The sequence below is a fragment of the Marinobacter arenosus genome (assembly GCF_019264345.1).
GTDB lineage: Bacteria > Pseudomonadota > Gammaproteobacteria > Pseudomonadales > Oleiphilaceae > Marinobacter > Marinobacter arenosus.
The window spans coordinates 1-192,010 of record NZ_JAHVAO010000004.1 but is presented as its reverse complement, the minus strand read 5'-3'; the positions used below and the strand labels follow the sequence as shown (position 1 = coordinate 192,010).

Sequence of the window (192,010 nt, the reverse complement as noted above, 5' to 3'; positions counted from 1 at the left end):
TAAAGAGCGTTTGAGCCGTTGCTCAATCAAGGCCGCGTATTCTACATCGAACCGCCACCTTGTCAACCGTTTATTTTTCGTTGTTTTCCGTCTCCGGAAACCGCCGAAAAACCACCCGGCTTATTGCTTGTTTCGGGCTGCGCATTCTACGCTGAATCGCTACCCTGTCAACCGTTTTCTGAAGAAGTTTGAAACTCATTTTCTTCAATACTTTCAGACGGTTGCTTTCTTTGGCTAGCCGCTTTGCAGTGGCTTGTTCCTCAGAAGTGGTGCGCATTCTACAGGCGTCAGAAAAACTGTCAACGCGGTTTTCAAATAAATCTCAGGAAGTAGCGGTTTCCACCTATAAAATGGCCGTTCGGACGGGCATTCTGATCAAACACCGAACGAATCGCTACCTTTTCAGGGGCACCAGAGCCGACCACCCCGCCCAACGCCAACGGAGCGCAAGGAGCCAGACCACGATAACGGCATAGAGGACCATCTCCCCCACATCACTTCTGGCTTGCCAGATAAAATGAATCCAGGCCAAAACCACGGCAAGGTAAATCAGCCGGTGCAGCCGTTTCCAGCGCGCTCCCCCCAGTTTTCGCACCATCCCCTTTGTCGAGGTGATCGCAAGAGGGACGAGACACAGGAACGCCAGCGCACCGGCGATGATGTAAGGTCGCTTCGTGAACGTCGCCCAAAGGTCGTACCAGCCAACGATAAACTGAAGAAACGCCAGAACATGCAGTATGGCGTAGAAAAACGCGAACAAGCCAAGCATTCTGCGAACACGAAGCCAACCACCCCAATCCGTCCAGCGCTTGAGGGGCGTCATGCACAACGTCGCCAGGAGTAACTGGAACGCCGCGAGACCGAGGGACTCGGTTATGGCCTGTCCGGGATCCGGACCCAACCCGCCTTGAAAAAGTTTCCAAAGCAACCCAAGGACGGGCATCGACGCCAGTGCCGCTGCACAAACTCGAAACCCCAACAGGAAGGCCGGGCTTCGACGCCAATCAATGCCCACCATCAATAAAACTTCCGGAGATCCATTCCCTTGTACAGGTGCGCGACCTGTTCGCCATAACCATTGAACTTTTGCGTCTCAACCCAGTTTGGCGACAGCAATCCGGACGGAAGCCGTCGCTCCCGCTTCTGACTCCAGCGGGGATGATCAACCTCTGGATTCACATTGGCGTAGAAACCGTACTCCTGTGGCGCAATCATTTCCCACGTTGTTTTGGGGCGGTCCTCCTGGAAACGGATTTTGACAATCGATTTGATGCTCTTGAACCCATACTTCCAGGGTAGGACCAATCGAATCGGCGCACCGTTCTGTTTCGGCATGGTCTTGCCGTACAGGCCGACCGCCAGGAAGGCGAGTTCGTTCATGGCCTCATCCATGCGGAGCCCCTCCTGGTACGGCCAGTCAATGGTGCTGAACATCGATCGCTGCGCGCGCATCTGTTCAGGGTCGTGTAGGGTCTCAAAATAGACGTACTTGGCGTTCGATGTCGGCTCGAAACGCTTCAACACCTGGGCTAAAGGAATACCGACCCAGGGAATCACCATCGACCACGCCTCAACACAACGCAACCGATAGACGCGTTCCTCATACTGGTGCGGCTTCAGAACATCCTCGAGGGGATAGACGCCCGGTTTGCCGCACTCACCCTCCACCGTGATGGACCAGGGATCAACCGACATCTCACCGGCATAGCGCGCCGGATCGTCCTTGCCCGTCCCAAATTCATAGAAGTTGTTATAACGAGTGACGTCCTCGTACGGCGTCTTCTCCTCGTCGGTCGAAAACCGGGGCATCTCCGAGAAAGCCAGCGGCTCACCCTGCACCGGCAGCGCTGCCGCGGAAAGCAGACCCGGCATGGCAAGACCTGCCGCACCAGCCAAAGCGCCGGACATAAAGCGTCGACGATTGAGGTAAATACGCTCTGGTGTGACGAGGGAATGAGGAAGTGCCCAGGATGGGCGTTTTTTGATCAGCATCGAAACTCTCCGTTACCAGCCACCAGGCCTTCAACCAGTGGGAGGATTGACCGGAAGTTTCGCGCAAAATTCCCGGGTCACTGGGACCCGGGCTTAGCGTGCCTAGGCAGAAGCGTCCGCATTGCGGCGGGGCTTCTTTCTGAACAGAGCACGAACGGGACCGGACAATGCGTAAATCAGGAATGCAGTGAACAGTACGGTTGCCGGGTCGAGAGCGATCACTACAAAAATCAGCACCACCAGCAGGATCGCTGCAAAGGGCACGCGCCCGCGCATGTCGAGATCTTTGAAGCTGCGATAGAGGACGTTGCTGACCATCATCACCCCTGTACCACCGACCACGACAATGGTCAGTAGCGTCAGCCATGAAGCCGGCTCGAACATATGGAAGCACCACACCAGGCCCGCGACACAGGCGGCGGCAGCGGGACTGGGCAAGCCAACAAAGTACTTCTTGTCGACCGAACCGATCTGGACATTAAAACGCGCCAGCCGCAACGCCGCGCCCGCTACGTAAATAAAGGTAATGGCCCAGCCAACCTTGCCAAGGCCATTCAGCGACCAGAAAAAAGCCACCAGCCCCGGGGCCACACCAAACGCGACCATATCGGCGAGGGAATCGTACTCTTCGCCGAACTTGCTCTGCGTGTTGGTCATCCGAGCTACACGGCCATCGAGCCCGTCCAGAATCATGGACACGAAAATAGCGACCGCCGCGTTATCAAACACGCCGTTGGCGGCAGACACAATGGCGTAGAATCCCGAGAACAGGGATGCCGTGGTCAGGGCATTGGGCAGCAGATAGATACCCTTTCGGCGCACCGGCGCACCCTCGACCAGTTCCTCTTCAACAACCTCACCGGCTTCGATTTCGTACTCGGAAGTCTGTTTTTGGACCGCTTCCGATGGATCCCTCTGAGCTTCTTGATCGGCAGATTTTTTTTCGTCAGTCATTCCCATTACTCCGGAAAGCATTTGGGCGGAGTATATACGAAAAACGCGGCCACCCGGGCCGCGTTTTTAAGAACCAGTCGGAAATCCGATCAGTTCTTATCCTTGTCCACGATCTTGTTCGCGGAAATCCACGGCATCATGCCGCGCAGTTTTTCACCCACGGTTTCGATCTCGTGAGCCGCGTTCTGGCGACGACGCGCGGTCATGGACGGGTAGTTGAGTGCACCTTCGGAGATAAACATCTTGGCGTACTCACCGCTCTGAATCCGCTTCAGCGCGTTGCGCATGGCTTCACGGGACTGCTCGTTGATCACTTCCGGGCCGGTCACGTACTCACCATACTCCGCGTTGTTGGAGATGGAATAGTTCATGTTGGCGATGCCGCCCTCGTACATCAGGTCAACGATCAACTTCAGCTCGTGCAAACACTCAAAGTACGCCATTTCCGGCGCATACCCGGCTTCGGTCAGCGTTTCGAAGCCGGCTTTCACCAGCTCAACCGCGCCACCACACAGGACCGCCTGCTCACCAAACAGGTCGGTTTCGGTCTCATCCTTGAAGGTGGTTTCGATGATACCGGTACGACCGCCGCCAATGCCGCTGGCGTAGGACAAAGACACGTTCTTGGCATTGCCAGACGCATCCTGGAAAATCGCGATCAGATCAGGGATGCCGCCACCGTTGGCAAACTCGGTGCGCACGGTGTGGCCCGGAGCCTTCGGCGCCACCATGATCACATCCAGATCCTTACGCGGTACGATCTGGTTGTAGTGGATCGCGAAGCCGTGAGCGAAGGCCAGTGTTGCACCCTGCTTCAGGTTCGGCTCGATCTCAGCCTTGTACAGCTGGGCCTGGAACTCATCCGGAGTCAGCACCATGACCACGTCAGCAGCAGCGACGGCAGACGGTACGTCGCTGGTCTTCAGACCATAGGCTTCGGCCTTGGCAATCGAGGAGGACCCCGGACGCAGACCCACGGTTACGTCTACACCGGACTCCTTCAGGTTGCACGCATGGGCATGACCCTGGGAACCGAAACCAATGATGGCAACTTTCTTGCTCTGGATGATGGAAAGATCACAATCCTTATCGTAGTAAACCTGCATGACAAACCTCTGTTATTTGTAATGGCCCCACCGGGCCATGATGTTCGAACTTAAGTAATGACCGTTACAGACTGAGCACTTTCTCGCCGCGCGCGATGCCGGATACACCGGTACGAACGACTTCCAGAACTCCCGAGGTACCGACGGCCTGGATGAATCCGTCCAGCTTTTCGCTGTCGCCCGCCAACTGAACCGTGTACACGGAACTGGTAACGTCGACGATCTGGCCACGGAATATATCCACGGTGCGTTTGATTTCGGCGCGCTGTGAGCCGGTGGCCTTGAGCTTCACCAGCATCAACTCCCGCTCAATGTGGGACCCTTCTGTCAAATCCACCAGCTTGACCACCTCAATCAGCTTATTCAGCTGCTTGGTGATCTGTTCGATGACCTTGTCGGATCCCGTGGTGGTTACGGTCAGACGGGACAGGGTCTCGTCTTCCGTCGGCGCCACGGTAAGCGTTTCGATGTTGTAGTTGCGCTGGGAGAACAGGCCCACAACACGCGACAGTGCGCCGGGTTCGTTTTCCAACAAAACAGAAATGATTCGACGCATGATCACACCCTCTCCGTTTTGCTGAGCCACATGTCCTTCATGGAGCCACGGGCAACTTGCATCGGATAGACGTGCTCGAAACGATCAACGTAGATATCCACGAACACCAACTCGTCCTTCATGGCCAGCACTTCTTTTAGCTTGGCTTCCAGATCGGCTTTCTTGTCGATCAGGACGCCCTTATGGCCATAAGCCTCTGCCAGTTTTATGAAATCCGGCAAAGACTCCATGTAGGACTGGGAATGACGGGACTCATAGTTCATGTCCTGCCACTGCTTGACCATGCCAAGTGCCTGGTTGTTCAGGTTGATGATTTTCACCGGCAGATTGTACTGCTTGCAGGTCGACAGCTCCTGAATGTTCATCTGGATACTGCCTTCGCCTGTGATACACAGCACTTCGTCGTTCGGGTGCGTCAGCTTGACGCCCATGGCGGCTGGCAAGCCGAAGCCCATGGTGCCCAGACCACCGGAGTTGATCCAGCGATTGGGTTTGTCGAACTTGTAGTACTGGGCCGCAAACATCTGGTGCTGGCCGACATCGGAGGTCACAAAGGCTTCACCGTTGGTGAGCCGGCACAACATTTCGATCACTTCCTGCGGCTTGATGACGTCGTCACTGGTCTCGTAACGCATGCCATGGAAAGCACGCCATTCCTCGATCTGCTTCCACCAGGAACCCAACGCATCCGCATCCGGCTTTTCCTTGCTTTCCTTCACCAGAGACAACATTTCCTTCAACACCGCGTCCACCGGCCCAACGATGGGAACGTCTGCGTCGATGGTCTTGGAAATGGACGCCGGATCGATATCGATGTGGATAATGCGGGCGCCGGGACAGAACTTCTCGGTGGCGTTGGTTACGCGGTCATCAAAACGCGCACCAACGCAGAGAATCAGGTCCGAATGGTGCATCGCCATATTGGCTTCGTAGGTGCCGTGCATCCCGAGCCAGCCCAGATGCTGTTTGTCACTGGCTGGATAGCAGCCGATGCCCATCAGGGTATTGGTAATCGGGTAGCCGAGGGTACGGACCAGTTCTGTCAGTTGATCCGACGCCTTGCCAAGAATCACCCCCCCACCGGCGTAGATGATCGGGCGGCGCGCCGCCAGCATCATGTCTACCGCTTTCTTGATCTGACCGGCATGACCTCGAATCGCGGGGTTGTACGAACGCAGCTTGACCTTCTTCGGGTAGGAATACTCATACCGCTCGTTCGGCGTCGTCATATCCTTGGGGATATCGACCACGACAGGACCGGGGCGACCGGTTGCGGCGATGTAGTAGGCCTTGCGGATCACCTCGGGAATTTCTTCCGGGTGACGCACACTGAGGTTGTGCTTCACGACTGGGCGAGAGACACCGATCATGTCGGTTTCCTGGAACGCGTCCTCACCAATCAGGGTGGAGGCAACCTGACCGCACAGAACCACCATGGGGATGGAGTCCATGAATGCGGTGGCAATGCCGGTAATAGTGTTGGTGGCTCCAGGACCCGAGGTCACCAGTACAGTGCCCGGCTTTCCGGTCGCGCGCGCATAACCGTCGGCCATGTGGACCGCCGCCTGCTCGTGCCTTACCAGAATGTGTTTGACTTTGTCCTGCCTGAACAGCGCATCATAAATATGAAGGGCTGCACCACCCGGATAGCCGTAGATGTATTCGATCCCTTCATCCTGCAGGGAGCGAATGAGCATATCGGCACCAGACAATAACTCCACGATTTTCTACCCTCTTCATACGAGTGAATGAGCCGGGACCACGCCCGGTTGCCTGGATTCACGGTTTCCCTGCTTCTTGTGAAAGCGGAACCGGCTGCTCCTCCACACTTTGTAAGAGGTTGTCTCCTGGCCAGCCGCCCTCCTGAGGGTTGCGGAGAACGGCCAATCAACGGGTTGCACGTAAGCAACAACCATCCCGCGACAGAACCGCGGGGCGTTCAGTGTGGTAATTAACGGGGGATACTCGCTCGGGATTGCCTGCCGTATTGACCCCAGTCTTCAGGCAATCGGTAATTCTGACAGCGCGAAACTCCCTGTCAATAGTCGTCTCGGCTTTATAGCGCCTTTATCGCCAAAGGTCTGCCATACTTGCGTCAATTCTGGAACAGAGTTTTGAACCAGACAGAAGAAAAATGTCGACATGGATGGCATGATAGCCATACAGCTACAGAAAGACGGGCCCGGTTGCCCAGGGTTCAGCCCGCACCGGGAGCAGTGACCACATAATGAGTAGACCCATGAACAAAAAAATCCTGACGCTGACCTTACTATTGGCCGTTGTACCAGGTGTTTCGATGAGCGCCTCTGTCTATAAATGGACCGACGAAAACGGGGTAACTCACTTTGGAGACCGGCAGCCTACCGGCAAGCCATCGGAGAAGGTGAACGTGCGCTCGGGAACCGCGTCTCCGAGTACATCCAGCCGCAAAAGCCCGCAGGAACGAATGAGCGACCTCCAGGAACAGCAGAATGAGGAGGCGGAGCAACGCAGAGAAACGGCCGCTGAAGAAGCCCGCCGCAAGCAACGCGACGCTAACTGCGCAACTGCTCGCTCAAACCTCGACGTCATTGACAGCAACGCGCGAATCCGGGTGGAAGAAAACGGAGAACAGCGCTACCTGTCTCCCGAGGAAATTGCGGACCAACGCCAGAAGTTCCAGGAAATTGCCGACGAGAATTGCGGGCCGGAGAACGTTCAGGCCGTACAGTAGATTGCTTCTAAAGTTGCGGCGGAGCACCTATCCCGGGATGCTCCGCCGGCTTCTTTACGCTTTGGCAAATTCCAGCTTGTGATCCTTCACCGTGCCCAGGATGGTATCACCGGACACAAACTCACCCTGCAACAGCCGTTGCGCCAACGGATTCTCGATCATCCGCTGGATTGCCCGCTTCAGGGGACGAGCCCCGTAGACCGGGTCGTAACCGACCTGCGCCAGAAGCTCCATGGCCGACTCATCCAACTCCAGCTTCATGTCCTGATCCTTTAGCCGCTTGCTCAAGGACTCGATCTGAATCTTTGCGATGCCAAGGATCTGGTTTTCCGCCAGCGGGTGGAAGACCACGACTTCATCCACGCGGTTTATGAATTCCGGACGGAAGTGTGTGCCCACGACTTCCATCACTGCGTTCTTCATGGATTCGTAATTTTCCTCACCCGCTTTCTGCTGAATGATGTCCGAACCCAGGTTCGAGGTCATCACGATCACCGTGTTGCGGAAGTCGACCGTGCGGCCCTGACCATCGGTCAGGCGTCCGTCTTCAAGCACCTGCAAAAGAATGTTGAAGACATCCGGGTGAGCCTTCTCCACCTCATCCAGAAGCAGGACCGAATAAGGCCGACGACGCACGGCTTCAGTCAGGTACCCACCTTCCTCGTAACCAACATAGCCTGGAGGCGCACCAATCAGCCGGGCAACGGAGTGTTTCTCCATGAACTCCGACATATCGATACGGACCATGGCCTCCTCGGTATCAAACAGGAATGCCGCCAGCGACTTGCAGAGCTCGGTCTTACCCACACCGGTCGGCCCGAGGAACAGGAAGGACCCGTTCGGACGATGGGGATCGGACAGCCCGGCCCGTGAGCGACGAACGGCATTGGAAACCGCTTCAACGGCCTCATCCTGGCCAATGACGCGGCCATGCAGCGCCTCCTCCATGCGCATCAGCTTGTCCCGCTCACCCTCGAGCATCTTCGATACGGGAATGCCCGTCCACTTGGAGACGATCTCGGCAATCTCCTCGTCGGTAACCCGATTGCGCAGCAGCTTCATTTCCATCATTTCGGCCTGGCTGGCCATGTCCAGCTGACGTTCCAGTTCGGGAATCTGGCCGTACTGCAGCTCGGACATCTTGCCGAGGTCACCCGCACGGCGAGCGTTCTCAAGATCAATCCGCGCCTGCTCCAACTGGCTCTTGATTTTCTGGGAGCCATGCAGCGCCGCCTTTTCGGTGTTCCAGACCTCTTCCAGATCCGCGTATTCACGCTCAACGCCGGCAATCACGCTCGACAATTCTTGCAGGCGCTTTTTCGACGCCTCATCGGTTTCCTTTTTCAGCGCCTCACGCTCGATCTTGAGCTGGATCAGACGACGTTCCAGGCGATCCAGCGCCTCCGGCTTGGAGTCCATTTCCATGCGAATCTGACTCGCGGCCTCGTCCACCAGGTCGATCGCCTTGTCCGGCAACTGGCGGTCGGTAATGTACCGATGTGACAGCTTGGCCGCGGCGATGATGGCGCCGTCGGTGACTTCAACACCGTGGTGCACTTCGTAGCGTTCCTTTAGACCGCGGAGGATGGCGATGGTGTCTTCCTCGCTCGGCTCGCTCACCAGAACCTTCTGGAAGCGACGCTCCAGCGCCGCATCCTTCTCGATGTTCTCGCGGTATTCGTCCAGCGTCGTGGCCCCGACACAGTGCAGCTCGCCACGGGCAAGCGCGGGCTTGAGCATGTTGCCCGCATCCATGGAACCTTCTGCTTTACCGGCGCCGACCATGGTATGGATTTCATCAATGAACAGGATGATCTGGCCTTCCTGCTTGGACAATTCGTTCAGCACCGCCTTGAGGCGCTCCTCGAATTCACCCCGGAACTTGGCGCCCGCGATCAGCGCGCCCATGTCGAGGGACAGCACTTTCTTGTCCTTCAACCCGTCAGGGACCTCACCGTTGACGATGCGCTGGGCCAGGCCCTCGACAATGGCAGTCTTGCCGACACCCGGCTCACCAATGAGAACCGGATTGTTCTTGCGGCGACGCTGCAACACCTGGATTGTTCGACGGATTTCATCGTCTCGACCGATGACCGGATCAAGCTTGCCCGCCTCGGCCCGTTCGGTCAGGTCAATGGTGAACTTGTCCAGGGCCTGCCGGTTTTCCTCGGCGCTGGCGTCGTTCACAGCCTCACCGCCCCGAACCTCGTCAATGGCCTTTTCCAGAGCGGCCTTGTCCACACCTTGCTCACGGAGCACACGGCCGAGGGTGCCCCGGTCTTCCAGCGCAGCCAACAACATCAGTTCGCTGGAAATGAACTGGTCCTGACGCTTCTGGGCCAGCTTGTCGGCAATATTGAACAGACGCCCCATGTCATTGGACATGGAGACATCGCCTGCGGAACCCTGCACTTCCGGCAGATGCTCAATTTCCCGCGCGATGGCCTGGCGGATTCGCCCCGGCTCCGACCCGGCCTGTTTCAATAACGGCTTGATCGAACTCCCCTCCTGATCCAGGAGAGCCTGCATAAGGTGTACCGGCTCGATAAAATTGTGGTCCTTGCCCACCGCAAGCGATTGCGCATCCGCTAGCGCGGTTTGCAACCGGCTGGTCAGCTTGTCGATTCTCATAAAGTCTATTCCCCAATTCGTCTATCCGGGAGGTCAGCGAAGCACTCGGCTCAACCAACATCCGCATTGCTTTGCTCTTAAATGTAAGGGCAAGCGAGGGGACTTCAAGCGGGCCCACCGCCAAACTGTCAGAAAATTGACGGGAGTCATCCGATTGGGCGGAAAGCGCTCAGCCATCCAGCCAGATGAGCGTGGCCATCCGACCGGTTCGGCCATCACGGCGGTAGGAATAGAAACGGCTTGAATCAGAAACCGTGCAGAGGGGATTGCCGTATATCGCATCCACCCCGGCCGATTCCAACCGTTGCCGGGCCAGGCGATAGATGTCTGCCATGAAGTGGCCTGGACGGGCACCCTGCTGCGAGAAGGCGGCAGCAGCCCCGGCGTTTCGGGCGATGAACGCCTCACGGACTTCAGGGCCTACCTCAAAATGCTCGGATCCGATGGCCGGGCCCAGCCACGCCACCAATTCCGTGGCGGGCTCGTCAAAACACTTCACCACCCTCTCCAGCACGCCATTGCAAAGGCCACGCCAGCCGGCATGAGCCGCTGCAACCCGGGTACCCGCCCGGTTGCAGAGCAATACCGGCAGGCAGTCGGCCGTGAGAATAGCGCAGACCTGACCCGGTCGGTCCGTAATCGATGCGTCGGCCACCGGCACTCCTTCTGCAGGAAGTGTGACCACGTCAGTGCCGTGCACCTGGGATAACCAGCCAAACGCGCCGGTTGAGAGCGACAGCCTGTCGGCTACCCGCCGACGGTTTGCCTCCACGTGATGCGGATCATCCTCGACGTGCGTGCCCAGATTGAGTGAGTCCCAGGGTGGAAGGCTCACCCCACCCTGCCGGGTGGTACAGACCGCGCGAACCTTGGTAGGCGCCGGCCAGTCTGGCCAAATCAACTCCGGCTCAGTATTCACTGCTTTCCAGGTCCTTCACGTGCTTGCGCAACGCTGCCATGAGCTCAACCATATCGTCCGGAAGCGGCACCTCCCACGACATGGTTTCACCGGTTTCGGGGTGTTCCAGCGTTAACTTGCGGGCGTGCAGGGCCTGACGATTGAATGCCGCCAACGCCTCCCTCAGCTCCTCGGTCGTGCCTTTGGGAAGACGCAGGCGCCCCCCATAGAGCGGATCACCCACCAGGGGGTGTTTGACGTGGGCCATGTGTACACGGATCTGGTGCGTGCGCCCACTCTCCAGTTTGCAGCTGATGTGGGTATGAGCGGCAAACCGCTCGACCAGCCGGTAGTGTGTTACCGCAGGCTTCCCGGACGGCACGACGGCCATTTTCTTGCGTTCACGGGGATGCCGACCGATGGGTGCATCCACCGTCGAGCCCCCCGTCAGGGTGCCAACGACTACCGCATCGTATTCACGACCCATGGTTCGGGTCTGAAGCTGATCAACCAGAGAGGTATGCGCAATCAGGCTGCGCGCCACCACCATCACCCCGGACGTATCCTTATCGAGCCGGTGCACGATTCCGGCTCGCGGTAGATTCTCCACTTCCGGCGCATAATTCAACAGCGCGTTCACCAGCGTCCCATCAGCATGACCAGCCGCAGGGTGCACCACGAGCCCGGCCGGTTTGTTGATGACCAGGAGATGCTCGTCCTGGTAGACAATATCGAGCGTGATTTCCTCTGCCTGCCAACTGACCTGGGCCTCCGGCTCGGCATCAAGTTCCAGCCGATCGTCCAGCATGACCTTGTCCCGAGGCTTGCGGGCCTGGCCATTTACGGTCAGGGCACCGCTCTTGATCCAGGTTTGCAGCCGCGACCGGGAATGTTCTGGCATCAACTCAGCCGCGGCCTGATCCAGCCTCCGATCGCTCAACTCCGGCGGTACAACAAAGCTGGCGGTAATTCGATTTTCAGATGACATTAAGCCCCCGGGGCCGGTGTGTGTTACGTTTCGGAAAGAATTTTTCAAACCAAGAGGCACAGTCTGCACATACGGCGTCTTCCCCGCTACAATGGCCCTCTTTTGAATTTATCGACATTATACGGGATTCCGGCATGAGATCAGTTGTCCGTTTACTCCTACTGGCCACACTGGTGGTGTTGGTCAGTGCGTGCGCCTCCAACCAGGAGGAAGAAGTACTGCCGGAGAAGACCTACTACGACAATGCCCGTGAGGCGATGAACTCCGGCAATTTCAACGAAGCCGAAGAAAACCTCGACTCACTCGAGACCTACTACCCCTTCGGCCGCTATGCCGAGCAGGCCCAGCTTGACCTGATTTACGCCCGCTATCAGAACCTTGACCTGGAGGGTGCCCGTGCCGCCGCAGACCGTTTTCTCCGGCTCAACCCCCAGAGCGACCACGCAGACTACGCGCTTTACATGCGCGGCCTTGCCTCCTACAACCTCGACATCGGCCTGGCAGCACGCTATTTTCCGATCGATGTCGCCGCACGGGATCCCGGTGAGCAAAGTCAGGCCTTTCGGGACTTTTCCGAATTACTGAATCGGTATCCGGACAGCCAGTACGTAGCCGATGCACGCCAGCGCATGATTGCCATCCGCAATCGAATGGCGCAACTGGAAATATTCGCCGCACGCTATTACATCAAGCGCGAAGCCTACGTGGCTGCCAACAACCGGGCGCGCTATGTGGTGGAAAACTATCCCACGTCGCCGGTGGTTGAAGAGGCGCTCATCATCATGGCGGAGACGTTCCGCTTCCTCGATCTCAAGAAAGGTGCCGAGGACGCGGTCGCCTTGCTGCGGACCAACTTCCCCAAGAGTGAGGCATTCAATGAGGATGGGGAGTTTGAGGCCGACGTGCTGAAGGGCGAAAACCGCTCCTTGTCCAGCGTTGTCACGTTCGGCCTCATGGGCGACGAATAAACAGGTTACGGCATCACCAACGTCACTTGCCGCTCTTCCATCCGTTGGTGATGGGATAGCGGCGATCCTTTCCAAAACCCCGCTCTGTAATTCTGACGCCAATCGGTGCCTGCCGACGCTTGTACTCATTGATATCCACCAAGCGAATCACCCGGTCCACATCGACACGATCAAACCCTTCGGCAACAATGGCATCGGCACTGAAATCCCGTTCAACGTAAAGATTCAGGATCTGGTCGAGGACATCGTAGCCCGGCAGGCTGTCCTCGTCCTTCTGATCCGGTGCCAGTTCTGCTGACGGGGGGCGGGTAATGACGCGATCCGGAATCACCTGAGACACGGTATTGCGGTATTTGGCCAAGCGAAAAACGAGAGTCTTGGGCACATCCTTGAGGACATCGAATCCCCCCGCCATATCGCCGTACAGTGTTGAATAGCCCACCGCCATCTCACTCTTGTTGCCCGTGGTGAGGACCAGCGAACCAAACTTGTTGGAGAGGGACATCAGTAGCACGCCGCGCAAACGTGCCTGTAGGTTCTCTTCCGTGGTGTCAGGGCGAGTGCCTTCGAAAGGTCCGGCGAGAGTTGCCATGAAAGCGTCATACATCGGCTCAATGGAAAACACATCGTACTGCACACCTAATGCCAAAGCCTCGGCCTCGGCATCCTCCAGACTCATGCTGGAGGTGTACCGGAACGGCATCATAACGGCCCGCACCCGATCCTTGCCGAGCGCATCGACCGCCACCGCCAGGGTGACGGCGGAATCAATACCGCCCGAGAGCCCAAGCACCACTGACTTGAAGCCATTCTTGTTCACATAATCTCGGACACCAGTCACCAGGGCACTGTAAACGTTTTCTTCCAGGGAAGGCTCGCTGGGCAAGGGACGGGAAACCGGCTGGCAATGATGCTCACAGAGGAAATCGACCGGGAAAAGCCCTTCCTCGAACTGCGGTGCCTCAACCGAAAGCACACCAGAGTGATCAAACACCATGGATCCGCCGTCGAATACCAGCTCATCCTGTCCCCCGACGAGGTTAACGTAGACGATGCTGACGAGATTCTCTCGGGATTTACGCTCCAGCAATGCCTTCCGACGAGCCTGCTTGTCAACGTCAAAGGGCGAGGCATTGAGATTCAGGATCAAGCGCGCACCGGCTGCCGCGGCCTCTTCAACGGGGCCATCTTTCCAGAGGTCTTCGCACACCGTAATGCCCACGGGCACACCGTGGATATCCAGCGTCACCACATCCCTGCCCTCGGCGAAATACCGCTTCTCGTCAAAGACCTGATAGTTAGGCGGAAACCGCTTGAAATAGCGGCCGGTCACAGTGCCGTCCTGGATAACAACAGCCGCGTTGTAGAGCAGAGCGCCTTCCCTGAGAGGGGCGCCAATAACAATGGCAGGCCCGAAGCTTTCTTCCCGCAACCTTTGCAGAGCCTCTTGGACCCGAACCTCAAGACTCGGCCTGAGCAGCAGATCCTCTGGCGGATACCCCGTCAGACACAGTTCCGGAAACACCACGATGTCCGCCTGATGCTCATCCTCTGCCCGTCGAGTCGCCTTCATGATGAGATCCGTATTCCCGGGAATATCGCCCACCAGAAAATCAAGCTGGGCCATGACGACCCGCAATTTCTTGGGGAAAGTTTGAGGGGACGCTGCATTCCCGGAAACGGACATAATTTGGCTCCTGTAACTCATTGCCACGAAAAGGCTATTATAACCCCCCAAGCGCGAGGATTTCTCCCGAACCACCTGCGGATCCCGACAAATCATGGCAGTAGAACAAGCTTCACTGGCGAATGCCAGCGCACAAACGCCTTCAGACCAGCAGCAGGTAAAGCTGTTTCGCGTTTATAATCACTACCGGCTGGTCGTCAGCCTGATGCTGCTGGGCCTGCTTTTTGTGGACCCCGCCAATTTCGATACCCGGTTCCGGTTACTGGACTATTATCAGGCGGGCGTCGCCGGCTATCTGGGCCTGAACACGTTCATTGCCCTGATCATCTTCGCTGGTTTCAGGCCCAGTCAGCGCCACATCACGCTCTCGATCCTGCTGGACATTCTGGTGATGCACTGGCTCTTGTTCACCAGTACCGGCATCACCAACGGGCTTGCTAACCTGGTCATTGTTTCCGTTGCCGCAGGGAACATTCTGACCCCCAGCCGGCTGGGGATTTTCTACGCCGCACTTGCCGCCCTCTGTTCGTTGGGAATTTCCGGCTGGGCGGTGCTGACTCTGGGTGAGTCGGGTGATGATATTGTTCGAGCCGGCTCCCTCGGCATCCTGTACTTTGCGACCGCGTTTGCCCTGCAATATATCTCCCGGCGCATGATGCGCAGTGAAGCCCTGGCCAGCAGCCGTGCCCAAAGCATCGCCGAGCTCGAGCAGATCAATCAGCAGATTATCCAGCGCATGCGAACCGGCATTCTGGTTCTGGACCGATATGGCCAGATACGGTTGGCCAACGCTGCTGCAGAAGAACTTCTGTTTGGGGCGCCTACAAAAGATAGCGGTCAATCGGTCACTCCCCGGATTCTGCCCCAACCGCTGAAGCTTGGACTGGAATCCTGGATGAAAGACCCCACTCGCCGAATCGAGCCGTTCCAGCCCTTTCCTACCTCCCCCGCTCTCCAGGCTAACTTTACACAGCTGGACCAGAATCGTGGTGACCAGATACTCGTTTTTATTGAGGACATGAGCAAAGTCACCCAGCAGGCACAACAGATGAAACTGGCCTCTCTCGGGCGCCTGACCGCGGGTATCGCGCACGAGATACGCAATCCCCTGGGCGCAATCAGTCACGCGGCCCAGCTCATGGAAGAATCGCCTCACCTTGACCAGGGTGACCACCAGATGCTGGATATCATCCGTCGCCACTCCCGCCGAGTGAACGGCATCGTGGAAAATGTCCTCGACCTTTCCCGTCGGCGCGCCGCCCATACCGACCTCATCAAGGTCGAGCCATGGCTGGAGGAATTCAAGGCGGACTACCTTCAGACCCAGGACGAGGTTGCCGCCCACTCCATCATCGACCTTACCGTGGATCCTGATGTGCCCTTGGCACGGTTCGACAAGAGTCAGATCGAGCAGGTCATGGTAAACCTCTGCGATAACGGACTGCGCTACAGCCATCAGCAAACGGGCGAGCGTAAGATCTCGCTTCACGCTGGCGCAACGGTGGACGGCGAGCGGGCCTACGTTGAGGTCCGGGATTCGGGTCCGGGTATAGCGCCTGAGCACCAGAATTCAGTCTTCGAACCCTTTTTCACCACCGACAAGAGCGGAACAGGCCTTGGCCTTTATCTGGCCCGGGAACTGTGCGAGGCTAATCAAGCCCATCTTTCTCTGGTGGAAGACAACCAGCCGGGCTGCTGCTTCCGCCTTACTTTTGCCCATCCGGGGCGGCTCATCTGAACCGGCGCCGGCGGAGATCGAGCGTCTGAAGAACGACATGGAACTGATAAATAACGATGACTACGCACTCTGCTCTGATTGTTGATGACGAACCAGACATTCGGGATCTGCTCGAAATTACGCTGACCCGAATGGGCATCAAGGCCATGACGGCTCCAGACCTAGGTGGCGCGCGAAAGCTGCTGGAAGAAAATAGCTTCCATCTCTGCCTCACCGATATGAACCTTCCCGACGGAAATGGCATTGAGCTCGTGCAGTGGATCCAGCAACACGCATCGGCAACACCGGTTGCCGTGATTACCGCCTACGGCAACATGGATACGGCAATCGAGTCCCTGAAGGCGGGCGCGTTTGATTTTGTCTCCAAACCTGTGGAACTGCCGAGGTTGCGTGAACTGGTGAGCAGTGCACTGAAACTGTCTCAACCCAAGGCAGAACAGGACGATGGAGAGGATGAGCCAGGCCTGTTACTGGGCAACTCTCCTCAAATCCGGAAGCTGCGGAACCAGACAAGAAAACTGGCAAGAAGTCAGGCACCGGTGTTCATCAGCGGGGAATCGGGCAGCGGTAAGGAACTGGTTGCGAGGATGATCCACCTCCAGGGGCCGCGCCGGGATGGGCCCTTCATTGCCGTCAACTGCGGTGCTATTCCGTCCGAACTCATGGAAAGTGAATTCTTCGGCCACAAAAAAGGCAGCTTTACCGGCGCAGTGGAAAACAAGGACGGTCTGTTCCGCTCTGCCAACGGGGGAACGCTCTTTCTTGACGAGGTGGCCGACCTGCCACTCGCAATGCAGGTCAAGTTGCTACGGGCGATCCAGGAAAAGGCGGTCAGACCGGTTGGCGACACCAAAGAAGTTCCTGTAGATATCCGCGTGCTCAGCGCGACCCATAAACACCTGCCGGAACTGGTTCAGGAAGGTAGTTTCCGGCAGGACCTTTTCTACCGGATTAACGTCATTGAGCTTGCCGTGCCGCCACTTCGGGAACGGGCCGATGACATTAGCCTGCTGGCTGACCACATTCTTGAGAGAATTGCACGGGAATACGAGTGTGAGCCCGCGACTCTGACATCGAAGGCTCTGGAACGACTTCAGAGCTACGACTTCCCCGGCAACGTCCGGGAGCTTGAGAACGCCCTGGAACGCGCGTTCACCTTGTGTGACGACGACGCGATCGATGCTGACGACCTTCATCTTGGTAATGGCATGCAGCCGTCAACGCCGGCGGCGGTACTGAGCGGCGGTAATGGTACAACGGATGGAAAAAGCATTCAGGTGCCCGAGGGCGAAATTGACCTTGAGGGGTATCTTGAGACCATCGAACGGCAGACAATTGAAAAGGCCCTCGAGGCTACCCGCTGGAACAAGACGGCGGCGGCAAAGAGGCTGGGGATTAGTTTCCGGGCTCTTAGATATCGGTTGAAGAAGTTGGGGATGGAGTAAGCCCTCACAATACGGTAATGTGCGATTGGGCAGGATGCCCAAGCAATTCGTGAAAGAAAAAGACAAAGGAACTGTCAGATGAATTCCAACAACCGGATTGGCGGCTTCACTCTTTTGGAGTTGCTGATTACGCTCGTCATTGTGTCAGCAATAGCAACCTTCGCGATTCCGTCCATGGGTCGACTCGTAAAGAATGCCCAGCGGCATACGGCCGTCAGCGACATGATCGCTCTTGTTAACCTAGCAAGAAATAGCGCCATCATGGCGCAGACGACTGTGACCGTTTGCCCTCTGGACGAGAACGACGAATGCGCTAACGATTGGTCTGGCGAGATAACGGTTTTCCGGGATCCAGGAGCCAGTAAAACACTGGGTAACGCCGGACAAATAATTCGAATCGCCCCCCCTTCCCATGGCGGACAATGGATTGCAAACACCTCTTCACGCCCCTACTTTCGATTCATGCCCACAGGAATCGCAAATTATGCTATCGGGAATATGATCTGGTGTCCCTCAAATGGAGATATGACGATCGCCCGACAACTTGTAATCAACAGGGGAGGCAGGGTACGTCAATCCATTGATCAGGATGGGGATGGAATAGTCGAGAATAGCAATGGAAACCCCATCGACTGCAGCTAAAAAAGGGCGTATCAAACGCCCCCGAGCTTTCATCAACACAGGCTTACTTCGACCAGGTATCTTCGCCTGCCTCTATCCCACTTGCGTTATTCTGGTCCCATGCACGGGCGCCAGTGGAGGATAATTGCAGGAAGCCGTCTCCGGCCTGTGCCCCTTTTGGTATAGCTCTCAAAATAAAAGAGTTGCTTTGCAAGTCGTAAACCCGAAGATCATAAAACTTGGTACTGCCATCCACAGGAGCTTCGCTTGGGAAGACGCTCGCATTGGGAGCCGTGAGTGTCGCACTGATCGCGCTACCGCTACCCGCCGCCCCGAGATAATCGCCATTCTGGGTATAATACCGCTCCATTGCGCTGGCAAAGGACATGAGAGCCCCCTGCGCGTCGCCTCGCCTCGTGCTTTTTACCTGCTCCAGATAACTGGGATAGGCAATCGCAGCAATGATGCCGATGATCGCCACCACGATCATCAGTTCAATCAACGTAAAACCTTTCGTTTTCTTGTAATGCATCGATTACCCCTTAGAGGTCCATTATCTCACGCCAGCCAAGACGACCAGCCCGGTTTGTGTCTTCGCCATAATTAACCTCTCGCTGATCGGGTTCGCCATTTATATTCTGGAAGTACTGGCTATTGCCCAGAATACCGGTGGCCCCAGTGGAACTATCCGAAATTCTCTGACCTGCGTAGGTCCCGTCATCCGACGTGATGTTTCCGTCATTATTCGCATCGAATACGGCAAAAGGTGGCTCGACCCCATCCATACTGACCGACATAAACCAGCTGCTACCTCCGGATGCACAGGCATCGCTGTTTGGCGTATAGGTTTCGAAGAACAGAACTTCGCCACGGAACTTGGGCGAATTCAGTCCTCGCTCTCCGGCTTCCGGAAGGTTCATGAACCAGCCGTATTCCCGTTCAGTTTCTCCCGCCCAGTCAATGGTGCCACCTGTGATATTTCTTAGATTTCCACTTGTCACAATCACCTGCTGCTGGAGGTCATCTTTGGTTAAAGACGAGTCACCTCGATCCCATACCCCGTACATCGCTTGCGCAGAATTATCAGTCAAGTCGCCGTTTTCAAAGTATTTCCCGGTGCTAAAGTAAATCAGGAAGTCTTCCCCTGAACCACCTTCTGTTTCCGGCGGAGACAGTGTATTTCTCAACACCAGCGGGCGCATGGCGATGGGCTGCGGTGTATCGACTGTGCCATCCCCATCGCTGTCGACAAGCGGTGCCGTGAACAAAGGCACGGGGCCGGCATCAGCCCCGGTTACCGCGAAAGCCGATCCCCATTGCCCAGCGTTAGAACTGCTGACATCGAATGCCCAGAGATTGCCCTCCAAATCTCCACCGTAGATACGATCAACGACACGATCCCCATCGGTATCAATGGCATTGACGGCGCCCAACCCACCAGTGTCTCCTACCTTGATGAACTTGTAGTCAGTGCCAGCGGTCCAAGTGCCATCCAGGCCTCCATCCATATAAAGAATCAGCAAGCCCGTTTCATCATCCGCAGAGTTGGTTCCGTCACCGTTATTAAAACCATTACCCATTACAAGAGCCCACCGGTCGTTGTTCATCATGACGGCCACCGGCTGCTCCAGCTGATAATTCAGCTGCGCCAGATCGCTATCGTCAAACTCCCAGAGCACCAAGTCGCCGGCGTTCGCTTCGGAAAAGTTGGCCGGATTGGTGATATCCAGTGCGAACAAGCCCGCGCCGCCGCCGCGCAGTCCGCCAATCAACACGGTTCTCCACGCCTCAGTGCCACCAGCGGTTGACGGCATGAACACATCCACAGCCTGCGGCGAGAGATCGACGTAGTAACGATGGCGATAAGCCGGATCTGTCAGATAGTGCAGGCCTTCATTCTCCGAAGCGGAGAAGATCGAGCGAGGCACATAGGCCAGCAACTCGTCACCACCACCGTCGGCGGAACTCTCAACGGCCTTGAAGCCATGCAGCATCCCGTCGTTGGCTCCGACGTAAACCATTGCTGTCCGTGCAACATTTGTCGCATTCCCTCTGAATGCAGAGTAACGCAATGCTTCAGTCCCAAAAGGTTCTGCATCTGGCCAGTTCATACGGGGAGGCCCAACAAATAACGGGGTGGAATTAACGATATCCCCGAGCTTGCGATCTCGATTCCGGAACTGCTGGCCTTCCAGAGTGGTGGCACCGCGGAGGTAAGCGACCCGCTCATCACCCAAGTCATCAGCGCTACCACCCGGCCCCATCGATAAGTCCGCCTGCTGGCCAGTGTCGAGGTTGGCCCACTGGAAAGCGACACCATCGTTTCCGTCATTGCTGTAGGTCAGAATAACCCTGTTAGATGGCAACTGATTCTCCAGTTCGTCTGCGGCGCTCCACGATCTCGTTGTCGCAATGGAACCATTGGTCGGATTCAGGGCACGGGCTTCCACGTTGCCACTCCAGGATGTGGAGTTGAACAGTGCACTAAAGATCAGACTGTCGGATTCAAGGGTTGCACTGTTGAAAGTTACGCCGGACGCACTTCCAAGAGAGGAAATAATGTTACGTATCGACCCTGACAATGCGCTTTGCAATTGGGCGGGGGATTGAGCGTTATATATTTCACCTTTGCCGTTGACTGCGGCGTGATACAGGTCATCGATCTGGGTCAGATCAGACGTCGCACTTACATCCGGCCAAGTCGGAGGGCTGTCATAAGCCCCTCGCACATTGCTATAGCCATTCCCCAGAACCGTACCCTTGGCACCTAACCCGACCGTGTAAGTGTTCACGTGCAAATTAGTGTTGCAATCAAGGTAAGCAGGGGGGTTATCCTCGCTACAGGCGGCCGGTACCGCAACCTGGCCAGCAGGAGTTAAGTCTGCCCGGGGATTTGTTGTCGCCATTTGGTAGGCAATATCAGCCAAGGTGTTGGAGTAACTGTCCTGATAAGGACTGCCAGCCGAGCCATCAGCGTTTCCGATATCAGCATCGGAGAAACCGGTATCGGTAGCGTAGCCATCCGTAAAAAGGAGGGTGAAGTTCTTCTGGCATTCCTTGGTGATCGGCGCCCCTTCACCTGTGCGTTCGTACTGTGTTCGCGCATGATTCAAAGCTGACCGTAACGCTGTACCGCCACTATTAACATGGTCATAAACGTCGCTGAGAAAAGCTTCTTTCGAACTGACCGTGTTGAGGTCATACATGGTGACCTGGCGCTGATCATTGATCCAGAAGATACCGGTTTGCACGCCTCCAATTCCCTGGAATGCACTAGCCAGCCCGCCGCGCATCGCCTGATGGCGCCTGCGGTAGTATGTGAACCAATTGGAGAAGTTCTGCAACTCATTCTCGTAGGTTCTACCAGAGGCATACGTGCTCACAGAACTGCGGATCTCGACCCGCTTCAGGCATCGGCCGTCCGGTGTCAGCGCGTAGTCCTCATCGCTGTCACCCGGGAAGTCGAAAGCCCCCGGCGCCCGACGGAAAAAATCATAATAATACCCCGCAGTCATCCCGGAGCAGTTAAGGGTGACCCGTTGCGGGGGTGACTGAAGGGACATAGCTCCCGATGGGACACTCCCGCTGACTTTTGAAATCAGTATTTGATCGACAGGAACCAATCGCTCTCGAGCGCGAATGCGTATCGTGTACGAAGTATCGGCATTCAGGGTTGCCGTACCAACTGAGTCCCAACTCCAGTCGTTGGAAAGTTTCAGATCCTGCCACCATTTTACCCAGTATTCACCAGACGCATCCTCGGAAAACGAGTTGTTGGTCGATGTAAGCGTCAATGCATTCGATGGGACTGACGCGGACGGCCCAAACCCTTCAAGGTTGACCCACAGCGAATCGGAATCCGAATCTTTGGAAATCTTTCGAATCCAAACTTGGTAGTCTCCAGCAACCGGAACCGTAAATGAGATGCTGGCTTGACCATATTGCGATGCGGGTGAATCGTTCTGAGCTCCCGTGTTCGACGCGATGTAATCGTCTCCCGAGGCTGAATTCGTCCATACCCCCCGTGCCACCGTGCTGCTCTGACTTGCCGATTCGTACCCATTCAGAAGCGTTGCATCTTCTGATTCCAACAAGGTCGAGTTATCCGTATGGAAGGACTCTCCACCAACCAGATCAGGAGAGAACTGTACTTCAGATGTGTCATCAAGAACCCAGTAGGTTGCAGGCCAGTAGCTGTAATTCTTTTGGCCATTTGCATCAACGTCACAATTGTCAGTGTCTGTTCCAGTGGTTCCCTGAGCGTCACAGACCATGGCTTCACTGGCTATATCAAAACCCCAGTTGTCTCGGTCATCTGTGTTAGCCTTGTCCGCAACGAGGTTGAGATAAGTATCAGGGTCTGTAGCGTCGTACTCGTTCGGATCATACGGAGCTTGCGTGCCGTTGTACTCTGGGTATTGAATAGTACCGAAGGACGGCCAAGTATTATAAGTCACGGATGGATCGTAGTAAGCTTTGTTATAAATTGGGCTGCGCGCAAAGGCGTATGCCCTCAGTGGCGGAATTGCATGCCGACTCCCGATGGCCGCACCGTTCGCGTAGTCAGCAGACCGTCCATTGGGGAAAAGATACGCATATTTGGGCAAATCAGGCCCGGGTACGAACCCGCCATTGTAGTTAACAAACGACCCATTTTCGTTAAGCCATAGAGCCCCGTCATTGGTCGGAAGTAGCACCTCAAAGTCCATACTTCCAGAATCGTCCATGCCCAGCATAATGTTATGCTTGACCGCCTGACTAAGAAACAGCGGCTGGGAAGCGGGTGTCACTGGCGCATTGTATCCCACGGTTGGCAGCACCAGCAGTAGTGAACCGATGAGGGTATTAAGCTTTAAACGCATGCTCTGTTCCTTCTGTTACTTCGCGGTGCCGTAATATGATTCAACAATCCGGCGGGTCTCCCCGCTTCGGCCAGAGCTCCACCCCACAATCCTGAATCCCAGGGGCTTTGATCCACCAGTAAAGTCGTCGTAGTTGGTAATCTGAAGATCACCCGGTGCCTCTGCTGAAGTCGTGATACCAATGTACTCCACGAAATAGCGTGGGTTCTCTGCAAGGGTTCCCGGGAAACCAGTCGCAGCGACCGATTTGGTATCAGAGCTGGACCAAGTCGTATCGGCCATTGGGTCAGGGGCATTGGCACGGGTATACAGACCGCCACTGGTTCCAAAATTACCCAATGTCACTGTATTTTGCTCCAGATATTCCTCTGCCTCGCGAACGGCGTATTCGGCCGCCTCAAGGGCCGTTTGCCCATCTCGCACTGCCGATGTCATTTTTTCCTGCAACTGCGCGCCCTGCATGCCCGAAATGGCCAGAAGGGTGAGCACCAGCAGAATTAACAGACTCGTAAGGAGAACTGCCCCCTTCTGACGACGAACCAGTGGTGACTGCACGACTATCCTCCAACCCTGTTTCGAATCGCTGCGGTAAAGGTGTAGACCCGGCGTAAGCGACCATCCCCCCCATAGGTGCTGCCACCCAAGGAGATATTGGGTTGATCTGGCGCCACATTATTTGCTTCGGAGCGGCTCAGAAGGCTGACCCGCATGGCCACAACATCCGCCATAGTGACATCAGTGGCTTTGCCCCACAGATCCGCAGTTCCATCTCCGTCGCTATCATCCCCATAAAGAACCTGCATATTTTCAATGCCTTCAATCAATTCGATATCAGAGGTCTGGCCAGCGTTAGTCCCCGACATTAAGCCCGTTCGCAAAAACAGAGCGGGCTCGCCACTGGCTCCTTGCCCTACATAATATTGCTCAAAATACGGGATATAGATTGCGGCGCCAGCATCGTAGACCTGCGACAGACAGTGAGCGTTACCGGTACCGTTGCCGTTAGTACAGTTGCCCGGGTTGTAATTGCCAGGGGAATTGCTGCCGGTGTTGTGGACAACATTTCCGTTGGCATTGACATTCGTAGCCTGAAATATATCGCCGCCTTGACAATCTGTGATGAAAACAATGTCGCCATCATCGAGCGAGGTCGAATCATTAACATGAAGAACCGCCGAGGGCTGAACCATTACCTGGTCAATTTTGATATCAGCCGCTCCACCAACGCCACGTACGATAAAGCTGTCCGTACCTGCCAGAGCTGGTGGTTCTCCTGTTCCGGGGGTCCCACTATGATTATCAGTACCTTCCAGGCCTTCTCCGAACCCCAGAGTCGCTGTGTTATACCCGGGCCCATTCGGATCCAAATTGTTTACCGCATTACCCAGCCCACCAGAGCACCCCCAATAATCAGCATTTCGAACCGCCCTTGCGAGTAACTCTGCCGACATCCGCCCACTTTCCAGCACCCGAGCACTGGCCGCAGTCAGTGAAAAACTTTTCTGATTGCTGACAAATATCTGCACCAGACCTGCGGTAAGAATCAGACCAAGTGTGAGGGCAATCATGATTTCTATAAGTGAAAGCCCCTGCTGCTTTTGTTTTATAAACAAACTCATTGCAAGACCCTGGCATCAAGTTGATAGGTTTGGGCAACCGAATCGTCACCGAGATCACGTTCAGACCAGTTTATGGTGATCGTTGCCACACCGTTGGCGAGCACGACACTGGCTCCAGTAAAGCCCGGGATGGAGCCGTTAAGGTTTGAAAACCATTGGCTGGCATCCAGCACTGCAATTTGCGCAGAGTTGCAGGGTGAGCACGTTGGGACGGTCTCCGGAGCGCTAGTAAAACTGCTGTATGCTCCTGCCTCCGCACCCGGTAAATTGGCCCGAACTCGCTCAACCATGTCGTAGGCGAGGATGCTGACCTGGGAACGAACATGAGAGTTAGTTGTCTGCTTCATGGCGAGTGTCTGAACACCCGCAACGCCCAGCAAACCGATCGCCAAGATGATGAGGGCAACCAGCACCTCTATCATGGTAAAGCCAGTTTCACGGCGCGATAGTCTGATCACAACCAACTCCTATCCACAGGTAACTGTTTCATGGCGAACCCGCCCAGAGGTATGAATCCGGATAATCCGACCGGTCTCCCCCGTACGATCATCACAAACTTGGAAGCTATATTCCGCACCGGCTGCCGGCGAAGGATCGACAAAGCCATTTGCGCGAAAGCGAAAGTTCGTGACGCCATCGGTGCCATTGATAGTTACGGAATCAGGAACTTGGTTAAAAATACGAATTTCTTCTCCCGGTTGGTAATCAGCAGCGCCCGAGTCCACCCAAACCCTCCAGCCACCGCCCCACTCATCACCATTGCCAGCCGAAGCCAACGCGGTGACATCCACAGCACGGCCGCGCTTGACGGATTCCGCTCGCGCATAGTTCAGGACACCAATCAGATTATTCGTCACTGAGGTAATACGGTTATTGGCAAGTACTTGGGCGAATGAAGGAACTGCCAATCCAGCTATTATTCCAATCAGTGCAAGCGTAATTAGCAGCTCTAAGAGTGTAAAACCTTTATTGGATCGCACAGATAAAACCCACTTCTATTATGACGTATCGAAACATTAACGAACGCCAACAAGCCATTCCAGCAATGGGCGACAAGCGGATTTATACGAGGGATAAGCGGTTAGGGAAAAGAAAAAGATGTGATGCCGTTCAAAGGCTGTCGAGTTCAGGAAACCTCGACAGCATCTATTCGCAACTCTTTCGGCATGGAAAACACAATGTTCTCCTCGCGCCCGGCAATCTCCTCCGGAACGCTGCCGCCAAGTTCCTGGAGGCGCGCAATCACCTCATTTACCAGCACTTCCGGCGCGGAGGCTCCGGCCGTGACACCGACCGACATTTTGCCTTCCAGCCAAACCGGATCAATCTGCGCGGCTTCGTCGATCAGATAGGCGGGGGTTCCCATCCGCTCTGCCAACTCCCGCAAGCGGTTGGAGTTGGAACTGTTGGGCGAGCCGACGACCAGCATCAGGTCGCAATCACCGGCAAGCTGCTTCACGGCATCCTGGCGATTCTGGGTGGCGTAGCAGATGTCGTCCTTACGGGGCCCTTCAATCTGGGGAAATTTTTCCCGCAGGGAGTCAATGACCCGGGCGGTGTCATCCATGGAGAGGGTGGTTTGGGTAACGTAGGAAAGACGGCTGGCGTCTTTGACGTCCAGCTTGGCAACATCCGCTTCGTCTTCGACCAGATAGATGTCACCACCATTGCTGTGATCGTACTGCCCCATGGTGCCTTCCACTTCGGGATGGCCATGGTGGCCGATCAGGATGCACTCCCGGCCGTCACGGCTGTAACGCATGACCTCCATATGCACTTTGGTCACCAGCGGACAGGTGGCATCGAACACCTTCAGGCCGCGGCGTGACGCCTCGTTCTGCACGGCCTGGGACACGCCGTGGGCGCTGAAGATGACCAGCTTGTCGTCCGGCACCTCGTCGAGCTCGTCCACGAAGATGGCACCGCGATTGCGCAGGTTGTCGACCACGAATTTGTTGTGAACCACCTCGTGCCGCACGTAAATCGGCGCGCCAAACACATCCAGGGCGCGGTTGACGATTTCAATGGCCCGGTCCACGCCGGCGCAAAAGCCGCGAGGATTGGCGAGTCGGATCTGCATGGTAACTTCCCGCTGGTATTGAATAGTCTGGGTGTCGTGTCAGTGTGTCGGCCTGGCGGGCTCAACATCAATGATTTCCACCTCAAAGGTCAGTGTACGCCCCGCAAGGGGGTGATTGAAATCCACCTCTACTTCGTCGCCCTCCACCCGGCTGACGACGCCCGGAAGCTCGCTCTGGCGCGCATCGGCAAAGGAGATCATCACGCCCGGCTCGAGCACCATGTCGGCACTGAATTCGTGGCGCTTGAAGGTCTGGACATTGTTCGGGTTGTGCTGGCCAAAGGCCTTCTCGGGCGGCACTTCGTAGCTGTTACGCTCGCCGGCTTTCATGCCCATCAAATAGGCCTCGAAGTTCTCCGGGAGATTGTCGTCGCCAATTTCCAGGGTGGCCGGCTCCTTCTCAAACGTGGAATCGATCACTTCGCCATCGGGAAACTTCAGCGCAAAGTGCAACTTGACGCGGGTACCCTTATCTACAGGCAATTCTTTCATCAGCGTGGGTCACTCCTTTCGGCATCCCCGTCCGAGTCGTCGGGTTTGCGGAACATATCAAGAATCATCATGCCGGCACCGATGGTAATGGCCGTATCCGCCAGATTGAAGGCCGGGAAATGCCAGTCCTGCCAGTAGAAATGCAGGAAATCGACCACGTATCCATGCACCACACGGTCGTAGACATTACCAAGGGCGCCGCCAAGAATGAGTACGATGGCAACCGCGGTCCAGGTTTCATGGCGTTGCAGCTTTCGCAACCAGACAACCAGCACCGTACTGACCACCAGCGCCAGGGCGACAAAGAACCAGCGCTGCCAGCCGTCGGCCTGCGCCAAAAAGCTGAAGGCCGCCCCGGTGTTGTGCAGCAGGGTCAGGTTGAACATGGGAATGACGGGCACCGGATCGCCGTAGGTCAGCGTGGCGGTGGCCAGCGCCTTGGTGCCAAGATCCAGCACGATCACCAGCACCGCCAGCCACAGCCATTTCAACTTGGACCCGTTCGCCGTGTCAGTCATGGTCGCGTCCATCAGGCGAACGAGCGGGCTTCGCCGGGCCCTTCCACGTTGGTCACACAGCGGGCACACAGGTCTGCATACTTCTCGTTGCGACCAACGTCTTCCCGATGATGCCAGCAACGCTCACACTTGGCGTGGGCTGCCGGGGTTACCGCAACGCGCAAGCCTTCGTGGCCGGTCAGTTCAGCATCGCCGGCTTCTGACGGCGACTTCACCGTGGCCTCCGACGTGATCAGTACGAACCGGAGTTCTTCGCCCAAATGCTTGAGGTTCGCCGCCAGATCACCCTCGCAGAAAAGCGTGACTTCCGCGCTTAATGAACCTTTGATCTCCCCTCGAGCTCGGGCTTCTTCCAGGCACTTGTTGACGGCTTCCTTGACGCCGTAGATCTCACGCCAGTAGTCCCGGCCCAGTTCGGCCGTTTCCGGCAGCGCGGCCAAGCCGTCGTACCAGGTCTCGTAAAAGACGGTATCGCCACGCTCGCCCGGCAGATGCTGCCAGATTTCGTCAGCGGTAAAGCTGAGAATCGGAGCGATCCAGCGCACCAGGGCCTCGGCAACGTGATACAGAGCGGTCTGACACGAACGCCGCGGAAGGCTATCGGCAGGCGTGGTGTACTGGCGATCCTTGATGATATCGAGATAGAAACCACCCAGGGTCGCCTCGCAGAAGTTGTACACCTTCTGATAGATGCGCAGGAAGGCGTAGTTCTGGTAATCCTCATGCAGCTCGTTCTGCAGCTGCAGCGCGCGGTCCACCATCCAGCGATCCAGAGCAATCATGTCCTCCGGCGCCACCATGTGCTGCTCGGGATCAAACCCGCTGAGGTTGCTCAGCAGGAAGCGGGAGGTGTTGCGAATCCGACGGTAACCGTCGGCCGTCTGACGCAGAATGTCCTTGGAGACGGTCATTTCACCGCTGTAATCAGTCGCCGCAACCCACAAACGCAGGATGTCAGCACCCAGTTCGTTCATGACTTCCTGGGGTGCGATCACGTTTCCGAGGGACTTGGACATCTTGTGCCCTTTGCCGTCCACGGTGAAGCCGTGCGTCAGGACCTGCTTATACGGTGCCACACCGTTCATGGCGATGGACGTTTTCAGTGACGACTGGAACCAGCCACGGTGCTGATCCGAGCCCTCCAGGTACATGTCCGCCGGGAACTGCCCGAGCTCTTCACGGACGCGGAGCACGGATTCGTGAGTAACGCCGGAATCGAACCAGACATCCAGGGTATCGGTAACCTTTTCGTACCGCTCGGCGTCAGCGCCCAAGAACGCGGCCGGCTCGATGTCGTACCAGGCATCAATGCCGCCCACCTCGATTTCCTGGGCAACTTTTTCGATCAGGTTCTGGGTATCCGGGTGCAGTTCCTGGGTTTCCTTGTGGATAAACAGCGTAATCGGCACGCCCCAGGTCCGCTGGCGCGAGATACACCAGTCCGGGGACTGCTGGAACATGGCCTCAATACGGTTCTGACCCCAGGACGGCACCCAGCGCACGCCCTTGATGGCCTCAAGAGCATCTGCTCGCAGGTTTTCCTTGTCCATGCTGATGAACCACTGCGGGGTAGCCCGGTAGATCAATGGCGTCTTGGTGCGCCAGCAATGGGGATAGCTGTGCCGGAACTTCTCGGAACGTACCAGCTTGCCCTCACGGGTCAGCGCGGCGCAGACGGGTTCGTCGGCCTTGTACACGTGCACACCCGCCAACTCGCCGGCAGCGCTGGTGTAGGTGCCATCAGCCTGGACCAGGTTAAGGGTATCGATGTTGTAGGCCTTGCCCACCTCAAAATCTTCCATACCATGATCGGGTGCGGTATGGACAGCACCGGTGCCAGCGTCGGTGGACACGTGATCGCCCAGGATGACCGGCACCTGCTTGTCGTAGAACGGATGCTGAAGGGCCAGATGCTCGAGGTCGGCTCCGGAACAGGTCGCCAGCACCTCATAGCCCTCAACCTCCCAACGACTCATGATGCCGTCCACCATATCGGCCGACAGGATCAGGCGTTCGGGACCTGCGCCGACATCAGCCTGGACCAGGGCATACTGAAGCTCAGCGTTCAGGGAGACAGCCTGGTTGGCCGGGATGGTCCAGGGCGTGGTGGTCCAGATAACCACGGAAACGTCGCCGTCGCCTTTATCGATCCCGAACAGGGACAACGCCTTTGCCTGATCGACGGCGGTAAAACGCACATCAATCTGGGTCGAGGTTTTGTCCTGGTACTCGACCTCGGCTTCTGCCAGTGCGGACTGACCCACCACACTCCAGTAAACCGGCTTGTACCCGCGCACCAGGTGTCCTTTGGCCACGATCTTTCCGAGCGCGCGAACAATGCCGGCTTCCACTTTCGGATCCATGGTCAGATAAGGCTTGTCCCACTCGCCCATGACCCCGAGGCGAATGAAATCCTGTTTCTGACCGGCAATCTGCTTGGTCGCGTAGTCGCGGCAGGCCTGACGGAACGTCTTGTAGTCGACCTTAACCCCGGCTTTGCCGATTTCCTGCTCTACCTTGTGCTCGATGGGCAGACCGTGGCAGTCCCAACCGGGGACGTAGGGTGCATCGTAGCCCATGAAGCTGCGCGACTTGACGATCATGTCTTTCAGGATTTTGTTGACCGCATGACCAATGTGAATGCTGCCGTTGGCGTACGGAGGGCCATCGTGAAGAACGAATTTTTCCCGCCCCTCGCGCTGCTTGCGCAGGTTGCCGTACACGTCGAGATCCTGCCAGCGCTTGAGCATGTCCGGCTCACGCTTGGCCAGGTTGCCGCGCATCGGAAAGGCGGTTTCCGGCAGATTCAGGGTGTGCTTGTAGTCGCTCATGGTCTGTGTGCGTACTCTTTTGGTCAGTTTGGGTCAGTAGTCATGTATGTGCGGTCCGCAACCGCGGGTTTTCAATGTGCCAGCCGCGTGGATCCATTATTGGCAATCCAGGCCCGGGCATCGCTGAAATCGCGGGCGATCTGTTCTTTCAGGGCATCCACGGAGCCGAATTTGATTTCATTGCGCAGCCCGTGACGGAACACGACGTCGATGTGGCGACCATAAAGTGTGCCAGCAAAGTCGAACAGGTGCACTTCCAGAGCCGGCTGTTTGCCGTCTACCGTCGGTCGCAGGCCAATGTTGGCAACTCCGTCATAGACCGAACCATCGTCCAGCGTGGTGCTGACCACATAGACCCCTTGCAGCGGTGCCATGCGTTTCAGCAGGATATTCGCAGTAGGCGCGCCAATTTCACGCCCGAGTTGGCGCCCATAGACAACACGCCCACGTATCCGGTAAGGGTGGCCCAGCAGTTCTTCAGCCTCGTCGAGTCGATCTGCCTTGAGCCGTTCGCGAATCCGGGTACTGCTTACCCGCTCACCCCCGATGGTCACCGTCCGCGTGTTTTCCACGGTAAACCCGAGCGATTCGCCCGCCTCGCGCAGCAACATGAAATCGCCCGTCCGATCACAGCCAAAACGGAAATCGTCGCCCACCACAAGATGACGCACGCCGAGGCCATTCACCAGAACCGTGTCAATGAACTCCCGACTCGTCAGGCGCCGGAAACGGCCGTTGAAATGCAGGCAAAGCACGTAATCGATGCCTGCAGCCGTCAACGCTTCGAACTTCTGCCTGAACGACATCAGTCGGGGTGGTGCCTCGGCCCCCTGGAAGAATTCCCTGGGCTGGGGTTCGAACACCATGACCACAGAAGGCAGGCCCAGACTGGACGCCTTCTCCTTAACCTGTTCCAGAATCGTCCTGTGGCCAATATGTACCCCATCGAAATTACCGATGGTCGCGACGCAGCCGCTCGCCAGAGGCGACGCCTCGCGACGGGACAGCGTTGTCAGGTTAGTCAGGCCTCGGATCAGACGCATGCAATGCGAACCTTCAGTTGCCAGCTGGCTTTCAGCGCCCCGCCTTGCCCTGTCAAATGTGTCAGGAGGCGTCTTGCCGGGAGAACGCTGGTGAGAAAACGCGCGATTATACCTTACCTCTGGCGGAAATGTCTTACCCTCACGCCCGTCACCGCCAGCGCCAGGAAATAGACGGCCACGCCAGCGCCGACCAGCACCGCCATGTCAGCGGCACGCTGGTATCCGCCAGCGGCCAGCCAAACGGTTACCGGAGCCTTGAGCCAGAGGATGACAAGCGCCAGAGCGAGGTTGGCACCCCCGATCTGCAACAGGAAACGCGGCCAGCCCGGCTGGCTTTGCCACGCCCCTTCCCGACGCAGCCCCCGCCACAGCAGAAAACCGTTCAGCCAGGCCGAAAGCGAGGTTGCCAGCGCCAATCCGGCGTGGGCGAGCGGAAACACCAGGATCAGGTTGAACACCATGTTGGCGACCATGGCAATGACACCGATCTTGACCGGTGTGCGGGTATCCTGGCGGGCAAAGAAACCCGGGGCCAGAACCTTGATCAGCATAAAGGCGAGAAGCCCCGCCGAATAGGCGCGCAGACTCTGCGCCGACATCACCACATCCCGATCGGTCACCTCACCGTAATGGAACAGCGTGGCGATGAGCGGCTCAGCCAGCAAAGCCAGAGCAAGGGCGGCAGGCAGGCCAATCAGAAGAACCGCACGAACCGCCCAGTCCAGAGTGGCCGCGAACTGGTCGGCGGAGTCCGCTGCATGCTTGCGGGAGAGACTGGGCAGAATCACCGTGGCAATGGCGATTCCGAAGACGCCCAGAGGCAATTCCGACAAACGGTCGGAATAGTAAAGCCAGGACACACTGCCCGTTTGAAGAAACGATGCGAGCACCGTATCCAGCAGCAGATTAATCTGACTGACCGAGACCCCGAACAAGGCGGGCGCCATCAGCTTCAGTATTCGACTCACGCCCTCATGACGGTAGTCAACGCGCGGTCGCGGCATGAGCCCCAGACGCATCAGGAACGGCATCTGGAAGAACAACTGCAACGCGCCGGCGATGAATACACCCCAGGCCAAGGCCATCACGGGTTCTTCCATCAATGGCGTCAGGTAGATTGCCGCGCCAATCATCGCCAGGTTCAGCAGCACCGGCGTAAAGGCCGGCACGGCAAACCGGTCATAGCTATTCAGTATGCCGCCGGCAAACGCCGTCAAGGAGATCAGCAGCAGGTAAGGAAAGGTGATGCGCAGCATGTCACTGGTGAGCGCGAACTTCACATCGTCATCCAGGAAACCCGGCGCGAAGATGGCGGTCAGTACGGGGGACCCCAACATGGCAACGAGGGTGACGGCCAACAGAATCAGGCCGAGCGAGCCGGCCACCGCATCGACCAGGCGCTTAACATCAGAAATCGACTGCGCTTCCCGGTAGGAAGACAGCACCGGGACGAAAGCCTGGGAAAACGCCCCCTCAGCAAACAGCCGGCGAAGGAAGTTCGGGATCTTAAACGCAACAAAGAAGGCATCTGCGCCGGCACCCGCGCCGAAATAACGGGCAATCACCATGTCCCGGACCAGGCCCAGCACCCGGGACAGCATCGTCATGGCCCCGACCAGCCCAGAGGAACGCAGCAGGCCCGGCGGCTTCGGCAAGGTTTTTTTCTCGGTGTTGGTTTCGGGTTCCGACGACATGAAGGCTCTGGCCAGGGATTAAACAACGGGTTGGCGCGGCATCTCGGGAAATACTAGCCCAGCCCGGGCACCCGCATCCAGTGAGCGGCGAGTTTATCACAGGCCTTTGGTGCCGGGGCATGAAATAGGTTTTGGTCTTGACATCTGCGGGTTTCAGCGGCATAGTTTCGCGTCATTTATTTCGACGCGCTGGTTTTGGCGCGCCCGCGATGTAACGAATCATTCAGCAACGAATTCAAGATTTTCAGGAGTTTTACGGTGGCAAATTCCCCGCAAGCCAAGAAGCGCGCACGTCAGAACGAGAAGAACCGCAAGCACAACGCCAGCCTGCGTTCCATGGCTCGTACTTACGTGAAGAAAATTCAGTCCAAGATTGAGGCTGGCAACTACGAAGAAGCCCAGGCTGCCTTCCAGCAGGCTCAGCCGATTCTGGACAGCATGGTCAACAAAGGCATCTTCGCCAAGAACAAGGTTGCTCGCAGCAAGAGCCGCCTGAGTGCCAAGATCAAGTCTCTGAAGAGCGCGTAAGCGGACTTTCCTTCAGAACTAAAAAAAACCGGCCAGTTGGCCGGTTTTTTTTTGCTTCTACCCTTCTCAAACGATGACCAGGTTGTCCCGGTGAATCATCTCTTCGCCGGAAACATACCCGAGCACTTCGGCAATCCTGGCGCTGGAACGACCGGCAATGGCCCGGGCTTCGTCCGCGTCGTAGTTCACCAACCCCCGGGCAACCTCCCTGCCCTTTGGATCGACGCAGGACACCATTTCGCCACGACGAAACTGACCCGAGACGCCCTTCACCCCGACCGGCAGCAGACTCCGACCACCGAGACAGACCACTTTCACGGCACCATCATCCAGCATCAGCTTGCCGCGCGTTTGCAGATGGCTGGCCAACCACTGCTTGCGGGCAGCGATTCGCCCCTGCTCAGGGAGCAGAAGCGTACCGATAACATCGCCCTGGCGCAGGCGGGTGATCACGCCTTCGATCCGGCCACCCACAATCACAGTAAAGGCGCCGGATCGGGCGGCCAATCGCGCAGCCCTGAGCTTGGTCAGCATGCCCCCACGCCCGAGCAGACCCGCACCCCCTCCGGCCATGGCATCCAGCTCGTGATCGCCAGCTTTGCGTTCGGTCACCAGGCGGGCATCGGTGTGCTTGCGCGGGTCCTTGTCGAAAAGACCCAGCTGGTCCGTCAGAATGATCAGACCATCGGCCTCGATCAGATTGGCGACCAGCGCCCCGAGGGTATCGTTATCCCCAAACCGGATTTCATCGGTCACAACCGTATCGTTTTCATTGACGATGGGAATCACACCAAAATCCAGCAACGCCCGAAGCGTACTGCGGCCGTTCAGGTACCGCTTCCGATCCGACAGGTCGTCGTGAGTCAGCAGAATCTGCGCGGTGTGCAAACCATGACGCTTGAATTGCGCCTCCCAGGTCTGCACCAGCCCCATCTGCCCGACCGCCGCCGCAGCCTGCAACTCGTGGAGCTGCTGGGGGCGGGTCGTCCAGCCCAGCCGGCTCATGCCTTCGGCGACCGAGCCGGACGACACGATCACCACTTCGACACCACTCTCAATCAGCTCCACAATCTGGTCGACCCAAAGGCCCAGGGAGGCGACATCCAACCCCTTGCCATCATTGGTCAGCAGGGCACTTCCGATTTTGATGACCAGACGACGAGCCTGGCGCAACTGGGTGCGTTCACTCATGATGCGTGCACTTCTCTCGACTTACTCAGGGGCGTAGACCACTTCGACATCGTAATCGTCGTCATCGAAGTCGTCGTCATCATCGTCATCCTGCCGGGCGGCTCTGCGGGCCTGGCGCTCCGACTCGATCCTGGCCCGGGCCTCCTCGTCCATCTGGCGCCTGCGGGCAGCTTCGCGCTCCGCGAATTCCGGGTTCTGCGCCTCTTCCTCGGCCTGCTCCTCAATCCAGCGCATCACCGCCTGAACCAGAGGTTTTGTGCCTTCGCCGCTTAACGCCGAAATGTGGAAAACCGGCCCTTGCCAGCCCAACTCATCAACAATGGCCTGGCAATGAACTTCCCGATCGCCTTCGGAGACCATGTCCACCTTGTTGAGCACCAGCCAGCGCTCCCGATTTGCCAGCGTCTCACTGAACTTCTCGAGCTCATGCTCGATTGCCCGCACCGACTCCACTGGCGAGGAGCCATCGTAGGGCGCCACATCAACCAGGTGCAGCAGCAATCGCGTCCTAACCAGATGCTTCAGGAAGCGGATCCCCAGGCCGGCACCTTCGGCGGCACCCTCGATCAGCCCCGGAATATCGGCAATAACAAAGCTCTGGTGGGCCTGGACACTCACCACACCCAGGTTGGGCACAAGCGTGGTGAACGGGTAATCCGCCACCTTGGGCCGGGCGGCCGACACGGACCGAATAAACGTGGATTTGCCCGCATTGGGCATCCCCAGCAGCCCCACATCGGCCAAGACCTTCAGCTCCAGGCGAAGGTTTCGAAGTTCACCTTCGGAGCCCTTGGTAGTCTGTCGCGGCGCACGGTTGACGGAGGATTTGAATCGGGTGTTGCCCAGACCATGAAAGCCACCCTGGGCGACCTTCAGACGCTGACCGACCCGGGTCAGATCACCCAGCACTTCGTGGGTATCCATGTCGACCACCGTGGTACCAACCGGCACCGGAAGCACCAGATCCTCGCCCTTGGTGCCGGTGCAGTTTCGCCCGGAACCGGGCTCGCCATTCTGGGCCTTGTGCTTACGCTGAAAACGGTAATCGATCAGCGTGTTCAGCGCCTCATCCGCCTCCAGATACACGGAACCGCCATCCCCGCCGTCACCGCCGTCGGGACCGCCCTTGGGGACGTATTTCTCACGCCGGAAACTGAGGCACCCATGCCCGCCCTTCCCGGCTTCAACAATGATGGTGGCTTCGTCTACGAATTTCATGGATAAACCCTTTGCGCTGCGCGCATAAACTAAAAAGCCCCGCAGCCTCTAGGAAGCTTTGCGGGGCTCCGAGCGACGTTGATAACTGACTATATCAGGATATCAATGCCACCCAAGGTTCGACAGAACCGGATCGCCGCTGCTTACGCAGCCGGAACGATGCTCACGAACTTACGGCTCTGCGGGCCTTTGACTTCGAACTTCACCTGACCTTCCGCTTTCGCGAACAGGGTGTGGTCCTTGCCAATGCCAACATTATTACCAGCGTGGAAACGGGTTCCGCGCTGACGAACGATGATGCTGCCTGCAGATACAGTTTCGCCGCCGTAGCGCTTCACACCAAGTCGTTTCGACTCGGAATCGCGACCGTTACGGGTACTACCTGCTGCTTTTTTATGAGCCATTACAAGCCTCCTGATTTAAGGGGTGGTTCGAGAGCCTCAGCCCTTGATACCCGTGATCTTGACTTCAGTGAACCACTGACGGTGGCCCTGACGCTTCATGTGGTGCTTCCGACGGCGGAACTTGATGATCTGAACCTTGTCGTGACGGCCGTGGCTAACCACTTCCGCAGTCACTTTGGCACCATCAACAACCGGCGCGCCAACCTGAACCTTGTCGCCATCGGCGATCAGCAGAACGCGATCAAACTCAACGTTTCCACCGGTTTCAACTTCCAGCTTTTCCAGCTTCAGGGTTTCGCCTTCTTTCACACGGTGCTGCTTACCACCGCTTACAATAACTGCGTACATTAACGTTCTCCGCGATTGACCCATCCCTGCTCTTATCCACCTGGTTCTAAGGGAAGCACTCTGGCGACCCTATAGCAGGGAGCGCAGGTTGGGATGAGTTGGGCGCGTGATTGTACGAAAAGGCGCCTCGCAATACAAGCCAAGTTGACACTGTAGGCGCCAATACCTAGCATTGCCGCGACCTGCCCGATTTATCAAGAACCGTTTCCTCGAAACAGTAGCAAGGGATCCACAAGCCGCATGACAGCCCAGCGCATATACGACACCGTGGCCGAGGACTTCAGCCGCGTTAACGACCTGATCATCCAGCGGCTCGCCTCCGATGTTCCCTTGGTCGAAAAAATCGCCCAATACATCATTGAAAGTGGCGGTAAGCGCTTGAGACCACTACTGGTTCTGCTTTCCAGTCAAGCAGTGGGCTACAACCGCGACGACCATCTGAAACTGGCGGCGGTGATCGAATTCCTGCACACCGCCACCCTGCTCCACGACGATGTCGTCGATACATCGGACATGCGCCGGGGCCGAAGCACAGCCAACGCCCGATGGGGCAATGCCCCGAGCGTGCTGGTAGGTGATTTCCTCTACGCCCGCGCTTTCGAGATGATGGTTGAGCTCGAAAGCCTTCCGATCATGAACGTTTTGTCGCACGCGACCGCGGTCATCGCCGAAGGCGAGGTCATGCAATTGATGAACGTCAAGAATCCCGACCTCACGGAAGACCAGTACATGAAGGTCATTCACAACAAGACCGCCATGCTATTTGAAGCCGCCTCGCACACAGGCGCGCTGCTGGCCGGGGCCGACATCCAACAGGAACAGGCCCTTCGCGACTATGGCAAGCACCTCGGCCTGGCGTTCCAACTGGTGGACGATGTTCTGGATTACCGCGGCGATGCCGAGACCATGGGCAAGAACGTGGGCGACGATCTGGCCGAGGGCAAGGCCACCCTGCCCCTGATTTACGCCATGGCGAACGGCAGTGAACAGGAGCGGCAGCTTATCCGCCAGGCCATTCGCAAAGGCGGACTGGACGACCTTTCCAGCATCCTGGCCGTTGTGGAGAGCTCAGGGGCACTGGAGTACACCATGGCCCGGGCACGGGCGGAAGCTGGGATGGCGGCGAATTGCCTGGCCGGCCTCACAGACTCGGCACACAAGACCGCTCTGGAACTCCTGACGGACGTAGCGGTGGCTCGGGTCAGCTGAGGCGTTCCCGCCCATGGGGCGCCTCGAAATCCAGCGCTGGCCCGACCGGCACAACCTGCGTCGGATTGATCGTGCGCTGGCTGACATAGTAATGGCGCTTGATCTGGCCAATGTCCACGGTTCCCGCTACGCCCGACTCCTGGTAAAGGTCCCTCACGTACCCCGACAGCGACGGGTAATCCGCAATACGCTGGCGGTTGCACTTGAAGTGGCTGAAGTACACCGCATCGAAGCGAATCAAGGTGGTAAACAGACGCCAATCCGCTTCCGTCAACTCGCCACCGACCAGGTAACGACGGGACGACAAGCGCTCTTCCAGCCAATCCAGTGACCGGAACAGTTCCGTGTATGCCGCTTCGTACTTGTCCTGTGCCGTGGCAAACCCCGCCTTGTAAACCCCGTTATTGACCGTGTGGTAAACCCGCTCGTTCACCTCATCAATCTCCGCTTGCAGGGCCTGCGGGTAGAAATCAACCTCGGAGCGAACGCCGTCCAGGTGATCGAAGGCCGCGTTGAACATCCGGATGATGTCGGCGGATTCGTTACTGACTATGGTTTGCCTTTGCTTGTCCCACAAGGCAGGAACCGTTACACGGCCGGAATAGGTCGGCGCCGCCTTGGTGTATAACTGATGCAGGAATCGAAAGTCATGCAGGTGATCCCGGTGGGCATCCTCATCGGGACGAAATTCCCAACCGTTCTCTACCATGTCCGGGTGGACCACCGACACCGAGATGTGGGGCTCCAGCCCCTTGAGCTTGCGGAAAATCAGGGTTCGGTGAGCCCAGGGACATGCCATGGACACATACAGGTGGTAACGCCCGGATTCCGCTTTGAAATTGCCCTCACCGCTGGCCCCGGGCGCGCCGTCTGCGGTCACCCAGTTACGGAACCGGGCGGCCTCGCGCTCAAACTTGCCACCGGTTTTATCGGTGTCATACCACTTGTCGTACCATTCGCCATCAACCAGAAGACCCATGAGAAAACTCCGTCAATACATTTAACGGGAAGAATAACGGGGACCCTGTTACCCTCTCAAACAAGCATTTCTGGCCAACAACCTCAGATATTTCGAACATGCACACAGCCATCACCATAGACGCCCTCAAAGTCCTTGACGCCATTGACCGAAAAGGCAGTTTCGCCGGCGCGGCCAACGAACTCTTTCGGGTCCCCTCCGCCATCAGCTACACCGTTCAAAAGCTGGAAGAGGACCTGAACGTCGCCATTTTTGATCGAAGTGGCCACAGGGCCAGCCTGACACCCGCCGGTCGCTATCTGCTTGAGGAAGGTCGCACACTGCTGGAAGCCGCCGAAAATCTCGCCCACACCACCAAACAGGTCGCCCAGGGCTGGGAAACCCGGCTGCGCATCGGCTTCAATTCCTTGCTCCCGGCGGAATGCCTGTTCCCCGCGGTGCGGGATTTCTACAATCTCGGGGTTCCGGTTGATGTCCAGATCGTTGAGGAAGTCTTCGCCGGCTCCTGGGACGCACTTCAGGACCGGCGGATTGACCTGATTGTCGGTGCCGATCAATTCAGCAAGCCCGCCGGCAACTTCACCACCAAGCCCTTGGGCGAGATGGAATTCGTGTTCGTGGTCGCCGCCGATCACCCGTTGGCGGAAATCAACACGCCACTGACCGAGGACGACATTTCGCAGTTCCCGGCCGCTGTCGCCGCCGACACCTCCAGATCGCTCCCACCCGGCCATGCCGGCATATTCCGGCGGCAACGGACCCTCACCGTCACCAACATCGAGCAGAAGATTTCCGTGCAGGAATCCGGTCTGGGCGTTGGCTGGCTGCCACAGTCTCGGATTCGCGACCAACTGTCCCGCGGAACCCTGGTTAAAAAACAGGTTCACGAACCACGGCAATCCGTTCTGCTGCACCTGGCTCGCCACGCCGATGACCAGGGCAAGGCCCTGATGTGGTTCTGGGAGCGATTGGCGGCCGACAACGCCGTCAAGGACTCGCTAAGCGGCTGAAATTCTTTTGTTTGGAGTGGCTGCAGGACACCAGAAAAACCGGCAGCCCAGTCAACCGGGAACCAAGACCGGTCGTTTATACTTGTGCGAAACAACACGCCGAAGGGAGTTCATTAATGCGGCAGCTGTCCGAACTGGATGCCTCGTTCCTGTATCTGGAATCCGAGACGACACCCATGCACATTGGCGGAATCTACCTGTTCGATGCCAGTGAGCAGACCCATCCGCTGGCCTTCAGCACGTTTGTCGCTTACCTTCGCAGTCGCCTTCACGTCGTCCCCGTTTTCCGCCAGCGCCTGAAAGAAATCCCCATGCGGCTTGGCCGCCCCTACTGGATTGACGACCCGGACTTCAGCATTGAACGGCACCTTGCCTACGTCAATCTGGGCGAACACGGACGCCGGGCCAGCCTGATGACGCTGGCCTCAAAGATTCTGGAAGAGCCCCTCAAGCGGGACAGACCCCTCTGGCACATCACGTTCGTCGACGGTTTCAAAATCGATGACAACGACACGGAGCGCCAGGGCTTTGCCCTGATCGTGAAACTCCACCACGCCGCCATTGACGCGTTCAGTGGCGAGGACATTATTGGCAAACTGCTGGAGTACACGCCGGAGCCCAGGCCGATTACGCCACCCAGACCGTGGAGCCCCCGCCCCGAACCGTCGGAGGAGCGGGTGATTCTCCAGGCAGGCGCGAACATATTAAGAACCCCGCTCCAGTTCACCTCCCTGGCCTTCAACGCCGCCGAAGCCACGGCTCGCGGCCTGATCCAGAAGCAATTGCGCAAACTGCCCATGCCCTTCCCTGTGTTCTCGGCGCCACACAGCCCGTTCAACCGCCAAATCACCGCCAACCGGCAGATTGTGTCGACCAGCGTGGATCTGCCGCGGCTCAAAGCCATCAAGGCAACCCTGGGCGACGTCACGCTCAACGATGTGGTTCTGGGCCTGTGTGCCGAGGCATTACGCCGATACAGTCACGATCACGGCGCCGACACCAGCAGGTCGCTGGTGGCCATGACGCCGATTTCCGTGCGCTCCAACAGTCTTCGCAGGGCGACCGGTAACCAGATGTCGGCGATGCTGCTCGACCTGTCCACCAGCGAATCGGATCCAGCCCTGCGCATTCGCAAGATCCACCGGAACGCCGTCGCGTCGGAACCCTACCGGGAAGCCATCGCGGCGGACCGACTGACCGAACTGCTACCGTCGACCATGCTGGCGCTATCCGCCCGACTCTATTCCGAACTGCAGATCGCCCAGCGCTACCAGCCCGCATTCAATCTGCCTATCACCAACGTTCCGGGGCCACAGGTACCGCTCTACCTGCAGGGGGCAAGGCTTACCCAGCAGTACAACACCGCGCCCCTGTTCGACAGCATGGGCCTGGTCATTGTCGCGGTGAGTTATCAGGGCCGGCTGACCATTAACTTTACGCTCTGCCCGGACGTCGTCGCCGACGGCAGCTCACTGGAGGGGTACATTACAGAAAGCCTCGGTGCCATCGAGGAGGCTGCCCAAAACCTGGGCCTTGATGGTGAAACGGGAGAGGATGGGGAGTTGCCTCATCAGACGCTGACTGACGACGTTCTGACCGCTCTGGAGGGCGTGCTCAAAAAAACCCTTCATCGCTTCCGGATGTAGGGAGTGGGCCCGCCGCGCCTGGCGGGCCCGAATCACTTACTCGAAAGCCCAGCGCAAAAAGGCCTTCTTCTCTTCTTCGGTGGCGGTAGCCCAGACCGATTTCAGGGTATCAAGTGCACTGCCCTCGGCGGCCCCCACCGGACCGCTTTCCGGGATCGGGGTTCGCTCTGCTGCCACGGCAGGTGTCCATACACTGGACTCCGCAACCACCTTTTCGCCATCCACCGTCACCACGGTAGCGACGAAGTCCTCTGCCATCTGCTCGGCTTCCGAGCGCGACGCGGGCTGGTCAAACTGGAAACGGTAAACCGTGTCCTGCTCGGCATCGAAGCGGACGACCCGTGGTTCGCTTGTGTACACGTGCACTTTCGATTCGCCGTTTTCAACAACCCCGGATTTCGCCCAGATGGTCTTGTACGTGAAGATGACCTCGTTCTCTCCCGGCAGCAATGCGTAATCGAGGGCGAGATCATCCATCAAAAAGTTACTCATGTTGCGGCCATTGATGCGTGACACCTGAATCGAGCCCGGGGCTTTCAGGGTAGCCGCATTCGCGGCCGCTGCCGGTTCGCCATCCCAGGTCTCTACTCTGGTCAGGGTGGACGAACACCCGACGGTTGCCACCAGGAAACCGAAAGCCAGGATAAACCGCGCGCTCTGTCCAGCTTTCAATGCACCCGACTTCAGGGCCGCCAATACGTGAAAGATACTCATGAAATCTCCTTGGTAAACGAGGGAAGGACCCAGAGGTTAGCATTCGTTTGATTGCATTCTGACGAGTGCTTCTGAAGAGGGCAAGCCGGCCTTTTCAATCTGTTGCGGCACCCCGGTGCCCATCGGACCGATCTGGTTTGCGAACCACCCCGTAAAAATGTAAAAAAATGTTGAATTCGTACGCAATTGGATTAATTTTAAACAGATCGGCAATACAAATGCGTCGCCCGGAATTGAACAGGAAGCAGATCGGGCACAGGAGAAGTTATGGACATCCAAAGCAGGTCCGGGGAGGCAGGTCCAGTCCCCTTCAGAAGTAGCCGGTTCTTCTGCGTAGGCAGCAAATGGTATTTTACGACCCGGGAAGGGTTTGACAGCGGTCCGTTTGCCTCCCGAGAACGAGCGGAGACCGGTCTCAAACGTTTCCTACACGTTGTAAGGTTGTTACCGGAGGATCAGCAACTCCATTGAACAGAAACTGACCTCCAGCATCTTCCCGTTCACACAATGACCGGCATTAACCATCGGTCAATGGCGAACATGGAAGCCATCGCCATAAAACCCGCCACAACATCGTCAATCATTATGCCAAGCCCCCCGGGCAGGCGGTCATCCAGCCAACTGATAGGCCAGGGTTTGACGACGTCGAACAACCGGAACAGCACGAACGCCAGCAGAACCCCCGCAATCTGATCCGGGAACAATCCCAGGGCAATCCACATTCCCACGAACTCGTCCCAGACGATGCCGCCGTGATCATGAACCTTCAGGTCCCGGGCGGTTTTACCACACAACCAGATCCCAACCAGGAATGCGACCAGAACAATAGCCCAATAGACCATTCCGGGCAGCCAGGCAAAGGCATACCAGAATGGAATCGCCGCCAGGCTGCCCCAGGTGCCCGGCGCACGCGCCGCCGCACCGCTGCCGAAACCGAATGCCAGAAGGTGCACCGGATTTTTCAGGAACCCCGGGGGGAGCAATGCCTGTGGCAGATCCGGCTCGGGGAACTGATCCTCCTGACTCATGACTTACTCCTGAAATGGTCAAACCCGGTGTCCAAGTGATCGGCAGGCTCGGGGCCGCCGGCCAAACGCAGGCCGGCCTCGGCTTCAATGGTCCCGATCACCGTCAAGTGCTTTCCGATGGCTTCTGGCAGTGCAGCCCAGCGAGACCTGGGGAGGGTCACACAAAGCTCGTAATCGTCGCCTGCGCGCAACCCATAGCCCAGAGCCTGGTCGCCCTTCAGTCGACGCAATGCCTGAGACATCGGAATCGTCGACAGATCAAGCGTGGCGCCCATGCCGGAAGCGTCCAGCACATGTCCGAGGTCCGCCAGGAGGCCATCCGAAATATCAATCGCCGAGGTCACAATCCCCGCAAGAGCCTGGCCCAGTTCCAGGCGAGGACAAGGCCGGTGGTAACGTCGGAGCAGCGCCTTCGCATCGTCCGAGGGCGGCTGCGCCTCAAGATAGTCCAGCGCGGCACCGGCATCGCCCAGGGTACCGGAGACACACACCAGATCCCCCACCTTCGCTCCAGATCGCCGCGTTCCCCCTCCCCTGGGCACCGTCCCATGGACCTGGAGGCTCAGCGTGAGGGGGCCGCGGGTGGTATCGCCACCAGCGAGCGACAGACCGAATGTCCCGGCCGCATCAGCCAATCCGCGCGAGAAGCCTTTTAACCACGATTCGTTGACGGTCGGTAGGGTCAACGCCAGGGTGAAGCACACGGGCTTCGCCCCCATGGCGGCGAGATCGCTGGCAGCAGCGGCGAGCGCCCGCCAGGCGAGATGATCGGCCGGATAGGCCTTGGGGAAATGGATGCCCTCCACCACGGTATCGATGGAGAACACCAGATCGCAGTCGGCTGGAATTCGCTGAATCGCGCAGTCGTCTCCCAGCCCCAGCTCCAAGGCCGCGCTGGGAAACGAGTCCGCAATCGGCTCGAAGTACTGCCGGATCAGCTCGAATTCGCCCATACCCTACCGGGGACGCATCTCGGCCAGGCGCAAACGACGACTGAGTTTGTCCAGAATGCTGTTTACGAACTTATGGCCCTCGGTGCCGCCAAACCGTTTGGCCATCTCGATGCCTTCGTTGATCACCACCTTGTAGGGAACGTCCAACCGGTGTTTCAACTCGTAGGCGCCCAGGCGCACGATGGCCAACTCAATGGGATCGACTTCGTGAAGCGGTCGGTCGAGAAAAGGTTCCAGGAGCTTATCCAGGTCGGCCTGCTCGCGATGCACACCACGGAGCAAGTCGCGGAAATACAGCTGGTCTACCTTGCTCATGTCGTTATCGACCATGAACTCGGCCTCAATATCCGAGATCGAGCTCTTGCTGAAGTGTCGCTGATACAGCCCCTGCATCGCCAGCGCGCGCGCACGGCGTCGGTCGCCCGCTTTGGGCTGACCGGTCGGCGCGGGCTGGGGGGCGTTGTCGTCAGTTGCGCTCATCACCCACCCAGTTTCTTGAACAGGCTGACCATTTCCAGTGCGGTAACCGCGGCTTCGGCGCCTTTGTTACCGGCCTTGGTGCCTGAACGCTCAATGGCCTGCTCGATCGAATCCACCGTCAGCACTCCGAAAGTAACGGGCACATCGGTCTCAAGGCTGACCGCACCCAGACCACTGGAGGCTTCACCAGCAACGTACTCGAAATGGGGAGTACCGCCACGGATAACCGCGCCCAGGGCAATGATGGCGTCGAAGTTCGAGGTTTCGGCCACGCGCTTCACCGCCAGTGGCATTTCGTAAGCGCCGGGCACACGGATGATCTCGATGTCATCAGTGGAAATACCGTGGCGACGCAGGGTATCGATGGCACCCTCAACCAGGCTCTCGACCACAAAACCGTTAAACCGGCCAACCACGAGTGCATAACGACCGCTGCACTGGGTAAAGTCACCTTCAATTACTTTGATATCTGCCATGCATGGCTCCTTCACGGGTCCGGACATTGGGGTCCAGACCGGGTTAATCATTCGGGGTGTAGGGGACGTATTCAACCACTTCCAGATCGAATCCGGAAATGGCCGAGAACTTGATCGGGGGACTCAACAGGCGCATCTTGCCAACACCCAGGTCCCGCAAAATCTGCGAGCCGGTACCGACCGTGAAATAGACACCGGAGCTGCCCTTGCCAGCGGAGCCCTGCCCTTCGTCAAAGAACTCGTGAATACGGTCTTCCAGGTTGTAGCTGTCCTCGGCGCTGTTCAGCAGCACCACGACACCCTTGCCTTCTGCGGCCACTTTTTCCAGGGCATGGTGCAACGGCCAGCTGCGGGAATCCTTGCGGCGGGCACCCAACAGGTCTCTCAGCGTGTCGGTGATGTGCACGCGCACGTGGACCGGTTCGTCGGCACTGATCTCTCCCATGACCATGGCCAGATGGGTGGAGCCCTGAATATTATCCCGGTAGGTTCGCAGGCTGAACTCGCCATACTCGGTGTCCAGCTTGTTTTCTTCCACACACTCGATGGTGCGCTCGTTCATGGTGCGGTAGTGAATCAGGTCGGCAATGGTGCCAATCTTGAGATCGTGCTCCTCCGCAAAACGTTCGAGATCCTCCCGACGCGCCATGGAGCCATCGTCGTTCATGATCTCGCAGATCACCCCCGCTGGTTCTGAACCAGCCAGTGCCGCCAGATCACAGGAAGCCTCCGTATGCCCGGCGCGGCTGAGCACACCACCCGGATCCGCCATCAACGGAAAGATGTGACCCGGCTGCACCAGATCCGACGCCTTGGCGTCACGGGCGACCGCAGCCTGTACGGTACGGGCACGATCGGCGGCGGAGATGCCAGTGGTGACGCCTTCCTTTGCCTCGATCGACAGCGTGAACTTGGTGCCGAACCCCGAGGCATTCTGCTGCACCATCAGCGGAAGCCCCAACTGTTCGCAGCGGTCGCGGGTCATGGGCATGCAGATCAGGCCACGACCAAAGCGCGCCATAAAGTTGATGGCTTCAGCCGAGCAGTGTTCAGCAGCCATCACCAGATCGCCTTCATTTTCGCGATCCTCGTCGTCCATCAGAATGACCATTTTACCCTGACGGATGTCTTCAATGATTTCTTCAATGCTGTTCAGTGCCATACGGTTTTGCACCCTTGCGGTTAACCGACAGCGTCGCGCTGTCAGAACACCGTGAATTTATTGATTACCGGCGCGCCAGGATCAGACGCTGATCCTCACCCACCTGACGTCGGTCCAGCACCGTCCATTGCACTTTATCCGCCATTGATTCCAAAGGCAGATGCGCCGTGGGTCGCCCTGTACTGCCCAGGAAAACAGGGGCCTGATAGAGCCAGAGCTCATCGACCAATCCTTCACTGATAAAGGTGCCCGCGAGCGTCGGGCCGGCCTCAACCAGCAACTCGTTAATGCCGAGCTCGCCCAGGGAGTCCAGCAGTTCTGCGACATCAATGCCGTTATCCTTCCAGGCCACGCCGTTGACGCTGACGCCCAGAGCGGCCAGATCCTGGGCAGGAGCCGTTGCCAGGGTGGACGAGGCGCAGAAAACCTGAACATTGCCGCCCTGCAGGATGTTTGCGGAAGGCGGTGTCCGGGCATCCCGATCCGCAATGACTCGCAGCGGCTGCCGGGAAGGTTCGGTGGCGTCTCCGATGTCCCCCAGCTCTTCCCGTCGTACCGTCAGTGACGGATCGTCCGCCAGGACGGTACCGACGCCGGTCACGATCGCATCGCTGATCGCCCGAAGGCGCTGCACGTCCTGGCGCGCCTCACTGCCGGTAATCCACTGACTCTCACCGGATGCCATCGCCGTGCGACCATCGAGGCTCGCAGCCATCTTCAGCCGCACCCAGGGCCGACCGGTATTCATGCGCTTCATAAACCCGGGGTTCAGTCGCGCGGCTTCGTCCGCCAGCAACCCTTCGGTAACCTGTACGCCGGCTTCTCGGAGCAACTCGAGGCCCCGTCCAGATACCGACGGATTGGGGTCCTTGGTGGCCGCAAACACGTGGGCCACACCCGCATCGATCAGCGCCCTAGCGCAGGGAGGCGTTCGCCCGAAATGGCTACACGGCTCAAGTGTCACGTAGGCCGTTGCGCCTCGAGCAGACGGGCCGGCCTGGCTCAGGGCGCGAATTTCGGCATGGGCTTCTCCGGCTCGCTCGTGCCAGCCCTCGCCCAGAATGTCGTTGCCACGGGCGATAACACAGCCAACCCTGGGGTTCGGATGCGTTGAATAGCGACCGCGCCAGGCAAGCTGAATGGCACGCGCCATCATGGCCCGATCACGAACCTCGGTCATGCTTTTCCTTTTGCGGAATGGTTATCGGCCAACGCCTTGGCAACATCCACTGCATTCTCGCCGTTGGTCGCCGACAGTCGCTCGATCTCTTCCTTGAATTCGTTGATGTCCTGAAAGCTGCGATAAACCGATGCGAACCGGACATAGGCAACCTTGTCGAGCTGTCTAAGCTCGGTCATCACCTCTTCGCCCAATTGCATTGATTTGATCTCCCGCTCGCCGGTGGCGCGGAGCCGGTACTTGATGCGATTCAGGGCCGCGTCAATCTGCTCAATGCTTACCGGGCGTTTCTCCAGGGCCTTCATGATACCGGACCGCAGTTTTTCCTCGTCGAAGGGCTGACGAATGCCGTCCTGCTTGACGACCCGCGGCATCACCAGCTCTGCAGACTCAAATGTGGTGAAGCGCTCATGGCATGACAGGCATTCCCGGCGGCGACGCACCTGATCGCCCTCGGCAACGAGTCGCGAGTCAATTACCTTGGTATCTGCTTCACCACAGAAGGGACAATGCATAGTCAGAGACTCCGGAGAGGAAGCCAGCGCCGGACACCCAGTCAGGTCTCCGGCGCGGCAGGTCTAGCCTGAAGTTTAGCCGTAGACCGGGAAACGGGCACACAAAGCAGCTACCTGCTCGCGCACACGGCTATTCACGGCTTCGTCTTCGAGGTTGTCGAGAATGTCGCAAATCCAACCGGCCAGATCGCGGCTTTCGGATTCACCGAAACCGCGGGTGGTGATTGCCGGTGTGCCAATACGCAGACCGGAAGTCACGAACGGCGAGCGCGGGTCGTTGGGAACCGCGTTCTTGTTGACGGTGATGTGGGCACGTCCAAGCGCCGCATCCGCATCCTTGCCAGTAATGTCCTGTTTGATCAGGCTCACCAGAAACAGGTGGTTCTTGGTACCGCCGGACACCACGTCATAGCCGCGCTCGACGAATACCTGCGCCATGGCACTGGCGTTCTTGACCACCTGCTTCTGGTAGGTCTTGAACTCGTCACTCATGGCTTCCTTAAAGCAGACGGCCTTGGCTGCAATCACGTGCATCAACGGACCACCCTGGCCACCCGGGAACACCGCGGAGTTCAGCTTCTTCTGCAGGTCGGCATCGTCACAGGCCAGGATCAGACCACCGCGAGGGCCTCGCAGCGTCTTGTGGGTTGTCGTGGCAACGACATGGGCATGAGGCACTGGATCCGGGTAAACACCCGCCGCAACGAGACCGGCCACGTGCGCCATATCGACAAAGAGGTAAGCACCGACCTTGTCGGCAATTTCACGGAAGCGGGCAAAATCCAGCTCCTGGGAATAAGCCGAGAAGCCGGCAATGATCATCTTCGGCTTATGCTCAACCGCCAGGGCTTCCACTTCGTCATAATCGATCAGGCCGGTGTCCGGATTCAGACCGTATTGAACGGCATTGTAGATTTTGCCGGAGAAGTTGACGCTGGCGCCGTGGGTCAGGTGACCACCGTGCGCGAGGCTCATGCCCAGAACCGTGTCACCGGGCTTCAGCAGCGCCATGAACACGGCGGAGTTGGCCTGGGAGCCGGAGTGTGGCTGCACGTTGGCGTAGGCGGCACCAAACAGTTCCTTGGCGCGATCAATCGCCAGATCTTCAGCGATGTCTACAAACTCGCAGCCGCCGTAGTAGCGCTTACCAGGGTAGCCTTCTGCATACTTGTTGGTCAGCACGCTACCCTGCGCTTCCATCACGCGCGGGCTGGTGTAGTTCTCGGATGCAATCAACTCGATGTGAGCTTCCTGGCGTTTCTCTTCCGCCTGCATGGCGTTCCAGAGTTCGTCGTCAAAGCCGGCGATTTTCATATCACGATTAAACATGGATGCGCTGCCCCTGTGTGCTTGGCTGGCCCGGAGAGCTTTGGATATCTCCGCAGGCTCCCTGAAAAATTGGGCCGCTATTCTATCTTACAAATGGGTAAAAAATCATCTTTTATAGGCCCTGCAGGCCCTCCGCAGAAACCGTCACACCGCAACCTGCGATTTCCCTCAATTGCTATAGCTTCCCGGTTTCGCTACCTTACGGGGCTTATCTGCGAGTTCCTTTTATTTACCTCAGATTGCAACAGAGGACACAGCCAGTTATGGCCCAGTACGTATACAGCATGAACCGCGTGGGCAAGGTGGTTCCGCCCAAGCGTGAAATCCTCAAGGACATTTCCCTGAGCTTCTTCCCGGGCGCCAAAATCGGTGTGCTCGGCCTGAACGGTTCCGGTAAATCCACTCTGCTCCGGATTATGGCGGGCGTGGATCAGGATTACATCGGTGAGGCCCGGCCCCAGCCGGGCATCAACGTGGGTTACCTGCCCCAGGAGCCGGAACTGGACGATTCCAAAACGGTCAAGGAAATCGTCGACGAAGCCGTTTCCGGCGTGCACGAGGCGCTGGCCGAACTCGACAAGGTATACGCTGCCTATGCCGAGCCGGATGCCGACTTTGACGCTCTCGCCAAGAAACAGGGCGAACTGGAAGCCTTCATTCAGGCCACCGACGGCCATGACATTGAGCGCAAGATGGAAGTGGCCGCCGACGCCCTGCGCCTGCCGGCGTGGGACCAAAAGGTCACGAACCTGTCCGGTGGTGAGCGCCGCCGTGTGGCTCTCTGCCGCCTGCTGCTCTCCGGTCCCGACATGCTGCTGCTGGACGAGCCGACCAACCATCTGGACGCGGAATCCGTCGCCTGGCTTGAACGCTTCCTGCACGATTACTCCGGCACCGTCGTGGCCATCACCCATGACCGGTACTTCCTGGACAACGTGGCCGGCTGGATTCTCGAACTGGACCGTGGCCACGGCATTCCGTTCGAAGGCAACTACAGCCAGTGGCTGGAGAACAAAGAGAAGCGCCTGGAGATGGAGGCCAAGCAGGAGGCAGCCCACCAGAAGGCCGTCAAGCACGAGCTGGAGTGGGTGCGCAGCAATGCCAAGGGCCGCCAATCCAAGAGCAAGGCTCGCCTGGCCCGCTTCGAGGAGATGAGCTCCCAGGAATTCCAGAAGCGCAACGAAACCAACGAGCTGTACATCCCACCGGGACCGCGCCTGGGCGACAAGGTGATCGAAGTGGACGGCATCAGCAAGTCCTTCGATGACCGCCTGCTGTACGAAGACGTTTCGTTCCGGGTACCGCCGGGAGCCATCGTTGGCATCATCGGTGGTAACGGGGCCGGTAAATCCACCCTGTTCAAGATGATTGCCGGTTTCGACAAGCCCGACGCAGGCGACATTGTTGTCGGCGAAACCGTTGAACTGGCCTACGTAGACCAGATGCGCGATCTGGACGGCGACAAGACGGTCTGGGAAGAACTCTCCGACGGCAACGACATCATCAAGGTGGGCAATTACGAGACCCCCTCCCGGGCCTACGTCGGTCGCTTCAATTTCAAGGGCAGCGACCAGCAGAAACGCGTGGGCGACCTGTCCGGCGGCGAACGCAACCGACTCCACCTGGCCAAGCTCCTGAAGCAGGGCGGCAACGTGCTGCTGCTGGATGAGCCGACCAACGACCTCGATGTGGAAACACTGCGAGCACTGGAAGAAGCCCTGCTGAACTTCCCCGGCGCGGCACTGGTCATCTCGCACGACCGCTGGTTCCTGGACCGGGTCGCCACCCACATCCTAGCGTTCGAGGACGATGGTGACGTCGTGTACTTCGAGGGTAACTTCAGCGAATACGATGAGGACCACAAGAAGCGCAAAGGCGACTCGGCCATGGTGCCCCAGCGTATGAAGTACAAGAAGCTGGCCTGATGGCAAAAACCAGGACCGCCTATGTCTGTACCGAGTGCGGTGCCGACTATTCCAAGTGGCAGGGCCAGTGTACGGCCTGCCAGGCCTGGAATACCGTGAGCGAAGTTCGGGGCGTCAGTAGCGCGGCCAAAGGGGCCCGCGGCGCCCGCTTCGAAGGATTCGCCGGCAGCCTGTCCGAGATCAAGAGCCTGGACGACGTCAGCCTGGCCGAACAGCCCCGGATCAGCTCCGGCATGCAGGAGTTCGACCGGGTTCTGGGCGGCGGCCTCGTGGAAGGTTCCGCCGTCCTGATGGGGGGGCACCCAGGGGCGGGAAAGAGCACCCTCCTGCTCCAGGCCGTTTGCCACCTGGCTGCTAGCGTACCCGCTCTCTACGTCACAGGCGAAGAGTCGCTGCAACAGGTTGCCATGCGCGCCAAGCGACTGGGGTTGCCGACCAGCGATCTGAAAATGCTGTCTGAAACCAGCGTCGAGCGGGTAATGCAGGTAGCAGAAGCTGAAAGGCCCCGCATTCTGGTGGTGGACAGTATCCAGGTCATGCACGTGGCGGACATCGAATCGGCCCCGGGCTCGGTCTCCCAGGTTCGAGAAAGTGCCGCCTACCTGACCCGCTTTGCCAAGCAGACCGGCACCATCCTGTTCCTCGTCGGTCACGTTACCAAGGACGGCAGCCTGGCCGGGCCCAAAGTGCTGGAGCACATGATCGACTGCTCGATCTTGCTGGAAGGCTCCAGCGACAGCCGCTACCGCACGCTTCGTGGCATCAAGAATCGATTTGGCGCCGTCAACGAACTGGGCGTGTTCGCGATGCTGGAACAGGGACTCAAGGAAGTGAAGAACCCGAGCGCGATTTTCCTCAATCGGGGCGAGGAAGCGGCGCCGGGCAGTGTCGTGATGGTGGTCTGGGAAGGCACCCGCCCCATGCTCGTGGAGATTCAGGCACTGGTTGATATGGCCCAGGGAGGCTACCCGCGCCGGGTGGCGGTTGGCCTGGACCAGAACCGCCTGGCCATGTTGCTGGCGGTTCTGCATCGCCACGGCGGCATGCACGTGTCCGATCAGGACGTGTTTGTGAACGTGGTAGGCGGCGTGAAGGTGAACGAAACCAGCGCTGACCTTGCCCTGCTGGCGGCGATCGTCTCTTCCTTCCGTGACCGGGCCCTGCCCCAGGATCTGGTGATCTTCGGCGAAGTGGGTCTCTCCGGCGAAATACGCCCCGTTCCCAGTGGTCAGGAGCGGATCTACGAAGCGGCGAAGCACGGCTTTACCCGGGCACTGGTCCCCAAGGCCAATGCACCCCGAAAAGACATTGAAGGCATGAAGGTAATACCGGTGACCAAGCTGAGCGATGCGCTCTCTGCCCTGGAAGACGTGTAAGCCGGCTAATCAATAAGATGGGCGAATTCTCGCTCCAACAGTGCCTGGTCACCGAGATTGAGCTCGACCAGGCGCTTTAGGTGCGTGGCACTTTCCAGATCGATGTACTGGCATTTAAAGCCAAGCCTGTGCGGCTCAACGTGCCTCAGCTCCACCGCCATGACAATGGCCGCCTCATGATCGTTCAGGTGAACGATCACCTCACACGGCTGCTTTAATGGCACATTCCACCCTTCCGGTCGCTTGACCAGCACACCTTTCAGGCAAATGTCCAAGACCTCGGTCGGCCAGACGCTATCCAGGCAGTGCAGCTCGCAGGGAGCATCAAATTCGATGCGATGAAATCGGCGCTTCTCAGGGGATTTGGCGGGCAAGTGGCTACTCCTGTCAACCAGTCTTGTTTTACCTGACTATAGACCGGACAGGAGGCGACATCCACTTGGATCGTTGGACTTGTCGAATCCTGTCACGCCCGGGCCAAAGAACTCTCACACTCAGCGGTGGTATTCTGGACTCAGCTCAACAACCGCCTCAATGAACGCCCTCGCGTGCTCGGGATCCACATCCGGCGTAATGCCATGCCCCAGATTGAATACGTGGCCGGTCCCCGTCCCAAAACGACGCAAGATATCCGCCACTTCCTGACGAATCCGCGCCGGCGGCGCATACAGCATGGCGGGGTCCATGTTGCCCTGCAACGTGACCCGATCGCCGATCCGGGCGCGGGCATTGCCAATGTCGGTGGTCCAGTCGAGACCAACGGCGTCGGCGCCGGTATCCGCAATGGATTCCAGCCACTGACCGCCGTTCTTGGTAAACAGGATCACAGGGACACGCCGGCCATCCTGCTCCCGCACCAGGCCATCGACAATTTTCTTCATGTACCGAAGGGAGAACTCTTCGTACGCCCAGCTGCTGAGAACGCCACCCCAGGTGTCGAAAATCTGAACCGCCTGAGCACCGGCCTTGATCTGGCTGTTGAGGTAATCGATCACCGACTCCGCCAGATGGTCCAGCAAGCGGTGCATGACCTCGGGCTGACCGTACATGAGCTTCTTGGCTTCCCGGAAATCCTTGGAGGACCCGCCCTCGATCATGTACGTCGCCAGGGTCCAGGGGCTGCCCGAGAAACCGATGAGAGGAACGCTGCCATTGAGTGCCCCCCGGATGGTGGACACGGCGTTCATGACGTAGTCCAGGTCGACCTCGGCGTTCAGTGTCGGCAGGGCAGCCACATCGGCCTCGGACCGGATGGTGTGCTTGAATTTGGGGCCCTCACCGGTCTCGAAGTACAGCCCCAGACCCAACGCATCCGGAATCGTGAGGATATCGGAGAACAGAATCGCCGCGTCCAGTGGGTAGCGCTCCAACGGCTGAAGCGTTACCTCGCAAGCGAGTGGCGTGTTCTTGCAGAGACTGAGAAAGTCGCCGGCTTTTGCGCGGGTTGCCCGGTACTCCGGCAGATAACGGCCAGCCTGCCTCATCATCCATACGGGCGTCCGGTCAACAGGCTGGCGCATGAGTGCGCGCAGGAAGCGATCATTTTTCAGCTCGGTCATAACAGGTCCAGCATTCTCAGTCGGTAAATGGTGCGATTGAATGGGGAGCAATGATACCCCGTTCGCCACAATAAAAAAGGGCGGCTTACCCTTAGTAAGCCGCCCTTCTGATCGGGATCAGGCCTGCACTCAGATATCCAGGTAGTCCATGATACCTTCGGCAGCCTGCCGGCCTTCCCAGATAGCCGTTACGACCAGATCGGACCCCCGGACCATGTCGCCACCGGCGAAGATCTTCGGGTTGCTGGTCTGGAAGGCGAACTCCGAGGCTTCCGGCGCCGACACACGGCCCGAATCGTCGGTACCGATCTTCAGCTCGTCAAACCACTCAGCAGGACTTGGACGGAAACCAAAGGCCACCAGCACGGCGTCCGCGGGGATAACCTCTTCACTTCCAGGAACCACTTCCGGGCGACGACGACCGTTTTCGTCTGGCTCACCCAGCTGGGTCGAGATCACCTTAACGCCCTCAACCTTGTCCTCGCCAATGATGGCGATCGGCTGACGATTGAACAGGAACTTCACGCCTTCCTCCTTGGCGTTCGCCACTTCACGCCGCGAACCGGGCATGTTCGCCTCATCCCGACGATAGGCGCAGGTTACGCTCTCGGCCTGCTGACGAATGGAGGTACGGTTGCAGTCCATGGCCGTATCGCCACCACCGAGAACCACAACGCGCTTGCCCTTCATATCGATGAATTCGGACGCGTCCTTCTCGAAACCGAGGCGGCGATTGACGTTGGATACCAGGAACGGCAGCGCGTCGTAGACGCCCGGGAGGTTCTCCCCCGGGAAACCACCCTTCATGTAGGTGTAGGTGCCCATGCCCATGAACACCGCATCGTAGTCTTCGATGATGTCCTGAAGCATGACGTCCTTTCCGACCTCGGTGGAAAGGCGGAATTCCACACCCATCTCCTCGAACACCTTGCGGCGACGGGTCATGACGGATTTTTCCAGCTTGAACTCGGGGATGCCAAAGGTCAGCAGGCCACCGATTTCCGGATAGATGTCAAAGACCACCGGCTTGACCCCGTTGCGCACCAGCACATCGGCACAACCGAGGCCGGCAGGCCCGGCACCAATGACGGCGACTTTCCGGTCGGTCCACTTAACCGCCGACATGTCGGGCTTCCACCCGAGCGCAAAGGCTGTGTCGGTGATGTATTTTTCGACCGAACCGATAGTGACGGCCCCATAGCCATCATTCAGGGTACAGGCACCCTCGCACAGTCGGTCCTGCGGGCAAACCCGGCCGCAAACTTCGGGCAGTGAGTTGGTGTGGTGACACAGCTCGACGGCCCGCATGATATTGCCTTCGGACACCAGTTTCAGCCAGTTCGGGATGTAGTTATGAACCGGGCATTTCCACTCGCAATACGGGTTACCGCACTCCAGGCACCGATGAGCCTGGCTCGCTGCACTGTCAGCCGTAAACGGGTGGTAGATTTCACCAAATTCCTGCTTTCGCTTTCTGGCCGGTACCTTCTTCGGGTCAATCCGTCCTACTTCGACAAACTGGAAGTCGTTACTCAGTCGTTCTTTCATCATGATGCTCTCATCAGCTCAATTTCGACCGGGGCGCCCTCCCGGGGCACCCCAAAACCCTGTATGACCCGGTCGGTTTATTCCGGACGCGCCCGGGTGCTGGCCAGCAGGCTGCGAAGGTTGGCAGCCTTGGGTTTAACCAGCCAGAAACGGCCGATGTAGTCGTCGAAATTCTCAAGAATGTGCTCAGCCCACTCACTGCCGGTTTCCGAGATGTGCTCCCGGATCACACCACGCAGGTGGTTTCGATAGGACTCCATGTCTTCACTCGAAATCCGCTGGATCTCAACGAGCTCATGGTTGTATTTGTCCACGAAGGTGTTGTTCTGATCCAACACGTAGGCAAACCCACCGGTCATACCGGCACCAAAGTTATGGCCGGTCGCGCCCAGCACCGTGATCAGACCACCGGTCATGTACTCACAGCAGTGATCACCGGCGCCTTCCACTACGGCGTGGGCGCCGGAGTTACGAACGGCGAAGCGCTCACCGGCCGTGCCCGCGGCGAACAGCTTGCCGCCGGTGGCGCCGTAGAGGCAGGTGTTACCGACGATGGACGTTTCCTGGGTTTTGAAGGAACTGCCACGGGGCGGCTTCACAACCAGCTTGCCACCGGTCATGCCCTTGCCCACGTAGTCGTTGGCATCGCCCTCGAGGATAAGGTTCAGGCCGCCAACGTTCCAGACGCCAAAACTCTGGCCCGCGGTTCCGGTAAGATCAAGGGTAATCGGCGCATCCACCATGCCCTGGTTACCATGCTTGGCGGCAATCTCACCCGAGAGACGGGCACCAATGGACCGATCGCAGTTGGTGACCCGGTAAGACCAGGCACCACCGGACTTGTTCTCAATGGCCGCGGCAGTGTCTTTGACCATCTGCTCGGCCAACGTGCCCTTATCGAACGGGTGGTTGCGCTCAACCTGGCAGGTTTGAGGCTTGTCGGCCGGAATATGATCGTTCGACAACAGGCGTGAGAGGTCCAGCTTTTTCTGCCGCTCGGTATCACCCGGCAGGCGCTCCAGCAGGTCAACTCGTCCGACCAGCTCCTCCAGGCTCCGAACACCCAGCTTGGCCATCCACTCCCGGGTTTCTTCCGCGACGAAGCGGAAGAAGTTCATGGCCATTTCGACCGTACCTTTGAAATGCTCCTCACGAAGGTGATCATTCTGGGTCGCAACCCCGGTTGCACAGTTGTTCAGGTGGCAAATGCGCAGGTACTTGCAGCCCAGCGCAACCATCGGCGTTGTTCCGAACCCGAAGCTTTCCGCGCCCAGAATGGCGCCCTTGACCACGTCCAAACCTGTCTTGATGCCACCATCTGTCTGCAGCCGGATCTTGCCACGCAGGTCATTCGCCCGAAGCGCTTGCTGCGTTTCAGTCAGCCCCAGCTCCCAGGGCGATCCGGCGTACCGGATGGACGTCAGCGGACTGGCCGCAGTACCACCGTCATAACCGGATACGGTAATCAGGTCGGCGTAGGCCTTGGCCACGCCGGCGGCAATGGTACCGACACCCGGCTCTGACACCAGCTTCACGGACACCAGCGCCGACGGATTGACCTGCTTGAGGTCGAAAATCAGCTGGGCCAGATCCTCGATCGAGTAAATGTCGTGGTGTGGTGGCGGTGAAATCAGCGTCACACCCGGCACCGAGTAACGCAGGCGCGCGATCAGGTCGTTCACCTTGCCGCCAGGCAGCTGACCACCCTCGCCGGGCTTGGCGCCCTGGGCAACCTTGATCTGCATGACATCGGCACTGCGCAGATATTCTGCGGTGACACCAAAGCGACCAGAGGCCACCTGCTTGATCTTGGAACGCTTCTCCGTACCGTACCGAGCCGGGTCCTCACCGCCCTCGCCGGAATTCGAGCGACCGCCCAGGGTATTCATGGCAACGGCCAGGGCCTCGTGGGCCTCCGGCGACAACGCGCCCAGTGACATGGCCGCAGAATCAAACCGGGGGAAGATATTTTCAACCGGCTCGACGTCGTCCAGATCGATGGCCTTGAGGTCCTTTCGGAAACCGAGCAGATCGCGCAGCGTCGATACCGGTCGCTCGTTTACCAGTCCGGCGTACTCCTTGTAATGACCGTAATCACCAGTGGTGACCGCTTCCTGCAGTTTGCCAACAACATCCGGGTTGAACGCATGGTATTCCTGGCCATGGACGTACTTGAGCAGCCCGCCCTGGGAAATCGGCTTGCGCGGCTTCCAGGCAACGGCCGCCAATTGCTCCTGATCCTGCTGAAAATCAAAGAAGCTGGCACCCTGAATCCGGCTTGGAACCCCCTTGAAACACAGGTCAACAACCTCGTCAGCCAGCCCAATGGCTTCAAACAACTGGGCTCCCCGGTAGGAGGTCATTGTGGAGATCCCCATCTTGGACAGGATCTTCAGCAGCCCCTTGTTGATACCCTTGCGATAGTTGTTCTTGGCCTCAATCGGGTCCATGAGCAACTCGCCCGTGCGGATCAGGTCATTCAGGACCTGATAGGCAAGGTACGGATAGACCGCCGTTGCGCCGAACCCGAACAGCACGGCAAAATGATGCGGATCACGGGCCCAGCCGGTTTCAACGAGAATGTTGGAATCGCAACGCAGGCCGTTGGCGACCAGATGGTGATGAACCGCACCGGTTGCCATCATGGCGCTCACCGGCAGCTCACCCTCCTTGAGGTCCTTGTCCGTCAGCACCAGAATGACCTTGCCGTCGCGTACGGCCTTCTCGGCCTCCTCGCATACCTGTCGAATCGCCTGTTCGAGGCCCTGCTCAGGTCGGTAGCTCATCGAAATCCGGGCGACCTCGAATCCAGGGCGATCATTGTTGGTGATCTTCAGGAATTTGGCCGGAGACAGAACCGGCGTGGTCAGAATAATCCGGTCCGCGTGCTCAGCGGTTTCCTCGAACACGTTACGCTCGGCGCCGAGACAGGTTTCCAGCGACATCACAATGGACTCGCGCAACGGATCAATGGCCGGGTTGGTGACCTGGGCAAACTTTTGGCGGAAGTAATCCGCCACGTGACGCACCTTGCTGGACAGAACGGCCATGGGCGTGTCGTCCCCCATGGAGCCAACCGCTTCCTGGCCGTTTTCCGCCAGCGGGCGGAGTACCTGATCCCGTTCTTCGAACGACACCATGAACATTTTCTGGTGCACCAGAAGCTCGTCGGAATCCATCAGTTTGAACTCCGGCGTGTCCTGATTCAGCGTCGTTTCGACACGCAGGGCATTCTCCCGCAACCAGCGCTTGTAGGGCTGGGCGGATTTCAAACGCTGATCGATATCCTTGGTGTGCAACACCTCTCCCGATTCGGTATCAATCGCCAGCATCTGACCAGGGCCGACACGGCCTTTGGCGACCACATCATCCGGGTGGTAGCCATAGGTGCCGATCTCAGAGGCCAGGGTAATGAAATCGTCCTTGGTAATAACCCAGCGAGCAGGCCGCAAGCCATTACGGTCCAGCATACAGACGGCGTAACGGCCATCAGACATGACCAGGCCGGCGGGACCGTCCCAGGGCTCCATATGCATGGAGTTGTACTCGTAGAAGGCCCGCAGTTCCGAATCCATGCTGTCGACGTTCTGCCAGGCAGGCGGAATCATCATACGCACGGCGCGGAACAGATCGACACCGCCGGCCAGCAGCACCTCCAGCATGTTATCCATGCTGGACGAATCAGAACCGGTCAGATTGACCAGAGGCTGAAGGGTCTGCAGGTCAGGAAGATCGGGCGAACTGAATTTGGCGGCACGGGCGATGGCCCAGTTCCGGTTGCCGTCAACGGTGTTGATCTCCCCGTTGTGGGCAAGGTAACGGAACGGCTGAGCCAATGGCCAGCGCGGCATTGTATTGGTTGAAAAGCGCTGGTGGAAAACGCAGATGGCCGTTTCCAGGTCCGGGTCGCCGAGATCCTTGTAGAAGTTGGCAAGGTCCGCCGGCATCATCAGACCTTTGTAGGCCAAGGTGCGATGAGAAAGACTACAGATGTAGAACTCGGCATCGTCGACCATGTCACGCTCGGCGTGCCGACGACCCACGAACAGACTGATGGCGAACTCTTTCTCGGTCTTGCCAGCCGGAACCACAAACACCTGTTCAATGCGGGGCAGGCAATCGAGCGCCATAGGGCCGAGGCAACTGTCATCGACCGGCACCTCGCGCCAGCCCATGATTTCAAGCCCCTGATCGGTCAAACGTTTCTCAACCGCCGCACGGCCGGCCTCGGCCTTGGCGCTATCTGGATTGAGGAATACCTGGCCCACAGCAAAAAGATCTCCGGGCTCCTTGCCAAAGGCAACCTTGGCCGCCTTCTTGAGGAAGGTGTCCGGGCTTTGGATCAGGAGGCCACAACCATCGCCGGTCTTTCCGTCTGCAGCGATACCACCTCGGTGGGTCATGCAGGTCAGCGACTCGATGGCAGTTTGCAACAACTTGTGGCTGGCCTCGCCCTTCATGTGGGCGATCAAACCGAATCCGCAGTTGTCCCTGAATTCGTCGGGATGATACAAACCTGTCATCATAAGCGTTCTCTCGCGTAGAAATGCTTTTCAATCAAAGAGTTAATCGGCGCACGGCCGAACACCCACCCTTTGACACTGAAAATGGGGGCTGGCTATTTTACACACGTAGAAATACGTACTCAAATGAGAGTGGCGCTATTTTGGGGAACAGAAACCGATTTTCCCAGCCGGGGGGCTTATGGAACAACGAGTTATCCTGTTTTTGCGAAATGCCACTACAACCGTTCGGCAGACCGGATCCAGGGCGACTGGTCCCTCAAGGCCTGAGGCAATTGCGAAACTGCACTCTCGGCGGCCGTCATCGTCTGATATTGACCATACAGTACCATAAACCAGGGTTTGCCACTTCGCTCACCACGAGTGTAGACGGCACCTTGCAGTTCCGGGAATTGCTCCAGAACAGTCAGCGCTGTCTGCTCACGGGTCCCGGCCACCAGTTGAATGGTCAGGCCGCCCTGTGCCCGCAGGTCTTCAATGGCGACAAATCGTGATTCATTTATGGGACTGAATCCGGATTCAGACAGGGACAGCACTTCTGCTTCTGCTTCTGCTTCTGGCTCTGGCTCTGGCTCTGGCTCTGGCTCTGGCTCTGGCTCTGGCTCTGGCTCTGGCTCTGGCTCTGGCTCTGGCTCTGGCTCTGGAAGAGTATCAACCGCCGTCTGCGCCAATTCCATACCATCGACAGGCGCCGCAGGTTCAGACGACGACTCCGGTCCCACCGTGATACTTTTCCGGACAGGCTCCGGCTTCGAGGATGCCGATACTTCCACCGAAACCGATTCGTCGTACTGCATAGAGACGAACCACCAGGAACCGGCCAGCAGCACGAGCGCCAGCAATGGCCAACCAAACGTTTTCACCGACGGAACGGGCCGGCCGCCCGCTCGGGGCGCTGCAGACACCATATCCAACCAGACCCCCGGTGCAACCCGCTTTAACCGCCCAAAACTCCCCTGACTCAGGGCATGGATTGCAGACACTCGGGAAGGACTCAACAACTCGCCAGGCTTGCCACCCGCCAGCTGTATTCTCGGCTCCAGATAAGCCACCACTTCATCGCTCGTCAATGGACGAAGGTGGATCTGATGAACGTTCGCAGACACCGGGTCCAGTGCCAGGCGACTGACCAGGTCATCGCTTCCAGACAACACGGGCACTGCTGCCGACGCCCGCTCCGAGGCCAGAAAGCCTGCGAGGATCAGCTTCAGCAGATCCGTCGGTGCACTGTCCGCATCATCGATCAACAAGACCATCCGCTGGCCTTTTCGCGCCCGCGACTCAGACCAGTGAAAGAAACTGTACACCGCCTCGCGTGGACTCTGCTCAGCCCGAAACGAGGACGGAGCCAGCGTCTTGAGTGCAGCGGCGAGGGACTTGGAACTGGCCAGCGCAGAAACAGGAATTCGATAAAAATCGAGGCGGGCTGATTCGCTGCGAACAAGCTCCGCGAGCAGGCGGGTCTTACCGGCGCCAGGGGCCCCGGTCAGAAGTAGCGCCATATCGCCAAAGCCACAGAGGTGGCGCAGGGTTTCCAGGGCATGATGACGCATCGCGTCCGGAAAAAAAGGGGTTTCCATGTCCAGCGGATTGGCCCGAAGCCCATACCGCTGCTGCAGACGGGGAAAAAGCCCGCCACCATCCAGACTGTTCAACTTTTCTTCAGTCACCATGGCTTCCCTGTTGTGAGATCCGATCCACTCCTGTCGACAACCGGCCTTCAACCCGTCCGACAGAATCGGGCGAGGGTTGAGGCAAGATTTTCTGCGCTCGCGTCACTCGTTACAACGGCGTTCCCGATGCCATCGAGCAACACCAGACGCAACTCGCCATCGACATTTTTCTTGTCTACGGCCATCAACTGCATGAAATCTCTGGGTGCCATGTCAGCCGGCGGCCTTTCCGGGAGGCCCGCTCGACGGATCAGAGCCGCCGCCCTGTCACTCTGCTCACGACTGATCATCCCCTCCCGAACCGAGAGGTCCGCGGCCATGATCATGCCGGCGCCCACGGCTTCGCCGTGCAGCCAGTTCCCGTAGCCCGCAAACGTTTCAATGGCGTGACCAAACGTATGACCGAGATTCAAGATCGCGCGCAGACCGCCCTCACGCTCGTCCCTGGCAACCACCTCGGCTTTACACGCACAAGACCGGTAAATGGCCTCTGCAACGGGCGATGCCTCCAGACCCACCAGCCTGTCCATTTCGGCTTCCAGCCAGTCCAGAAACCCGACATCGCGGATCAGCCCGTACTTGATGACTTCGGCGAGACCCGCCGACACTTCCCGGGCCGGCAGGGTCGTGAGACTGTCCGTATCGATCAGCACCGCCTCCGGCTGATGGAAGGCTCCCACCATATTTTTGCCAAGCGGATGATTGATCCCGGTCTTGCCACCCACCGAGGAATCCACCTGGGAGAGAAGCGTGGTAGGAATCTGAACGAAGGCGACGCCTCTCTGGTAGCATGCGGCCGCAAAACCCGTCATATCTCCGATGACGCCGCCGCCAAGTGCAACCAGCGTGGTTTTTCGGCCGTGCCTGTTCTCAAGCAAACCATCGAAGATCTGGTTCAGTGTCTGCCAGTCTTTGTATTTCTCGCCGTCCGGCAAGACAACGGTATCAACCTTCTTTCCAGGGAAACTGCCAATGGCCCTGTCGAGGTACAGCGGGGCCACCGTTTCGTTCGTGACGATCATGACCTGGGAGCCTGAAACAACGGATGAAAGGTCGTAATTGCCCAGAAGCCCCTGACCGATAATGATCGGATAACTGCGCTCACCCAACTCTACGGTCAGCTCATGCAATACCTTAGACATGATTCCGTCCTTCCTTGCGTACTTGTCTTTTGTGACGAGGCGTCCGTGGGTTCATTCTGTTGACGAGTTGCCTGACAACAAGCCGCGGACTTTTTCGGTCAGTGTGCATCGTGATGTCCGCCACCTCTGAATACAAAGGATCTCGGATCGAAAACAGTTTGCGCAGAACCGCCTCCGGATCGTCATTCTGCAGCAACGGGCGGTTTCGGTCCTTTCGGGTGCGCTCAACCTGCTGCTCAATAGAGGTCTTCAGGTAAACCACGATTGCATCCTGTTTGAGCAGTGGATGATTCTCCGGGCGCATGACGGCGCCACCCCCGGTCGCCAACACTGTTTTCGCCTCCGAAGCGAGCTCTTCCAGCATCGCCGTCTCGCGTTGCCGAAAACCATCCTCCCCCTCCACATCAAAAATCCAGGGAATGTTTGCCCCGCAGCGTTCCTCGATGATGCGATCCGAGTCCAAAAACCGATAGCCCAGCTCTTTGGCAAGCATCCGGCCAATCGTACTCTTTCCGGCCCCCATTGGGCCGACCAGGACAACGCGTTTGGGCAAAGACATAACTTCCGCTCGATTGTGTTCAGGCGGGTGAGAATATCACAGCGCCACTCATTCCATAAATTTCACGTGCCCTCCAAAGAATTCACAGGCACAAAAAAGCCGCCGGTTTTAAGCGGCGGCTTTTCGTCAGCTTCAACTCACTGAATCAGATCGTTCTTGATGATCTTCGGGGTAATGAAAATCAGCAGTTCACTGCGCTCATCAATATGCTCGGTGCGCTTGAAGAGTCGACCAAGGTAAGGAATGTCACCGAGGAACGGAGTCTTGGTGGTCTGGGTCGCGACTTCAGACTGGAAAATACCACCCAGCACTACCGTCTCACCATTACCAACCAGCACCTGGGTTGTCACTTCGTTCGTGTTGATGGAAGGAATGCCTGCGGTCACCTCACCGCGAGAGTCCTGATTCACAACCAGATCCATGATGATTTTGTCATCCGGGGTGATCTGTGGCGTTACTTCCAGCGAGAGTACGGCTTCCTTGAAGGACACAGAGGTCGCACCGCTTGAAGAGGCTTCCTGGTAAGGAATCTCTTCACCGGACTTGATCGATGCCGTTTGACGGTCGGCAGTCACGACACGCGGTTGAGAAACCACTTCCGCCTGTCCATCGCTCTCCAGAGCCGACAACTCGAGGTCAACCAGGAAATCGTCACTGCCCCAGCCGATGGCGAACGAGGATGCACCTTCGCCGGTTACGCCGAGATCAACTGCCAGAGCACCCGGGAAGGTGATGGTATTGTTATTGCCCGCAGCGGCCTGACGCGCTTCTTCAACCGCGCCCTGAGAACCACCGACGGAAAACACGTTGTCACCACTGACGTTGTAGGCAGCACCACCCCAACGGATACCGAGGTTTTCTGCAACGTTAGTTTGGGCGCGAACAATACGGGCCTCAATGGATACCTGGCGAACGGGAACGTCCCACGTCGAAACCAGGCGCCGGATTTCTTCCAGTTTTTCGGTGGTTTCACGCACACTGATGGTGTTGGTTCGGACGTCGGAGGAGACGAAGCCACGATCGGATATTAGCTCCTTGTCGGCCTCGATCAATGCGACAACATCGCCTGCCTTGGCATAGTTCACCTGAATGATATCCAGACGCACCGGCGCAAGTTCAGCGATCTGCTTGGTGGTTTCCAACTCGAGCTTCTCACGCGCCGCAATTTCATCTGCGGGCGCGACGAGCAGAACGTTCCCAATCTGACGCTTGTCCAGCCCCTTGGTTTTGAGGATCAGGTCAAGCGCCTGGTCCCAGGGCACATTCTGAAGACGCAGGGTAATGCTTCCGCCTACGGTATCACTCGCCACCAGGTTCAGGCCCGTGAAGTCCGCAATCAACTGCAAGACCGACCGAACCTCGATGTCCTGGAAGTTCAGGGAAAGCTTGTCACCGGTGTACGGGAACTTCTCTTCACGCCGAGCTTCGGCTTCCTGCTCAGTCAGTTTCTCAACACTGACGGTGAACTGGCTACCGGACTGATAGGCGATGTAATCGTAGTTGCCTTCGGGACGAATCTCGACCACGGCATTGCCGTCCTGCACATAGGTATCGATGCGGTTGACCGGTGTCGCAAAGTCAGTGACATCAAGTCGACGGCGGAGGTTTTCGGGAACCGATACGCCCGACATGGTCAGGCGAATCTTGCCGCCGAACTCGGACAGATCAACGGGCGTACTTTCGCTACCAAGATCCACGACCACTCGCCCCTCGCCATCCTTGCCACGGCGGAAGTCGACGCCAGCCAGAGTGTTCGGCCGGGACGCCCTGGAGGGCTGCGACGAAGCTGCGCCAGAGGATTGAACCATCTGCTGTACGCTTCCTTCCCCACCGATGGTCAGGACCAGGGAGTTTCCTGAGCGCACCGTATCGTAGGGCACCAGCTCAACCAGGTTGAAGATCAGGCGCGTTCGATCCTTGGTCTCGACAACGGTCATGCTCTGGGCATTGCCGGAACCCAGCGGAATGCTGCGGCTGTCGAGGCCACTGGCCGTGTCACGGAGATCGACGGCAATTCGGGCCGGACGCTCGATGGTATATCCCGTTGGCTCCGGCGGCTGGCCATCGAAGGCAAGCGTCACTTCCAGGCGATCTCCTGGCAGCGACGAAAATGACACGTCTTCCAGCGTGACCGCGTTGGCCAGGCCGGACAACAACCCAAAAGCAATCACGCCGACGTATACATTGAGTTTTTTAAACATCGCTAGCCTCGACCCCAAACTTTTTTGTTCGTGCATGTTTCTTTCATTCTTCATCCTGGCGCCCCTCAGCCTTCTTCTTCATTCAGTGTCAGGGAGCGCGGACGCTCGACCCAGCCACCCCGGCCGTTCGGAACGATCTCAATCAGTTCTATACGGGTTTCATTCACGCCGACAACGCGGCCGTAATTCTGTCCCATATAATTACCTGTACGAACCCGGTGTATACCGCCGGCCCCATCCTTGATGAGCGCAAACAGGTTACCGGACGTACCCTGCAGCGTTCCCACCATGTCCAGTTCTTTCAGGTCAAAGTTCTCAAGCACTTCTCGGGGCCGGTCCAGGTTTGGCTCCACGTCAGTCACCGGCTGATCATCAACCATGGTGAGCTGAACGTCGATGGGCGGCTCGAAGGGTGCCCGACGATCCGCGGCCGAGTAGCTGAACGCTTCGTAGGCCTTGAATTCCGGCAGGGGCTCCACGTGACCCCGCGGCCTATCCCGTGTATCGGCCATGAACTTGTCGAGATCCGAGAAACCACTGCCCTGGGAACAGGCTGTCAGTAGGGATACCAGACACACACCCATCCAGGCCTTTCCCGCATGTTTTACTGCCATGCTCATTCTCCAGCCCGGTAGCGGTAGGTACGGGCAAGAACCTGCATATCAAGCTGTTCGCCGTCTCCGCCAGTTGGTTTGATGGTTAAATCGTGCAGCGTCACAATCCTTGGAAGACTGGCGACACTGCTCACGAAGGACGCGAGCTCATGATAGGAACCCGACACCCGGATATTGATCGGAAGCACGGCGTAGAAATCGCGCTGCTGCTCTGGCTGAAGCTTCACTTCTCGCAATGACAAACCGTTGCCCAGCGCCGTGTTGGTGATATCTTCCAGCAATCCGGGAACTTCCGTTTCACTCGGCAGTTGACGCACCAGTGCTCCGAAGGTTTCCTCCATTTCAGCCATCTGTGCCTTGAAGACTTCCAGGTTGGCGACCTGATAGGCCTTCTCTTCGTATTTCTTACGCAGGTCCTGTTCGGTCTTTTCTACTCGATCAAGCTGGATGTACTGGTCCTTGATAAAGAACCAGTAACCACCACCCAAAATCAGACCAAACACAATGAGCACAACTATGGCTTTGACCGGAGCCGGCCATATACCAGCGTTGTTGACATCCAGATCGTTGATATCAAATTCGTTAAGGCTTTTGAGAGAGTCCGCGAGGCTCATTACTTATCCTCCCCTTCGGGCTCGGGCGTTTTCTGCTGCACCGACAGGTTAAACTGGCTGTATCCGGCACGACGATTGTCGGCTTCCGCTACGTTGGAAAGACTCGGATCGGCGAACCAGTCAGACTCCTCAAACTGTCGCATGAGCGTGGAAATTCGGCTGTTGGATTCGGCCATGCCGACGATTGAGAGCTTATCTCCCGTTTTCTGAAGATCTGTGTAGAACAGACCGTCAGGCAGCGTACGGACCAACTCATCAAACACCCGCACAATCACCGGGCGCGTGCCCTGCAGGTCCTGAATCACCTGCATGCGGGCGAGCAGCTCGTCGCGCTTGCGCTTGAGGCTTTCGATTTCCCGAATCTGTTCATCCAGCTTCTTGGTTGCAGTCTCAATGTAGGCATTCCGCGACTGCTGGTACGCAATGCGGCTGTCCATATCGGTCTTCCAGAGAAACGCGAGACCGGCCGCTATAATCGCAGCCCCGAGAATCATCACGACGAACTGCTTCTGCTTTTCCGCCCGGAGCTCTTCGCGCCAGGGTCTCAGGTTTATATTCGCCATCAGTCGAAGCTCCTCATTGCCAGTCCACAGGCAATCATCAGCGAGGGCGCATCGTTACTGAGTGAAGATGCATTGACCCGTGACCCTACCGCCATGTCTGCAAACGGGTTTGCGACAAGCGTGGGCGTTCCTGTTTTTTCCTCGACCATTTCTGTCAGCCCCTGTATCGAGGCAGTACCGCCTGCCAGAACCACATAGTCGACAGCATTGTACTGACTGGCACCAAAGAAGAACTGCAGCGCCCGGGCAACCTGCTGAACAACAGCCTCCCGGAACGGCGTCAGAACCTCTGATTCGTAGTCGTCAGGCAGCCCACCCTGCTTCTTCGCGAGCCCTGCCTCTTCCAATGACAAGCCATAACGACGCTGAATTTCCTCGGTAAGCTGTTTGCCACCGAAGATCTGCTCGCGGGTATAGACAGTCTTGCCCTCAGCGAGAACACTCAGAGTGGTCATGGTGGCGCCGATATCGACGATGGCCACGACCAGTTCTTCGCCCTGCGAATCAAGTTGGGGTTCGATCAGCGTGAAAGCCCGCTCCAGGGAGTAGGCTTCCACGTCAACGATCTTTGCGGTGAGAGAAGCGATCTCGAGGGCGTCTTCGCGGATGTCGACGTTCTCTTTCCGGCACGCGGCCAGCAGGACATCGACCTGGTCCGGATTGTTCTCCGACGGCCCCTGAACCTCAAAGTCTATCGCCACCTCGTCAAGCGGGTATGGAATGTACTGATCGGCTTCCAGAGCGATCTGATCTTCCATTTCAAACTCGTTGAGCCCACCATCCATCTGAATGGTCTTGGTAATCACCGCAGAACCCGAGACCGCAACCGCCACTTGCTTCACGCCAGTACGCGACTTTGAGGCAACGCGCTTCAGCACTTCGCCAACGGCTTCGACATCCGTGATGTTTTTCTCAACGACGGCGTTCGCCGGCAACGGCTCAACCGCGTAGCTCTCGACCTTGAAGCGGCCGCCCTGCTTTGACAGCTCCAGAAGTTTGACCGAACTTGAACTTACGTCCACGCCCAGCACTGCACTGGATTTCTTTCCAAACAATCCGAACACGCGCTCACCCTATACCTGGTTAGATGCACCCGGTGAAGTTACTTATGTGTTTTTTATTTAAGAGAATTTCTTCAGAATTCCGTCTACAATGCCTTTTCTTCTTTAATTGAGAAGCATTGCAGCGGTGAAGCGACTCATCCTTCCTAAAGCAATTTCTCAAATGATAGACCTATATCCAACAGTTGTCAGAAAAAAATGTCTCATTTGCTGCGCACATCTCGCCTTTTTGCATGGTTATTTCTCACCGGACTGAGCGTCACGATAATCGTCACCTCAGGATTCTATCTTTATCTTCGCCCCGGACTTCCTCCGGTGGAGCAGCTCCTTGACATCAAGTTGCAGACGCCGCTCCGGGTCTACAGCAAAGACAGCAAATTAATAGCAGAATTCGGTGAAAAGAGAAGGGCACCGATCACAATCGAACAGATCCCAACAATTCAGTTACAAGCCTTTTTGGCCGCGGAAGACGCGCGGTTTTACGAGCACTTCGGGGTCGACATCAAAGGCCTGGCGCGGGCTGCCATCGAACTGATCTCCACCGGTTCGATCCAGTCCGGCGGCAGCACCATCACAATGCAGGTTGCAAAAAATTACTTTTTGTCACGCGACAGGACCTTTATCCGGAAGTTCAATGAGATACTTCTAGCTCTTCAGATTGAGCGTGAACTCGATAAAAACCGAATTCTCGAGCTGTACCTGAACAAGATCTACCTGGGCAATCGGGCCTATGGGATTGCGGCGGCGGCCCAGGTCTACTACAACAAACCCGTTGCCGAGCTGTCTCTGGCCCAAATGGCGATGCTTGCCGGCTTGCCCAAAGCTCCATCAGCCTTCAACCCCCTTGCGAACCCGGACCGGGCGCTCATCCGGAGAAACTGGATCCTGGGCCGAATGCGCGACCTCGGTTTCATCACCGGCGACGCCTACGACCTGGCAGTAACTGCGCCGCTTACCGCTGGCTACAACGCAACGGACGTTGAAGTCGATGCCGACTACGTGGCGGAAATGGCACGCTCCGCCATCGTCCAGCGTTTCGGTGATGGCGCATACACTGACGGCTACACGGTAACCCTGACGGTGGACAGCCTTAACCAGCAGACTGCCACTGATGCCCTTCGGGATGGCCTGGAAGCCTACGATCGCCGTCACGGGTTCCGCGAACCCATCGGGCAAATCGATCAGGAAACCCTTGAGGAAAGCACTCCGTCGGACCTCGTCGTAAATTACCCCCGGGTTGCATCGCTCATTCCTGCGCTGGTAACGGACATCAAGGACGAAATGTTGAGCGTCCGGGTTCATGCGCGGGATATCGGTGATGCAGTAATGCCCTTCGACACCATGACGTGGGCACGGCGATACAAGACAGAAGACCTTCGCGGCCCGGAGCCTGACAAACCATCGGACGTTCTCGCCGTGGGCGATGTTGTCTACGTCCATGCCAATGAAGACGCACCCGGAGGCGAAGGAGAAAACACACTCCCCACTGTCGCTCTCGCGCAAGTACCCCGGGTCGAAGGCGCCCTTATCTCGCTGGATGCTGACAACGGCGCAATTCAAGCACTGGCGGGCGGCTACAGCTTCCGCCAAAGCAAGTACAACCGTGCAATCCAGGCAAAGCGACAGCCGGGCTCAACCTTTAAGCCGTTCCTGTACCTGAACGCCCTGGAAAAAGGCATGACACCGGCAACCATCTATAATGATGCACCGATCGTGTTCGACGACTCTGAGCTGGAAACCGCCTGGCGACCCCAGAACTCCTCAGGCCAGTTCTATGGCCCTACCCGCCTGCGCGAAGCACTCTATCGGTCAAGGAACATTGTTTCCATCCGACTACTCAGGGATGTCGGCATCCAGGAGACGCTGGACTACCTCAAACAGCTGAAAATTCCGGTGGACAATATGCCCGACGACCTCTCGTTGTCACTCGGCAGCGGGCAACTGACCCCGATGGAACTGGCTCGCGGCCTTGCGGTCATCGCCAATGGCGGTTATGACGTTCAGCCCTACCTCATCGAGAACATCAAGGACATCAACGGCAAGACGATTTACGAGGCGCCGGAAACCATCCTCTGCGACCGGGACTGCGAAGACCTTGCAGGGGAACCGACCGCGCCGGCGGCCGTCGAGCCACTGGCCGACACTGCCGGAACAGCCCAGAAAACCACACCGGCTACCGGCGAATCGACGCCAGAAGTCCGGGTGATGCGCCGCCTTGCGGATGAGCGCTCGGTCTACATCCTGCACTCAATGATGCAGGATGTTATTCGCCGGGGCACCGGTCGACGGGCGCTTGCCCTCGGGCGCACGGATATCGCCGGGAAGACCGGCACGACCAACGAACAGAAAGATACCTGGTTCGCAGGCTTCAACCATGAGATCGCCACGACGACGTGGGTCGGCTTTGATCAGCCAGCCCCGCTGGGACGACGAGAATTCGGCGCCAGCACCGCTCTGCCGATCTGGATTGACTATATGGAAGTCGCGCTGAAGGGAACCCCACCAGCCACGATGCCCCGCCCTAACGGGATTGTGAACATCCGGATAAATCCGGAAACCGGCAAGCGTGCCAGGCCTGGCGAGGATGGCGTATTTGAGGTGTTCAAGGAAGAGGACGCCCCCGCCCCGCTCACCGCAGAGGACGAGGACGAACGCAACGGCAACGGTAGCGGTGACGGCCTCTCACGCCAAATCTTCTGACCCTCACAACCCGACAGGCACCAGAGGCAGACACAAAAAAACCGGCGGGATCACCGCCGGTTTTTTTTTATTTCCCTGAACGAAGAATCAGATGATGTCGTCCATGGACTTCAGCGGGTAGTGCGCCGGGTACGGGTTGCGAGCCACACCAGAATCAACCGCTGCGCGAGCAACCGCTGCAGGCACAACTTCAAGCAGACGCACATCCATCGGCTTCGGAATGATGTACTCTTTGCCGAACTCGAAGCTATCCACGCCATATGCCTCACAGATTTCCTGAGGCACTGGCTCTTTGGCCAGTTCGCGAATGGCGTTGACTGCAGCAACCTTCATCTCTTCGTTGATCGCGGTCGCACGAACATCCAATGCGCCACGGAAGATGAACGGGAAGCCCAGAACGTTATTCACCTGGTTCGGGTAGTCCGAACGGCCGGTCGCCATGATGAGATCATCACGGGTAGCCAGCGCCACTTCCGGACTGATCTCCGGATCGGGGTTTGAACAGGCAAACACGATGGGGTTGGGCGCCATCAACTTGAGCTGGTCCGCAGTCAGCAGATCCGGGCCAGACAGACCCAGGAACACATCCGCGCCATCAATCGCGTCGTCCAGTGTGCGGCGGTCCGTATCATTGGCGAACATCGCCTTGTACTGGTTCAGATCATCACGACCAGAGTGGATCACACCCTTTCGGTCGAGCATGAAGATGTTTTCAGAGCGAATACCGCAACTGATCAGCAGCTTCATGCAAGCGATAGCTGCCGCACCTGCTCCTAGGCAGACAACTTTCGCTTCTTCAATTGTTTTACCCTGCAGCTCAAGGGCATTGATCATGCCGGCTGCAGTTACGATTGCGGTGCCGTGCTGGTCATCATGGAAAATGGGCACGTTGCACTTTTCGATCAGCGCGCGCTCTACCTCAAAGCATTCCGGTGCCTTGATGTCTTCCAGGTTGATACCACCGAAGGTGTCAGCAATACGCTCGACCGTTTCAATAAACGCCTGCGGGCTTTCGGAATTGACTTCGATATCGAAGACATCAATTCCGGCAAAGCGCTTGAACAGTACGCCCTTGCCTTCCATAACCGGCTTACTTGCCAGCGGACCCAGGTTGCCCAGACCAAGAATCGCGGAACCGTCGGAGATTACAGCCACCAGATTTCCCTTGGCGGTGTACTTGTATGCGTTCTCCGGGTCCTTTGCGATCTCGCGGACCGGTTCGGCAACCCCGGGGCTATACGCCAAAGAGAGATCGCGGGAGGTCTTGGTTGGCTTGGTGATTTCGACACTCAGCTTACCAGGCCGCGGCTTGGCGTGATATTCAAGGGCTGCTTCTTTCAGATCTTGAGACATTGCCACTGTTCCGTTTGTCACGTTTAAAGGTAATGAACCGCAAAGCACTGCTCAGCGGAGCGCGCCATTATGGCGCGACGGCCCCCAAACGACAAGTGGCACCAGACCAATTTGTGACCAGTCAATAGGGCAAATTGCGTATGTACTCTTTAACGACGCAGTTGTTCGGGGCACAAAAAAAGCGCCCGGAGGCGCTTTTCTGACCAGAGTCGCTTGATCAGTCTTTCTTGCCGCCAGCAATGCGGCCGCCGAAGCGCTTCTGGAAACGGTCGATACGACCACCGGTATCCATAACCTTCTGCTTGCCCGTGTAAAACGGGTGGCACTGGGAACAAACGTCCAGCTGCAGGTCGTGGCCGATCGTGGAACGGGTCTTGATGACGTTGCCGCAAGAGCAGGTCGCGGTGACGTCTTCGTACTTGGGATGGATACCTTCTTTCATGGCGAACCTCGTTAGGTCATGCCGCCACCTGATCACGGGGCCTTCAATTGCCCGGGCGCCAGGCACCGCATGTTTGAATCAATTGATAAGACGGGGCACAATCATGCCCTGCCGGAAACAGACCGCGAATCTTACTTGCAAATCCAATTACAGGCAAGCACCGCAGGGATTTCCGCCCCGCCTGCACCAGAAAGGGTCACCTATAGCTGGGCACATAAAGGATACGCAAATACCGTGACCCCCGACTCTCACTGGAGCCATCTGTGTCGTCCATTGCACGAATCGCCCTGAACCGCCCGCTAAGGCGGCTGTTCGACTACCGGATTCCCGAGGGCCTTGACCTCGTTCCAGGGCAAAGAGTCCAGATACCGTTCGGACGCCAGCACGCAACCGGCATAGTCGTTGAAACCGGCGTAAACCCGCCGGCCGGTATCACCATCAAACCCGTGATCTCGGCCATTGAACCCTGGCCAGCGCTCCCTGACGAGACGCTCCAATTGCTGAATTGGGCCAGCAATTACTACCAACACCCGCTTGGCGAATGCCTCTTTACCGCTCTACCCGCCTCCTTACGGAAGGGGCGAGCCGCCGAAGAAAAACCGGAACAGTGGTGGGCCGCGGTCGGCACCGGAGAAGAACTTCCGAACAATGCCCATAAACAAAGAGCCCTGCTGGCCTGGCTGACCGACAGAGATAACGGGGCGTCCGAGCGGGACATCACCCAGGCGGGATACACCCGGGCCCAACTCAGAGCACTTCAGGACAAGAAGCTGGTCGAACCCCACTCCCGAGCCATCCGCTACAGCGCGACTACTGACCCGGACATCGACAGCAGGGTGCCGGCACTCTCGGCCGCACAAGTCGAAGCCGCCCGTCAACTTGCCCCGCCCGGGGACGGCTTTAGCGCCTCGCTTCTCTATGGCATCACCGGGAGCGGGAAAACGGAGATCTATCTTCATTACCTGAAAACGAACCTGGAGGCGGATCAACAAGCCCTGGTTCTGGTGCCGGAGATCAATCTCACACCTCAGACGGTTGCTCGTTTTCGCCATTACTTTGGCGACCGCATTGTGGTCTGGCACTCGGCTCTCAATGACGGTGAACGGCTCTCCACCTGGCTGAAAATCCGACACGGCGAACCGGTTGTACTGATCGGGACCCGTTCAGCGGTGCTGCTTCCCTTTACCGGCCTGAAGACCATTATCGTCGATGAGGAACATGACAGTTCCTACAAGCAGGGAGAAGGTTTCCGTTACTCTGGCAGGGACGTAGCCGTTTACCGGGCGCACCTGAACGGCTGCCCGGTGATCCTGGGCTCGGCAACCCCCTCGCTGGAATCTTATTACAACGCGCAACAGCACAAATACCGCCTTGTTCGACTGGAAGAGCGGGCTGGAAATGCCCAGCCGCCAGAAATCTGCCTGCTCGACATTCGCAGCCGGCCGCTGGAGGGAGGCCTTTCAAAACCCGCCCTTGAGGCTATCCGAAAAACCCTGGAAAACGGGCAGCAGGCGCTGGTGTTTGTGAATCGCCGGGGTTTTGCCCCGGTGATGATGTGTTTTGATTGCGGCCACATAGTGGAATGCCCCCGATGCGATACCCGGCTTACCTACCACCGACGTGATCGCGCCATGCGATGCCACCACTGCGACTATCAGACGGCCGCCACTGACCATTGCCCCGAATGTCGCAGCGAAGCATTCAAACCCGTTGGGGAGGGGACCGAACGAAGCGAGGACATTCTCGCGACCACATTTCCCGAGACCCCCATCGTTCGAGTTGATCGCGACAGCACCCAGCGCAAGGGCAGCATTCAGGGCATCCTGAACACCGTCAACACCGGCAAGCCCTGCGTTCTGGTTGGCACCCAGATGCTTGCCAAAGGCCACGACTTCCCGGGCGTCACGCTCGTGGTGGTGGTCAACGCTGATGGCGGCCTGTTCAGCGTTGACTTCAGGGCGCCTGAGCAGCTTATCCAGACCCTGCTTCAGGTCAGCGGTCGAGCCGGCCGAGGCAGGGTGCCCGGACAGGTTCTGGTTCAGACCTGCCACAGCGACCACCCCCTGCTTCGCACTCTGTGTAATGGACGGTATCTGGACATGGCCGATCAGCTTCTGGCGGAGCGAGAGGCCGGCCAATTCCCGCCTTTCCGCGCCATGGCCATCTTTCGGGCGGAAGCCGACTCCATGGAGCAAGGCCTTACCCTGCTCGACTCCATCAAACCGCTCACACAAGCCCGGGGGATCGACGTCTGGGGCCCGTTACCCGCGCTGATTGCCCGTCGCGCTAACCGCCATCGTTCGCAACTGGTCCTCAATGCCGACAACAGGAAGCGTTTGAATTTCCTGTTGAAAGGAATATGTGAACAGCTGGATCAGCAAAAACTTCCTGGCAACCTGAAGTGGATGATTGATGTCGACCCCCACGAAACCGGCTGACATCAAGGAGCGAGCTTTTTGCTTGAAACGTAACTTTCCGCGATAATAGCGGGCTTCTGTTTCCATCGGGCGCCCTGCCCTAATTCCAATTCTCCAGTAAACCGAGTCATCTGACAGCATGAAAGAGACCGTTTCCGATCTGCTCCAGACCGCGCTGGCCGCCCTTCAGTCCGAGGGCACCTTGCCCGCCGACCAGGCGTTCACACCGCAAGTAGGCAACACCAAGGACAAATCCCACGGCGACTACGCCTGCAATATTGCCCTGGTGGCGGCAAAGGCTGCGGGTTGTCCACCCCGGAAACTGGCTGAGGCACTGATCGAGAGACTGCCAGAGAGCGAAGCCGTCCAGAAAGTGGAGATTGCCGGCCCCGGATTCATCAATTTCTTCATGAGCACCGCCAGCGCTTTCGAGGTCGTGAACACCATCCTGGATCAGGCGGATCAGTTTGGCCGGAACAACCGTGGCCAGGGTGAAAAAGTCCAGGTGGAGTTTGTCTCTGCCAACCCGACCGGCCCGCTGCATGTGGGGCACGGCCGTGGTGCTGCGATCGGTGACTGCCTCTGCCGGCTGTTGGAAGCGAACGGCTACTCGGTGACCCGGGAGTTCTACTACAACGACGCCGGTGCCCAGATCAACAACCTTGCGCTGTCGGTGCAATCCCGGGTCCGGGGACTGACCCCGGACGATGACAGCTGGCCAGCTGATGGCTATCGCGGCGACTACATCATTGACGTGGCAAACGCCTACCTGGCCGGCGAAACCGTCACTGCCGATGACCGCGAGGTAACGGCCAAGGCCGACCCAGACGATCAGGATGCGATTCGCGAGTTTGCGGTCGCTTATCTGCGCCGGGAGCAGGATCTGGACCTGAAAGCGTTTGGCGTGCATTTTGACGTTTACTTCCTGGAGTCCTCCCTGTACGAGGACGGGAAAGTGGAAGCTGCGGTAAGTCGCCTGCGGGACAACGGTTACACCTACGAGCAGGACGGCGCCATGTGGTTGAAGACCACCGAATTTGGCGACGACAAGGACCGGGTGATGCGGAAGAAGGATGGAGGTTACACCTACTTCCTGCCGGACGTCGCCTATCATCTCGACAAGTGGCAGCGCGGCTTCAGCACGGTTATCAACGAGCAGGGTGCGGACCACCACTCCACGGTCACCCGCGTCCGGGCCGGGCTACAGGCACTCAATGCCGGCATTCCAGTAGGTTGGCCGGATTACGTGCTGCACCAGATGGTCATGGTGACCCGATCCGGCCAGGAAGTGAAAATCTCCAAGCGTGCCGGCAGCTACGTCACCGTACGGGACCTGATCGACGAAGTCGGTCGGGACGCAACCCGGTTTTTCCTTGCCGCCCGGCGTGTCGACTCGCAATTGACTTTCGATATCGATCTGGCGCGCTCCCAGACCAATGAAAATCCGGTGTATTACATCCAGTATGCTCACGCCCGCATCTGCAGTGTTCTGCGAAAAATGGCGGCGGAAGGCATTGAGCGGGGGCGCAACCAGTGCGTCGGTGACCTGTCACTGCTGACCCTTGATGAGGAAAAGGAGCTGGCCAACCAGCTCGCCAAGTATCCGGAGCTGATTGCCAACTCTGCGGCGCAACGGGAACCGCATCACCTGACCCACTATTTGCGGGACCTGGCGGGCCAGTTCCATACTTATTACAACGCTCACAAGGTTCTCATTGAGGATGCGGCCGTTCGAGACGCCCGCGTAAGCCTTTACCTGGCCATTCGCCAGGTAATCGCCAATGGGCTCGACCTGCTCGGCGTCAGCGCACCGGAAGAGATGTAAATAACGACCATGTCCCGAGATTACGCCCGAAAGAACCGCTCGGCCTCGCCTTCCGCGACGCCGAAGAAAAGACAGAGCAAGGCGTCGCACGGCCCGAAAAAGCGGACCGGAACGGCGACGCCTGCACGGTCCCAGCACGGCGGCCTGTCGGTGAAATGGATCTTCTCACTGGCAGCCGTAGGCGGTTTCATTGGCTTCATTGTTTATCTGAACTCCCTTCCAGCCGGAAGCAGACCTCAGCCGGCGCCGCTGCCGGCCACCCAGACGGAAAGCAATCAACCCCAGACCACGGCCAAGACCGTGGACAAAAAGCCCGGATTCCGCTTCTACGAAATGCTCCCGGAATCCGAAGTCGTGCCACCCAAGGTTGACGAGTACACCCCGGGTCCCGCAAAACAGGATTTTAGTTACCTCGTGCAGTCCGGCTCCTTTCGCAACAAGGGTGACGCCGAGCGACAACGAGCCGAGATCGCCTTCCAGGGCCTGCGCGCGACCGTGCAACGCATCGACCTGGACAGCGGAACCATCTGGTACCGCGTCAACGTGGGCCCCTTCACCTCGCGAAGCCAGATGAATTCGGCGATCGACAAGCTGGTATCCATCAACATCCAGCCCCTGGTTCGGAAAATTCCGAAGGAAGGCTAGCCGGATCCGCGGGGAGCTTTTCGCGCCGTCGTCTGGCTCTCCACTTGAATTCTCTTCCCCCGCCTCCATAACTGCCCAATACCGATTTCAATCAGGCAATTGGAGCCCAAATGACTACCATACTTTCGGTCCGCCGCGATGATGAAGTTGCCATGGGTGGCGACGGCCAGGTTTCCCTGGGTAACACGGTTATGAAGGGCAACGCCCGAAAGGTTCGCCGCCTGTACAACGGCAAGGTGGTTGCCGGCTTCGCCGGTGGCACCGCCGATGCGTTCACCCTCTTTGAGCGATTCGAGGCCCAGCTGGAAAAGCATCAGGGCAACCTGACCCGGGCTGCAGTGGAGCTGGCAAAGGACTGGCGAACGGACCGGGCCTTGCGCCGGCTCGAAGCCCTGCTTGCGGTGGCCGATAAAACCGCCTCGCTGATTATTACCGGCAATGGCGACGTTATTGAGCCAGAGCAAGGGCTTATTGCGATCGGTTCCGGCGGCCCCTTCGCCCAGGCGTCTGCCAGAGCCCTGCTGGAAAACACCGAACTGTCCGCCCACGAAATTGTGGAAAAGGGCCTGGATATAGCAGCTGACATCTGCATCTACACCAACCACCATCGCACCCTCGAAGTGCTGTCCACCAACGAGTGATCCGGAGCGACCATGTCTGCAATGACTCCCCGTGAGATTGTCCACGAACTTGATAAACACATCGTGGGTCAGGAAGAAGCCAAGCGGGCGGTGGCTATCGCCCTGAGAAATCGCTGGCGCCGTATGCAGCTGGACAGCAGCCTGCGCGACGAGATTACGCCCAAGAATATTTTGATGATCGGCCCGACGGGCGTCGGCAAAACCGAGATCGCTCGACGGCTGGCAAAGCTCGCCGATGCGCCGTTCCTTAAGGTGGAAGCCACCAAGTTTACCGAAGTTGGCTACGTTGGCCGCGACGTGGAATCGATCATCCGGGATCTGGCCGACATGGCCATCAAGATGCTGCGCGAGCAGGAAATGAAACGTCATGAGCACCGGGCTCTCGATGCCGCTGAGGAGCGCATTCTGGATGCCCTTCTTCCTCCCGCCCGGGACTTCCGGGAAGACAGTGAGCGCAGTGGCGACTCGTCCACCCGTCAGCTGTTCCGAAAGAAATTGCGCGAGGGTGAACTCGATGACAAGGAAATAGAGATCGATCTCAGCAGCAGCGGCGCCGGTGTCGAGATCATGGCCCCCCCGGGCATGGAAGAAATGACCAGTCAACTTCAGAGCATGTTCTCCAACCTGTCCTCCGATAAACGCAAAACCCGAAAAATGAAGGTAAGCGATGCCCTGAGGCGGGTGAAGGACGAGGAAGCCGCGAAACTGGTCAACGAAGAAGAGATCAAACAAAAGGCCATTCAGGTGGTCGAACAGAACGGAATCGTCTTCATTGACGAGATCGACAAGGTGGCCAAACGCTCGGAAAACGCTTCCTCCGACGTGTCCCGTGAAGGTGTTCAACGGGATCTGCTCCCACTGATCGAGGGCAGCACCGTCAGCACCAAGTATGGCTCGATACGCACGGACCACATTCTGTTTATCGCATCCGGTGCGTTTCACTTGTCGAAGCCGTCTGACCTGATTCCGGAGCTTCAGGGCCGGTTGCCGATCCGGGTCGAGCTTGAGGCGCTCTCACCTGAGGACTTCAAGCGTATCCTGACTGAGCCCGACGCATCCCTGGTACAGCAGTACGAAGCCCTGATGGCAACCGAAGGCGTAACACTGACCTTTGGCGAGGGCGCCATTGCCCGAATCGCGGAAGTGGCGTGGAAGGTCAATGAAACCACCGAGAATATTGGTGCCCGGCGGTTGCACACGGTGCTTGAGCGCTTGCTGGAAAGCCTTTCGTTCGAGGCGGGTGATCAGGTACGCGACGGTTTTGAAGTGTCTGCCGCCTATGTAGACGAAAAGCTGGGAGCGCTGGCCGAAGACGAGGACCTCAGCCGCTACATCCTGTAAACGCAACGCTCCGGGGGCGCACTGACGCGCCCCTGCCCTTCCGGCTACTGGGCCTTGCTGAACAGATGTGTCACGTTTTCGAGGCCTGACGCGAGCTTTCCTTTTTCCGCCTTCTTCTTGCGGCCTTTTGCCACGTACAGCGGGAGCATCTCGCCATAAAGACTGGTGCTGATGGTTCGCTGCTCATCCTCAAGACGATCCCGGCGCAGTGTAATACCGTACTTCGCCAGCTTTGGCTCAAGTTCATCGGCCCGGTTCAGAAGATCCCGGCGCGTCATCTGGTAGGCGTGCTCACACACCATCCGACGAGACTGGAAGCTGAAGACGTTGGAGAAGAACAGCTTGGCGTCATCCCGGGTGGGCTCAAACAGCAGGATATCCTTGTCCGGGTAATCCCGCGCGTACTGGGCAATGCCGGACTGCATCCGGGAGTAAACCATGGTCCGGAACATCTGGGACAGAAGGTTGGGCATACCTGAGCGTGTCAGCTCCCCCGGTTTCATGGTGCCCGCACGAACCGCGGCACTGGCGTCGATCGGCACCTGAGGGTTCACCGCAAACACCAGATCGGCGCCATCTTCGAAGGCTACCGAGGCGTGCAGCCCCTTACGAAGGGTACCGTCGACGTAATAGCGACCATCGATGTCGACCGGTACGTAAAGGCCGGGTGAGGCCGTACTCGCCTGGATCGCCTTGGAAATCGGCACATGATCAAAACCGGGGGCGCCAAAGCACACAGCCTCGGTGCTTTCCACGTCGGCTGCAACAATGTAGAGGCTACGCTTCAATTGGCGGAAATCGTTGGTACGCCCCAACATGGTGAACGCACGCTTGAGGTATTCGTGCAGGCCTTCGTTATCAAACAGTCCGGCAGGTGCCGCCTGGGCAAGGATTGTCAGTGCCTCAAGAAGACTCTGATCGTAAGGGTTGTTGATGAATCGCTGGACCGCTGTCGACACGAGACCGGGAACGGCCAGCAACCGACTGCCAAGCTCCCGAAATGCGGGTCGGTAGAAGACTTCCGGATGGAATGGGTGAACCTCTGCCTCGTTGCGCACGAAAATGCGGCACAACTGGGCGGTGGTCATCTGGTTAGCGAGGTTGGCTGCCACGAACGAGCCACCGTTCACCCCAACGTAGACATCGATGTCGTTGAAATCGAGACCGTCCAGAGCTTCATCCAACGCTCGAAGGGCACCAATCTCGTAAATCCCGCCCAAAGGTCCGCCGCCGCCCAGGGCAAGCCCTATACGGGGAGAGGATTTGAGATCGGTTGGAGCTGTCATGGTGTTTCCTTTTCCGGTTGGCATGTCGGGATTGTATTTCCGAATGCCCAGTTATCTGCCAACCTATCAGCAGGTTTTAGAGTACTCACCCTATATTCGGTGAAATCACGACAAAAGATCAGGAAAGGGCCTTTTCGGCAAAGGCAATGGTTGTTGATTTGCCCGGGCGCAAATAACGGCCAAAGCCCGCATTGCGCAGCGCGAGGTCAACGCAACTCTTGATCACATGGGGAGAGTCCAGCAGCAGGACATCCTCAAGTAACTGCACGGCCCATTCGCGGCTGATGCTGCGAATCACCGACTTCACTTTCGGCAGGCTGGCCGCGTTCATGGACAAGGAATCGTAACCCATCGCCATCAGCAGCAACGCGCCACCCGGATCGCCGGCCAGTTCGCCGCAAATTCCCACCGGCTTGCCCACGACATGGGCATCCTGGGCAATCCGGACCAGGGCCTGAAGTACAGCGGGATGGTACGAGTGGTAAAGCTGGGCAACTCTCGGGTTGTTCCGGTCAACCGCCAGCAGGTACTGGGTGAGATCGTTGGAGCCCACTGACAGAAAGTCGACCCGGTCCGCCAGCTCGCGAATCTGATACACCGCTGCGGGTATCTCCACCATCACACCCACCTTGGGCATGTGAATATCGTAGCCTTCTTCGCGAACCTCGTGATACACCCGGTAAATCAGGTGCAGGGATTCCTCGACTTCCGAGATGTTGCTGATCATCGGCAGCATGATCTGGAGATTATTCAGGCCCTCGCTGGCCTTGAGCATGGCCCGCACCTGAACAAGGAAAATTTCCGGGTGATCCAGGGTAACCCGAATGCCCCGCCAGCCCAGGAAGGGGTTTTCCTCCTGGATGGGGAAATAGGTCAGCGATTTGTCGCCCCCAATATCGAGCGTCCTCATCGTGACCGGGTTGGGCGCGAATGCCTCTAACTGTTCCCGATAGTACTCACGCTGCTCCTGCTCGGACGGGAACCGGTCCTTGATCATGAACGGCACTTCCGTTCGATATAGACCAATGCCCTCGGCACCGTGAGACAGGGAACGGACGACATCCGTCATCAGCCCGGTATTCACCAGAAGCGACACGCGATGATGGTCGGTGGTCTCGCAGGGCTTGTCCCGGAGCGCTTCGAGACCGCGAATGAGCTCGTCTTCCTCGTCGCATATCGCCTGGTAGAAGGCCCTCAGGTCATCCGAAGGAGACGCAAATATCTGCCCCTCGAAGCCATCGACCACCAACTCCTTGCCATCAAGCTGGTTGACCGGGATATCAACCAGACCCATAACCGTAGGCACGCCCATGGCGCGGGCCAGAATGGCGACGTGGGAGTTACTGGACCCCTTCACGGACACCAAACCGACAAGCTGCCCCTTCGGCACCTCTCCCAGCATCGCCGGGGTCAGTTCTTCACTGACCAGAACCGTGCGTTCGGGATACTCGAGGTGGCGCTGCTCGCCCTCCTGAAGGTGCGAGAGCAGACGGCGGCCAAGGTCACGCACGTCGACCGCACGCTCCTGCAGATAGTGGTCGTCCATCATCTCGAAATGGCGAACGTACTGCTGCACGACCTGCTTCAGCGCGCCCTGGGCCCAGACGCCTTGCCGAATCTGGTTGGCCACTTCCCCGGGCAGGGCCTCGTCGCCCAGCATTCTCAGATAGACATCGAACAGGGCCTGTTCCTCGGGGCGCAACTGCGAAGCCAGCCGCTTGGCAACCCGCTCGATGTCTTCGCGCACCGCCTTCACAGCCTCGCGGAAAAGCTCAAGTTCCTGTTCGATGTCCTCGGTGGGCTTTTCCGGCACCACATCAAGATCGGCAGCCGGGTAAACCACAACTCCCGCACCAATCGCCACGCCCGGAGCGCCTGGCACACCGCTAAAGCTGACGTCCCGGGCCTCTTCGCCGGTCAATGAAAGCCCGCTGATAGCCCCAGTTGCTTCACTGTGGGCAATAACCCCCGCCAGCTGCGCGGAGACCGTGACCAGAAACGCTTCCTCGCCCTCGTCGAAACAACGGGAGCTTTCTCGTTGCTGCACGACCAGGACGCCGAGCACCCGGCGGTGGTGAATAATGGGAACACCAAGGAATGACCGGAAGCGTTCTTCACCGGTTTCGGGGAAATAGCGATAACGGGGGTGGGACGGCGCATCTTCGAGGTTGATCGGCTCCTCTCGAGAACCGACGAGACCAACCAGGCCCTCGGAGTAGGCCAGGCTGACCTTGCCCACGGCCTCTCGGTAGAGGCCCTCGGTGGCCATCAGAATGTAGCGGTTGGTCGCCGGATCCAGAAGATAGACCGAACAGACCTCGGTTCCCATGGCCTTCTGCACACGCGAGACAATGACGTCCAGCGCCTCCTGCAAATCGCGGGCGCTGTTCACCTCTTGTACAAGACTTCGCAGTATGCTCAGCATGGAAAGGTCAATCCATCATTTCTGGTGTTCCTTGAAGCGCCGGGCCTGCTCGCTGCGCTGCCACTGTTCCATGTTATAGAACAGTCGCGGTGCGAGCTCTCTCAGCGCACGTCGATATACTTCCCGTTTAAACGAGACTACCTGGCCAAGTGGGTACCAGTAACTCACCCACTGCCAACCGTCAAACTCCGGCGAATCAGTACCATCGACGCACACCTGCGCGTCCGGCGACAGCATCCTCAGCAGGAACCATTTCTGTTTTTGGCCCACGCAAACCGGGTGGGAATTATGGCGCACCATCCTCCTGGGAAGCCGGTACCTGAGCCAGCCCCGGGTGCAGCTGATGATCTCCACATCGCTGGCGCCCAGACCGATTTCCTCGCCAAGCTCCCGAAACAATGCCTCTTCCGGTGATTCCTCGTGTTTGATACCACCTTGCGGAAACTGCCAGGAGTCCTGCCCAATTCGCCTCGCCCAGAGAACTTCGCCCCTGTGGTTGGCCAGAATGATTCCGACGTTGGGTCTGAAACCGTCTGAATCAATCACGGCACAGTCCTCTCAAAAGTCGGTAGACCGGTACAAAAATTAACCGGTCGGATTTGTCCAAGTTGCTCTCATTCTTGCAGAAACCCAAGGGTTCGGCAAACGAAGCCGCAATCATCAGCTCGTGATAGACTGACGCCTCCATGACAGGCCCAGTGATCACCGGAGGTAATAGCTTGACGCTCGCAATTTTTGACCTGGACAACACCCTTCTCGCTGGAGACAGCGATCACGCCTGGGGCGAATTCCTTGTTGAGGAAGGCATTGTGGATGCCGAGGAATACCGCAAGGCCAATGATCGGTTTTACCAGGAATATCTTGATGGCGAGCTGGATATTCTGCACTACCTGGGTTTCGCCCTTCAGCCGCTGGCCAATCACAACATGGACCAGCTTCTGGCCTGGCGGGAAACCTTCATGGCCAAAAAAGTCCGCCCCATGATGCAGCGCAAGGCGACCGAGCTTCTGGATCATCACCGAAACCAAGGACATACGCTGATGATTATTACCGCCACCAACCGCTTTGTAACGGAGCTGATCGCTGACGAGCTGGGCATTGAACACCTGATCGCCACGGAACCGGAGCTGGTCAACGGCCGCTACACCGGGGAAGTTGCCGGGGTACCCAGCTTTCAGGACGGTAAAGTGACGCGGCTGAATGACTGGCTGGCGGCCCATGACCGGGATCTGGGTGGAGCCTGGTTTTACAGCGACTCCCATAACGATGCGCCGCTACTGAAAGCCGTGGACAACCCTGTCGCCGTGGATCCGGACCCCACGCTGGAGGCCCTGGCCCGGGAGAACGGCTGGCAGATCATGTCGTTGCGGGACTGAGCGGCAGATTGAACAGCCGAGTGCTGCGTCTTCAGAAGAAGCTGGTCAGGGACCGCACAAAGCAGGATTTGATGTAGTCGGTCTCCGGAATCCCCGGGATAACCGGGTGATCGGGGGCCTGATGCCCCTGCTCCAGCAACTGCACGAAACGGTCGATCTTGCGGCCGCTGCTGCGAATGATGTCGGTCAGCTTGTCCTGGGACAGGTGCATGGAGCACGACGCCGAGACCAGAATTCCGTCGCGCTCCAGCAACCTGAGGCCTAACTGGTTGAGCCGCGCGTAGGCCTGCTCGCCCGCCTTCTGATCCCGGCGCCGGGGAATCAGTGCCGGCGGATCCAGCACAACAACGTCGTATTTCTCTTTTTCCTCACACAGCGCTTTCAAGGCCTCAAACGCATCCCCTTCCAGGGTCTCCACATTCTCCAGGCCGTTCAATCGGGCGTTGTGATGCACCGAGTCGATGGCGGCCGAGGAACTGTCCACACAGGTAACCTGGGATGCACCGGCACAGGCGGCCTGAATACCCCAACCACCGACGTAACTGAAGACATCCAGAACCCGCTTGCCAGGCGCATAGGCCTGCAGGCGCTGACGGTTCATCCGATGATCGTAAAACCAACCGGTTTTCTGACCGCCTTCCAGAGGCACCTCGAATCGCACCCCATTCTCTTCCACCTCAAGCAGGGAAATTTCCGCGCCGTGGACCTGCTCCACGTAGACATCGAGCCCCTCCACCTTGCGCATCTTGCCATCGTTTTTAAGGATAATGGCCTTGGGGTGCGCCAGACGCTGAACCGACCGCACAATGGTGTCTTTCAGCAACTCCATGCCGGCGGTGGAGATCTGCACGACGACCGTATCGTCGAAGCGATCAATCACCAGCCCGGAGAGCCCGTCACTGTCGCCGAAAACCCACCGATAAAATGGCTTGTCGAACAACCGATCCCGCAGCGCCAGCGCGGCCTCGAGACGCTGACTCAACCGCTTCGGCGTCATACCGTGACTGCTATCCCGACTGATCAACCGGCCACAGATCAGAGCATGGGGATTGACGAATACGGTTCCCAGTGACTTCTCATTGGAGGCTTTCAGCTCGGCCTGAGTGCCCGCTTCGAACCCGGCCAGCGGTGATCGACGGGTATCGACCTCATTGCTGTACACCCACAGGTGACCGGCCCGGAGCCTGCGCTCGGCGCCTTTTCGAAGATACAGAACCGGAAAATTCATAGCGACCACCTGAAGAAAACACATTTGGGGCGGGAATTATACATATCCCCGAAACAACAGCACGCCATGACCGGCACCGGCTGCCCTAGGGCCTTGAAGCAATTGCCCGGGATTATTCCTCGGCGGCCACATGCTCCGCGTAGGCCGCCGCATCCATCAGGCCTTCCAGCTCACCCTGGTCTACCAGCTTCACCTTGAACAGCCAGCCATCACCATACGGGTCTTCATTCACTTTTTCGGGTTCATCCTCAAGCGCCTCATTCACCGCAATAACTTCACCGGTTACCGGGCTGAATACGTCCGAAGCGGACTTGACCGATTCAGCCACACCCGCCTCCTCGCCGCCATTGACGGTGACACCCAGGTCAGGCACCCCAATGTAGACGACATCGCCCAGTTGCTCCTGCGCAAAGTCGGTGATGCCTACGGTGGCCGTGCCATCGTCGGAGACGCGCACCCACTGGTGAGTTTCAATGTATTTGAGATCTGCAGGTATGTCGCTCATGGTCGGATTCCCTGATTGGATTTTTTCGCGCAGTTTACCGCAAGAGCCTAGCGCCAGCTAACATCCCTTGCCATTGCCATGAACGATTTCAGGTAATCCACCTGCTGATCCCGCTCGCGGAGGCCCAGAAAGATCTGCTTTGCGATCCCCTGCTCGCCCAGTTGCACCGGCTTTATCGCCATTCGGGTTCCATACTCCGCCACCAGCCAGCGAGGCAGGGCTGCAACCCCCCTACCCGCGGCCACCATCTGCAACATGATATCGGTGGTTTCAATGGTCTTGTGGCGGGCAGGGCTGGCATGGGCAGGCGAGAGAAATCGGGTGTAGACATCAAGCCGCTCGATTTCCACCGGGTAGGTGATCAGCGTTTCCCGGGCCAGATCAGCCGGCTCCACCCATCGCGCGCCCGCCAAAGGGTGGTTGTCCGCCACGACGAGCACTTGCTCGTAATCGAACACCGGCTCGAAGACCAGGCCCGGACGATGCAGAGGGTCCGGAGTCACAAGCATGTCGATATCGTATCCGAACAGGGCCCCGATCCCGCCGAACTGGAATTTCTGCTTCACGTCCACGTCGACACCCGGCCACTGGTCCAGATACGGACCAACCACCTTGAGCAGCCATTGATAACAGGGGTGACATTCCATGCCGATTCTCAGGCTCCCGCGCAACCCTTTGGCAAACTGACCAATCAGCGTCTCGGCGTGCTCGAATTGCGGCAGGATCCGCCCCGCCAATGAAAGCAGGTATTCACCAGACTGTGTCAAACGCAGCTGACGCCCTTCCCGAATCCACACTGCCGCCCCCAACTGCTGCTCCAGCTTTCGTATTGAATGGCTGAGTGCCGACTGGGTGAGGTTCAGGGTTTCGGCAGCTGCGGTTAAAGACCCTCGCTGAGCAACGGCCCTGAGAATTTCCAGATGGTTTCGCTCAATCATGGTCGGCGCGATTCCTGCTTGTGAATTTTATTCATGGATTATTGAAATAATACCATTATTTTTCATATCAAAAGCCGTCTAGCCTAGTACGCCTCAAGTCACCAAACGCAATCACAACAAGGAGTACCACCGGCTATGGTTACTACGCACAACCTTGGTTTTCCCCGAATCGGAGCGCGGCGCGAACTCAAGCACGCCCTGGAATCCTTTTGGCAAGGCAGCCTCACGGAAGAGCAACTGCAGATGGAAGGCGAGGCCCTTCGCCACAAAAACTGGGTGACACAGGCCGGAGTGGATCTGGTCCCGATCGGCGACTTCTCATTTTACGATCAGGTTCTCGACATGAGCGTCACCCTCGGCCACCTTCCAGCCCGGGCCCACCGCGAAGAAGGCAGCGATCTGGATCGGTATTTCCGGGTCGCTCGTGGACGATCAGCCAATGATCACGAGGATTGCGCAATCCATGCCGGTGAAATGACCAAGTGGTTCAACACCAATTATCACTATATCGTCCCGGAATTTCAGGCGGATACCGAATTCTCACTGAATCCCCAGCGCCTCTTGGATCAGATTCACGAAGCCAGAAACCAGGGATTGGTGCCGAAGCCAGTGATTATCGGTCCGGTAACCTATCTCTGGCTGGGAAAAAGCAAAGACGACACCGACAAGCTGAACTTGCTGCACCGACTGCTGCCCATCTACGCCGAGCTGCTGGACCGGCTTGCGGCCGAAGGCGTGGAGTGGGTACAGATTGACGAGCCGGTATTGGTTACTGACCTGGATGCGGACTGGCGCCACGCGTTTAACGTCGCCTACCACTCACTCAAAACCACCAATGCCAAACTGTTAGTGACCACTTACTTCGGCGACTTGCGAGAAAACCTGCAGTTAGCCTGTGAGCTGCCCGTGGAGGGCCTACACCTGGATGCCATCAGTGCGCCCGAAGAAGTCGCCCGGGTCGTGGATTGGTTATCACCGCATAAAATACTCTCGCTGGGCATCATCGACGGCCGCAACATCTGGCGAACCGATTTGGGCAACACACTCGATTGGCTTGAGCCCGTGCACGAACGACTGGGTGATCGACTCTGGCTTGCCCCGTCCTGCTCACTGTTGCACGTTCCCGTTGATGTCAGCAGTGAACACAAGCTGGAGGCCGACATCAAGAGCTGGCTTGCCTTCGCGGTCCAGAAGCTGGATGAACTGAAGATTCTCGCCCGGGCCCTCAATCAGGGCCGCGCATCTGTGCATGCACCATTGACCGATAACGCCAGTGTAATCCAGGCCCGACGGGACTCCGATCGAGTCCATACACCTGCAGTGCGGGAGGCCATAACAAACCTCAAAAATCACTCAGGTTCCCGCGGAACGAGCTTCAGTGAGCGGATCCAGGCGCAACGCGGGCACATTCCTCTCCCCGACTATCCGACAACGACCATCGGCTCCTTCCCGCAGACTCCGGACATTCGTCAGGCCCGCCAGCAGTTCCGCAAGGGAGAACTCACGGAAGCGGCCTACATAGACCGTATCCGGGAGGAGATTGCCGACTGCGTGCAACGGCAGGAGGAACTGGGCCTTGATGTGCTCGTTCATGGAGAAGCCGAACGCAACGACATGGTGGAATATTTCGGTGAACAGCTGGACGGCTATGCCTTCAGCCAGTTTGGCTGGGTTCAGTCCTACGGTTCCCGGTGCGTGAAGCCGCCCATCCTGTTCGGCGACATTTCCCGCCCCACGGCCATGACCGTCAACTGGATCTGTTTTGCCCAGTCGCTCACCGACAAACCGCTCAAGGGCATGCTGACCGGGCCGGTGACCATGCTGAACTGGTCCTTTGTCCGCAATGATCAACCCCGGAAAGACACGGCCCTGCAGCTGGCCCTTGCGATTCGGGAAGAGGTTCTCGACCTGGAAAAGGCCGGCGTGAAAATCATTCAGATGGATGAAGCGGCACTGCGGGAGGGGCTTCCTCTTCGACTGGCGGACCGCGCCGGCTATCTGGACTGGGCCGTTCATGCGTTCAGAATCGCCGCCAACGACGTCAGGGACGAAACGCAGATTCACACCCACATGTGTTACTCGGAGTTCAATGACATCATTGAAGCCATCGCCAGGATGGACGCAGACGTGATTACCATCGAGACGTCACGGTCCGATATGGAGCTGCTGGATGCCTTCAGGGGGTTCGAGTACCCCAACGACATAGGCCCCGGCGTATACGACATTCACTCACCCAACCTCCCTGACAAACAGGACATGATCGGCCTGATGAAAAAAGCGGCCGACCGGATTCCATCAGATCGGCTTTGGGTCAACCCGGACTGTGGATTGAAAACACGGAAATGGGAAGAAGTGATCCCGGCATTGAGGACGATGGTTCAGGCGGCCAGGGAACTTCGTCAATCGGTTCAGTAACCGGAGCTATTCTGGTCCAGGGTAAATTCAAAATCTTCGGCCCGGCGAACTTCTGTCTTGAAGTCGCCGGATGCCATCAGCTCGAGCCAGCGATAACCTGGCGCCGCGGGTTCAACAGAAAACTTGCTGGAGCCCGACGTGAACTGGATACAGGTTGACGGCGTTGCGAGCAGACGTACACCCTGTCTGTCCAGGGCATGCTCCTGATGAATGTGCCCCCACAGCACCAGTTGCACCTGTGGGTGCCGGTCCAGGACCTTCCAGAACGCTTCCCGGTTACGCAGACCGATCTGCTCCATCCAGTCCGAGCCAATATCCACGGGATGATGATGCAGCGTGACGAGGGCTGGAAGATCCGGGTGCTCGGCCAGGGTCGACTCAAGGAAGTCGAGTTCGGACTCGGCCAACTCACCGTATACTTTTCCCGGCACGGAAGAGTCGAGGAGGATGCATTGCCAGCCGCCCTCAACGATGCTCCGGCGGTCAGCCTGATAGTCAGCGGCCACGGACTTGAGCGTCTCAGCACTGTCGTGGTTACCCGCCAGCCACGCAGAATCGCAAGCGAACGCCTGTAAACTTTCCCCGAAAACCCGGTAAGCCTCTTCAGAGCCATCCTGGGCCAGATCGCCAGTGGCCAGAATGAAATCCGGCTGACCATGAACCTTCAGAACCTCATCAATCACCGCGGCCAGACTCTCCCGGGTATTAACGCCCAGCAGTTCGCCGTTGGCATCCGCCATCAGATGGGGGTCGGTCAGTTGCAGTACCCGGAAGGGCCGGGATTCATCCTTTGTGGTCATGGCGCTCTTGGTCAAATCAGTGCTCATCACTTGAACGTGGCACAAGTGTACGACGACAGCTTCCGGTTTTATCACCTTTGAATGCAACGGGAGTCACATTCTGACCAGGCTCCGGCGACATATTGCAATTTTTGACAACTATGACACACGGACCGGCTCGCGCCAGCCCACTTTAGTACAGTATTCCATCCTGGCGCGATGCCGGTCAGTCCACGCCCTCACCCGCCGACCAGGCAGCGTGCTCCATCGGCAGGTGACCGAAGCGCAGGCAGTAATCAAGCCAGTCCGCCAGGAACCCATTGACCTGAATTTTCTCGTCCGGGTGGTGCATAAACCGATTGGGGTAATCATTCACCGGGGCAATCTGACGATCCCGGTAGCAGCTGATGACCTCGGCCATGGCCGCATCGTGATACACACGCACGGTCATCTGCGGGTTATTCAGCCAACGGCCCGCATTGTGGACCTGCTCGAGCAATAGGGTTTCGGTGAATCTTGCGGTTTGCAGCACCTTGATCTGAACCCGACCCAGATACAGGTTCTCCCGGTGCAACTCGAACTCACACACAGGCTTGCCGCCCGCCTCCAACTGGCGGAGCCGGCTCAACCGCTGGTAATTGCCATCGCACAAGGCGCCGAGCTGCCTGAGGTCAGGCACATAGCGCTTTGGCTTCATGCTCCACTCTGTCATGGATTCGCCTCGTTACGGAGTCTTGAACGATTCAGTTCAAGCCACTGAAGAGCAATAATAGCGGCTGCATTGTTGACTCGGCCATCGCGGATCATCGCAATTGCCTCTTCCGCACTGAAGACGTGGGCCCTTATGTCTTCGTGTTCGTGCTCGACGCCAAACAGACCGCCGGCCCCCTCCGTGCTGATCTGGCCACAGAACAGATGAACCAGTTCCGTGGTCCCGCCCGGGGAAACCAGGTAATCGCATATACGGTGCAGATGGCTGAACGACAGCCCCGCTTCTTCCTGGCCTTCACGTTGCGCCACATCTTCCGGAGATTCGCCGTGTTCGTTCATGCCCGCCACTAACTCCAGGAGCCAGGGTGACTGGTCTCGACCCAGAACGCCGAGCCGGAACTGCTCCAGCAAGACCACTTCGTCACGAACCGGATCGTAGGGCAGCACACACGTGGCATCGCCACGGACAAACAACTCGCGGGTGAATACCGGCATTTCCCGCCCATCGAAACGCGGGTGCGTCAACCAGAGCTTGTCCATGCGGAAGAAGCCCTGGAAGACGGTTTCTCGTTTTTCAACTTTCACATCGCTGGCTGTGAACTGGAACGGCTTGGTCATTTTTCACCCTGTTTCGGCAACGACTTTGAACGATAGCCGGTGGCCGGTGGCCATTGCAAGCTTCGTTCGGTGTCACAGCCACAGGGCTAAAAAAGACGCTACCGGTCCAGACGCGGGCATTGCCGTCTAGCGCCTGAGCTCGGCCATGCCTGGCTCGCGGGCAGACAACCTAAACCTTGTCGTAAAGCTTGCTGCCCGATTCAACGAACTCCCGGGACTTTTCCTGCATCCCGGCATCCACGGCAGCCACCTCATCAAGGCCATGTTCCCGGGCATAATCCCGGACCTCCTGGGAAATCTGCATGGAGCAGAATTTCGGCCCGCACATGGAGCAGAAGTGGGCAACCTTGGCCGATTCCTTCGGCAAGGTTTCATCGTGGTAGGAACGCGCGGTATCCGGGTCGAGTCCCAGGTTGAACTGATCCTCCCAACGGAACTCGAAACGGGCCTTGGAGAGTGCATTGTCCCGAATCTGGGCACCGGGGTGACCCTTGGCGAGGTCGGCGGCGTGCGCTGCAATCTTGTAGGTTATGATGCCGGTCTTCACGTCGTCCTTATTCGGCAGCCCCAGGTGCTCTTTGGGAGTGACGTAGCACAGCATGGCGCAGCCATACCAGCCGATCATCGCGGCACCGATGCCGGACGTGATGTGATCATAGCCTGGTGCGATGTCAGTGATCAGGGGCCCAAGCGTGTAGAAAGGCGCTTCGTCGCAGCATTCAAGCTGCTTGTCCATGTTCTCCTTCACCAGGTGCATGGGCACATGCCCCGGGCCTTCGATCATGACCTGAACATCGTGCTTCCAGGCAATTTTGGTAAGCTCGCCCAGGGTTTCCAGCTCGCCGAACTGCGCCGCATCGTTGGCGTCGGCAATCGATCCGGGGCGCAGCCCATCGCCCAGACTGAAGGAAACGTCGTAGGCCTTCATGATTTCGCAAATGTCTTCGAAATGCTCGTAAAGGAAGCTTTCCTTATGGTGGGCGAGGCACCATTTGGCCATGATAGAACCACCACGCGAGACAATCCCCGTGGTCCTGTTTGCGGTCAGCGGTACGTGATGCAGCCGAACACCCGCGTGGATGGTGAAATAATCCACACCCTGCTCTGCCTGTTCAATCAGCGTGTCCCGGAAAACCTCCCAGGTCAGGTCTTCGGCGACACCACCCACTTTCTCCAGGGCCTGGTAGATCGGGACGGTACCGATAGGAACCGGAGAGTTCCGGATAATCCACTCCCGGGTTTCATGGATATTCTTGCCGGTAGACAGATCCATGATGGTGTCAGCCCCCCAGCGAATGCCCCAGGTCAACTTCTCCACTTCTTCCTCAATGGACGAACTGACCGCCGAATTTCCGATGTTGCCGTTGATCTTGACCAGAAAATTGCGGCCGATGATCATCGGTTCGGATTCCGGGTGATTGATGTTGGCGGGTATAATGGCGCGGCCCCGTGCCACTTCCTCGCGCACAAATTCGGGCGTGATCTCCTCTGGGAGATTCGCTCCGAACGACTGGCCCGGGTGCTGGTCCTTCAACAATCCCTTTTCCCGAGCCTCCTGCAGTTTGAGATTTTCCCGGATGGCGATGTACTCCATTTCCGGAGTGATCAGGCCCTTCCGGGCGTAATGCATCTGACTGACATTGTTGCCGGCTTTCGCCCGCAGGGGCTTGCGATCTTCGTTAAAGCGGAGCGGATCGAGCTGGGGGTCTTTCATCCGGCGACGGGTGAACTCGGAGGTGTATCCCGGCAGGGTTTCAACGTCGTTGCGCTCGGCAATCCAACGGGCACGGACCGGCGCGAGCCCTCTCCGCAGATCAATCGTGGCGTCAGGATCGGTGTAAGGACCAGAGGTGTCGTAAACCATCACCGGGGCATTCAATTCTCCCCCCATTTCGGTGGGCGTATCACCCAGTGTGATTTCACGCATCGGCACACGAAGATCGGGGCGGCTGCCCTGCACGTATACCTTCCGTGAATTTGGCAATGGTTTGATTGCGGCGGAATCTACCTGCGCGGAATCGCTGAGGTAGGAAGGTAACTCTGTCATCATTCGCTCCCGGGACTTGGGTGGACATCGGGTCGCGTATGACGGAGCTGGAGACCGGAACCGCTCATTCAGACGAAAGAGCACTCTTGCCCAACAGCTTTGTGGTCTTAAATTCCTACGCCGGTATTATCCGGATCAGGTCGCGGGTTCTGCGTTGCAATCTCAGCCGGCTGCCCTTATTCAGTTCAGGCAGACCAGCACCCCGTCAAGACGCGAATCTTTTTGTGTGGCACCCGAAATAGGTGCCGTTTGCAAGTGTAGAGCTGTGACTGATTATTGTCCATAATGGCCGACCAAAGCGCTACCGACTGCATGTTGCATGCGCAGCTTCTGTGGTTCGCCAGCCCCAACGGTTTATCCGGGCGGAACGCATACGTGCACAGGAATTCAGGAGAAATGATGAAGAAACGACTGCTTTCCGGATTTATTGGCCTCTTGGTGGCACAGCCCACCCTCGCCATGGACCTGGTAGAGACCTATGAGAAAGCGCTTTCCTATGACTCGGGTATAGCAGCCGCACAGGCGAGCTTCGAAGCCCAGCAGTCCGCCAGCGAAGTGACCCGCAGTGTGCTGCTGCCCCAGATCGGCGCCTTCGGAGACGCAAATTACATCGATATCGATGGGCCGAACCAGGATAACAGCTATCGCGAACTCGGTTACGGCGTTCAACTGAGTCAACCCCTGTTTCAGGCCGATGCCTGGTTCCGCTACGACGCCAGCCAGTTCCAGACCGACTCCGCCCGCGCCCAGTACAATCTCGCCCAACAGCAATTGATCCTGGACGTTGCAACGGCCTACTTCAATGTCCTACGAGCCCGGGACACGGTGACCACCACCCTCGCAGCCGAAGCCGCTATCCAGCGGCAATACGAGCAGGCACAGGAGCGCTTTGATGTTGGCCTGATCGCCATCACCGAGGTCTATGAGGCGCGTGCCAGCTACGATGACACCCGGAGCCGCCGCATTGTCGCGGAGAACGAACTGAACATTGCACGGGAACAGGTCGCCCGACTGACCGGGGAATACGCCGAGGATCTTGAGAACCTGCGCCAGAATTTTCCGCTCAGCCGGCCTGAGCCGATGGACCCCTCGGCCTGGGAGACCAGTGCACTGGAGCGGAACTGGTCAATTCAATCCGCCCGTTACGACCTGAATGTCAGTGAAGCCAACCTGAAGGCGGCCAAGGCTGGTCATTATCCGACGCTTGACCTGAACGCCTCGTACGGCAACACCAATACCGATGGCCTGGAAAACGGTTCCTCTTCACCGTTCCAGCAGCAGCGTGATGGCACCACTACCCAGGGCGTGGTTGGCCTGACCCTCAATGTGCCGCTGTACACGGGGGGCGGCACCCAGGCCGGCGTTCGCCAGCAGCGGTCGTTGCTGACTGTTGCCCAGGAGTCACTGAACACGGTTCGCCGGGACGTACGCGTCACTACCCGAAGCCTGTTCCTGACGGTGAACAACAACATCGAGACGTCATCCGCACTGGAGCAGACGATCGTTTCCCGCCGGAGTGCTCTCGATGCCACCCGGGCTGGCTACGAAGTGGGTACCCGTAACATCGTGGAGGTTCTGGACGCCGAGCGCGCCTACTACGTCGCGCTGCGGGACTACGCCAATTCGCGCTACGACTACGTCGTCAACACATTGCGGTTGAAGCAGGCGGCGGGAACACTCAGCCCGCAGGATCTGATCGTGTTGAATAATTGGCTGAGCGAGGACGCACCGGGTATTGAAGCCCTGGCGAACGAGGACAAGGTTCTGGAAGATCCGACTCAGTAAGCACCGAAGGCGGGCGCCGGATGTCGCCCGCCTCAGACCCTCTCAAAGATCCCGTCGACCACCTTCCCCAACGCTCCGCGATTCTTCTCGACCACAGCCAGGGCCCGGTTGCCAATTGCCTTCCGTTCCTCGGCATCGTCAATGAGGGCGACAATGTGGGCGGCCAATTCGTCGGCGTTTGCCACCAGCTTGACGCCAGAATCGTCCAACAACCGGTCATAGATGGTTTCAAAGTTAAATACATGGGGGCCAGAGAACACCGGGATGCCCCAGGCTGCGGGCTCCAGCGGATTATGGCCGCCACGCTCGATCAGCGACCCACCCACAAAGGCCATGTCGCTGGCACCGTAGAGCATCATGAGTTCGCCCATGGTGTCCCCCAGGTAGACCTGCGCGCTGCCCGGCTGCGCCACCTCCGATCTTCTCGCACTCTCGAAGCCGGCTTTCTCGATCTGGTCAGCGACCGACTCAAATCGTTCAGGGTGGCGCGGCACAATAATCAGGAGCGTGTCCGGATGGGCGACCAGTACCTTTCGATGAGCCTCCAGCAGTTGCACGTCTTCGCCCTCGTGCGTGCTCCCTGCAATCCAGACGATACGGCCTGTCAGGCTCTGCCGGAGCGCCAGGGATGCCTGGCGCACGCTCTCAGGAATGTCCACATCGAACTTTACGCTGCCGGTCACCGCCACTTTCGACGGGGTGACGCCAATCCGACAGAAGCGTTCGGCGTCTTTCTCCGCCTGAGCCGCCACCCAACTGATGCTTCTCATGACGGGCAACGCCAGGCTCCGGATGCGCTCGTAGCCCCGGGCAGAGCGCTCCGAAAGGCGGGCGTTGATCAGGAAAATGGGTACCTTGAGCGCCCAGCATTGCCGGATCATGTTGGGCCAGATTTCGGTTTCCATGATGACCAGGATGCGGGGCCGAGCACGCTTCAGAAAGCGTCGAATGGCCCCCGGGGTATCGTAAGGCGCGTAGGCATACCGCACCTGATTGCCAAACATCTTTTGTGCCTGGGCCAGCCCCGTGTCGGTCATAGCGGTCATCAGAATGGTGATATCCGGGTCCCGTGCCAGCAATCGCCGGACCATGGGGCCCGCGGCGATGGTTTCGCCGACAGACACCGCATGCACCCAGACGACCGTGCCCTCCGCACGCGGCACGATTCCCAGCCGCTGGTACCAATTCCGGCGCAGGTCCGGAGCTTTACGGCCATGCCACCACAGGCGCACCAGAATAAAGGGCAGAAGTAGCCGTATCAGCTGGGAATAGATAAATTGCAGCACAGAGGACTCCCGGTAAAACAGTACGGTATCATAGCCGAAAACCTATTGATTTACTTCTGGTTGATGCGGTTGACTGGCGCTTGGCAGCAACCAGAATTGCGAACAGGCAGGGACGTTCTTCCAGTGAAAAAGAAATACCGAAAGCTTCCAAGGAATACCGATTACAGTGCCTACCGTCACCCCCGTTGGTGGCCAACCTGGATCGGGGTGGCGCTGATGTGGACCGTGGCGCAGCTGCCCATTCGCCTTCAATGGTGGCTGGGAAAAGTTGTAGGACTGCTGGCGTGGCATCTGGCCCGGAGCCGCAGGCACATCACCGAGGTCAACATTCGCCTCTGTTTTCCCGAACTTACATCTGCCCAGCAATCGGCATTGGCTCGCAAGTCCTTCATCGCCAATGGCATCGGACTGATAGAACTGGGGCTCGCCTGGTTCCGCAACCCTGCCGGGTTGACCGACATCACCACGGTTCACGGACTCGACCATTTTCAACAGGCCCTGGATCACGGTAAGGGTGTCCTTTTGCTAGGCGGCCACTACAGCACTCTCGACCTGGGTGGAAGCCTGGTCACGGAGTACATTGCTGCGGACGTCATGCAGCGTGATCACAACAACCCTCTGATGAACGCCGTCATGACCCGGGCCCGGGAGCGTCGCTACGGCACCGTGCTCGGTGCCAGGGATCTGAGGGGGCTTTTTCGCAGCCTGAAGAAGAACCGTGCGGTCTGGTACGCCACGGATCAGGACTACGGCCGCAAGGACATCGTCTTTGCCCCGTTCTTCAACATTCCCGCGGGCACCATCACCGCGACCTCGCGGATTGCGGAGCGCAGTGGCTGCAAGGTGGTGCCGTTCAGTCATGTTCGCCGGGAGGATCGCCCCGGCTATGACATATACTTTCACCCCGCCCTGGAAAACTTCCCGAGCGGCGATGATTTACAGGACGCAACCCTGATCAACAAAACCATTGAACAGGAGATCCGTCGGGCGCCAGACCAGTATTTGTGGATGCATCGACGGTTCAAGACCCGACCGGATCCCGAGGATCCGGGATTCTACGGGCGTCAATGATCCGCCAAATGACGGGGGCCGGCAGACGATGACCGGAAGCTATGTCGAAACCAAATGAGCAACACGATCCGGCGCCGGTGGTGTGGCTTCTGACCGACAACAAGCCGGGACACCGCAATCAGCTTAAGGGTCTGGGGAACCGGCTGCGGGTGATCGCAGGTGCAAGCCTGTACTGGGTGGATGCCGACGAGGTCAAGGTGCCGCTCTGGCGAGCTCTGCTGGCCATGGCCCCGAATTTGGGCCAAACCTTGCCGAGGCCCGATCTGATCGTTGCGGCGGGGACAGGCACCCATCGCCTGCTTCTGTCTCTGCGCCGTCTCCGGAAGGTGAAGACGCTCATACTCATGCGGCCGGGATTCCCGCTGGGCTGGGTGAACGCGGCCATTATTCCGGCCCACGACAACGTTGCCGCCTCGTCCCGCGTTTTACTCACCGACGGCGTGATCAACACCGTCACTCCGCTTGCCCGGGTCACCGACAAGCCCGAGGCTCTGATGCTGATCGGGGGGCCTTCCCCTCATTTTGATTGGGACAGCGATGTCCTGCTGGGCCAGGTCAATCACCTGATCGGGCAGTACCCAACCTGGCGTTGGACCATCAGCGGATCGCGACGAACTCCGGCTGAGTTATTGGGCAGGCTGCAGGAACTGGCCGGCCCGAAGATTACGGTTGTCGACCCCGCTGAAACCCATCAGGACTGGCTGAATCATCAACTCGCTGCCTCACGGGCCATATGGGTAACCCCGGACAGCATGTCCATGGTGTGCGAAGCGGTCACCTCCGGCGTTCCCACCGGACTCTTCCAGTTTACGCCCCGCGCCGGGAGCCGGGTCGCCGATGGTGTCAACCGACTGGTGGAGAACGGACGGGTCGCGCGGTGGAGCGACCATGCCACCGTCATGGGAGGAGAGACCATGCACCATGATGCGTTATGGGAGGCGGACCGCGCCGCGCGTTGGGTCATCGCACGAAATCTGCTTCCGGTTCCGAAAAAAGCGAAGACCGGCAAGGGGAGGAAGGGCGCTTGAGAATTCTCCAGGCTCTGCCTGCGCTCTACAGCGGGGGCGTCGAACGGGGCACCGTGGAATTTGCCTCGGATCTGGTAAAGCGGGGGCACGAGTCCTTCGTGGTGTCCAAGGGCGGCCCAATGGCCGAACAACTTCGGGGACAGGGTTCGACCCACATTTTCATGCCCATCCACCGAAAGTCTCCCCGCTCGTTTGGCCAGATTCTGCCAATGCGACGACTGCTACAGGAGCTGCAGCCGGATATTGTTCACGTTCGTTCGCGGATGCCGGCGTGGATTATTCACCTTGCTCTGCGAAGCCTGCCGCCCGAGCAACGTCCCGCTGTCGTTTCGACGTTCCACGGCATGTACTCCGTCAATCCATACAGTGCCATTATGACCCGGGCTGACCACCTGATTGCCGTGTCCCGGTGCGTTCGGGAATACGTTCTGGACCATTACCCGGTGCCTGAGGATCGCTTGACGGTGGTGCAACGAGGGGTGGACCTGAACGCCTTTCGGCAGCGTGAGCTCAGCCCCCAATGGTTGCAGAGATGGTTTCGGCAGTATCCGCAACTGGCTGGTAAGAAGATCATCATGATGCCCGGTCGGATCTCGCGCTGGAAAGGGCAGATGGACTTTCTGTCAATGATGGCAAAGCTGACCCAGCAACGTCCGGACTGCCATGGCATCATTGTGGGCGGCACTGAACCCGGTAAAGAGCGATTTCTCGAACAACTGGAGAGGGAACGCAACAGGCTGGGACTGACCAGCGCGGTCAGCTTTCTTGGTCAGCGCAATGACATGACCACGCTGTACCTTCTGGCCGATGTTGTTTGCCACATGAGCACCAAACCGGAGCCGTTTGGTCGCACCGTTACTGAAGCGCTTGCCTCCGGCACACCGGTGGCCGGCTACAACCGAGGGGGCGCCGCAGAAACACTCCAGGCCTGCTTTCAGGCGGGCCTGGTCACTCCCGATGACACCGCCGAGTTCGCGGAGACAGTGCTTCAATTACTGGAAACGGGCAAATCCGCCATCGAGATCCCCTACCGGTTTCGGCTCGAGGCTCAGACCGAGTCGACCCTGCAGATCTATGAGCAGGTGCTTGAACGGCGCGACCACCAACAATGACCCAACCACAATCGTTGACCATTGCCCTGCTCTTTTCGACACCCGGCACTGCCTGGGGAGGCATGGAAAGGCACACGGCCGATCTGGCCCAGGCGCTGGCTCACCGCGGACACCAGGTCCATGTCATTGGACACGAAAGCTACCGACGCCACTTTTCCACTCCCGTACACTTCCACGCTGCGCCAGTGCAGCTTGGGCGACGCAACCCCCTGCTTCATTTTTTCCTGAAGCGCCAAGTCCATAGGATTGCGCCGGACATTCTCCATGCCCAGGGCAACAAGTCCGCCCAGTTAATCCGGCACATCCACCCGAAGCGCAGATGTGCCCGAGTGGGCACGATTCATGGCAGCAAGTCCAGCCACAGGGCGTTTCAGAATCTGGACAGCGTTATTGCGGTCAGCCCGCACATTTTTGACAACCTGGATCACCCGCACAAGCAATTGATCTTTAACGGGATCGCGCCAACAGCCGAAAGCGCCCGAAAGGGCGATGAGGCGCGAATCCTGCCAGAGGGCGTCATGAACGTCGTCGCCGTCGGACGCCTTGAACCGGTCAAGGGATTTGAGACCCTGATTCGGGCTTGGGCAAAGCTGGCTGGAGACGACACGAACGCCCACCTCAGCGTATTTGGCGAAGGAACCCTGAAGTCCGGGCTCCAGGAGTTGGTTACCAGCCTCGGGCTCGAAGCCCGGGTGACCCTGGCCGGGTATCGGGCTGATCTGGCGCCGGTGTACCGGCAGGCAGACCTGATGGTGATCAGCTCCCAACGGGAGGGGTTTCCGTACGTATTGATTGAAAGCCTGCTGGCTGGCTGCCCGATCATCTCGACGCCGGTGAGCGGCCCCGCCTACCTGCTTCCTGCGCAGGCGGTAAGCCCGGACTGGGAGCCGGAAAACCTCGCCTACCGGCTCCGCGATGCGTTATCCAACCTGGCGGCATTGAGAGAAGCCGAAAGCGCCGCCATGACCTTTGCGAGAGAAAAACTCACGCTTGAGTGTATGACGAGTGAAACGGAACGGCTGTATCGGGAGGCCCTGTCAGCCAGCAATGCCGACAACACCTGAAGGTTCGCGTACAGGCCTAGGTTTTCCGTTCAAGCCGCTCCAGAAGCTGCAACTCTTTTGCCTTGGCCAGGCGCATGAAGTTGCGGTTGGCGGCCGTGATCGAGACGCTCAACCCGAACCAGCCGTTCAGGATCTGCCTGTGCAGCAGGTAGTATTTGAGGAACTTCAGCGGGAACTCCACGAACAGTCTTGCCCCGGATATCCTGCGCCCTCTGGCGGCCATGAAACGCGCCTGTTCCGTCGACAGCTGACAGTATTTTCGTTCCATCTGTTCCAGCGAGATCAACGTGCGGTGCAGCACATCGCCCTTCAGGTCGAGCACACGGCCGGCCCGCACCCGGGGACGATCGTCATTGCTGTCTTTCTCCGGTTCGATCGCGGCACGTTTTCGATGGTATAGCCGAAGGATTTTCTTGGTTTTGTCGTGCCGGAACGGATGCCCCGGGAGCGGCTGGGACAGCACCCATCGCATCCTGAACCCTGCCACATCCCCGGCGATGGGTCTGGAAAAGCAATCCTTGATATTGGCAACCAGCTCGTCCGAGAGCACCTCGTCCGCGTCCAGGTCCAGCACCCAGTCATGACGGCACAGACTGGCCGCGTAGGCTTTCTGGCAGGCAAACCCTTCCCAATCGCGGTGTACGAATCGGGCGCCCGCCTCCACTGCAATCTCCTTGGTTTTGTCGGTACTCCCGGAGTCGACCACAATGACCTCATCCACCCAGCCGATCACCTTCGGCAGTGACTCAGGCAGCCTGGCCTCTTCATCCTGCGTGATGAAATAAACGGAAAGTGGCAGCTTCATTGTCGCTCCTGATCGCAAAGTGCGGGATTTCGGTTTGTAGCGGGACAATATTATGATACCCATGTGGTAAGATGGCGCGCTTAAAAAGGAACTTTTTCATGGCGTTCTCACACTCAAGTTCGGAGTAAATTCATGATTCATCCTGTCATCATGGCCGGCGGCACCGGTTCCCGGCTCTGGCCTTTGTCACGACAATTGAATCCCAAGCAGTTCCTGAAACTGACGGACAGTCCGTTGTCCATGCTGCAATCCACGGTTGCCCGACTTGAGGGCATGAATGCTGAAAAACCGCTGCTGATCTGTAATGAAGAGCACAGGTTCCTGGCGGCGGAGCAAATGCGGCAATCCGGCCAGGAAGACGTGCAGATTATCCTGGAACCCTGCGGGCGCAACACGGCTCCAGCCATTGCCCTGGCTGCCATCCAACTGTGCGAGCGTGCGAGTGACGACAACCCTCTGATGCTGGTTCTCGCCGCCGACCACCTGATTCAGGACACGGATGCTTTCCAGCAAGGTGTAGCGAAAGCCATTCCCCTGGCGGAGCAGGGAAAGCTGGTCACCTTCGGTATTGTGCCGAGTCATCCGGAAACCGGCTATGGCTACATTCATCGGGGAACCGAACTGTCGGATGACTGTTACACGGTGGACAAGTTTGTCGAAAAACCGGACGAAGACACCGCCGCCGCCTACCTGGCCTCAGGCGAGTACCTCTGGAATAGCGGCATGTTCCTGTTTTCTGCCAGGGACTACCTCAAAGAACTGGAAACCCATCGTCCCGACATCCTCTCGGCATGCAGGGCGGCGATTGCGGACGCGAGCGAGGACCTGCACTTTACCCGGGTCAATCCCCAACTGTTTGCGGACTGCCCCTCCGAATCGGTGGATTACGCTGTCATGGAAAAAACCAGCAAGGCTGCCGTTGTTGCCCTGGATGCCGGCTGGAGTGACATTGGTTCCTGGTCGGCGCTCTGGGACGTCAGCTCGAAGGACGAAGCGGGCAACAGCCTGACCGGCGATGTCATCGCCCGGGATACCGCCAACACGCTGGTTCGCGCCGACAGCCGGCTCGTGGCTACGGTCGGCGTGGACAACCTGGTCATCATCGAGACCAAGGACGCGCTCCTTGTCGCGCACAAAGACAAGGTGCAGGACGTAAAATCCGTGGTCGAACAGATTCGCAACGACGGTCGCCACGAACACATGAATCATCGGGAAGTGTACCGGCCCTGGGGCGTATACGACTCTATCGATAATGGCGCCCGTTATCAGGTCAAACGAATCACCGTGAAGCCAGGCGCCAAGCTCTCGGTTCAGATGCACCACCATCGCGCTGAGCACTGGATCGTGGTAAGCGGCACGGCGCGAGTGACCAATGGCGAGAAAACCTATCTGGTCACGGAAAACCAGTCTACCTACATCCCGGTCGGGCAGGTTCATTCACTGGAGAATCCCGGTGTGATTGACCTTGAGTTGATTGAAGTGCAGTCGGGCTCTTACCTCGGCGAAGACGACATTGTCAGGTACGAGGACCGGTACGGGCGCAAATGAGTAAACTCAAGTATTTGGTGATCGCCGGCCTGCTGAGAATCGCGGGCGGCTTGTCATTGGCAAGCGCCCAGAGAATCGGAAAGTGGCTCGGCCTGTTGATCTGGAAGCTGCCAACCAAGTCGCGACAGGTGACCGACACCAACCTGTCCATCTGCCTGCCAGACCTTTCCGACACGGAACGCCAGACCATGTCCCGGGCGTCGATGATCCAGACCGGGCAAACCATGCTCGAAGTTCCACTCATGTGGGAATGGCCGGTTCAGAAGTGCCTCGACCTCATCAAGGAAACCGAAGGCTTGGAACTCATTGACGAGGCCATGGCCGGCGGTGAGGGACTGATCCTTCTGGCCCCCCATCTGGGAAACTGGGAGCTTGCGGGCCTCTTCTTTTCATCGCGGTACAAGATGGCCGCGCTGTACAGCCCGCCCAATATGCCTGAGTTTGAAGACTACATGATCAAGGTCCGCGGACGCCTCGGCTCGGAGCTCGTTCGCGGTGACCGACGCGGACTGGCGAGATTGGCCTCCATACTGCGAGAGGGCGGCGTAGCCGGCATACTGCCGGACCAATCCCCCAGAGGTAAAGGCAACGCTTTCGCTCCGTTTTTCGGCATGGAAGTAAAAACGATGACGCTGGTTTCGAAGCTGATTCAGCGAACCGGCGCCCACGTTCTGATCACCTACGCTGAGCGCCTGCCAGACGCCCGTGGGTTCAGGATCGTCGTCAGAAAGACTGAAGCCGGCCTGGGCGACAAAGATCCGGTTGTCGCGACAACCGCCCTGAACCGGTCGATCGAGCACTGCGTTCTCGAGATCCCGGAACAGTACCAGTGGGAATATAAGCGCATGCGTCATCGTCCGCCGGGGGAAATCAATCCGTACAACACTGACCGAGTCTGCTGACTCGTGAACAATGTGTCACATCCAGCTTGTCAAATTCACTTTTAACTCTCGGATTTTCCTGACATGACCCTGTCCTACCGGACTGTAACACCGGCCCTGCTTATGGCCGGACTTGGCGGAGCACTTCTATCCTCCAGCATCCTGGCAGGCGCCGCCTTGCTTCTGGCCATTGCCGGAGGCGTACTCATCGCCCGGAAGGCTCCCGAAAGGACAGGCTGGGACACGCCGAAAGAGTTGCGACTGATACACTTTGCATTCTGGTTTTTCGTTCTGGTCAGCGCCTGGTCCTGGCTGCTTGAGGGCTTCGATTATGAGGGCGGAAAGACCCTGGGTAGCCACGCCCGGTTTATTGTCTTCTGGCCACTGGTCATTGCCTTTAGCTACGCTGGCCTGCGGGCACAAACGATGTTCATGGCGCTCGGCATTGTCTCACTCTCGGCCATCCTAACTTTTGCCTCGGCACTGGCCAGCCAGCTCTGGTCTATCGACCAGATTCTGGAGATGCGTTTCGGTGGCGGAATCAATCCGATCAGTTTTGGCAACATTGCACTACTGGGCAGCATACTGACGCTGGTTGGCGCTTCCTTTTTCCTGCGCACAGGGAAAAGAATGCCCGGCGTTCTGTTCGTGCTCGTGGGTGTCTCGACGGCCGCTATATCCATGCTTTCCGAAACCCGGAGCAACCTGGTCGCGCTGCCCTTTCTTTTGCTCGTATGCCTTCCGCTGGTCGGCAAAAAAACACGTCTCGTTGGTCTGTTACTCATCCCGGCCATTCTGGCGCTGACAGTCGTATCGGGTGAACGCATGTCCCACTCTATCCAAGCGCTGATGGATGGGAGCACCCTTGATAATGGCATGACCATTAGATTCGAGGTGTGGGGGCTTGCCTGGGAGATGTTCAAGGAGCACCCATGGACTGGCGTGGGGCTGGGGGGATACACCCACGCGATTGAATCGGCCGCCGCGAATGGCACCGTATCTCAACATCTGCTTGCCTGTTGCTCTGGACACGCCCACAGCGACTTCCTGAACAATGCGGCCACCAGCGGCATTCCGGGCATCCTGAGCTGGGCCCTGCTGATCTTCATTCCCCTTGCGATTTTTGCCCGGCACCTTTTCAGCCAACATCTCCCTGCCGCGCACCTCGCCGCTGCGGGTGCCCTCGTCAGCACCGGGTATTTTTTCTTCGGCCTGACCGAAGCGACGTTCAACCGGAATCTGTTCCTGACGTTTTACCTGCTTGCGATTGCGGGAATCGCCTCAGCCCTCTTTCACGAATTGAGCGCATCCTATGTGAAGCAGCGTACCCGCAAGGTATCCGCGACCATTATCACCAAGAACGAGGAGGCACACATCGCCGACTGCCTGACGTCAGCTCGTCTGGTGGCGGATGAGATCATCGTTCTGGACAGTGGCAGCTCCGATCGAACCGCAGAGATAGCGCGAGAGTATGCTGACATCGTCGAAATCACCGATTGGCCGGGCTTCGGTGTACAGAAGCAACGAGCCCTGGAAAGGGCGACGGGCGATTGGGTACTGTCCTTGGACGCAGACGAACGTGTGACACCAGAACTGGCTCGGGAAATCAATCACCACCTCGCCGACCCTGACGCCGATGCCTACAAGCTGCCGTGGGCGGTCACGATCTATGGCAAGCGTCTCGACTTCGGACGCAGTGGCCGCGCGCCTTTGCGACTGTTCAGGCGTGAGGGCGTGAGCTTCTCCGATGCGTTGGTCCATGAGCGAATCCTGATCCCCGAAGGCCGCAAAGTAAAAACGCTGCGGGGCCGACTGACCCACTACACACACCGTGACTTCGGTCACTCGCTGGAAAAAAGCGCCAAGTACGCCTGGCTGGGCTCGCTGGAAAAACACCGCAAAGGCAAGAAGACCCGGACCATGCTGTACCCGACGCTCAGGGGCCTGATGACCTTTATTCAGGTTTATTTCATCCGGTTTGGTTTCCTTGATGGCGCCGTCGGGTACTTGACGGCGGTCACCTATGCTCAGGTAACGTTCAACAAATACGCAGGGTTGTGGACGCTCTCGCGGGATAACAAGGTTCAAGATACGACAGAATGACGCAATCTCGATCCCCCATCTTCTATCCTGGTGTCGACTGCGAATTCAGGCCCGCTGTCTGCACACCGATTCGGTGCAGCATCTGAACGATTTCGTCGTAATAGGGGAGCCTCGACGCAAGGATTTTGTCATCAATCTGGAACACCTGCATCTCGGGAAAGATCTTCTTGATCGTAAACAGGGCCGTTGAGGCAAAACTGTAGAATCCGAGGTAGGATTCTCCCGACATGGCCACCTCAACCTCAATTGGGCGACCGGCCTGTCGGATTTCCACAGGAAAGGCCCCAAGTACCTTTTCAAGCTCGGCGGCGATCTCTTTTCTGTGGAGAAAGTACAGAATCCGAGCATTCTTGTGTCGCTCAACCACGAATTGCATGTGCAATTTCACCTGCTCCAACCGTTCCTCTCCGCCGAAGGGCTGCCCCAGAAAAGCCACGACAGGCCGACGGTCCGAGTTTTGGGCGTGGTGGGCTTTGAAGGTTCGTCGAAACAGAGGGAAATCGTGAATCTCTATTCTTATTCGTTCTGAGTCAGGCAGGGGAAAGCAGGTAAAAAAGGCGATGCTACTTGTGTCATGCACATGGGTAAGGCGAATGCCCATGGCAGCCAGTATGCGCCTTTTACCGACGGATACCCTCGAAAAGAAACGCTCATCGTGAATGGCATGGTAATACTTAACAGTCGCCAGCCCATCATCCACAAAAATAACCTGGGCGCTATCCAAACCAAGGTAGAACGTCTCGTGCACCCAGCTGTTCTTGTTACCAATGAAAAGGCGAGTAATTGGACGCCCCGATAACCGCCGAAACAGAGCAGCAAGTTTAAAATAGAAAGACGTCTTTCCAAGATAGACGGTTTCCCGATCTTTCCAGCCCAAAGTCTCGGCAAGAAAGGCCATCTGGGACTCCGTCTCTTTGTTGTCAGGCCTGGCCACCACTAATACACAGGAGTCGGCCGCACATCCGTAATGTTCACGAGCCTCAGAACAGCTAATAAGCTGCAATGGCGTACTGGCAACGAACAGATTGATAGAGGCCTGGTTGCTGTTCAAGCTCTTGCGCTCCTGAGCCTTGAAAGGAAAAGGCTCATTGACTGCTCAACCGGACGCCGCGCTTGAGTTCCCTTCGCAAACGGCGTCTGACTTTGATCTTCCTGAGCAGGTTAAGTGGTTTCCGCCGCAATCCCGGCTTTCTCTCGAGCAGGAAATCCTCTACGGCATCCAGAACACGCCCACTGGATTTCCCATCGCGAAAACTGTGCAATTCATTGCAGAGTGCACGCGTCTCATTCATAAGGTCCCGAGGGTATCCCAGCGCTTTTTCCAGAGCAGGCTCTACTTCCTCAACATCGTTCACATCAATGAGGTAGGGGCCCGGCATCTTTGTTCTGAAAGTCACGACGGGACGATCAAGAAACATGAATTCGAACATGATTGACGAGGTGTCGCACAACATAACATCTGCTTCCGGGAAGATCGGGAGCAAATCCTCATCGCTCTCAACAAAACGAAGGTGTTTTCCGGCGAGCCGGCGATACTGCTCAACGACGGCGGGATCCATTTTGGGGTGCAGGGTGACAATGAACTTCCAGCGGCCACTGGAAGCCAGTTCCGCTATCTTTTTCACAAGCAAGGGTGCTGACGTCACGGAGCGACTGAAGGTCGATGCGTAAAAGACGACGGGGAGATCGTCCCCTGCCCTATCTCGCGGCCCTTGAACCGCATTTCTCAATAAAGGATCCAGTTTTGGCCAGCCAGTATGGGCGACCGAAAAGTGTCTGTGGATCTCGGCCAACTCCTGAAACTTTGCAGTGTCTTTTTCTGCGTGAGTGCAGTAAAGGTCAAACCAGCCCCTGATCCGGTAGTGATCGCTCTCATCCTCACTGCTATGACCACGCTTGTTGCGCGCCATTCCATGGAAGACCTCAACCTTGATACCCGGAAAGAAATAGGGAACCCAGTCACCGGGCACAAAAGTCGCATCCGCATTGAACTCCATGACCTCTTTCACGGTCTTGAGATGGCGCTCATCCGGGCCCAGTGGCTCCGCCGTACACCCCGCGACAAACCAGGCCGCCTCTCCGCCACGCTGGCGAATTTCGTCCTGCAGCGGGCGGAGAATCGAGTAGGAATAAGGCTGATTGACAAAAAACAGATATCGGCGCATTCACGTCCTACCGGTTAATGACTTGTACAAATCCCCAGTCTCACGGACGGTTTGGGAGGTGTGAAAATGATCGGAAATCCGGCGCCTGGCAGCACTGCCAAGCTCCGCCAACAGTTCCCTGTCACGATACAGTCGCCCAATTGCTTCAGCCAGCGCCGCGCTGCTTCTCGGCGGAACAACCAAGCCGCTCACACCATCTTCAACCAGTTCAGGCATACCGCCCACACACGTTACAACGGGGGTGACGCCATAGACCATCGACTCAATCACCGCGCGCGGCAACCCTTCCCTTTCTGTGGACGGCAACACAAATACGTCGCTGGCAGCAGCGATAGCCGGGGCATCGTTACGGTAACCGGTGAAGTGAATTCGAGCGGAATGAGGCGATTGGGCAACCAGTTCCTTTATCTGCTCATTTTTATCCACATCACCAACCAGCAGTAAATGAGGCGTCATACCCTCCGGCAGTCCGTCCAGTGCTTTGATCAGTACATCAAACCCTTTTCGCGGTGTGTTGCGCCCGGTGCAGCAGATGACGAAGTCGCCTTCCTGCACGCCAAACTCGCTCAGGTCGGCAGGCTCAGCCTGATACCAATCCAGGTCGTGCCCCTTGTAGATCCGCTGGAGTTTCGAGTCCGGAATGCGCAGCCAGAGAAACTTCAGGCTGGCCAGGTAGTCCTTGATGGCGTCTGCGACGCACACGATTTTGCTGACCCGAGGGTGAAGAAACGTAATCCAGGACTCGGGATTAAGAAAACTGATGTTCCCGATGACCCCACGGTAAGCAACGATCCGGATGTCTGTCCCTTTTGACGCTTTGAGCCCGCAGGCCAGGGCCCTCGGGTTGTAGGCATGGATGATCTCGTAGTTTTTCTTCGTAAGCTGGTTCCGGATAGCGTCGATACCGGCTTTGTCGAAGCGACTTTCCAAGGCCATGGGTTGCGCAACCATGCCCTCATCCACCAGCCGCTGATAATTCCGGCCTTTGGGGTTGCACATGACATCCACGTCAAAGCCCGCTTTCTTCAGTCCGATGAACAGTTCCGTCTCCGGTCGGTCGCATGCGTCTGTCAGGCACAGCACGGCGGGCAGCGAGGTGTTTTCCTGTTGGTCGATCAAGCCGATTGACTCCCGTTATATCCGTTCATGAAAGCATCCCAGACCTTCCGCTGTGCGGCCTCACCCGCCACTTTCCTCAGAGATCTGGCAAATCGTTCAAGGTTGGCGTTTTTCCAGCTCGAGGCCGAGCCCGGCGGCTGAATCCGTCCCTTATCAAAGTCAATCAGGTAGAACCTTGATCCCTCGACCAGGACATTGAAACAGTTCAGATCCGCATGGCGAACGCCGGCGTCATGGAATCGCCGAATGGTCTTCCCCAACGCGCACCAGTCCTCTGCCCGAAGCCGGGTAATCAGCTCGGCCAGAGGCACGGTCCCGTCGAGACGTTCAATGATAATGGCGGCCCGATACTGCACCAGCGACACTTTCCGGTACCACGCCGCCACCGGGCGCGGCACCGGAAGCCCCATTCGGTGCATTTGATTCAACAGCCGGAATTCCGAGAACGAACGTACGTCCTGTTCGCGGGTATAGGCGTAGGCCTTCTCGGACAGTTTGGCGACCAGGCCGCCTCGCCGGTATTCCCGCAATACGAGTCGGCTACCATCGGCCTCAAGGAACCAGGCTCCCCCTCGCCCACCGGTGCTGACAGGCTGCGCTCGCTCTCCCCAGTAGTCCGGTTTGAACCACTCTTTGGTGACGCGTCCCTCGTAATCCGGATGTATGAGCAGTCCTGAGCCCTTTTCCCGTTCGCAGATTTCAGACTCGACCATGGATCCCCGTGCGCCAGAAGAAGATGAGAGCAGTCAACAGGCCGGCTGGGTATCGGGACGTCTGCCGGCGAGTAATATAGAATGGCGGCCAGTTTACCAATGATTAGCTGCAAAGCTCTACAAACCTGTTTTTGAACATGCCATGGATCCCTGCCCAATGAAGTCGATCTGCATTCTCCGCCTGTCCGCCATTGGCGATGTCACACACGTTGTTCCCGTTGTTCTGAGTCTCCAGGAACAGCTTCCCGGCGTGGCAATCACCTGGGTCATCGGCAAGATCGAAGCCAAGCTGATCGGCGACCTTCCGGGCGTCGAGTTCATCATTTTCGACAAGAAGGCCGGCCGCCAAGGTTACGCGGAGCTGCGGCAAAAAATGAAAGGCCGCCGATTCGATGCGTTGCTGCACATGCAGGTTGCCTTCCGCGCCAACCTGGCCTCGGCCTGCATTCCATCGACGATTCGGGTGGGCTACGACAAGGCACGGAGCAAGGACCTTCACAGCCTGTTCATCAATCGGCGAATCAAACCGGCTCACCACCAGCACGTTCGCGATTGTCTGGCGAGTTTTCTGGAGCCACTGGGGCTCAAGCCCGCCGCTCCGAAATGGGTCATCCCATTGGCGGACAGTGATCACGCGTTTGCCCGGGAGCAGCTCGCGACCGATCGTCGCAATCTTGTGATCAGTCCGTGCGCCAGCCATACCCTGCGAAACTGGCCGGCATCCCATTATGCCCAACTCGCCGACCATGCCATCCGTACCCATGGCATGAAAGTCATCCTGGTGGGCAGCCCGGCGCCTTTTGAAGCTGACTACTGCGCCGCCATCGAACACCAGATGAAGGAAACCGCCCACAACATCTGCGGCAAAGACACCCTGAAGCAGCTCACCGCTTTGCTGACTCACGCCGACCTGGTGGTCGCTCCCGATACCGGCCCGGCTCATATCGCCAGCGCCGTGGGAACCGATGTCCTTGGCCTGTTTGCAGCCAGCAACCCGGATCGTTCCGGGCCATACAACTCACTGCAGTGGTGTGTGAACCGGTATCCGGAGGCCCTGAAGCAGTTCACCGGAAAATCGGTGGACGAGGCCCGCTGGGGCGCCAAGGCAGAGTTTGAAGGGGCAATGGAACTGGTCACGGTAAAAGATGTGACCGATATGCTGGATCGCTGGATTGAGAACAGGTCCGGTGGCGGCTGATACGAAGCCGCACAAAGCTGCCTCGTATCAGATCTGTGCGAAGAACTACTTCTTCGCGGTGTAATCCTGGTAGGACTTCTCTTCCACGAAGCGTGAACCGAGCGCGAGGTTCACGTCTTTTTTGATGGCCGCGCGCTTGTCATTGGTCACATACACGGCCCGGGCCAGTTCAATGAAGCGAGGGCCAAAATCCTGCTCCGCTTCCTGATCCCGGATATCGTCCTCGATTTCCCAAAGCGCCTCATTCACGGCCTTGAGCTGTTTTCTCAGATCGGCGATGGCATCCTGATCCTTGACCGCCTCGTCCCAGGTCGCGCTGAGCTCGTCCAGCTCCAGGCGCACATTCCTGACCTTGGCCTCATCCTTGATGCGCTCGGATTTGATTTCAAGGATCGTAATTTTGTCGAGGACCTCGCCGAAGGAGACGGGGACTTTGATGACGTCTGCCATGTGCTATTCCTGAAAATTGAATGAATTGAAACAACAAGGCCGCCTGACTGTTCTCACACAGAAGGCGGCCCGGTTAATTGCCCGGCAATCAGCCGTTAACCTGGGTCAACCAGCCGCTATGCGCCTCCAGCTTGCCCTTCACCGCATCGAAGTACATACCCTGCAACTTCTCAGTCACCGGTCCGCGCTTGCCAGCTCCGATAACCCGACCATCAAGCTCGCGAATCGGCAGCACTTCCGCGGCCGTGCCTGTGAAGAAGGCTTCTTCGGCGATGTACACTTCATCCCGGGTGATCCGGCGTTCTTTAACCGGAATGTTTAGCTCGCTGGCAAAGTCGAGGATCGTCTGGCGGGTAATACCTTCCAGGCAGGACGTCAGCTCGGGGGTATGCAAAACGCCATCGCGAATGATGAAGATATTCTCGCCCGAGCCTTCCGCAACGTAACCCTCGTTGTCGAGCAGCAACGCTTCCTCACAGCCGCAGGCGATTGCTTCGTTCAGCGCCAGCATCGAGTTGATGTAGTTGCCGTTTGCCTTCGCCTTACACATGGTGATGTTGACGTGATGGCGGGTATAGGACGAGGTCCGAACCTTGATCCCCATCTCCTTGGCTTCCGGCGACATGTAAGACGGCCAGCTCCAGGCGGCGACCATGACATGCACCTTGAGATTGTCAGCACGGAGCCCCATACCCTCGGAACCCAGGAACACCATGGGGCGCAGATAGGCTTCGTCAAGATTATTCTCCCGAACGGCCGCACACTGAGCTGCATTCAACTCGTCCTTGCTGAACGGCATCTTCATGTTGAGGATGTGGGCAGAGCGGAACAATCGGTTGGTATGGTCTTCCAGACGAAAAATGGCAGGACCGTTCGCGGTATTATAGGCCCGCACACCCTCAAAACAGCCGAGGCCATAATGCAGAGTATGGGTCAGCACGTGGGTTTTGGCTTCCCGCCAGGGAACCATTTCACCATCCAGCCAGATGAGGCCATCGCGATCAGCCATTGACATTCTTCATTGCTCCTAAAAAAGCGGTTTTCGGGGAACCGGCATTCTAGCAGGAAATTTCACAAGAAAGAAATTTAGCAAGCTAATCAATCATGATTCGCTGCCACATTGCCCGGATGTACTGGCGCTCGTCCGGGAACGCATCCGCTTCAACCTGACTGTTGAGATTCTGCAGCGCCCGACGGTGAATGGTCGAGCGCAAGGCGATAAACGCATCGCGCAGCTTTTCGGTGTCTTCAACGGGCATAACTCTCACCCGTCCCAACTCTTCCATCTGCCGAATATTGTCGGACCATTGGGTCAGCTCAGGATGCTCGGAACAGTAGGCCAGCATCAGGTACTGAACCATGAATTCAATGTCCACAATACCGCCGGTGTCATGCTTGATATGAAACACCTCCTGCTGACGATGCTCGGGAGTCCCGAGACTCGTCCGCATCCGTTCGCGCATGTCCACCACTTCCGCCCTCAGCTTATCCCGATCACGGGGCTGGCACAGGATATCGTGACGAATCGCTTCAAACGCTTCCAGCGTTTCCCGGCAACCGGCCACGCCACGGGCACGGGCAAGCGCCTGATGCTCCCAGGTCCAGGCGTCGTTACGCTGGTACTTCTCGAAGGCCTGAAGCGTGCTGACCAGCAACCCCGAATTGCCCGAGGGGCGCAACCGCATATCCACCTCGTAGAGCAAACCCGCCGGCGTCTGGGTGTTGAGGATATGAACAATCCGTTGCCCCAGACGGGTATAGAAGACCGCATTGTCGATGGCCTTCTCGCCGTCCGTCGAAAGCTCCGGATCGGCGTTGTGTACGAACACCAGGTCCAGGTCGGAGGTGTACCCCAACTCGATACCGCCCAGCTTTCCATAACCGATGATGGCAAAGTCAGTTTCGCAGGCAGACCCATCCGCCCGCCTCGGATAGCCATGGCGGCTCACCAGATTGGAGAACGCCACATCGACAACGTGATCCAGCACCACCTCTGCAAGCCAGGTCAGATAGTCACTGACCTTCATCAGCGGTAATGTTCCTTTCAGCTCAGAGGCCGCCAACCGGAGGATGTGTGCCTTCTTGAAATGGCGCAGGGACTCCATCTGCTCTTCGAGATCCTCGAAGGGAATCCGCAGCATCTGCTGCCGCAGGTCATCCTGCAACTCTTCCTTGGCCGGCGGATGGTATAGGCTCTCTGCGTTCAGGAGCTCATCCAGAAGCAGCGGCGTTTCCGCCAGCTGACGGGCAATCCAGGGGCTTTCACTGCAGAGTTTCACCAGCTGGGTCCGCGCCCCCGGGTTCTCCAGCAGCAGCACCATGTAAGCGGTACGGCGGAGGATCGCGTCAACCAATTGAAGTGCCCGCGACAGGGTCTCGGAGGGATTGTCCACCTGGGTAAGGGCTTCCAGCAACACCGGCATGAACTGATTGAGTCGGGTACGCCCCTGCGTCTGCATCGTCTGAACGGTGCGGTTTTCCCGCAGATCCTTCAGTGCCTGGCAGGTTGCCTCTGCGTCCTCGTACCCATGATCGGCCAACCACTGAGCTGAGGCGGATTCGTCGATTTCCGCCAGCCAGAGTTCGTGCCAGCCCTCCTCAAGCGCTCCTGCGCCCGATTGTTCATCGTCGTCGGTCGCGATGATGTTGGCAAAGTGAGTTGCAACCCGCTTGCGATGTTCATCGAGAGCCGCCTCGCACGATTCCCAGTTGTCAAAACCCATGATCAGGGCAACCCGGGCCCGGCTCAGTGTATCGGAGGGCAACAGTTGAGTCTGCTTGTCTTCCATGCCCTGCAGCGCATGCTCGAGGTTACGCAAGAACACGTAGGCCTCTCGCAGTTCGTTCACCACCTGCGGTGGCAGTAGCTCAAGCGCTTCCAGCTCCTTGAGAATCTCCAACAGCTCCCGTTGCTGGAGCTCACGGTCGCGGCCGCCGCGAATCAACTGAAAGGCCTGCACCACGAACTCGATCTCACGAATGCCGCCACTACCAAGCTTGATGTTGTTCTCGAGACCCTTGCGGCGCACCTCCCGACTGATCATCGCCTTCATGCTACGCAGTGATTCGAAGGCACTGAAATCAATGTACTTGCGATAGACAAAGGGCCGCAGACTTGTCATCAGAACCTGGCCTGCGGACTGATCGCCCGCCACCACCCGGGCTTTCACCATGGCGTAGCGCTCCCAATCCCGTCCCTGGTCCTGGTAATAGGCCTCGAGGGCGGCAAAGCTGAGGGCGAGTGCGCCGCTCTGCCCATAAGGCCGCAGCCGCATGTCGACACGAAAGACGAAACCATCCGCGGTTATCTGATCCAACGCCTGAATCAGGCGCTGGCCCAGCCGGATAAAAAAGGTCTGGTTGTCCAGGGAACGCGGACCACCTTGAGTTTCCCCGTTTCCGGGGAACGCAAAAATCAGATCGATATCGGACGAGACATTCAGCTCGCGACCACCAAGCTTACCCATTCCGAGCACGACCATTTCCTGGGGCGCCTCCTTGCCGGTGGCCGGATCGGCCCCCCAGGGCGTGCCGGATTGCTTGCAGGCATCCTCGTACAGCCAATCGAGCGCTCCCTGGATGCAAGTGTCCGCGAAGGCGCTTGTCGCCGCCATGGTTTCCTCCAGGTCTGCCCAACGCAACAGATCGCGCCAAATGATGCGGAACTGGGCCTCGCGACGGAACTTCCGAAGCGCCGCGTGCAGAGACGGCTCATCGTCTACCGAGGCCAGATACTCCTGCCAGCGGCGCTCCAGAAACTCCGGCGACGTAGGCTCAGTGAGCGAACGGGCCTCCAGGAAAACACGGACCTGATCCGGTTGGCGCTCGAGCGTCTGCCTCAGGAACAGGCTGCGGGCGATGGCGTCGGCCACGACCTCTTCCGACATGTCCTCAGCGGTTGTCAGCCAGCCCGGAACGCCCTCCGGGAACACCGATTCCCAGCTGGACGCAAGGTCTTCAGCCAAGGCTGCAGGAAGGGAGCTCCACGGCTCGGACATAATGCAAACCCCTGTCTCTCTGTTATATTTCCGGTACTGTATAACGAACTCAACCGCGACTGAACAGGCCGAACGCTCGGATGCAGAGAAACCGCCGCCCGCTTAACCCGGAACACCAGCAGACCCATCTTCCAATGGGCGGACTGATCCGGCATCGAATGAAACGATTGTTTCTCATACTGGCCGGGCTCCTGTCCCTCCAGATCCTGATCATCTGGACCGTTGAGGACCTGAACCTCTTCGAATCTGTGTGGATTACCATGACCACGGTATCCACCGTCGGGTATGGGGATTTCGCACCCAAGACACTGATCGGACGGCTCAGCACCATCCTGATCATGTTTGTCGGTGCCATCACCCTGTTAACCCTCATTGTCAGCGATTTTATCGAATACCGGTTCTATCGCCGGGAACGCATTCTTACGGGAAGGTGGATCTACAAAATGAACGACCACATCGTCATGATCAATACGCCTCAGAGCGGCGGCGAGCAGTACTTTATGCGGTTCGCCTCACAGGTCCGATCCATACCGGGATACGAGACTATCCCGATCATGCTTCTGACTCGAAAATTTCCCAACGGACTTCCCACAGAGCTGTCCGATGTGGGCATGGTTCACTATCACGGGTCCGGCTTCGATCCCGCGGCCCTCAAAGCGGTCCATGCCGGCGGTGCTCGGCACATCATTGTGCTGGCCGCGGACGAATGCGACCCTTACTCCGACAGCCTGACCTTTGATATTGCGCATCGTCTCAGCGAGCTCAATCTGGGCGGACGGACGACGGTGGAATGTGTTTCCGACGACAACCGGGCGCGCTTCAAGGCACTGGGCATTCGAACCATCCTGCGCCCGGTACGAACCTACCCGGAAATCATGGTTCGTTCCGTGGTTGCCCCTGGCTCGGAAAAGGTACTCGAAGATCTGTTCAACTACGAACACGACCACCCCCACCGCTACGACCTGACCCTCGACGATCTCAATTGGGCGGACATCGTCAGCGCGCTCGTTCGACATGGCATTGGCACCGCCCTCGCCTACATCGATAACGACGACGAAGTGATCTGCCACCCACCCACTAACGAGGAAATCGAGGGCAAGGGGCTGATTGTACTGGTTAAATCTGCAGAGACACCGAGCGTCGAGCTGGTTCAGGAAGCGCTGGACAGGTACCGGGCCTTCATCGCCAGCTGGCACGAGAAAAGCAAGCCGGCGGCGAATTCGTCGACACCAACCTGAATGGCTTCAATCCGAAACCAGCGCCGTTTGCAGTTGACCAAGGGCAGGACTCTCCAGCATGGCGTCGATGGGCTTCTTATCTTTTAGGGATTGAAGGACGCTTTCAAACTGGGCACCGGTCCCGCCCTGTCGGGCCACTCTCTCGACCTGCGTGAAATCGACCCCGTCCACGGGAAAGGGGGTCCCGGTCAGCCAGCACAGACTGAGCCCCTGAAGAAACTCGGTCACCGAGAGACCTTCCGCATGATCGGACGACTCAAAGACCCCGGGGGAATACAGCCCGGCAAGATAATAGCCCTGCTCGGCCTTGCTCACCAGATTCAGAAACACCGGCACCTGCCCGGCCAGCTTCTGGGCCCAGCCAATCAGCGCCCGCGGATTACCGGCCTTCAGCTCGAACTCAACCTCGTTCAGAGAGCGGGCATGGTCGCCCGATAACACCTGCCCGGAATCAATGGCCACCTCGATCGTGGCCTCATCGTCCTGCAGCATCACGATCTGGCGCTCGAAATTGGTTTCAAAGGCGACCTGCAGACTTGAAAGACTGATCTGACCAGCCAGAGGTGTTTCTGACAGCAGGCCCGGATCCAGGTCGGCCGATGGCAATGGCCATTCCCATTCCTGACGCTTGTGAGCCCCCGCCTCAAAGCTGCCCTTGGTTTTTAACGTCTGGATATAGCGCTCGCCGACCTGACGCACCCTGAGTGCCGCCCGCTGCCGGTTGAGCTCTGCATCCGACGTGTCGTAGTACCGGTTGACCAGAACCTTTGTGTCTCCTTCAGACGCTGTCGGTTGCTCCTGCAGCCACGACAGTGCCGCCTTCAGATCGTGAGGCTTCAGGGTCAGCTTGATTTCCAGCTCTTCCGCCATATCGCACTCCCACTATGAATGTTTTTCAGAGTACATAAAAAAACCGGCGACCCGAAGGTCGCCGGTTTTCGATTACGACTGAATTAGCGGATGGGCTAAATCAGAAGTAGTAGACAGCACCAACCACCAGGTCAGTGGTGTCAACGTCAACAGCGCCAGCTTCTGCGTTGTTCAGGTAACCTTCGACGTACACGTACATGTTGTCGGACAGGTTGTGCAGAGCCTGAGCGGTGATGGTGGAGAGCTCGGCGTCGACGTTGTCGGCGTCAAAGAACTCGTAAGACAGGGCGAAGGTGTTGGCGCCGATGGAGTAGCCACCGAACAGTCCCCATGTGTCGCCTACGTCCTTGCGAGTCTGGTACTGACCAGTCACGCGCAGGTCACCAGCAGTGTAGCTACCACGCACACCGTAGGTGTTTTCGTTGTTGGGGCTAGTAGCCTCTTCCTCGGTGGAATAAGCACGGTCGCCATCGTTGGAGTCCATGGCTACAGCCAGCTCAAACGCGTCAACGGTGTAAGTGGCGGCCAACTGGTACGGGTAGGACTTCTCACGAGCAACCTCGTCTCCAGCCGCATCAACAGCAGTGTCACCATCGCCGTTGAACTGAACCGCACCGTGCAGCTGCAGGCCGCCGAAGCTTGGAGAGCTGTACTGAACCAGGTCGCCTTCGCCAGTGTCGTAAGAGCCACCGATGCTCAAAGCAGCGTACTCGTAGTAGTTGGCGATTTCGTCAATGGCGCTCTCGTAGGTAGAGTCGTCAGAACCAACCCAAACCTGACCAAAGCTGTCGCCCTTCACACCAATGTAAGCTTCGTCGAACGCGTTCAGACCGCCGTTGCCAGCCTTGTCGTCTGCGTCGAATTCGAGCTCAGCCTTGAAGAAACCAGTGATGCCCGGTGCGATTTCGTGATCGTGCTTGAAACCGATGGTGGAACCGTTGTCGTAATGGCCGATTTCGGAGCTAACATCTTCCACGTCGCGGTGAGCGATGGCGTACTGGATGTTACCGTAAACGGTCGGCATGGAGTCCATCTTGGCCGCCAGTTCGGAAGCTGACATTTCCATCTGTGCCAGCGCGGAGCCAGAGAAGGTCGCGGCTGCAATAGCGGATGCGATGAGCGTTTTTTTCATTTTGCGTCTTCCTTTTTGAGTTAACTCAGGTTTTAGCGACGGGTTCTTATCCCGATTTTTTAAGGCGTAACCAGTCTTTGCTGGATAGCCCGATTCTGCATTACCCCTGTGTCAGATTTGTTACACCCGGGATAACTTTTCTTCTAGTTATGTAGATCCACACTCCGGCAGATCTATTTGGCTCAACCACTTACAAGACTTTATTAAAGTCCTGCATGATGAACCTGTTTTAATACAACGAACCTGTTTTTGCAAACATTTGGCGGTGCATTTTTAGCTCGTTTCGCACCAGAAACGCAAGTATTTATGCGATCCAGCACTCAGGAGCAACCTGAACCCTGTGTAACAATTCCGGGGCCAGATTATATTAAACGTCTTTTAATCAATACTTTACAATAATCAATGTGTCACAAATACGTTACACGGCTGGACAGGCACCGCTTTTACGCACCAATAGAAAACATCAGGCACCTGGCCGCACTTTTATTGTGCGCAAAGACCCGGGCAGACGCCGTTAAACCTCGAGCATAAACGTAACAGGGCCATCATTGACCAAACGAACCTTCATATCGGCCCCGAACTCACCTTTACCCACTCGTTCAGGCCCAACCGTCGTCCGTGCCTCAACGACGAAACGCTCAAACAGTTCGTTGGCAAGCCCGGGATCGGCCGCACGGGAGAACCCCGGCCGGGTACCCGACGACGTGTCAGCAGCGAGGGTAAATTGAGGAACGACAAGAAGGGATCCGCCGGTATCGATCAGACTGCGATTCATGCGGCCCTGGTCATCAGGGAAAACCCGGTAAGTGAGAATCTTGCGGCACAGGTTCTGGACCTCTGCCTCACCATCTCCGCGCTCTATACCGAGTAAAAGCAGCAGGCCGCTTCCGACCGAAGCAATTTGCTCGACGCCTGTTACAACACTGGCTTCCGATACTCGCTGGATAAGCCCTTTCATGCGCCTCTCTGGGGGAAATCGTACGGCGGACCATCAAATCGAAAACGAGTCTATCGGCGGGATTAACGAATCGCAACCATCAAAAAGTACGACTAGCTCGCACTTTTCCCAGATTTTGCGACGACCTCTTCGACCCCTCGAATCAGGGCATCGACGATGGCGGGCTCAGAGGCGGAGTGTCCGGCGTCCCGGATAATCCGGAGATCTGCGGTGGGCCAGGCTTCATGGAGCGCCAGGGCGTTGTCCAGGGGGCACACCATGTCATAGCGTCCGTGAACAATTATTCCGGGAACGTCGACCAACTTGTGGGTATCCCGAACGATCTGGTTCGGCTCCAGAAAGGCGTGATTCATGAAGTAGTGACACTCAATGCGCGCAAGGGCGATGGCCACATGAGGATGCCCGAAGTGTTCCACCACGCGCGGATTCGGATGCAGCGTTGCACAGCGCCCCTCCCACACCGACCAGGCCTTTGCCGCCTGGATTTGTTCCAGTTCGTTAGAACTTGTCAGTCTTTTGTAATAGGCCGAAACCATGTCGGCACGTTCTTCCTCAGGGATCGGCTCCTCAAACTCCCGCCAGTAGTCCGGAAACACTCGGCTGGCCCCATCCTGGTAGAACCACTGGACATCCCTGGGCCGGCACAGAAAGATCCCGCGCAACACCAGACCCAGAACCCGTTCAGGGTACGCCTGCGCATAAACCAGGCTCAGGGTTGATCCCCAACTGCCCCCGAACAGCAGCCACTGGTCCACCCCAAAAAACGAACGGACGGTCTCCATGTCCTCAACCAGCTTATCGGTGCTGTTGCCCTCCAGCTCCGCCAGCGGAGTGGATCGGCCCGCCCCTCTCTGATCCATGAGGATAATTCGGAATCGCTCAGCGTCGAAGAAGCGCCGATGAAACTCCTCACACCCTCCGCCTGGCCCACCATGAACCACGAGCACCGGGATACCATCGGGATTACCGCTCTCCTCGACGTACAGCTCATGAGGAGGATCGACGGCAATCCGGTGCTGGGCATTGGGCTTGATTTCCGGGTAGAGCGTGAGCATCAGGCGTTCCAGAAAAGGGTTTAACCGGAGTGTAGCTGAACTGAACGAAAAAGGGGCAGGTCACTAATGACCTGCCCCTTCTTTTATTAGCGCTGAAAACTTACTTTTTCTTCGCGCGCTTGCGCTCGTTTTCGGTCAACAGCTTCTTGCGCAGACGGATCGACTTTGGCGTCACCTCCACCAGTTCATCGTCATCGATGAACTCAAGCGCCTGCTCAAGGGTGAACTTGATCGGCGGCACCAGCCCAATGACCTCATCCTTGCCGGAGGCTCGCATGTTATCGAGCTTCTTGCCTTTGGTCGGATTCATGACCAGGTCGTTATCCCGACTATGAATACCACAGAGCTGACCTTCGTAAATTTCCTGCCCCGGGTCCAGGAACAGCTTGCCGCGGCTCTGGAGCGTTTCCAGCGAATAAGTCAGCGCAGTCCCTGTTGCCATGGACACCAGAACGCCATTCTGGCGACTGGTGACATCACCTGACTTGATGGGGCCGTAGTGGCTGAAGGTTGATGTCAGGATGCCGGTGCCTGAGGTCATGGTCAGGAAGGTATTCCGGAAGCCGATCAACCCACGCGCCGGGATGGTGTAATCCAGACGCATGCGCCCTTTTCCATCCGGCACCATGTTGGTCAGATCGCCCTTGCGCAGTCCCATCTGCTCCATAACGGAACCCTGGTGCTGCTCTTCGATGTCAACGATGACGTTTTCGTACGGTTCCTGCTTTTCACCGTCGATTTCGCGAATAACAACTTCCGGCCGGCCAACAGCAAGCTCAAAGTTTTCGCGACGCATGTTCTCGATCAGAACCGACAGGTGCAGTTCGCCACGACCCGACACCTTGAACTTGTCAGCCGACTCCCCTTCTTCCACACGCAGCGCAACGTTGTGAAGCAGCTCCTTATCCAGACGCTCCTTGATGTTGCGACTGGTAACGAACTTGCCTTCCTTGCCCGCGAACGGCGAATCGTTCACCTGGAAGGTCATCGATACGGTGGGCTCGTCGACCGTCAGCGCAGGCAGCGCCTCGACTTTGGACGGATCGCACAGCGTGTCAGAGATGAACAATTCATCCATACCGCTGACACAGACGATGTCGCCCGCCTGGGCTTCCTCAACTTCGACTCGCTGAAGGCCGGAGTGCCCCATGATTTTCAGAATGCGACCATTGCGCTTCTTGCCATCGGCGCCGATTGCCGTCACCGGGGAATTGGTCTTGACCTTGCCTCGCATGATCCGGCCAATGCCGATGACCCCCAGGAAACTGTTGTAATCAAGCTGGGAGATCTGCATCTGGAACGGCCCCTCCAGATCCACATTCGGCGCCGGCACGTGATCAATGATTGCCTGGAACACCGCGTCCATGTTGTCGTCCAGATTTTCATGGTCGAGCCCGGCAATGCCGTTCAGGGCACTGGCGTAAACGATCGGGAAATCCAGTTGCTCATCGGTGGCTCCAAGGTTATCGAACAGATCAAATACCTGATCGACCACCCAGTCCGGTCGTGCACCCGGCCGGTCAATCTTGTTCACCACGACAATCGGACGAAGGCCCGCATCGAACGCTTTCTGGGTTACAAATCGGGTTTGCGGCATTGGACCATCAATGGAATCCACGACCAGAAGCACGCAATCCACCATGCTCATCACCCGCTCCACTTCGCCACCAAAATCGGCGTGCCCCGGGGTGTCTACAATATTGATGTCGTAGTCGTTCCATTTAAGTGCCGTGTTCTTGGCAAGAATGGTAATACCACGTTCTTTTTCCTGGTCATTGGAGTCCATCACGCGCTCGTTCTCGAGCTCTTTTCGATCCAACGTTCCGGACTGACGCAGCAGTTTGTCCACGAGCGTGGTTTTGCCATGGTCGACGTGAGCGATAATGGCGATATTACGAAGCTTCTCAATCACAACTATAATCCTGCGGCATGCTTTCCTTTGACCTGAGAGGGTCTATAAAGGAGGCTGAGCCTCTCACATGCCGTCTCAAATCCGTAAAATGAACCCATTATCAGGTACCGGGCGGCACCCGCGCCCCCGAACGGCATTACAGCTCGGGGTGTAAATGAGGTGGCGCGCAGTATATCGAAAAGTCCCTGCAGTTAATATGAAGAAAAACGCCTATTCTCCAGACAAACCAGGCGCACCATTGAAGGGCGTCTCCGGATTTTCGCGCACCGTTTAGGTGCGTTCGCTGACCAATCTTGCACCACCGGAAATCCCGCGCATGCTCCACAAATGGCCAAAGACCGCACCGTTGCGCGCTTCTGGAGCATGCCCTAAAAATTGGCAAGAGCCTTGCTTAATCGAAATCAGCCGAATTTTGCAGGTAAGTGGCAAACGCTTTTGTTAAGCTGCGAATTCCTGAATAAAAGATCGGATATCAGCTACCCTGAACGATCCGGCAAAACGAACATGAATGCGCCCGCTCACGCGGGATAACTTACGGAGCATGCACAATGTCCAAGACAGTTGATTTGATCAAAGAACACGAAGTTAAGTGGGTTGACCTGCGCTTTACCGACAGCCGTGGTAAGGAACAGCACGTTACCCTGCCGGCCTCCGAGGTAAACGAAGATTTCTTCGCCGATGGCAAAATGTTCGACGGCTCTTCAATTTCAGGCTGGAAGGGCATCAACGAATCCGACATGATCCTGATGCCGGACGACTCCACCTCCGTGCTGGATCCGTTCACTGAAGAAACCACTCTCAACATCACCTGCGACATCGTAGAGCCTTCTACCATGCAGGGATACGAGCGTGATCCGCGCTCCGTTGCCCGTCGCGCGGAAGAGTACCTCAAGTCTACTGGCATTGCCGATGGCGCCCTGTTCGGTCCTGAGCCCGAGTTCTTCGTATTTGACTCGGTCAAGTGGGAAGTGGACATGAAAGGCGCTGGCTACTCCATCCATTCCGAAGAAGCGGCCTGGGTTTCCGGCGAAGACTTCGACCGCAACAACATTGGTCACCGTCCGGGTGTTAAAGGCGGCTACTTCCCGGTTCCGCCGGTAGACAGCCTGCACGATCTGCGTGGCGCAATGTGTGCCGCCATGGAGTCCATGGGCCTGAACATCGAGGTTCATCACCACGAAGTGGGCACAGCTGGCCAGTGCGAAATCGGTGTTGGCGCCAACACCCTGACCAAGAAAGCTGACGAAGTTCAGATTCTGAAGTACTGCGTACACAACGTGGCCCACGCTTACGGCAAAACCGCCACCTTCATGCCGAAGCCGGTTGTTGGTGACAACGGTTCCGGTATGCACGTTCATATGTCCCTGAGCAAAGACGGCAAGAACCTGTTCGCCGGCGACAGCTACGCGGGTCTGAGCGAAACCGCTCTGTACTACATCGGTGGTGTCATCAAGCACGCCAAGGCCATCAACGCCTTCACCAACAGCTCCACCAACTCCTACAAGCGTCTGGTTCCGGGCTTCGAAGCTCCGGTTATGCTGGCCTACTCGGCCCGTAACCGCTCCGCTTCCATCCGTATCCCGTACGTAAACAGCCCGAAGGCGCGTCGTATCGAAGTGCGCTTCCCTGACCCGTCAGCCAACCCGTACCTGGCTTTCGCAGCCCTGATGATGGCTGGCCTGGACGGTATCCAGAACAAGATCCATCCTGGCGATGCCATGGACAAGGACCTGTACGACCTGCCGAAGGAAGAGGCCCTGAACATTCCGACCGTTGCCGAGACTCTGGCGGAAGCTCTGGATTGCCTGGAAGCAGATCACGAGTTCCTGACCCGCGGCGGTGTCTTCACTGAAGATATGATCCAGGGTTATGTAGACCTCAAGCGTGGCGAAGTAGAGCGCCTGAACATGACGACACACCCTGTCGAGTTCGAGCTGTACTACTCCTGCTAAAACACCCCGTTCATTCGGGATTGTGAAAAAGCCCCGCTCAGTGCGGGGCTTTTTTGTGCGCCCCCTCACACCCCACTGCCGCACTTAACGATATGTAACCAACAACACGCCCCCCAGGCGTTGAAATGACCCCGAGGCCCGCAGATAATCAATGAAAACCATCGACACAGGTGTGCTTATGAACGCAAGGAACGGATTAATTGCCGCAGCCATATTCCTGCTGGCGGGAACCGCAGGTGCTGAGGTCTACCGCAATGTAGACGCCTACGGCAACGTCACGTTCTCCGATGAGCCATCCGATGGTGCTGAGGCAATTGATGTAAAGCCGGTGACAACGGTCACCCTGCCCAAGCCCCAGAACGTCCGCGAGTCCGACAAGCTGCGCGAGGAAGTGAAACGGGAAGGTTCGGTCTATGAAAGCGTGTCCTTTGCCTACCCGGAGAACAACCAGGCCTTCAACAGCGGTAGCGGTGATGTCCAGTTCGAGGTCCGGAGCACCCCCGGTTTGCAGACCGGCCACAAATACGAAGTGACCCTGGATGGCCAACCCGTCGGCCAGAGCACCTCAGGCAGCGTTACCGTCAGCAACGTGTTCCGGGGCACCCACGAGGCGCGTGCGCACATCGTCGATGAGAACGGCGTTCAAGTGAAAACCGGCCCCGCAATCAGCTTCACGGTCCATCGCCCTTCGGTCGCTAACTGAACTCGAGCCGCCCCATTATGGTGCGCCCGCACCATAAACAAGCCATACTCTGACCAGCAACGGGGCGATTTGTCCGGGCTGGTCGCGCTCCCTTCCTGAATATGCACCAGCTTACGGCATGTTTCAGTGCCAATTGGCGCCCATGCCCGTACTTTGCCCACTCTTTTGAGACGGACTTCCAAAGTGGTTCGCTTCTTGCAGAAGCCACGAAGTCACAACATTTACTCTGTCGGACCAACGGGATTCACGCATGGCATTGCCCACTGCCAACAAGTACGGCTACAAGAGCATTCTCGACAGCCTCACCACCGCTGTGCTGGTACTTGAGGACAACCTCAAGATCCGTTACTTCAATCCAGCCGCAGAAAGCCTGTTCGAAACCAGCATGACCCGAAGCCAGGGTCAGCCGTTTAGCGACATCCTGGTGGACTCGGAAGATGCCCTGAAGACGCTCTACGCCGCGGCTCAGAATGGCCAATCTTACACCCGACGGGAGGCCGAGTTCCTGTTACCCAGCGGCGCGAGCCTGACGGTCGACTACTCAGTCACCCCCATCAGTCTGGACCCGACCGAATTGCTGATTGAAATTCAGCCCCGGGACCGACTCCTTCGCATCAGCCGGGAAGAGGACATCATCTCCCAACAGGAGACCACCCGGATTCTCGTACGCGGCATGGCCCACGAGATCAAGAATCCCCTGGGTGGGATTCGAGGGGCGGCCCAATTACTTGACCGGGAGCTTGATGATGAAGACCAACGCGAGTACACCCGCGTCATCATTGATGAAGCCGACCGCCTCCGCAGCCTGGTCGACCGCATGCTTGGCCCGAACAAGGCCTTGAAACTCGCTCAAACCAATATTCACGAAGTACTGGAGCGTGTTGGCACCTTGGTTGAGGCAGAGAGCAAGGGACGGCTGGTGTTTCGCCGGGACTACGACCCAAGCATTCCGGAATTCCGCGGTGACAAGGAGCAGCTCATTCAGGCGTTCCTGAACATTGCACGGAATGCCATGGAAGCCGCCTTCGAAAATCAGAGCGGGCACAACGACGAAGCGCCGCCCACCATCATCTTCCGGACCCGGGCCTTGCGCCAGTTCACTATCGGCCACCGTCGTCATCGCCTGGTCTGCCGAGTGGACGTCATCGACAACGGACCGGGTATTCCACCGGATCTGCTGCAGAATATTTTCTATCCGATGATCAGTGGCCGAGCCAGTGGCACGGGCCTTGGGCTTTCCATAACCCAGAGCATCATCGGACAACACCACGGACTGGTCGAATGCGAGAGCAAACCCGGCCGTACTGACTTCATCATCTTCCTGCCTCTGGAGGACACCCCATGAGCCAACCGGCAAACGTCTGGATCATAGACGACGATCGCAGTATTCGCTGGGTGCTGGAGCGCGCCCTTAACCAGGCCGGTATGCAGCCCCGCGTTTTCGACAGTGGCGAGAGCATCATGATGCGTCTCGAGCACGAACAACCCGACGCCATCATCAGCGACATCCGGATGCCCGGGGTCGACGGCATCACCCTGCTCTCCCAAATCGTTGAGGTACACCCCGATGTGCCGGTCATCATCATGACCGCCCACTCCGACCTCGAAAGTGCGGTGACCAGTTACCAGACCGGGGCTTTCGAGTATCTGCCCAAACCCTTCGATGTGGACGACGCCGTTGCCCTGGTGAAACGGGCCGTCGCGCACAGCCACGAAAAGAAAGCCAGCGCAGAGCCCCAGGCAGAAAGCACTCAGCGCAACGCCGAGATCATCGGCGAAGCCCCGGCCATGCAGGAAGTGTTTCGGGCCATCGGCCGGCTTTCCCATTCGAACATTACCGTCCTGATCAATGGCGAAAGCGGTACCGGTAAGGAACTGGTGGCCCAGGCCCTGCATAATCACAGCCCCCGGGCCAACCACCCGTTCATTGCCCTGAACATGGCGGCAATTCCCAAGGACCTGATCGAATCCGAACTGTTCGGCCACGAAAAAGGCGCGTTTACCGGTGCCGGCGCTGCCCGGCAGGGGCGGTTTGAGCAATCCAACGGCGGCACCCTCTTCCTGGATGAAATTGGCGACATGCCTGCGGACACCCAGACACGGCTGCTGCGGGTCCTCGCCGATGGCGAGTTCTACCGGGTTGGCGGCACCACCCCTATCAAGGTGGATGTGCGCATCATCGCCGCCACCCACCAGGATCTGGAAAAACTGGTTCAGGCCGGTTCGTTCCGGGAGGATCTCTTCCACCGCCTGAACGTCATCCGAGTGCATCTGCCCAAGCTGGCCGAGCGCCGGGAAGACATCCCACGCCTGATGCAGCACTTCCTGAAGCGAGCCGCCAAGGAGCTCGCCGTTGAGTCAAAAATTCTCCGGCCGGACGCCGAGGAGTATCTCACCACGCTGCCGTGGCCGGGCAACGTCCGCCAGCTGGAGAACACCTGTCGGTGGCTGACGGTCATGGCCAGCGGTCGCGAAATTCACATCGATGATCTCCCGCCGGAGCTGCTGCATCAGGCCGAGACGCCCACCATGGGTACCACATGGCAAGAGGGGCTGCGCAACTGGGCGGAACAGGAACTCAAGCGCGGCAAAAAGGGCATTCTGGACAACGCCGTACCCGAGTTCGAAAAGATCATGATTGAAACGGCCTTGAAGCACACCGGCGGACGCCGCCGGGATGCGTCGGTATTGCTGGGATGGGGGCGAAATACCCTGACCCGGAAGATTAATGAACTGGGACTGGACCACCCGGAAAGTGACGACGATTGAGCCACCGGGCTCTGTTTTCTGGGGCAGGTCGCGAGACCTGCCCCTTTTTTATGGAATGACTCAACGTTCCTGCCAGTAAATCACCCGGTCGTGGCCGCGATACACGCCGAAGGTGGCGAGCCCTGAGGGATCCTCCAACACGCCGTCGCCATCCTGATCAGACTCAAACCAGACCGGCACATCCCAAACCAGTGTATCGGTGCCCGATGTCCCTTTCGGCTCGAGCGTAAGCGGGCCACCAGTGCCCACCATCAAGTTACCTGTCCCCGCCACAAGGCTATGGTGAACCTCCGGGTCTGCGATCAGCGTCGTGGTCCAGGACGAACAACCATCCGCCGCGTGCTCGACGAAACGACTTCCGTTCCATACCTCAGCCCGGAAGGGCATGAATAATTCGCCCACATTCTCGGGCCCGTAGACGTTTTCAAGCTCCCAGCGCCCGTAGCGGATCTCCAGGGGGGCAGATGGCGTGACGGACAAGGGCATTGCCGGCGCCAGCACACCGTCGGAATCCTGAATGGCATTAACCGTGATGGTCATGTCCGGTGAGAAAGGCGGCACCTTGGCATCAACGGCCTTGTCATAGACAAAGGAATCGTCGGTTGAAAACGAGAAGACCAATACGCCGTCACTCGCAGAGGATATCAGGCCTCCGTCCAGGCCAGACGTGATGGGATAATTGGCGCCGGACAGGTAAACCTGGGTGTTGTCCGTGGCCGGGGCACTCCGGGCAACATTGTCAGCCGTCAGTTTCTGGAAATCGCCCTCGGTGTAATTATTCGTGACATAGGTTCCCGGCCCCATCGCGGAAATGGTCAGCTCCGGTACAACGGCCCAAGCCATCGACTGCCCGGAGTAGACGAAGGCGGAACCAACGCTGCAGAAAGGGGCAAGCTCGCCGGGTGAGACAACAACCTCGAATCGATCAGGGACAAATCGCCCCACGGACCCGGACTGCCCCGTGACCTCAGGCGCAACGCCCAGGTAGGCTGCATTTTCGGCCGTCAGCTGGATGATGCCGACCTCGTTCCAACTGAGATCACTGATGATGGCTTCGCCGCCGTTGAAGGAGGCGCCATCAACGTCCAGCGTTCCTGACAGGACCCCATCGTCAGCGGTAAGGGATGAAGGCAGCAACAGAGTATGGCTCAAGTCTGCCCCCTGCGGCGCACCCTCCTGACCGTAGCTGGACAAAACACCCCCTTCGGCCCCCACGGCCGACAAAACCACTTCAAATACCTGCCCGGCCGACCTGAATACAGGACCATTCGCATCGGCGGCCGAGGGATTACCCGTCACCGCGAGTTCAAACCGGTCCGGTCTGACGGTCCAGAGCGCACTCTGGCCCGAGATGGGCAACGGGGTGCCGGCGGTGTCCACGACGATCCCCGAGGTGTCATCCAACAGGTTCAGACGGTATTGTCCAACATCGCTGGTGATCAATGAAAAGGCCGCGAGACCGCCATTGAAACTGAGCGTCAGGTTGTCCGACGACGGTACTCCGGTTCCGGGAGCGACCGACGAAACGCCACCGTCCAGAGTCGGCGTGACGCCACCTGGATCGTCACCACTTCGGCTGAGCCAGGCTTTCACGTCGACCTCACCATCATAATCCGGTATCACCCCACACTCACCGTTCGCGGGATCCCGTCGAATCGCCCGCGCCACAAACGAATGGTTGCGCTCGGCCACGATATCCAGGCCATTGGCGTCCGAACTCTCGATCACGAAGGCATTTTCAAGAAACTGAATGGGCGCCGAACGCCCTTGCTGCCCATCTACAACGTCAGTAACCACCACCCGGAGCTGGTCGGCGGTGGCATTGGCCAACGCAAGCGATACGGTGCCGTTATCGGCGCCGGCAAACTGGTAGCTCACGGTGCCATCGTTGTCTGTGTCCGGGCTCGGCGCCAGGGATCCGGCCGGCACATCCGACACGCCTGCAGACCAATTACCACTGCCGGCGCTTGTCTGCAGGGCAACCCGACCATCGTAGTCAGAGAGCACCTGTCCGTTTCGATCGACGGCCCTGACGAAAACCTCGGCCACCCCACACACACTCGCAGACGGGGGAGCAATAACCTCGAACCCACCGAGCCGATTAATTGCACAGGGACGGCGGCGCTGGTAAAGCTTCTGGATGCCTTCCGCGTTGAACGCTGACCGGAATAGCGTGACCTCATCCACTGAGCCATCAAAGTATTCGAAGAACCCGCCCCGCTGATCGGTACCAAGGTAAAGCGGGTTGCCGTTTGTGGCCAGGACACCTGCCGCAGCTCCGGAAGCTCGCTGGTCGCCATTGATGTAGATGGCCTGCCGACCGGCCTTGTAGACGACGGCAATGTGCGCCCAGCTGCTCTGATCCAGGTTTGCGCCGCTGGTTCGAAGCATAAACCCTGTGCCTTGGGTGTTTCGCCAGGACCACCGGATCTCCCCATCCCGGTCCAGCTGGATTTGGTAGTTGCTTCCTTTCGAAAGAATGGTGTCTGTGAATAACGGAGAACTTTCAGGCCGGACCCACGCCGTGATCGTTAGCTGGTCGGTCAGGTCCAGCCGATCGCTGTCGGCAAAGCCAATGTATTGAAACTGCCATTCCTCAAAGTCGGCGTACCCACAGGTTCCGGGATCACCCGCCCATGCCGGGTTTTGCTGCGAGAACACCACACCGCCGACGGCAAGACCGCTGGAGCCACCGCCAGAGGCATCAAGCACTTCACCGGAACTGCCGTTCCAGGGGCCATTGTCCAAATGCCAGTCCGCAACCGCGGATGGCAGGATGATGCCCAGACCGATCTGGCTATCAAACACACCAAAACGGCTTCCAGAATTATCCACGGCGGTTTCCAGGTTCAGAAAGAACTGGCGTTGGTCGAAACTGCCGGACTGGAGCGTGGGGACACTGATGGATGCCTGGGTCTGGCCGGCGGGGATTGTCAGGGTTCCGGAACGCTGGCTGTAGTCCGTGCCTTGAACGGCCGAACTGTCCTCGGTTCGATACCCAAGGACAATATCCCGGCCCGCAGCGGCGTCCAGGGTGATGACAAAGGTAGCCGTTTCCCCCTGGAAGACCGTGGATCCCGACACGTTAATCGACGGTCCGTCGACACCGGCGTCGTTAGTGTCGGCTTCAGTGGTTTCGCCGGAGTTACCCGACTCAAAGCCCCAGTTCCCGGTCCCGTCGGGAGAGCGGTACAGGTTCTTCGTATTGGAGGCAGGGACTTCCCAGTCGTACGCCGGCGTGCAACTGGCATCCCGCTGCCTGCTGAAGTTTCCAACCGACAAGTAGTCAATGGTCCGGCCTTCGCCGTCGCGGAGCACGATGTCCATGCCGCCAAAGTCCAGGTAGTCCTCGCTGGTAATCAGAGTTCGATCCGCCACGAGCCAGGGCAGATTGCCCGCATCCATACTGCCCACGGAGATAGTGCCGGTGCACCCATTATTCGTGCAGGCACTTAAGGTCCAACTCGAAAAATCGTCGGCTGTCAGCGAGGACGACAGCAGCTTGATCTCAATAAACCTTTCATTGATTCTGCCTTGGGATAGCTGCCGGACTTCGTTAATGGTTGCCAGACCTTTGTAGTCAGGCGAACAGACCGCCAACGCTTCAGAGGTGGCCAGTAAGCCAACCAACACCATGCAAAAGCGCTGGGCCGCCCGACCAACGGAATGAACCTTGGATCTCATCGGACCTTGACCTCCACCACGCGTTCGGCCCGATCGATACCCACTCCACATTGGCCGGTGCTGGTCAGGGTGAAAATCTCTTCCGCCGGGCTCTTACCGCTCAACTCCGCTGAAACCGACTGGCAATCAATGACAGCCTGACAACCCGCCAGCCCGGATACCGTGAAGGGTTTCGGCGACGAAACGGCACCGCAGCTGCTTCCTTCCAGAACTTCACGCACAGCTACCTGGGCGCCACTTTCTGCCGCAAACAGCGCACGTTGGGACTGGATCTGCAGGCTGACAGCCTCACCGCTGACCTGCTGCAGTTGCGCCATGACGGCGACCAGCAGGGCCAGCACCGTAATCACGAATAACGCCACCGGTAGTCCGGCGCCGTTTTGCTTTCCTGGGCTCGAATCAGGGGACATTGCGAACCTGAACCTCCTGGCTGACGCTGGTCACTTCACCGGATTGCTGGCTCTGGACCTGGAAACGGAAACTGACAACGCCGCTGCGCTGGAGCGTGGGTGGAACGACCTCAAAATTCAGCGAGCCGGGCACCAGATTACCCGCCACCACCTCTCGCGTCGGCATGGTTGCCGGCAATGCGGCGGCTACAGTGCCCTGAATGCCATAGTCACGATAACGAAACAGGAAACTGCCCTGCTGGCAGATTGTCCGGGGATCCTCGATGACAAAAAACTTTCGTTCCGGCGACTTGGTTGCAAAGCGATGGTTGGCACCGCCATCGAAAGTGACGGTAACCGGCGAGGCGCCAGCAGGGAGTGTCGCTTCGGGAGAAACGGCGCCGGGGCTCACCGTTGAGTAAAGATTGCTGCCGTATCCGTACACCACAACCCTGCCGCTGGCGCTGGCGCCACCAGCCAGCGGCGCCGCCTCGAAAGAGTCTGGGTTTGAGTCGCCCGGAAGGTTCAGGTAATTGGAAACGGCAACAACCGGCATCCATTCGATGCACGAGCCGTCGCCATTGACGCGAATGGATCCCGGCAGCGCTTCACGCAGCGCCCGGCTGACATGTTCACTGATCACAACGGCTGAAAAGGACCGAAGCTGCCGGGAACCGACATCGACTGCCCCCTGGGTTGACAGTGCAACAAAACGAACCGAGATGGTCGCAACGATGGCCAGGAGGACGATCACCATGACCAGTTCGACGAGCGTAAATCCACGAGCTCTGACCGTCAGGAATCCGCCCATCAGAAATTCGCCCTGTAGGCCGAGAAAACAAACCGGCGGTCATCCGGGGCGGATACCAGTACATCGATCCGCTTCGCCTGTGAGGCAGGCAACCCCACCTCCGTGCCGGCACAGGTAACGGACACATCCACCGAAAACCCGGCATAGCCGCTAATGCCACCCAGCGCACTCGCAGGCGGCGCGTCACTGAGGCCATCGTAATCGTCAACGTCGTCGAACGACGCTCGCGTTTCTGCGCCATCCGCTCCAATCGTGCAGGCCCCGGTGTACCGCGGCACGCCCCCCTGGGGGGTCTGCTCATCGTACTTTTTGGACAGGATTTCATCGACGTAAAGCTGCCCGAGGGCAACGGCCCGGGTTTCATTCAAGGGATCGGCGCTACGGCCGGAGATCAACGCAAACGCGCCGACCACGCCGGCGATGGCGATACTGATGATCACGATGGTGATCACCAGCTCGACCAGAGTGGCACCTCGAACCGCGCGCCTCACGGCTGGCATCCCCCGGCATAGACGGCGCCCAGAGAGCTGATGCAGGTCTGGTAAGCGTTTTCGCCATTAAAGATGAGGTTGGTATTGCCGCCGCCAACCACTTCCCCCCTGGCGTTGAAAGTCAGCGTCAGTGGAAGTGGCGCACCATTCAGCGTCGTTCCAGCACGCTCAACGGCAAAGATCCGGGCGTTGGGCGTGCCCGAACCGACGGTAAACTCGAAATTATCGGCCGTCTGATTGATGGTCAACCTGCCTGCAGAATTCCCCGCCAGCGCTGCCTGTTGGGCAAGCAGCGAGGCGGAGGAAAGTTGCTGGGTGGCCAGCAACGGAGAGAACGCGGAGCGACCGGCGAACAATCCAATACCCAGAGCCGACAACACTCCAATCAAAACGATTACGGTCACCAGCTCAACTAATGTAAAGCCCGCTGAAATGCCGTGGAAATCGCTCTTCGTCCTGCCTTCGCAGGGCGCCTTAGCAACCCGTGGCCGGGACATTGATCGCCGTAATAACCGGAGCGGCATTTGCTGCTGCCTCGGTGTAGTCAAAAGAACAAGCGCCATTTGAGATTGTCAAAGTAGTACCAGCCAGACTCAGACCAAAGTCATTTGCGTCGAGCTGCGCCGCTTCTGCGATCCCATTAGTCGCTGTAGCAGCAGTTACTGTAGGGCCATCAGCTTGTGGGTAACCGTTCACCAAAGTGATTTGAGTGCCCTCCAGGTTTACCGGATTGTTTCCGTTTGCCAGATTGGCAGAGTGAGCGATTGCGGACGCTGATTTAACGCTTCCACGAGCCCCCTCAAGAGAAGCAAGCCGTGCGTCTCCGCCCAAATCGGCAAAACGCGGCAACGCAAACGCCGCCAGAATACCCAAGATCACAATCACCATCACCAGTTCGATAAGGGTGAAGCCCTGCTCTTTTTTTGCCGCTACTGCATTCTTCATGTTCATGGTCGTACTCCATTTATTCGCTTGAGTGAGTGTATTAATTGATCGTTGTTGTAATTTCGCCGTTGTCGGCGTCATAACGGATTGTGCTGCCCTGACCATCCAGCTGATAGGTGAAGAGACAATCTCCAGCGGGTGCAGTGACGGCGTAATCCGGTGTGGTACCAGTGATGGTGGGCGCATTGGATTGTAGAACGCCAACCCAGACCTGCTGACAGCGATCCACGGTCATGGAAGGATCCGTCGTGTCGTCGGTGGCTGTCGGCCAGCCATCGGCACTCACGTCGACGTCATCGTTACCGAATCCCTGCACGTTCACGGCCGCAACCGTCAAACCATTCGAAACCCACTGGGTTTTCGTCAGTGCCACGCCAGCCGCCAACGCCCCCGCCGTCGCCTGGATGCTGGATTGATGCGCCTGCTCCGACAGCTGCGCGAATCGCGGCAATGCAAAGGCGGCGAGGATGGCCAGAATGGCAATCACCACCACCAGTTCAATCAGGGTAAATCCTTGTTGTTGCTGTACTGCTCTGTACTGCCTCATTGGTCAGCCTCGTTCCCGGTTTTCTTCGCTCGTTGTGTCAGTACCGGCATCCGTTGCTCGCACTGATTGTTCTGTGAACGACACTGGCATCAATGTGAGGCCCGTTGATCGTTCCCGCTGCTCTCGCTCTCCATTTTTATTGCGGTCTGCAAAATCTGTTGTCACCGTCCAGGCCAGAGGCCGTCCGCCTGGCGCACGCCGCCCGTTCAGGGTTATCGGCTGATTGGGGGTGTAGATTAGCCACCCGTTGCGCCTTCCGGTCACTCCGCTGGGCTCGCCCCGCCAGAAACACCAGGTTCCCGGCTTCGATTCGGGCCGCTGACATAACCCCGAATAATTCGGCCAGTGATGTTTCACGAGCTCAAATGGGTTTATGCCCTCCTGATCTTCCAGGCGCCCGTGGCGACTCAACATTACCTCGGCCCCCTTGATCACCAGTGCCGCCCTCAACTGGTTCACAACCATCTTGGCCGCCTGTTCCTCGGCTTTCCGGGTTTCGCGCTCAAGGGCCTCGAGCAGGAACCAAGCCAGTGCGGCAATAACCACGATCGAGACCGCGAACCGAAACCTTCGGGCCAGCGCCAGGCCGTCCGCGTCAGAACGGTCATGGTCCTGCACTCAGCCCCGCCCCATGGCGGCGGCTCCCAGGTCCCAGATAGGCAGAAACACACCGAGAGCCAGGATCAGCACCAGAATGCCCATTGCCACAATCAGGATGGGTTCGATCGATTCCGCCAGCCGCTTGAGACCGTAGTCCACGTCCTCATCGTAAAAATCCGCCACGTTGTTGAGCATGTCATCGACGGCCCCCGTTTCTTCTCCCACGGCAATCATTTGCAGGATCAGCGGCGTGAACATCTGGCTCTGACGGGCCGTCCGAAGCAGGCTTTCGCCACGCTCGATACTGACACGCATTTCCTTGATATGGCTGGAAATCCACGCGTTGTCAGTGGCGTCAGCCACCACCGTCAACGCGTGGGTAACCGGCATCCCTGCGGCCAACATGGTGGCGAAGTTTCGGGCAAATCGGCTCAGGGTGATCAGCTCCATCAGTGGCCCGATGATGGGCACCCGCAGCTTGTACCGATCCCAGGTCAGCCGCCCCTGCTCGGTCTGTTTCCATTGCCGGAGCAATAGCCCGCACGCTGCTACTGCGAACAACAGCACGTACCAGTAATTCAGCAGGAAACTGGACGTCCCGACAAGCACCTGTGTCAGAAACGGAAGGTCCGCGCCCAACTTGCTGAAGACGGCCGAAAACTTCGGGATAACCAGGAAGTTCACCACCATCAGGGCTGCCAGCAACGCGATCACCACGAACGTTGGGTAGCGCATGGCCTGTTTCAGGCGACGTTTGGTGTCCCGCTCAAGTTCCAGGATTTCCGATAGCCGCTTGAAGGCGTCGTCCAACATGCCTGTGTTTTCACCCACATGAATCATCGCGACAAACAGGTCTGAAAAGACTCTGGGGTGCGCCTGCATGGCCGCTGCCATGGTCGTGCCACCTTCGAGCCTGGAGGTGACGTCTGAGAGAACGTCCGCCAGCAACGGCGAACGGGTCGTTTCCGCCAGCCCACGCATGGTCCGGATCAACGGAATGCCCGCCTTGGTCAAGGCGTGCATCTGCCGGCAGAACACAATCAGTTCGTCCAGTGAGATCTTTCTGCGGAACAGCGGCATGCTGTCCAGGCGATCCGTCAGCGAGATCGGATCCTGACGCTCGTCAATGGTCAACGGCGTGATACCCCGGCGCATCAACTCAGTGGCCGCGGCGTCTGCACTCGCCGCAACCAGGGAGCCCTGCTTTACTGCGCCACGATCATCTTTGCCCCGGTAGCTGAATTGCATCAGCGACTACCTCCAACCGGCTCGTCCGGAATTGGAATCTCCGCACTCTCAGAAAACTCCCCCTCTGAAGTGGCCGCGACTCGAGCCACTTCCTCCAACGTGGTCAAACCCTGCAGCGCATAATCCATGGCACATCGCCCCAGGGGCCGGTAAAGATCGCTCTGGCGTGCTGCCCGGGTAAACGCCGACACATCCTGGCGACGCAAGGCATCGAGCATTTTCTCGTTCATATCGAGCAGCTCATAAACACCCACGCGGCCTTTATAGCCGGTATTGCTGCACTGGTAACAACCCCGTCCCTGCACAAAACCCGCTTCCCGGTCGAGAGGGTCCAGCTCAAAACTGTCGAGCCAGATGGTCTCCTGCTCGGTCGGCTCATAAGCCGCCGAGCAGTTTTCACACACTCGCCGAACCAGGCGCTGGGCAACCACACCAAGCAGCGAACTGGCTACCAGAAAAGGTTGTGCCCCCATATCAATCAGGCGCATAGCGCTGCTGATTGAGTCATTGGTGTGCAGCGTCGATAAGACGAGGTGGCCGGTCATGGCCGCACGCAAACCGATCTCGACGGTTTCCCGGTCACGCATCTCCCCCACCAGGATCACATCCGGGTCCTGACGCAACGCAGACCGCAGAACGCCCGCAAACTCGAGCCCGATCTTCGGGTTCACCTGCACCTGGGTAATCCTCGGTAAGCGGTACTCAACCGGGTCTTCCGCCGTGATGATCTTCAGTTCAGGACGATTCAGCTCACTTAACGCACCGTAGAGCGTGGTCGTCTTACCGCTGCCCGTCGGCCCGGTCACCAGGATCATGCCGTGCGGTTTTCGGATCATCCGGCGGAAGCGTTCCATCAGTTTCGGCGGCATACCCGTTCCATCGAGGTTCAGCATGCCCTGGCTCTGGTCCAGAAGGCGCATTACCACGGATTCGCCATACTGCACCGGCATGGTGGACACCCGAACATCAATGCTGCGGCCCTTCACCCGAACGTTAAACCGACCATCCTGAGGCAGCCGCTTCTCCGAAATATTGAGACCAGCCATCAGCTTGAGGCGCAGGACCAGAGCCGCATTGACACGCTTCTCCTTCATGACCTGCTCCTGGAGTACGCCATCGACCCTCTGGCGGATGCGCACCACCGCTTCATCCGGCTCTATATGGATATCCGAGCTGCGAGCCTGTACCGCGTCTTCGAACAGGGTCTGCAGGAGTTTGACAACCGGCGCTTCCGCGCTCTCCGATTCGGCCGAAAGGCTGGCGAGATCAAAGGCGTCGTCGCCCAGTTCGTCTTCCAGCTCTTCCGCCAGCGAGGCGATTTCTTCAGTGCGGCGGTAGACAAGGTCGATGGTGCTGAGCAGTTCGTTTTCGCGAACCACGGCTTGCCGAACCGGTTGTTTGAGAATACGAACCAGCTCGTCGTAGGCGAAGATATCCAGCGGGTCGGCCATGCCAACCAGCAGTTCACCATTCTGCTCGGCCAGTACGATACTGCGAAACCGCCGAGCCATGGCCTCGGGCAATTTCTTCACCAGCGCGCTGTCGAACTGGTAGTGCCTGAGTTGGACAAAGGGCACTTCAAGCTGTCGGGAAAGAATGTTGAGCAGGTTGTCCTCGTCGACATAACCCAGCTCAATGAGGGTGCGCCCCAGCTTCCGGCCCGTGTGTTTCTGTTCGCGCAGGGCCATCATCAGCTGCTGTTCGGTAATGACCTCGTCCTGTACCAGCAGGTCACCAATACGGATTTTTTTCTTGGGCTCCGTCATTTCTATCCTGCCTGCAGTGATTTCAAACGATTACGGACATAGTCCGCCAGCGAGGGCGATAATCCCGGCAACTGCGCCGCCTGGGCGTAGGCTTTCACGGCTCCGTTCAACTCGCCGCTCGATTCCAGGGCAATGGCCAGGCCCACCCACCAGGCCGGCCGGGAGTCGTCCACCGAGATCAACGCCGACCAGTGTCTGGCGGCTTCCACCGCCTCACCGGATTGCTGCAGCAACGTCGCCAGGGTAACCCGGTATTCCGTGTGCTCCCGAACCGACGGTACCTCACGCAACAGGGCCGCCAGCGCCGATTCCAGTTTCCCCAGCGCCAGCAATGCCCTGGCTTCCAGTAACCGCAGTGCGGGGAATTCCTGCGCCTCGGCATCGGATGCCCAGGGCAGTGCCCGCTCGGGCATGTCCTGAATCAGCATGTTGCGAGCAAACACCTCCCGGCTCACCGGGGCAGTCTGACGGGATGTCAGGTCGGTCAACCGCTGCTCTGCCATCCGGGATTCGCCGGCCCGCAGAAGTCTGGACAGTTCCCGGCTGACCCGCAGATCCACAGCCTCGGGCGTTTCGCGAAACTGTTTCACGGGGTTTTTCGAGGCAGTTCGAGTCACTGACTCTGTCACCTCTGGCGCTGCTACCGCACGCTGAGCCGTCTGTTCTGGCTGGTCAGTCGCCCCTGCTCCCGTGTTTGCCGGCGCTTCAGCTGGAGCGGCTTCCGTTACCTCAGGGACGTCTTCGGTCGCCGGTAACTGCTCGGCCTGCACGGTCGTGTTGTCGATACCCACGGAGGCAGATGCCTCATCGCCGACGGGCTCCGGCACCGGTCCGCCCACCTGTGCCGCCGGCTCAGGCTCACGCGTGGTTGGCTGCGCCTCAGACACGTTCATGGCCGGCGTCGGTGCGGACTTCACCACGACGGGCGCACGATCCTCGTCACGGAACAGGAAGCCGTAAACGGCGGCTGCCGTGAGGGCCGCGACGAGCATGACCGTAACCGGCATCAGCCAGCGCCGTTGTGTCCGGATCGCAGTGGACTGGCCGGTGTAGGCGGCCGCCACACCCGGCCGGTTCTGGCGCTGCTCAGCGGCTCTCAGGGCGTCGTTCAGCAGGCTCATAGCCACCTCGCCAGCAGTCCGGGGGGCCGCACGCTTTCAGTATCACGGACAGCCTGGGCAACATGGCGACGACTCACCTGCCGGTCGCCAACCCCCCAGGCCGCCAGCATGGCTTTGTGGGCCAGGATATTGACCAGGCGCGGAATCCCGTCGGAGGACCGGGCGATCAGGCGCAGGGCAGCTGGGGAGAACAGGTCGCCACCGTTATAACCGGCCTGGGCAACCCGGTGCCGGAGGTACTGGGCCACCGAGTGACGATCCAGGGGCGCCAGACGATAATGGAAGGTAATCCGTTGCCGCAGCTGTCGCAGGCTGTCTTTCTGCAGCAACGCATCCAGTTCTGGCTGCCCGAACAGCACAATCTGCAGCAGTCGAACGCTTTCAGTCTCCAGGTTGGTCAACAGGCGCAAGGCCTCAATCGTCTCTTCCGGCATCGCCTGAGCTTCATCGATGACCAGAACCACCGGCTTCTGTTCCATGGCCAAGCCGATCAATTTCTCATTCAACGCCTTGAGAATCTGATGGGTATTGGCACAGACAGACACATCCACACCCAGCTCTTCAGCCACCGCTTCGTATAGGGTTTCCGGCGTCAGATGTGGATTGGGGATATAGGCCGTATGGGATTTCTGCTCCAGCTCATTAAGCAGGAGCCGGCACAACAGGGTCTTGCCAGTCCCGACTTCACCGGTAATCTTGATGAAACCCTCACGCTCACTCAGGGCAACCAGCAGCAGCTCCAGCGCATCGCTATGGCTGGGCGCCCGCATGAAGTATCGGGTATTGGGCGTCAATGCGAACGGTGCTTCCTGCAGTCCGAAATGGGATTCGTACATGCTAGCGACGGGCTTTCTCCGGTTCCGGGGTCACAGACCTGGACGACTGCAGCAGTTCCCGGAGCACATTCATGCGCTCACGACTGGCGGCGATGTCCGCATTCATACGGGCCGGTTCGGCGACCACAGGTCGTAGCAGGATCACCAGCTCACTCTTGCGGGACTGGAATCTGCGCTGCTTGAAAAGCTCACCAACCACGGGAATGTCGCTGAAGAATGGAACAGCCGAGTTGGTGTCTTCACTGGTGTTCTGAATCAGTCCGCCGATGACAACGATCTGGCCGCTTTCCGCCCGGATCACGCTGTCTGTTTCCCGAACCGTACTGATCGCCAGCGGCAAGGTGACATCGCGCTCGCCGATGGTGATGACCTTGTCCTGGTCGTTCACTTCGCTGACCGACGGATGCACGTGCAAGGTGATGCTGCCGGTCTCGGAAATCTGAGGGGTGACGTCCAGGGAAATCCCGGAAAAGAACGGCGTCAGTTCCACCGAGGTGGAGGTGCTGTCGGCACCGGTCAGGGTTGAGTTGTCATCGTCAAAATCGATGTCTGTGACGAAGAACTCATCGGTGCCGACCTTGATCACCGCTTTCTGGTTGTTGACGGTCGAGATGCGGGGGCTGGACAGAATCTGCACATTGCCCTGCTCACCCAGTAATTCGATAAGGGCGTTAAAATCTCCGGCTCGAACACTGGCCGAGAACAGGCCGCCGATATCGGATGTGCTGATGATCTGCCCCGCCAGCGACTGAGCGGTAAAGTCTTCCGGCAGGCCGTCAGACGCCGTGATTCCGGAGGCGCTTTGCAGATCGGACCAGTTGATCCCCTGTTGATAGCCTTCGTTGAGGATGATCTCAAGAATCTTGGCTTCGAGCACAACCTGGCGCTGCATGATCAATTCGGTACGTCGCAGGTACTCTTCAACCAACCGCAGGTCTTCCGTACCGGCACGTACCATCACCAGGCCGGCGCCCGGGTTCACAATAACCTGCTGGTTGTTGCCATTACCGATGATCATGGTCAGGGCCTGACGGATGTCGGACCAGAAGTTGGATTCGGTTTCTGTCGAAATGGTGGTGCCGATCAGGTTCCGGCTCTCCGAACTCCGGTTGTCGCTGCTGCCATTGGACGATTGGCCATTGCTCTGCGTGCTCGTCACCTGCCCCGAACTGACGCGGGTTTCGGATCCGCCCTTTCGCTTGAAGTGCAGGTAGTCAATCGGAAACATTCGGGTCTGTACCCGATCTGCGTTGACCTTGAACAGACGGCCCGTTCGCTGGATATCCAGGCCATAGAGATCCGCCGAGATCTCCATGACCTCCGGAACGGTCACATCTCGCAGGCGAAGATCAACGATCGTGGTCACGTCGGGGTGCACCACAACGTTATAGCGGGTTCCCGCCACCAGGGATTCAAAGAAACTACCGGCGGGGATATCACTGGCGTTCACATCAAAGCGCTCGTCCAGATCCTCACTTGAGGTCAGAGGCGGCAACAGCGCGGCGCTGACATCCGCGGGCAACGAAGCCGTGGCCGTGGCGGGTTCCGGCTCTTTTGCCGCGCGCTCCTCCGCCTGCGCCAACGTCTTGTCAATATCGTCCGCAACGTCTGTTGACGTCGCGGCGGACGTGCGCAGGAGCGGATTGTTACTGCATGCCGTCAGCGTGACCGCCAACAAAAGCACCGTCAGTGGGTTCGTTTTGATCATGGTAGCCTGTGTGTTGGTCATTGAGTTCTGCGCACCTGGGGTAGCTCATCCAGGTAAAGAGTGCGAATGCGGCCGCGGTCCAACACCTCGACCCGGTCCCGGTAAATCTGGCGCACCCGGACCCCGTCAAAGGCCTGCCCCTCGGCTCGGGGTTCGCCATTGATCACGGCCAACCGCCGTTCCGTGCCCACCAGAATGGATTGCAGCGCCAGATCCGTCATCGGCACCGCCTGGGCCGGCGACTCATCAAACCCCGGCGGCCGCGTCGGGTCCTGAAGCGCGGCAGCGGGGCCGGCAAATGCCAACCAACAGCCAACGAACAAGGGCAAAACGCGCATATGCCTCAAACCTGTTAATTGCGTCATCTCATACTCCCAGCCACGCCGGTTCAAGACTCAGTGTTCTGACCCGAATCACGGCTTCTCCGGACGGCCAGCTTTCCGCATCGTACTCAAGAGCCACCCATCCAAGACGTTCATCCAGTGCTTCCAGGCGCTCAAGGTAAGCCAGTACTTCGAGGTAGCTTCCCCGCACCGTCAACTCCACATCATGGGCGTAAAGTAGTGGCCTGCCCTGCTCCTTAGTCTGATTCACTGTCGCATCCGGCCGCGGTGCATACACCGGGGCAGGCGTTTTCAGTTCGAGAGTCTGGAGATCCAGGGATTCCTGGGCCGACAGCATATCCTTCAACACCGACACCATGGCCCGAGGGGCGATCAACTGGCCGGTGGTCTCCGCAATCTGCCGGTCAAGCCGTGCCAATCTCTCACGACGAGCCGCCAGTTGGTTCCGCAGTTCCTGGGACGGGTCAGCAGCCACCCGATCGTTCAGACTCTGCTGCTGCGTCAGCAAGCTGTCCCTACTGGAGGCAAGTACGCCGATTCGGGACTCCAGGATCTGCTGTTTTGTCAGTGCCGGCGCCACGCCAAGCTCCCAACCAATAAAGGCAAGGAGTGTCAGTACGGTAATTGTGATGAGCACGCGCTCTCGAATCGGACGCTCGTTAAACCATTGCGCTCCGTTCTGCAGAGATTCGTTCCAGGCCTTGGCCATCAGTTGGCCTCCCCGGAGCGTTCCGTTGCCACATGAAAATCGATCCAGCGCCCATCTTCGGGCCGGGAGAGCCGGAACGCGCCAAAGGTCTTGCCGGCGAACGCGGGCTCATTACTCAGGTTCTCAAGATAGGCCGGCACCAGGGCACTCGAACGAGCGCGGCCTTCGATGGTCACCCTGGACTGCAGACCGTCCAGTTGGATGCCCGTCAGCCAGACGTTATCGGGAATCTGGCGCGCCAGGGCAGCCATCTGGGGAGAGAAACGCCCGCCATCATTGAGCACCAGGCCCTCCACCTGTTCCAACAGGCGCTGTCGGCGCAGAAGGGTTTCAGAAACCTGCTCAAGGGTTTTCACAACCTCGGGAGCCGGTTGCCTCGCGCTGACCACCGCAGACAGGCGAGTGATGTCCTGTTCGAGGCCCAGATTCTGCCTTTCGATATCGTTGACCTGTTCCGCCAGCCGGCTGTTCTGATGGCCCACCACCGCACCGGTGACCACCAAGACAATAACCAGAACCGCAACCAGGCCCAGAAAAGTTCCAGCCTGCACGCTCTCTTTGCGAGGCCGCAATTCCTGGACATACAGATTGACCTGCTGATTCACGAACGGTCCCCCTTTGTCCGCACGAGCCCGGCACTCCAGGCCGGCAAGCACCGGCTATCGAGGGGCTGATCCAGTCCCAGAACTGCCCAGTCCAGCATTTGCACGCCCACTGCCACATACGAGGACACCATTGACGCGAGCGGCAACGCGCTGTCTCTGGCAACCATACGAATCGTAGCCGGGGGCACCTGCCCCAACTGACTCTCGTAATAATCCAGTGATCGTTGCATTTCCAGCGCCAGGGTTTGAACCGCACTTTCCTGTCGCGCCACATCCCGGAGGTCCGCGGCCGGAACGTCCAGACGGCGAGACAGGTAGAGTGTGTCCTCCCGGCAAACAATCATCTGACCGTAACTTTCCCGAAGATGGACAAGGGCGATCCCCCGTCTGTTTTCATCAAGAACACTCGCAAGGTTTCGTAAAGCCAGTTCCGCAATGTCGATACGATCCAGCAGAAGATCAGATGCAGCCACCAGAGCGACCAATTCACGCACAAGTGATTTACGCGCGGCCACCACGTTTACCAGCGCGCCGCGTCCCCTGGAGGCATCTTGAGGAAATGGGAACACATCGGACACGACGTCGGTCGGGCTAAAATCCAGAAAATCCTTGAGCTTCCACTTCAGGGCATCGGCCAGTTCCGACTCGTCAACGCCATCGGGGCGCTCCATCTGGAAGACCTGGTACTGATCCAGCGGCAACACGAGCGTGGTTGACGCCCCAGCCCAGCCACGCTGCTTGACCAACTCCTGCAAAGCCTGGGTGCGCTGTGCCGGGCGGCACTCCATGAATCCCACCGGCACGGAAGAGCCCACCACGGTTTCAGCCCAGGCAATGCCATCCGGGCGGACCTCCAGACAGACACGCTGAAGCCCCCGGGACCCACTGAGCAAACCGGTAATCTTTTCTAGGATGGAACGTTGTGTCATAGAGTCTTCAGATAGATTCAGGACCACTCGCCGGGGCTAAGTTTTTATTATTTTGGCCAAAAAATCAGCAATTTTTACATTGGCTTACATAATAGATGAGAAGGTGAACCGAACTCTACGGTTTTCGGTTTATTTCACGTCTTTTTGCATCACCGTAACAAAAAGGCCCCCGGTATACGGGGGCCTTTTGCGAACGATACGAATTCCTTCTTAGAAGGGAATATCGTCGTCAAAGTCATCAACCGGCTCCGGCATGCTGCCCTGGGACGGCTGATTGTAACCACCAGATTGCTGCGGCGGTGGATTGTTGTTCTGCTGACCCGCCGGCGCATTGTAGCCAGATTGCTGCGGACGGCCCGCAGGTGCTCCCTGGTTCATGCCGCCTTCGCCACGACTGTCCAGCATCTGCATCTGGCCGTTGATGTCGACAACCACCTCGGTCGTGTAACGGTCCTGACCATCCTGCCCCTGCCACTTGCGGGTCTGAAGCTTGCCTTCGATATAGACCTTGGACCCTTTGCGGAGAAATTGGCCGGCAACCTCGGCGACCTTGCCAAACAAGACGATCCGGTGCCATTCAGTCTTTGGCACCAGCTGCCCGGTCTGACGATCCTTGTAGCTTTCGTCAGTCGCAAGGTTCAGGTTTACCACGGCATTGCCGTTGGGGGTGTAACGGGTATCCGGATCCTGCCCCAGGTTCCCGATAAGAATGACTTTGTTGACGCCTCGTGCCATGTTCAGCTCCTGACTCTGTTTTCAGGGACGACCCGCGCTCCCTGCGGGCCTCCAAATTTCACGTATTGCTACCGTGCCGGACAAATGAAAAGTCCGCAAGTAACGCTTCATCGAATTGTTGACGATCCACCTTGAGATAGGCAGTAGCGGCATCCTCCACAATCACGACATCCTGAACACCGGGCAACCGGCGCAGGCTATCATCAATATCGTCGTAGGGATTACCACCAACCTGCTGCAACTGTAACACGAAACTGGTGGTGTATCGCGGCGAAGGCATGGTCAAGGCGACCAGCAGCCACACTGCGAGCACTGCAGCCATGAACCACAGAACACCATCAATGCCAAGTTGCCCCAGCAATACCCCGCCCAGCGCCCCACCGAGAAACGCCCCCATGAACTGGGACGTAGAGTAGGCTCCCATCGCCGTGCCCTTGCTCGCCGCGGGCGCCTCCTTGCTGATCAGTGAGGGCAAGCTCGCCTCCAGGAGATTGAACGCCATAAAGAAGAAGAACAGCACGGCCCAGGCGGCAAGGAGTCCCGTTGAAACGGTGGTCAAACCAGCCGTCGCCAATGTCAGTAAGGCAATCGCGCCACAGAGCACCGCCTTCATCTTGCGTTTTTTCTCGCCAATGATGATGAATGGCACCATCGCAAAGAACGACGTCACCATCACAGTGAGGTAAAACCACCAATGGGAACCGCTGGCCAGCCCCAACTGATCCTGCAGAATGGAGGGAAAGACAAGGAACAGCGCAGTCAGAACCAGGTGCAAGGCAAAGATGCCAAAGTCCAGACGAAGCAGGCGGCCATCCGAGAGAACCCGCCCCAGCATCTGGCGGGCCGGGTGGGTATCGGCGCTGAGTTTGTGCTGATGGGGCGTTGGCACCACACGATTCACGATGACCAGCGCCAGGACGGCCAGAGCGGCCGTGGTGTAGAAGATGCCGGATAGCCCCCAGACCGAGCCAATCAGGGGACCAAGGACCAGCGACACAGAAAACGACAACCCGATGGAAATGCCAACCGTCGCCATCGCCTTCGTTCGTTGTTCCTCTCGGGTCAGGTCACTCAACATGGCCATCAACACGCTGGCGATCGCCCCGGCTCCCTGAAGAATCCGACCGAGAATCACAACGTATATCGACTCGGTGGCGCCAGCCAGAACACTGCCGGCGGCAAAGAGGATCAACCCGATGTAAATCATTGGCTTGCGACCAACCCGGTCAGACAGCAAGCCAAAGGGAATCTGCAGCAAGGCCTGGCTGAGCCCATAGGCGCCGATGGCGAATCCAAGCAGAGCCGGCGTGGCGCCCCGAAGATCACTACCCAGCAGCATGAACACGGGCATGACCATAAACAGCCCAAGCATGCGCATGGCGTAGACAGACGCGAGGGCCGAAACCGATCGTTTTTCCAACGCGTTCATGGAAACACTACCTCAGCCGGGGTTGAAAGCGGACTTGCGAGAAGGCACATAGCCTTCGCGGGCCGCGCATTGTAACAGAAGGGGCGCCATCGCGGCACAGTGTCCGATGAGCCGGAACAACCGGCATTTTCGCCGCAGGCGTTCGAACGCGGTATAATTTTCGTTTTTATTTGAGCGAGGTGTTATGGACCATATCCAGATCAAAGGGGCGCGTACCCACAACCTGAAGAATTTCGACCTGGATATGCCTCGGGACAAGCTGATCGTGGTGACCGGACTGTCCGGCTCAGGGAAGTCGTCCCTGGCGTTCGACACACTCTACGCCGAGGGTCAGCGCCGCTATGTGGAATCCCTGTCTACCTATGCCCGGCAGTTCCTGTCGATGATGGAAAAGCCCGACGTCGATCACATCGAAGGTCTTTCTCCAGCCATTTCCATCGAACAGAAATCCACCTCGCACAACCCCCGCTCGACCGTCGGCACCATCACCGAAATATACGATTACCTGCGCTTGCTGTTCGCCCGCGCCGGCGAGCCGCGCTGCCCCGATCACGACCAGCCGCTCGAAGCTCAGACCATCAGCCAGATGGTCGATCAGGTTCTTGCCATGCCAGAGGACAGCAAGCTGATGATACTTGCCCCAGTCATCCGGGACCGCAAGGGCGAGCACCAACAAATTATCGAAACCATGAAAAGCCAGGGTTTCATCCGGCTTCGGGTCGACGGCACCGTCTATGACATTGACGACATTCCTGAGTTGGACAAGAAGCGCAAGCACCAGATTGATGTCGTCGTGGACCGGTTCAAGGTCAAGCCCGGGCTGGAGCAGCGGTTGGCGGAGAGTTTCGAAACCACGCTCGAGCTTGCCGATGGCATTGCACTGGTAGCACCCATGAGCGGTGACGGTGAAGACCAGACTTTCTCGGCCCGCTACGCGTGCAACCTGTGCGGGTATGCGCTCAGCGAACTGGAGCCGCGGATCTTTTCCTTCAACAACCCTGCCGGCGCCTGCCCTACGTGCGACGGCCTCGGCGTCAAACAGTTCTTCGATCCGGAGAAAATCATCCAGCACCCCGAGGCCACATTGGCCGCTGGGGCGATCAAGGGCTGGGATCGCAGAGCGGTTTACTACTTCCAGATGCTCGGCAGTGTCGCCGACCACTACGGCATGGACCTGGAGACACCGTGGGCTGATCTCCCCGAGGACTTCCAGAATGTGCTCCTGCACGGGTCCGGCAAGGAGGACATTCCCTTCCGTTACGTGAACTCGCGCGGCCACATCATGGAAAAGGCCCACCCCTTCGAGGGCATCCTCCCTAATCTTGAACGCCGGTACCGGGAGACCGACTCCCAGAGTATGCGGGAGGAGCTGGCCAGAAACCTCAGTACCCAACCGTGCAAGGACTGTCACGGTTCTCGCCTGCGCCGCAGTGCACGACACGTATTTATCGAAAACCGAAACCTTCCCGAGGTGACCCGCCTCCCGGTAGGCGATGCCCACGATTACTTCGAGCACCTGACCCTGCCGGGCCGCAAGGGCGAAATCGCGGAGAAAATTCTGAAGGAGGTCCGCCAACGGCTCCAGTTTCTGGTGAACGTCGGACTCGAATACCTGACGTTGGAACGGAGCGCCGACACGCTCTCCGGTGGCGAGGCCCAGCGTATCCGACTGGCCAGCCAGATTGGTGCCGGCCTGGTGGGCGTCATGTACATACTGGATGAACCGTCCATTGGCCTGCATCAGCGCGACAACGATCGCCTGCTCGCGACCCTCACCCACCTGCGGGACCTCGGCAATACTGTCATTGTCGTGGAGCACGATGAAGATGCCATCCGGGCGGCCGACCATGTGATCGATATTGGCCCAGGCGCCGGCATCCATGGCGGACAGATCATTGCCCAGGGAACTCCCCAGGACATTCTGGACAACCCCGATTCACTTACCGGGCAATACCTTAACGGCACTCGTGAGATTGCCGTACCCAGCCGGCGAAACCCCGGAACGGGCAAAACACTCACCCTCACTGGAGCGACGGGCAACAACCTTCAGGACGTCACCCTCAACCTGCCGCTGGGCATTATGACCTGCGTCACCGGGGTCTCTGGCTCAGGCAAGTCGACCCTGATCAACAGTACGCTCTACCCGGTGTCGGCTGCAAAACTGAACAAAGCCACCAGCCTCAGTCACGCTCCTTACAAGAGCCTGAAAGGCCTGGATCATCTGGACAAGGTGATCGACATTGATCAGAGCCCAATTGGTCGGACACCTCGCTCGAACCCGGCGACCTATACAGGACTTTTCACGCCCATTCGGGAACTGTTTGCCGGCACCCAGGAAGCCCGGTCGCGGGGCTACAAGCCCGGCCGCTTCTCCTTCAACGTGAAAGGCGGCCGCTGCGAGGCCTGCCAGGGCGACGGCGTCATCAAAGTGGAAATGCACTTCCTGCCAGATGTGTACGTGCCCTGCGACGTCTGCAAAGCCAAGCGCTACAACCGGGAAACGCTGGAAGTCCGCTATAAAGGCAAAAATATCCACGAGGTCCTGGAAATGACCGTCGAAGAGGGCCGAGAGTTCTTTGACGCCGTGCCGTTCCTGGCCCGGAAGCTACAGACCCTGATGGACGTCGGACTCTCCTACATCCGCCTGGGACAGAGTGCAGTGACCCTGTCGGGTGGTGAAGCCCAGCGGGTAAAACTCGCCAAGGAACTGTCGAAGCGCGACACCGGCAAAACCCTGTACATCCTCGACGAACCGACCACGGGGCTGCATTTCTACGATATTCAGCAATTGCTGAACGTCCTTGAGCGCCTGCGGGACCACGGCAACACCATCGTGGTCATTGAACACAATCTGGATGTCATCAAGACCGCAGACTGGATTGTGGACCTCGGCCCGGAAGGCGGCTCAGGTGGCGGTCAGATCATTGCCGAGGGAACCCCGGAGGACGTCGCCGAAAACCCCGCTTCCCACACCGGAAGGTATTTGAAGCCCATGCTGAAAAAGGCCAAAGGCGCGTAACTCCAAAGCGCCTCGGCTTGGGCCATCACGGCTGTAGCCGAGACACAAAAAAACCGGGTACCTTTCGGGACCCGGTTTTTTTGGACTTGTCCGAAGAACTTACTCTTCGTCTTCGTCCACCTCTTCCGCTTCGATATCCAGCGGGCGACCGACCAGCTCGACAAATGCCATGGGGGCATTGTCACCGGCACGGAAACCGCACTTCAGGATACGAAGGTAACCACCCGGACGCTCGCTGTAGCGGGGACCAAGCTCATCAAACAGCTTGGCAACCGCGGCATCGTCACGCAGGCGTGAAAACGCCAGACGACGATTCGCGACCGAATCATTCTTGGAGAGCGTGATCAAAGGCTCGGCTACCCGACGAAGCTCTTTGGCTTTCGGCAGCGTTGTTTTGATCAGCTCGTGTTCAACCAGTGACGCAGTCATGTTACGGAACATGGCCTTGCGATGCGCACTGGTCCTGCTGAACTTACGACCACTCTTACGATGACGCATTGCTCTGATTCCTTACCTTAAACTAATCGGCGATTAACCGCCCAAAACCCGGTCATCGCCACGAAGGCTAGCCGGCGGCCAGTTATCAAGACGCATGCCCAGTGACAGACCACGGGACGCAAGCACGTCTTTGATCTCGGTCAGCGACTTTTTACCAAGGTTAGGCGTCTTCAGCAGCTCAACTTCTGTGCGCTGGATCAGATCGCCGATGTAGTAAATGTTTTCAGCCTTCAAGCAGTTAGCTGAACGCACTGTCAATTCCAGATCATCAACCGGACGCAGCAGAATCGGATCAATTTCTTCCTCTTCCTCTACGCGCTCAGGCTCTTTCTCGTGATCGAAATCAACAAATACCGCCAGTTGCTGCTGGAGAATGGTGGCCGCCCGGCGAATTGCTTCTTCCGGATCGATGGTGCCATTCGTTTCCAGGTCAATAACCAGCTTGTCCAGATCGGTCCGCTGCTCAACCCGTGCACTTTCCACGGCGTAAGCCACGCGACGAACCGGGCTGAAAGTTGCATCCAGCTGCAGGCGTCCGATGGCGCGAGTTTCGTCCTCGTCGAGACCTCGCTGATCGGCCGGCTCATAGCCGCGACCGCGATTAACACGGAGACGCATGTTCACTTCACCATTTTCGCTCAGGTGACAGATCACGTGCTCCGGGTTGGCAATCTCAACATCATGGTCGAGCTTGATATCACCGGCTGTGACAACGCCCGGGCCTTTCTTGCTGAGCGTGAGCTCGGCATCGTCCCGACCGTTCATTTTCACGGCGACGCCCTTGAGATTCAGGAGAATCTCAATAACGTCTTCCTGGACACCCTCGATGGCGCTGTACTCGTGCAAGACGCCGTCGATCTGCGCTTCAGTCACAGCGCAGCCCGGCATCGAAGACAAAAGAATACGGCGCAGTGCACTGCCGAGTGTATGCCCGAAGCCTCTTTCCAGAGGTTCAAGTGTTACCTTGGCACGCGTGGCGCTCGATTCCTTCACGTCAATGGTACGAGGTGTCAATAACTCATGTACTGAACGCTGCATAGACGCCCCTATCTGCTATCGTTGCTAACTGGGCTTTACTTGGAGTAAAGCTCGACGATGAGGTTCTCGTTGATGTCGGCCGGCAGTTCAGTACGCTCAGGCACTGACTTGTAAACGCCGGACATCTTGTTGGCGTCGACCTCTACCCAGCTCACCGGTGCACGGCTTGCAGACAGATCCAGCGCGCCTTTAACACGGAGCTGGTTCTTGGCCTTCTCGCGCACGCTCACAACATCACCGGGCTTGACCTGGTAGGACGCAATGTTCACTACCTTGTCATTCACCAGGATCGCCTTGTGAGAAACGAGCTGACGGGATTCTGCACGGGTGGAACCGAAGCCCATGCGGTATACAACGTTATCAAGACGGCCTTCCAGAAGCTGCAGCAGGTTTTCACCCGTTGCGCCTTTGATTCGGGCAGCCTCTTTGTAGTAATTACGGAATTGCTTCTCCAGCACGCCGTAGATACGACGAACTTTCTGTTTTTCACGAAGCTGTACGCCGTACTCGGACAGACGACCGCGACGCGCGCCGTGCATACCCGGCGGAGTCTCGATGTTGCACTTGGAATCGAGCGCGCGAACACCGCTCTTCAGAAAAAGATCTGTCCCTTCACGACGAGACAGCTTGCACTTCGGGCCTATATAACGAGCCATAATTCACTGTCTCCTGTGTTAGACGCGGCGCTTTTTGGGCGGACGACAGCCGTTATGGGGAATCGGCGTCACATCTGTGATGTTGGTGATCTTGTAGCCGCACGCATTCAGCGCACGAACTGCAGATTCACGTCCGGGCCCAGGACCCTTAACCTCTACGTCCAGGTTTTTAAGGCCGTATTCAGCAGCCGCGTTACCGGCTCTTTCAGCTGCTACCTGCGCAGCAAAAGGTGTACTCTTGCGTGACCCACGAAAACCGGAACCACCAGAGGTAGCCCAGGACAGGACGTTGCCCTGACGGTCAGAAATGGTCACGATAGTGTTGTTGAAGGACGCGTGAATGTGCGCGACGCCATCAACAACCGTCTTTTTCACCTTTTTACGGGTACGTGTACCTGGCTTTGCCATGTTTGCCTACCTGTTACTTACGAATAGGTTTGCGAGGACCTTTACGGGTGCGGGCGTTGGTCTTGGTGCGCTGGCCACGGACCGGAAGGCCATGACGATGACGCAGACCACGGTGACATCCGAGATCCTTCAAACGCTTGATGTTCATCTGTACTTCACGACGCAGATCGCCTTCGACAGACACCTTGCCCACTTCGGTACGAAGTGACTCAAGCTGCTCGTCGCTCAGGTCTTTGACCTTGACGTCCGGCTTAACGCCGGTTGCATCGCAAAGCTTCTGGGCTGTTGTCTTGCCAACACCAAAGATGTAGGTCAGCGAGATAACAGCATGTTTGTTATCGGGTATATTGACACCGGCTATACGTGCCATCCAAATTACTCCGCGTTCAAAGCTTTGCTGTGTGAATTTTCCGCCACAAAAAGGGCGCGAAATAATAGCGCCTGACTCCTACCAGAGTCAAGCGCCATCATTCCGAACCCCTTTTACGCAATCAGAACTGGTCCCGAAGGATTAGCCCTGGCGCTGCTTGTGGCGAGGCTCCGAGCAAATGACTCGTACTGAGCCATTGCGACGAATTACTTTGCAGTTACGGCAAATTTTCTTTACCGAAGCGCGTACTTTCATTGTCGACTCCAGTTTTCAAGGGGAACGGCTTAACCGTTCCGACCATAGCCCTTGAGATTGGACTTCTTCATCAGCGATTCATACTGATGGGACATCAGGTGCGACTGTACCTGCGCCATGAAATCCATCACCACGACTACCACAATCAGCAGTGAGGTGCCGCCCAGATAGAACGGAACATTCCCGGCCACCATCAGAAACTGAGGGAACAGGGACACTGCTGCAATGTACATTGCACCGAACAGCGTCAGACGAGTCAGAACGCCGTCGATGTACTTGGCCGTCTGATCGCCCGGACGGATGCCCGGAATAAACGCTCCAGAGCGCTTGAGGTTATCCGCAACTTCCTTCGGGTTGTACATCAGCGCTGTGTAGAAGAAGCAGAAAAACACAACTGCTGCTGCAAACAGGATAATGTACAGAGGCTGACTGGGCGCCAATGCCTGGGACACGTCGCTGAGCCATTCCATCCCCTCACCCTGACCAAACCACTGCCCGATCGACGCCGGGAACAACAGAATGGATGAGGCAAAAATCGGCGGAATAACCCCGGCCATGTTGACCTTCAGAGGCAGATGACTGGACTGCTGTGCGAACACACGGCGGCCCTGCTGGCGCTTGGCGTAATTGATGGTCAGACGACGCTGACCCCGCTCCATGAAGACCACGAAGCCAATTACTGCAACCGCCAACACACCAATACCCAGCACAACCAGAAGGCTCATTTCACCGTTTCTGGCCTGCTCAAGGGTTTGCCCGATCGCGCCCGGCAAGCCGGCTACGATACCTGCGAAAATCAGCAGAGAGATACCGTTTCCAACGCCACGCTCGGTGATCTGCTCACCCAGCCACATCATAAAGACGGCACCACTAACGAACGAAACAACTGCCACGAAGTGGAAGCTGAAGCTGTCGTTGAAGGTAACGCCCTGCGATGCCAAACCGACGGAAATACCAGCGCCCTGAACCAGGGCGAGGATAACCGTACCATACCGCGTATACTGGCTAATCTTTCGACGACCAGCCTCGCCTTCTTTCTTCAGCTGCTCAAGCTGCGGACTGACCGCAGTCATGAGCTGCATGATAATCGAAGCCGAGATGTACGGCATGATACCGAGAGCGAAGATGCTCATGCGCTCAAGCGCACCACCGGAAAACATGTTGAACATGCTCAGGATCGTGCCCTGATTCTGCTCAAACAGTGCCGCCAGACGGTCGGGGTTAATCCCCGGCACCGGAATATGGGCACCAATGCGGTACACCAACAATGCCAGGAAGACAAACCAGAGCCGCGATCGCAGCTCTGCCAGTCCTTTACCCGCGCCCGCAGGCAATGATGCTGTCTTGGCCATTTAGTCCTCGACTCGCCTTAGTCTTCGACTTTACCACCCGCGGCGGCAATTGCCTCGCGTGCGCCTTTGGTTACCCGAAGGCCCTTGACGGTTACCGCACGGCTCAGTTCGCCGGACAGGATAACCTTGGCTTCGCGAATTTCTTCGCGAACAATGTCAGCCTTTTTCAGAGCTTCGAGATCAACCACATCGCCTTCAACCTTCGCCAGTTCGTTCAGGCGAATTTCAGCAACGTAACGCTGCTGGCGAGAGGTGAAACCAAACTTCGGCAGACGACGAGCCAGAGGCTGCTGACCACCCTCGAAACCGGGAGCAACACTGCCGCCAGAGCGAGCTTTCAGACCCTTGTGACCGCGACCGCCGGTTTTGCCGAGACCGCTACCGATACCACGACCAACCCGCTTCGGAGCTTGGCGTGAACCGGGTTCCGGACTAAGTTCGTTCAGACGCATCTTAGTTCTCCTCAACCCGAACCAGGTAATCCACCCGGTTGATCATGCCGCGAATGGAGGGAGTGTCCTCCACTTCCACGGTATGACCGATTTTACGAAGACCCAGGCCCTTGACGCACAACTTGTGCTTGGGCTGACAGCCGATGGGGCTGCGGGTCAGAGTTACTTTGATCGTTTTTGCGTTCGCCATGACTTCAACCCAGAATCTCTTCCACGGTCTTACCGCGCTTGGCTGCAATATCTTCAGGCGCTTGTGTTGCCTGGAGACCCTTGATGGTGGAACGTACCACGTTCACCGGGTTGGTAGACCCGTAACACTTGGACAGTACGTTCTGAACACCTGCCACCTCCAGGACGGCGCGCATCGCGCCACCGGCGATGATGCCCGTACCTTCGGAAGCCGGCTGCATGTAGACCTTGGAGCCGCCATGCTGAGCCTTCACCGGATACTGAAGCGTGGTGCCGTCCAGCGGTACGTCGACCATGTTCTTGCGCGCAGCTTCCATAGCCTTCTGAATGGCGACCGGCACTTCACGCGCCTTACCACGGCCAAAACCAACGCGACCTTTACCATCACCCACCACGGTCAGTGCGGTGAAGGCGAAAATACGGCCACCTTTTACAACCTTGGCGACACGATTGACCTGAACCAGCTTCTCCTGGAGCTCAGGCGCCTTCTGTTCGTTAACGCTCATCTTCTCCACCTCTTAGAATTGCAAGCCAGCTTCACGGGCTGCGTCGGCCAGAGCCTGAATGCGCCCGTGATAACGGTAACCGGAGCGGTCAAAAGCAACCTGCTCAACTCCTGCCGCCTTGGCGCGCTCAGCAATCAGCTGACCGACCTTCTTGGCAGCGTCCACGTTACCGGTTGCACCCTGGCGCAGTTCCTTATCCAACGTGGAGGCAGTGGCAATAACCTTGCTGCCATCTGCAGTCGTGACCTGGGCGTACATATGACGCGGTGTGCGATGAACACACAGACGATTGGTACCCAGTTCACGGATCTTCATGCGCACTTTGCGTGCGCGACGCAATCTTTCGTTATTCGCGCTCATAGTCCCGCCTTATTTCTTCTTGGCTTCTTTGCGTCTGACCTGCTCATCCGCATAACGAACACCCTTGCCCTTGTAAGGCTCGGGCGGACGGAACGCGCGGACATCAGCAGCGACCTGGCCAACCTGTTGCTTGTCGATACCGCGAATCACAACTTCCGTATTGGACGGAGTTTCTGCGGTAATCCCCTCGGGCAGCTCATATTCAACCGGGTGAGAGAACCCCAGTGTCAGATTGAGCTTCTTACCTTGCGCCTGGGCACGATAACCTACGCCCGTCAGCTGGAGCTTACGCTCAAAGCCTGTGGATACACCGGTCACCATATTGTTGACCAATGCACGAGTAGTACCAGCAAGAGCGCGGGACTTTGTAGCACCATCGCGAGCCACGAAGCGCAGAACGTTTTCTTCCTGCTTTACTTCGACCGCCTGGTGAATGGTGAATTGAAGCGCTCCCTTGGAACCCTTCACACTAATTTCCTGTCCGTTCAGCTTAACCTCAACACCGGAAGGCAGCACGACAGGATTATTGGCAACCCTGGACATGTGTATCTCCTAGAATACGGTGCAGATGACTTCGCCACCCACGCCAGCAGCTCGTGCGGCGCGGTCTGTCATAACGCCCTTGGACGTTGAGACAATCGCGACTCCCAGACCACCGGATACTTTCGGCAGTTCCCCAGCGCCTTTGTACTGGCGCAGACTCGGACGGCTGACCCGCTTGATCTCTTCAATAACCGGCTTGCCACCGAAATACTTCAGAGTAATCGTCAGCTCGGGCTTCGCGTCGGCTGAAACGGAAAATTCCTCTACGTAACCTTCGTCCTTGAGGACCTGGGCCACGGAGATCTTCATTTTTGAAGACGGCATCGTAACATCTGTCTTAGACGCCATCTGTGCATTACGGATACGGGTAAACATATCCGCAAGCGTGTCTTGCATACTCATTGGTATGAGGCTCCTGATCTTTTTAGTTGTGCAGCGGCTTGCCGCACCGCTTACCAACAGGCACCCGACCGAAGTCAGGGTGCCTATCTTACCAGCTTGCCTTGGTCAGGCCCGGGACATCGCCGCGCATGCCGTATTCACGGAGTTTGATCCGTGAAAGCTCGAACTTGCGCAGTACGCCGTGGGGACGACCAGTCACCTGGCAACGATTACGAAGACGCGACGGGCTTGCATCACGAGGAAGCTGCTGAAGCTTCATCTGAGCATCCCAACGGTCATCATCGCTGGTATTAGGGTTCTTGATAATCGCCTTGAGCTCTGCACGCTTCGCTGCAAACTTCGCAACGGTCTTTTCGCGCTTGAGCTCGCGGTTCTTCATGGAAACCTTAGCCATTACACTCGTTCCTTTATCGCTTGAACGGAAAGCCGAACGCTTTCAGCAGTTCACGGCCTTCATCGTCGGTACCGGCAGTGGTGGTAATGGTGATGTCCAGACCACGGATCTTGTCGACTTTGTCGTACTCGATCTCAGGGAAAATGATCTGCTCACGCACGCCCATGCTGTAGTTACCGCGTCCGTCGAAGGACTTGGGATTCAGACCGCGGAAGTCACGAATGCGGGGAACCGCAATGTGAACCAGGCGATCAAAGAAGTCCCACATGCGCTCACCGCGCAGGGTAACTTTGCAGCCGATCGGCCAACCTTCACGGATTTTGAAACCCGCAACGGATTTACGTGCCTTGGTGACAACCACTTTTTGACCTGCCAGGCGCTCGAGATCCGCCACGGCATTCTCAATCAGCTTCTTGTCACCAACCGCTTCGCCGACACCCATGTTAAGGGTGATCTTTTCGATACGCGGCACCTGCATAACGTTCTTGTAGCCGAACTCTTTCTGCAGGGCGGGTACCACTTCCTTACTGTACTGCTCTTTCATGTTAAGCATCGTAACCACCACCGCTTACTGGTTATCGACAGCTTCGTTCGTGGACTTGAAGATCCGCACTTTCGCGCCGTCTTCCTTGATCTGGAAGCCAACACGATCGGCTTTGCCGGTCTGCGGATTAAAAATAGCCACGTTGGAAGCCTGGATAGGTGCTTCTTTTTCGACGATGCCACCTGGGGTGCCCAGCATCGGGTTCGGCTTGGTGTGCTTCTTGATCATGTTGATCCCAGAAACAACCACACGGCCATCGTCCTGAACCTTCAGGACTTTACCACGTTTGCCTTTATCTTTCCCCGTGGTGACGATTACTTCGTCATCTCGTTTGATCTTTTTCATAACCGGCCTCTGGTCCTTTAAAGTACTTCGGGTGCCAGTGAGATAATTTTCATGAACTTCTCATTACGCAGTTCACGGGTAACCGGTCCGAAGATACGGGTACCAATAGGAGCGTCCTGATTGTTCAGAAGTACTGCCGCATTTCCGTCGAAACGGATCAGCGAACCGTCGGGACGGCGAACACCCTTGCGGGTGCGTACCACGACAGCTTTCAGGACCTGGCCTTTCTTCACTTTACCGCGGGGGATGGCTTCCTTGACGGTCACCTTGATGATATCCCCTACGCTGGCATAACGCCGATGTGAACCGCCCAGGACCTTGATGCACATCACCTGACGCGCACCGCTGTTATCCGCGACTTCAAGCATTGTTTGAGTCTGAATCATGGTTGTTCTCCGGGCGAATTACACCTTGGATGCACGTTCGGTCACTTCCACCAGGGCCCAGCTCTTGGTCTTTGAGACCGGACGGGTTTCCTGGATGGTCACAGTGTCACCGACGTTGCACTGATTGCTCTCATCGTGAGCATGGATCTTGGTAGAGCGCTTCATGTACTTACCGTACAGAGGATGCTTCACCTGACGCTCGACCAGAACGACGATGGATTTCTCCATCTTGTTGCTCACGACCTTGCCGCTCAGAGTTCTGGCAGTTTGGGTAGCTTCGGTCATGTCACTGTCCTGCCTTTTCGTTCAATACTGTTTTCACGCGAGCGATGTCGCGCTTCACCTTGCCGAGAAGGTGAGACTGATTCAGCTGACCTGTCGCCTTACGCATGCGCAGGTTGAACTGCTCCTTCAGGAGGTCGATCAGCTCTTTGTTCAGCTCCTCGACTGACTTATCACGCAGCTCTGTTGCTTTCATCACATCACCGTCCTCGTTACAAAGGTGGTCTGTACCGGCAGTTTGGCCGCGGCGAGCGTGAAGGCATCACGAGCGATATCCTCGGAAACACCTTCCATCTCATAGAGCATGCGGCCTGGCTGAATCTCAGCCACCCAATACTCGACAGAACCTTTACCTTTACCCATTCGTACTTCAAGCGGCTTACCAGTGATCGGCTTGTCCGGGAACACCCGAATCCAGATCTTTCCGCCCCGCTTGATGCGGCGAGTCATGGTACGACGCGCTGCCTCAATCTGGCGCGCAGTTATACGCCCACGGCTGGTCGCCTTCAATCCGTATTCACCGAAGCTCACCTTGTTGGCGCGGTGAGCAAGACCGGTGTTACGGCCTTTCATTACCTTGCGGAATTTGGTGCGTTTTGGTTGCAGCATAAGAGTGCCCCTTTACTTAGAACCTTTCTTCCCAGAGGCTTTCTTGTCAGCACGGACCTGCTCCATACCACCAAGAATCTCACCTTTGAAGATCCATACCTTGACGCCGATTACGCCGTAAGTGGTATGCGCTTCGTAGGTTGCGTAATCAATATCTGCACGCAGCGTGTGCAGAGGTACACGACCTTCGCGATACCACTCGGAACGCGCAATTTCAGCACCCCCGAGACGACCGCCTACCTGGATCTTGATACCCTTGGCGCCTTGACGCATGGCGTTCTGAACCGCGCGCTTCATGGCACGACGGAACATCACACGACGCTCCAGCTGTCCGGCAACGTTCTGCGCTACCAGGCGGGCATCCAGGTCCGGCTTGCGGACTTCTTCGATGTTGATGTGCACAGGCACACCCATCATGTCGCTGACTTCGCGACGCAGACGATCAACATCTTCACCCTTCTTACCGATAACAATACCGGGACGGGCAGTATGGATCGTGATACGGGCGTTCTGAGCAGGGCGCTCGATCACAATCTTGCTGACAGACGCCTTCACCAGACGCTTGTCAAGAAACTCACGAACCTGAATGTCGTTCAACAGGTTTTGTGAGTACTCTTTCTTGTCGGCATACCAGACTGAGTTGTGCTCTTTGATCACACCCAGGCGAATGCCGGTTGGATTTACTTTATGACCCATCTGAGCATCTCCTACTTGTCGGCGACCTTGACGGTGATATGGCAGGTGCGCTTGAAAATCCGGTCAGCGCGCCCCTTGGCTCGAGCTTTGATTCGCTTGAGCGTCGGACCCTCATCCACCATCACGGTGGAAACCCGCAGTTCGTCAACGTCCAGACCTTCGTTGTGCTCAGCGTTGGCGATGGCAGATTCAAGAGCTTTCTTGAGTACTACCGCCGCCTTTTTTGGGCTAAAAGTCAGAATGTTCAGGGCATCCTCAACAGCCTTGCCGCGTACTTGGTCAGCGACAAGACGTGCTTTCTGAGCTGAGAGGTTAGCGCCCTTGTACTTGGCTGCTACTTCCATTTCTATTACCTCACAATCAGCGTTTAGCTTTCTTGTCGGCCGCATGACCACGATAAGTACGCGTTGCCGCGAACTCACCCAGCTTATGTCCAACCATATCTTCGGTGACATAAACCGGCACGTGCTGCTTGCCGTTGTGGACTGCAATGGTCAGGCCTACCATCTCTGGGAAAACTGTTGACCGGCGGGACCAGGTTTTGATCGGTCGCTTGTCGTTAGTTTCCAGAGCTGCCTCGACCTTCTTCAACAGATGCAGGTCTATAAAAGGACCTTTCTTCAAAGAACGTGGCACAGCAATTACCTCTATGTAGTCGTTTACTTGGCCGAACGACGACGTACTATCATTCTGTCAGTACGCTTGTTCTTACGAGTCTTATGCCCTTTGGTCGGAACACCCCACGGAGTAACCGGGTGACGTCCGCCAGAGGTACGCCCTTCACCACCACCATGCGGGTGGTCAACTGGGTTCATAGCAACACCACGTACTGTTGGCCGTTTGCCGCGCCAACGTGATGCACCCGCTTTACCAAGCTGCTTGAGGCTGTGCTCGCTGTTGGATACTTCACCCAGCGTTGCACGGCAATCTACAAGCACCTTACGCATTTCACCTGAGCGCAGGCGGATGGTGGCATATGCACCTTCACGCGCTACCAGCTGTACGGATGCGCCCGCGGAGCGAGCCAGCTGAGCACCTTTGCCAGGCTTGAGTTCGACGCAGTGGATCACGGAACCGACCGGAATATTCCGGAGCGGCAGCGTGCTGCCCACTTTAATCGGCGCGTCGATACCGGAGCGCACAGGATCGCCGATCTGCATACCTTTGGGAGCGATAATGTAACGACGCTCACCATCGGCATACTTCACCAGCGCAATGTGCGCAGAGCGGTTAGGATCGTATTCCAGGCGCTCAATGACCGCCGGGATACCATCTTTGGTCCGCTTGAAATCAATGACGCGGTAGTGCTTCTTATGACCACCACCAGTGTGACGAGTAGTAATGCGGCCTGCATTATTACGACCACCCGTCTTGTTCTTTCTTTCTACCAACGGCTCGTAGGGGCGCCCAGTGTGCAGATCCGGGTTGTAAAGCTTTACAACGTGACGGCGTCCGGCAGATGTTGGTTTGGTTTTGACGATCGGCATATTACGACCCCTTTACCTTATTCCACATCCAGAAAATCGATGTCCTGACCTTCTGCCAGCTTTACGTAAGCCTTACGAATGTCATTACGCTTGCCGAACCCGCGGATAGTGCGCTTGAGCTTACCCTTACGGTTCAGAACCTGAACACCTTCTACGGTGACGTTGAACAGTTGCTCAACGGCTTTCTTGATCTCCGGCTTGGTGGCATCCGGGGCAACCCGGAAAACAACCTGGCCATGCTCGGCCACCAGAGATGCTTTTTCAGATACGTGCGGCCCAAGCAGGACCTTGTAAATGCGTTCCTGATTCATCCCAGCATCTCCTCGATCTTCTTCAGAGCGGGCACAGTCACCACAACCTTCTCGTAGGCAACCAGGCTAACCGGGTCCAGGCCAGCAATATCGCGCACATCAACGTGCGGAATGTTGCGGGACGCCAGATGCAGGTTCTGCTCAACGCTGTCTGACAGAATCAGTGCGTTGCTCACACCGATATCCTTAAGCTTCGCGTTGAACGCCTTGGTCTTCGGGCTATCGACATTCATGTCATCGACAACCACGAGACGCTCTTGGCGAACCAGCTCGGAAAAAATGGAGCGCATCGCTGCGCGGTACATTTTGCGGTTTACCTTTTGCTCAAACCCGCGAGGCTTGGCTGCAAAGGTAACGCCACCAGAACGCCAGATCGGGCTACGAATGGTACCCGCACGGGCACGACCGGTACCCTTCTGACGCCAGGGCTTCTTACCGCCACCGCTGACTTCGGAACGCGTCTTCTGAGCCTTGGTACCCTGACGACCGGCTGCCATATAAGCAGTGACCACCTGGTGAACCAGCGACTCGTTAAAATCTTTGGCGAATGCGGCGTCGGAAACAGAGATTCCTTTGCCGCTACCTGTAATAGTCAATTCCATCGCACCGCTCCTCAGGCTTTAACTGCAGGCTTGATGACAACATCGCCGCCAGTTGCGCCAGGTACGGCACCACTCACCAGCAGCAGGTTGCGCTCGGCGTCGACACGGACGATTTTCAGGTTCTGCACGGTGACCCGCGCGTTACCCATCTGGCCCGCCATCTTCTTGCCCTTGAATACCTTACCCGGAGTCTGGTTCTGACCAATGGAGCCCGGAGCACGGTGAGAGAGGGAGTTACCGTGGGTAGCGTCCTGCATGGAGAAGTTCCAACGCTTCACGCCGCCCTGAAAACCCTTACCTTTGGACTGACCAACGGCGTCAACGACCTGGCCATCTTCAAAGATGGAAGCAGTAATCTCGCCGCCAGCTGCAAGCTCTTCACCTTCGCCGTCAGCCAGACGGAATTCCCACATGCCACGACCGGCTTCAACGCCCGCCTTGGCAAAGTGACCTGCTTCACTCTTGGTTACACGGGAGGAACGACGAGTACCTACAGTCACCTGAACGGCACGGTAGCCATCGCTTTCAAGAGTCTTAAGCTGGGTAATCCGGTTGGGCTCAACCTCGATTACCGTTACGGGCAGCGCCTGCCCATCTTCCGTAAAAATACGGGTCATTCCGGCCTTACGACCGACAACACCAATTGCCATGTTTCACCTCTTAAGTGTACGGGGCTCTCACCCTCTATGGCCTTATGACAGTTACACAGACTAATACCGGGCGGTATTAGCCGAGGCTGATCTGAACGTCCACACCTGCAGCCAGGTCCAACTTCATCAGAGCATCTACTGTCTTTTCCGTCGGCTCAACGATGTCGAGCAAACGCTTATGCGTACGAATTTCATACTGATCGCGCGCGTCTTTGTTGACGTGCGGAGAAATCAGAATGGTGTACTTTTCCTTCCGCGTCGGCAGAGGGATAGGCCCACGCACCTGAGCGCCGGTCCGCTTCGCGGTATCGACGATCTCCTGCGTGGACTGGTCGATCAGGCGATAATCAAACGCCTTCAACCGGATTCGAATTTTTTGGCTTTGCATGATGCACCAAACTCCACTCGTAGCAGCTACTAGTTAGCCGACCTTCAAAAAAAGGAGCCGCATTGTATGCATAATACCCAACCCTGTCAACAGTCATCCTGTTAGACCGGGTCGGGCACAAGCTTTGCGACTGAAACAGAAAAAGGGGCTGAACATTCAGCCCCTTTTTCCTGATCAAACGAGCAAATTACTCGATGATCTTGGCAACCACGCCGGCACCAACGGTACGGCCACCTTCGCGAATCGCGAAGCGCAGACCATCTTCCATGGCGATCGGAGCGATCAGGGTAACGTTCATCTTCACGTTGTCACCCGGCATAACCATTTCCACACCTTCCGGCAGTTCACAGGAACCGGTTACGTCGGTGGTACGGAAGTAGAACTGCGGGCGGTAGCCCTTGAAGAACGGAGTATGACGACCGCCTTCTTCTTTGCTCAATACGTACACTTCGCACTCGAACTTGGTGTGCGGAGTGATGGAGCCCGGAACCGCCAGAACCTGACCACGCTCAACGTCGTCACGCTTGGTACCACGCAGCAGAACACCAACGTTCTCACCAGCACGGCCTTCGTCCAGCAGCTTGCGGAACATCTCAACACCGGTACAAGTGGTCTTCACGGTATCCTTGATACCAACGATCTCCACTTCGTCACCAACCTTGATGATGCCACGCTCAACACGACCGGTCACAACGGTACCACGACCAGAGATGGAGAATACGTCCTCGATCGGCATCAGGAACGGCTGATCGATCGCACGCTCCGGCTCAGGGATGTAGTCGTCCAGGGCCTCTACCAGCTTCTTAACAGCGGTAGTACCCATCTCGTTGTCGTCCTTACCGTCCAGCGCCATCAGCGCAGAACCGGTAATGATCGGGGTGTCGTCGCCCGGGAAGTCGTACTGGCTCAGCAGGTCACGAACTTCCATCTCAACCAGCTCGAGCAGCTCTTCGTCGTCCACCATGTCGGCCTTGTTCAGGAACACGACAATGTAGGGTACGCCAACCTGACGGGACAGCAGGATGTGCTCACGAGTCTGCGGCATGGGGCCGTCAGCTGCGGAACAAACCAGGATCGCGCCGTCCATCTGCGCCGCACCAGTGATCATGTTCTTCACATAGTCAGCGTGGCCCGGGCAATCTACGTGGGCGTAGTGACGATTCGGGGAATCGTACTCAACGTGGGAAGTCGCGATAGTAATACCACGCGCCTTCTCTTCCGGTGCGTTATCGATCTGATCGAATGCACTGGCAGAACCAGTTCCCCACACTTCGTGACACACACGAGTCAGGGCGGCGGTCAGAGTGGTCTTACCATGGTCAACGTGACCAATGGTGCCTACGTTCAAATGCGGTTTACTACGGTCAAATTTTTCTTTAGACACGGTTACACCTCTTCCTGTTTCTTAAGTCCTGGGGATCAACCCTGTTTAATGATCGCTTCGGCAATGTTCGAAGGAGCCTCGGAGTAACCCGCAAACTCCATCGCATAAGACGCCCGGCCCTGTGTTGCAGAACGCAGGTCGGTGGCGTAACCGAACATCTCCGACAACGGAACTTCGGCACGAATGATCTTACCGGCCGGCGACTCATCCATGCCCTGAATGACGCCACGACGGCGGTTCAGGTCACCAACGACGTCACCCATGTAATCCTCGGGGCTCACAACCTCGACCTTCATGATCGGCTCAAGCAGTGCAGGGTCAGCTTCGAGAGCACCCTTTTTCATTGCCATAGAGCCAGCGATCTTGAACGCCATTTCGTTGGAGTCCACATCATGGTAAGAGCCATCGTACAGCGTGGCCTTGATGCGCAGCAGCGGATAACCGGCCAGACAGCCGTTCTGCATCTGCTCTTCAATACCCTGCTGGACCGCCGGAATGTATTCCTTCGGAACCACACCACCAACGATCTCGTTTACAAAGATGAAGTTCTCGCCATCTTCATCGTCCAGAGGCAGCGGCTCAAGCTTGATCTTGACGTGACCATACTGACCACGACCACCTGACTGGCGAACAAACTTACCTTCGACATCTACCGGCTTGCGGATCCGCTCGCGGTATGCAACCTGCGGCTTACCAATGTTCGCTTCAACCTTGAACTCGCGACGCATACGGTCAACGATGATGTCCAGGTGAAGCTCACCCATACCGGAGATGATGGTCTGACCGGACTCTTCATCGGTCCGGACACGGAAAGACGGATCTTCCTGGGCCAGTTTGCCCAGGGCAATACCCATCTTTTCCTGATCCGCCTTGGACTTCGGCTCTACCGCAACAGAGATAACCGGCTCTGGGAACTCCATGCGCTCCAGAACAATCTTGTGGTTCTCGTCACACAGGGTGTCACCGGTGGTCACACTCTTCAGGCCGATAGCCGCAGCGATATCACCTGCCAACACTTCCTTGATCTCTTGACGATCTTTGGAGTGCATCTGAACCATCCGGCCGACCCGCTCTTTCTTACCCTTAACAGAGTTAAAGACCGAGCTACCCGACTCGAGCTTACCGGAGTAAACGCGGAAGAAAGTCAAGGTACCAACAAATGGATCGGTCGCAATCTTGAACGCCAGGGCCGCGAAGGGCGCATCGTCATCTGCCTGACGAGTCTCTTCGGTACCTTCGTCATCAACCTCACCGCGAATCGCCTTGACTTCGTCCGGCGCAGGCAGGAACTCAATAACGGAGTCCAGAACCGCCTGAACACCCTTATTCTTGAACGCGGAGCCGCAGGTCGCGAGAACAATCTCGTTAGCCAGCGTGCGCATACGCAGACCTTTCTTGATGTCCTCGATGCTCAGGTCACCCTCTTCCAGGTAACGCTCCATCAGCTCTTCATTGGCCTCGGCAGCCGCCTCGACCATCTGCTCACGATACATCGCAACTTCGTCCACCATCTCGGCAGGAACATCACGCTGCTCGTAGGTCGCACCTGCGTCATCCTCGTTCCAATAGATCGCCTTGTTGCGGATCAGGTCCACAATGCCGGCGAAGTCATCCTCAGCGCCAATCGGCAGCTGAATGGGAACGCAGGTGGCACCCAGACGATTTTTGATCTGGTCAACCACTCGCAGGAAGTTCGCGCCAGCACGGTCCATCTTGTTGACGAACACCATGCGGGGGACTTCGTATTTGTTGGCCTGACGCCAAACAGTCTCGGATTGCGGCTCAACACCGGAAGAACCACAGAACACAACAACGGCACCATCCAGCACACGCAGTGAACGCTCTACCTCAATGGTAAAGTCAACGTGCCCCGGGGTGTCGATGATGTTGATCCGGTGCTCCGGATACTGCTTGTCCATGCCCTGCCAGAAACAGGTAGTTGCAGCAGAGGTAATGGTGATACCACGCTCCTGCTCCTGCTCCATCCAGTCCATGGTAGCCGCACCATCATGAACTTCACCGATCTTGTGGGAGATACCTGTGTAGAACAGGACCCGCTCGGTGGTTGTGGTTTTGCCCGCATCAACGTGCGCACAAATACCAATGTTTCTGTAACGCTTGATAGGAGTCTTGCGTGCCACTGTATTAACCTCGGCTGATTAGAAACGGAAGTGAGAGAAGGCCTTGTTGGCTTCTGCCATGCGATGAACGTCTTCGCGCTTCTTAACAGCGGAGCCCTTGCTGTCAGCGGCGTCCAGGATCTCACCAGCAAGACGCTGCGCCATCGACTTCTCACCACGCTTCCGTGAAAATTCTACGAGCCAGCGCATGGCCAGCGCATTTTGACGGGAAGGCCGCACTTCTACCGGCACCTGGTACGTAGCACCACCCACACGACGGGACTTTACTTCTACCATCGGCTGGATGTTTTCCAGGGCCTTCTCGAACATGTCGATCGGCTCTTCCTTGGATTTTTCGGCGACGATATCGAGCGCGCCATAAACAATGCGCTCTGCAACAGACTTCTTGCCACTTTCCATCACGTGGTTGATGAACTTGGCAAGGCGTGCACTGCCGAACTTAGGATCCGGGATAATTTCCCGTTTTGCTGCAACTCTTCTTCTAGGCATCGATAAGCCCTTATATATCTAAAAGGTCTTCAGGAACCCCTGAGATAGCATATTGCTACTCAGCCTTACTCTTACCGTTCTAACAAGCAACGATAAAAGACACCCGCTCGGGACATCAGGACTTGGGTCGTTTTGCACCGTACTTGGATCGGCCCTGCTTACGGTTCTGCACACCCTGGGTGTCCAGCGTTCCGCGAACAGTGTGATAGCGCACACCCGGAAGGTCCTTTACACGACCGCCACGGATAAGCACAACACTGTGCTCCTGAAGGTTGTGACCTTCACCACCAATGTAAGACGAAACCTCGTAGCCGTTGGTCAGACGAACACGGCACACTTTACGCAGTGCTGAGTTCGGCTTCTTCGGCGTTGTGGTGTACACACGAGTGCACACACCACGGCGCTGAGGGCAGGCCTGGAGAGCAGGAACATCGCTCTTGGCTACCTTGCGCTTACGAGGCTTACGCACCAACTGATTAATCGTTGCCATGTAAGCAAACTCCAAAAAACCATATCAATGAAACTTACCCCCAGTAGAGGGGGTAAAATTTAAGGGACGCAAGTGTAAGCCTGCGCCCCCGGACAGTCAAGATGACTGATCTCTTTTTAACCACCTCGCGGGTAGGTATCTACCCGGAGGTGGTGTACCTACTCAACTCAGCTTTCGCGGTTGAGCTCGGCACTCAGGGCTTCTTCCACATCGGCTGCGGTGACGCCCTGAGCTTCAAGGTCGCGCTTGCGGCGACGTTCAGCGTGGTAGGCAAGCCCCGTACCGGCCGGAATCAGTCGACCAACCACAACGTTTTCCTTGAGGCCGCGCAGGTAATCACGCTTACCTGTGACCGCGCCCTCAGTGAGAACCCGGGTGGTTTCCTGGAACGATGCCGCCGAAATGAACGACTCAGTTGCCAGGGAGGCCTTGGTGATACCGAGCAGCAGACGGTCGAATCGCGCAGGCTCTTTGTCTGCAGCGATAGCGTTCTCGTTTTCTTCCAGAACCTGGGTGATTTCAACCTGGTCACCAGAAAGAAGCGTGGTATCGCCCGGATCCGTGATTTCTACCTTCCGCAGCATCTGCCGAACGATAACCTCGATATGCTTATCGTTGATGACAACACCCTGCAGACGGTAAACGTCCTGGATCTCGTTGGTGATGTACTTGGCCAGCTCGACCACACCCAGCAGACGCAAGATGTCGTGCGGGTTGGAAGGACCATCGGAAATCACCTCGCCTTTCTCAACCGTTTCACCTTCGAACACGTTCAGCTGACGGTGCTTCGGAATCAGCACTTCGTAGGCGTCGGCATCTTTCGGCGTGATCACCAGGCGTTTCTTGCCCTTGGTTTCTTTACCGAACGACACCATGCCGCTGATTTCCGCCAGGATGGAGGATTCTTTCGGGCGACGGGCCTCGAACAGATCCGCAACCCGTGGAAGACCACCGGTAATATCACGAGTCTTCGAACTTTCCTGTGGAATCCGGGCAACAACATCACCCAGCTCGATCCGGGCGCCGTTGGCCATGGTCACCAGCGCGTTGGCAGGCAGGAAGTAGATCGCGGCACCGCCACCAGGCAGCTCCACATCGTTTCCGCTGGCATCCAGCATCTGGATGGCAGGACGAATGTCCTTACCAGCCGCCGGACGCTCCTTGGGATCGATAACTTCCATGGTCGACAGGCCGGTCAGTTCGTCGGTCTGGGTGCGGACAGTAATGCCCTGGTCCATGTTGACGAATTTCGCGGTGCCTTCGGCCTCGGCGATGATCGGGTGCGTGTGCGGATCCCACTTGGCAACCACAACCCCGGCTTCAACAGCATCGCCGTGCTTCACTGACAGTACCGCGCCGTAAGGCAGCTTGTACCATTCGCGCTCACGGCCCTGCTCGTCGGCAATCGCCAACGCGGAGGAACGCGACACCACGACCAGGGAGCCATCACTCTTCTCGATAGACTTCAGGTTGTGCAGGCGTACGGTACCGCCGTGCTTGACCTGGATGTTGTCAACCGCAGACGCCCGGCTCGCCGCACCACCGATGTGGAAGGTACGCATCGTGAGCTGGGTACCCGGCTCACCGATGGACTGGGCCGCGATAACACCGACAGCCTCACCAACGTTGACCTGATGACCACGGGCAAGGTCACGACCGTAACACTTGGAACAGATACCGTGGCGAGTCTCACAGGTGATCGCGGAGCGAACCCAGACTTCGTCCACACCCGCACGCTCGAGAGATTCAACGGTTTTCTCATCCAGCAGGGTTCCGGCAGGAACAACCGCGTTGTCCTTGTCGGTCGGGGTAAAGGCGTCACGCGCGGTCACACGACCCAGAACACGATCGCCCAGCGGCACAACTACGTCGCCCCCTTCGATATGCGGCGTCATCAGCAGACCTTCGTCGGTGCCACAGTCTTCCTCGGTGACAACCAGATCCTGGGACACGTCAACCAGTCGACGGGTCAGGTAACCCGAGTTCGCGGTCTTCAGGGCGGTATCAGCCAGACCCTTACGAGCACCGTGGGTCGAGATGAAGTACTGGAGTACATTCAGACCTTCACGGAAGTTCGCGGTGATCGGCGTCTCGATGATGGAGCCGTCGGGCTTGGCCATCAGGCCACGCATACCAGCCAGCTGACGAATCTGGGCCGCAGAACCCCGGGCGCCGGAGTCAGCCATCATATAAACCGAGTTGAAGGATTCCTGCATGAGGAACTCACCGTCCTCGCCCTTCACAGGCTGGCCGTCAGGGCCAATCACCTGCTCTTTCGCCAAACGCTCCATCATGGCCTTGGAGACTTTGTCGTTGGCGCGGGACCAGATATCGATCACCTTGTTGTACTTCTCGCCCTGGGTCAGCAGACCGGACGCGTACTGGGTTTCGATATCCTTCACTTCCTCGGTAGCCGCATCAACCAGCTCGTACTTCTCCGGCGGAATCTCGAAATCGTTGAAGCCGATGGAGATACCGGAAACCGTCGCATAGTGGTAGCCCATGTACATGAGCTGGTCCGCGAAGATAACCGTGTCTTTAAGACCGGCGTCACGGTAACAGGTATTGATCAGGTTCGAGATCGCCTTCTTGACCATCGGCTTGTTGACCAGCTCGAAGGACAGGCCGTCAGGCACGATATCAAACAGCAAGGCACGCCCGACCGTCGTATCAACAATGTTGAAGACTTCGGTGCGCGAACCATCTTCGGCGATAGACACTTCCTTTACCCGCACCTTGACGCGCGCCTGGAGGTCAACCTTGCCGGCGCCGTACGCCCGATGCGCCTCTTTCACGTCTGCGAAGGTCATCCCTTCGCCGGGCGCGTTCTTGCGCTCACGGGTCATGTAGTACAGACCCAGAACCACGTCCTGGGACGGCACGATGATCGGCTCACCGTTGGCCGGTGATAGTACGTTGTTGGTAGACATCATCAACGCACGAGCTTCGAGCTGCGCTTCCAGAGTCAGCGGCACGTGCACCGCCATCTGGTCACCGTCGAAGTCGGCGTTGTAGGCTGCACACACCAGCGGATGCAACTGAATCGCCTTACCTTCGATAAGAACCGGCTCGAACGCCTGGATACCCAGACGGTGCAGGGTCGGCGCCCGGTTCAGCATGATCGGGTGCTCGCGGATAACTTCGTCCAGGATATCCCAGACCACACCCTCTTCGCGCTCGACCATCTTCTTGGCGGCTTTGATCGTAGTCGCCAGCCCTCGGTGTTCCAGCTTCGAGAAAATGAACGGCTTGAACAGCTCCAGCGCCATCTTCTTGGGCAGACCGCACTGATGCAGACGCAGGTACGGACCAACCACAATCACCGAACGGCCAGAGTAGTCCACACGCTTACCGAGCAGGTTCTGACGGAAACGACCCTGCTTACCCTTGATCATGTCGGCCAGGGACTTCAGCGGGCGCTTGTTGGTTCCGGTGATGGCACGGCCGCGACGACCATTATCCAGAAGCGCGTCGACCGCTTCCTGCAGCATCCGCTTCTCGTTGCGCACGATGATGTCCGGAGCGTTGAGCTCCAGCAGGCGCTTGAGACGGTTGTTCCGGTTGATCACCCGACGGTAGAGATCGTTGAGATCCGAGGTCGCGAAACGACCACCATCGAGGGGAACGAGCGGGCGCAGATCCGGCGGCAGAACCGGCAGCACGGTCATCACCATGTCGCCCGGCTTGTTGCCGGAGTAAAGGAAGGCCTCAAGAATCTTCAGACGTTTGCTGAATTTCTTGATCTTGGTTTCGGAATTGGTCTGCGGGATTTCCTCACGCAGCGCATCCACCTCGGCCTGCAGATCGATACCCTCAAGCAGTTCTTTGACCGCCTCGGCACCCATGCGGGCGTCGAATTCGTCGCCGAACTCTTCCAGGGCTTCATAGTACTGCTCGTCATTGAGCAGTTGCCCGCGCTCGAGGGTCGTCATACCCGGATCGATCACGATGAACGATTCGAAGTAGAGCACCCGCTCGATATCGCGCAGGGTCATGTCCAGCATCAGGCCGATGCGGGAGGGCAGTGATTTCAGGAACCAGATATGAGCGACCGGGCTGGCCAGCTCAATGTGGCCCATACGCTCACGACGCACACTCGCCAGTGCCACTTCGACGCCGCACTTCTCGCAGATCACACCGCGATGCTTGAGGCGCTTGTACTTGCCGCAAAGGCACTCGTAGTCCTTGATCGGGCCGAAGATCTTGGCACAGAAAAGACCGTCACGCTCCGGTTTGAAGGTGCGGTAGTTGATGGTCTCAGGCTTCTTCACTTCACCAAAAGACCATGAGCGAATCATGTCAGGCGATGCCAGCCCGATTCGGATGGCATCAAATTCCTTGCTTTGGTTCTGGCTCTTGAGAAGATTCAGCAAATCTTTCATCAGTAAAAGCTCCGGATGGCGTTAATCTCGGGCGGGCACAGGTCGTGCCCGCTCACGCTGCCAAAAACAATTCGGCTCACTCGGATTCCAGCTCGATGTCGATACCCAACGAGCGGATTTCCTTGACAAGAACGTTGAAGGACTCGGGCATGCCCGGCTCCATGCGATGATCGCCATCGACGATGTTCTTGTACATCTTGGTCCGACCATTCACGTCATCAGACTTGACGGTGAGCATCTCCTGCAGCGTATACGCCGCACCGTAAGCCTCGAGGGCCCACACTTCCATCTCACCGAAGCGCTGGCCACCGAACTGCGCCTTACCACCCAGCGGCTGCTGGGTAACCAGGCTGTACGAACCGGTGGAACGAGCGTGCATCTTGTCGTCGATCAGGTGGTTCAGCTTCAGGATATACATGTAGCCGACGGTCACCGGACGATCAAATGCGTCACCTGTGCGACCGTCGTACAGCATGGTCTGGCCGGTGGTGTTCAAGCCCGCAAGCTCAAGCATGCGCTTGACTTCGGCTTCCTTGGCACCGTCGAAGACCGGCGTCGCCATGGGAACACCTGTCCGCAAGTTGCCACACATCTCAAGGATTTCCTTGTCGCTCAGCGAATCCAGGTCCACCTTGAACACTTCGTCGGAGTGGTTGTAGATCTCATCCAGCAACTGACGAAGCTCGGCCACTTTGCGCTGCTCATCCAGCATCTGGCTGATACGCTCACCAAGGCCTTTGGCCGCGGCACCCAGGTGGGTTTCAAGCACCTGCCCAACGTTCATCCGGGACGGTACACCCAGCGGGTTAAGAACGACGTCGACGGTGTTGCCGTGCTCGTCGTAAGGCATGTCCTCAATCGGCATAACCGACGAGATAACACCCTTGTTACCGTGACGACCGGCCATCTTGTCACCCGGCTGGATACGACGCTTGATAGCGAGGTATACCTTGACGATCTTGAGCACACCCGGAGCAAGGTCATCACCCTGCTGCAGTTTGCCTTTCTTGTCGTCGAACCGTGCTTCGTGCTCTTTTTTGCGGTCTTCCAGACCCTGCTCGGATTTCTCGAGCAGCTCGTTCAGGCTGTCCTCCTTCATGCGCAGCTTGAACCACTCAGGGCGCGGCAACTCGGCGAGATAACCCTCGTCCAGTTTGGCGCCCTTCTTCAGGCCCGGACCACTGATGACTTCCTGACCTTTCAGAGCATTCATCAGACGCTCGAAGGTTGCACCTTCAACGATGCGGTACTCGTCTTTGAGATCCTTCCGGTACTGGTCCAACTGCTCTTTCTCGATGGACTGGGCACGCTGATCCTTTTCGATGCCGTCGCGGGTGAAGACCTGCACGTCAATAACCGTGCCGCGAGTGCCGGTCGGCACCCGTGAAGACGTATCCTTCACGTCAGAGGCCTTCTCACCAAAGATGGCACGCAGGAGTTTCTCCTCCGGCGTCAGCTGGGTCTCGCCTTTCGGCGTGACCTTGCCCACAAGGATGTCGCCCGGGCCGACTTCGGCACCGATGTAGACAATGCCGGACTCATCCAGCTTCGACAGCGCGCTCTCACCAACGTTCGGAATATCCGCGGTGATCTCTTCGCTGCCCAGCTTGGTATCCCGAGCCACACAGGTCAGTTCCTGAATGTGGATGGTGGTCAGGCGGTCTTCCTGGACCACTTTCTCGGAAATGAGGATGGAGTCCTCAAAGTTGTAGCCGTTCCAGGGCATGAACGCGATACGCATGTTCTGCCCCAGGGCCAGTTCACCGAGATCAACGGACGGACCGTCTGCCAGCACATCGCCGCGGGCAATCACGTCACCCTGGCGCACAATGGAGCGCTGGTTGATACAGGTGTTCTGGTTCGAACGGGTGTATTTGGTGAGGTTGTAGATATCCACACCAGCGTCACCCGCCTCGGTTTCTTCGTTATCAACGCGAACCACGATACGGGCCGCGTCCACGCTTTCAATCACGCCGCCACGGCGAGCCGTCACACAGACACCGGAGTCCTGAGCCACGGTCCGCTCAACGCCGGTACCCACCAGTGGTACCTGGGAACGCAGGGTTGGCACGGCCTGACGCTGCATGTTGGCCCCCATCAGGGCGCGGTTGGCGTCGTCGTGCTCGAGGAACGGAATCAGGGACGCGGCCACAGACACAACCTGACGCGGCGAAACATCCATGAAGTTGACGCTTTCCGGCGGCATAACGGTAAATTCGTTCTGGTGACGAACGGTTACCAGCTCATCGGTGAGGCGCTTGCTCTCCTCGTCCATGGCCGCGCTGGCCTGGGCGATGACGTAGTTGCTCTCTTCGATGGCAGACAGGTAAACCACTTCGTCGGTGACCACGCCGTCAACCACCTTCCGGTACGGACTCTCAAGGAAACCGTAGGAGTTGGAGCGCGCGTAGGTTGCCAACGAGTTGATCAAACCGATGTTCGGACCTTCCGGCGTCTCGATCGGACATACCCGACCGTAGTGCGTCGGATGGACGTCACGAACCTCGAAGCCCGCACGCTCTCGGGTGAGACCGCCTGGCCCAAGGGCCGAAATCCGACGCTTGTGGGTAACCTCGGACAACGGATTGTTCTGGTCCATGAACTGGGACAACTGACTGGAACCGAAGAATTCCTTGACCGCAGCCGCAACCGGCTTGGCGTTGATCAGATCCTGCGGCATCAGGCCTTCGCTCTCGGCCAGACTCAGGCGCTCACGCACAGCCCGCTCAACGCGCACCAGACCAACACGGAACTGGTTTTCAGCCATTTCACCGACACACCGTACACGGCGGTTACCGAGGTTATCGATGTCATCCACGTTACCCTGACCGTTACGGATATCGATCAGTGTTTTCAGGACATCAATGATGTCTTCGTGGGTAAGGATGCCTTCACCGGTGCTTTCTTCACGACGCAGACGACGGTTGAGCTTCATGCGGCCAACCGCGGACAAGTCGTAACGCTCCTCGGAGAAGAACAGGTTGTTGAACAGGTTCTCGGCCGATTCTTTGGTGGGCGGCTCGCCGGGGCGCATCATACGGTAGATCTCAACCAGCGCTTCCAGCGGCGTACGGGTCGGATCGATACGCAGGGTATCGGACATGAACGGACCGCAATCCAGATCGTTGGTGTACAGCGTCTCGATCTCGGTAACACCCGCGTCCAGAATCTTGGTGATCAGCTCTTCCGTCAGCTCGGAGTTACACTCGACAAGAACTTCACCCGTCTTGGTGTCGACCATATCCTTGGCCAATACCCGGCCATACAGATACTCGGTCGGAACTTCGAGCTCGCTGATGCCAGCTTTCTCCAACTGCTTGATATGGCGCGCTGTAATACGACGACCTTCCTCAACAATGACCTTGCCGTCATTGTCCTTGATATCGAAGGTCGCAATGTCGCCGCGCAAGCGACTCGGAACCAGCTCCAGCTTGCACACTTCGGCGCCCAGGCTGAACTTACTGGTTTCGAAAAACATTTCCAGCATCTGCTCGGAGGTGTAACCCAGGCCGCGCAGAAGAATGGACGCCGGCAGCTTCCGACGACGGTCGATACGAACGAACACGGAGTCCTTCGGATCGAACTCGAAGTCAAGCCAGGAGCCACGGTAAGGGATCACCCGGGCCGAGTACAGCAGCTTACCGGATGAGTGGGTCTTGCCCTTGTCGTGATCAAAGAACACGCCAGGAGAACGGTGCAACTGGGAAACAATAACACGCTCGGTACCGTTGATAACGAAGGTACCGTTCTCAGTCATCAGGGGCATCTCGCCCATGTAGACTTCTTGCTCTTTAATGTCCTTGATCGCCTTATTCGACGATTCCTTATCGTAGATGATAAGGCGGACTTTCACCCGCAGCGGCGCTGCGTAGGTTACGCCCCTAAGCTGGCATTCCTTGACATCGAAAACCGGCTCGCCGATACGATAACTCACGTATTCGAGCGCGGCGTTGCCAGAGTAACTGACAATCGGGAATACGGATTTGAATGCTGCGTGAAGACCGGTTTCCCGGCGGTCTTCAGGAGCGGCTTCCATTTGGAGGAAGTCCCGGAACGAATCCAGCTGAATAGACAGCAAATAGGGGACATCCATCACGGAAGGCAATTTACTAAAATCTTTGCGAATCCGCTTTTTCTCAGTGTAGGAGTAAGTCATCTGCATTCCCCAGCTTTAGACCTGATACCTGGTATCAAGAAGCAACCATTGTTCTGCTTCGGGGCCGAATTGCTCGGCTTATCGCGCCGTCTTGAACAAGACTCTGGCCGTAGGTTAAAGAGCCAATAACAACCCGTAATCGCCAACCAGACTCTGTAGCATATACAACAGAAAAAGGCCGGTGGCACAAAGCCACCAGCCTATCCATGCTTAATGCACGGTTTCGATCAACAGCCGACTCTTACTTGAGCTCAACAGAAGCGCCTGCTTCCTCGAGCTTCTTCTTGGCTTCTTCAGCGTCAGCTTTGCTAGCGGCTTCCTTAATAGTGGAAGGAGCGCCGTCGACCATTTCCTTAGCTTCTTTCAGACCCAGGCCGGTCAGTTCACGAACGGCCTTGATTACGTTGACTTTCTTCTCACCAGGACCGGTAAGAACAACGTCAAATTCGGTCTGCTCTTCAGCAGCGGCGGCTTCGCCACCGGCGGCTGCAGGCGCAGCAGCAACAGCTGCAGCGGCAGAAACACCGAACTTCTCTTCCATTGCCTCAACAAGCGCAACTACGTCCATTACGCTCATTTCTGCGATTGCGTTCAAAATGTCTTCGTTAGACAGAGCCATGACTTTCTCCCAAAAATATAAAAAATGGTGTTCAACAGAATCAAGCAGCTTCTTGCTTCTGGTCGCGAACTGCCGCTACAGCACGAGTCACTTTCGAAGGAACTTCGTTCAGTGTCCGTGCCAGCTTGGTGATCGGTGCCTGTGTAACCGCGGCCAGCATCGTCAACGCTTCGTGACGTGTTGGCAGCTTGGCAAGGCGATCAATCTGGTCTGCACCCATCAGCTCTCCGCCGACGGCCAGTCCCTTGATCTCAAACGCCTCTTTCTCTTTGGCAAAATCCTTCAGCAGACGCGCAGCCGCGCCCGGATCTTCCATAGAGAATGCCAGAATGGTCGGGCCAACCAGGGCCTCATCAATGCACTCGAACTCGGTACCGCGGATAGCGATCTTCGCCAGGTTGTTACGAACAACCTTCAGAAGAACGTTCTCGGCACGAGCCTTGGCACGAAGAGCCGTCATGTCACCAGAGGTAACACCACGGTAGTCAGCCAGAACCACAGACAGAGCACCACCGGCAGTCTCGTTGACTTCAGCGACGATCGCTTTCTTGTCTTCGAGTCTAATTGCCACTGGATTTCTCCTCGATTTCGCCGGGCTTATCCCGGCAAACCCATCATTGCCCTTTCGGGCGCCTTAACGGTGTTTGGGTTCAGAGAGAACGTCTTCACACCGTCTGCGCAGGCGTTGCTTTAACCCTTGCAACCTTCCCAATGGAAAGGCTTCGGGGGCCTGCGGTCTTTGACAGCCTTGGCTTCCGCCTAGACTACAAAGTAACTATCGCTCAGGAGATCAGATTGCCAGACCGCTCTGATCGATAGTCAGGCCAGGACCCATAGTCGACGAAACGGTGATCTTCTTGAGATACACACCTTTCGCCGAAGAGGGCTTGGCCTTTTTCAGATCTGCGATCAGAGCTTCAAGGTTTTCCTTGATGTTCTGCGCAGAGAATTCAACGTTACCCAGAGGAGCGTGGATAATGCCGTTCTTGTCGGTGCGGTAACGAACCTGACCAGCCTTGGCATTTTTCACCGCGGTCTCGACATCAGGTGTTACGGTGCCGACTTTCGGGTTCGGCATCAGGCCACGGGGACCCAGAATCTGACCCAGCTGGCCCACCACACGCATGGCATCCGGAGTGGCGATAACCACGTCGAAGTCCATGTTGCCTTTTTTCACTTCGTCAGCCAGATCGTCCATACCGACCACATCAGCGCCCGCTGCGGTGGCTTTCTCGGCATTGGCGCCCTGGGTAAATACGGCTACGCGTACAGTCTTGCCAGTGCCGTGGGGCAGAACGGTGCTGCTACGAACCACCTGGTCCGATTTACGAGCATCAACACCCAGGTTTACGGCAACGTCCACAGACTCCTTGAATTTGACGTTCTGACCCAGCTCAACCAGCAGGGCAACAGCTTCGTCTACGGAGTAGGCGCGAGTAGAATCGACTTTTTCACGAATCAGCTTCTGACGCTTGCTCAGCTTTGCCATGTTACAGGCCCTCCACGTTCAGGCCCATGCTACGGGCTGTTCCTGCAATGGTACGAACCGCTGCGTCCATATCGGCTGCAGTCAGATCCGGCTCCTTGGTCTTGGCAATCTCTTCCAGTTGCTCTCGAGTCACGGTACCGACTTTCTCGGTGTTTGGACGACCAGAGCCACTCTTGATGCCAGCTGCTTTCTTGAGCAGGACCGGTGCAGGCGGAGTCTTGGTAACGAACGTAAAGCTGCGATCACTGTAAACCGTGATAACTGTCGGAATCGGCAGACCCGGCTCAACGTCCTGGGTGTGGGCGTTGAACGCCTTGCAGAATTCCATGATATTCACGCCACGCTGACCGAGGGCCGGACCAACGGGGGGACTCGGGTTGGCCTTACCGGCAGCAACCTGAAGCTTGATGTAGGCTTCAATCTTCTTAGCCATGATAGATCTCCTTTGGGTTCGAACGCCTTTCGGCTCCCCGGTTTCTTAACTGCTAAATGCAGACACAAAAAGCCCGCGTCGCCAGAGCGCGCGAGCTTTCAGCTTATCAGCCACTGATCAGTCTTTTTCGACCTGCCCAAACTCCAACTCTACCGGAGTTGAACGACCGAAAATCAGTACAGCAACCTTGACCCGACTCTTGTCGTAGTCAACTTCCTCAACGACACCGTTGAAGTCAGCAAACGGACCCTCAACGACGCGAACAATTTCACCCGGCTCAAACAGGGTTTTCGGTTTCGGCTTCTCGGCACCGCTTTCTACCCGACGCAGAATAGCCTCAGCCTCACGCTCGGTAATCGGCGCCGGCTTATCCTTGGTACCACCAATAAAGCCAAGTACCCGCGGGGTATTCTTAACAAGGTGCCACGTACCGTCGTCCATTTCCATCTGCACGAGTACGTATCCCGGGTAGAATTTCCGCTCACTCTTGCGCTTTTTACCTTCGCGCATTTCGACGACTTCTTCGGTCGGGACCAGGATCTCGCCGAACTTGTCTTCCATGCCGTTAAGCGCAACGCGCTCCTTCAGAGTGCGCATCACATGCTTTTCAAAGCCAGAATACGCATGAACGACGTACCAGCGCTTAGCCATTGCCCACTCCTGTTAACCGATAAACCCGGCGACCAGCATACTGATCAGCGAATCCATACCCCACAACAACAGCGCCACAACCAGCACAAATACCACGACAATCACAGTGGTCTGCACCAATTCCGGCCTGGTGGGCCATACCACTTTCCGGATCTCTACTCGCGCTTCCTTCAACAGCGCCGCAAAGCGACGACCGCGATCTGTCTGAAGCGCCACAAGGGCCGCAACAATAGCGAGACCTACGAGAGCCAGAACCCGATACAGCAGAGACTCGGCACTAAAATACTGATTACCGACCACACCGACGGCAATCAGAGCGAAAACAACCAGCCACTTCAAAAGATCGAAACGACTGGTTGACTGAACGGCTTTTGACTCCATAGGAATCAACTTATGTATCCGGATGTTTAAAAATGGCAGGCCAGGAGGGAATCGAACCCCCAACCTGCGGTTTTGGAGACCGCTGCTCTGCCAATTGAGCTACTGGCCTGCACCGAAACAACTCAGCGCACTTACTTCGAGTCTATTACTCGATGATCTTGGCGACCACGCCGGCACCAACGGTACGGCCACCTTCGCGAATCGCGAAGCGCAGACCATCTTCCATGGCGATCGGAGCGATCAGGGTAACGTTCATCTTCACGTTGTCACCCGGCATAACCATTTCCACACCTTCCGGCAGTTCACAGGAACCGGTTACGTCGGTGGTACGGAAGTAGAACTGCGGGCGGTAGCCCTTGAAGAACGGAGTATGACGACCGCCTTCTTCTTTGCTCAATACGTACACTTCGCACTCGAACTTGGTGTGCGGAGTGATGGAGCCCGGAACCGCCAGAACCTGACCACGCTCAACGTCGTCACGCTTGGTACCACGCAGCAGAACACCAACGTTCTCACCAGCACGGCCTTCGTCCAGCAGCTTGCGGAACATCTCAACACCGGTACAAGTGGTCTTCACGGTATCCTTGATACCAACGATCTCCACTTCGTCACCAACCTTGATGATGCCACGCTCAACACGACCGGTCACAACGGTACCACGACCAGAGATGGAGAATACGTCCTCGATCGGCATCAGGAACGGCTGATCGATCGCACGCTCCGGCTCAGGGATGTAGTCGTCCAGGGCCTCTACCAGCTTCTTAACAGCGGTAGTACCCATCTCGTTGTCGTCCTTACCGTCCAGCGCCATCAGCGCAGAACCGGTAATGATCGGGGTGTCGTCGCCCGGGAAGTCGTACTGGCTCAGCAGGTCACGAACTTCCATCTCAACCAGCTCGAGCAGCTCTTCGTCGTCCACCATGTCGGCCTTGTTCAGGAACACGACAATGTAGGGTACGCCAACCTGACGGGACAGCAGGATGTGCTCACGAGTCTGCGGCATGGGGCCGTCAGCTGCGGAACAAACCAGGATCGCGCCGTCCATCTGCGCCGCACCAGTGATCATGTTCTTCACATAGTCAGCGTGGCCCGGGCAATCTACGTGGGCGTAGTGACGATTCGGGGAATCGTACTCAACGTGGGAAGTCGCGATAGTAATACCACGCGCCTTCTCTTCCGGTGCGTTATCGATCTGATCGAATGCACTGGCAGAACCAGTTCCCCACACTTCGTGACACACACGAGTCAGGGCGGCGGTCAGAGTGGTCTTACCATGGTCAACGTGACCAATGGTGCCTACGTTAAGGTGCGGCTTACTGCGATCAAACTTTTCTTTAGACATTCGACCAATCTCCCTAATCAACCTGGATCATAACGTTGACCGGATTAATAATGGAGCTCATGGGCGGATTTGAACCGCCGACCTCACCCTTACCAAGGGTGTGCTCTACCAACTGAGCTACATGAGCATTGCTTTCTAAATTGGAGCGGGCAGCGGGAATCGAACCCGCGTCATCAGCTTGGAAGGCTGAGGTAATAGCCACTATACGATGCCCGCGAGCAATTAGTGGTGGAGGGGGCAGGATTCGAACCTGCGAAGGCGATGCCGTCAGATTTACAGTCTGATCCCTTTGGCCACTCGGGAACCCCTCCGAGTCAGTCCCGCTTACGCGAAACTGTCAAAACAAAAAAATGGAGCTGGCGGACGGAATCGAACCCCCGACCTGCTGATTACAAGTCAGCTGCTCTACCAACTGAGCTACGCCAGCTCACAATCGCCTCGTCAGCGAGGGCGGTATACTACGGATTTTTTTGGGGCGTTGCAACACCCTCACAAGGGTTGATTTCGACGAAATCAAAATCGCCCCTGTAATCCGTTCTGACCGCCGTAACCAGCTCTTCAGCAAGCTCTGGCTCAGCCTCAAAAACGAGCGCGTAGCTTATCTGATTTCTGGGGAAGTTGGCCAGTACCACATTAAAATTCTGGCGCTTTTTTTCTTCCAGCACGGATATTGCTGCTTCACGGGACTCGAACAGCCCCAGAGATATGGCATTGCGGTTCTCTCCCTCGGTAACCAGATAGGAATCGATGCCCTGACGCTGAATGTCCCGGAACTGTTTCAAGGCGACCGACCTTGGTTGGGGCGGGATGATGACCCAGTGGTACGGAGGCAACTCCCGCTCCACTTCCTCGAAAGTTACGCCGACGCCCTCCGCCAGGGGCTGGTCCGCCGTCAGTGACCGAGCCACCTCAAGCGACTCAACCCACCCCATCCGGACACACACCGGCGGGACGGCAGCCGGTTCGGCGACAACCGGCTCGGGCTCTTTCTCGGGCGCCTGGGAATCCTGCGGCGACTTAACTGCAAGCGCACTGTCCTGGGCGCTGGTCTGGCCGCCCACAGGGGCTGGCGAGTCGTTCACGGGCTCGGGATCTGGAGACTCCGGCGGCATCGGAGCCGGCGACCGCTCGGTGGATTTCAGGCTGGCAACACGTGGCAGATTTCCGGCAGCCCCCGTCCCCGAGGTTGTAGACGGCTGAAAGACGCCGGCAAAATACCAGACAGCCAGGTTCAAAATCAGGAAAAGAAAGGCAAGCCACTTCATTTCGCCTGCTCCTCATCATCGATCAGTGCGAGCCCTTCCAGAACCAGCTGCGGCCGATTCATCGCAGAGAGCCCAAGGCCCAGAAGCCGGTCAGCGTCCCCTCCGGTAACGACAATATGATCCAGGCCGTGGGTTCGGACGTCCCCGTGAATCCGATCCACCATTGCCGCCGACAGCCAGGCAAGGCCATGATTGACGCATTCGCCAGTGGATTCGCCGGGCCGGGTATCCAACACCTGATCCGGATCAAAGCCGATCCGTGCGGCATCTGTCTTGAGACTGCGTAGCATCATATGCAGACCGGGTAGTATGAATCCGCCGAGGTGGTCGCCTGTCGAGGCCACGTAATCCACAGTCACTGCGCTCCCGGCATCCACGACCACAAAGCCGCCCTTCAAAGATCGCCAGGCAGCGTACATGGCGTGCCAGCGGTCCGCCCCCATTTTGTGAGGATCCGCGTAGGCATTAACAAGCCCTCCGCGCCGGGACTCAGACCAATGGAATCGCACCGGTGCGCCAGTGCGCGCTGAGAGAAACGCCACCAACCCCAGGCGCTTCTCCTCCGACGCCACCGTCGACACGGCTACGCTGGTGATCTGGCTCGCATCAACGGGTAGCCCGGAAACCGGATCCGATTCATCGAGCGTACCCACACCCTGACCCAGGATCTGGCCACCCTGGTCGAGGCGCCATTTCAACCTGGAATTACCGGCATCGATTAACAGCCTCATGATGCCACCCTCAAGCTGATCTCCCCTGCCCGTACCGGGACAACGCCCTCGTCTGTGTGTAAAAGGTAGTTGCCAGACTCATCAATGCCGGCACCAATACCGCGCACACTTCCACCCTTGGCCTCAAGCGATTGCCCCTGAAAGATATCCCGGCGCTGCCAGGGCTCGCGAAAATCCCGAAAGCCAACGTCCGAGAATACATGGGCCGCATCCAGCACAGCATTGATCATCGACCCGGCAATCTTACTCCGGGACCAGTTCATGGCCGGGTACGCCCGGGCCAGACTGCTCCAGGGCTGGTCCACACCATCAGCCTCCGACATGTGAACGTTGATACCAATACCGGCGATAACCTGGACAACCCCTTCTTGCAACTCCCCCTGGAGCTCCACCAGAATGCCCCCCAGCTTACCCTGGGGCAGGAAAATATCGTTTGGCCATTTCAGACCGATGTCGGAGGCGCCGAGTCCCTCGAGAGCATTGGCAACAGCCACCCCGAGCACCAGGCTCAGGCCGTCGAGCACCGAAAACCCACCATGGAACGTCAGCCCCATGCTCATGTACAGGTTCTGGCCCCGCGGACTGCTCCAGATTCGACCCCGCCGCCCCCGCCCCTGGGTCTGGCAATCGGCGATGGCAACAGGGATTCCGCCGGCTCCCCCAGCTATCTGCCGAACCACTTCCGCGTTGGTTGAATCCACCTCATCCAGAATTGCGAGATTCAGCTCTGACCGATGACACTGATCTACCGTGCCCAGGATAACGTCCCGCTCGAGAAGATCGACAGCAGATACCAGCTGGTAACCACGGCCCCGAATAGTATCGATCTTGAACCCCTCATCCATTGCCCGTCGAATCTGTTTCCAGACGGCCGTCCGGCTGACGCCGAGCTGACCGGCCAACGATTCTCCGGAGTGAACTTCGCCATCGCTCAGTAGGGTAATCAGTGCCTTGGATTTCATCAGAGGTTTTCCGGCCAGGAGAGTGGGTAAGGCCGGATTAAACAACAGGAGAGCACAAAAGACAAAACTCGCAGCCACCGCCTGTGCGGCCGGCCACCAAATATTCAGGGAATCGGTGTGGCAGTCAGATTCGCTTTGATATCAAAATTCTGCATTTTGACCCCGTAGACCGCCGTATGTGCGCCGCCGTCCGGATGAACCAGGTCAATGTTGTTGATCGACAGCTCCTTGAACCGACTACGTGCCTGCACGGCGAACCCCAGGGGACGGCTCGCTCGATCGGCCGCGGTGGGCTCGGAAACATACCGATAGCCGCCGGGTGCGGATGCGTCCATGATCTTCTCATCGCCGCGGGCACCCGCCACGCCAAGCGAATCCGCTCCCGTTTCTTTCTTGACCACCCTGGTCTGGTAGACGTCCACCGAGAGATCGGTGCGGACCCCGAACGTGTTGTCATCCACGCCATTGCCGTCGAACTCGCCACCATCGCTGGTGTGAATGTCATTGAGTACCAAGCGGGTACCGGTTCCATTCACCGGTTTACCGTTGCCATCAATCTCCCGATTGGTCTCCCAGGTCAGGGCATTCTTTTTGGCATCGCCGGCTGCCTTGGCGTAAATCTGTTTCAGCTGGATCGTGATTCCCTGGTCGCCACGGTCTTCCCAGAGGCCTCCCGAGGCCATACAGGTAGACTCATCGCTCCCGGAACCGCCGGCACAAACAGCCCCCGCGCCCCCCGGGACAATGATCATGCTGCTCCCGGTTTCGTATTTCTGCACGACCAAACGGCCGAAACTCCGACCGGATGACTTATCGCCAACTCGAAGGTTGCCAATATCCATGGTGCTCCAGGCCTCGCCTTTGCCGATGACCAGCCCCTCCTCCGTCACATCCAGAGTCATGCCACGAATGTGTCCATCGTATTCCAGCTCTCCAATCCACAGCCCTTTCTGAGGGATGTCACCTTCGCCGTCGTTATAGGGCGCGGCGATGAGTGCGGCTTTGCCATTGCGGATCCGAATGTCCGAATTGATCGTCAGCCCTTCACCAGTGGCGCCACCAGGACCCAGGGTCATATGGCCGTCAAGTTCGAATTCATAGGCCGGATAGAACCCGAGCGCAAGCAATAACTCTGTCCCGCCTTGAAGGGGCGAATCCTCATTCCCGACCCGCAACCCATTGATCCGGTAACCGGCCTGAATCCCTTCGAACCCGACACGCAGACCATCGTAAAAACGCGTGCCATTGCGAACCTCATTCCTGGTGACATTAACCGTCACATCGCCCTGCCCCCAAGACTGCAGACCGCTAAAGATCACCCGATTGCTGTCTTCTGTGTAACTGAGATCGGCGAGACGCAGGCTCCACTCGGCCGCAAGACGTAACCCTTGGGGACCTGCGTCCGTATGGCCACCACCTTGAACATAGAGGGCGTTGGTGTAGGTTCGCCCGCCGAAGGACTGGTCTTCGAGCAGGAAACTCACGTTCACTGCGCCGATGCCTTTTCCATTGCCGCCCATTTCAATCGAACCCACCGAAAACTCACCCTCGATCGAGTCCACCGTGAGGGCGAGCGCTGGACGACCTTGCGGATCGTTAGCGACATCGAGCCGAAGATCATTGATCGAGTAGGCACCGGTGATATCCCGGAATGCCAGGCTGTTACCGTCATCGTGATACAGGAACGAAGCACTATGGATGGTGGTTTCGCTATCGATCCGCAGTCCTTCACCCTGGCGGCCGCCGGCGGCAAGACCGGTCGAGGAGGACAGTTCGTAGTCTCCACTCAGTCCGCCGAACGACGGCAGGAGTTCGCCCGAGGACGCATCGACACTCGTGCCGTGATTCTGCGGGTTATTACTGTAGCGGATGGCACCGACGCGCCAGGCCGCGCTTACCCTCGGCGCATCAAGCTGGAGAGTTTCGCCGACCACATCCAGGGTGATGCCCAGCGCTTCGACATCCATGGTGATATCATCCAGGAAGATCTCATTGCCGTTGGTCCGGTAGCCGAGCCGCCCACCAGTCATGGTGTAGGCTGAATCGAAGGTATAACCGGCTCCGCCAAGCGCACCCCCCTGACGGATATTCAGGGTGCCCTGAAGCGAATGATCAAAAAACACACCACCCATGCTGACTCCCGGCGCCCCGGCCAGACGGACGTCGCCAAATTCAATTCGGCGATCGCTCACCAGGTAGTCGAGATTGAGCGAGGCATCGTCGCCAATATCAACCACAATCAGGTGATAGGCCTGTCCCGACGGGTCGACCGCCGAGCCTACCCGGAAACCGTCGAGATGCAGGCCATTTCCGTCATCAACGTAGGAAATCCGGTCCGCTGACACGCCCAACTCCATCTCCATTGTTAAGCCACTCTGCCCGCTGATTCCGGCCATGGCGGAGTCGTCAAGACGTTGGAGTTCGGCAGATACCTCGGGCGCCAGTATGCCCCACAGCAAGCCGACGCCAACCAGGGCAACCGGAACGGTTCGGTTCCTGTATTCCATTACCACCCCCTAACCCCGCCGCTACGGGCTCCCTGTTGGGAAGACCAGCAGATTGCCTTCCATAATGACCTCTCCCCGCATCTCCACCGAAAATATATCGGTCTGCTGGAAGCCGGGATCCGTTGGCCGTGCCGTGCTGCTCGCGGCGACCTTGAATCGGACATCATTGAACCGGACGGTGTTCGGAAGCCCGAGCTCAAGGACGTCACGATTGAACAGTTCCCCATCGCCGCCGAATCCGGAGTCGACGGTCCGTATCCGTAAGGTCAGACCTTCAAAAGCAAAGTTGCCCCGAATGTCATCCAACACCATCCAGCCACCGTTTTCTTTTAATCGATAGGCAAACCGGGCCCCACACTTTTTTGCGCCATCGTCACATCGGCCAAAATAGCTGTTCTCGACCGGCCCACCCATTTCGTTGATGCTGATGTCACCCGACAGATATATTCCGCTCTGCCCCGCCACTCGCGACATGGCTTCATCCCCCATCCGGGCCATCTCGGCGGCAACCGGTAACGCCACCAACATGGGCAGCAGTACGCATCCCCTCGCTTGCCATCGTCGAATCATCATTGCGCCAGATCCCGGGTTCGGATATTCAGATGCTGAATGAGCATCCCCTCAACCCGGGCTGAGCCAAAATCCCGGGTCCCAACACTGAAGTTCCCGATTTCCAGGTTGCTGCGATAATCTGGGTTGGTGTAATACGCTTCGTAGTAATCCCAGCGCTCAGCATCACTGCTGCCCCTGAGGCCATCAACCCCGATCTCGCCGGCCGCCGGCTGACGGATAGACGCCACATCCACCACGAAGTTACCGGAGCCATCGACATCAAAGAACACGGGCTGGAGCTGGTTACCGAGGGCCAGTTGGAGGGCAAAATCGGTCATCAGAATGCGCGATCCGCAGGACGTACCGTCCTGGGCGCAGGCCGTGATGGAGAGTTCGGGCGTAAAGAAGTTCAACTTGAACTGACCCACCATCTGGCCGCGGACATTATCGCCCCACAGACGGAGGTAACTGCCATCGATGACCGCCGACTTTGCGTGGATATTGATATTGGCGGAGCGATCATCACCAACGGCAACGTTCATCTGCAGGCCGATATCCGGACGCTCTCCACTATAATCGGCCGTGGCCGGACGACTCGAGCAGGTACCGCTGCCGGCAACGGCGCCCGAGCTTATGCAGTCGAAACCCTCCGATGCACCGACCATCGCCGGGGCCGCGAACTCAAGCACAGCCTTGTCCGGGATTTCGATGGTATTGCCATCGACAATATCGATGCGCCACGGATTGACCAGGCGCCCCAGATTGACCGGACTCAGGTCCTCCCCGTAGTTACTGCCAGGACCCGAGATGTACAGGTGGTTTACCGTGATATCGACCGGCCGACCATCGGTGCTCCGGATGCCCGCAATGCGGAAGATACGCGCCTGGTTACCCCCAACGTCCGGCAGATCCGTCCCGTGGGAAAACTTGAAATTCTCCAGGACCAGCCCAACTCCCGCCCCGTCGATGCTGGACATCTCATGTTCTGACAGCCCTTGGAGTTCGGCCCGGGCCGGAAGGGACGCACACACCAGGTATAGCATCAGCAGCCAGGCAACGGCGCAGGCCCGAGCGATTTCAGTGAAAACCTTCATCATGGCATCTCCCTCAGAACAGACCTTTTCCTCGGTCAATGTATTCGGATCGATAGCGCTGGGTTCCGTACAGCGCTTCGTTCAGGTTCACCTCAGTGGCGCCATTGGGAATGTTGAAAAAGGCACCGGAGGTCGCGCGCATGAAATCCTCGGGCGATAGGTCGGTTTTGCTAACATCCTTAAGCCACTCAAGATCCTTGGTCTGGAAAGAGATGAAGGCGCCGTCGGTGGGCCCGGTAATTCGCCGTTCGCCATCCACCTTGGCGACTTCACCAATCGGAAAGCTGTTATAGATGTCGAGGTCAAAACAGGAATCGATGCCCAGAACCAGACAATCTTCGGCGTATACGTTTATGTCGCCGCTGCCACAGCTGAAGAACGAACAGTCCGGAACCTCGATCCGGGAACTTGACCCCCAACCAATCAAGTTCTTTACCGACCAGCGGGTGAAGCCGCTGGCATCCTCAAGGACAAACTTTTCGCCGTCGGGAATCCCGATGTATTCCGCCCGGACCGGATCCAGACTGCCGATGTTCGGGTCGCCCTCCTCGCCATAGACCAACTGCGCCTTCGTCGAGAGCGGACTACCGCCCTCAAGTAGGGGTGTTAGCAGGACGATAACCTGGTCGAAGAAATTTCCACTGGAACTGGCTTCCCTGAGCCCCTCCCCCCGGTCGATGATGTCGACATTGACGTTGCCGGTGAGGGTTCGAATCTTCCCGGAAAGGATGCCCATGGACTCACCAAAGCCCAGCCGGAAGCCGACGATTTCCTCAGTAGCCTCATCGAAGGCGAACTCGAAATAGGGATTCTGAATGGAGAAAGGGACAATCTCGCCTTCGGCGTAGGCCGTGCCGTCGGACCTCCGCTGCCGCGGTGCATCCGGATTGGCGCTGTAGTAGGCCTGGTTGTTGATGTAACCGAGGGCAAAGTCTTCGATGTAGACGTCGGCGGTGCCCGGCTTTTCCCCGTCACGCTCATAACGCCCCATTTCCAGAATGTCCACGTTGGTCTGGATATCGATATCCATTCCAAGGTTGACCCGGGTGTAGGCGGTGGTGTCGTTTGCGTCAGGGTGGTATTGGCGATCGACGGAGACGAAGGCCTGACCGGTGACCTCCGACATCTGTTGGTCGGAAATCGGTCGAAGCTCCGCAACCGCCGCCGCACTGACGAGCGGCAACAGAAGGCAGGACACTGCTTTCTTACTCATAGTCACATTCCTTAGTAGCCGCATTGTTCTTATTTACGGCATAGCCAAATGTTGACTGATGAGCGTCTCTGAGGCCGGCTTGGTGTTTTTAGGTTATTTTGGCCAGCTCTTTTACATTAGGTTAATCATTTTTACCCAATGTCACTGTGAGGTACTTCAAGAATTGGTGATTTCCAAACCGGGACGACTTTTCTCCGGGCAATAAAAAACCCCAGCTTCGAAGAAGCTGGGGTTTCAGGTATTAAGAGTCTGACGATGACCTACTCTCACATGGGCAATGCCACACTACCATCGGCGCAGGCCTGTTTCACTTCTGAGT

177 protein-coding genes, 5 tRNA genes and 1 riboswitch are annotated in these 192,010 nt (G+C 57.7%); of the genes, 36 read left to right on the top strand and 146 right to left on the bottom strand.

Translation table 11 applies throughout. The annotated features are described in order from the left end of the window. Positions 1–238 (top strand): hypothetical protein (locus KXD86_RS18215; protein ID WP_218637560.1); only part of this gene is annotated, 238 nt, incomplete at its 5' end. 156 nt (positions 239–394) lie between these two features. On the opposite strand, the gene msrQ is transcribed toward KXD86_RS18215, so the two are convergent. From msrQ to KXD86_RS18185, 6 genes are all read right to left on the bottom strand, one after another. Continuing rightward, positions 395–1,018 (bottom strand): protein-methionine-sulfoxide reductase heme-binding subunit MsrQ, encoded by a 624-nt coding sequence (gene msrQ / locus KXD86_RS18210; protein WP_218637559.1) that lies wholly within the window; start codon positions 1,016–1,018, stop codon positions 395–397. Beyond that, the gene (msrP, locus tag KXD86_RS18205) at positions 1,018–1,992 is read right to left on the bottom strand and encodes a protein-methionine-sulfoxide reductase catalytic subunit MsrP (RefSeq protein WP_218637558.1); all 975 of its coding nucleotides are present in this window, start codon (positions 1,990–1,992) and stop codon (positions 1,018–1,020) included. Before msrP ends, msrQ begins: the two co-directional genes overlap by 1 nt. Before the next feature lie 102 nt (positions 1,993–2,094). Further along, a complete protein-coding gene (gene pssA, locus KXD86_RS18200) occupies positions 2,095–2,946 on the bottom strand; it encodes a CDP-diacylglycerol--serine O-phosphatidyltransferase (RefSeq protein ID WP_218637557.1) in 852 nt (283 codons plus the stop codon). Between the two features lie 89 nt (positions 2,947–3,035). Further along, complete coding sequence (gene ilvC / locus KXD86_RS18195) at positions 3,036–4,052, bottom strand: ketol-acid reductoisomerase (RefSeq protein ID WP_218637556.1); 1,017 nt, start codon at positions 4,050–4,052, stop codon at positions 3,036–3,038. 64 nt (positions 4,053–4,116) lie between these two features. Beyond that, a complete protein-coding gene (ilvN, locus tag KXD86_RS18190; protein WP_070970156.1) occupies positions 4,117–4,608 on the bottom strand; it encodes an acetolactate synthase small subunit in 492 nt (163 codons plus the stop codon). 2 nt (positions 4,609–4,610) lie between these two features. After that, complete coding sequence (locus KXD86_RS18185; RefSeq protein ID WP_218637555.1) at positions 4,611–6,329, bottom strand: acetolactate synthase 3 large subunit; 1,719 nt, start codon at positions 6,327–6,329, stop codon at positions 4,611–4,613. A 506-nt stretch (positions 6,330–6,835) separates the two neighbouring features. On the opposite strand from KXD86_RS18185, the gene KXD86_RS18180 reads away from it, so the two are divergent. After that, positions 6,836–7,321 (top strand): DUF4124 domain-containing protein, encoded by a 486-nt coding sequence (locus KXD86_RS18180; protein ID WP_312846328.1) that lies wholly within the window; start codon positions 6,836–6,838, stop codon positions 7,319–7,321. 54 nt (positions 7,322–7,375) lie between these two features. Here KXD86_RS18180 and clpB read toward each other — a convergent pair whose 3' ends face one another. The 3 genes from clpB to rluD form a co-directional block, all read right to left on the bottom strand. Further along, positions 7,376–9,952, bottom strand: coding sequence for an ATP-dependent chaperone ClpB (gene clpB / locus KXD86_RS18175; protein WP_218637553.1), 2,577 nt, complete (start codon positions 9,950–9,952; stop codon positions 7,376–7,378). 169 nt (positions 9,953–10,121) lie between these two features. Next, positions 10,122–10,871 carry a peptidoglycan editing factor PgeF gene (gene pgeF, locus KXD86_RS18170; protein WP_218637552.1) on the bottom strand — a complete coding sequence of 250 codons (750 nt, stop codon included), beginning with the start codon at positions 10,869–10,871 and terminating at the stop codon, positions 10,122–10,124. After that, positions 10,861–11,838 (bottom strand): 23S rRNA pseudouridine(1911/1915/1917) synthase RluD, encoded by a 978-nt coding sequence (gene rluD / locus KXD86_RS18165; protein ID WP_218637551.1) that lies wholly within the window; start codon positions 11,836–11,838, stop codon positions 10,861–10,863. The genes pgeF and rluD overlap by 11 nt, the downstream gene beginning before the upstream one ends. 134 nt (positions 11,839–11,972) lie before the next feature. Between rluD and KXD86_RS18160 the strand changes: the two genes are divergently transcribed. After that, on the top strand, positions 11,973–12,806 hold the full coding sequence (locus tag KXD86_RS18160) for an outer membrane protein assembly factor BamD (RefSeq protein ID WP_218637550.1): 834 nt from the start codon (positions 11,973–11,975) through the stop codon (positions 12,804–12,806). A 22-nt stretch (positions 12,807–12,828) separates the two neighbouring features. Here the strand turns inward: KXD86_RS18160 and KXD86_RS18155 are convergent, their stop codons facing one another. After that, positions 12,829–14,493 (bottom strand): NAD+ synthase, encoded by a 1,665-nt coding sequence (locus KXD86_RS18155; RefSeq protein WP_218637549.1) that lies wholly within the window; start codon positions 14,491–14,493, stop codon positions 12,829–12,831. 94 nt (positions 14,494–14,587) lie between these two features. Between KXD86_RS18155 and KXD86_RS18150 the strand changes: the two genes are divergently transcribed. From KXD86_RS18150 to KXD86_RS18140, 3 genes are all read left to right on the top strand, one after another. Further along, positions 14,588–16,231 carry a sensor histidine kinase gene (locus KXD86_RS18150; RefSeq protein WP_218637548.1) on the top strand — a complete coding sequence of 548 codons (1,644 nt, stop codon included), beginning with the start codon at positions 14,588–14,590 and terminating at the stop codon, positions 16,229–16,231. 56 nt (positions 16,232–16,287) lie between these two features. Then, complete coding sequence (locus tag KXD86_RS18145) at positions 16,288–17,676, top strand: sigma-54-dependent transcriptional regulator (protein ID WP_218637547.1); 1,389 nt, start codon at positions 16,288–16,290, stop codon at positions 17,674–17,676. A 78-nt stretch (positions 17,677–17,754) separates the two neighbouring features. Continuing rightward, a complete protein-coding gene (locus KXD86_RS18140) occupies positions 17,755–18,318 on the top strand; it encodes a GspH/FimT family pseudopilin (RefSeq protein ID WP_218637568.1) in 564 nt (187 codons plus the stop codon). A gap of 43 nt (positions 18,319–18,361) precedes the next feature. Here the strand turns inward: KXD86_RS18140 and KXD86_RS18135 are convergent, their stop codons facing one another. The 12 genes from KXD86_RS18135 to murJ all read right to left on the bottom strand — a co-directional run bounded on the left by KXD86_RS18135 (position 18,362) and on the right by murJ (position 33,436). Beyond that, positions 18,362–18,829: a type IV pilin protein gene (locus tag KXD86_RS18135; protein ID WP_218637546.1), complete on the bottom strand. Its 468-nt coding sequence runs from the start codon at positions 18,827–18,829 to the stop codon at positions 18,362–18,364. Positions 18,830–18,839: 10 nt separating this feature from the next. Continuing rightward, the gene (locus KXD86_RS18130) at positions 18,840–23,159 is read right to left on the bottom strand and encodes a pilus assembly protein (RefSeq protein ID WP_218637545.1); all 4,320 of its coding nucleotides are present in this window, start codon (positions 23,157–23,159) and stop codon (positions 18,840–18,842) included. 15 nt (positions 23,160–23,174) lie between these two features. Next, positions 23,175–23,714: a pilus assembly PilX family protein gene (locus tag KXD86_RS18125; RefSeq protein ID WP_218637544.1), complete on the bottom strand. Its 540-nt coding sequence runs from the start codon at positions 23,712–23,714 to the stop codon at positions 23,175–23,177. Between the two features lie 2 nt (positions 23,715–23,716). Next, entirely contained in the window at positions 23,717–24,778 is a 1,062-nt protein-coding gene (locus KXD86_RS18120) for a PilW family protein (RefSeq protein WP_218637543.1), read from the bottom strand. Beyond that, on the bottom strand, positions 24,775–25,236 hold the full coding sequence (gene pilV, locus KXD86_RS18115) for a type IV pilus modification protein PilV (protein WP_218637542.1): 462 nt from the start codon (positions 25,234–25,236) through the stop codon (positions 24,775–24,777). Before pilV ends, KXD86_RS18120 begins: the two co-directional genes overlap by 4 nt. A gap of 9 nt (positions 25,237–25,245) precedes the next feature. After that, on the bottom strand, positions 25,246–25,758 hold the full coding sequence (locus KXD86_RS18110; RefSeq protein ID WP_218637541.1) for a GspH/FimT family pseudopilin: 513 nt from the start codon (positions 25,756–25,758) through the stop codon (positions 25,246–25,248). A gap of 146 nt (positions 25,759–25,904) precedes the next feature. Further along, a complete protein-coding gene (ispH, locus tag KXD86_RS18105) occupies positions 25,905–26,858 on the bottom strand; it encodes a 4-hydroxy-3-methylbut-2-enyl diphosphate reductase (RefSeq protein WP_218637540.1) in 954 nt (317 codons plus the stop codon). A gap of 39 nt (positions 26,859–26,897) precedes the next feature. After that, positions 26,898–27,350, bottom strand: a complete 453-nt coding sequence (gene fkpB / locus KXD86_RS18100; RefSeq protein ID WP_218637539.1) for an FKBP-type peptidyl-prolyl cis-trans isomerase — start codon at positions 27,348–27,350, stop codon at positions 26,898–26,900. After that, complete coding sequence (gene lspA, locus KXD86_RS18095; protein ID WP_218637538.1) at positions 27,350–27,880, bottom strand: signal peptidase II; 531 nt, start codon at positions 27,878–27,880, stop codon at positions 27,350–27,352. Before lspA ends, fkpB begins: the two co-directional genes overlap by 1 nt. Continuing rightward, positions 27,880–30,699 carry an isoleucine--tRNA ligase gene (gene ileS / locus KXD86_RS18090; RefSeq protein WP_218637537.1) on the bottom strand — a complete coding sequence of 940 codons (2,820 nt, stop codon included), beginning with the start codon at positions 30,697–30,699 and terminating at the stop codon, positions 27,880–27,882. Before ileS ends, lspA begins: the two co-directional genes overlap by 1 nt. A gap of 71 nt (positions 30,700–30,770) precedes the next feature. Next, complete coding sequence (gene ribF / locus KXD86_RS18085) at positions 30,771–31,742, bottom strand: bifunctional riboflavin kinase/FAD synthetase (RefSeq protein ID WP_218637536.1); 972 nt, start codon at positions 31,740–31,742, stop codon at positions 30,771–30,773. Between the two features lie 113 nt (positions 31,743–31,855). Continuing rightward, positions 31,856–33,436: a murein biosynthesis integral membrane protein MurJ gene (gene murJ / locus KXD86_RS18080; protein ID WP_218637535.1), complete on the bottom strand. Its 1,581-nt coding sequence runs from the start codon at positions 33,434–33,436 to the stop codon at positions 31,856–31,858. 258 nt (positions 33,437–33,694) lie between these two features. On the opposite strand from murJ, the gene rpsT reads away from it, so the two are divergent. After that, on the top strand, positions 33,695–33,964 hold the full coding sequence (gene rpsT, locus KXD86_RS18075; RefSeq protein ID WP_218637534.1) for a 30S ribosomal protein S20: 270 nt from the start codon (positions 33,695–33,697) through the stop codon (positions 33,962–33,964). 66 nt (positions 33,965–34,030) lie between these two features. Here rpsT and proB read toward each other — a convergent pair whose 3' ends face one another. The 4 genes from proB to rplU form a co-directional block, all read right to left on the bottom strand. After that, positions 34,031–35,155: a glutamate 5-kinase gene (proB, locus tag KXD86_RS18070; RefSeq protein ID WP_218637533.1), complete on the bottom strand. Its 1,125-nt coding sequence runs from the start codon at positions 35,153–35,155 to the stop codon at positions 34,031–34,033. A gap of 21 nt (positions 35,156–35,176) precedes the next feature. Further along, on the bottom strand, positions 35,177–36,373 hold the full coding sequence (cgtA, locus tag KXD86_RS18065; protein WP_218637532.1) for an Obg family GTPase CgtA: 1,197 nt from the start codon (positions 36,371–36,373) through the stop codon (positions 35,177–35,179). Between the two features lie 143 nt (positions 36,374–36,516). Continuing rightward, the gene (gene rpmA, locus KXD86_RS18060; RefSeq protein ID WP_218637531.1) at positions 36,517–36,777 is read right to left on the bottom strand and encodes a 50S ribosomal protein L27; all 261 of its coding nucleotides are present in this window, start codon (positions 36,775–36,777) and stop codon (positions 36,517–36,519) included. Between the two features lie 36 nt (positions 36,778–36,813). Beyond that, complete coding sequence (rplU, locus tag KXD86_RS18055; RefSeq protein ID WP_008170744.1) at positions 36,814–37,125, bottom strand: 50S ribosomal protein L21; 312 nt, start codon at positions 37,123–37,125, stop codon at positions 36,814–36,816. Positions 37,126–37,365: 240 nt separating this feature from the next. Here rplU and ispB point away from each other — a divergent pair, with 240 nt between their 5' ends. Next, complete coding sequence (gene ispB / locus KXD86_RS18050; RefSeq protein ID WP_218637530.1) at positions 37,366–38,334, top strand: octaprenyl diphosphate synthase; 969 nt, start codon at positions 37,366–37,368, stop codon at positions 38,332–38,334. Here ispB and KXD86_RS18045 read toward each other — a convergent pair. Continuing rightward, entirely contained in the window at positions 38,327–39,313 is a 987-nt protein-coding gene (locus tag KXD86_RS18045; RefSeq protein WP_218637529.1) for a glutathione S-transferase family protein, read from the bottom strand. The two genes, ispB and KXD86_RS18045, sit on opposite strands and share 8 nt — an antisense overlap. A gap of 98 nt (positions 39,314–39,411) precedes the next feature. Here KXD86_RS18045 and KXD86_RS18040 point away from each other — a divergent pair, with 98 nt between their 5' ends. Together KXD86_RS18040 and KXD86_RS18035 are read left to right on the top strand one after the other, a co-directional pair. Then, positions 39,412–40,323: a LysR substrate-binding domain-containing protein gene (locus KXD86_RS18040; protein WP_218637528.1), complete on the top strand. Its 912-nt coding sequence runs from the start codon at positions 39,412–39,414 to the stop codon at positions 40,321–40,323. A gap of 116 nt (positions 40,324–40,439) precedes the next feature. Beyond that, positions 40,440–41,969: a WS/DGAT/MGAT family O-acyltransferase gene (locus KXD86_RS18035; protein WP_218637527.1), complete on the top strand. Its 1,530-nt coding sequence runs from the start codon at positions 40,440–40,442 to the stop codon at positions 41,967–41,969. Positions 41,970–42,005: 36 nt separating this feature from the next. On the opposite strand, the gene KXD86_RS18030 is transcribed toward KXD86_RS18035, so the two are convergent. After that, complete coding sequence (locus tag KXD86_RS18030) at positions 42,006–42,683, bottom strand: DUF2057 family protein (protein ID WP_218637526.1); 678 nt, start codon at positions 42,681–42,683, stop codon at positions 42,006–42,008. A 267-nt stretch (positions 42,684–42,950) separates the two neighbouring features. Between KXD86_RS18030 and KXD86_RS18935 the strand changes: the two genes are divergently transcribed. Next, the gene (locus KXD86_RS18935; RefSeq protein WP_228739682.1) at positions 42,951–43,154 is read left to right on the top strand and encodes a DUF6316 family protein; all 204 of its coding nucleotides are present in this window, start codon (positions 42,951–42,953) and stop codon (positions 43,152–43,154) included. Positions 43,155–43,183: 29 nt separating this feature from the next. Here KXD86_RS18935 and KXD86_RS18025 read toward each other — a convergent pair whose 3' ends face one another. The 8 genes from KXD86_RS18025 to glyA form a co-directional block, all read right to left on the bottom strand. Continuing rightward, complete coding sequence (locus KXD86_RS18025; RefSeq protein WP_218637525.1) at positions 43,184–43,711, bottom strand: phosphatidylglycerophosphatase A family protein; 528 nt, start codon at positions 43,709–43,711, stop codon at positions 43,184–43,186. Further along, positions 43,708–44,664 (bottom strand): thiamine-phosphate kinase, encoded by a 957-nt coding sequence (thiL, locus tag KXD86_RS18020; RefSeq protein WP_218637524.1) that lies wholly within the window; start codon positions 44,662–44,664, stop codon positions 43,708–43,710. The genes KXD86_RS18025 and thiL overlap by 4 nt, the downstream gene beginning before the upstream one ends. A 3-nt stretch (positions 44,665–44,667) precedes the next feature. Further along, positions 44,668–45,144: a transcription antitermination factor NusB gene (nusB, locus tag KXD86_RS18015; protein WP_218637523.1), complete on the bottom strand. Its 477-nt coding sequence runs from the start codon at positions 45,142–45,144 to the stop codon at positions 44,668–44,670. Further along, a complete protein-coding gene (gene ribH / locus KXD86_RS18010) occupies positions 45,144–45,620 on the bottom strand; it encodes a 6,7-dimethyl-8-ribityllumazine synthase (protein ID WP_218637522.1) in 477 nt (158 codons plus the stop codon). The genes nusB and ribH overlap by 1 nt, the downstream gene beginning before the upstream one ends. 43 nt (positions 45,621–45,663) lie before the next feature. Beyond that, on the bottom strand, positions 45,664–46,782 hold the full coding sequence (gene ribBA, locus KXD86_RS18005; RefSeq protein ID WP_218637521.1) for a bifunctional 3,4-dihydroxy-2-butanone-4-phosphate synthase/GTP cyclohydrolase II: 1,119 nt from the start codon (positions 46,780–46,782) through the stop codon (positions 45,664–45,666). A gap of 64 nt (positions 46,783–46,846) precedes the next feature. Then, positions 46,847–47,962 carry a bifunctional diaminohydroxyphosphoribosylaminopyrimidine deaminase/5-amino-6-(5-phosphoribosylamino)uracil reductase RibD gene (ribD, locus tag KXD86_RS18000; protein WP_218637520.1) on the bottom strand — a complete coding sequence of 372 codons (1,116 nt, stop codon included), beginning with the start codon at positions 47,960–47,962 and terminating at the stop codon, positions 46,847–46,849. Next, positions 47,959–48,477: a transcriptional regulator NrdR gene (gene nrdR / locus KXD86_RS17995; RefSeq protein ID WP_218637519.1), complete on the bottom strand. Its 519-nt coding sequence runs from the start codon at positions 48,475–48,477 to the stop codon at positions 47,959–47,961. Before nrdR ends, ribD begins: the two co-directional genes overlap by 4 nt. 75 nt (positions 48,478–48,552) lie before the next feature. Then, positions 48,553–49,806 carry a serine hydroxymethyltransferase gene (gene glyA, locus KXD86_RS17990; protein WP_218637518.1) on the bottom strand — a complete coding sequence of 418 codons (1,254 nt, stop codon included), beginning with the start codon at positions 49,804–49,806 and terminating at the stop codon, positions 48,553–48,555. 263 nt (positions 49,807–50,069) lie between these two features. Between glyA and ettA the strand changes: the two genes are divergently transcribed. Then, positions 50,070–51,731 carry an energy-dependent translational throttle protein EttA gene (gene ettA, locus KXD86_RS17985; protein WP_218637517.1) on the top strand — a complete coding sequence of 554 codons (1,662 nt, stop codon included), beginning with the start codon at positions 50,070–50,072 and terminating at the stop codon, positions 51,729–51,731. Beyond that, on the top strand, positions 51,731–53,107 hold the full coding sequence (radA, locus tag KXD86_RS17980; protein WP_218637516.1) for a DNA repair protein RadA: 1,377 nt from the start codon (positions 51,731–51,733) through the stop codon (positions 53,105–53,107). The genes ettA and radA overlap by 1 nt, the downstream gene beginning before the upstream one ends. A gap of 5 nt (positions 53,108–53,112) precedes the next feature. Here the strand turns inward: radA and KXD86_RS17975 are convergent, their stop codons facing one another. The 12 genes from KXD86_RS17975 to KXD86_RS17920 form a co-directional block, all read right to left on the bottom strand. Further along, positions 53,113–53,481: a PilZ domain-containing protein gene (locus tag KXD86_RS17975; RefSeq protein ID WP_218637515.1), complete on the bottom strand. Its 369-nt coding sequence runs from the start codon at positions 53,479–53,481 to the stop codon at positions 53,113–53,115. Between the two features lie 120 nt (positions 53,482–53,601). Beyond that, positions 53,602–54,666, bottom strand: coding sequence for a uroporphyrinogen decarboxylase (gene hemE, locus KXD86_RS17970; protein WP_218637514.1), 1,065 nt, complete (start codon positions 54,664–54,666; stop codon positions 53,602–53,604). Positions 54,667–54,795: 129 nt separating this feature from the next. After that, positions 54,796–56,214, bottom strand: a complete 1,419-nt coding sequence (locus KXD86_RS17965; protein ID WP_218637567.1) for a glutamate synthase small subunit GltD family protein — start codon at positions 56,212–56,214, stop codon at positions 54,796–54,798. Between the two features lie 77 nt (positions 56,215–56,291). Continuing rightward, a complete protein-coding gene (gene gltB, locus KXD86_RS17960) occupies positions 56,292–60,740 on the bottom strand; it encodes a glutamate synthase large subunit (protein ID WP_218637513.1) in 4,449 nt (1,482 codons plus the stop codon). A gap of 215 nt (positions 60,741–60,955) precedes the next feature. Next, a complete protein-coding gene (locus KXD86_RS17955) occupies positions 60,956–62,410 on the bottom strand; it encodes an AAA family ATPase (RefSeq protein WP_228739680.1) in 1,455 nt (484 codons plus the stop codon). Positions 62,411–62,457: 47 nt separating this feature from the next. Beyond that, positions 62,458–63,552, bottom strand: a complete 1,095-nt coding sequence (gene aroB, locus KXD86_RS17950) for a 3-dehydroquinate synthase (RefSeq protein WP_218637511.1) — start codon at positions 63,550–63,552, stop codon at positions 62,458–62,460. Next, positions 63,545–64,111 (bottom strand): shikimate kinase AroK, encoded by a 567-nt coding sequence (aroK, locus tag KXD86_RS17945; RefSeq protein WP_218637510.1) that lies wholly within the window; start codon positions 64,109–64,111, stop codon positions 63,545–63,547. Before aroK ends, aroB begins: the two co-directional genes overlap by 8 nt. A 137-nt stretch (positions 64,112–64,248) precedes the next feature. Then, positions 64,249–66,312, bottom strand: coding sequence for a type IV pilus secretin PilQ (locus KXD86_RS17940; protein ID WP_218637509.1), 2,064 nt, complete (start codon positions 66,310–66,312; stop codon positions 64,249–64,251). A gap of 65 nt (positions 66,313–66,377) precedes the next feature. Next, positions 66,378–66,926, bottom strand: coding sequence for a pilus assembly protein PilP (locus tag KXD86_RS17935; RefSeq protein WP_218637508.1), 549 nt, complete (start codon positions 66,924–66,926; stop codon positions 66,378–66,380). A gap of 2 nt (positions 66,927–66,928) precedes the next feature. Beyond that, positions 66,929–67,540, bottom strand: a complete 612-nt coding sequence (locus tag KXD86_RS17930) for a type IV pilus inner membrane component PilO (RefSeq protein ID WP_218637507.1) — start codon at positions 67,538–67,540, stop codon at positions 66,929–66,931. Beyond that, the gene (locus tag KXD86_RS17925; protein WP_218637506.1) at positions 67,540–68,103 is read right to left on the bottom strand and encodes a PilN domain-containing protein; all 564 of its coding nucleotides are present in this window, start codon (positions 68,101–68,103) and stop codon (positions 67,540–67,542) included. Before KXD86_RS17925 ends, KXD86_RS17930 begins: the two co-directional genes overlap by 1 nt. Then, positions 68,103–69,167 carry a pilus assembly protein PilM gene (locus tag KXD86_RS17920; RefSeq protein WP_218637505.1) on the bottom strand — a complete coding sequence of 355 codons (1,065 nt, stop codon included), beginning with the start codon at positions 69,165–69,167 and terminating at the stop codon, positions 68,103–68,105. Before KXD86_RS17920 ends, KXD86_RS17925 begins: the two co-directional genes overlap by 1 nt. A 195-nt stretch (positions 69,168–69,362) precedes the next feature. Here KXD86_RS17920 and KXD86_RS17915 point away from each other — a divergent pair, with 195 nt between their 5' ends. Then, positions 69,363–71,864, top strand: coding sequence for a penicillin-binding protein 1A (locus KXD86_RS17915; protein ID WP_218637504.1), 2,502 nt, complete (start codon positions 69,363–69,365; stop codon positions 71,862–71,864). Positions 71,865–71,951: 87 nt separating this feature from the next. Here KXD86_RS17915 and KXD86_RS17910 read toward each other — a convergent pair whose 3' ends face one another. Further along, on the bottom strand, positions 71,952–73,217 hold the full coding sequence (locus KXD86_RS17910) for a malic enzyme-like NAD(P)-binding protein (RefSeq protein WP_218637503.1): 1,266 nt from the start codon (positions 73,215–73,217) through the stop codon (positions 71,952–71,954). Between the two features lie 217 nt (positions 73,218–73,434). Further along, entirely contained in the window at positions 73,435–73,659 is a 225-nt protein-coding gene (gene rpmE, locus KXD86_RS17905; protein WP_218637502.1) for a 50S ribosomal protein L31, read from the bottom strand. A 263-nt stretch (positions 73,660–73,922) separates the two neighbouring features. Between rpmE and KXD86_RS17900 the strand changes: the two genes are divergently transcribed. From KXD86_RS17900 to hslU, 5 genes are all read left to right on the top strand, one after another. After that, positions 73,923–76,097, top strand: coding sequence for a primosomal protein N' (locus KXD86_RS17900; protein ID WP_218637501.1), 2,175 nt, complete (start codon positions 73,923–73,925; stop codon positions 76,095–76,097). A 118-nt stretch (positions 76,098–76,215) separates the two neighbouring features. Continuing rightward, the gene (gene argS / locus KXD86_RS17895; protein WP_218637500.1) at positions 76,216–77,901 is read left to right on the top strand and encodes an arginine--tRNA ligase; all 1,686 of its coding nucleotides are present in this window, start codon (positions 76,216–76,218) and stop codon (positions 77,899–77,901) included. 9 nt (positions 77,902–77,910) lie between these two features. Then, complete coding sequence (locus tag KXD86_RS17890; RefSeq protein WP_218637499.1) at positions 77,911–78,546, top strand: SPOR domain-containing protein; 636 nt, start codon at positions 77,911–77,913, stop codon at positions 78,544–78,546. A 110-nt stretch (positions 78,547–78,656) separates the two neighbouring features. After that, positions 78,657–79,187, top strand: coding sequence for an ATP-dependent protease subunit HslV (gene hslV / locus KXD86_RS17885; protein WP_218637498.1), 531 nt, complete (start codon positions 78,657–78,659; stop codon positions 79,185–79,187). A gap of 12 nt (positions 79,188–79,199) precedes the next feature. Then, positions 79,200–80,528, top strand: coding sequence for an ATP-dependent protease ATPase subunit HslU (hslU, locus tag KXD86_RS17880; RefSeq protein ID WP_218637497.1), 1,329 nt, complete (start codon positions 79,200–79,202; stop codon positions 80,526–80,528). A 44-nt stretch (positions 80,529–80,572) separates the two neighbouring features. Here hslU and KXD86_RS17875 read toward each other — a convergent pair whose 3' ends face one another. From KXD86_RS17875 to KXD86_RS17865, 3 genes are all read right to left on the bottom strand, one after another. Continuing rightward, positions 80,573–81,814: a patatin-like phospholipase family protein gene (locus KXD86_RS17875; RefSeq protein ID WP_218637496.1), complete on the bottom strand. Its 1,242-nt coding sequence runs from the start codon at positions 81,812–81,814 to the stop codon at positions 80,573–80,575. A 118-nt stretch (positions 81,815–81,932) separates the two neighbouring features. Continuing rightward, positions 81,933–84,239 carry a phosphoenolpyruvate--protein phosphotransferase gene (gene ptsP / locus KXD86_RS17870; RefSeq protein ID WP_218637495.1) on the bottom strand — a complete coding sequence of 769 codons (2,307 nt, stop codon included), beginning with the start codon at positions 84,237–84,239 and terminating at the stop codon, positions 81,933–81,935. A 15-nt stretch (positions 84,240–84,254) separates the two neighbouring features. Next, positions 84,255–84,785, bottom strand: a complete 531-nt coding sequence (locus KXD86_RS17865; protein ID WP_218637494.1) for an RNA pyrophosphohydrolase — start codon at positions 84,783–84,785, stop codon at positions 84,255–84,257. Positions 84,786–84,958: 173 nt separating this feature from the next. Between KXD86_RS17865 and KXD86_RS17860 the strand changes: the two genes are divergently transcribed. Then, on the top strand, positions 84,959–85,615 hold the full coding sequence (locus KXD86_RS17860; RefSeq protein ID WP_218637493.1) for a histidinol-phosphatase: 657 nt from the start codon (positions 84,959–84,961) through the stop codon (positions 85,613–85,615). A gap of 31 nt (positions 85,616–85,646) precedes the next feature. On the opposite strand, the gene KXD86_RS17855 is transcribed toward KXD86_RS17860, so the two are convergent. From KXD86_RS17855 to KXD86_RS17845, 3 genes are all read right to left on the bottom strand, one after another. Next, on the bottom strand, positions 85,647–86,843 hold the full coding sequence (locus tag KXD86_RS17855) for a class I SAM-dependent rRNA methyltransferase (RefSeq protein WP_218637492.1): 1,197 nt from the start codon (positions 86,841–86,843) through the stop codon (positions 85,647–85,649). A 112-nt stretch (positions 86,844–86,955) separates the two neighbouring features. Then, complete coding sequence (gcvH, locus tag KXD86_RS17850; protein WP_218637491.1) at positions 86,956–87,348, bottom strand: glycine cleavage system protein GcvH; 393 nt, start codon at positions 87,346–87,348, stop codon at positions 86,956–86,958. Between the two features lie 47 nt (positions 87,349–87,395). Next, positions 87,396–88,286 carry a LysR family transcriptional regulator gene (locus KXD86_RS17845; protein ID WP_218637490.1) on the bottom strand — a complete coding sequence of 297 codons (891 nt, stop codon included), beginning with the start codon at positions 88,284–88,286 and terminating at the stop codon, positions 87,396–87,398. A gap of 135 nt (positions 88,287–88,421) precedes the next feature. Here KXD86_RS17845 and metE point away from each other — a divergent pair, with 135 nt between their 5' ends. Next, positions 88,422–90,701, top strand: a complete 2,280-nt coding sequence (gene metE / locus KXD86_RS17840) for a 5-methyltetrahydropteroyltriglutamate--homocysteine S-methyltransferase (RefSeq protein ID WP_218637489.1) — start codon at positions 88,422–88,424, stop codon at positions 90,699–90,701. Here metE and cpdA read toward each other — a convergent pair. The 4 genes from cpdA to thiC form a co-directional block, all read right to left on the bottom strand. Next, positions 90,695–91,501, bottom strand: coding sequence for a 3',5'-cyclic-AMP phosphodiesterase (cpdA, locus tag KXD86_RS17835; RefSeq protein WP_218637488.1), 807 nt, complete (start codon positions 91,499–91,501; stop codon positions 90,695–90,697). The two genes, metE and cpdA, sit on opposite strands and share 7 nt — an antisense overlap. A 205-nt stretch (positions 91,502–91,706) precedes the next feature. Then, on the bottom strand, positions 91,707–92,192 hold the full coding sequence (locus KXD86_RS17830; RefSeq protein ID WP_218637487.1) for a DUF1249 domain-containing protein: 486 nt from the start codon (positions 92,190–92,192) through the stop codon (positions 91,707–91,709). Next, positions 92,189–92,809, bottom strand: coding sequence for an NUDIX domain-containing protein (locus tag KXD86_RS17825; protein ID WP_218637486.1), 621 nt, complete (start codon positions 92,807–92,809; stop codon positions 92,189–92,191). The genes KXD86_RS17830 and KXD86_RS17825 overlap by 4 nt, the downstream gene beginning before the upstream one ends. A gap of 169 nt (positions 92,810–92,978) precedes the next feature. After that, on the bottom strand, positions 92,979–94,856 hold the full coding sequence (gene thiC, locus KXD86_RS17820) for a phosphomethylpyrimidine synthase ThiC (protein ID WP_218637485.1): 1,878 nt from the start codon (positions 94,854–94,856) through the stop codon (positions 92,979–92,981). Between the two features lie 94 nt (positions 94,857–94,950). Further along, positions 94,951–95,071: riboswitch (TPP riboswitch) on the bottom strand. A gap of 184 nt (positions 95,072–95,255) precedes the next feature. Between thiC and KXD86_RS17815 the strand changes: the two genes are divergently transcribed. Continuing rightward, positions 95,256–96,641 carry a TolC family outer membrane protein gene (locus KXD86_RS17815; RefSeq protein ID WP_218637566.1) on the top strand — a complete coding sequence of 462 codons (1,386 nt, stop codon included), beginning with the start codon at positions 95,256–95,258 and terminating at the stop codon, positions 96,639–96,641. 32 nt (positions 96,642–96,673) lie between these two features. Here the strand turns inward: KXD86_RS17815 and waaA are convergent, their stop codons facing one another. Further along, positions 96,674–97,927: a lipid IV(A) 3-deoxy-D-manno-octulosonic acid transferase gene (gene waaA / locus KXD86_RS17810; protein ID WP_218637484.1), complete on the bottom strand. Its 1,254-nt coding sequence runs from the start codon at positions 97,925–97,927 to the stop codon at positions 96,674–96,676. 123 nt (positions 97,928–98,050) lie between these two features. Between waaA and lpxL the strand changes: the two genes are divergently transcribed. From lpxL to KXD86_RS17790, 4 genes are read left to right on the top strand one after another with little or no spacing between them, the layout of a single operon-like run. Then, positions 98,051–98,998, top strand: a complete 948-nt coding sequence (gene lpxL, locus KXD86_RS17805; protein WP_312846326.1) for an LpxL/LpxP family Kdo(2)-lipid IV(A) lauroyl/palmitoleoyl acyltransferase — start codon at positions 98,051–98,053, stop codon at positions 98,996–98,998. Between the two features lie 41 nt (positions 98,999–99,039). Beyond that, positions 99,040–100,026 (top strand): mitochondrial fission ELM1 family protein, encoded by a 987-nt coding sequence (locus KXD86_RS17800; RefSeq protein ID WP_218637483.1) that lies wholly within the window; start codon positions 99,040–99,042, stop codon positions 100,024–100,026. After that, complete coding sequence (locus KXD86_RS17795; protein ID WP_218637482.1) at positions 100,023–101,138, top strand: glycosyltransferase family 4 protein; 1,116 nt, start codon at positions 100,023–100,025, stop codon at positions 101,136–101,138. Before KXD86_RS17800 ends, KXD86_RS17795 begins: the two co-directional genes overlap by 4 nt. Beyond that, complete coding sequence (locus tag KXD86_RS17790) at positions 101,135–102,202, top strand: glycosyltransferase (protein WP_218637481.1); 1,068 nt, start codon at positions 101,135–101,137, stop codon at positions 102,200–102,202. Before KXD86_RS17795 ends, KXD86_RS17790 begins: the two co-directional genes overlap by 4 nt. A gap of 16 nt (positions 102,203–102,218) precedes the next feature. On the opposite strand, the gene KXD86_RS17785 is transcribed toward KXD86_RS17790, so the two are convergent. After that, complete coding sequence (locus KXD86_RS17785) at positions 102,219–103,007, bottom strand: glycosyltransferase family 2 protein (protein ID WP_218637480.1); 789 nt, start codon at positions 103,005–103,007, stop codon at positions 102,219–102,221. Positions 103,008–103,139: 132 nt separating this feature from the next. Between KXD86_RS17785 and KXD86_RS17780 the strand changes: the two genes are divergently transcribed. The 3 genes from KXD86_RS17780 to KXD86_RS17770 all read left to right on the top strand — a co-directional run bounded on the left by KXD86_RS17780 (position 103,140) and on the right by KXD86_RS17770 (position 107,539). Beyond that, positions 103,140–104,555 carry a mannose-1-phosphate guanylyltransferase/mannose-6-phosphate isomerase gene (locus KXD86_RS17780; protein WP_218637479.1) on the top strand — a complete coding sequence of 472 codons (1,416 nt, stop codon included), beginning with the start codon at positions 103,140–103,142 and terminating at the stop codon, positions 104,553–104,555. Further along, positions 104,552–105,457, top strand: coding sequence for a lysophospholipid acyltransferase family protein (locus tag KXD86_RS17775; RefSeq protein ID WP_218637478.1), 906 nt, complete (start codon positions 104,552–104,554; stop codon positions 105,455–105,457). The genes KXD86_RS17780 and KXD86_RS17775 overlap by 4 nt, the downstream gene beginning before the upstream one ends. Before the next feature lie 63 nt (positions 105,458–105,520). Further along, positions 105,521–107,539, top strand: coding sequence for an O-antigen ligase family protein (locus KXD86_RS17770; RefSeq protein WP_218637477.1), 2,019 nt, complete (start codon positions 105,521–105,523; stop codon positions 107,537–107,539). Positions 107,540–107,561: 22 nt separating this feature from the next. Here KXD86_RS17770 and KXD86_RS17765 read toward each other — a convergent pair whose 3' ends face one another. The 4 genes from KXD86_RS17765 to KXD86_RS17750 form a co-directional block, all read right to left on the bottom strand. After that, a complete protein-coding gene (locus KXD86_RS17765) occupies positions 107,562–108,590 on the bottom strand; it encodes a polysialyltransferase family glycosyltransferase (RefSeq protein WP_218637476.1) in 1,029 nt (342 codons plus the stop codon). 34 nt (positions 108,591–108,624) lie between these two features. Further along, on the bottom strand, positions 108,625–109,536 hold the full coding sequence (locus KXD86_RS17760) for a CDP-glycerol glycerophosphotransferase family protein (protein ID WP_228739678.1): 912 nt from the start codon (positions 109,534–109,536) through the stop codon (positions 108,625–108,627). A 168-nt stretch (positions 109,537–109,704) separates the two neighbouring features. After that, positions 109,705–110,823, bottom strand: a complete 1,119-nt coding sequence (locus KXD86_RS17755; protein ID WP_218637474.1) for a glycosyltransferase family 4 protein — start codon at positions 110,821–110,823, stop codon at positions 109,705–109,707. Beyond that, entirely contained in the window at positions 110,820–111,536 is a 717-nt protein-coding gene (locus KXD86_RS17750) for a 3-deoxy-D-manno-octulosonic acid kinase (protein WP_218637473.1), read from the bottom strand. The genes KXD86_RS17755 and KXD86_RS17750 overlap by 4 nt, the downstream gene beginning before the upstream one ends. A gap of 157 nt (positions 111,537–111,693) precedes the next feature. Between KXD86_RS17750 and KXD86_RS17745 the strand changes: the two genes are divergently transcribed. Then, the gene (locus KXD86_RS17745) at positions 111,694–112,734 is read left to right on the top strand and encodes a glycosyltransferase family 9 protein (RefSeq protein ID WP_218637472.1); all 1,041 of its coding nucleotides are present in this window, start codon (positions 111,694–111,696) and stop codon (positions 112,732–112,734) included. Between the two features lie 45 nt (positions 112,735–112,779). Here KXD86_RS17745 and KXD86_RS17740 read toward each other — a convergent pair whose 3' ends face one another. From KXD86_RS17740 to glnE, 3 genes are all read right to left on the bottom strand, one after another. Then, positions 112,780–113,184, bottom strand: coding sequence for a DUF6165 family protein (locus tag KXD86_RS17740; RefSeq protein ID WP_218637471.1), 405 nt, complete (start codon positions 113,182–113,184; stop codon positions 112,780–112,782). 88 nt (positions 113,185–113,272) lie between these two features. Then, complete coding sequence (locus KXD86_RS17735; protein WP_218637470.1) at positions 113,273–114,199, bottom strand: branched-chain amino acid transaminase; 927 nt, start codon at positions 114,197–114,199, stop codon at positions 113,273–113,275. A 79-nt stretch (positions 114,200–114,278) separates the two neighbouring features. After that, positions 114,279–117,182 carry a bifunctional [glutamate--ammonia ligase]-adenylyl-L-tyrosine phosphorylase/[glutamate--ammonia-ligase] adenylyltransferase gene (gene glnE, locus KXD86_RS17730; RefSeq protein ID WP_218637469.1) on the bottom strand — a complete coding sequence of 968 codons (2,904 nt, stop codon included), beginning with the start codon at positions 117,180–117,182 and terminating at the stop codon, positions 114,279–114,281. An 80-nt stretch (positions 117,183–117,262) separates the two neighbouring features. On the opposite strand from glnE, the gene KXD86_RS17725 reads away from it, so the two are divergent. Continuing rightward, the gene (locus tag KXD86_RS17725; RefSeq protein WP_218637468.1) at positions 117,263–118,420 is read left to right on the top strand and encodes a potassium channel family protein; all 1,158 of its coding nucleotides are present in this window, start codon (positions 117,263–117,265) and stop codon (positions 118,418–118,420) included. Positions 118,421–118,426: 6 nt separating this feature from the next. Here KXD86_RS17725 and KXD86_RS17720 read toward each other — a convergent pair whose 3' ends face one another. From KXD86_RS17720 to typA, 5 genes are all read right to left on the bottom strand, one after another. Continuing rightward, positions 118,427–119,290: a CYTH domain-containing protein gene (locus tag KXD86_RS17720; RefSeq protein WP_218637467.1), complete on the bottom strand. Its 864-nt coding sequence runs from the start codon at positions 119,288–119,290 to the stop codon at positions 118,427–118,429. 100 nt (positions 119,291–119,390) lie between these two features. After that, on the bottom strand, positions 119,391–120,422 hold the full coding sequence (locus tag KXD86_RS17715; RefSeq protein WP_218637466.1) for a porin: 1,032 nt from the start codon (positions 120,420–120,422) through the stop codon (positions 119,391–119,393). Between the two features lie 514 nt (positions 120,423–120,936). After that, positions 120,937–121,380, bottom strand: coding sequence for a D-aminoacyl-tRNA deacylase (gene dtd, locus KXD86_RS17710; protein ID WP_218637465.1), 444 nt, complete (start codon positions 121,378–121,380; stop codon positions 120,937–120,939). Positions 121,381–121,472: 92 nt separating this feature from the next. Further along, entirely contained in the window at positions 121,473–122,435 is a 963-nt protein-coding gene (gene pip / locus KXD86_RS17705) for a prolyl aminopeptidase (RefSeq protein WP_218637464.1), read from the bottom strand. A 100-nt stretch (positions 122,436–122,535) separates the two neighbouring features. Then, positions 122,536–124,347 (bottom strand): translational GTPase TypA, encoded by a 1,812-nt coding sequence (gene typA / locus KXD86_RS17700; RefSeq protein ID WP_312846325.1) that lies wholly within the window; start codon positions 124,345–124,347, stop codon positions 122,536–122,538. Between the two features lie 548 nt (positions 124,348–124,895). On the opposite strand from typA, the gene glnA reads away from it, so the two are divergent. The 4 genes from glnA to ntrC all read left to right on the top strand — a co-directional run bounded on the left by glnA (position 124,896) and on the right by ntrC (position 129,771). Beyond that, on the top strand, positions 124,896–126,299 hold the full coding sequence (gene glnA, locus KXD86_RS17695) for a glutamate--ammonia ligase (RefSeq protein WP_218637463.1): 1,404 nt from the start codon (positions 124,896–124,898) through the stop codon (positions 126,297–126,299). 178 nt (positions 126,300–126,477) lie between these two features. Beyond that, on the top strand, positions 126,478–127,002 hold the full coding sequence (locus KXD86_RS17690) for a DUF4124 domain-containing protein (protein WP_218637462.1): 525 nt from the start codon (positions 126,478–126,480) through the stop codon (positions 127,000–127,002). Positions 127,003–127,252: 250 nt separating this feature from the next. Continuing rightward, complete coding sequence (gene glnL / locus KXD86_RS17685; RefSeq protein WP_218637461.1) at positions 127,253–128,347, top strand: nitrogen regulation protein NR(II); 1,095 nt, start codon at positions 127,253–127,255, stop codon at positions 128,345–128,347. Then, complete coding sequence (gene ntrC, locus KXD86_RS17680; RefSeq protein WP_218637460.1) at positions 128,344–129,771, top strand: nitrogen regulation protein NR(I); 1,428 nt, start codon at positions 128,344–128,346, stop codon at positions 129,769–129,771. The genes glnL and ntrC overlap by 4 nt, the downstream gene beginning before the upstream one ends. A gap of 60 nt (positions 129,772–129,831) precedes the next feature. Here the strand turns inward: ntrC and KXD86_RS17675 are convergent, their stop codons facing one another. The 19 genes from KXD86_RS17675 to KXD86_RS17585 all read right to left on the bottom strand — a co-directional run bounded on the left by KXD86_RS17675 (position 129,832) and on the right by KXD86_RS17585 (position 148,668). Continuing rightward, a complete protein-coding gene (locus KXD86_RS17675; protein WP_218637459.1) occupies positions 129,832–133,455 on the bottom strand; it encodes a LamG-like jellyroll fold domain-containing protein in 3,624 nt (1,207 codons plus the stop codon). Beyond that, on the bottom strand, positions 133,452–133,817 hold the full coding sequence (locus KXD86_RS17670) for a hypothetical protein (RefSeq protein ID WP_312846324.1): 366 nt from the start codon (positions 133,815–133,817) through the stop codon (positions 133,452–133,454). Before KXD86_RS17670 ends, KXD86_RS17675 begins: the two co-directional genes overlap by 4 nt. Positions 133,818–133,854: 37 nt before the next feature. Continuing rightward, positions 133,855–134,655, bottom strand: a complete 801-nt coding sequence (locus KXD86_RS17665) for a type II secretion system protein (protein WP_218637457.1) — start codon at positions 134,653–134,655, stop codon at positions 133,855–133,857. After that, complete coding sequence (locus tag KXD86_RS17660; protein ID WP_218637456.1) at positions 134,655–135,155, bottom strand: prepilin-type N-terminal cleavage/methylation domain-containing protein; 501 nt, start codon at positions 135,153–135,155, stop codon at positions 134,655–134,657. Before KXD86_RS17660 ends, KXD86_RS17665 begins: the two co-directional genes overlap by 1 nt. Further along, a complete protein-coding gene (locus tag KXD86_RS17655; RefSeq protein ID WP_218637455.1) occupies positions 135,143–135,643 on the bottom strand; it encodes a type II secretion system protein in 501 nt (166 codons plus the stop codon). The genes KXD86_RS17660 and KXD86_RS17655 overlap by 13 nt, the downstream gene beginning before the upstream one ends. Further along, positions 135,621–136,097 carry a type II secretion system protein gene (locus tag KXD86_RS19035; protein ID WP_218637454.1) on the bottom strand — a complete coding sequence of 159 codons (477 nt, stop codon included), beginning with the start codon at positions 136,095–136,097 and terminating at the stop codon, positions 135,621–135,623. Before KXD86_RS19035 ends, KXD86_RS17655 begins: the two co-directional genes overlap by 23 nt. Positions 136,098–136,131: 34 nt before the next feature. Then, complete coding sequence (locus tag KXD86_RS17645) at positions 136,132–136,638, bottom strand: prepilin-type N-terminal cleavage/methylation domain-containing protein (RefSeq protein WP_218637453.1); 507 nt, start codon at positions 136,636–136,638, stop codon at positions 136,132–136,134. Positions 136,639–136,641: 3 nt separating this feature from the next. Beyond that, positions 136,642–137,256: a hypothetical protein gene (locus tag KXD86_RS17640; RefSeq protein WP_312846322.1), complete on the bottom strand. Its 615-nt coding sequence runs from the start codon at positions 137,254–137,256 to the stop codon at positions 136,642–136,644. Continuing rightward, positions 137,257–138,486 (bottom strand): type II secretion system F family protein, encoded by a 1,230-nt coding sequence (locus KXD86_RS17635; protein WP_218637452.1) that lies wholly within the window; start codon positions 138,484–138,486, stop codon positions 137,257–137,259. After that, positions 138,486–140,252: a GspE/PulE family protein gene (locus tag KXD86_RS17630; RefSeq protein WP_218637451.1), complete on the bottom strand. Its 1,767-nt coding sequence runs from the start codon at positions 140,250–140,252 to the stop codon at positions 138,486–138,488. The genes KXD86_RS17635 and KXD86_RS17630 overlap by 1 nt, the downstream gene beginning before the upstream one ends. Before the next feature lie 2 nt (positions 140,253–140,254). Then, the gene (locus KXD86_RS17625) at positions 140,255–141,373 is read right to left on the bottom strand and encodes a tetratricopeptide repeat protein (protein ID WP_218637450.1); all 1,119 of its coding nucleotides are present in this window, start codon (positions 141,371–141,373) and stop codon (positions 140,255–140,257) included. Next, positions 141,370–142,209, bottom strand: coding sequence for an ExeA family protein (locus KXD86_RS17620; RefSeq protein WP_218637449.1), 840 nt, complete (start codon positions 142,207–142,209; stop codon positions 141,370–141,372). Before KXD86_RS17620 ends, KXD86_RS17625 begins: the two co-directional genes overlap by 4 nt. A gap of 1 nt (position 142,210) precedes the next feature. Beyond that, a complete protein-coding gene (mshL, locus tag KXD86_RS17615; protein ID WP_218637448.1) occupies positions 142,211–143,938 on the bottom strand; it encodes a pilus (MSHA type) biogenesis protein MshL in 1,728 nt (575 codons plus the stop codon). After that, positions 143,935–144,282 (bottom strand): hypothetical protein, encoded by a 348-nt coding sequence (locus KXD86_RS17610; RefSeq protein WP_228739676.1) that lies wholly within the window; start codon positions 144,280–144,282, stop codon positions 143,935–143,937. Before KXD86_RS17610 ends, mshL begins: the two co-directional genes overlap by 4 nt. A gap of 1 nt (position 144,283) precedes the next feature. Then, positions 144,284–144,970, bottom strand: coding sequence for an MSHA biogenesis protein MshJ (locus KXD86_RS17605; protein ID WP_218637447.1), 687 nt, complete (start codon positions 144,968–144,970; stop codon positions 144,284–144,286). Then, a complete protein-coding gene (locus tag KXD86_RS17600; RefSeq protein WP_218637446.1) occupies positions 144,970–145,575 on the bottom strand; it encodes a PilN domain-containing protein in 606 nt (201 codons plus the stop codon). The genes KXD86_RS17605 and KXD86_RS17600 overlap by 1 nt, the downstream gene beginning before the upstream one ends. After that, positions 145,572–146,504, bottom strand: coding sequence for a type IV pilus biogenesis protein PilM (locus KXD86_RS17595; protein ID WP_218637445.1), 933 nt, complete (start codon positions 146,502–146,504; stop codon positions 145,572–145,574). Before KXD86_RS17595 ends, KXD86_RS17600 begins: the two co-directional genes overlap by 4 nt. Positions 146,505–146,714: 210 nt before the next feature. Continuing rightward, positions 146,715–147,239, bottom strand: a complete 525-nt coding sequence (gene ssb / locus KXD86_RS17590) for a single-stranded DNA-binding protein (RefSeq protein WP_218637444.1) — start codon at positions 147,237–147,239, stop codon at positions 146,715–146,717. Between the two features lie 58 nt (positions 147,240–147,297). Next, positions 147,298–148,668, bottom strand: a complete 1,371-nt coding sequence (locus KXD86_RS17585; RefSeq protein ID WP_218637443.1) for an MFS transporter — start codon at positions 148,666–148,668, stop codon at positions 147,298–147,300. 184 nt (positions 148,669–148,852) lie between these two features. On the opposite strand from KXD86_RS17585, the gene uvrA reads away from it, so the two are divergent. Then, entirely contained in the window at positions 148,853–151,687 is a 2,835-nt protein-coding gene (gene uvrA, locus KXD86_RS17580; RefSeq protein WP_218637442.1) for an excinuclease ABC subunit UvrA, read from the top strand. A 99-nt stretch (positions 151,688–151,786) separates the two neighbouring features. Here the strand turns inward: uvrA and rplQ are convergent, their stop codons facing one another. The 53 genes from rplQ to KXD86_RS17315 form a co-directional block, all read right to left on the bottom strand. Continuing rightward, positions 151,787–152,185 carry a 50S ribosomal protein L17 gene (rplQ, locus tag KXD86_RS17575; protein WP_091992202.1) on the bottom strand — a complete coding sequence of 133 codons (399 nt, stop codon included), beginning with the start codon at positions 152,183–152,185 and terminating at the stop codon, positions 151,787–151,789. Between the two features lie 33 nt (positions 152,186–152,218). Beyond that, entirely contained in the window at positions 152,219–153,223 is a 1,005-nt protein-coding gene (locus KXD86_RS17570) for a DNA-directed RNA polymerase subunit alpha (RefSeq protein ID WP_218637441.1), read from the bottom strand. A 35-nt stretch (positions 153,224–153,258) separates the two neighbouring features. Then, the gene (gene rpsD / locus KXD86_RS17565) at positions 153,259–153,879 is read right to left on the bottom strand and encodes a 30S ribosomal protein S4 (protein ID WP_070970489.1); all 621 of its coding nucleotides are present in this window, start codon (positions 153,877–153,879) and stop codon (positions 153,259–153,261) included. 18 nt (positions 153,880–153,897) lie between these two features. Beyond that, positions 153,898–154,287, bottom strand: a complete 390-nt coding sequence (gene rpsK, locus KXD86_RS17560) for a 30S ribosomal protein S11 (protein ID WP_007153992.1) — start codon at positions 154,285–154,287, stop codon at positions 153,898–153,900. Positions 154,288–154,300: 13 nt separating this feature from the next. After that, positions 154,301–154,657: a 30S ribosomal protein S13 gene (gene rpsM / locus KXD86_RS17555; protein ID WP_012139789.1), complete on the bottom strand. Its 357-nt coding sequence runs from the start codon at positions 154,655–154,657 to the stop codon at positions 154,301–154,303. 141 nt (positions 154,658–154,798) lie between these two features. Then, positions 154,799–154,912, bottom strand: a complete 114-nt coding sequence (gene rpmJ, locus KXD86_RS17550; RefSeq protein WP_008174902.1) for a 50S ribosomal protein L36 — start codon at positions 154,910–154,912, stop codon at positions 154,799–154,801. Positions 154,913–154,941: 29 nt separating this feature from the next. After that, positions 154,942–156,264: a preprotein translocase subunit SecY gene (gene secY / locus KXD86_RS17545; RefSeq protein WP_041341470.1), complete on the bottom strand. Its 1,323-nt coding sequence runs from the start codon at positions 156,262–156,264 to the stop codon at positions 154,942–154,944. Between the two features lie 17 nt (positions 156,265–156,281). After that, entirely contained in the window at positions 156,282–156,716 is a 435-nt protein-coding gene (gene rplO / locus KXD86_RS17540; RefSeq protein WP_218637440.1) for a 50S ribosomal protein L15, read from the bottom strand. Between the two features lies 1 nt (position 156,717). Beyond that, positions 156,718–156,906, bottom strand: coding sequence for a 50S ribosomal protein L30 (gene rpmD, locus KXD86_RS17535; RefSeq protein WP_012139786.1), 189 nt, complete (start codon positions 156,904–156,906; stop codon positions 156,718–156,720). A gap of 4 nt (positions 156,907–156,910) precedes the next feature. Then, positions 156,911–157,411 (bottom strand): 30S ribosomal protein S5, encoded by a 501-nt coding sequence (gene rpsE / locus KXD86_RS17530; protein WP_048497752.1) that lies wholly within the window; start codon positions 157,409–157,411, stop codon positions 156,911–156,913. Between the two features lie 12 nt (positions 157,412–157,423). Further along, positions 157,424–157,771, bottom strand: coding sequence for a 50S ribosomal protein L18 (gene rplR / locus KXD86_RS17525; protein ID WP_218637439.1), 348 nt, complete (start codon positions 157,769–157,771; stop codon positions 157,424–157,426). Between the two features lie 9 nt (positions 157,772–157,780). Continuing rightward, the gene (gene rplF / locus KXD86_RS17520; protein ID WP_218637438.1) at positions 157,781–158,314 is read right to left on the bottom strand and encodes a 50S ribosomal protein L6; all 534 of its coding nucleotides are present in this window, start codon (positions 158,312–158,314) and stop codon (positions 157,781–157,783) included. 9 nt (positions 158,315–158,323) lie between these two features. Continuing rightward, positions 158,324–158,716: a 30S ribosomal protein S8 gene (gene rpsH, locus KXD86_RS17515; protein WP_218637437.1), complete on the bottom strand. Its 393-nt coding sequence runs from the start codon at positions 158,714–158,716 to the stop codon at positions 158,324–158,326. 88 nt (positions 158,717–158,804) lie between these two features. Next, positions 158,805–159,110, bottom strand: coding sequence for a 30S ribosomal protein S14 (gene rpsN / locus KXD86_RS17510; RefSeq protein ID WP_008174884.1), 306 nt, complete (start codon positions 159,108–159,110; stop codon positions 158,805–158,807). 13 nt (positions 159,111–159,123) lie between these two features. Continuing rightward, entirely contained in the window at positions 159,124–159,663 is a 540-nt protein-coding gene (rplE, locus tag KXD86_RS17505; RefSeq protein WP_218637436.1) for a 50S ribosomal protein L5, read from the bottom strand. Between the two features lie 15 nt (positions 159,664–159,678). Beyond that, complete coding sequence (gene rplX / locus KXD86_RS17500) at positions 159,679–159,999, bottom strand: 50S ribosomal protein L24 (protein WP_091992192.1); 321 nt, start codon at positions 159,997–159,999, stop codon at positions 159,679–159,681. Between the two features lie 17 nt (positions 160,000–160,016). Continuing rightward, entirely contained in the window at positions 160,017–160,385 is a 369-nt protein-coding gene (rplN, locus tag KXD86_RS17495; protein ID WP_007154005.1) for a 50S ribosomal protein L14, read from the bottom strand. A gap of 18 nt (positions 160,386–160,403) precedes the next feature. Next, positions 160,404–160,670 carry a 30S ribosomal protein S17 gene (gene rpsQ, locus KXD86_RS17490; protein ID WP_012139774.1) on the bottom strand — a complete coding sequence of 89 codons (267 nt, stop codon included), beginning with the start codon at positions 160,668–160,670 and terminating at the stop codon, positions 160,404–160,406. A 1-nt stretch (position 160,671) separates the two neighbouring features. Further along, positions 160,672–160,863, bottom strand: a complete 192-nt coding sequence (gene rpmC, locus KXD86_RS17485; RefSeq protein WP_183705397.1) for a 50S ribosomal protein L29 — start codon at positions 160,861–160,863, stop codon at positions 160,672–160,674. Further along, the gene (rplP, locus tag KXD86_RS17480) at positions 160,863–161,276 is read right to left on the bottom strand and encodes a 50S ribosomal protein L16 (RefSeq protein WP_218637435.1); all 414 of its coding nucleotides are present in this window, start codon (positions 161,274–161,276) and stop codon (positions 160,863–160,865) included. The genes rpmC and rplP overlap by 1 nt, the downstream gene beginning before the upstream one ends. A 12-nt stretch (positions 161,277–161,288) precedes the next feature. Next, the gene (rpsC, locus tag KXD86_RS17475; protein ID WP_041341433.1) at positions 161,289–161,972 is read right to left on the bottom strand and encodes a 30S ribosomal protein S3; all 684 of its coding nucleotides are present in this window, start codon (positions 161,970–161,972) and stop codon (positions 161,289–161,291) included. Positions 161,973–161,983: 11 nt separating this feature from the next. Beyond that, positions 161,984–162,316 (bottom strand): 50S ribosomal protein L22, encoded by a 333-nt coding sequence (rplV, locus tag KXD86_RS17470; RefSeq protein WP_041341430.1) that lies wholly within the window; start codon positions 162,314–162,316, stop codon positions 161,984–161,986. 16 nt (positions 162,317–162,332) lie between these two features. After that, entirely contained in the window at positions 162,333–162,608 is a 276-nt protein-coding gene (gene rpsS / locus KXD86_RS17465; protein WP_218637434.1) for a 30S ribosomal protein S19, read from the bottom strand. Positions 162,609–162,631: 23 nt separating this feature from the next. Next, positions 162,632–163,459, bottom strand: a complete 828-nt coding sequence (gene rplB / locus KXD86_RS17460) for a 50S ribosomal protein L2 (RefSeq protein ID WP_218637433.1) — start codon at positions 163,457–163,459, stop codon at positions 162,632–162,634. A 17-nt stretch (positions 163,460–163,476) separates the two neighbouring features. Continuing rightward, the gene (rplW, locus tag KXD86_RS17455) at positions 163,477–163,770 is read right to left on the bottom strand and encodes a 50S ribosomal protein L23 (protein ID WP_041341428.1); all 294 of its coding nucleotides are present in this window, start codon (positions 163,768–163,770) and stop codon (positions 163,477–163,479) included. Further along, positions 163,767–164,372, bottom strand: a complete 606-nt coding sequence (rplD, locus tag KXD86_RS17450) for a 50S ribosomal protein L4 (protein ID WP_218637432.1) — start codon at positions 164,370–164,372, stop codon at positions 163,767–163,769. The genes rplW and rplD overlap by 4 nt, the downstream gene beginning before the upstream one ends. An 11-nt stretch (positions 164,373–164,383) precedes the next feature. Then, on the bottom strand, positions 164,384–165,022 hold the full coding sequence (gene rplC / locus KXD86_RS17445; RefSeq protein WP_218637431.1) for a 50S ribosomal protein L3: 639 nt from the start codon (positions 165,020–165,022) through the stop codon (positions 164,384–164,386). Between the two features lie 76 nt (positions 165,023–165,098). After that, positions 165,099–165,410 (bottom strand): 30S ribosomal protein S10, encoded by a 312-nt coding sequence (rpsJ, locus tag KXD86_RS17440; RefSeq protein ID WP_077529290.1) that lies wholly within the window; start codon positions 165,408–165,410, stop codon positions 165,099–165,101. A gap of 187 nt (positions 165,411–165,597) precedes the next feature. After that, positions 165,598–166,794 carry an elongation factor Tu gene (tuf, locus tag KXD86_RS17435; protein WP_218637421.1) on the bottom strand — a complete coding sequence of 399 codons (1,197 nt, stop codon included), beginning with the start codon at positions 166,792–166,794 and terminating at the stop codon, positions 165,598–165,600. Between the two features lie 35 nt (positions 166,795–166,829). Next, positions 166,830–168,935: an elongation factor G gene (gene fusA / locus KXD86_RS17430; RefSeq protein ID WP_218637430.1), complete on the bottom strand. Its 2,106-nt coding sequence runs from the start codon at positions 168,933–168,935 to the stop codon at positions 166,830–166,832. An 18-nt stretch (positions 168,936–168,953) separates the two neighbouring features. After that, positions 168,954–169,424, bottom strand: a complete 471-nt coding sequence (gene rpsG, locus KXD86_RS17425; RefSeq protein WP_099619739.1) for a 30S ribosomal protein S7 — start codon at positions 169,422–169,424, stop codon at positions 168,954–168,956. Between the two features lie 115 nt (positions 169,425–169,539). Continuing rightward, on the bottom strand, positions 169,540–169,914 hold the full coding sequence (gene rpsL, locus KXD86_RS17420) for a 30S ribosomal protein S12 (protein ID WP_008174844.1): 375 nt from the start codon (positions 169,912–169,914) through the stop codon (positions 169,540–169,542). A gap of 167 nt (positions 169,915–170,081) precedes the next feature. Continuing rightward, positions 170,082–174,296, bottom strand: coding sequence for a DNA-directed RNA polymerase subunit beta' (gene rpoC / locus KXD86_RS17415; protein ID WP_218637429.1), 4,215 nt, complete (start codon positions 174,294–174,296; stop codon positions 170,082–170,084). A 76-nt stretch (positions 174,297–174,372) separates the two neighbouring features. Beyond that, positions 174,373–178,452, bottom strand: a complete 4,080-nt coding sequence (gene rpoB, locus KXD86_RS17410; protein ID WP_218637428.1) for a DNA-directed RNA polymerase subunit beta — start codon at positions 178,450–178,452, stop codon at positions 174,373–174,375. Positions 178,453–178,693: 241 nt separating this feature from the next. After that, entirely contained in the window at positions 178,694–179,071 is a 378-nt protein-coding gene (rplL, locus tag KXD86_RS17405) for a 50S ribosomal protein L7/L12 (protein ID WP_218637427.1), read from the bottom strand. A gap of 40 nt (positions 179,072–179,111) precedes the next feature. Next, on the bottom strand, positions 179,112–179,642 hold the full coding sequence (gene rplJ, locus KXD86_RS17400; RefSeq protein WP_218637426.1) for a 50S ribosomal protein L10: 531 nt from the start codon (positions 179,640–179,642) through the stop codon (positions 179,112–179,114). Positions 179,643–179,861: 219 nt separating this feature from the next. After that, positions 179,862–180,560 carry a 50S ribosomal protein L1 gene (gene rplA / locus KXD86_RS17395; protein ID WP_218637425.1) on the bottom strand — a complete coding sequence of 233 codons (699 nt, stop codon included), beginning with the start codon at positions 180,558–180,560 and terminating at the stop codon, positions 179,862–179,864. A 1-nt stretch (position 180,561) separates the two neighbouring features. Next, positions 180,562–180,993 carry a 50S ribosomal protein L11 gene (gene rplK, locus KXD86_RS17390; protein WP_218637424.1) on the bottom strand — a complete coding sequence of 144 codons (432 nt, stop codon included), beginning with the start codon at positions 180,991–180,993 and terminating at the stop codon, positions 180,562–180,564. Between the two features lie 117 nt (positions 180,994–181,110). Next, entirely contained in the window at positions 181,111–181,644 is a 534-nt protein-coding gene (gene nusG, locus KXD86_RS17385) for a transcription termination/antitermination protein NusG (RefSeq protein ID WP_218637423.1), read from the bottom strand. Between the two features lie 12 nt (positions 181,645–181,656). Next, entirely contained in the window at positions 181,657–182,025 is a 369-nt protein-coding gene (gene secE, locus KXD86_RS17380; RefSeq protein ID WP_218637422.1) for a preprotein translocase subunit SecE, read from the bottom strand. Between the two features lie 33 nt (positions 182,026–182,058). After that, positions 182,059–182,134: transfer RNA gene (locus KXD86_RS17375), tRNA-Trp, on the bottom strand. A gap of 36 nt (positions 182,135–182,170) precedes the next feature. Beyond that, positions 182,171–183,367 carry an elongation factor Tu gene (gene tuf / locus KXD86_RS17370; RefSeq protein WP_218637421.1) on the bottom strand — a complete coding sequence of 399 codons (1,197 nt, stop codon included), beginning with the start codon at positions 183,365–183,367 and terminating at the stop codon, positions 182,171–182,173. Positions 183,368–183,418: 51 nt separating this feature from the next. Beyond that, positions 183,419–183,494 (bottom strand) — tRNA-Thr (locus tag KXD86_RS17365). Between the two features lie 14 nt (positions 183,495–183,508). Next, positions 183,509–183,583: transfer RNA gene (locus KXD86_RS17360), tRNA-Gly, on the bottom strand. 10 nt (positions 183,584–183,593) lie between these two features. Further along, positions 183,594–183,678 (bottom strand) — tRNA-Tyr (locus KXD86_RS17355). A 40-nt stretch (positions 183,679–183,718) separates the two neighbouring features. After that, a tRNA-Thr gene (locus KXD86_RS17350) sits at positions 183,719–183,794 on the bottom strand. A 31-nt stretch (positions 183,795–183,825) separates the two neighbouring features. Further along, entirely contained in the window at positions 183,826–184,632 is an 807-nt protein-coding gene (locus tag KXD86_RS18925) for a hypothetical protein (protein ID WP_228739674.1), read from the bottom strand. Next, positions 184,629–185,363 (bottom strand): type III pantothenate kinase, encoded by a 735-nt coding sequence (locus KXD86_RS17340; protein ID WP_218637420.1) that lies wholly within the window; start codon positions 185,361–185,363, stop codon positions 184,629–184,631. Before KXD86_RS17340 ends, KXD86_RS18925 begins: the two co-directional genes overlap by 4 nt. Continuing rightward, on the bottom strand, positions 185,360–186,325 hold the full coding sequence (locus KXD86_RS17335; protein WP_218637419.1) for a biotin--[acetyl-CoA-carboxylase] ligase: 966 nt from the start codon (positions 186,323–186,325) through the stop codon (positions 185,360–185,362). Before KXD86_RS17335 ends, KXD86_RS17340 begins: the two co-directional genes overlap by 4 nt. Positions 186,326–186,429: 104 nt before the next feature. Next, positions 186,430–188,832 (bottom strand): DUF6160 family protein, encoded by a 2,403-nt coding sequence (locus tag KXD86_RS17330; RefSeq protein WP_218637418.1) that lies wholly within the window; start codon positions 188,830–188,832, stop codon positions 186,430–186,432. Between the two features lie 21 nt (positions 188,833–188,853). Then, a complete protein-coding gene (locus tag KXD86_RS17325; RefSeq protein ID WP_228739673.1) occupies positions 188,854–189,405 on the bottom strand; it encodes a hypothetical protein in 552 nt (183 codons plus the stop codon). After that, on the bottom strand, positions 189,402–190,481 hold the full coding sequence (locus KXD86_RS17320; RefSeq protein ID WP_218637417.1) for a hypothetical protein: 1,080 nt from the start codon (positions 190,479–190,481) through the stop codon (positions 189,402–189,404). The genes KXD86_RS17325 and KXD86_RS17320 overlap by 4 nt, the downstream gene beginning before the upstream one ends. Before the next feature lie 10 nt (positions 190,482–190,491). After that, positions 190,492–191,691 (bottom strand): DUF6160 family protein, encoded by a 1,200-nt coding sequence (locus KXD86_RS17315; RefSeq protein ID WP_218637416.1) that lies wholly within the window; start codon positions 191,689–191,691, stop codon positions 190,492–190,494. Between the last annotated feature and the right edge of the window lie 319 nt (positions 191,692–192,010).

Coding starts and splice junctions, on each gene's coding strand:
- msrQ (WP_218637559.1), bottom strand. CDS start 1,018: ATGGTGGGCATTGATTGGCGTCGAAGCCCGGCCTTCCTGTTGGGGTTT.
- msrP (WP_218637558.1), bottom strand. CDS start 1,992: ATGCTGATCAAAAAACGCCCATCCTGGGCACTTCCTCATTCCCTCGTC.
- pssA (WP_218637557.1), bottom strand. CDS start 2,946: ATGACTGACGAAAAAAAATCTGCCGATCAAGAAGCTCAGAGGGATCCA.
- ilvC (WP_218637556.1), bottom strand. CDS start 4,052: ATGCAGGTTTACTACGATAAGGATTGTGATCTTTCCATCATCCAGAGC.
- ilvN (WP_070970156.1), bottom strand. CDS start 4,608: ATGCGTCGAATCATTTCTGTTTTGTTGGAAAACGAACCCGGCGCACTG.
- KXD86_RS18180 (WP_312846328.1), top strand. CDS start 6,836: ATGAGTAGACCCATGAACAAAAAAATCCTGACGCTGACCTTACTATTG.
- clpB (WP_218637553.1), bottom strand. CDS start 9,952: ATGAGAATCGACAAGCTGACCAGCCGGTTGCAAACCGCGCTAGCGGAT.
- rluD (WP_218637551.1), bottom strand. CDS start 11,838: ATGTCATCTGAAAATCGAATTACCGCCAGCTTTGTTGTACCGCCGGAG.
- KXD86_RS18160 (WP_218637550.1), top strand. CDS start 11,973: ATGAGATCAGTTGTCCGTTTACTCCTACTGGCCACACTGGTGGTGTTG.
- KXD86_RS18155 (WP_218637549.1), bottom strand. CDS start 14,493: ATGTCCGTTTCCGGGAATGCAGCGTCCCCTCAAACTTTCCCCAAGAAA.
- KXD86_RS18150 (WP_218637548.1), top strand. CDS start 14,588: ATGGCAGTAGAACAAGCTTCACTGGCGAATGCCAGCGCACAAACGCCT.
- KXD86_RS18145 (WP_218637547.1), top strand. CDS start 16,288: ATGACTACGCACTCTGCTCTGATTGTTGATGACGAACCAGACATTCGG.
- KXD86_RS18140 (WP_218637568.1), top strand. CDS start 17,755: ATGAATTCCAACAACCGGATTGGCGGCTTCACTCTTTTGGAGTTGCTG.
- KXD86_RS18135 (WP_218637546.1), bottom strand. CDS start 18,829: ATGCATTACAAGAAAACGAAAGGTTTTACGTTGATTGAACTGATGATC.
- KXD86_RS18130 (WP_218637545.1), bottom strand. CDS start 23,159: ATGCGTTTAAAGCTTAATACCCTCATCGGTTCACTACTGCTGGTGCTG.
- KXD86_RS18120 (WP_218637543.1), bottom strand. CDS start 24,778: ATGAGTTTGTTTATAAAACAAAAGCAGCAGGGGCTTTCACTTATAGAA.
- ispH (WP_218637540.1), bottom strand. CDS start 26,858: ATGCAGATCCGACTCGCCAATCCTCGCGGCTTTTGCGCCGGCGTGGAC.
- fkpB (WP_218637539.1), bottom strand. CDS start 27,350: ATGAAAGAATTGCCTGTAGATAAGGGTACCCGCGTCAAGTTGCACTTT.
- lspA (WP_218637538.1), bottom strand. CDS start 27,880: ATGGACGCGACCATGACTGACACGGCGAACGGGTCCAAGTTGAAATGG.
- ileS (WP_218637537.1), bottom strand. CDS start 30,699: ATGAGCGACTACAAGCACACCCTGAATCTGCCGGAAACCGCCTTTCCG.
- ribF (WP_218637536.1), bottom strand. CDS start 31,742: ATGCGTCTGATCCGAGGCCTGACTAACCTGACAACGCTGTCCCGTCGC.
- murJ (WP_218637535.1), bottom strand. CDS start 33,436: ATGTCGTCGGAACCCGAAACCAACACCGAGAAAAAAACCTTGCCGAAG.
- proB (WP_218637533.1), bottom strand. CDS start 35,155: ATGAGTGAACGCACCCAGTTGCGCCAGGCTCGTCGTCTGGTCATCAAA.
- cgtA (WP_218637532.1), bottom strand. CDS start 36,373: ATGAAATTCGTAGACGAAGCCACCATCATTGTTGAAGCCGGGAAGGGC.
- rpmA (WP_218637531.1), bottom strand. CDS start 36,777: ATGGCTCATAAAAAAGCAGCAGGTAGTACCCGTAACGGTCGCGATTCC.
- rplU (WP_008170744.1), bottom strand. CDS start 37,125: ATGTACGCAGTTATTGTAAGCGGTGGTAAGCAGCACCGTGTGAAAGAA.
- ispB (WP_218637530.1), top strand. CDS start 37,366: ATGACAGCCCAGCGCATATACGACACCGTGGCCGAGGACTTCAGCCGC.
- KXD86_RS18045 (WP_218637529.1), bottom strand. CDS start 39,313: ATGGGTCTTCTGGTTGATGGCGAATGGTACGACAAGTGGTATGACACC.
- KXD86_RS18040 (WP_218637528.1), top strand. CDS start 39,412: ATGCACACAGCCATCACCATAGACGCCCTCAAAGTCCTTGACGCCATT.
- KXD86_RS18035 (WP_218637527.1), top strand. CDS start 40,440: ATGCGGCAGCTGTCCGAACTGGATGCCTCGTTCCTGTATCTGGAATCC.
- KXD86_RS18030 (WP_218637526.1), bottom strand. CDS start 42,683: ATGAGTATCTTTCACGTATTGGCGGCCCTGAAGTCGGGTGCATTGAAA.
- KXD86_RS18935 (WP_228739682.1), top strand. CDS start 42,951: ATGGACATCCAAAGCAGGTCCGGGGAGGCAGGTCCAGTCCCCTTCAGA.
- KXD86_RS18025 (WP_218637525.1), bottom strand. CDS start 43,711: ATGAGTCAGGAGGATCAGTTCCCCGAGCCGGATCTGCCACAGGCATTG.
- thiL (WP_218637524.1), bottom strand. CDS start 44,664: ATGGGCGAATTCGAGCTGATCCGGCAGTACTTCGAGCCGATTGCGGAC.
- nusB (WP_218637523.1), bottom strand. CDS start 45,144: ATGAGCGCAACTGACGACAACGCCCCCCAGCCCGCGCCGACCGGTCAG.
- ribH (WP_218637522.1), bottom strand. CDS start 45,620: ATGGCAGATATCAAAGTAATTGAAGGTGACTTTACCCAGTGCAGCGGT.
- ribBA (WP_218637521.1), bottom strand. CDS start 46,782: ATGGCACTGAACAGCATTGAAGAAATCATTGAAGACATCCGTCAGGGT.
- ribD (WP_218637520.1), bottom strand. CDS start 47,962: ATGACCGAGGTTCGTGATCGGGCCATGATGGCGCGTGCCATTCAGCTT.
- nrdR (WP_218637519.1), bottom strand. CDS start 48,477: ATGCATTGTCCCTTCTGTGGTGAAGCAGATACCAAGGTAATTGACTCG.
- glyA (WP_218637518.1), bottom strand. CDS start 49,806: ATGTTTAATCGTGATATGAAAATCGCCGGCTTTGACGACGAACTCTGG.
- ettA (WP_218637517.1), top strand. CDS start 50,070: ATGGCCCAGTACGTATACAGCATGAACCGCGTGGGCAAGGTGGTTCCG.
- radA (WP_218637516.1), top strand. CDS start 51,731: ATGGCAAAAACCAGGACCGCCTATGTCTGTACCGAGTGCGGTGCCGAC.
- hemE (WP_218637514.1), bottom strand. CDS start 54,666: ATGACCGAGCTGAAAAATGATCGCTTCCTGCGCGCACTCATGCGCCAG.
- KXD86_RS17965 (WP_218637567.1), bottom strand. CDS start 56,214: ATGAAAGAACGACTGAGTAACGACTTCCAGTTTGTCGAAGTAGGACGG.
- gltB (WP_218637513.1), bottom strand. CDS start 60,740: ATGATGACAGGTTTGTATCATCCCGACGAATTCAGGGACAACTGCGGA.
- KXD86_RS17955 (WP_228739680.1), bottom strand. CDS start 62,410: ATGGTGACTGAAGAAAAGTTGAACAGTCTGGATGGTGGCGGGCTTTTT.
- aroB (WP_218637511.1), bottom strand. CDS start 63,552: ATGTCTAAGGTATTGCATGAGCTGACCGTAGAGTTGGGTGAGCGCAGT.
- aroK (WP_218637510.1), bottom strand. CDS start 64,111: ATGTCTTTGCCCAAACGCGTTGTCCTGGTCGGCCCAATGGGGGCCGGA.
- KXD86_RS17940 (WP_218637509.1), bottom strand. CDS start 66,312: ATGTTTAAAAAACTCAATGTATACGTCGGCGTGATTGCTTTTGGGTTG.
- KXD86_RS17935 (WP_218637508.1), bottom strand. CDS start 66,926: ATGGCAGTAAAACATGCGGGAAAGGCCTGGATGGGTGTGTGTCTGGTA.
- KXD86_RS17930 (WP_218637507.1), bottom strand. CDS start 67,540: ATGAGCCTCGCGGACTCTCTCAAAAGCCTTAACGAATTTGATATCAAC.
- KXD86_RS17925 (WP_218637506.1), bottom strand. CDS start 68,103: ATGGCGAATATAAACCTGAGACCCTGGCGCGAAGAGCTCCGGGCGGAA.
- KXD86_RS17915 (WP_218637504.1), top strand. CDS start 69,363: ATGTCTCATTTGCTGCGCACATCTCGCCTTTTTGCATGGTTATTTCTC.
- KXD86_RS17910 (WP_218637503.1), bottom strand. CDS start 73,217: ATGTCTCAAGATCTGAAAGAAGCAGCCCTTGAATATCACGCCAAGCCG.
- rpmE (WP_218637502.1), bottom strand. CDS start 73,659: ATGAAAGAAGGTATCCATCCCAAGTACGAAGACGTCACCGCGACCTGC.
- argS (WP_218637500.1), top strand. CDS start 76,216: ATGAAAGAGACCGTTTCCGATCTGCTCCAGACCGCGCTGGCCGCCCTT.
- KXD86_RS17890 (WP_218637499.1), top strand. CDS start 77,911: ATGTCCCGAGATTACGCCCGAAAGAACCGCTCGGCCTCGCCTTCCGCG.
- hslV (WP_218637498.1), top strand. CDS start 78,657: ATGACTACCATACTTTCGGTCCGCCGCGATGATGAAGTTGCCATGGGT.
- hslU (WP_218637497.1), top strand. CDS start 79,200: ATGTCTGCAATGACTCCCCGTGAGATTGTCCACGAACTTGATAAACAC.
- KXD86_RS17875 (WP_218637496.1), bottom strand. CDS start 81,814: ATGACAGCTCCAACCGATCTCAAATCCTCTCCCCGTATAGGGCTTGCC.
- ptsP (WP_218637495.1), bottom strand. CDS start 84,239: ATGCTGAGCATACTGCGAAGTCTTGTACAAGAGGTGAACAGCGCCCGC.
- KXD86_RS17855 (WP_218637492.1), bottom strand. CDS start 86,843: ATGAATTTTCCGGTTCTGTATCTTCGAAAAGGCGCCGAGCGCAGGCTC.
- gcvH (WP_218637491.1), bottom strand. CDS start 87,348: ATGAGCGACATACCTGCAGATCTCAAATACATTGAAACTCACCAGTGG.
- KXD86_RS17845 (WP_218637490.1), bottom strand. CDS start 88,286: ATGATTGAGCGAAACCATCTGGAAATTCTCAGGGCCGTTGCTCAGCGA.
- metE (WP_218637489.1), top strand. CDS start 88,422: ATGGTTACTACGCACAACCTTGGTTTTCCCCGAATCGGAGCGCGGCGC.
- cpdA (WP_218637488.1), bottom strand. CDS start 91,501: ATGACCACAAAGGATGAATCCCGGCCCTTCCGGGTACTGCAACTGACC.
- KXD86_RS17830 (WP_218637487.1), bottom strand. CDS start 92,192: ATGACAGAGTGGAGCATGAAGCCAAAGCGCTATGTGCCTGACCTCAGG.
- KXD86_RS17825 (WP_218637486.1), bottom strand. CDS start 92,809: ATGACCAAGCCGTTCCAGTTCACAGCCAGCGATGTGAAAGTTGAAAAA.
- thiC (WP_218637485.1), bottom strand. CDS start 94,856: ATGACAGAGTTACCTTCCTACCTCAGCGATTCCGCGCAGGTAGATTCC.
- KXD86_RS17815 (WP_218637566.1), top strand. CDS start 95,256: ATGAAGAAACGACTGCTTTCCGGATTTATTGGCCTCTTGGTGGCACAG.
- KXD86_RS17800 (WP_218637483.1), top strand. CDS start 99,040: ATGTCGAAACCAAATGAGCAACACGATCCGGCGCCGGTGGTGTGGCTT.
- KXD86_RS17790 (WP_218637481.1), top strand. CDS start 101,135: ATGACCCAACCACAATCGTTGACCATTGCCCTGCTCTTTTCGACACCC.
- KXD86_RS17785 (WP_218637480.1), bottom strand. CDS start 103,007: ATGAAGCTGCCACTTTCCGTTTATTTCATCACGCAGGATGAAGAGGCC.
- KXD86_RS17780 (WP_218637479.1), top strand. CDS start 103,140: ATGATTCATCCTGTCATCATGGCCGGCGGCACCGGTTCCCGGCTCTGG.
- KXD86_RS17775 (WP_218637478.1), top strand. CDS start 104,552: ATGAGTAAACTCAAGTATTTGGTGATCGCCGGCCTGCTGAGAATCGCG.
- KXD86_RS17770 (WP_218637477.1), top strand. CDS start 105,521: ATGACCCTGTCCTACCGGACTGTAACACCGGCCCTGCTTATGGCCGGA.
- KXD86_RS17760 (WP_228739678.1), bottom strand. CDS start 109,536: ATGGAGTTCAATGCGGATGCGACTTTTGTGCCCGGTGACTGGGTTCCC.
- KXD86_RS17750 (WP_218637473.1), bottom strand. CDS start 111,536: ATGGTCGAGTCTGAAATCTGCGAACGGGAAAAGGGCTCAGGACTGCTC.
- KXD86_RS17745 (WP_218637472.1), top strand. CDS start 111,694: ATGAAGTCGATCTGCATTCTCCGCCTGTCCGCCATTGGCGATGTCACA.
- KXD86_RS17740 (WP_218637471.1), bottom strand. CDS start 113,184: ATGGCAGACGTCATCAAAGTCCCCGTCTCCTTCGGCGAGGTCCTCGAC.
- KXD86_RS17735 (WP_218637470.1), bottom strand. CDS start 114,199: ATGTCAATGGCTGATCGCGATGGCCTCATCTGGCTGGATGGTGAAATG.
- glnE (WP_218637469.1), bottom strand. CDS start 117,182: ATGTCCGAGCCGTGGAGCTCCCTTCCTGCAGCCTTGGCTGAAGACCTT.
- KXD86_RS17725 (WP_218637468.1), top strand. CDS start 117,263: ATGCAGAGAAACCGCCGCCCGCTTAACCCGGAACACCAGCAGACCCAT.
- KXD86_RS17720 (WP_218637467.1), bottom strand. CDS start 119,290: ATGGCGGAAGAGCTGGAAATCAAGCTGACCCTGAAGCCTCACGATCTG.
- KXD86_RS17715 (WP_218637466.1), bottom strand. CDS start 120,422: ATGAAAAAAACGCTCATCGCATCCGCTATTGCAGCCGCGACCTTCTCT.
- dtd (WP_218637465.1), bottom strand. CDS start 121,380: ATGAAAGGGCTTATCCAGCGAGTATCGGAAGCCAGTGTTGTAACAGGC.
- pip (WP_218637464.1), bottom strand. CDS start 122,435: ATGCTCACGCTCTACCCGGAAATCAAGCCCAATGCCCAGCACCGGATT.
- glnA (WP_218637463.1), top strand. CDS start 124,896: ATGTCCAAGACAGTTGATTTGATCAAAGAACACGAAGTTAAGTGGGTT.
- KXD86_RS17690 (WP_218637462.1), top strand. CDS start 126,478: ATGAACGCAAGGAACGGATTAATTGCCGCAGCCATATTCCTGCTGGCG.
- glnL (WP_218637461.1), top strand. CDS start 127,253: ATGGCATTGCCCACTGCCAACAAGTACGGCTACAAGAGCATTCTCGAC.
- ntrC (WP_218637460.1), top strand. CDS start 128,344: ATGAGCCAACCGGCAAACGTCTGGATCATAGACGACGATCGCAGTATT.
- KXD86_RS17675 (WP_218637459.1), bottom strand. CDS start 133,455: ATGAGATCCAAGGTTCATTCCGTTGGTCGGGCGGCCCAGCGCTTTTGC.
- KXD86_RS17665 (WP_218637457.1), bottom strand. CDS start 134,655: ATGGGCGGATTCCTGACGGTCAGAGCTCGTGGATTTACGCTCGTCGAA.
- KXD86_RS17660 (WP_218637456.1), bottom strand. CDS start 135,155: ATGCCAGCCGTGAGGCGCGCGGTTCGAGGTGCCACTCTGGTCGAGCTG.
- KXD86_RS17655 (WP_218637455.1), bottom strand. CDS start 135,643: ATGTCCCGGCCACGGGTTGCTAAGGCGCCCTGCGAAGGCAGGACGAAG.
- KXD86_RS19035 (WP_218637454.1), bottom strand. CDS start 136,097: ATGAACATGAAGAATGCAGTAGCGGCAAAAAAAGAGCAGGGCTTCACC.
- KXD86_RS17645 (WP_218637453.1), bottom strand. CDS start 136,638: ATGAGGCAGTACAGAGCAGTACAGCAACAACAAGGATTTACCCTGATT.
- KXD86_RS17635 (WP_218637452.1), bottom strand. CDS start 138,486: ATGCAATTCAGCTACCGGGGCAAAGATGATCGTGGCGCAGTAAAGCAG.
- KXD86_RS17630 (WP_218637451.1), bottom strand. CDS start 140,252: ATGACGGAGCCCAAGAAAAAAATCCGTATTGGTGACCTGCTGGTACAG.
- KXD86_RS17625 (WP_218637450.1), bottom strand. CDS start 141,373: ATGAGCCTGCTGAACGACGCCCTGAGAGCCGCTGAGCAGCGCCAGAAC.
- KXD86_RS17620 (WP_218637449.1), bottom strand. CDS start 142,209: ATGTACGAATCCCATTTCGGACTGCAGGAAGCACCGTTCGCATTGACG.
- mshL (WP_218637448.1), bottom strand. CDS start 143,938: ATGACCAACACACAGGCTACCATGATCAAAACGAACCCACTGACGGTG.
- KXD86_RS17610 (WP_228739676.1), bottom strand. CDS start 144,282: ATGACGCAATTAACAGGTTTGAGGCATATGCGCGTTTTGCCCTTGTTC.
- KXD86_RS17605 (WP_218637447.1), bottom strand. CDS start 144,970: ATGGCCAAGGCCTGGAACGAATCTCTGCAGAACGGAGCGCAATGGTTT.
- KXD86_RS17595 (WP_218637445.1), bottom strand. CDS start 146,504: ATGACACAACGTTCCATCCTAGAAAAGATTACCGGTTTGCTCAGTGGG.
- ssb (WP_218637444.1), bottom strand. CDS start 147,239: ATGGCACGAGGCGTCAACAAAGTCATTCTTATCGGGAACCTGGGGCAG.
- KXD86_RS17585 (WP_218637443.1), bottom strand. CDS start 148,668: ATGAACGCGTTGGAAAAACGATCGGTTTCGGCCCTCGCGTCTGTCTAC.
- uvrA (WP_218637442.1), top strand. CDS start 148,853: ATGGACCATATCCAGATCAAAGGGGCGCGTACCCACAACCTGAAGAAT.
- rplQ (WP_091992202.1), bottom strand. CDS start 152,185: ATGCGTCATCGTAAGAGTGGTCGTAAGTTCAGCAGGACCAGTGCGCAT.
- KXD86_RS17570 (WP_218637441.1), bottom strand. CDS start 153,223: ATGCAGCGTTCAGTACATGAGTTATTGACACCTCGTACCATTGACGTG.
- rpsD (WP_070970489.1), bottom strand. CDS start 153,879: ATGGCTCGTTATATAGGCCCGAAGTGCAAGCTGTCTCGTCGTGAAGGG.
- rpsK (WP_007153992.1), bottom strand. CDS start 154,287: ATGGCAAAGCCAGGTACACGTACCCGTAAAAAGGTGAAAAAGACGGTT.
- rpsM (WP_012139789.1), bottom strand. CDS start 154,657: ATGGCACGTATAGCCGGTGTCAATATACCCGATAACAAACATGCTGTT.
- rpmJ (WP_008174902.1), bottom strand. CDS start 154,912: ATGAAAGTACGCGCTTCGGTAAAGAAAATTTGCCGTAACTGCAAAGTA.
- secY (WP_041341470.1), bottom strand. CDS start 156,264: ATGGCCAAGACAGCATCATTGCCTGCGGGCGCGGGTAAAGGACTGGCA.
- rplO (WP_218637440.1), bottom strand. CDS start 156,716: ATGCGTCTGAACGAACTTAGTCCGGAACCCGGTTCACGCCAAGCTCCG.
- rpmD (WP_012139786.1), bottom strand. CDS start 156,906: ATGGCGAACGCAAAAACGATCAAAGTAACTCTGACCCGCAGCCCCATC.
- rpsE (WP_048497752.1), bottom strand. CDS start 157,411: ATGAGCGTTAACGAACAGAAGGCGCCTGAGCTCCAGGAGAAGCTGGTT.
- rplR (WP_218637439.1), bottom strand. CDS start 157,771: ATGAGCGCGAATAACGAAAGATTGCGTCGCGCACGCAAAGTGCGCATG.
- rplF (WP_218637438.1), bottom strand. CDS start 158,314: ATGTCCAGGGTTGCCAATAATCCTGTCGTGCTGCCTTCCGGTGTTGAG.
- rpsH (WP_218637437.1), bottom strand. CDS start 158,716: ATGAGTATGCAAGACACGCTTGCGGATATGTTTACCCGTATCCGTAAT.
- rpsN (WP_008174884.1), bottom strand. CDS start 159,110: ATGGCTAAGGTTTCCATGAAGAACCGCGAGCTCAAGCGCGAAAAGACC.
- rplE (WP_218637436.1), bottom strand. CDS start 159,663: ATGCTTAACATGAAAGAGCAGTACAGTAAGGAAGTGGTACCCGCCCTG.
- rplX (WP_091992192.1), bottom strand. CDS start 159,999: ATGAAAAAGATCAAACGAGATGACGAAGTAATCGTCACCACGGGGAAA.
- rplN (WP_007154005.1), bottom strand. CDS start 160,385: ATGATTCAGACTCAAACAATGCTTGAAGTCGCGGATAACAGCGGTGCG.
- rpsQ (WP_012139774.1), bottom strand. CDS start 160,670: ATGACCGAAGCTACCCAAACTGCCAGAACTCTGAGCGGCAAGGTCGTG.
- rpmC (WP_183705397.1), bottom strand. CDS start 160,863: ATGAAAGCAACAGAGCTGCGTGATAAGTCAGTCGAGGAGCTGAACAAA.
- rplP (WP_218637435.1), bottom strand. CDS start 161,276: ATGCTGCAACCAAAACGCACCAAATTCCGCAAGGTAATGAAAGGCCGT.
- rpsC (WP_041341433.1), bottom strand. CDS start 161,972: ATGGGTCATAAAGTAAATCCAACCGGCATTCGCCTGGGTGTGATCAAA.
- rplV (WP_041341430.1), bottom strand. CDS start 162,316: ATGGAAGTAGCAGCCAAGTACAAGGGCGCTAACCTCTCAGCTCAGAAA.
- rplB (WP_218637433.1), bottom strand. CDS start 163,459: ATGCCGATCGTCAAAACCAAACCAACATCTGCCGGACGCCGTCACGTT.
- rplW (WP_041341428.1), bottom strand. CDS start 163,770: ATGAATCAGGAACGCATTTACAAGGTCCTGCTTGGGCCGCACGTATCT.
- rplD (WP_218637432.1), bottom strand. CDS start 164,372: ATGGAATTGACTATTACAGGTAGCGGCAAAGGAATCTCTGTTTCCGAC.
- rplC (WP_218637431.1), bottom strand. CDS start 165,022: ATGGCAATTGGTGTTGTCGGTCGTAAGGCCGGAATGACCCGTATTTTT.
- rpsJ (WP_077529290.1), bottom strand. CDS start 165,410: ATGCAAAGCCAAAAAATTCGAATCCGGTTGAAGGCGTTTGATTATCGC.
- rpsG (WP_099619739.1), bottom strand. CDS start 169,424: ATGCCTAGAAGAAGAGTTGCAGCAAAACGGGAAATTATCCCGGATCCT.
- rpsL (WP_008174844.1), bottom strand. CDS start 169,914: ATGGCAACGATTAATCAGTTGGTGCGTAAGCCTCGTAAGCGCAAGGTA.
- rpoC (WP_218637429.1), bottom strand. CDS start 174,296: ATGAAAGATTTGCTGAATCTTCTCAAGAGCCAGAACCAAAGCAAGGAA.
- rpoB (WP_218637428.1), bottom strand. CDS start 178,452: ATGACTTACTCCTACACTGAGAAAAAGCGGATTCGCAAAGATTTTAGT.
- rplL (WP_218637427.1), bottom strand. CDS start 179,071: ATGGCTCTGTCTAACGAAGACATTTTGAACGCAATCGCAGAAATGAGC.
- rplA (WP_218637425.1), bottom strand. CDS start 180,560: ATGGCAAAGCTGAGCAAGCGTCAGAAGCTGATTCGTGAAAAAGTCGAT.
- rplK (WP_218637424.1), bottom strand. CDS start 180,993: ATGGCTAAGAAGATTGAAGCCTACATCAAGCTTCAGGTTGCTGCCGGT.
- nusG (WP_218637423.1), bottom strand. CDS start 181,644: ATGGCTAAGCGCTGGTACGTCGTTCATGCGTATTCTGGCTTTGAAAAG.
- secE (WP_218637422.1), bottom strand. CDS start 182,025: ATGGAGTCAAAAGCCGTTCAGTCAACCAGTCGTTTCGATCTTTTGAAG.
- tuf (WP_218637421.1), bottom strand. CDS start 183,367: ATGTCTAAAGAAAAGTTTGATCGCAGTAAGCCGCACCTTAACGTAGGC.
- KXD86_RS18925 (WP_228739674.1), bottom strand. CDS start 184,632: ATGAAGTGGCTTGCCTTTCTTTTCCTGATTTTGAACCTGGCTGTCTGG.
- KXD86_RS17340 (WP_218637420.1), bottom strand. CDS start 185,363: ATGAGGCTGTTAATCGATGCCGGTAATTCCAGGTTGAAATGGCGCCTC.
- KXD86_RS17335 (WP_218637419.1), bottom strand. CDS start 186,325: ATGAAATCCAAGGCACTGATTACCCTACTGAGCGATGGCGAAGTTCAC.
- KXD86_RS17330 (WP_218637418.1), bottom strand. CDS start 188,832: ATGGAATACAGGAACCGAACCGTTCCGGTTGCCCTGGTTGGCGTCGGC.
- KXD86_RS17325 (WP_228739673.1), bottom strand. CDS start 189,405: ATGATGATTCGACGATGGCAAGCGAGGGGATGCGTACTGCTGCCCATG.
- KXD86_RS17320 (WP_218637417.1), bottom strand. CDS start 190,481: ATGATGAAGGTTTTCACTGAAATCGCTCGGGCCTGCGCCGTTGCCTGG.
- KXD86_RS17315 (WP_218637416.1), bottom strand. CDS start 191,691: ATGAGTAAGAAAGCAGTGTCCTGCCTTCTGTTGCCGCTCGTCAGTGCG.